199 protein-coding genes, 1 tRNA gene, 18 pseudogenes and 1 riboswitch (2 of these 219 cut by a window edge) are annotated in these 226,955 nt (G+C 64.1%); of the genes and pseudogenes, 113 read left to right on the top strand and 105 right to left on the bottom strand.

The genetic code is table 11. From position 1 onward, the window contains the following. The 3 genes and pseudogenes from istA to HAP54_RS04615 form a co-directional block, all read left to right on the top strand. Window positions 1–1,209, top strand: a pseudogene (istA, locus tag HAP54_RS04625) (IS21 family transposase); its annotated part reaches 282 nt to the left of the window's first position; the annotation flags it as partial. Window positions 1,210–1,217: 8 nt separating this feature from the next. Next, window positions 1,218–2,060 (top strand): annotated as a pseudogene (gene istB, locus HAP54_RS04620) (IS21-like element helper ATPase IstB); the annotation flags it as partial. A gap of 329 nt (window positions 2,061–2,389) precedes the next feature. Next, window positions 2,390–3,799 (top strand): integrase catalytic domain-containing protein, encoded by a 1,410-nt coding sequence (locus tag HAP54_RS04615; RefSeq protein WP_166293515.1) that lies wholly within the window; start codon window positions 2,390–2,392, stop codon window positions 3,797–3,799. Window positions 3,800–3,938: 139 nt separating this feature from the next. Here the strand turns inward: HAP54_RS04615 and tnpC (HAP54_RS04610) are convergent, their stop codons facing one another. The 3 genes from tnpC (HAP54_RS04610) to tnpA (HAP54_RS04600) are packed head-to-tail and all read right to left on the bottom strand — an operon-like array spanning window position 3,939 to window position 6,398. After that, window positions 3,939–5,612 carry an IS66 family transposase gene (tnpC, locus tag HAP54_RS04610; RefSeq protein ID WP_166205228.1) on the bottom strand — a complete coding sequence of 558 codons (1,674 nt, stop codon included), beginning with the start codon at window positions 5,610–5,612 and terminating at the stop codon, window positions 3,939–3,941. 46 nt (window positions 5,613–5,658) lie between these two features. Next, the gene (gene tnpB, locus HAP54_RS04605) at window positions 5,659–6,006 is read right to left on the bottom strand and encodes an IS66 family insertion sequence element accessory protein TnpB (protein WP_063676425.1); all 348 of its coding nucleotides are present in this window, start codon (window positions 6,004–6,006) and stop codon (window positions 5,659–5,661) included. Further along, the gene (gene tnpA, locus HAP54_RS04600; RefSeq protein WP_166202956.1) at window positions 6,003–6,398 is read right to left on the bottom strand and encodes an IS66-like element accessory protein TnpA; all 396 of its coding nucleotides are present in this window, start codon (window positions 6,396–6,398) and stop codon (window positions 6,003–6,005) included. The genes tnpB (HAP54_RS04605) and tnpA (HAP54_RS04600) overlap by 4 nt, the downstream gene beginning before the upstream one ends. 355 nt (window positions 6,399–6,753) lie before the next feature. Between tnpA (HAP54_RS04600) and HAP54_RS04595 the strand changes: the two genes are divergently transcribed. Next, window positions 6,754–7,437 carry an HWE histidine kinase domain-containing protein gene (locus tag HAP54_RS04595; RefSeq protein ID WP_166307427.1) on the top strand — a complete coding sequence of 228 codons (684 nt, stop codon included), beginning with the start codon at window positions 6,754–6,756 and terminating at the stop codon, window positions 7,435–7,437. Here HAP54_RS04595 and HAP54_RS04590 read toward each other — a convergent pair. From HAP54_RS04590 to HAP54_RS04570, 5 genes and pseudogenes are all read right to left on the bottom strand, one after another. Beyond that, a pseudogene (locus tag HAP54_RS04590) lies at window positions 7,434–8,622 on the bottom strand (IS3 family transposase). The gene HAP54_RS04595 and the pseudogene HAP54_RS04590 overlap by 4 nt on opposite strands. A 557-nt stretch (window positions 8,623–9,179) precedes the next feature. Then, on the bottom strand, window positions 9,180–10,040 hold the full coding sequence (locus HAP54_RS04585; protein ID WP_166298906.1) for a TorF family putative porin: 861 nt from the start codon (window positions 10,038–10,040) through the stop codon (window positions 9,180–9,182). Between the two features lie 87 nt (window positions 10,041–10,127). Then, window positions 10,128–10,709, bottom strand: a complete 582-nt coding sequence (locus tag HAP54_RS04580) for a VIT1/CCC1 transporter family protein (protein ID WP_338696386.1) — start codon at window positions 10,707–10,709, stop codon at window positions 10,128–10,130. A gap of 323 nt (window positions 10,710–11,032) precedes the next feature. Next, window positions 11,033–12,670, bottom strand: a complete 1,638-nt coding sequence (locus tag HAP54_RS04575; RefSeq protein ID WP_166298904.1) for a calcium-binding protein — start codon at window positions 12,668–12,670, stop codon at window positions 11,033–11,035. Window positions 12,671–13,125: 455 nt separating this feature from the next. Beyond that, window positions 13,126–15,261 (bottom strand): calcium-binding protein, encoded by a 2,136-nt coding sequence (locus tag HAP54_RS04570; RefSeq protein ID WP_166298903.1) that lies wholly within the window; start codon window positions 15,259–15,261, stop codon window positions 13,126–13,128. Window positions 15,262–15,639: 378 nt separating this feature from the next. Here HAP54_RS04570 and HAP54_RS04565 point away from each other — a divergent pair, with 378 nt between their 5' ends. The 3 genes from HAP54_RS04565 to HAP54_RS04555 all read left to right on the top strand — a co-directional run bounded on the left by HAP54_RS04565 (window position 15,640) and on the right by HAP54_RS04555 (window position 17,310). Next, window positions 15,640–15,969, top strand: a complete 330-nt coding sequence (locus HAP54_RS04565) for a hypothetical protein (protein ID WP_166298902.1) — start codon at window positions 15,640–15,642, stop codon at window positions 15,967–15,969. A 134-nt stretch (window positions 15,970–16,103) separates the two neighbouring features. Continuing rightward, a complete protein-coding gene (locus HAP54_RS04560; RefSeq protein ID WP_166214047.1) occupies window positions 16,104–16,448 on the top strand; it encodes a hypothetical protein in 345 nt (114 codons plus the stop codon). Window positions 16,449–16,629: 181 nt separating this feature from the next. After that, on the top strand, window positions 16,630–17,310 hold the full coding sequence (locus HAP54_RS04555; RefSeq protein ID WP_029083498.1) for a ParA family protein: 681 nt from the start codon (window positions 16,630–16,632) through the stop codon (window positions 17,308–17,310). Window positions 17,311–17,495: 185 nt separating this feature from the next. On the opposite strand, the gene HAP54_RS04550 is transcribed toward HAP54_RS04555, so the two are convergent. Then, window positions 17,496–17,639: a hypothetical protein gene (locus tag HAP54_RS04550; RefSeq protein ID WP_165127734.1), complete on the bottom strand. Its 144-nt coding sequence runs from the start codon at window positions 17,637–17,639 to the stop codon at window positions 17,496–17,498. Between the two features lie 155 nt (window positions 17,640–17,794). Beyond that, complete coding sequence (locus HAP54_RS04545) at window positions 17,795–18,091, bottom strand: DUF4282 domain-containing protein (RefSeq protein WP_029083497.1); 297 nt, start codon at window positions 18,089–18,091, stop codon at window positions 17,795–17,797. Between the two features lie 315 nt (window positions 18,092–18,406). Between HAP54_RS04545 and HAP54_RS04540 the strand changes: the two genes are divergently transcribed. From HAP54_RS04540 to HAP54_RS04530, 3 genes are all read left to right on the top strand, one after another. Beyond that, window positions 18,407–18,865, top strand: coding sequence for a MaoC family dehydratase (locus HAP54_RS04540; RefSeq protein WP_166298901.1), 459 nt, complete (start codon window positions 18,407–18,409; stop codon window positions 18,863–18,865). 8 nt (window positions 18,866–18,873) lie between these two features. Then, window positions 18,874–19,356 (top strand): MaoC family dehydratase, encoded by a 483-nt coding sequence (locus HAP54_RS04535; protein ID WP_166298900.1) that lies wholly within the window; start codon window positions 18,874–18,876, stop codon window positions 19,354–19,356. A 193-nt stretch (window positions 19,357–19,549) separates the two neighbouring features. Beyond that, window positions 19,550–19,693 (top strand): hypothetical protein, encoded by a 144-nt coding sequence (locus HAP54_RS04530; RefSeq protein WP_224741373.1) that lies wholly within the window; start codon window positions 19,550–19,552, stop codon window positions 19,691–19,693. A 140-nt stretch (window positions 19,694–19,833) separates the two neighbouring features. Here HAP54_RS04530 and HAP54_RS04525 read toward each other — a convergent pair whose 3' ends face one another. From HAP54_RS04525 to HAP54_RS04495, 7 genes are all read right to left on the bottom strand, one after another. Next, entirely contained in the window at window positions 19,834–19,971 is a 138-nt protein-coding gene (locus HAP54_RS04525; RefSeq protein ID WP_166298899.1) for a hypothetical protein, read from the bottom strand. A gap of 227 nt (window positions 19,972–20,198) precedes the next feature. Beyond that, window positions 20,199–20,618: a hypothetical protein gene (locus tag HAP54_RS04520; RefSeq protein ID WP_029083494.1), complete on the bottom strand. Its 420-nt coding sequence runs from the start codon at window positions 20,616–20,618 to the stop codon at window positions 20,199–20,201. Between the two features lie 154 nt (window positions 20,619–20,772). Then, window positions 20,773–21,708: a hypothetical protein gene (locus tag HAP54_RS04515; RefSeq protein WP_166298898.1), complete on the bottom strand. Its 936-nt coding sequence runs from the start codon at window positions 21,706–21,708 to the stop codon at window positions 20,773–20,775. Between the two features lie 285 nt (window positions 21,709–21,993). Next, window positions 21,994–22,428: a nuclear transport factor 2 family protein gene (locus tag HAP54_RS04510; protein ID WP_029083492.1), complete on the bottom strand. Its 435-nt coding sequence runs from the start codon at window positions 22,426–22,428 to the stop codon at window positions 21,994–21,996. Between the two features lie 446 nt (window positions 22,429–22,874). After that, complete coding sequence (locus HAP54_RS04505; RefSeq protein ID WP_166298897.1) at window positions 22,875–23,135, bottom strand: hypothetical protein; 261 nt, start codon at window positions 23,133–23,135, stop codon at window positions 22,875–22,877. Between the two features lie 121 nt (window positions 23,136–23,256). Then, entirely contained in the window at window positions 23,257–23,700 is a 444-nt protein-coding gene (locus HAP54_RS04500) for a nuclear transport factor 2 family protein (protein WP_166307424.1), read from the bottom strand. 169 nt (window positions 23,701–23,869) lie between these two features. Continuing rightward, the gene (locus HAP54_RS04495) at window positions 23,870–24,682 is read right to left on the bottom strand and encodes a hypothetical protein (protein ID WP_166298896.1); all 813 of its coding nucleotides are present in this window, start codon (window positions 24,680–24,682) and stop codon (window positions 23,870–23,872) included. A 145-nt stretch (window positions 24,683–24,827) separates the two neighbouring features. Here HAP54_RS04495 and HAP54_RS04490 point away from each other — a divergent pair, with 145 nt between their 5' ends. Beyond that, window positions 24,828–25,067 carry a hypothetical protein gene (locus tag HAP54_RS04490; RefSeq protein ID WP_166298895.1) on the top strand — a complete coding sequence of 80 codons (240 nt, stop codon included), beginning with the start codon at window positions 24,828–24,830 and terminating at the stop codon, window positions 25,065–25,067. A gap of 141 nt (window positions 25,068–25,208) precedes the next feature. Then, window positions 25,209–25,400, top strand: coding sequence for a hypothetical protein (locus HAP54_RS04485; RefSeq protein ID WP_224741374.1), 192 nt, complete (start codon window positions 25,209–25,211; stop codon window positions 25,398–25,400). Between the two features lie 536 nt (window positions 25,401–25,936). Here HAP54_RS04485 and HAP54_RS04480 read toward each other — a convergent pair. The 6 genes from HAP54_RS04480 to HAP54_RS04455 all read right to left on the bottom strand — a co-directional run bounded on the left by HAP54_RS04480 (window position 25,937) and on the right by HAP54_RS04455 (window position 32,875). After that, a complete protein-coding gene (locus HAP54_RS04480) occupies window positions 25,937–27,001 on the bottom strand; it encodes an IS630 family transposase (protein WP_166204319.1) in 1,065 nt (354 codons plus the stop codon). Between the two features lie 356 nt (window positions 27,002–27,357). Then, window positions 27,358–28,304 (bottom strand): IS630 family transposase gene (locus HAP54_RS04475; RefSeq protein ID WP_166293531.1). Its coding sequence is split into 2 segments (ribosomal slippage): window positions 27,358–27,965 and window positions 27,965–28,304, totalling 948 coding nucleotides; the frame shifts between segments, so codons are not numbered across the junction. Further along, window positions 28,265–29,191: a hypothetical protein gene (locus HAP54_RS04470; RefSeq protein WP_166298893.1), complete on the bottom strand. Its 927-nt coding sequence runs from the start codon at window positions 29,189–29,191 to the stop codon at window positions 28,265–28,267. The genes HAP54_RS04475 and HAP54_RS04470 overlap by 40 nt, the downstream gene beginning before the upstream one ends. 144 nt (window positions 29,192–29,335) lie before the next feature. Then, entirely contained in the window at window positions 29,336–32,248 is a 2,913-nt protein-coding gene (gene uvrB, locus HAP54_RS04465; protein WP_166298892.1) for an excinuclease ABC subunit UvrB, read from the bottom strand. Window positions 32,249–32,435: 187 nt separating this feature from the next. Then, window positions 32,436–32,642: a hypothetical protein gene (locus HAP54_RS04460; RefSeq protein WP_249817996.1), complete on the bottom strand. Its 207-nt coding sequence runs from the start codon at window positions 32,640–32,642 to the stop codon at window positions 32,436–32,438. Beyond that, a complete protein-coding gene (locus HAP54_RS04455; protein WP_166298891.1) occupies window positions 32,639–32,875 on the bottom strand; it encodes a hypothetical protein in 237 nt (78 codons plus the stop codon). Before HAP54_RS04455 ends, HAP54_RS04460 begins: the two co-directional genes overlap by 4 nt. Window positions 32,876–33,128: 253 nt before the next feature. Here HAP54_RS04455 and HAP54_RS04450 point away from each other — a divergent pair. Next, a pseudogene (locus tag HAP54_RS04450) lies at window positions 33,129–33,895 on the top strand (IS5 family transposase). A 114-nt stretch (window positions 33,896–34,009) separates the two neighbouring features. Here HAP54_RS04450 and HAP54_RS04445 read toward each other — a convergent pair. Then, the gene (locus HAP54_RS04445; RefSeq protein WP_224741375.1) at window positions 34,010–34,867 is read right to left on the bottom strand and encodes an NAD(P)-binding domain-containing protein; all 858 of its coding nucleotides are present in this window, start codon (window positions 34,865–34,867) and stop codon (window positions 34,010–34,012) included. A gap of 33 nt (window positions 34,868–34,900) precedes the next feature. On the opposite strand from HAP54_RS04445, the gene HAP54_RS04440 reads away from it, so the two are divergent. Then, window positions 34,901–36,028 (top strand): nickel/cobalt transporter, encoded by a 1,128-nt coding sequence (locus HAP54_RS04440; protein WP_175619362.1) that lies wholly within the window; start codon window positions 34,901–34,903, stop codon window positions 36,026–36,028. Between the two features lie 148 nt (window positions 36,029–36,176). On the opposite strand, the gene HAP54_RS04435 is transcribed toward HAP54_RS04440, so the two are convergent. After that, window positions 36,177–36,575, bottom strand: coding sequence for an MAPEG family protein (locus HAP54_RS04435; RefSeq protein ID WP_029077534.1), 399 nt, complete (start codon window positions 36,573–36,575; stop codon window positions 36,177–36,179). Between the two features lie 102 nt (window positions 36,576–36,677). Between HAP54_RS04435 and hemH the strand changes: the two genes are divergently transcribed. From hemH to HAP54_RS04410, 5 genes and pseudogenes are all read left to right on the top strand, one after another. Beyond that, on the top strand, window positions 36,678–37,715 hold the full coding sequence (gene hemH, locus HAP54_RS04430; protein WP_166298889.1) for a ferrochelatase: 1,038 nt from the start codon (window positions 36,678–36,680) through the stop codon (window positions 37,713–37,715). 180 nt (window positions 37,716–37,895) lie between these two features. Further along, the gene (locus HAP54_RS04425) at window positions 37,896–39,230 is read left to right on the top strand and encodes an IS1182 family transposase (RefSeq protein ID WP_166202952.1); all 1,335 of its coding nucleotides are present in this window, start codon (window positions 37,896–37,898) and stop codon (window positions 39,228–39,230) included. A gap of 149 nt (window positions 39,231–39,379) precedes the next feature. After that, window positions 39,380–40,381, top strand: a complete 1,002-nt coding sequence (locus HAP54_RS04420) for an SPFH domain-containing protein (RefSeq protein ID WP_029077532.1) — start codon at window positions 39,380–39,382, stop codon at window positions 40,379–40,381. A 41-nt stretch (window positions 40,382–40,422) separates the two neighbouring features. Continuing rightward, window positions 40,423–40,869: an NfeD family protein gene (locus HAP54_RS04415; RefSeq protein ID WP_166298888.1), complete on the top strand. Its 447-nt coding sequence runs from the start codon at window positions 40,423–40,425 to the stop codon at window positions 40,867–40,869. Between the two features lie 144 nt (window positions 40,870–41,013). Beyond that, window positions 41,014–42,176 (top strand): annotated as a pseudogene (locus HAP54_RS04410) (IS4 family transposase). 155 nt (window positions 42,177–42,331) lie between these two features. Here HAP54_RS04410 and HAP54_RS04405 read toward each other — a convergent pair. Further along, the gene (locus HAP54_RS04405; RefSeq protein WP_166298887.1) at window positions 42,332–42,658 is read right to left on the bottom strand and encodes a winged helix-turn-helix transcriptional regulator; all 327 of its coding nucleotides are present in this window, start codon (window positions 42,656–42,658) and stop codon (window positions 42,332–42,334) included. A gap of 89 nt (window positions 42,659–42,747) precedes the next feature. Between HAP54_RS04405 and HAP54_RS04400 the strand changes: the two genes are divergently transcribed. Beyond that, on the top strand, window positions 42,748–43,287 hold the full coding sequence (locus tag HAP54_RS04400; protein ID WP_166298886.1) for a carboxymuconolactone decarboxylase family protein: 540 nt from the start codon (window positions 42,748–42,750) through the stop codon (window positions 43,285–43,287). Between the two features lie 114 nt (window positions 43,288–43,401). On the opposite strand, the gene HAP54_RS04395 is transcribed toward HAP54_RS04400, so the two are convergent. Beyond that, entirely contained in the window at window positions 43,402–44,409 is a 1,008-nt protein-coding gene (locus HAP54_RS04395; RefSeq protein ID WP_166298885.1) for a KpsF/GutQ family sugar-phosphate isomerase, read from the bottom strand. A gap of 246 nt (window positions 44,410–44,655) precedes the next feature. Between HAP54_RS04395 and HAP54_RS04390 the strand changes: the two genes are divergently transcribed. Together HAP54_RS04390 and HAP54_RS04385 are read left to right on the top strand one after the other, a co-directional pair. Beyond that, the gene (locus tag HAP54_RS04390; protein ID WP_175619703.1) at window positions 44,656–46,338 is read left to right on the top strand and encodes an outer membrane beta-barrel protein; all 1,683 of its coding nucleotides are present in this window, start codon (window positions 44,656–44,658) and stop codon (window positions 46,336–46,338) included. A gap of 113 nt (window positions 46,339–46,451) precedes the next feature. After that, window positions 46,452–46,850 (top strand): hypothetical protein, encoded by a 399-nt coding sequence (locus HAP54_RS04385; RefSeq protein ID WP_166298883.1) that lies wholly within the window; start codon window positions 46,452–46,454, stop codon window positions 46,848–46,850. A gap of 202 nt (window positions 46,851–47,052) precedes the next feature. Here HAP54_RS04385 and HAP54_RS04380 read toward each other — a convergent pair whose 3' ends face one another. Both HAP54_RS04380 and gltB read right to left on the bottom strand, forming a co-directional pair. Beyond that, the gene (locus tag HAP54_RS04380; RefSeq protein WP_166298882.1) at window positions 47,053–48,510 is read right to left on the bottom strand and encodes a glutamate synthase subunit beta; all 1,458 of its coding nucleotides are present in this window, start codon (window positions 48,508–48,510) and stop codon (window positions 47,053–47,055) included. Between the two features lie 136 nt (window positions 48,511–48,646). Next, window positions 48,647–53,422, bottom strand: a complete 4,776-nt coding sequence (gene gltB, locus HAP54_RS04375) for a glutamate synthase large subunit (protein ID WP_166298881.1) — start codon at window positions 53,420–53,422, stop codon at window positions 48,647–48,649. A gap of 477 nt (window positions 53,423–53,899) precedes the next feature. Between gltB and HAP54_RS04370 the strand changes: the two genes are divergently transcribed. Then, window positions 53,900–54,688, top strand: a complete 789-nt coding sequence (locus HAP54_RS04370; RefSeq protein WP_166298880.1) for a hypothetical protein — start codon at window positions 53,900–53,902, stop codon at window positions 54,686–54,688. A gap of 85 nt (window positions 54,689–54,773) precedes the next feature. On the opposite strand, the gene HAP54_RS04365 is transcribed toward HAP54_RS04370, so the two are convergent. Then, window positions 54,774–55,247, bottom strand: a complete 474-nt coding sequence (locus HAP54_RS04365) for an Hsp20 family protein (RefSeq protein WP_166298879.1) — start codon at window positions 55,245–55,247, stop codon at window positions 54,774–54,776. Between the two features lie 217 nt (window positions 55,248–55,464). On the opposite strand from HAP54_RS04365, the gene HAP54_RS04360 reads away from it, so the two are divergent. Further along, on the top strand, window positions 55,465–56,412 hold the full coding sequence (locus HAP54_RS04360; RefSeq protein WP_029077521.1) for an alpha/beta hydrolase: 948 nt from the start codon (window positions 55,465–55,467) through the stop codon (window positions 56,410–56,412). Window positions 56,413–56,439: 27 nt separating this feature from the next. Here HAP54_RS04360 and HAP54_RS04355 read toward each other — a convergent pair whose 3' ends face one another. Together HAP54_RS04355 and HAP54_RS04350 are read right to left on the bottom strand one after the other, a co-directional pair. Continuing rightward, window positions 56,440–57,099: a hypothetical protein gene (locus tag HAP54_RS04355; RefSeq protein ID WP_166298878.1), complete on the bottom strand. Its 660-nt coding sequence runs from the start codon at window positions 57,097–57,099 to the stop codon at window positions 56,440–56,442. A gap of 60 nt (window positions 57,100–57,159) precedes the next feature. After that, complete coding sequence (locus HAP54_RS04350) at window positions 57,160–58,959, bottom strand: adenylate/guanylate cyclase domain-containing protein (protein ID WP_166298877.1); 1,800 nt, start codon at window positions 58,957–58,959, stop codon at window positions 57,160–57,162. A 239-nt stretch (window positions 58,960–59,198) separates the two neighbouring features. On the opposite strand from HAP54_RS04350, the gene HAP54_RS04345 reads away from it, so the two are divergent. After that, entirely contained in the window at window positions 59,199–59,828 is a 630-nt protein-coding gene (locus HAP54_RS04345; RefSeq protein ID WP_166298876.1) for a LysE family translocator, read from the top strand. 94 nt (window positions 59,829–59,922) lie between these two features. Here the strand turns inward: HAP54_RS04345 and HAP54_RS04340 are convergent, their stop codons facing one another. Then, complete coding sequence (locus HAP54_RS04340) at window positions 59,923–60,675, bottom strand: sulfite exporter TauE/SafE family protein (protein WP_166210421.1); 753 nt, start codon at window positions 60,673–60,675, stop codon at window positions 59,923–59,925. A 92-nt stretch (window positions 60,676–60,767) separates the two neighbouring features. Between HAP54_RS04340 and HAP54_RS04335 the strand changes: the two genes are divergently transcribed. Next, complete coding sequence (locus HAP54_RS04335) at window positions 60,768–61,661, top strand: LysR family transcriptional regulator (protein ID WP_029077516.1); 894 nt, start codon at window positions 60,768–60,770, stop codon at window positions 61,659–61,661. 8 nt (window positions 61,662–61,669) lie between these two features. On the opposite strand, the pseudogene HAP54_RS04330 reads toward HAP54_RS04335, so the two are convergent. The 3 genes and pseudogenes from HAP54_RS04330 to HAP54_RS04320 form a co-directional block, all read right to left on the bottom strand. Then, window positions 61,670–62,633 (bottom strand): annotated as a pseudogene (locus HAP54_RS04330) (tripartite tricarboxylate transporter substrate binding protein). A gap of 114 nt (window positions 62,634–62,747) precedes the next feature. Beyond that, complete coding sequence (hisN, locus tag HAP54_RS04325) at window positions 62,748–63,527, bottom strand: histidinol-phosphatase (RefSeq protein ID WP_166298875.1); 780 nt, start codon at window positions 63,525–63,527, stop codon at window positions 62,748–62,750. Between the two features lie 570 nt (window positions 63,528–64,097). Next, window positions 64,098–64,985 (bottom strand): N-formylglutamate amidohydrolase, encoded by an 888-nt coding sequence (locus HAP54_RS04320; protein WP_166210412.1) that lies wholly within the window; start codon window positions 64,983–64,985, stop codon window positions 64,098–64,100. Window positions 64,986–65,290: 305 nt separating this feature from the next. On the opposite strand from HAP54_RS04320, the gene cpdR reads away from it, so the two are divergent. Both cpdR and HAP54_RS04310 read left to right on the top strand, forming a co-directional pair. Then, a complete protein-coding gene (cpdR, locus tag HAP54_RS04315; RefSeq protein ID WP_016843340.1) occupies window positions 65,291–65,650 on the top strand; it encodes a cell cycle two-component system response regulator CpdR in 360 nt (119 codons plus the stop codon). Between the two features lie 79 nt (window positions 65,651–65,729). Then, a tRNA-Val gene (locus tag HAP54_RS04310) sits at window positions 65,730–65,804 on the top strand. A 598-nt stretch (window positions 65,805–66,402) separates the two neighbouring features. Here the strand turns inward: HAP54_RS04310 and HAP54_RS04305 are convergent. Continuing rightward, a pseudogene (locus tag HAP54_RS04305) lies at window positions 66,403–67,169 on the bottom strand (IS5 family transposase). A gap of 136 nt (window positions 67,170–67,305) precedes the next feature. Here HAP54_RS04305 and HAP54_RS04300 point away from each other — a divergent pair. From HAP54_RS04300 to HAP54_RS04250, 12 genes and pseudogenes are all read left to right on the top strand, one after another. After that, window positions 67,306–68,057 (top strand): annotated as a pseudogene (locus HAP54_RS04300) (IS5 family transposase). 326 nt (window positions 68,058–68,383) lie between these two features. Beyond that, the gene (locus HAP54_RS04295) at window positions 68,384–68,818 is read left to right on the top strand and encodes a hypothetical protein (protein ID WP_166298874.1); all 435 of its coding nucleotides are present in this window, start codon (window positions 68,384–68,386) and stop codon (window positions 68,816–68,818) included. A 776-nt stretch (window positions 68,819–69,594) separates the two neighbouring features. Beyond that, window positions 69,595–70,632, top strand: coding sequence for a helix-turn-helix domain-containing protein (locus HAP54_RS04290; protein ID WP_166298873.1), 1,038 nt, complete (start codon window positions 69,595–69,597; stop codon window positions 70,630–70,632). A gap of 352 nt (window positions 70,633–70,984) precedes the next feature. Beyond that, window positions 70,985–71,650, top strand: a pseudogene (locus HAP54_RS52305) (calcium-binding protein); the annotation flags it as partial. A gap of 106 nt (window positions 71,651–71,756) precedes the next feature. Beyond that, window positions 71,757–71,900 (top strand): annotated as a pseudogene (locus HAP54_RS52300) (hypothetical protein); the annotation flags it as partial. 57 nt (window positions 71,901–71,957) lie between these two features. Further along, on the top strand, window positions 71,958–76,091 hold the full coding sequence (locus HAP54_RS04280) for a beta strand repeat-containing protein (RefSeq protein WP_224741377.1): 4,134 nt from the start codon (window positions 71,958–71,960) through the stop codon (window positions 76,089–76,091). After that, window positions 76,088–76,666, top strand: a complete 579-nt coding sequence (locus HAP54_RS04275) for an invasion associated locus B family protein (RefSeq protein WP_166298872.1) — start codon at window positions 76,088–76,090, stop codon at window positions 76,664–76,666. Before HAP54_RS04280 ends, HAP54_RS04275 begins: the two co-directional genes overlap by 4 nt. Beyond that, window positions 76,663–77,412 (top strand): hypothetical protein, encoded by a 750-nt coding sequence (locus HAP54_RS04270; RefSeq protein ID WP_166298871.1) that lies wholly within the window; start codon window positions 76,663–76,665, stop codon window positions 77,410–77,412. The genes HAP54_RS04275 and HAP54_RS04270 overlap by 4 nt, the downstream gene beginning before the upstream one ends. A 200-nt stretch (window positions 77,413–77,612) precedes the next feature. Then, window positions 77,613–78,485, top strand: coding sequence for a helix-turn-helix domain-containing protein (locus tag HAP54_RS04265; protein ID WP_166298870.1), 873 nt, complete (start codon window positions 77,613–77,615; stop codon window positions 78,483–78,485). A 99-nt stretch (window positions 78,486–78,584) separates the two neighbouring features. Next, on the top strand, window positions 78,585–79,781 hold the full coding sequence (locus HAP54_RS04260; protein WP_166298869.1) for a CaiB/BaiF CoA transferase family protein: 1,197 nt from the start codon (window positions 78,585–78,587) through the stop codon (window positions 79,779–79,781). Between the two features lie 64 nt (window positions 79,782–79,845). Next, the gene (locus HAP54_RS04255; protein ID WP_166298868.1) at window positions 79,846–80,589 is read left to right on the top strand and encodes an SDR family NAD(P)-dependent oxidoreductase; all 744 of its coding nucleotides are present in this window, start codon (window positions 79,846–79,848) and stop codon (window positions 80,587–80,589) included. A 4-nt stretch (window positions 80,590–80,593) separates the two neighbouring features. Next, window positions 80,594–81,238 carry a glutathione S-transferase family protein gene (locus HAP54_RS04250; protein ID WP_029079390.1) on the top strand — a complete coding sequence of 215 codons (645 nt, stop codon included), beginning with the start codon at window positions 80,594–80,596 and terminating at the stop codon, window positions 81,236–81,238. 56 nt (window positions 81,239–81,294) lie between these two features. On the opposite strand, the gene HAP54_RS04245 is transcribed toward HAP54_RS04250, so the two are convergent. The 6 genes from HAP54_RS04245 to HAP54_RS04220 form a co-directional block, all read right to left on the bottom strand. Continuing rightward, the gene (locus HAP54_RS04245; RefSeq protein WP_166298867.1) at window positions 81,295–82,137 is read right to left on the bottom strand and encodes an ABC transporter ATP-binding protein; all 843 of its coding nucleotides are present in this window, start codon (window positions 82,135–82,137) and stop codon (window positions 81,295–81,297) included. Window positions 82,138–82,213: 76 nt separating this feature from the next. Beyond that, window positions 82,214–83,539 carry an ABC transporter substrate-binding protein gene (locus tag HAP54_RS04240; protein ID WP_166298866.1) on the bottom strand — a complete coding sequence of 442 codons (1,326 nt, stop codon included), beginning with the start codon at window positions 83,537–83,539 and terminating at the stop codon, window positions 82,214–82,216. A gap of 106 nt (window positions 83,540–83,645) precedes the next feature. Continuing rightward, window positions 83,646–84,773 carry a branched-chain amino acid ABC transporter permease gene (locus tag HAP54_RS04235; protein WP_166298865.1) on the bottom strand — a complete coding sequence of 376 codons (1,128 nt, stop codon included), beginning with the start codon at window positions 84,771–84,773 and terminating at the stop codon, window positions 83,646–83,648. A gap of 15 nt (window positions 84,774–84,788) precedes the next feature. After that, window positions 84,789–85,718, bottom strand: coding sequence for a branched-chain amino acid ABC transporter permease (locus tag HAP54_RS04230; RefSeq protein ID WP_210297576.1), 930 nt, complete (start codon window positions 85,716–85,718; stop codon window positions 84,789–84,791). A 9-nt stretch (window positions 85,719–85,727) separates the two neighbouring features. Further along, a complete protein-coding gene (locus HAP54_RS04225; protein WP_166298864.1) occupies window positions 85,728–86,513 on the bottom strand; it encodes an ABC transporter ATP-binding protein in 786 nt (261 codons plus the stop codon). Then, the gene (locus HAP54_RS04220) at window positions 86,510–88,480 is read right to left on the bottom strand and encodes an AMP-binding protein (protein ID WP_166307415.1); all 1,971 of its coding nucleotides are present in this window, start codon (window positions 88,478–88,480) and stop codon (window positions 86,510–86,512) included. Before HAP54_RS04220 ends, HAP54_RS04225 begins: the two co-directional genes overlap by 4 nt. Window positions 88,481–89,210: 730 nt before the next feature. After that, a riboswitch (guanidine-I (ykkC/yxkD leader) is annotated at window positions 89,211–89,321 on the top strand. A gap of 78 nt (window positions 89,322–89,399) precedes the next feature. Between HAP54_RS04220 and HAP54_RS04215 the strand changes: the two are divergent. From HAP54_RS04215 to uca, 6 genes and pseudogenes are all read left to right on the top strand, one after another. Beyond that, window positions 89,400–90,472: pseudogene (locus tag HAP54_RS04215) on the top strand (putative urea ABC transporter substrate-binding protein). Window positions 90,473–90,515: 43 nt separating this feature from the next. After that, on the top strand, window positions 90,516–91,334 hold the full coding sequence (locus HAP54_RS04210) for an ABC transporter permease (RefSeq protein ID WP_166298863.1): 819 nt from the start codon (window positions 90,516–90,518) through the stop codon (window positions 91,332–91,334). Further along, entirely contained in the window at window positions 91,331–92,164 is an 834-nt protein-coding gene (locus HAP54_RS04205) for an ABC transporter ATP-binding protein (RefSeq protein WP_166298862.1), read from the top strand. Before HAP54_RS04210 ends, HAP54_RS04205 begins: the two co-directional genes overlap by 4 nt. Further along, a complete protein-coding gene (locus HAP54_RS04200) occupies window positions 92,161–93,006 on the top strand; it encodes an urea amidolyase associated protein UAAP1 (RefSeq protein WP_166298861.1) in 846 nt (281 codons plus the stop codon). Before HAP54_RS04205 ends, HAP54_RS04200 begins: the two co-directional genes overlap by 4 nt. After that, the gene (locus tag HAP54_RS04195; protein WP_166298860.1) at window positions 93,003–93,656 is read left to right on the top strand and encodes an urea amidolyase associated protein UAAP2; all 654 of its coding nucleotides are present in this window, start codon (window positions 93,003–93,005) and stop codon (window positions 93,654–93,656) included. Before HAP54_RS04200 ends, HAP54_RS04195 begins: the two co-directional genes overlap by 4 nt. A gap of 3 nt (window positions 93,657–93,659) precedes the next feature. Continuing rightward, entirely contained in the window at window positions 93,660–97,202 is a 3,543-nt protein-coding gene (uca, locus tag HAP54_RS04190; RefSeq protein WP_166298859.1) for an urea carboxylase, read from the top strand. Between the two features lie 732 nt (window positions 97,203–97,934). Here the strand turns inward: uca and HAP54_RS04185 are convergent. Continuing rightward, entirely contained in the window at window positions 97,935–98,153 is a 219-nt protein-coding gene (locus HAP54_RS04185; RefSeq protein ID WP_166298858.1) for a hypothetical protein, read from the bottom strand. A gap of 22 nt (window positions 98,154–98,175) precedes the next feature. Here HAP54_RS04185 and HAP54_RS04180 point away from each other — a divergent pair, with 22 nt between their 5' ends. Beyond that, window positions 98,176–98,994: an AraC family transcriptional regulator ligand-binding domain-containing protein gene (locus HAP54_RS04180; RefSeq protein WP_175619361.1), complete on the top strand. Its 819-nt coding sequence runs from the start codon at window positions 98,176–98,178 to the stop codon at window positions 98,992–98,994. Window positions 98,995–99,020: 26 nt separating this feature from the next. Here the strand turns inward: HAP54_RS04180 and HAP54_RS04175 are convergent, their stop codons facing one another. Further along, a complete protein-coding gene (locus HAP54_RS04175; RefSeq protein ID WP_166202952.1) occupies window positions 99,021–100,355 on the bottom strand; it encodes an IS1182 family transposase in 1,335 nt (444 codons plus the stop codon). A 134-nt stretch (window positions 100,356–100,489) separates the two neighbouring features. On the opposite strand from HAP54_RS04175, the gene HAP54_RS04170 reads away from it, so the two are divergent. The 4 genes from HAP54_RS04170 (at window position 100,490) to HAP54_RS04155 (ending at window position 105,559) form a co-directional block, all read left to right on the top strand. After that, complete coding sequence (locus HAP54_RS04170; protein WP_166307160.1) at window positions 100,490–101,926, top strand: IS701 family transposase; 1,437 nt, start codon at window positions 100,490–100,492, stop codon at window positions 101,924–101,926. A 257-nt stretch (window positions 101,927–102,183) separates the two neighbouring features. After that, window positions 102,184–103,313 (top strand): IS3-like element ISRj2 family transposase gene (locus HAP54_RS04165; protein ID WP_166204126.1). Its coding sequence is split into 2 segments (ribosomal slippage): window positions 102,184–102,436 and window positions 102,436–103,313, totalling 1,131 coding nucleotides; the frame shifts between segments, so codons are not numbered across the junction. Between the two features lie 595 nt (window positions 103,314–103,908). Beyond that, on the top strand, window positions 103,909–104,742 hold the full coding sequence (locus HAP54_RS04160; protein ID WP_166298857.1) for a uridine kinase: 834 nt from the start codon (window positions 103,909–103,911) through the stop codon (window positions 104,740–104,742). Continuing rightward, window positions 104,735–105,559: a molybdenum storage protein subunit alpha gene (locus HAP54_RS04155; protein WP_166298856.1), complete on the top strand. Its 825-nt coding sequence runs from the start codon at window positions 104,735–104,737 to the stop codon at window positions 105,557–105,559. Before HAP54_RS04160 ends, HAP54_RS04155 begins: the two co-directional genes overlap by 8 nt. Window positions 105,560–105,618: 59 nt before the next feature. On the opposite strand, the gene HAP54_RS04150 is transcribed toward HAP54_RS04155, so the two are convergent. Further along, a complete protein-coding gene (locus HAP54_RS04150; RefSeq protein WP_248114271.1) occupies window positions 105,619–106,017 on the bottom strand; it encodes a hypothetical protein in 399 nt (132 codons plus the stop codon). 204 nt (window positions 106,018–106,221) lie between these two features. Here HAP54_RS04150 and HAP54_RS04145 point away from each other — a divergent pair, with 204 nt between their 5' ends. Next, the gene (locus tag HAP54_RS04145; RefSeq protein ID WP_166298853.1) at window positions 106,222–106,593 is read left to right on the top strand and encodes a cupin domain-containing protein; all 372 of its coding nucleotides are present in this window, start codon (window positions 106,222–106,224) and stop codon (window positions 106,591–106,593) included. A 25-nt stretch (window positions 106,594–106,618) separates the two neighbouring features. Here HAP54_RS04145 and HAP54_RS04140 read toward each other — a convergent pair whose 3' ends face one another. The 5 genes from HAP54_RS04140 to HAP54_RS04120 all read right to left on the bottom strand — a co-directional run bounded on the left by HAP54_RS04140 (window position 106,619) and on the right by HAP54_RS04120 (window position 109,642). After that, window positions 106,619–106,855: a hypothetical protein gene (locus tag HAP54_RS04140; RefSeq protein WP_166298852.1), complete on the bottom strand. Its 237-nt coding sequence runs from the start codon at window positions 106,853–106,855 to the stop codon at window positions 106,619–106,621. A gap of 90 nt (window positions 106,856–106,945) precedes the next feature. Continuing rightward, window positions 106,946–107,110 (bottom strand): hypothetical protein, encoded by a 165-nt coding sequence (locus HAP54_RS04135; protein ID WP_166298851.1) that lies wholly within the window; start codon window positions 107,108–107,110, stop codon window positions 106,946–106,948. A gap of 43 nt (window positions 107,111–107,153) precedes the next feature. Continuing rightward, a complete protein-coding gene (locus HAP54_RS04130) occupies window positions 107,154–108,272 on the bottom strand; it encodes an acyl-CoA desaturase (protein ID WP_166307409.1) in 1,119 nt (372 codons plus the stop codon). A gap of 233 nt (window positions 108,273–108,505) precedes the next feature. Next, complete coding sequence (locus HAP54_RS04125; RefSeq protein ID WP_029079350.1) at window positions 108,506–108,715, bottom strand: cold-shock protein; 210 nt, start codon at window positions 108,713–108,715, stop codon at window positions 108,506–108,508. A 318-nt stretch (window positions 108,716–109,033) separates the two neighbouring features. After that, complete coding sequence (locus tag HAP54_RS04120) at window positions 109,034–109,642, bottom strand: TetR/AcrR family transcriptional regulator (RefSeq protein WP_166298850.1); 609 nt, start codon at window positions 109,640–109,642, stop codon at window positions 109,034–109,036. 112 nt (window positions 109,643–109,754) lie between these two features. Here HAP54_RS04120 and HAP54_RS04115 point away from each other — a divergent pair, with 112 nt between their 5' ends. The 8 genes and pseudogenes from HAP54_RS04115 to HAP54_RS04080 all read left to right on the top strand — a co-directional run bounded on the left by HAP54_RS04115 (window position 109,755) and on the right by HAP54_RS04080 (window position 116,515). Further along, window positions 109,755–110,450, top strand: a complete 696-nt coding sequence (locus HAP54_RS04115) for a PspA/IM30 family protein (RefSeq protein ID WP_166298849.1) — start codon at window positions 109,755–109,757, stop codon at window positions 110,448–110,450. Between the two features lie 70 nt (window positions 110,451–110,520). Then, a complete protein-coding gene (locus HAP54_RS04110) occupies window positions 110,521–110,796 on the top strand; it encodes a YiaA/YiaB family inner membrane protein (protein ID WP_166298848.1) in 276 nt (91 codons plus the stop codon). A 182-nt stretch (window positions 110,797–110,978) separates the two neighbouring features. Then, on the top strand, window positions 110,979–112,034 hold the full coding sequence (locus HAP54_RS04105) for a hypothetical protein (RefSeq protein WP_224741379.1): 1,056 nt from the start codon (window positions 110,979–110,981) through the stop codon (window positions 112,032–112,034). Further along, window positions 112,031–112,906, top strand: coding sequence for a HesA/MoeB/ThiF family protein (locus HAP54_RS04100; protein ID WP_166298847.1), 876 nt, complete (start codon window positions 112,031–112,033; stop codon window positions 112,904–112,906). Before HAP54_RS04105 ends, HAP54_RS04100 begins: the two co-directional genes overlap by 4 nt. Next, a pseudogene (locus HAP54_RS04095) lies at window positions 112,903–114,107 on the top strand (hypothetical protein). Before HAP54_RS04100 ends, HAP54_RS04095 begins: the two are co-directional and overlap by 4 nt. Continuing rightward, window positions 114,104–115,225, top strand: coding sequence for a GNAT family N-acetyltransferase (locus HAP54_RS04090; RefSeq protein ID WP_166298846.1), 1,122 nt, complete (start codon window positions 114,104–114,106; stop codon window positions 115,223–115,225). The pseudogene HAP54_RS04095 and the gene HAP54_RS04090 overlap by 4 nt, the downstream one beginning before the upstream one ends. Beyond that, the gene (locus HAP54_RS04085) at window positions 115,222–116,217 is read left to right on the top strand and encodes a hypothetical protein (protein ID WP_166298845.1); all 996 of its coding nucleotides are present in this window, start codon (window positions 115,222–115,224) and stop codon (window positions 116,215–116,217) included. The genes HAP54_RS04090 and HAP54_RS04085 overlap by 4 nt, the downstream gene beginning before the upstream one ends. Before the next feature lie 91 nt (window positions 116,218–116,308). Beyond that, window positions 116,309–116,515 carry a hypothetical protein gene (locus tag HAP54_RS04080; RefSeq protein WP_029079341.1) on the top strand — a complete coding sequence of 69 codons (207 nt, stop codon included), beginning with the start codon at window positions 116,309–116,311 and terminating at the stop codon, window positions 116,513–116,515. Window positions 116,516–116,817: 302 nt separating this feature from the next. Here HAP54_RS04080 and HAP54_RS04075 read toward each other — a convergent pair whose 3' ends face one another. The 3 genes from HAP54_RS04075 to HAP54_RS04065 all read right to left on the bottom strand — a co-directional run bounded on the left by HAP54_RS04075 (window position 116,818) and on the right by HAP54_RS04065 (window position 120,046). Beyond that, the gene (locus HAP54_RS04075; protein ID WP_166297397.1) at window positions 116,818–117,771 is read right to left on the bottom strand and encodes an IS110 family transposase; all 954 of its coding nucleotides are present in this window, start codon (window positions 117,769–117,771) and stop codon (window positions 116,818–116,820) included. 201 nt (window positions 117,772–117,972) lie between these two features. After that, complete coding sequence (locus tag HAP54_RS04070; protein WP_312022746.1) at window positions 117,973–118,566, bottom strand: DUF2478 domain-containing protein; 594 nt, start codon at window positions 118,564–118,566, stop codon at window positions 117,973–117,975. 70 nt (window positions 118,567–118,636) lie between these two features. Continuing rightward, window positions 118,637–120,046 (bottom strand): aldehyde dehydrogenase family protein, encoded by a 1,410-nt coding sequence (locus HAP54_RS04065; protein WP_166298844.1) that lies wholly within the window; start codon window positions 120,044–120,046, stop codon window positions 118,637–118,639. Window positions 120,047–120,382: 336 nt separating this feature from the next. Between HAP54_RS04065 and HAP54_RS04060 the strand changes: the two genes are divergently transcribed. Then, complete coding sequence (locus HAP54_RS04060; RefSeq protein ID WP_166307403.1) at window positions 120,383–120,763, top strand: hypothetical protein; 381 nt, start codon at window positions 120,383–120,385, stop codon at window positions 120,761–120,763. Window positions 120,764–120,852: 89 nt separating this feature from the next. Here HAP54_RS04060 and HAP54_RS04055 read toward each other — a convergent pair whose 3' ends face one another. Further along, window positions 120,853–121,704: an SDR family NAD(P)-dependent oxidoreductase gene (locus HAP54_RS04055; protein ID WP_166298843.1), complete on the bottom strand. Its 852-nt coding sequence runs from the start codon at window positions 121,702–121,704 to the stop codon at window positions 120,853–120,855. A 201-nt stretch (window positions 121,705–121,905) separates the two neighbouring features. Here HAP54_RS04055 and HAP54_RS04050 point away from each other — a divergent pair, with 201 nt between their 5' ends. Both HAP54_RS04050 and HAP54_RS04045 read left to right on the top strand, forming a co-directional pair. Continuing rightward, complete coding sequence (locus tag HAP54_RS04050) at window positions 121,906–123,402, top strand: aldehyde dehydrogenase family protein (RefSeq protein WP_166298842.1); 1,497 nt, start codon at window positions 121,906–121,908, stop codon at window positions 123,400–123,402. Between the two features lie 132 nt (window positions 123,403–123,534). Further along, window positions 123,535–124,652, top strand: a pseudogene (locus HAP54_RS04045) (IS4 family transposase); the annotation flags it as partial. Between the two features lie 45 nt (window positions 124,653–124,697). On the opposite strand, the gene HAP54_RS04040 reads toward HAP54_RS04045, so the two are convergent. Beyond that, window positions 124,698–126,032: an IS1182 family transposase gene (locus HAP54_RS04040; RefSeq protein WP_166202952.1), complete on the bottom strand. Its 1,335-nt coding sequence runs from the start codon at window positions 126,030–126,032 to the stop codon at window positions 124,698–124,700. A 389-nt stretch (window positions 126,033–126,421) separates the two neighbouring features. Continuing rightward, window positions 126,422–126,805 (bottom strand): winged helix-turn-helix domain-containing protein, encoded by a 384-nt coding sequence (locus HAP54_RS04035; RefSeq protein WP_166210251.1) that lies wholly within the window; start codon window positions 126,803–126,805, stop codon window positions 126,422–126,424. Between the two features lie 102 nt (window positions 126,806–126,907). On the opposite strand from HAP54_RS04035, the gene HAP54_RS04030 reads away from it, so the two are divergent. From HAP54_RS04030 to HAP54_RS04020, 3 genes and pseudogenes are all read left to right on the top strand, one after another. After that, window positions 126,908–128,035 carry an alkene reductase gene (locus tag HAP54_RS04030; RefSeq protein ID WP_166298841.1) on the top strand — a complete coding sequence of 376 codons (1,128 nt, stop codon included), beginning with the start codon at window positions 126,908–126,910 and terminating at the stop codon, window positions 128,033–128,035. A 118-nt stretch (window positions 128,036–128,153) separates the two neighbouring features. After that, window positions 128,154–128,673: pseudogene (locus tag HAP54_RS04025) on the top strand (GFA family protein). A 129-nt stretch (window positions 128,674–128,802) separates the two neighbouring features. After that, a complete protein-coding gene (locus HAP54_RS04020; protein WP_166298840.1) occupies window positions 128,803–130,467 on the top strand; it encodes a thiamine pyrophosphate-binding protein in 1,665 nt (554 codons plus the stop codon). 249 nt (window positions 130,468–130,716) lie between these two features. On the opposite strand, the pseudogene HAP54_RS04015 reads toward HAP54_RS04020, so the two are convergent. Beyond that, window positions 130,717–132,103, bottom strand: a pseudogene (locus tag HAP54_RS04015) (LLM class flavin-dependent oxidoreductase). Window positions 132,104–132,331: 228 nt separating this feature from the next. Between HAP54_RS04015 and HAP54_RS04010 the strand changes: the two are divergent. After that, window positions 132,332–133,714 (top strand): M20 family metallopeptidase, encoded by a 1,383-nt coding sequence (locus tag HAP54_RS04010; RefSeq protein ID WP_166298839.1) that lies wholly within the window; start codon window positions 132,332–132,334, stop codon window positions 133,712–133,714. A gap of 186 nt (window positions 133,715–133,900) precedes the next feature. Here the strand turns inward: HAP54_RS04010 and HAP54_RS04005 are convergent, their stop codons facing one another. Beyond that, window positions 133,901–135,064, bottom strand: coding sequence for an IS4 family transposase (locus tag HAP54_RS04005; protein WP_166298459.1), 1,164 nt, complete (start codon window positions 135,062–135,064; stop codon window positions 133,901–133,903). Between the two features lie 185 nt (window positions 135,065–135,249). Between HAP54_RS04005 and HAP54_RS04000 the strand changes: the two genes are divergently transcribed. Beyond that, window positions 135,250–136,539, top strand: a complete 1,290-nt coding sequence (locus tag HAP54_RS04000) for an MFS transporter (RefSeq protein WP_166298838.1) — start codon at window positions 135,250–135,252, stop codon at window positions 136,537–136,539. A gap of 189 nt (window positions 136,540–136,728) precedes the next feature. Next, the gene (locus HAP54_RS03995; protein WP_166298837.1) at window positions 136,729–137,574 is read left to right on the top strand and encodes an IclR family transcriptional regulator; all 846 of its coding nucleotides are present in this window, start codon (window positions 136,729–136,731) and stop codon (window positions 137,572–137,574) included. A gap of 344 nt (window positions 137,575–137,918) precedes the next feature. Here the strand turns inward: HAP54_RS03995 and HAP54_RS03990 are convergent, their stop codons facing one another. Together HAP54_RS03990 and HAP54_RS03985 are read right to left on the bottom strand one after the other, a co-directional pair. After that, on the bottom strand, window positions 137,919–138,077 hold the full coding sequence (locus HAP54_RS03990; protein WP_166298836.1) for a hypothetical protein: 159 nt from the start codon (window positions 138,075–138,077) through the stop codon (window positions 137,919–137,921). Beyond that, a complete protein-coding gene (locus HAP54_RS03985) occupies window positions 138,074–138,796 on the bottom strand; it encodes a glutathione S-transferase family protein (RefSeq protein WP_166298835.1) in 723 nt (240 codons plus the stop codon). The genes HAP54_RS03990 and HAP54_RS03985 overlap by 4 nt, the downstream gene beginning before the upstream one ends. 340 nt (window positions 138,797–139,136) lie before the next feature. Here HAP54_RS03985 and HAP54_RS03980 point away from each other — a divergent pair, with 340 nt between their 5' ends. From HAP54_RS03980 to HAP54_RS03950, 7 genes are all read left to right on the top strand, one after another. Further along, window positions 139,137–139,553 carry a hypothetical protein gene (locus tag HAP54_RS03980; protein ID WP_166298834.1) on the top strand — a complete coding sequence of 139 codons (417 nt, stop codon included), beginning with the start codon at window positions 139,137–139,139 and terminating at the stop codon, window positions 139,551–139,553. After that, the gene (locus HAP54_RS03975) at window positions 139,550–140,413 is read left to right on the top strand and encodes an alpha/beta fold hydrolase (protein WP_210297575.1); all 864 of its coding nucleotides are present in this window, start codon (window positions 139,550–139,552) and stop codon (window positions 140,411–140,413) included. The genes HAP54_RS03980 and HAP54_RS03975 overlap by 4 nt, the downstream gene beginning before the upstream one ends. Before the next feature lie 29 nt (window positions 140,414–140,442). Continuing rightward, window positions 140,443–141,360: an amino acid ABC transporter substrate-binding protein gene (locus HAP54_RS03970; protein WP_166298833.1), complete on the top strand. Its 918-nt coding sequence runs from the start codon at window positions 140,443–140,445 to the stop codon at window positions 141,358–141,360. A gap of 172 nt (window positions 141,361–141,532) precedes the next feature. Continuing rightward, window positions 141,533–142,264: an amino acid ABC transporter permease gene (locus tag HAP54_RS03965; protein ID WP_166298832.1), complete on the top strand. Its 732-nt coding sequence runs from the start codon at window positions 141,533–141,535 to the stop codon at window positions 142,262–142,264. 2 nt (window positions 142,265–142,266) lie between these two features. Further along, the gene (locus HAP54_RS03960; protein ID WP_029079324.1) at window positions 142,267–142,959 is read left to right on the top strand and encodes an amino acid ABC transporter permease; all 693 of its coding nucleotides are present in this window, start codon (window positions 142,267–142,269) and stop codon (window positions 142,957–142,959) included. 19 nt (window positions 142,960–142,978) lie between these two features. Next, complete coding sequence (locus HAP54_RS03955) at window positions 142,979–143,710, top strand: amino acid ABC transporter ATP-binding protein (RefSeq protein ID WP_166298831.1); 732 nt, start codon at window positions 142,979–142,981, stop codon at window positions 143,708–143,710. A gap of 191 nt (window positions 143,711–143,901) precedes the next feature. Further along, window positions 143,902–144,762 (top strand): D-amino-acid transaminase, encoded by an 861-nt coding sequence (locus tag HAP54_RS03950; RefSeq protein WP_166298830.1) that lies wholly within the window; start codon window positions 143,902–143,904, stop codon window positions 144,760–144,762. 204 nt (window positions 144,763–144,966) lie between these two features. Here HAP54_RS03950 and HAP54_RS03945 read toward each other — a convergent pair whose 3' ends face one another. Together HAP54_RS03945 and HAP54_RS03940 are read right to left on the bottom strand one after the other, a co-directional pair. After that, window positions 144,967–145,425 (bottom strand): carboxymuconolactone decarboxylase family protein, encoded by a 459-nt coding sequence (locus HAP54_RS03945; protein ID WP_166298829.1) that lies wholly within the window; start codon window positions 145,423–145,425, stop codon window positions 144,967–144,969. 34 nt (window positions 145,426–145,459) lie between these two features. Further along, window positions 145,460–147,076, bottom strand: coding sequence for an MDR family MFS transporter (locus tag HAP54_RS03940; protein WP_166298828.1), 1,617 nt, complete (start codon window positions 147,074–147,076; stop codon window positions 145,460–145,462). Between the two features lie 311 nt (window positions 147,077–147,387). Here HAP54_RS03940 and HAP54_RS03935 point away from each other — a divergent pair, with 311 nt between their 5' ends. Next, entirely contained in the window at window positions 147,388–148,551 is a 1,164-nt protein-coding gene (locus HAP54_RS03935; RefSeq protein ID WP_166298459.1) for an IS4 family transposase, read from the top strand. Window positions 148,552–148,852: 301 nt separating this feature from the next. On the opposite strand, the gene HAP54_RS03930 is transcribed toward HAP54_RS03935, so the two are convergent. Further along, window positions 148,853–150,001: an HlyD family secretion protein gene (locus HAP54_RS03930; RefSeq protein ID WP_166298827.1), complete on the bottom strand. Its 1,149-nt coding sequence runs from the start codon at window positions 149,999–150,001 to the stop codon at window positions 148,853–148,855. Between the two features lie 140 nt (window positions 150,002–150,141). On the opposite strand from HAP54_RS03930, the gene HAP54_RS03925 reads away from it, so the two are divergent. The 3 genes and pseudogenes from HAP54_RS03925 to HAP54_RS03915 form a co-directional block, all read left to right on the top strand. Continuing rightward, entirely contained in the window at window positions 150,142–151,050 is a 909-nt protein-coding gene (locus HAP54_RS03925) for a LysR family transcriptional regulator (protein WP_166298826.1), read from the top strand. Between the two features lie 219 nt (window positions 151,051–151,269). Continuing rightward, complete coding sequence (locus HAP54_RS03920) at window positions 151,270–152,274, top strand: tripartite tricarboxylate transporter substrate binding protein (protein WP_224741380.1); 1,005 nt, start codon at window positions 151,270–151,272, stop codon at window positions 152,272–152,274. A gap of 105 nt (window positions 152,275–152,379) precedes the next feature. After that, a pseudogene (locus tag HAP54_RS03915) lies at window positions 152,380–152,817 on the top strand (sodium:solute symporter); the annotation flags it as partial. On the opposite strand, the gene HAP54_RS03910 reads toward HAP54_RS03915, so the two are convergent. After that, window positions 152,788–156,432, bottom strand: a complete 3,645-nt coding sequence (locus HAP54_RS03910; RefSeq protein ID WP_166298825.1) for an indolepyruvate ferredoxin oxidoreductase family protein — start codon at window positions 156,430–156,432, stop codon at window positions 152,788–152,790. The pseudogene HAP54_RS03915 and the gene HAP54_RS03910 sit on opposite strands and share 30 nt — an antisense overlap. Before the next feature lie 156 nt (window positions 156,433–156,588). On the opposite strand from HAP54_RS03910, the gene HAP54_RS03905 reads away from it, so the two are divergent. After that, a complete protein-coding gene (locus tag HAP54_RS03905; RefSeq protein ID WP_166298824.1) occupies window positions 156,589–157,044 on the top strand; it encodes an Lrp/AsnC family transcriptional regulator in 456 nt (151 codons plus the stop codon). Between the two features lie 230 nt (window positions 157,045–157,274). Here HAP54_RS03905 and HAP54_RS03900 read toward each other — a convergent pair whose 3' ends face one another. The 3 genes from HAP54_RS03900 to HAP54_RS03890 form a co-directional block, all read right to left on the bottom strand. Beyond that, on the bottom strand, window positions 157,275–157,652 hold the full coding sequence (locus tag HAP54_RS03900) for a hypothetical protein (RefSeq protein WP_224741381.1): 378 nt from the start codon (window positions 157,650–157,652) through the stop codon (window positions 157,275–157,277). 2 nt (window positions 157,653–157,654) lie between these two features. Further along, the gene (locus HAP54_RS03895) at window positions 157,655–157,813 is read right to left on the bottom strand and encodes a hypothetical protein (protein ID WP_339156827.1); all 159 of its coding nucleotides are present in this window, start codon (window positions 157,811–157,813) and stop codon (window positions 157,655–157,657) included. Between the two features lie 61 nt (window positions 157,814–157,874). Then, window positions 157,875–158,216: a muconolactone Delta-isomerase family protein gene (locus HAP54_RS03890; RefSeq protein ID WP_224741382.1), complete on the bottom strand. Its 342-nt coding sequence runs from the start codon at window positions 158,214–158,216 to the stop codon at window positions 157,875–157,877. A gap of 192 nt (window positions 158,217–158,408) precedes the next feature. Between HAP54_RS03890 and HAP54_RS03885 the strand changes: the two genes are divergently transcribed. Next, a complete protein-coding gene (locus HAP54_RS03885; RefSeq protein WP_166298823.1) occupies window positions 158,409–159,329 on the top strand; it encodes a LysR substrate-binding domain-containing protein in 921 nt (306 codons plus the stop codon). A gap of 139 nt (window positions 159,330–159,468) precedes the next feature. Here the strand turns inward: HAP54_RS03885 and HAP54_RS03880 are convergent, their stop codons facing one another. The 4 genes and pseudogenes from HAP54_RS03880 to HAP54_RS03865 form a co-directional block, all read right to left on the bottom strand. Further along, entirely contained in the window at window positions 159,469–160,653 is a 1,185-nt protein-coding gene (locus HAP54_RS03880; protein WP_166298822.1) for a serine hydrolase domain-containing protein, read from the bottom strand. 782 nt (window positions 160,654–161,435) lie between these two features. Continuing rightward, window positions 161,436–162,221 (bottom strand): fumarylacetoacetate hydrolase family protein, encoded by a 786-nt coding sequence (locus HAP54_RS03875; RefSeq protein WP_166298821.1) that lies wholly within the window; start codon window positions 162,219–162,221, stop codon window positions 161,436–161,438. A 13-nt stretch (window positions 162,222–162,234) separates the two neighbouring features. Beyond that, window positions 162,235–163,602 (bottom strand): LLM class flavin-dependent oxidoreductase, encoded by a 1,368-nt coding sequence (locus HAP54_RS03870; protein ID WP_166298820.1) that lies wholly within the window; start codon window positions 163,600–163,602, stop codon window positions 162,235–162,237. 24 nt (window positions 163,603–163,626) lie between these two features. Beyond that, a pseudogene (locus HAP54_RS03865) lies at window positions 163,627–164,680 on the bottom strand (Ldh family oxidoreductase). 402 nt (window positions 164,681–165,082) lie between these two features. Here HAP54_RS03865 and HAP54_RS03860 point away from each other — a divergent pair. Further along, a complete protein-coding gene (locus HAP54_RS03860) occupies window positions 165,083–166,744 on the top strand; it encodes a GAF domain-containing protein (protein WP_312022747.1) in 1,662 nt (553 codons plus the stop codon). Continuing rightward, the gene (locus HAP54_RS03855) at window positions 166,630–169,191 is read left to right on the top strand and encodes a bifunctional diguanylate cyclase/phosphodiesterase (protein ID WP_312022748.1); all 2,562 of its coding nucleotides are present in this window, start codon (window positions 166,630–166,632) and stop codon (window positions 169,189–169,191) included. Before HAP54_RS03860 ends, HAP54_RS03855 begins: the two co-directional genes overlap by 115 nt. Here HAP54_RS03855 and HAP54_RS03850 read toward each other — a convergent pair. Together HAP54_RS03850 and HAP54_RS03845 are read right to left on the bottom strand one after the other, a co-directional pair. Next, window positions 169,165–169,539, bottom strand: coding sequence for a hypothetical protein (locus HAP54_RS03850; protein WP_248114274.1), 375 nt, complete (start codon window positions 169,537–169,539; stop codon window positions 169,165–169,167). The two genes, HAP54_RS03855 and HAP54_RS03850, sit on opposite strands and share 27 nt — an antisense overlap. Before the next feature lie 23 nt (window positions 169,540–169,562). After that, complete coding sequence (locus tag HAP54_RS03845) at window positions 169,563–170,051, bottom strand: cupin domain-containing protein (protein WP_224741383.1); 489 nt, start codon at window positions 170,049–170,051, stop codon at window positions 169,563–169,565. 222 nt (window positions 170,052–170,273) lie between these two features. On the opposite strand from HAP54_RS03845, the gene HAP54_RS03840 reads away from it, so the two are divergent. After that, the gene (locus HAP54_RS03840) at window positions 170,274–170,873 is read left to right on the top strand and encodes a 3-keto-disaccharide hydrolase (RefSeq protein WP_414646182.1); all 600 of its coding nucleotides are present in this window, start codon (window positions 170,274–170,276) and stop codon (window positions 170,871–170,873) included. Window positions 170,874–170,934: 61 nt separating this feature from the next. Here HAP54_RS03840 and HAP54_RS03835 read toward each other — a convergent pair whose 3' ends face one another. From HAP54_RS03835 to HAP54_RS03805, 7 genes are all read right to left on the bottom strand, one after another. Further along, on the bottom strand, window positions 170,935–172,437 hold the full coding sequence (locus tag HAP54_RS03835; protein ID WP_224741384.1) for a hypothetical protein: 1,503 nt from the start codon (window positions 172,435–172,437) through the stop codon (window positions 170,935–170,937). Between the two features lie 213 nt (window positions 172,438–172,650). After that, window positions 172,651–173,757 carry a glycoside hydrolase family 5 protein gene (locus tag HAP54_RS03830; RefSeq protein ID WP_166298818.1) on the bottom strand — a complete coding sequence of 369 codons (1,107 nt, stop codon included), beginning with the start codon at window positions 173,755–173,757 and terminating at the stop codon, window positions 172,651–172,653. Window positions 173,758–173,821: 64 nt separating this feature from the next. After that, a complete protein-coding gene (locus HAP54_RS03825) occupies window positions 173,822–176,140 on the bottom strand; it encodes an exopolysaccharide transport family protein (RefSeq protein ID WP_166298817.1) in 2,319 nt (772 codons plus the stop codon). Between the two features lie 153 nt (window positions 176,141–176,293). Then, window positions 176,294–177,046, bottom strand: coding sequence for a polysaccharide deacetylase family protein (locus HAP54_RS03820; protein WP_166298816.1), 753 nt, complete (start codon window positions 177,044–177,046; stop codon window positions 176,294–176,296). Beyond that, complete coding sequence (locus HAP54_RS03815; RefSeq protein ID WP_166298815.1) at window positions 177,043–177,858, bottom strand: class I SAM-dependent methyltransferase; 816 nt, start codon at window positions 177,856–177,858, stop codon at window positions 177,043–177,045. Before HAP54_RS03815 ends, HAP54_RS03820 begins: the two co-directional genes overlap by 4 nt. A 4-nt stretch (window positions 177,859–177,862) precedes the next feature. Then, entirely contained in the window at window positions 177,863–179,305 is a 1,443-nt protein-coding gene (locus HAP54_RS03810) for a lipopolysaccharide biosynthesis protein (RefSeq protein ID WP_166298814.1), read from the bottom strand. After that, window positions 179,299–180,225, bottom strand: a complete 927-nt coding sequence (locus HAP54_RS03805; RefSeq protein ID WP_166298813.1) for a DUF6492 family protein — start codon at window positions 180,223–180,225, stop codon at window positions 179,299–179,301. Before HAP54_RS03805 ends, HAP54_RS03810 begins: the two co-directional genes overlap by 7 nt. 418 nt (window positions 180,226–180,643) lie before the next feature. Between HAP54_RS03805 and HAP54_RS03800 the strand changes: the two genes are divergently transcribed. Next, on the top strand, window positions 180,644–181,612 hold the full coding sequence (locus HAP54_RS03800) for a hypothetical protein (RefSeq protein ID WP_166298812.1): 969 nt from the start codon (window positions 180,644–180,646) through the stop codon (window positions 181,610–181,612). A 76-nt stretch (window positions 181,613–181,688) separates the two neighbouring features. Here the strand turns inward: HAP54_RS03800 and HAP54_RS03795 are convergent, their stop codons facing one another. Further along, window positions 181,689–182,777: a radical SAM protein gene (locus tag HAP54_RS03795; RefSeq protein WP_166298811.1), complete on the bottom strand. Its 1,089-nt coding sequence runs from the start codon at window positions 182,775–182,777 to the stop codon at window positions 181,689–181,691. Window positions 182,778–183,184: 407 nt separating this feature from the next. Here HAP54_RS03795 and HAP54_RS03790 point away from each other — a divergent pair, with 407 nt between their 5' ends. Then, window positions 183,185–184,180, top strand: coding sequence for a glycosyltransferase family 2 protein (locus HAP54_RS03790; protein WP_166298810.1), 996 nt, complete (start codon window positions 183,185–183,187; stop codon window positions 184,178–184,180). Next, window positions 184,177–185,490: an O-antigen ligase family protein gene (locus tag HAP54_RS03785; protein WP_166298809.1), complete on the top strand. Its 1,314-nt coding sequence runs from the start codon at window positions 184,177–184,179 to the stop codon at window positions 185,488–185,490. Before HAP54_RS03790 ends, HAP54_RS03785 begins: the two co-directional genes overlap by 4 nt. Here the strand turns inward: HAP54_RS03785 and HAP54_RS03780 are convergent. Beyond that, entirely contained in the window at window positions 185,487–186,578 is a 1,092-nt protein-coding gene (locus tag HAP54_RS03780) for a glycosyltransferase (RefSeq protein ID WP_166298808.1), read from the bottom strand. The two genes, HAP54_RS03785 and HAP54_RS03780, sit on opposite strands and share 4 nt — an antisense overlap. Window positions 186,579–186,771: 193 nt before the next feature. On the opposite strand from HAP54_RS03780, the gene HAP54_RS03775 reads away from it, so the two are divergent. The 4 genes from HAP54_RS03775 (at window position 186,772) to HAP54_RS03760 (ending at window position 191,411) form a co-directional block, all read left to right on the top strand. Further along, a complete protein-coding gene (locus HAP54_RS03775; protein WP_166298807.1) occupies window positions 186,772–187,719 on the top strand; it encodes a cupin-like domain-containing protein in 948 nt (315 codons plus the stop codon). A gap of 28 nt (window positions 187,720–187,747) precedes the next feature. Next, on the top strand, window positions 187,748–188,938 hold the full coding sequence (locus tag HAP54_RS03770) for a GNAT family N-acetyltransferase (RefSeq protein WP_166298806.1): 1,191 nt from the start codon (window positions 187,748–187,750) through the stop codon (window positions 188,936–188,938). Window positions 188,939–189,056: 118 nt separating this feature from the next. After that, a protein-coding gene (locus HAP54_RS03765; RefSeq protein WP_166298805.1) for an IS630 family transposase occupies window positions 189,057–190,003 on the top strand; the annotation gives its coding sequence in 2 pieces (ribosomal slippage) (window positions 189,057–189,396 and window positions 189,396–190,003; 948 coding nt in all). A gap of 73 nt (window positions 190,004–190,076) precedes the next feature. Then, window positions 190,077–191,411: an IS1182 family transposase gene (locus tag HAP54_RS03760; protein ID WP_166202952.1), complete on the top strand. Its 1,335-nt coding sequence runs from the start codon at window positions 190,077–190,079 to the stop codon at window positions 191,409–191,411. Between the two features lie 52 nt (window positions 191,412–191,463). On the opposite strand, the gene HAP54_RS03755 is transcribed toward HAP54_RS03760, so the two are convergent. The 4 genes from HAP54_RS03755 to HAP54_RS03740 form a co-directional block, all read right to left on the bottom strand. Then, window positions 191,464–192,411 (bottom strand): DUF5996 family protein, encoded by a 948-nt coding sequence (locus HAP54_RS03755; RefSeq protein WP_166298804.1) that lies wholly within the window; start codon window positions 192,409–192,411, stop codon window positions 191,464–191,466. Window positions 192,412–192,593: 182 nt separating this feature from the next. Beyond that, the gene (wrbA, locus tag HAP54_RS03750; RefSeq protein WP_166298803.1) at window positions 192,594–193,193 is read right to left on the bottom strand and encodes an NAD(P)H:quinone oxidoreductase; all 600 of its coding nucleotides are present in this window, start codon (window positions 193,191–193,193) and stop codon (window positions 192,594–192,596) included. Between the two features lie 87 nt (window positions 193,194–193,280). Continuing rightward, window positions 193,281–193,979, bottom strand: coding sequence for a pirin family protein (locus HAP54_RS03745; RefSeq protein ID WP_166298802.1), 699 nt, complete (start codon window positions 193,977–193,979; stop codon window positions 193,281–193,283). A gap of 76 nt (window positions 193,980–194,055) precedes the next feature. Then, window positions 194,056–194,808: an SDR family NAD(P)-dependent oxidoreductase gene (locus tag HAP54_RS03740; protein ID WP_029079271.1), complete on the bottom strand. Its 753-nt coding sequence runs from the start codon at window positions 194,806–194,808 to the stop codon at window positions 194,056–194,058. Window positions 194,809–194,931: 123 nt separating this feature from the next. Between HAP54_RS03740 and HAP54_RS03735 the strand changes: the two genes are divergently transcribed. The 6 genes from HAP54_RS03735 to HAP54_RS03710 all read left to right on the top strand — a co-directional run bounded on the left by HAP54_RS03735 (window position 194,932) and on the right by HAP54_RS03710 (window position 200,191). Next, window positions 194,932–195,846 carry a LysR family transcriptional regulator gene (locus HAP54_RS03735; RefSeq protein ID WP_166298801.1) on the top strand — a complete coding sequence of 305 codons (915 nt, stop codon included), beginning with the start codon at window positions 194,932–194,934 and terminating at the stop codon, window positions 195,844–195,846. 236 nt (window positions 195,847–196,082) lie between these two features. After that, entirely contained in the window at window positions 196,083–197,234 is a 1,152-nt protein-coding gene (locus HAP54_RS03730) for a hypothetical protein (RefSeq protein ID WP_166298800.1), read from the top strand. Next, a complete protein-coding gene (locus HAP54_RS03725; RefSeq protein ID WP_166298799.1) occupies window positions 197,174–198,151 on the top strand; it encodes a hypothetical protein in 978 nt (325 codons plus the stop codon). Before HAP54_RS03730 ends, HAP54_RS03725 begins: the two co-directional genes overlap by 61 nt. A 24-nt stretch (window positions 198,152–198,175) precedes the next feature. Next, complete coding sequence (locus HAP54_RS03720) at window positions 198,176–198,532, top strand: hypothetical protein (protein ID WP_166298798.1); 357 nt, start codon at window positions 198,176–198,178, stop codon at window positions 198,530–198,532. A 172-nt stretch (window positions 198,533–198,704) separates the two neighbouring features. Further along, window positions 198,705–199,694, top strand: a complete 990-nt coding sequence (locus HAP54_RS03715) for a tripartite tricarboxylate transporter substrate binding protein (protein WP_166298797.1) — start codon at window positions 198,705–198,707, stop codon at window positions 199,692–199,694. A 134-nt stretch (window positions 199,695–199,828) separates the two neighbouring features. Continuing rightward, window positions 199,829–200,191 (top strand): hypothetical protein, encoded by a 363-nt coding sequence (locus tag HAP54_RS03710; protein ID WP_166298796.1) that lies wholly within the window; start codon window positions 199,829–199,831, stop codon window positions 200,189–200,191. A gap of 215 nt (window positions 200,192–200,406) precedes the next feature. Here the strand turns inward: HAP54_RS03710 and HAP54_RS03705 are convergent, their stop codons facing one another. From HAP54_RS03705 to HAP54_RS03690, 4 genes are read right to left on the bottom strand one after another with little or no spacing between them, the layout of a single operon-like run. Further along, window positions 200,407–200,892 (bottom strand): YbaK/EbsC family protein, encoded by a 486-nt coding sequence (locus tag HAP54_RS03705; protein ID WP_166298795.1) that lies wholly within the window; start codon window positions 200,890–200,892, stop codon window positions 200,407–200,409. Window positions 200,893–200,897: 5 nt separating this feature from the next. Next, window positions 200,898–201,641: a haloacid dehalogenase type II gene (locus HAP54_RS03700; protein WP_166298794.1), complete on the bottom strand. Its 744-nt coding sequence runs from the start codon at window positions 201,639–201,641 to the stop codon at window positions 200,898–200,900. Continuing rightward, window positions 201,638–202,480: a dienelactone hydrolase family protein gene (locus tag HAP54_RS03695; RefSeq protein WP_166298793.1), complete on the bottom strand. Its 843-nt coding sequence runs from the start codon at window positions 202,478–202,480 to the stop codon at window positions 201,638–201,640. Before HAP54_RS03695 ends, HAP54_RS03700 begins: the two co-directional genes overlap by 4 nt. A 36-nt stretch (window positions 202,481–202,516) precedes the next feature. Then, the gene (locus tag HAP54_RS03690) at window positions 202,517–203,401 is read right to left on the bottom strand and encodes an amidohydrolase family protein (RefSeq protein ID WP_166298792.1); all 885 of its coding nucleotides are present in this window, start codon (window positions 203,399–203,401) and stop codon (window positions 202,517–202,519) included. 495 nt (window positions 203,402–203,896) lie between these two features. On the opposite strand from HAP54_RS03690, the gene ykgO reads away from it, so the two are divergent. Both ykgO and HAP54_RS03680 read left to right on the top strand, forming a co-directional pair. Further along, window positions 203,897–204,022: a type B 50S ribosomal protein L36 gene (ykgO, locus tag HAP54_RS03685; RefSeq protein ID WP_166298791.1), complete on the top strand. Its 126-nt coding sequence runs from the start codon at window positions 203,897–203,899 to the stop codon at window positions 204,020–204,022. A gap of 104 nt (window positions 204,023–204,126) precedes the next feature. Further along, window positions 204,127–204,810, top strand: a complete 684-nt coding sequence (locus HAP54_RS03680) for a tetratricopeptide repeat protein (RefSeq protein ID WP_166298790.1) — start codon at window positions 204,127–204,129, stop codon at window positions 204,808–204,810. Between the two features lie 96 nt (window positions 204,811–204,906). Here the strand turns inward: HAP54_RS03680 and HAP54_RS03675 are convergent, their stop codons facing one another. Both HAP54_RS03675 and HAP54_RS03670 read right to left on the bottom strand, forming a co-directional pair. After that, entirely contained in the window at window positions 204,907–205,086 is a 180-nt protein-coding gene (locus tag HAP54_RS03675; protein WP_166307382.1) for a hypothetical protein, read from the bottom strand. 36 nt (window positions 205,087–205,122) lie between these two features. Then, on the bottom strand, window positions 205,123–206,457 hold the full coding sequence (locus HAP54_RS03670) for an IS1182 family transposase (protein WP_166202952.1): 1,335 nt from the start codon (window positions 206,455–206,457) through the stop codon (window positions 205,123–205,125). Between the two features lie 182 nt (window positions 206,458–206,639). Here HAP54_RS03670 and HAP54_RS03665 point away from each other — a divergent pair. Continuing rightward, a pseudogene (locus HAP54_RS03665) lies at window positions 206,640–207,221 on the top strand (transposase); the annotation flags it as partial. On the opposite strand, the gene HAP54_RS03660 reads toward HAP54_RS03665, so the two are convergent. Further along, window positions 207,194–207,763, bottom strand: a complete 570-nt coding sequence (locus HAP54_RS03660) for a hypothetical protein (RefSeq protein ID WP_224741387.1) — start codon at window positions 207,761–207,763, stop codon at window positions 207,194–207,196. The pseudogene HAP54_RS03665 and the gene HAP54_RS03660 overlap by 28 nt on opposite strands. A gap of 179 nt (window positions 207,764–207,942) precedes the next feature. On the opposite strand from HAP54_RS03660, the gene HAP54_RS03655 reads away from it, so the two are divergent. From HAP54_RS03655 to HAP54_RS03640, 4 genes are all read left to right on the top strand, one after another. Continuing rightward, a complete protein-coding gene (locus tag HAP54_RS03655; RefSeq protein WP_166298789.1) occupies window positions 207,943–208,563 on the top strand; it encodes a class I SAM-dependent methyltransferase in 621 nt (206 codons plus the stop codon). 98 nt (window positions 208,564–208,661) lie between these two features. After that, window positions 208,662–209,072 carry a DOPA 4,5-dioxygenase family protein gene (locus HAP54_RS03650; RefSeq protein WP_166298788.1) on the top strand — a complete coding sequence of 137 codons (411 nt, stop codon included), beginning with the start codon at window positions 208,662–208,664 and terminating at the stop codon, window positions 209,070–209,072. An 8-nt stretch (window positions 209,073–209,080) separates the two neighbouring features. After that, a complete protein-coding gene (locus tag HAP54_RS03645; protein WP_248114275.1) occupies window positions 209,081–209,314 on the top strand; it encodes an EAL domain-containing protein in 234 nt (77 codons plus the stop codon). A 270-nt stretch (window positions 209,315–209,584) separates the two neighbouring features. After that, window positions 209,585–210,556 (top strand): DUF2778 domain-containing protein, encoded by a 972-nt coding sequence (locus HAP54_RS03640; RefSeq protein ID WP_224741388.1) that lies wholly within the window; start codon window positions 209,585–209,587, stop codon window positions 210,554–210,556. 70 nt (window positions 210,557–210,626) lie between these two features. On the opposite strand, the gene HAP54_RS03635 is transcribed toward HAP54_RS03640, so the two are convergent. The 7 genes from HAP54_RS03635 to HAP54_RS03605 are packed head-to-tail and all read right to left on the bottom strand — an operon-like array spanning window position 210,627 to window position 215,845. Beyond that, window positions 210,627–211,670 carry a cobalamin-independent methionine synthase II family protein gene (locus tag HAP54_RS03635; RefSeq protein WP_175619359.1) on the bottom strand — a complete coding sequence of 348 codons (1,044 nt, stop codon included), beginning with the start codon at window positions 211,668–211,670 and terminating at the stop codon, window positions 210,627–210,629. 32 nt (window positions 211,671–211,702) lie between these two features. Beyond that, a complete protein-coding gene (locus HAP54_RS03630) occupies window positions 211,703–212,572 on the bottom strand; it encodes a fumarylacetoacetate hydrolase family protein (protein WP_166298787.1) in 870 nt (289 codons plus the stop codon). Next, complete coding sequence (locus tag HAP54_RS03625) at window positions 212,569–213,234, bottom strand: polysaccharide deacetylase family protein (RefSeq protein WP_166298786.1); 666 nt, start codon at window positions 213,232–213,234, stop codon at window positions 212,569–212,571. Before HAP54_RS03625 ends, HAP54_RS03630 begins: the two co-directional genes overlap by 4 nt. Before the next feature lie 12 nt (window positions 213,235–213,246). Next, the gene (locus HAP54_RS03620; RefSeq protein WP_166298785.1) at window positions 213,247–214,047 is read right to left on the bottom strand and encodes an ABC transporter permease; all 801 of its coding nucleotides are present in this window, start codon (window positions 214,045–214,047) and stop codon (window positions 213,247–213,249) included. Window positions 214,048–214,054: 7 nt separating this feature from the next. Continuing rightward, complete coding sequence (locus tag HAP54_RS03615) at window positions 214,055–214,876, bottom strand: ABC transporter ATP-binding protein (protein ID WP_166298784.1); 822 nt, start codon at window positions 214,874–214,876, stop codon at window positions 214,055–214,057. Next, window positions 214,840–215,595 (bottom strand): ABC transporter permease, encoded by a 756-nt coding sequence (locus HAP54_RS03610; RefSeq protein WP_166298783.1) that lies wholly within the window; start codon window positions 215,593–215,595, stop codon window positions 214,840–214,842. The genes HAP54_RS03615 and HAP54_RS03610 overlap by 37 nt, the downstream gene beginning before the upstream one ends. Before the next feature lies 1 nt (window position 215,596). After that, the gene (locus tag HAP54_RS03605; protein ID WP_224741390.1) at window positions 215,597–215,845 is read right to left on the bottom strand and encodes a hypothetical protein; all 249 of its coding nucleotides are present in this window, start codon (window positions 215,843–215,845) and stop codon (window positions 215,597–215,599) included. Between the two features lie 131 nt (window positions 215,846–215,976). On the opposite strand from HAP54_RS03605, the gene tnpA (HAP54_RS03600) reads away from it, so the two are divergent. From tnpA (HAP54_RS03600) to tnpC (HAP54_RS03590), 3 genes are all read left to right on the top strand, one after another. Next, window positions 215,977–216,378: an IS66-like element accessory protein TnpA gene (gene tnpA, locus HAP54_RS03600; RefSeq protein WP_166202958.1), complete on the top strand. Its 402-nt coding sequence runs from the start codon at window positions 215,977–215,979 to the stop codon at window positions 216,376–216,378. Continuing rightward, window positions 216,375–216,725, top strand: a complete 351-nt coding sequence (tnpB, locus tag HAP54_RS03595) for an IS66 family insertion sequence element accessory protein TnpB (protein ID WP_166202960.1) — start codon at window positions 216,375–216,377, stop codon at window positions 216,723–216,725. The genes tnpA (HAP54_RS03600) and tnpB (HAP54_RS03595) overlap by 4 nt, the downstream gene beginning before the upstream one ends. A gap of 99 nt (window positions 216,726–216,824) precedes the next feature. After that, window positions 216,825–218,408 (top strand): IS66 family transposase, encoded by a 1,584-nt coding sequence (gene tnpC / locus HAP54_RS03590; RefSeq protein ID WP_166215215.1) that lies wholly within the window; start codon window positions 216,825–216,827, stop codon window positions 218,406–218,408. On the opposite strand, the gene HAP54_RS03585 is transcribed toward tnpC (HAP54_RS03590), so the two are convergent. The 3 genes from HAP54_RS03585 to HAP54_RS03575 form a co-directional block, all read right to left on the bottom strand. Further along, on the bottom strand, window positions 218,409–218,846 hold the full coding sequence (locus HAP54_RS03585; protein WP_166202962.1) for a hypothetical protein: 438 nt from the start codon (window positions 218,844–218,846) through the stop codon (window positions 218,409–218,411). Between the two features lie 133 nt (window positions 218,847–218,979). Continuing rightward, a complete protein-coding gene (locus tag HAP54_RS03580; protein ID WP_224741391.1) occupies window positions 218,980–219,699 on the bottom strand; it encodes an ABC transporter substrate-binding protein in 720 nt (239 codons plus the stop codon). Between the two features lie 60 nt (window positions 219,700–219,759). Continuing rightward, window positions 219,760–220,473, bottom strand: a complete 714-nt coding sequence (locus HAP54_RS03575) for a GntR family transcriptional regulator (protein ID WP_248114277.1) — start codon at window positions 220,471–220,473, stop codon at window positions 219,760–219,762. A 193-nt stretch (window positions 220,474–220,666) separates the two neighbouring features. On the opposite strand from HAP54_RS03575, the gene HAP54_RS03570 reads away from it, so the two are divergent. The 3 genes from HAP54_RS03570 to HAP54_RS03560 are packed head-to-tail and all read left to right on the top strand — an operon-like array spanning window position 220,667 to window position 223,470. Next, window positions 220,667–221,716: an aromatic ring-hydroxylating dioxygenase subunit alpha gene (locus HAP54_RS03570; RefSeq protein WP_166298782.1), complete on the top strand. Its 1,050-nt coding sequence runs from the start codon at window positions 220,667–220,669 to the stop codon at window positions 221,714–221,716. 8 nt (window positions 221,717–221,724) lie between these two features. Continuing rightward, entirely contained in the window at window positions 221,725–222,477 is a 753-nt protein-coding gene (locus HAP54_RS03565; RefSeq protein ID WP_166298781.1) for a GntR family transcriptional regulator, read from the top strand. A gap of 12 nt (window positions 222,478–222,489) precedes the next feature. Continuing rightward, the gene (locus tag HAP54_RS03560; protein ID WP_166298780.1) at window positions 222,490–223,470 is read left to right on the top strand and encodes a PDR/VanB family oxidoreductase; all 981 of its coding nucleotides are present in this window, start codon (window positions 222,490–222,492) and stop codon (window positions 223,468–223,470) included. Window positions 223,471–223,502: 32 nt separating this feature from the next. Here the strand turns inward: HAP54_RS03560 and HAP54_RS03555 are convergent, their stop codons facing one another. Continuing rightward, window positions 223,503–225,464, bottom strand: a complete 1,962-nt coding sequence (locus tag HAP54_RS03555; protein ID WP_166298779.1) for a putative bifunctional diguanylate cyclase/phosphodiesterase — start codon at window positions 225,462–225,464, stop codon at window positions 223,503–223,505. A 278-nt stretch (window positions 225,465–225,742) separates the two neighbouring features. Between HAP54_RS03555 and HAP54_RS03550 the strand changes: the two genes are divergently transcribed. Next, complete coding sequence (locus tag HAP54_RS03550) at window positions 225,743–226,738, top strand: VOC family protein (protein ID WP_166298778.1); 996 nt, start codon at window positions 225,743–225,745, stop codon at window positions 226,736–226,738. 1 nt (window position 226,739) lies between these two features. Beyond that, window positions 226,740–226,955, top strand: the 5' end (the start) of a protein-coding gene (locus HAP54_RS03545; protein ID WP_166298777.1) for a bifunctional 3-(3-hydroxy-phenyl)propionate/3-hydroxycinnamic acid hydroxylase. It continues 1,374 nt past the right edge of the window; only the first 216 of its 1,590 coding nucleotides appear in the window; its start codon is at window positions 226,740–226,742; the stop codon falls past the right edge of the window.

Below are 226,955 nucleotides of genomic sequence, written 5' to 3'. Positions count from 1 at the left end.
TACGACGGCGGTTACGATGCCGTGCGGCGTTACGCCAGGCGGTGGAGCAAAGAACGCGGGCAATCGACCGCGGCGGCTTATGTCCCGCTGAGCTTTGCCCCAGGCGAAGCCTACCAGTTCGACTGGAGCCACGAGGTGGTCTTGCTGAGCGGGACCACGGTGATGGTGAAGGCCGCCCATGTCCGGCTCTGTCACAGCCGCATGCTGTTCGTGCGGGCCTATCCGCGGGAGACGCAGGAGATGGTGTTCGACGCCCACGACCGGGCGTTCGCTCTGTTCAAAGGCACCTGCACCCGCGGCATCTACGACAACATGAAGACCGCCGTAGAGACGATCTTCGTCGGTAAAGGGCGTCTCTACAATCGCCGCTTCCTGCAGATGTGCAGCCACTATCTGGTCGATCCGGTCGCCTGCACGCCGGCGTCGGGCTGGGAGAAGGGGCAGGTCGAGAACCAGGTCGGGCTGGTCCGGGAGCGCTTCTTCACGCCGCGGCTGCGGTTCAAAAACCTCGACGAGTTAAACGCCTGGCTGCTCGACAAATGCATCGCCTACGCCAAGGCTCATCGCCACCCGGAGCTGGTCGATCAGACGATCTGGGAAGTGTTCGAAGCCGAGCGTCCCAAGCTCGTTCCCTATGCCGGCCGCTTCGACGGCTTCCATGCGGTGACGGCATCGGTCTCGAAGACCTGCCTGGTGCGCTTCGACAACAACAAGTACTCGGTCGCAGCCAGCGCAGTCGGACGGCCGGTCGAAGTCCAGGCTTATGCCGACCGCATCGTGATCCGTCAGGATGGACGCATCGTTGCCGAGCACCCGCGATCCTTTGGCCGCGGCGAGACGACCTATGATCCCTGGCACTATGTGCCGGTGCTGGCTCGCAAACCCGGTGCCTTGCGCAACGGCGCTCCCTTCAAAGACTGGGTGCTGCCGGCCGCGATCGAGCGGATCCGGCGCAAGCTTGCCAGCACCGACGATGGCAATCGGCAGATGGTCGACATCCTCACCGCGGTGCTGACTGACGGTCTGTCCGCGGTGGAAGCGGCCTGTGCCGAAGCGCTCGGTCATGGCGTCCATTCCGCCGATGTCGTGCTCAACATCCTGGCCCGTCAACGTGAACCCGCCCCACCGGCCAACATCATGACGCCGGCCGCACTGACGCTCCGTCATGCACCGATCGCCGATTGTGCCCGCTACGACAACCTCCGGAGGACCATCTGATGGAACGAACCCAAATCTTCGACCTCATGGGCGAGCTCAAGCTCTACGGCATGAAGGCTGCCTTCGACGAGATCATGGCAACTGCCGTCAAGCGCCAGCACGAACCTCAGCGCATTGTCGGCGACCTGCTTAACGCCGAGATCAACGAGAAGCAGGCCCGCTCGATCAAATACCAGCTGACCATTGCCAAGCTGCCGCTTGCCAAGGACATCGCCGACTTCCAGTTCGACGGCACGCCGATCAATCAGACTCTCGTCAATGATCTCGCCAGCGGCGGCTTCATCGCCCAGCAACGCAATGTCGTGCTGGTTGGCGGCACCGGCACAGGCAAGACCCACCTGGCCATTGCCATCGCCAGAAGCTGCATCCGATCCGGTGCCCGCGGCCGCTTCTTCAACGTAGTCGACCTCGTCAATCGCCTCGAGACCGAGACCCGCAACGGACGGCAAGGACGGCTCGCCGAGCATCTGACCCGGATGGACTTCATCGTGCTGGATGAACTCGGCTATTTGCCCTTCGCCCAGTCCGGTGGCCAGCTCCTCTTCCACCTCGTCAGCCGGCTCTATGAGCGCGCCTCCGTCATCGTGACGACCAATCTCGCCTTCGGCGAATGGCCGAGCGTGTTCGGCGACGCCAAAATGACCACAGCGCTGCTCGACCGATTGACCCATCACTGCGACATTGTCGAGACCGGCAACGATAGCTGGCGGTTCAAGAGCCGAGACGACGATCACGCCACCCGCGCTCGTCTCGCCTCCGCTATCCCGGCCAGCTCCGACGAGACGAGCGCTACCAGCAAAGCCCGCCGCACGAAGGGGTCAAAATTGGACGCCGATGAGGGGCGCATTGCCTCATCGAAAATGTTACCGAACAATTCCGCTGATGACTGGGGCGGCGTTACCGAATCAGGTCGGTGGCGCCAATGGCGAGCGGGATCAGCATGGGCGCAAGGCGCGAGGTGTTGGCCGTGGTGGCGAGGCGCTACCGTGCGGCTGGACGAGTTGAGAAGGGACGGATCCTTGACGAGTTGACAGCAACGACGGGTTGGCACCGCAAGCACGCGGTGCGAGCACTGTCGGTTGCCGGAAGGGACAGGCCCAGACCACCACTGGACGAAGGGGCAACGAGCCCAACCGAACCAGCGACAAGTCGGCGACGCAAATACGCCAGCGTGCGCGACGCGCTGATCGCGCTGTGGGAAGCCTCCGATCGCGTCTGCGGTAAGCGCCTCGTATCGATGATCCCAGTGCTGTTGCCCGCACTCGAGCGGCATGGCCGGCTGAAGCCAACGAGCGCAGAGCGTGCGCTGCTGACAACTCTGAGCGCGGCGACGATCGATCGGATGTTGATCGACGTTAAAATTGCGGCTGCTGGGGGGCGCCGGCGGCGAGTCGGATTCTACTCGGCGATTCGACGCGAGGTGCCGATCCGCACTTTCAATGACTGGGCAAACCCGCCGCCAGGCTTTTGCGAGATCGACATGGTCGCGCACGGTGGGACCAGCGTCGCCGGCTCGTTTATCCAGACTTTGACCATGGTGGACATCGCAACAGGATGGACGGAATGCCTGCCCCTGGTGACACGCGATGGCAGCCTCGTCGTGGAAGCGATGACGCGAGCACAGGGCCTGTTCCCGTGGGTGATCTGTGGCGCCGACTTCGATAACGACAGCGCGTTCATGAACGACGTCGTCGTTCCATGGTGCCGAGCACAGAAGATCGAGGTAACGCGGTCACGTGCCTACAAAAAGAACGATCAGGCTTTCGTGGAGCAGAAGAACGGTGCGGTGGTCCGGCGGCTCGTCGGATACGGGCGCTTCGACGGGGTCGAGACGGCCCGCGTGATGGCACGTCTCTACGCGGCGGCGCGCCTGCTGGTGAACTTCTTCCAGCCGTCATTCAAGCTCAAAGAGAAGCGCCGCGAGGGTGCCAAGATCATCAAACGCTATCATCCGCCTGCCACACCATACGAACGTGCACTGGGGCACCCGAAACTCCCATCAGCGGTCAAGCGCCGTCTGCGCCAGACGTATCGGACTCTCGATCCCATACAATTGCTTGCCACGATCCGCACGGCGCAGGAAGAGCTCGGCGAACGGATCGGCAAGCGCGGTCTTGCGAAGGTTCCCACCGTATCGCCGGCTGATCCGCTCTCGTTTGCCCGATCGCTCGGCACGGCGGCAAACACCGCCGAAGTGCGGGCCACGCACCGCCGGCCGAAACGGCGATACAAAAAGCGTATTCGCATGCCCTCGAAGCTCGATCCCCATCTCGCGATCATCGAGAACTGGCTCGCCGTCGAGCCACAGCTCACTGCACTGGCCATCGTGGGCAGGCTCGCCACGATCGATCCTTCGATGTTCAGCGACAAGCAGCATTCGATCGTTCAGCGCCTGCTTCGGTCCCTCCGGCGGAAGGTGGCGGAGACAGCCATCGTATCCATGCCCGTGGATGAAATACGGCCCGAGGCTGTGGACGGCGCTGCGTGTGATGAGCACTCCGCCCCGCCCACAGCCTCTCCACCGAGCTGGCCGCGGCTCGAGACCGGTCTGGGGCAGTTCGTAGACCTTCATCCCGGGTAACATTACTTCCTGAGGCAATACGAGGGGTCAAATTTGCAGGCCGATTGACACAAAGGTACGCATACGACGGAGGCCGCCTGATTGACGCATGCGCGCGGGCACGGCGAGGTCTATGATGGCATTGGGTGAAGGGTGAAGGTCAGGCGGCCTGCTGATTGGCTGGCTTGTCGGCCTGGCGCAGGAGCTTCCATTCCCAGGGCAAGAGCTCGTGCAGACGCGATGCGGGATGATCGGCGATACGGGCCAGGACGTCGGCGAGCCAGGCCTTGGGATCGACGTCGTTGAGGCGACAGGTCGTGATCATCGTCAGCATGATGGCGGCACGGTCGGCGCCGCGCTGGCTGCCGGCGAAGGTCCAGTTGCGCCTTCCCAAGGCGATGCCCCTCAATGCGCGCTCAGCGCAATTGTTGGTCAAGCAGATCCTGCCGTCGTCGAGGAAGCGGGCGAAGCCGTCCCAGCGCCTGAGCATGTAGTTAATCGGCTTCAGGACCTCGGAGGAACGCGAGAGGGTTTCGCGCTCGCGGAGCAGCCAGGCATGCATGTCCTCGAGAAGTGACTTACTCTGTTCCTGGCGAGCGGCACGCCGCTCGCCGGCACCGCGGCCGTTGATGGCGCGCTCGATCTCGAACAACGTATCGAGGCGTCTGACAGCCTCCAGCGCGATCGGGGAGACCGGTTTGCCTTTCTTGCCTTCCCGAGCATTTTTCTCGATATCAGCCAGCTCGAAGAAGCCCCGCCGCGCATGGGCCACGCAAAACGCCGGCGTAATCGGCAGCGCCTTCTTCTGCGGGTCGAACAGCGGCTCGAAGCCGCTGTAGCAATCCGCCTGCAAGATGCCGGCGAAGGCGGCCAGATGTCTCTGTGGATGCTCGCCTCGTCGGTCGCTCGAGGCGTAATAGACCGCTGCCGGCGGCGCAGGCCCGGCGAACGGCCGGTCATCCCGCACATAAGTCCAGATCCGCCCGGTCGTGCACTTGCCCTTCGCCAGAATACGGATGGTGGTGTCGTCGCCATGAAGGCGCTCGGCAGCGAGCACGTGGCGTTCGATCAAGTGGAAGAGCGGCATGACGGCGAAGGTCCCGTGGCCGACCTGGTCGGCCAGCGTCGACAACGGCAGGTCGATCCCCTCGGCCTTAAAGCGCGCACTCTGGCGGTTGAGCGGGATATGCATGCCGAACTTGTCGAACAGGATCGTCGCCAGCAATTGTGGGCCGATGAAGCCGCGCGGCGTGGCATGGAACGGCGCGGGCGGCTGGCTGATCTTCTCGCAATCGCGGCAGGTGAACTTCTCGCGTACCGTCTCGATCAGCTTGAAGCGGCGCGGGATCTCCTCCAGCGTCTTGGTCACATCCTCACCGATCTTCGCCAGCCGCGATCCACCGCAGCAGGCGCAGGTCGTTGGAGTCTCAATGACGACGCGCTCGCGTTCGATATCGTCAGGCCATGGCTTGCGCACCGGCCGCTTGCGCATGAAGGGGCGGACGTTCTGCGTCTTCGCCGCTGCGGCCTGTGCGGCAAGCTCATCCTCGCTCGCCGTGGTGACGAGTTCTTCGAGCTCCAACTCCAACTGCTCGAGCAGCCGTGCCGAGCGCTCGGATCGCTGCCCGTGCAGTTCGCGTTTCAGCTTCTCGATGCGCAACTCGAGATGAGCGATCAGCGCCTCGGTATCCGACAGTTTCGCCTGCGCATTCGCGGCTTGCGCCTGCCAGTTGGCGGCCTTCGCCTCGGCTTTCTGTCGCGCCTCACGCTCGGCCTGCAGCGCCGCCAGGGCACTGACAAGGTCCGATGGAAGATCATCCGGCTTCGATATCATGGAGCCATTGAATCAGATCGAGCAGCAGATTCAAACCGTAAAACGACTATCCGACCCGCGTCGGACGCTGGGTTTCTTGAGGGTTGCGCCAATCGATCCCGGACAACAGATAGCTCAACTGCGCCGGAGAGATCGTTACCGATTCACCAGCAACCGATGGCCAGATGAACCTGCCTCTCTCGAGTCTTTTGGTGAACAAGCAGGCGCCCTGGCCATCGTGCCAAATGACCTTCAATAGATCACCGCGTTTGCCCCGGAAGCAGAAAAGACCGCCGCCCATGGCGTCGCGCTTGAGCACTTCCTGCACGCGCAGAGCCAGGCTCGGAAAGCCGCACCGCATGTCGGTATGGCCCGTCGCCAGCCACACCCGCACGCCCGTCGGGATCGGGATCATCGGCGCGCCAGGCCCCGAGCAATTCGAACGACCGCCTCGATATCCGCACCGGGGCCGAAGACCACGCGCAGCCCCTGAGGGCTCACGATTTCGATCTGACCTGTCTCGACAGCTTCCGTCGTTGGCGGCGTACTTGCCGCAACTATCGCAGGGACGAATGTCGGGCCGATCGAATCCTCTTCGGCCGGATCATGACAGGTCCAAGCCTTGCGCCAGCTCAGCAGAAGCTGACGTGATATCCCATACCGGCGAGCCGTCGCCGACACCAGTCGTGGCCCCGAGAAGCTCTCCTCTACGATTCTGAGCTTCTCCGCACGCGTCCAGCGTCGCCGCCGACCGGTCTCCACCAAATCCATGCGGCTCAGCACCGCACTGTCCTTATGTCCGTCCATAAGGACAGTCAGCTACAGATCGGAAAAACTCGCAAGACGGCCGCCCTCGGACGGATACGATCAAAGATGGCTTGCGCGCTCCCTAAAGGCTCACCTCGGGCCAGTTCGATTAGGACCGCCATCCAAGAGCATTCGGCCCGCTCAAAAGCTTGAAGTCAGTACAAAACGCCGATACAAACGATGACATCGGGCGCAAAAATAACTCTGTCTTTTCAATAAGAAAGGGGCGCCGAGGCAGTACCCACCCAACTGTACCATTGCAGTTGAGTTACCCGCATCTCCAGCAGCTTTGCTGATAAGCCTGACGGATTTGCGCGGCTTGTTCCCGTTGACAAAATCTGATTGCCTGAAGGCTATGGGCATCGGTCGCAAACTGGAAGGTGATTTTCCACCAGGTGTGAGCGACGTCGCCGCACTCATTCGCGCCTTCGATTGGTCCGCCACAAGCTTGGGGTCGATCATGGAGTGGCCTGCGCACCTCAAGAGCGCAGTCAGCCTCATGCTGCCGGCCAAAGCACAGATCGTGCTGTTCTGGGGGCCGGAGTTTGTGGCGCTATACAATGACGCCTATGCACCGACGATAGGCCAGAAGCATCCGAGGGCTCTTGGACGACCTGCTCGCGAGAATTGGACCGAGCTGTGGGAAGACTTGGAACCCTTGCTCCGACGCGTCCTCGACAATGGCGAAACAGTCTTCGCCAAGGATCGCCCCTTCTACATCGAGCGCCATGGCTACCCGGAGACAGTTTACTTCGACATCTCCTATTCTCCTGTTCAAAACGAAGCCGGTGAAATTGGCGGTGTTCTTTGCATCGTTAGCGAGACGACCGAGCGTGTAGTTGCGCAAGAGCGCCAACGGTTGCTCGCGCGCGAGGCGAACCACCGCGTGAAGAACATGTTCGCCGTCTTCCACGGCATCATCAATCTGAGTGCTCGGTCAGCCCGTACGCCGCAGGAAATGGCTCAATCGCTACGGGGCCGTCTGAACGCTCTCATGCAGGCCAAGGTGATCTTCCCCCGAAAAAATGGACAAGGTTAAGCTGCTTTTAGCTCCATCTCGATCGGACTGACATAGCCGATGGCGGAGTGACGACGAGTTCGATTGTAGAAGCCTTCAATGTAAGCAAAGATATCACGTGTGGCCTCTGCGCGTGTTGCATAGTGAGTGTGGTAGACGAGCTCGATTTTGAGCGTGTGAAAGAAGCTCTCCATTGGAGCATTGTCATAGCAGTCGGCCTTGCGGCTCATCGATGCCCTCAAGCCGGCAGATTGCACGACCTTGCGGTATTCCGCCGATGCGTATTGGACGCCGCGATCGGAATGATGGATCAGACCGGCGCCAGGCCGCTGCGCTGAGACGGCCATCCGCAAGGCTGCCAGCGGCAGCTCGGCACGCAAATGATCCGCCATCGCCCAGCCGACGATCCTGCGGCTGTACAAATCCATGACGGTGGCCAGATAGAGCCAACCCTGATCGGTCTCGATGTAGGTGATATCGGCGAGCCAGATCCGGTTCGGCGCAGTGGCGGTGAAGTTGCGCTCGAGCAGGTTCGCCGCGATCGGGAGGTCGTGACGGCTATCGGTCGTCCGCACCCGGCGAGGCCGTGCCATGATGGCCGTGATACCGTGATGGCGCATCAGCCGCTCGATGCGGCCACGGCTCGCCCCGCGGCCCTGGGCCTTCAATTCGACATGGATACGCGGGCTGCCGTAGCGTCCGTTTGTCTCGCGATGGACGCGCTTGATGTCGTCGACAAGCTCACGGTTGGCGACCGATCGCTGGCTCTCCGGCCGGGAGCGCCAAGCATAATAGCCGGCCGGCGAGACACCGAGCACGTCGCACAGGATCGTCACAGGATCGTCACAGGATAGTCGGCGCGGCGATCTTCGATGAAGCGGAATCTCATTTCGGCCCCCCAGCAAAGATCGCGATCGACTTTTTTAAAATGTCGCGCTCCATGCGCAGCCGCTCGTTCTCTCGCTGCAGACGAGCGATCTCCGCCGCGTGGTCCGCCGACGGCAGCGTCGCTTGCGTTGTGGGGCGCCGCGCCGCAGCCGTCGGCTCTCGCCCAGTTCCACGTAGTTCCACCCAGCGCCGCAAAACTGAATCGCGCAGGCCAAGTTCCTTGGCCACCGATCCGATCGAGCGGCCACTCGAAGCGACCAGATCGACCGCTTGCCGCTTATAGTCGTCCGTAAACGACCTACGCTGACGTCCTTCCATCCAACACCTCTCCTGGCTCTTCGAGCCTACTACAGGTGTCCATCAATTCGGAGGAGGTTCAAAGGATCTCATCCGTCCTGGGATCATGGGTACGGAGGCGCATAGCGAGCGAACAACGGTGGGTGACGTCGTGCGAACGGTGTTGCGGCCTTACGAAGATGACGCGTCTCGCGAACGCATCATGGTGAGAGGACCTAATGTGCCCGTGGGTGCGATGGCCGTGACAAGTCTCGCTCTCGCCCTGCATGAAACAACGACGAATGCGGCCAAATACGGTGCGCTATCGGAGCCGACTGGTTCGGTCAGCATCACATGGGAGACGCATGGCGGGGATCTCCATCTTGAATGGGAGGAGACAGGCGGGCCCATGATTGTCGCCCCACCGTCAGCTAAAGGCTTTGGTAGCGTGCTTGCAGAGCGCAGCATTGCTGATCAGCTCGGCGGCAAGGTTGAGCATGATTGGCTGCCTAGCGGGCTCAGGTTGAGGGTTTCGGTCCCTTTGGATCGTCTTGCAGTCTGAGGCCCTGCCTCAAAGTGGTAGCCCGCAAACGACGGGACTAGTTGAACGCAAACCAGGCCTTGGCAACGAAGGCCGCGCCGCACCAGTTCGACACCAGGCCGCCCGGGTTGGTGGCGAGATCGACGCGGCCGCCCGGCCGCGCGTTTGGATCGCCCGTGAAGACGAAGCAATTTTCCTTCGACAGATTGGTGTCGTAGTAGCGCAGGTCGAGGTTGAAGGCCTTATGGGTGAAGGTCACACCCGCCTGCCAATTGAGATAGGCAGGTAGCGGGAAGCCGCCGAGTTGCGAACTCTGGTTGCCGAACCAGGAGTAGCCGGCAGCGGTCGTGAATGATACTGCCAGGTCGTTCGGCAGCAAGCGGCCCGGCACGTCGAAGCCAGCCCCGGCCGCCACATATTGACTCCAGGCGCCGGTGTTCGAAACGTTCGGCGAGTAAGCGTAGCCGGCGGCGATGCGGACCTGTTCGCCGATCTTTCGATCGCCGCGGATAACCGCCTCCCAATAATTGATGCCGTTGGTCTCGCCGGGAAGCCGTTCACCGGGGTAGGCGAAATAGGTCACGCCAAGATCAAGATCTATCGTAGCGATCGTCGGGCGGATACCGCCGGCGAAAGTGAGTTCAGCCGCCGGCTGGGTCGGCAGCTTGACGGTGGCGACCGTGGTGCCGGCGTAGAGCGAGCCAAATCTTGCTTCGAAGGCGGCGCCGACCGCAGGCCCATGATCGGACAGCGTGGTCCCTCGATAGATATAGTCGGACGCAGCCCCGGCGCGGGCGCTGAATTCGAACTCGTTCGGAGACGTTGCCTGGTTGGCGCCGGCTGCCGACCAGCCGCGATTGCCAAGGCCGATCGCGCCGCCCGGACTGGGGTTTTCTGTCTGCGCAAGACCCGCGGCCATTGGTGAAAGCCACAACCAGATCAACGCAGCGATCGAGGCACCACTTGCACGCCGAACAGATGCAATGCCCCGCTGCCGCACTGTCGATCATCCTCCAAGAGCCACCGCGACACCTACCAGCGCACTGCCAACCGCCACCATCGCAAGACCCGCCGCCCAAGGCCGCAGCCCGCTACGAACTCCGAACACGTAACCACAGCCGAAAAGCATGACGATGGCAATGGCGTAGGAGATGCGCAGCGCCAATCTGGCGTCACTAACGAACAGGAACGGGATCACCACAGGGAAGGTCGAAAGGAAGCTAAGCAGGCAAAGCCCCAGCGCTCCGGTCCAGTCGCGCTTCGTCAGTCCTCGACAACCCGACGGTTCGGGCGATTGCAGCAGTTTCTGCCGCATCAAATCGATCTGGTCCGGAGGCAACAGCGCCACCAATTCGGGCGACAGCGCGTTGGCGATGACGCGCCGCGCTGTTTCGGGATTCGGTGCCTGCCGTATCGCGCGGAGCGTCAAGAGCTTGTCTCCCCGATCGTTGATGCGAGCCAGCAGATAAAGGCCACCGTCGACAATACCCCACGCCAGATTGCAGCCGAGCGCACCGATCAGCAGTGTTTGAACATTGACGCCGGCTCCCGTCGCGACACCGAGCGAGCAGATGAAGGTGAGCGCCATGATCAGGCCGAACAGGGTTTCCGAGATCCGCTCCATCGGATCAAGGATGCTACCGGCAGGCGTATCTGAAATCTGCGACATCCCAGCCCCGAAATTCGCTCGATAGGCGACTATGCGAGCGAATGCGTCGGTCTGATGTGTTGATCTATCTCAAACATTCTGACACCGGATCAAAATGTTGATCAGAAAATCTTGCCTCTCTCGCCACTCACCAGGAGGCCGGAAAGGCCTTCAAGCCGCGGCGGAATTCGCGCAACCGCGAATTCGAGCGCAATCGTGGTGGTGGTCGGGCCGGTTCGCACGTCGCAATCCCCGCCGCCCCCTCAGCTGAACTTGAACATCCCCGCGCTCAGCTGTCCGGGGGCTTCGCCGATCAGCCACACCGCGTTGCCTGCGGCGTCGGTGATGATGGTGGTGTTGATGCCGGCCGCGTAGAACTCGGCGGCCTGGACGTCCGCGAACGAATGCAGCGACGTGCCTGCGAAATTGACGAAGTCGTTGACGCCGCCGGCGTTGAAGTCCTCGACGACCATCACTTCGGTATCGGACGCCTTGTCGTTGAGGTTGAAGATATCGCTGCCGCCGCCACCCCAGGCGTAGTCGACGCCTCCGCCGCCTGTGATGTTGTCTGCGCCCGAGCCCATCAGGAAGACGTCGACGCTGGTGCCGCCGGTGACGGTGTCCCCGCCGTTCGAGCCATAGACATAGTTCTGCCCGGAGCCGCCATAGATCAAATTGCCGTCGGTCTCGCCCGACGAGATGAAGATGTTCAGGCCCGAGCCGCCATACATGGTGTCGACGCCTGCGCCGCCATAGAAATAGTTGGTGCCGGCGCCGCCGAACAGATAGTCGGCGCCGTCGCCGCCATACATCACGTTGACGTCGCTGGCCGACGTGCCTCCCGCGCCGACCAGCGTGTCGTTGCCGCTGCCGCCGAACAAATAGTTGAAGCCGGTGCCGCCGTAGATCGCGTCATCGCCGTCTTCGCCGAGCAACACGTCGTTGCCGTTGCCGCCGCTCAAGACGTCAGCGTCGGCGCCTGCGTAAACGTAGTCGTTGCCGTCGCCGCCATCGACGGTATCGAAGCCGGCACCCGCAACGATGATGTCATTGCCCGCGCCGCTCGAGATCAGGTCGTTCAACGTAGTCCCGTACAGAGAATCCGCGCCGGCTGTGCCGTTCATGGTGTCGTCGGCATAGCCGCGCACGCTGTATCCGAGGTCCTTCAGCACCCCGAGATCCAGCGGCGAGATGGCGTATTGGTAGTCGTCGAAGAAGACGATGCCATTCATCAGATCCAGCGTGAGCGGATCCGCGACTGTCGATGGCGAGGCGGTGAAGTCGGATTGCTGGTTGCCGAAGTGATAGTAATTCTGCGTGGTGCTGTCCGTCGTCAGCGGCACCGGGCCGCCATACGCGGCCTCCGCGTGCGAACCGGTGAAATAGGCCAACGATCCGGACTTCTGGATAAAGGTATCAAAGGTCGATTCATAGGCGCCGGGGAGCTGGCCGCTCTGGCTGTACCAGCCCGTCATACCGAGCCCGTGCATCACCTCGTGCAGGAATACGTCGATGGGGTTGAGCTTATTATACGGGACCGAGCTGCCCCAACTCAGGCCGTAGTCCAGATCCAGATATTGCAGATAAGCGGTATCGACGTTGATGGTGATATCGCTCGTCGTGCCGCTGACGTGTTGTCCCGTCGTCAGCTCGTACTGGCTCGAAGGTTCATAGACGGCCAGGCCATTGCTTGTTCCGACGTAGTAAGACGACGTCGGCCCGCCATCTGCCCGCCCCACGGCGGTGGTCGTGATATTGAGATCGACAACCAGATTCCCGATGCCGCCGACGTACTGTTGCCAGACGCTTAACGCCTGTTGCAGGTCGTAAACCAGGGCCGAATCCGTTGCCGCTCCAGCGCCACCGGCGTCGTTGAGCTGAACAGTATAAGTCCACGCCATCTCATAGTCCCTTTAATCTAATCGCCCGTCTAATCTAATCGCCCGTCGAAAGATGCACTTGAATAGTCTGGCCTTACTGGCGCTTGGTACCATTTTTGATTGATTGTAGGCGAAAAAATTCTCTTAACGCGCGAGACTTTCGGGGTGCCTAGAACGGACAATCCCCCTTGAACAAGGGTGACTTTAGCTCACGATCGAGAAATTCGAGGCCGGGACGATGCTGATCGTGGCGCCGTTCATCTAGACGACAGTGCAGCCATTGAATGCACCACGGAATTGCACCACGTCGCCGGGCGAATCCCGGTCCTGGATCACCCGGACGCCCGGCGCATCGTTGAAGGCGTGATGTGAGGCCACCCGCAATGCTTAGCAACGAACAGCAACATTTGCTCACAGCCCGGCGCAGAGCAAGCTGGTGCAGATGCCTCGTAGATGCCTCGTCCTGGCCGAAGCGCTCAGCTGAACTGAAACATGCCCGCGCTCAGCTGTCCCGGCGCGACACCGGTGAGCCAGACCGCATTGCCCGCGGCATCGGTGATGATGGTGGTGTTGGTGCCGGCCACGTAGAACGAGGCAGCCTGGACGTCCGCAAAGGAATGCAGCGATGTGCCGGCGAAATTGATGAGGTCGTTGACGCCGCCGGCATTGAAGTCCTGGATCACCATCACTTCGGAGGTCGAGTCGTTGATGGTGAAGGTATCGCTGCCGAGGCCGCCCCAGGCGTAGTCGACGCCGCCGCCGCCCGTGATGCTGTCTGCGCCCGAGCCCATCAGGAAAACGTCGACATTGGTGCCGCCCGTGACGGTGTCGCCGCCGTTCGAGCCATAGACATAGTTCTGGCCCGAGCCGCCATGAATCACATTGCCGTCGGTCTCGCCCGACGAAATGAAGATGTTGAGGCCGGAGCCGCCATACATCGTGTCGACGCCGGCGCCGCCATAGAAGTAGTTGGTGCCGGCGCCGCCGTAGAGCAGATCGGCGCCATCGTCGCCGTACATCACGTTGACGTCGCTGGGACCGGCGCCTCCCGAACCGACCACAATATCGTTGCCGCTGCCGCCATAGAGGTAGTTGAAGCCGGTGCCGCCGTAGAGAACGTCGTTACCGGCTTCGCCCAGCAGCACGTCGAGGCCTGCATCGCCGTACAAAATGTCGTTTCCGGCACCGGCATAGAAATAATCGTTGCCGTCGCCGCCATAGCCGATGTCGTCACCGCCCTGGCCAACAAGAATATCATTGCCGGTGTAACCATACAGCGTGTCCGAGCCGGCATGGCCGTAGACCGAGTCATTCGAAATGCTGCCGACCGCGGTCGGTTGCGCGGCTGTCGCGAAAAACGTCGTCGTGTTGCGATCGTCGTAGATCGATTCCTGCAACGTATCGGCAAAGCCGGGCTGGCGCTGGTCCCAGATGATCTGTTCGCGTCCGTCGCCGTACATGCCGATCGCGGCAGCGCCGATCGCGGACGTGTTGGTCGACGTGGTCGTCACCGTGCTGGCATCTGCAAGCGTTCCGGTGCTCGCAATGTGGTAGCGGCTGACCGCGGTCAGGCCAAGGAACGCATCATTGTCGCTATAGGTCACGGTCACGCCGCCGTCGGTCGCCGCGGCTGCGTCGATCGAGGTGATGAAATAGCCGGTGCCGACGCCGTCGATCTGGAGGGCCGGTGCGACCGCCGTTCCCGTCGCGTCAAAAATCTGGACGTCGATCACCGGATTGAGGGCGATGATGATCGAATTGGTGTAGTCGCGAACCAGCGCGAAGCCGCCGCCGGAGAGCGCGACAACCTTGTCGTAGCCGACCGAAGCGCTGGGCCCGGGCGCAGTCGACAGCGTGATCTCCGTCCCGACGGGGACGCCTGCCGAGGTGTAGATCTGCGCTTCGACATTGGCGCCGCTGATCCAGCTGACCAGGATGTTGCCATTGGTGAGCGTCGTCGCCGACGGGTTGGTCTGACTCCCTGCGGTCGTCGTGTTGACGGTGAATTGGGTACCGACCTTGTTTCCGGCGGCATCGAACAGCTGCGCGCTGATGCCCGAGCTGGCGCCGTCGCCGCCGACGCCGCCCGGTCCAGAGGAAAGAGCGTCTTGCCAGACGGCAAGGAATCCGCCGCCTGCCACGGCCGTGATCGTTGCGTTGGTTTCGTTGCCCGCGGTGGTATTGAGTTTGATTTCCGCTCCTACGGTACCGTCGGGCGCGACAATCCTCGCGAACACATCGGTCCGCAGCGTGCCCGCGTTGTAGGATCCGAACGTGTAGGAAACGGCGACCGATCCATTGGAAAGCGTGGTCACGTCGGGCGTCGAAACGACCGAGCCGATCAGGGTCGGGCTGACAGCACTGCTGGCGATCGTGATCGGGGTCCCGCTGGTATTGCCGAGCGGATCGACCCGCTGCAGCACGACGGATTGGTACATGAGGTCCGGGAAGTTGGCATAGCCACCTTGCAGGTAGACCATCGCCATCTGGTCGTTGCCGATGGCGGCCAGCGCGGTTGAACCCAGGCCATTGGTGCCGTTGTCGACGCCGTTGGCTGGAGGGTTGGGCTGCACGCTCGCGATAAGCACCGGGGGCCGCCAAACGTTACCCATGACTCATTCCTCCAGCTAGGCACGGTCGATGCGATCAAAAATGGGGTCGCAATTTCTTGCCGTGCAGTGAGACCCGCCGGCCTTCAAATTCACCAGCGGCATGATTTCGAACATGCTTGAACACTGTTTGCAACGGGACGCGCAATATCCAGGGTAGTTTTGGTCCCGATGAGCGACCATGGGTCGCACCAACTTTCGAATGACGATTGCTCTCGGCGACGACGAAACTGCCGATGGTGGAGGTGAGGCATCCTCGTGCGGTGCAGCAACTGTTCCGGCCGTGTCATCTCGCCCGCTTGCGATTCAATGTGTGTTCACCCACTATCGGTGAAACGACGCCTTAAACGACGCCTTTATGACACCTTTGGGGGGACGCGCATGGGGACCGCCGGTGCAAGGAGTTTTTCGTTTGCGTTGATGCTCGGGCTTGCAGCGCTGCTGCTGCCGGACCGAGGCGAGGCTTACACGCCCGACCAGCAGCAGGCCTGTACGCCTGACGCGTTTCGGCTTTGCGGGCCGGAGATTCCCGATGTCGATCGCATCACCGCCTGCATGATCAGGAACAAGGCGCAGCTTTCGCCGGCCTGCCGCGCATTCTTCCGCGCCGGTCCCGAGCCGCGTGAGGCGCGCGAGCGCGTGGAGCGGCGGCCGGCCGCTGCCAAGCGCAAGGCCACGAAATCGCGCAAGGCGAAGAAGCCGGTCAACTAAGGCGGTTCCCATCCCGCGCGCTAGATTACGTGGCGGCCATTTCAAGGCTGCGATGCGCGACAGACTGACGCCTTGTGACGCTGTCACGCAGCATCATCTGTGGGGCTGTGTTCATTGCAAACTCCGTTTCCGCGATGGGCGAAACGGGTGGAGTGGGACGTGTGAGCGAATACTACAAGCAAGAGATCGATCGGCACTTCGCCTGGTTCGAGGCCAAGCTTCCGCGTGGCCCCTCGCGCTTCGTCGCGTGGCTGCGCAAGCCGTCGTCGCGCTATGTGCGGATTCCGTTGGCGTTCCTTTTGATCATCGGCGGCATCTTCAGCTTCCTGCCGGTGCTCGGACTCTGGATGCTGCCGCTCGGACTCCTTTTGTTCGCACAGGATGTGCCGTTCCTGCAGAAACCCACAGCGCAATTGCTCGGCTGGATCGAGCGCAAATGGACCGAGCGCGAGCGGGCCAAAGCTGCCGAAAAACGTTAGCGATGAGTCAAATCAAGCGCTTAGCGCTTCCATTTGCAGTTGTGTCATAGATGAAGTGTGACTCAAAAAGCAGAACGCACCGGTAATCTTGGCCACTTTGCGGATTGCAAGAAGTTTCTTCTTTCGCGAATCAGCGTGCTGATTCATTTTCGCCTCCTGGGGTCAATCTGGAGGCCAAGGTATGAACGTGATTGTTTTCGCTTCGCGTAAGGGGGGCTCGGGGAAAAGTACCCTGGCTGCTCACCTCGCCGCGCAAGTGCACAAGGCAACGAAGCCATGTCTGCTGATCGACGCCGATCCGCAGGGCTCGCTGACTCTCTGGCACAAGCTGCGCGGCACCAACGAGCCCGCGATCAAGACGGCGGTGAATTCGGTCGCCGGGATCATCGCTCAGGCCAAGCGTGACGGCATCGAGTGGGTGTTCATCGATACGCCGCCGAATCTCTCGGCCGTGGTCGACGACTCCATCAAGAACGCCACGATGGTGATCATTCCGGCGCGGCCCGGCGTGTTCGACGTCAACGCGGTGCAGGAAACGATCCAGACCTGCCGCTCGATGCGCAAGCCCTACGCCGTCGTGATCAACGGCGCGCCCGCGCAGCGTGACAACGCCGAAAGCCGGATCGTCGCGATCGCGCGCGAGGCGCTGGCGAAATTCCGCGCTCCGGTGTGGAGCGGCCAGATCACCAACCGCGCCGACCTTCTGATGGCGCTCGGCCAGGGTGAAGGCGCCCGCGAATATTATGCGGAAGGCCGCGCCGCCGCCGAGGTCACTCGGCTGTGGGCCGCGATCGAACGCTCGATCAAGGCGATCCGCGGCACGGCGTCGGCCTCCGGCGCGATGCACAAGCAGGCGGCGTAACAACGCCGCTTCCGTTCGAACTGGAAGAACGCGCGGCTCTCGCGCGTTTTTTGCGCGATCATGCTTGAACAGTGAGATGTCATTCCGGGGCGATGCGTGAGCATCGAACCCGGAATCTCGAGATTCCCCGATGCGCAATTGCGCATCTGAGGTTCATGGTTCGCATGCCCCGGAATGACAGGGCGCTACGCCACCATCAGCAGATAGAATACGATCACAGGCGCCAGGGTCAGGATCACCGACCAGATGCCGACAGCCCATAAAATATCCTCGGTCGTAAAGCCCGGCTCGGCAGCCGGCCTCACGGCAAAACCATTCCTCGAATTCACGACGCCCCCGCGTTGGTCTTAAGCGCAATGCAGAGGCTGATACGCGAGCGGCTTTAAAATCCCGGTCGGAAATTCGCGGGCATTTTCGCGCTTGTGCTACTTCGGATTAACCACGGCTCGCCCGGCAGGCCCCGTCGGGCCGGAGGCGTTGCGCCTCAGTGCATCGCTCCGTCCCGGTCGCGGATCGCGCCGAGATGCTCGTTGATCCGGAACACGATCAGGATGAATTCGGCGGCGATGCGCGAGAACACGATGCCGACGAACATGCTGGCGATCGACGCGAGCAGCTGGATGAAGCCGACGAACGGGCTGATCGCCATCGCGGTGAGGCTCCACAGGATGCCGGAGATCCCGAACAGCACGATGACCGCGATCACGAGCCAGTAGAACGTCTTGATGATCGTGGGCGTGATGAAGCGGTCCCACTGAAACAGATCCTGGAAATCGAACATCATGGCTCTCCCGGCCGCCGAAATATGATTCGCATCGCATCCTACTGCGTCATCCCCGGCGTTAGCACTTCATCCCCGCCGCCTGCGAGGAGGCGCCCATCAGGACGAGGCCTTTGGCCGGGCCAATGGTTCGGGACGGCGCCACAGCGCCGGCCGCACCATCGGGATCGAAACCGCAGAAGCCCAGTCTGTCCCGCCAAAGGCGAGCCCCGGACCGGGCGCCGGCAGTCCAGGGGCGAGCTATGCGAGTGGGCCGGTTGTGATTGCCGCAAATAACGGCCACAATCGGGCTTCCTTCCGGCTTATCCTTACCCCATGACCACGCTCACCTTCGAATGCTTCAAGCCCGGCCATTTCGGCACGTTCGGCCCCCGCCATGTGTCGCGCGAGGAAATCCTTAGCTTCGCCGCCGAATTCGACCCGCAGCCGATGCATCTCGATGAGGAGGCGGCGAAGAAATCCATGCTCCGTGGCCTGTCGGGCTCAGGCTGGCATCTCGGCTCGCTGATGATGCGGATGCTGTTCGACGGCTTCATCGGCCGCACCGCCTCGCTCGGCTCGCCCGGGGTCAACGAGATGCGTTGGGTGGCGCCGTTGCGTCCGGGCGACGATTTGACGCTGGACGTCGACGTGGTCGAGGCGCGCGTCTCGAAGAGCCGGCCCGAGACCGGCATCGTCACCTTCAAAGGCACGATCCGCAACGCGCGCGGCGAGATGCTGTGCGAGATGGAGTCGCCGATCATCATCAGCCGCCGTGACGCTGCGAGCGCATAGGAGAGGTCATGCGCTTTTTTGAAGACATCGAGATCGGCGCGCGCCGCGAGTTCGGCTCCTTCACCTTCACGCCTGAGGACATCAAGCGCTTTGCCGCGCAGTTCGATCCGCAGCGCTTCCATCTCGACGAGGAGGCGGGGCGCAACTCGCTGTTCGGCGGGCTTGCTGCGTCGGGCTGGCATGTCGCCAGCGTCTGCATGAAGCTGCTGGTCGCCGACGGCAAGCAGCTTGCTGCGGAAGCTGCCGCGCGCGGCGAGACGGTCGCGGTCTGGGGACCCTCGCCGGGCTTCCGCGAGCTGCGCTGGATCCGCCCGGTGCTGGCAGGCGACACCATAAGCTTCACCAACCAGATCGAGACCAAGCGCACCTCGGAGAAACGGCCCGAATGGGGCATCCTCCAGGCGCGCAACACCGGCATCAATCAGCGCAATGAGATGGTGTTCTCGTTCCTGGCGACCGCCTTCGTGCCGCGGCGCAATCCCGGTTCCTGATGTTACCCGCACGCCTCTGATGTTACCCGCACGCCTCTGATGTTGCACGGACGCCATGGTTAGCAGATTACTTCTGCTGGCCGACGCAGTTGTGCATTGCGTGGAACTCATTTTTTGCTAACGCATTCTGAACCTTTGTCCCTGCCTTATGGTTTGAGGGCACGAACTCCTGACGAAGACTTTGGGGATGACAATGGCAGATCGCAGCGCGCTGAAACTCGTCGGCATTATCTTCGCGACGGTCACGCTTGTGGTGATGCTGGCGACCGGAATGGTCGTGAAGGGCTTTGCCGACGGCAATTATTCCTTCGAAACCACCGCGAGCATCGATCGCTGATTCAGCGTCCATAGCCCTCGGCGCTCAGGGAGCGCCGGCCGAGTTTATTTTTTCAATGTGATCTATCGGTAGGCTGCGTCACACTTCCCCGGATCAAGCTCGGCTTCTCGTCGAGCGCATTCCAGTCACGCGAAGCGCTTTTAGCGATTCCAGATCAGCACCATCAAGACGGTCGCGGCCGCCAACAGTCCGATAAACCGGATCATGATCGTGCCAATGCCTTGCCGCGGCTGGCGCAGCGGAATCGGATCGGCGTTATCCGGCCGGACGCTCTGCATGAATTGTCTCCAAATGGGCGCCCCACCAGGCGCGGTCCGGACGTCTGCTCCGGATTGGACGCGGGCTCGGCATCTAAAGTTCAAATCAAGTTCTGCAAGAATTGACGTCGCGGAATTTACACCGCGCTGAATAACGAATCGTTCTGCGTTGATATCAGGGCATGAAATACGAAGCCGCCGCCTCCGGTTCGGGGGCGGCGGCTTTCAGTCTTGACGACTGATCCGGATCAGCTGTTGCGCAGGCCGTCGGCGGCGCGCTTCCACTGCGAGACGTTGTCGGCGATCATGCGCGTCGACTTCATCGCGGCCTGGCTGAGCTGGGCATAGCCGGAGATCTCGCGCTGGACGCGCTGGCCCTCGGCATGCAGCAAATCGCGCAGGCTCTCGAGCTCGCCGATCAGCTTCTCGATCTCGGCGAGCGAGGTGCCGGCGACGCGCTGGATCAGCGAGTTGACGTTGTTGACGGTGGCATCGGTGTTCGGATCGGTCGGCGCGGTCTCCGGGCTCGCCACCGGGCGGCGCAGATAGGCGATGTCGTTGCGGACGAAGTCGCGGATGCCGGCTTCGACCTCCGAGACCGCGGCGAGGTTGGTGTCGACCTCGGAAGTCTCCGTTTCGGCTTCCTCGGTACGGTTGGTGGCGTTCATCGGCTTTCCCCTGGTTCGCAATAGCGAAGCGCGGCTTGTCCCCCGCACGACGAATTGATGAAGTTACGGACCTATCAGTGCCGCCGAATTTGACCGCATCTGGGCCAAGTTGGGGCAATGCCTGATCATTAGCGCGACAGGGCTAACAGATCGTTCACCACGTTCGCTTGTAGCCGGCGCTGATGCTCCTGTTGGTCGTGCCCTGGGAGGTCTCGCCGACAGAGCCGGAGACGGTGACGCCGTCGAACAGCTTCTGCTCGGCGCCGATCCGGCGCAGCCATTTGTCGTCGGAGGTCGACTGCGTCTGGCCTGCGGTGATGCTGGTGCCGGAGTCGTTCACCGAGAGGGTTGCCGACTGATCGGTGTCGTAGCTGCGCGACGGGTGGCTGGCGATGCCGGGCACCGGGACCGCGCCCTGCTGGATGACGTTGTAGCCGTTTTGCAGGGTCAGCGAATACTGCTCCGAGAGCGGCACCGACTTGCTCAGGGAGGTGCCGATCTTGCTCTGGTCCGCGCCCGGATCGACCCGTGCCTCGACCGAGGTCTTGTCCCAGATCGAGGCCACGCCGCCCGCCGAGATCGACGCCCAGGCCGAGCCGCCGGATTGCGGCAGGCTGGCGCCATTGGCGAGCCGTTCCGATAATTGCTCGGATGTCGTCATCGTGCCCTGTTTGGCGACCGTCATGTCGGCGCCGATGCGGGTGTCGAGGAACGGCGAGACCGACTGCTTGACCGACACCGCCGACGAGCCGTTGCCGTTGCGGTTGGTGGACCAGGCCGGATCGTTGGCGGCGACGCTGCCGCGCTTGGCCGCGTTCTTCGGCGCCAGGGTGGGCAGGCTGGTGGAGTCGGTGTCGAGCTGGCTCCAGTCGAGCTTGCTCTCGTCGATGTCCTTCAGGATGTCGGCGCCATTGGCATCGGCCGCCGGCGGCGCCTCGTCGGCCGCAGCGCCATCTTGAACGTTATCCTGGGCCGGGGGAGTGATCTGCAAGGGCGGGCTCTGCGCGGCGGCCGCAAGCGCCATCGCCATGCTGAAGCCGGCCGCCGCTACCGGCAGCCGCGCCCAGCCAAATCGTGATGTAGAGGTCATTCCCAGCCCGCAATTCCAGAGCCGCAGTATGCGGTTTTCGTGGTGCGAAATTGTGGCAACGGGCCGCTGGAGGCAAGTGAGAGCGGCGTGATCGCAAGTGACTGCCAATGTGACCGTCAATGTGATCGTCATGTCCGGGACGAGCGCGAGCGCGCCCACAGGGCGTCCCCGTGCGGCCGGTTCGGGGCTGGCAAAACCGGCCGCGTCCCGCCCGGAGAGCCGAACGCGAAGGCGCGCTTCGCGCTTTTGGCCCGGACATGACGAAGGCGTGAAATCGGGGCGGGGTTAGACCGCGATCCGGGGCAAATGGATCGGATAGCCGACGGTCTGCTCGACCAGGTCAAAACTGTCGACCAGCACGCGGAAGCTCGTGAGCTTGCCGGCCTTGAACTGCGCAAAATGCGCGATCCGGAGCGAGATCGGCTTGTTGGAGTCCAGGGCCGTCAGCGAATAGCGCAGCATCGAAGCCGCCGTATCCGCTCCCAGCATGATCGATTCCCGGTCGAAGCGGTGAACCCTGAGGTTCTCACCGATCTGCTTGATTACCTCGAGCACCGCGGCCTTGCCGCGGCGCGAGCCGAAGAAGGAAAACAGATCGATCGGTCCATAGATGGCCCATTCGACCTCGTCATCGAGCAGCGGCTCGACGTCTGCAAGCTGGCGTTCGTTGATCGCGCGATGCAACGCGCGCGAAAAACGCCAGAGGCTGTGCTCTGTCATTTTGGTCTGGTCCTGGAAACTGGAGTTTCAAAGCAAACGAATGGCAGGAGGTCAGCGCCGACGCCCGCCAGGTTGCTGCACATCGCTATTGCTGCCTGAAATAGTCCGGAAGGGCGAAAACGCAAATGACATTTTTGCAATGCACAATTGCGCGGAATTTTACCGGAATGTGACCGCCGCCTGCTGGCGCATCAGGCGGGCCAGTGAGGGACGCACCGGCGGCAGGGTTCCCTCCCCCTTGCGGGGAGGGTTAGGGAGAGGGGTGGCCACTCGGCAATCTCTCTCAAATTGCATCTCAACGATGCGAGGCTGGAATTGCAACATCGACGCTGACGTCGACCGTCTCGCCCGGGACTCACCCCTCTCCCCAACCCTCCCCCGCAAGGGGGGAGGGAGCCTGACGTGCGTGCTCACCTTACGTAACGAGTGAGATTCGCTTTCGCAATTCAGCGGTCGCGCTGCCGCACCGGCTGCCGCTCGATCACGATCTCGGCGTCGCGGATCGCGACCACCGCGAACAGCAGCGCGCCGCCGACGCCGCCGATCGCGGCGCCGAGCGGCATGAAGGTGAAGAACACCAGCGTTCCGCTGTCGAGACCCGAGGTTCTGGCCAGTCCGATCCAGCTGAGCCCGGCGCCGATGCCGAGAGCGGCGCCGCCAAGGGCGCCCAGTGCAAGACCAAGCACAGCGAGCAATGCGATTTTCATGGTGATTTCAGCCCCGACCGCAACAAGCCCAGTGATAGGTCTTTGCCGGGCCTTCGAGGTTCAACGCCGGCGTGCAAAATTGCGTGCCTGACGGCGCCGGGATCTTCTCTGGCTTTCGGGACTACTCCGCGTTCTGGCCGAGCAGCGCCGCGGCGAGATCGCGCTCCAGCACCTGCTGGATCAGGTCGTAGGTGTCGATGATCTCGCGGATCTCGATGATCTTGCCGTCGCGCAGCGTGTAGAACACGGCGACGTCGAACTGCACCACGCGCCGGTTGTGGCGCTTGCGGAAGAACACGCGCAGCTGCGCCGCCACCCGGTCGCCCTGGGCCACTACGATCGGCGCCTCGTAGCGCATCTCGGAATAGCGCTCGTGGATCGTGGTCCACATCTGGCGCAGCGCGGCCTTGCCGCGGTGCTGGCCCATATGGGGCAGGATGTCGATCGGCGCATTGGCGAGAAAGGCGACGTCGTCGCTGCAGTGCTCGAGCGCGCCCTCGATGCCGCCGGCATAATAGACGTCGAGGAAGTTCAGGATGCGTTGCCGGTTCAAATCCTCGCCCATGATCGACTCCGCCGGTTCCATCCGACTCGCCCTCGGCTCACATTGTGAACCGAAGCGTTCCACAATCAACCACATGTTTGACGCGCGAAACGCGATTAGGTTCGGCAACTTGCGCGTGCATTGTGCCGCGGCGGCCGTTATGGCGCGCATCTCATCCGACGGCGTGGCCTTAATCCGACGGCGCGGCCTTGCCGGTCACGAGGTCGATGATGAACCGCTTCTTCTTCTCATAGCCTTCCGGCACGAAGGCCTCGCCGGGCAGCAGGTCGTGGTACAGCTCCTTCGGCTTCGGAAAGCCTTCGCCGCAGGCGGTGCGGATGGTCTCGTCGTCGGCATAGTCGACGTCGACCGCCACGGTGTTCTGGCGCGGGCCGGCGGCGAGGTTGGAGAGGCCGAAATATTTCGGTCCTTCGTTGCACATCACGACGTTGGCGCCATAGGCGCTGACTGCATCCTCGGCCCTCATCAAAAAGTCGGGCGCAATCTCGATGCGCTTGCCGGACTTTTGGGAAAACGCCATCCGCGCCACGGCGCTTTCGAGGATGCCCTGGCCCATGTGACCGACCGCGCAGATCAGCGCATCCTGCCGCTCGTCCTTAGGCGTCACGATGCAGTCATGGCCCTGCGCGCCGGGCAGAAAGCGGATGAAGCGGGCCGCCTTGCCGCTCTGCTCGAACAAGGCGACGCCGCCGAAATCGGTCGCGTGTGGCTCGCACTCGCTTTCATAGTTGACGACAAGCAGCGCATGATCAGCGAGGAAGCGTCCGGCATAGCGCTCCTCGGTCAGCTTGACGTCGCAGGCGCGGCCTTCGCCGTGCGGATAGGATGTTGCCCGCGTGCAGGCCGATCCCTTGATGTTGGCGGCCGCGCAGAATGTCGAAAGCAGGGCGCGGTCTTTGTCCTGTGCGCGGGCGGTGCTCGCGATGACGAGGATCGCCGCGCAAAGTGCCGGCGCGAGGAGGGCAGTCTTCGATTTGCACATGTTTCTGAAACGCGATGTCCGCAATGCGGCGGCATTTAGAGCATGATCTGGAGGAATCCGCAGCGGTTTTTCTGTAGAGACGGGGGGCGGGAACCTGCGGGGCCGCTTCGCCGTTGATGCGGCAGCATTGCATTGGAGCCACATCATGAAATCGATCGTTCTCGCGTCCGTCATTGCCGTCACTGCGCTTGCCGCCACGTCGCCCGCCGACGCCAAGGGCTGCATCAAGGGCGCGATCGTCGGTGGCGTCGCCGGCCACTATGCCGGCCATCACGGCGTACTCGGCGCCGCCGCCGGATGCCTCTACGGCCGCCATCACGCCAAGGAGCAGGCACGCCAGCAACAGCAGCGGCAGGCGCAGCCCTCGCAGCAGGAAAAGCTGTAGAGCACGATCAGTCGTGAAGTCGCGTTTCCGGAACGTGAAGTTACGTTCCGGAACGTGAAGTTACGTTCCGGAACGCAAAGTTACGTTCCGGGAACGCCGCCCGCACCGGCGGCGTTGTCTCGTCGCGTAACGGAGACGATGATGACGAAACCAAAGACTGGAAACATCCAGCCCGTTCCCGCCGACAACCAGAGCCACAAGGGCCCCGGCAGCGCCCCCACCGTTCCCCTCGACACCACCAAGGGCCATCGCGACGACGAGAAGCACAACATCCGCGAGCAGGCCGCGCACGGCAATCTGATCCAGAACACCAGCAACAGGCGGTCGGGGTAGAGCACAGCCGCGCCACACCCTCGGTGTCGTCCTGGCGAAAGCCAGGACCCATAACCACCGTCATATGTTGTGAGCCGGGCCGCGGCCCCGGCGTCGCGCAACAACTCTCATCGTGGCAATGGGTCCTGGCTTTCGCCAGGACGACGATGAGATTCCGATTCACATGTCAAACAGCCTGTACGGTGTCATCACCCGCGTATGCGGGTGATCCAGTATTCCAGAGACGCCGGTGCTTGAGCCGAATGGCCGCGGCGTACTGGATCGCCCGGTCAAGCCGGGCGATGACAGATGTGGTGGGGACGCGCCTTCGCATTCTCGCGACACGAATTGCCCGAGCTTTGCTCTTCGTCTCACCCTCTCTTGCAGAGGGCGCAGGGAAAGCCGGGTGCCGATCGCACCCATGGGCCCCGAGCAATGGGTAGAAAGCTCGGGGGTAGGACCACAGGTGTACCCCGGCGAGACTTGGCTTGTTTGTCACCGCCTTCACAAGACGCAATTGCGTCTTGCAAGGGGACACCGGCCACTAGTACCCAGAATCAGAGCTGAGTGATACGGCGGCCTTTGAAACGGCGTTGACGGACCTTTTTCTTGGTCCAGACGAAGGGCTCGGCTCTGTCGTTGTATGCGTTGACGTAGGCATCGATGTGCTCCTGAAGCTGCGTGAGGCTTGTGAAGGAGGTGCCGCTGAGCGACTGCCCCTGCAAGATCGAAAACCATACCTCGACCTGATTGAGCCAAGACGCACTTGTCGGCGTGAAATGAAATTGCACGTTGGGGTGGGCCTTGAGCCAATGCTCGTTCTTCTTGTGGGTGTTGAGGTTGTCGAGGATGACGTGAAGCTTCCGGTTCGGAAAAGCCGCGGTGACGCTGTTCATGAAGTCGAGAAACTCGACGCGGCGTCGGCGTTTTGAATGCGCCGCGATGATCTTTCCGGTGGCGACTTCGAGCGCCGCAAACAATGTTGTGGTGCCATGCCGCTTGTAATCGTGGCTCTGGCCGGTCAAGGCGCGGCCATTGGGCAACTTCAGATAACCCTGCGCTCGCTCCAAAGCCTGGATCGAGGGCTTCTCGTCCACGCACAGCACAATGGCCTTCGCGGGCGGGGCGACATAGAGGCCGACAACATCGGCGGCTTTGGCCGTAAAGTTCGGGTCGTTGCTCTCACACCAGGACTTACGAGCCGCGAGGTCAATCTTGTGGCTGCGCAGGAACCGCCAGACATATTGGACGTCAACATCGCCCAGCGCCCCGGCCAGCAGGGGCCCGGTCCAGCGTGCGAACCCGTCCGGCGGCGGCTTGTCCAGCAGCTTCAGAATCCGCTTGTCGGTGGCCTTCGTATAGATTGGCTGCTTGCCCGGTCGCGGCTTGTCTTGCAGCCCTTCAAGGCCTTGGTCGGCATAGCGATGCCGCCAAAGGCTGACAATCCGCGGCTGGACCCCAACTTCCTTGGCGATCGACCGAGTGCTGCGTCCATCCGCCGCCAACAGAACTATCCGCGCCCGCTTCAAATCGCGCTGCAACGTCACCGGGGAGCGGCAACACGCCTCAAGCACCTTGCGATCTTTCCTCGAAAGGTGGACTTCTCTTGCTTCGGGTATCATCCCGACCTTGAATCACGACTCACGCTTTAAGAACAGTAGGTACTAGGGCGTCAGGACCACACGACTTCACCGTCCGCTTCGCGTGCTCTCGTCAGCACCACGCTCGGCGTCCACCGCATCCCACGCCGCGTTCGTGACGACCGCGAAGCGCCCCTCGATCGGGTGAGATGGGAGCATTGAACATCTGAGTTGGGTCAGGTGTCAAGTGAAATTCTGAAAAGCCGAACAATTTGCCGAAGCTTGACGGCGCGTAGGAGGATGGTAGAGCGCGGCGAAACCCGTCAAGCCGCACGGTTCGCGCATGCCTTCTGACGCCGCTTTCAAATTGGCGTTCACGGTGCTAGAGCATTTTCCGATCACGTTGCGTCGTAACCAGCCGCGACGAGATAATTTTGGCATTCCTCGGGTGAGAAGCGCTTGAGAGCGTTGGCGATTGCTTGCCAGAGATCGGGCATGGTGCGCGCTGCGGCGGCCCGCAACAGGGCTTTCAGTTTAGAGAAGGCCATTTCGATCGGGTTGAAGTCTGGACTGTAGGGCGGAAGATAGAGCAGGCTTGCTCCGACCGCCCGGATGGCCTCTCGAACGCCATGGACCTTGTGAGCGGGCAAGTTGTCCATGATAACGGTATCGCCCGGCCGCAGCGATGGGGCGAGCAATTGCTCGACGTAGGCCAGGAAAGCGTCGCCATCCATTGGACCGTCCAGAACAAGCGGCGCGATCAGACCGTCGGAGCGCAATCCAGCGGTGAATGTCGTCGTCTTCCAATGTCCGTGTGGGATAGCTGCACGACATCGCTCGCCGCGTGGCGAGCGGCCGTAAAGCCGCGCCATTTTGGTGTTGGCGCTGGTTTCGTCGATGAAGACGAGACGCTCAGGGTCAAGATCGATTTGCCCTTCGAACCACTCCTCACGCGCGGCATTTATATCGCCGCGCCGTTGCTCGGCGGCGTGCGCTGTCTTTTTTTAAGTGTGATCTTTCTGCGCTGGAAAAAACGCCAGAGCGACGCGATGCCAGTCGATATTCCACGACGTTTCAACAGTTCTCGCAACTCGGCGAGCGTGATATCCGGCTTCGCTGTCACTGCCTCCAGAATCAATTGCGAATGCGCTTCGATGCGCTGCGATTTGCGGTCACCGCCCTGGCGTTTAGGAACGATGTCGCCAACTTCCTTGAGGCGACCGCGCCAGCGGATCGCACTGGCCGCGCTGACACCAAAGCGCTCAGCAGCCTGTCGACAGGACATGCCACCGTCAATCGCGGCTATCACCCTTTGACGAAGATCAACCGAAAGCGCCCTGGCCATACATGCTGGCCTCCCTCGCCAGCATGCAGCTTGAATCTGACTCGCGCCGTTTTGGGAATCCCCACCCGATTCATTCCGGTCGGAAAATGCTCTAGCTGAGCGCCGCGGCGATTGGCCGTGTTCGCAGACCAATGGAGGGCATCATGCGCAAGGATCGCGATCTCGAAAACCTCCCCAGCTTTCAGCATCACGCGTAGGCGGCGGAAGTCCTTCCCCTCGGAAAGCTCCTCAGTTCTGACATAGGCAAGAAGTTCGGTCTCTCCCGTTTTACCGCCGTCTAAGATGTGCCGATCCCATGCCAGAAAAAGCGCGGACGCCATCCAACTGGGAGCGCCGGTGTTAATTGTCGCGGTTGCTGTGGGTAGATAGCCAGCAAGCTCAAAAAAATGCCGGTAGTTATTCCGTGACTTTGTTCTGACGTCGCTTTGACCAATCATGCTCGCCGCGATGAAGCCATCCAGCCTTGCCTGACTAAGCGCAGCAGTCTGCCAAGCACCGTTTCGCCACAGAACACGCTTCACAAATTCGCTTGCCCAAAGAGCCGGCCGTGACGGTCCTTTGAGCGGAGGTGTACCCACTCTATTGAGGTGAAATGTGAAAAGCGCTAAGCGATCAAAGTCGCTGCTATGCGGACGCCGGAGAGCTTGGAAAACAAGCTCATCGACCGACATTCGCCCCTTAAGATTGTGTAGAAAAAAATTAACTGGAATTAGGTCGAGCGACGAATCGTTGATGCCCGAACTCTTCCGCCAAACGTCCCGTGGGACTGTCGTCAGCGTCGAGCTGTATCCTGAGCGGATCGCGTCGTGTAGGTTCTTGAAGCCCTTTCCGCCCCATGCGAAGTTCTTGGTGAAGCTACCCGGCCTATGTTTTGGTACGTGCGCCATCTATCCCTGATTGTAGCGAATCGCGTCCAGATCAACGAAGTATCTGAGACCGTCCAAAAATCGTAAAGCCACCTCACTTACTTGAGTAGCGCTTCAATTGGCGGCAATGAAAATTGGGTAACCGAAGCGCCATAGACTCGACGCCTACCGCTTCTTCCACCCACCCCGCTTCCCCGGGGCACCTCCGCTGCTCCGCGGCGCCGGCCCGAACTCCGGCCCCGACTGGCGCGAATCCGTCGGTTGGATGATCCGGCTCGTCGTGCCGAACGGCTTCGCTGGCAGCGCGCCGCTCGGGCGGAAGGGTAGCGATTCCGGGCCGTGCATCTCGTCGAGGTCGGGCTTGTGCACGCGTGAGCCGGACTTGCCGCCGCGGCTTGCCTTGATCGAGGTCTGCGCGGTCTTGTTCTTCAGCGCGGCCACCGGCAGGTTGGCGGCATCGCCGTATTTCCGGGTGCCGGCATAGGCGCCGGCCTGCTTCTGCACGTTGCGCTGCTTGGCGGTGGGGTCGTCGACCACGGCCATTTCGGTGGCGCGCAGCCGCTTGACCTCGTCGCGCAGGCGGGCGGCTTCCTCGAAGTTCAGATCGGCCGCGGCCTCGCGCATCCGTGTTTCGAGGTCGCTGAGCACGGCCTCGAAATTGTGCCCGATCGAGATCACGTCGTCGGCCATGCCGCCGTCGCCGATCTCGACCAGCACGTGGTCGCGCTCGTAGACCGAGTTGAGGATGTCGCCGATCGACTTCTTGACGCTCTCCGGCGTGATGCCGTGGGCCTCGTTGTACTCGACCTGCTTCTCGCGGCGGCGGTTGGTCTCGGCGATGGCGCGCTCCATCGAGCCGGTCATCTGGTCGGCATAGAGGATCACCTTGCCGTCGACATTGCGCGCGGCGCGGCCGATGGTCTGGATCAGCGAGGTCTCGCTGCGCAAAAAACCTTCCTTGTCGGCATCCAGGATCGCGACCAGCGCGCATTCGGGAATGTCGAGGCCCTCGCGCAGCAGGTTGATGCCGACCAGCGCGTCGAACGCGCCGAGGCGCAGATCCCGGATGATCTCGATGCGCTCAATGGTGTCGATATCGCTGTGCATGTAGCGCACGCGGATGCCCTGCTCATGCAGATATTCGGTGAGGTCCTCCGCCATGCGTTTTGTGAGAACCGTGATCAGCGAGCGATAGCCGGCCTGCGCGGTGGCGCGGACCTCGCCGACGAGGTCGTCGACCTGGGTGCGCGCAGGGCGAATATTGACGGGAGGATCAATCAGGCCGGTCGGGCGGATCACCTGCTCGACGAACACGCCGCCGCTTTCGTTCAGCTCCCAGCCGCTCGGCGTCGCCGACACCGCGACCGACTGCGGCCGCATCATGTCCCATTCCTCGAAGCGGAGCGGGCGGTTGTCCATGCAGGAGGGCAGGCGGAAGCCGTATTCGGCCAGCGTCGCCTTGCGGCGGAAGTCGCCGCGGAACATGCCGCCGATCTGCGGCACGGTGACGTGGCTTTCGTCGGCGAACACCAGCGCGTTGTCGGGCACATATTCGAACAGCGTCGGCGGCGGCTCGCCGGGAAGGCGCCCGGTGAGGTAGCGCGAATAATTCTCGATGCCGGCGCAGCTTCCAGTCGCCTCCATCATCTCGAGATCGAAGGTGGTGCGCTGCTCGAGCCGCTGCGCCTCCAAGAGGCGGCCCTGGTCGTTGAGCTGGTCGAGCCGCATCTTCAACTCGCTCTTGATCGACTTGATCGCCTGCACCAGCGTCGGGCGCGGCGTCACATAGTGCGAGTTGGCGTAGATCTTGATGAATTCGAGCTCGTCCTGCTTGTGGCCGGTGAGCGGATCGAACTCCTCGATATTCTCCACGGTGTCGCCGAACAGGTTCACGCGCCAGGCGCGGTCCTCATAGTGCGCCGGGAAGATGTCGATGACGTCGCCGCGGACGCGGAAGGTGCCGCGGGTGAACTCGGCCTGGGTGCGCTTGTATTGCAGCGCCACGAGATCGGCGATCAACTGCCGCTGGTCGATGCGCTCGCCCTTCTTCAGCGCGAACGTCATCGCGGTGTAGGTCTCGACCGAGCCGATACCGTAGATGCAGGAGACAGAAGCGACGATGATGACGTCGTCGCGCTCGAGCAGCGCACGCGTCGCCGAGTGGCGCATGCGGTCGATCTGCTCGTTGATCGAGGAATCCTTCTCGATGTAGGTGTCGGTACGCGGAACGTAGGCTTCCGGCTGGTAGTAATCGTAATAGCTGACGAAATACTCGACGGCGTTGTCGGGGAAGAAGCTCTTGAACTCGCCATAGAGCTGGGCGGCCAGCGTCTTGTTGGGCGCAAGGATGATGGCGGGGCGCTGCGTCGCCTCGATCACCTTGGCCATGGTGTAGGTCTTGCCCGAGCCGGTGACGCCGAGCAGCACCTGGGTGCGGTCGTTACGCTCAATGCCTTCGACCAGCTCCGCAATCGCGGTCGGCTGGTCGCCCCTCGGCTCGTAGGAGGACTTGATCTCGAAGCGCACGCCGCCTTCGGATTTCTCCGGGCGCGGCGGGCGGTGCGGGGTCCATACCCGCGTCAAGCCGTCGTCCTTGCGGAATTCCGGACGGCCGTCGCGGATCAAATTCTCCAGCGCGTCGGCGGTGGCCTTGACGCCGAGCGCCTCCATCTTGCTGCGCGGCGGCCGCGCCAGCGCCTCGTCGTCATCCTCGGCGGTCGGCAGGCCGAGCTGCCGCGCCAGCTCCGGATCGAGGGTCGGGATGGTGGCCGAGGTGCCGTAATTGGCCTGCGGGGCCTCGCCGAGGCCTGTCGTATCGCGCCTCGCCACGTCTTCGCCGGTCTCGCGCGTCGAGGCCCGCGCGCGATGCGCGGCGGCCTCGCCGCCGGCGCGGCGGTCCCGGGAATTGTCCGGCGGCGGCTGCAGGCCGGTGCCCGAGCCCATGCCGGCATCGCCGCGATTGATCGCGGGATTGAGCAGCTCAGCCAGCGCCGGCCCGATCGGTTGGACGTCGGGCCGGTGCGCCTTGGATTTGGGGGATTTGCCGGGCTTTTTCGGAGTGTTCGGTGTCTTCGCCATACGCCGAATATGGGGCGAGTCCGGCAGCGAGAAAAGGGCAAAGGGCGCGCGGATTGGCGTGTTGGCGAGGCTGCTGACAGCAGGGTGTCAGCAGGGCCTCAGTCCGTGATGCCGCCGCATCGGAACTCGGCTGCCTCTCCCGCTTGCGGGGGAGGTGCACAGCGTGCGTGGCGAGAGTTGGTGGGCCTCAGGCCCGCGGCCGGTCGACGATGTCGAGATGGATTCCGCCGCAGCCGTCGCAGCGCATGGTCCAGTAGTCGGCGGCGCGGCCGGGAATGACCCGCAGCAGCGACAGCGGCGCGGCGCATTCCGGGCAGCTGGTTCTGACCTGCGCCGGCCAGACCGGATCCGGCTCGCATTGCGGGACGACGGCGACCACCACGTTACCGGTCACGCCGATACCTCGGCCACCGGCAGTGTCATGCCAGACCGCTGTGGGAACCGGTCGATAGTTTTCTTCGCGTCGGCGATCGCCGCATCCGGATCGGACCACGCAAAGCCGATGTCGAGCATCGGAAACAGAATGCCATCGATGACGACCGGCCTTTGATCGATCCGTTGAATCCTGGCGTGCCATTGCCCCTTCCCCACCTCAAACGACTTGATCTCAAAACCGCTGTAAATCATTGCGCGACCTCGGGATGCCCTGCTCAAGGGAAACACGGGCGCGCGGGGGTAAATGTGAAGCAGATCACAAGCCGCCGGGTTTATTTGTGCGGAGCAATGGAACCCGGATTCCAGCTTTCGTTTTTGACGTTTTCTTCGCGCGAGCCGATACCCAATTCGCTCGAAAATGCGCTAGGTGGTGTGGACTCTAAGGATTCCCTTTTAGGAGCAAATCAGATTCAAGGCTGCTTTTGGGGAGGCCGCCTTGGGTGTGATGGACCGTTTGGTATTGAGCGACGCGGCGTGGGAGCGGATAGCGCCGCTGATCATAGGGCGCCCCGATCAGAAGGGCTCCACCGGGCGCGACAACCGGATGTTCGTGGAAGGTGTGCTGTGGATCGTGCGTACGGGGTCTCCCTGGCGCGATCTTCCGGAGGTGTTTGGGGACTGGAACAGCGTGTTCCGGCGCTTCAGTCGATGGAGCATCAAGGGTGTTTGGTGGCGGATCTTCGAGGCGATGTCCGATGATCCGGACTTCGAATATCTGATCGTCGATTCCACCATCGTTCGGGCGCATCAGCACGCCGCCGGCGCCAAAAAGGGGGGTCTGAAGATCAAGCGGAAGATCAAGCGATCGGCCGCTCGCGCGGCGGCCTGAGCACCAAGATACATATGGCCGTTCGAGGCTTGGGATGTCCGGTGCGGTTCACGCTCACCGCAGGTCAGAAGGGCGATGCACCGCAAGCCGCCGCATTGATCGAAGGCTTATCCGCCGAGGTCGTCATGGCCGATACGGCCTATGACGCCGATCACTTGCGCCAAGCCATCGCCGCCAAAGGCGCGCTCGCCGTGATCCCCAACAACCCGTCACGCGCGCTCAAATATCCACTCGACAAGCATTTCTATGCCCAGCGTCATCTCGTCGAATGCTGCTTCTCAAAGCTCAAGCAGTTCCGCCGCGTCGCAACCCGCTTCGAAAAAACGGCCCGGAACTACCGGGCCGTCGTCACTCTCGCAGCCATCGTTCTATGGATGCGCTAGTGTCCACACCACCTAGAGCGCGATGACTTTTCTTCGAATCGTCATCCCGCTCTAGCTCTTTGATTTGAGCATGATCTTACCGGAAAACCGCCCCACACTTTTCCGGATCATGCTCTAGCCGCGAGCAGCGATGTGGTCGGCGAGATCGGCGGCATCGTCGCCGACGCCGGACAGGAACGAGGATTTCATCCGCGACAGCCATTGCAGGCCGAGGAAGTAGAGGCCGGGCACGTCGGAGACGCCGTGGCGGTGTCGGGGTGCTCCGTTGGCATCCAGCACCGGTATATCGATCCAGCCGAGATCGAGGCCGTAGCCGGTGGCCCAGATCACGGCGGTGATGCCCTCGCTGCGCAGGTCGAGTTCGCGCAGCGGCGTCGTGAGGCAGGCCGGGTCGGGCAGGCGGGCGCGGGCGGCCGGATCGTGCGGACAATCGAGCCCGCGCGCGGCGATGAAGTCGTCGACCATGGCGAGGAACGTCGCGTAATAGGCGTCGCCATTGCCGATGTTCTCGGCAAGGTCGGGCGCGATCGTGATGACGCCGCCGCGATAGGCGCTGACGCGGCCAAGCAGCGTGATGCCCTCGGCCGCGAAGCGGCGGAAGTCGACGGTGTGGCCGCCATGGGCGCCCGAGATCACCGGCAGCAGGCGCGACGGGCCGCGTTCCTCGACCGGCCGCTGGTCGATGCCCATCTCGGCGAGCCACCAGATCAGGTCGCGGCCGCGATAGCGGCGCGGCAGCCGGCTGTGCTGTCCGACCGAGAGCAGGACGCGGCGGCCGGCGCGCGCGAGCTCTTCGGCGATCTGCGCGCCGGAGGCGCCGGCCCCGATCACCAGCACGGCGCCGTCAGGCAATTGCGCGGGATTTTTGTAACCGCTGGCGTGAACCTGGAAGATATCGGCGTCGCGCAGGATGTCCGGCTGCAACGGCCGCTGATAGGGGCCGGTGGCGACGACGGCCGGCAACTTCGCCATGATGTTCGCCAACAAGATCACGGTGGAGTGCCCATGACGCCGATCGTCTCCCGCGTGACCCGCGGCCTCGCCGTCTCCGCTGCCGTGCTGGCGGCATTGGCGCTCCTCGATGGTGCGGTTCATGCGCTGCTGGCGCAAAATCCGTTCGGTGCGCCGCGTGCGGCGGAGCCGCAGGGCGGGCTGATCGGCTGGCTGCTGGCCAAGCAGTCGGAGTTTTATCGCGAGATATCGCAGACCATCCGCGCCGCGAAATCCGACGGTTCGGCGGTCTGGACGCTGCTTGCGATCTCGTTTGCCTACGGGATCTTCCATGCCGCCGGCCCCGGTCATGGCAAGGCGGTGATCTCCTCCTACATGGTCGCCAATCGCGAGACTGCGCGACGGGGCATCGTGCTGTCGTTCGCCTCGGCGCTGATGCAGTCGCTGGTCGCCGTTCTCATCGTTGGCGTCTGCGCCTGGTTGCTCAATGCGACGGCGAAGACCATGTGCGGGGCGGAGAAGGGGATCGAGATCGCAAGCTACGCGCTGATCGCGGCGTTCGGCGCCCGGCTGGTCTGGGTCAAGGGCGGCGGCTTCTTCCGCGCGCTGCAGGTGCCGCGCCCGGCGCTGGCGATGGCCGGCGCGCATCAGCACGATCACCATGACCACGACCATGGCCATGATCACCATCATCGTCACGCCCAAGACCATGCTCATGACGATCACGGCCATCATCACCACGATCACCATCACGGTCACGATCATGATCATGACGCGCAGCATGTCCATGACGAGCATTGCGGCCATTCGCACGGGCCGACGCCGGCCGAGCTCGCCGGTCCCGGCGGCTGGCGGCGCGGCCTCGGCGCGATCCTCACGGTCGGGATCCGGCCCTGCTCGGGTGCGATCCTGGTGCTGGTGTTCGCGCTGGCGCAGGGCCTGTTCTGGGCCGGCATTGCCGCGACCTTCGTGATGGGGCTCGGCACCGCCATCACCGTGGCCGCGATCGCGCTGGTCGCGGTGTCGGCGCGCGGCCTGGCGGAGCGGCTGAGCGCGGCGCGCGACGGCGGCGGCATGGTCATCATGCGCGGCCTGGAATTCGCCGCCGCAGCTCTGGTGCTGCTGTTCGGGCTCGGGCTCTTGTTCGGCTACGTCGCAGCCGAGCGGGCGACGTGCCTTTAGGGCTCTAACTCCAAGTGATCCGTCATCCTGAGGAGCCTGCGCAGCAGGCATCTCGAAGGATCGACGGCCACCGGCCGGGCCGTGCATCCTTCGAGACGCGCGCAAGAGCGCGCTCCTCAGGATGACGGGAAGGAGACGGAATTCAGGCTCAGCTCGTCAGGTATCCCCGGATCGCGGGCAGGAAGAAGATCGCGATGTTGATCGCGAAGCCGATGCTCCAGAGGATCGAGCGCAGAGTCGGGCGGTTGCCGATATAGGTGAAGACGTAGGCGATCCGCACGATCAGGAATAGCACCGCGAGCTCGTCGATCAGCCGCAGCGGGCCGACGCGGAATTCGGCGAGCAGCACGGCGAATGCGAAGAACGGGAAGGCCTCGATGCCGTTCTGGTGGGCGCCGAGCGCCCGCGCGCGGATCGGGTCGTCGTAGAAGTCGGGATCGCGCGGCTTCGAATTGTCGAACCCGCGGATGCCGGCCCATTTCACCGATACGATCGTCAGGAGCGAAAGCATCAGCGTCCCGAAGACGCACCATTCGGCGATCGTCATGGTTCCTCCCCATATTCCGGACGGGAGCGTAGCCAACCGGCACTCGGCTTGACAAGGTTGGAGCAACGCGCGAAGCCCAACTACCCCAAGCGCAAGGCGATCATGAGCACGGTCATCCCCTTCGAGAGCGCGAAGCCTGCCGCGGCGCCGAAGTCGGAACGCGTCGGCGTGCTGCTGGTCAATCTCGGCACGCCGGATACCGCGGATGCCACGGGGGTACGGGTTTATCTCAAGGAATTCTTGTCCGATCCGCGGGTGATCGAGGATCAGGGCCTGCTCTGGAAGCTGATCCTCAACGGCATCATCCTGCGCGTCCGCCCGGCCCGCAAGGCGCGCGACTATCTGAAGATCTGGAACACCGAGAAGAACGAGTCGCCGCTGAAGACCATCACGCGCTCGCAGGCCGACAAGCTCGCGGAGGCGATCGCCGATCACGACCATGTCGTGGTCGACTGGGCGATGCGCTACGGCAATCCCTCGATCAAGCAGCGCATCGAGGCGCTGGCGGCGCAAGGTTGCGGCCGGCTGCTGCTGGTGCCGCTCTATCCGCAATATTCCGCGGCGACGTCGGCGACCGTCTGCGACGAAGCGTTTCGCGTGCTGGCCGCCATGCGCGCGCAACCGATCCTGCGGGTGACGCCGCCCTATTACGACGACCCCGACTACATCGAGGCGCTCGCGGTCTCGATCAATGAGCATCTGGCGACGCTGTCGTTCCAGCCCGAGATCATCCTCGCCTCGTTCCACGGCATGCCGAAGGACTATGTCGACAAGGGCGATCCCTATCAGGCCCAGTGCATTGCCACGACCAATGCGCTGCGCAAGCGGCTCGGGCTCGATGCCAACAGGCTGATCCTCACCTTCCAGTCGCGCTTCGGCAATGCCGAGTGGCTGCAGCCCTATACCGACAAGACCGTCGAGAAGCTGGCCAAGGACGGCGTGCGGCGCATGGCCGTGGTCACGCCCGGCTTCTCCGCCGATTGCCTGGAGACGTTGGAGGAGATCGCGCAGGAGAACGCGGAAATCTTCCGGCACAATGGCGGGGAGCAGTTCGCCGCTATCCCCTGCCTCAACGACAGCGACGGCGGCATGGACGTGATCCGCCAGCTGGTGCTGCGCGAGCTGCAAGGGTGGATTTAACAAGGCTGGAATCTAGCAAGGCTGGATCTAGGAACGCCTGGGCCTGATTGTTAACGAACCGTGACACCGGACACGGCCATTCGCTCGCATCTGGTCATCCGACAACAGCTTCATATGTGCTAGGAGCTTGTCTGGATAGTCGCTGTTCAAATCTGGTCGGGTCTGATTCAACATTGGGCGATGAGCAAGTATTTTCGGCCTTGGAACATCGATCAGACGCTGCTTCTGCCGCCGAATGTGCAGGACTTCGTGCCGAAAGGCCATGTCTCGCGGTTTATGGTTGATCTGGTGCGGGAGAGCCTCGATCTCAGGGAGATCATGGGCAGCTATGTGAGCGGGCTTGGGCAGCCGCCGTTTGATCCGCGGATGATGGTGGCGCTGCTGCTGCATAGCTATGCGAGTGGGCTGTATTCGTCGCGTCGGATTGCCAAGGCCTGCCGGGAGCGGAACGATTTTGTGATGATCGTGGCGCTGGATGCGCCGGATTTTCGGACGATCAGCGACTTTCGCAAGCGACATTTGAAGGCGCTCGGCGCGCTATTCGTGCAGGTTCTGAAGTTGTGCGAGACGGCCGGGCTGGTCAAGCTCGGTCATGTCGCGCTGGATGGTACGAAGATCAAGGCGAACGCGTCGAAACACAAGGCGATGAGTTATGAGCGCATGAAGAAGCGCGAGGCGGAATTGAAGGCCGAGGTCGCTCGCATGCTGGCGGCCGCCGAGGCGGCGGATGCCTCGGAGGATGAGACTTTCGGCAACAGCGACGAACTGCCGGACTGGACCGTCGACAAGCAGAAACGGCTGGCGAAGATCCAGCAAGCGATGGCGGCGCTGGAAGCGGACGCCAAACTGGCGGCGGAGGAAGAGCGCCGCATCGAGGCCGAAAAGGAACAGCAGCGCCAGGCCGAAGGCCGCAAGAAGCCGGGCAAACCGGCGGCGCTGCCATCGGAGGAACCCAATCCCAAGGCGCAACGCAACTTCACCGATCCGGAAAGCCGCATCATGAAGTCGAAGGATGGCTTCGTTCAGGCCTATAATGCCCAGGCGGCCGTCGATGCACATGCCCAGATCATTGTCGCGCAAGAACTGACCCAGCACGGCAGCGATCAGGGCCAGTTGGTGCCCCTGATCGAGGCCATCGAGAGCAATCTTGGCCGCAAGCCGCGGCAGGCCTCAGCGGATTCCGGCTACTGCAGCGAAGCCAATCTCGAAGCGCTCGACACACGCAGCATCGATGGCTATGTCGCGCCCGGTCGCGCCAAGCACCCGACAGTAGCGAACGGAAAAGTCGGCGGCCCGCTGACACAGGCCATGCGAAAGAAGATCGACGATGGCGGCTTCGAAACACCCTACCGATTGCGAAAGCAAGTGGTGGAGCCGGTGTTCGGGCAGATCAAACAGGCAAGAGGCTTCCGCCAGTTCCTGTTGCGGGGCATCGAGAAAGTGCGCGCCGAGTGGACAATGATCTGCACCGTCCATAACCTCCTCAAGCTGTTCAACCTCGCAAACGCAGCCTGAGCCTGCTACTCTACAACAAATGCCCGTCACGAAAACATATCTGGACGGGCTCCTAGGGAGAACAACCGCCGGCTGAACCGGCGGAGCGGTCCTGCCGACCAATGCACGGACCGTGCCTGGCGATGGTCTCGCGGGCCCTGGAGGACTTTATGACTGGCTTCGATATTTTCGCGATCGCGCTTGTTCTTCTCGTCATCGTCACGCTGTTCGCCGGGATCAAGACCGTTCCGCAGGGCTATGACTGGACCATCGAACGGTTCGGCAAATACACCCGCACGCTGTCGCCCGGGCTCAATCTGATCGTGCCCTATTTCGATCGCATCGGGCGGAAGATGAACATGATGGAGCAGGTGATCAACATCCCCGAGCAGGAGGTGATCACCAAGGACAACGCCACCGTGACGGTGGACGGCGTCGCATTCTTCCAGGTGTTCGATGCCGCGAAGGCGAGCTACGAGGTCGCCAATCTCAACCAGGCCATCATCGTGCTGACCATGACCAACATCCGCTCAGTGATGGGCTCGATGGATCTCGACCAGGTGCTGTCGCATCGCGACGAGATCAACGAGCGGCTGCTGCGCGTGGTCGACGCCGCGGTCTCGCCGTGGGGCCTGAAGGTCAACCGCATCGAGATCAAGGACATCGTGCCGCCGGCCGACCTCGTCGAGGCGATGGGCCGGCAGATGAAGGCCGAGCGCGTCAAGCGCGCCGACATCCTGCAGGCGGAGGGCCAGCGTCAATCCGAGATATTGCGCGCCGAGGGCGCCAAGCAGGGCCAGATCCTGCAGGCCGAAGGCCGTAAGGAAGCCGCGTTCCGCGACGCCGAGGCGCGCGAGCGTTCCGCCGAGGCCGAGGCGAGGGCAACCCAGATGGTCAGCGATGCCATCGCCAAGGGCGACGTGGCGGCTCTGAACTATTTCATCGCCGACAAGTACATCAAGGCGTTCGGGCAACTGGCCGACTCGCCGAACCAGAAAATCATCATGTTGCCGATCGAGGCGACCAGCATCCTCGGTTCGCTCGCCGGCATCGGCGAGATCGCCAAGGCCACCTTCGGTGAGAGCGCTGCCTCCGCCGCGGCCGCCGCGCGGCGCGGCTCGGTGCCGCCGGCAGGTCCAACGCCGCCGCCGCCGGTGCCGCCGCAGCGGTGAGGGCGTGACGGCATCACGCCCGCATTGATAGAGGTCATGTCATGGCCGAGATGTTTTCGACATTGGGTACCTGGAACTGGCTGATCTTCGGCTTCATCCTGATGGCGCTGGAGCTCGCGGCGCCCGGAGTGTTCCTGTTCTGGCTCGGGCTCGCGGCGCTGCTGGTCGGGCTGCTGTCGTTCGTCTTCGCGCCGTCCTGGCAGATGCAGCTCCTGATGTTTGCGGTATTCGCTGCGCTCGCGGTGCCGGTCTGGCGGCATTTCGCCAGGGGCGCGACCGAGGCCAGCAAGAGCAATCCGTTTCTCAACCGCCGCAATGAAGCCCTGGTCGGCCGCGAATTCACGCTGGAGAAGCCGATCGTCGACGGCTCAGGCACGGTGCGGATCGACGACACGGTCTGGCGTGTCGCCGGCCCCGATGCGCCGGCCGGCAGCCGTGTCAAGGTCGTCCGCGCCGACGGCGCGAGCCTGACGGTGGCCGGGGTCTAGCCCTATTCGAGCGACGCTCTTCTTTTTACCTCGCCCCGCTTGCGGCAGGGCTGTCCGGGGAATGATTCACTGTGTCGCGGTGCATGCTCGGCAAAACCGAGGCAAATCGGTCTTTTCTGGTTGTCGAGACACAGAAGGCCGAGCATGCGATTTCGCGATAGCATTTTTAGTAGGCTGCTTGAACCGATCAATCGGCGGCAGTTTCAGACGGCTGTGGATCGTCTGGACGGGGATGCCTACGACAAGTCGTTCAAGAGCTGGGATTACCTGGTAGCGCTGATCTATGCGCAGTTGAGCGGGAACAACAGCCTGCGCGCCGTGGTGACCGGCTTCAACGCCAATCCTCAGCATCACTATCATCTGGGCACCGGCAGGTTGTCCCGCTCGACGCTGTCGGATGCCAATACCCGCCGCCCGTCCAGCATTTTTGCGCAAACCTTTGCACGATTGTCGGCGATGGCAAGCCGGCAGTTGCGGGGCGAAGGCAAGGAGATGGTGCGCCTGATCGACGCCAGTCCGATCCCGCTTGGCAAAGTTTGCACCTGGGCGGTGTGGAACGGCCGCATCCGCGGCATGAAGCTGCACGTGGTCTACGATCCCAAGGGCGATATCCCGAAGTGCATCGAGGTGACGGCTGCCAACGTCAACGATATCGAGATCGGTCGCCAGACTCCGATCCAGGCCGGCACAACCTACGTGTTCGACAAGGGATATTGCCGTTTCGACTGGTGGCAGAAGATCAATGATAGCAAGGCTTTCTTCGTGACCCGGCCGAAGACGAGCATCCGGCTACGCGCGGTCAGGCATCGCACCATCCGCAACAGCAAGGGGGACGGCTTCAGGATCATCGTCGACGACGAGGTGAAGCTCACCAGTAAGGGCGACTCGCGTTTGCCGATACCGCTGCGGCGCATCAAGGTCAGGCGGGAGAACGGCGGCGTGATCACGCTTCTCACCAACGATACGACCCGAACGGCCGTCGAGATCGCCGCCCTCTACAAGAGCCGGTGGCAGATCGAACTGCTGTTCCGCTGGATCAAGCAGCACCTCGACATCCGCAAGTTCCTCGGCCCAACGACAATGCAATCCGCCTGCAAGTGCTTGCTGCGATGATTGCCTACCTACTGTTGCGCATTGCCGCGCGGACCAACTGCATCAAAATGCTGCCGCTCAGGCTCGCCGAACTCGTCAGCCAGTTCCTGTTCACCCGGCGAGCCTTCGCCAGCATCGACAAGCCTCCGCCAATCAACCCTAGCCGCCGCAAATGCAGAACGCCCCTCAACCAGATGGAACTCTGCTATGGTTGAATTTCCCCGGACAGCCCTGCCGCTTGCGGGGAGAGGTCGGATCGCATCGTCAGATGCGATCCGGGTGAGGGGGTACAGGTCCCAATTCGCGGCTCGCTCGCGGATAGAGCCCCTCACCCCAACCCTCTCCCCGTAAGAACGGGGAGAGGGAGCTATCAAGTCTTGCTCCAGCGCTCGGCGAAGCGATTGAGCGGCGTGAAGGTCTGGAATAGCTCCCTGCCGAGCGCGGTGAGGCCGTAACCATCGTCCGTCAGCTCGACGAACCCCGCCTCGCGCAGCTCGGTCAATCGCGTCTGCAGGATCGTCGGCGAGGCCTCGTCGCAGGCGGCGCGCAGCGCGCGCGAGGTCAGCGCGGTCTCGCGCAGCTCCCAGATGATGCGCAAGGTCCAGCGCCGTCCCAAGAGATCGAGCAGCGCCATGATCGGGCGGCCGCTCCGCGAGCCGCGGGCGCCGGGTCTTGTGGCGGGAGCCTGCTTTGCCATGTCGCGAATCCCTCTTGAATCTCTCTTGCGTTGGCCGCTACAGATATTGTAGCAATGTGCTACAGTAAATGTAGCAATGAGATCAGGTCATGTCACGTATCGCGCCGCTCGATCCGCCCTATGCGGCGGACGTTCAACAGCATTTCGACCGCATCACGCGCGGCAAGCCGCCCCTGGTGCTGTTCCGCATGATGGCGGCCCATCCGCGCGCCTGGGAGAAGTTTCGCGGCGGCAGCCTGCTCGACCGCGGGCCGCTGCCCTTGCGGGAGCGAGAGATCGTGATCGACCGTACCTGCGCGCTCAATCAATGCGAATATGAATGGGGCGTGCATGTCACGGCGTTCAGCGCCGCCGCCGGGCTGTCGGAGCAGCAGGTCGATGCGACCGTGCGCGGTGAGGCCGACGCCGACTGCTGGTCGCCGGCCGAACAGGCGATGATTGCCGCAGTCGATGCGCTGCATGCGCGCGCGACGTTGAGCGACACGGAGTACGCGGCGTTGTCGGCGCATTATGATGACGATCAGGTGCTGGAGATCATCCTGCTGTGCGGCTTCTACCGCACGGTCTCCTATCTCGCCAACGCGCTGGCCCTGCCGCTGGAGGCGACCGCGGCGCGGTTTCCGAAATGATCGCTGTCATTCCGGGGCGATGCGTAGCATCGAACCCGGAATCTCGAGATTCCCCGATGCGCAATTGCGCATCTGAGGTTCACGCTTCGCGTGCCGCGGAATGACGGAGGGAAATTACGCCACACCGGCGCGCAGCAGATCGTGCAGATGGATGATGCCGACCGGCTTCTTCGCATCGGTCACGATCAGCGTCGTGATCTTCGAGGCGTTGAGCAGCTCAAGCGCTTCGCCGGCCAGCGTGTCGCGGCTGATCGTCTTCGGCGTCTTGGTCATGACCTCGTCGACCGACAGCGCCAGCAAATCGGGGCGCATCTGGCGGCGCAGATCGCCGTCGGTGACGATGCCGACGAGATGGCCGTGGCGGTCGACGACGCCGACGCAGCCGAATCCCTTGGAGGTCATCTCGACCACCGCATCCGACATCTTGGTGCCGAGCGGCTTCAGCGGCAGCGCATCGCCGCTATGCATCAGGTCGCGGGCATATTTCAAGAGCGCGCCGAGCTTGCCGCCCGGATGCAGCACGCTGAAATCGGTCGAGGTGAAGCCGCGGCCTTCGAGCAGCGCGATCGCCAGCGCATCGCCGAGCGCCAGCATCATCAGCGAGGACGTCGTCGGCGCCAGATTGTGCGGGCAGGCTTCGCGGGCCTTCGGCAGCGTCAGCTGCACGTCGGCGGCCTTGCTCAGCGTCGAGTCCTTGTCGGCCGTCATCGCGATCAGCGGAATCCCGAAGCGCGCGGCATAGGCGATCAGATTGCGCATCTCCGGCTGCTCGCCGGACCATGACAGCGCCAGGATCACGTCGTCGATCGTGATCATGCCGAGGTCGCCGTGGCTGGCTTCCGCGGCGTGTACGAAGAACGCCGGCGTGCCGGTCGAGGCGAAGGTGGCGGCGATCTTGCGGCCGATATGGCCCGACTTGCCGAGCCCGGTGACGATCAGGCGTCCCTTGGCCTTGCCGATCAGCTCGGCCGCTGCCGCGAACGGCGCGCCGAGGTCAGACTTCAGGGCCGCGGAAAGGGCTGCGACGCCGCTTGCTTCGGCATCGAGGGTGCGGAGCGCCGACTGGATGGCGCCGTCATCGGGGCCGGATGATTTGGTCATCAGCGGTTTCGGTTTGGCCATTTCGCATTCCAGGGGAGGGGTTTTGCACCCGGGCGTCTCCCTTAGCACGTTCGATTCCGCGATGCGACGCGCGGCGGCCGATCCTCAACGGGTCATTAACCATAATTGTTTTAACTCCATTAAGGACGTTTTCCGCCGCCCGGCGGGATGCGTGCGTCAAGTGCATGAATTCGTTGGGGTATTTCCATCGTGTGGCGGCGGCCAGCAAGCGGCCCAAATCGGCGCGGACGCCTCGTTCGCGTGGTTTTGCCATGCCTTGCGCTGACCGCTAGCGGCGGGCTCGCCGAGGCCCAGACCGTGACGCCGGATTTGTTCAGCCCGAGCCGCCAGAGCCAGGTGATCACACCGGATTCGCCGCTGCGCCGGACCACGGCCGAGGCGCTCGATCCGCTCAATGGCTTGAGGCTGCCGGATGCCGATCGTGACCGGCGTTCGTCTTCCTCATCGACGTCGACGTCACAGCGGATCGGGCAGGTCCCGACCTACGGTCTGCCGGCTGCGAACGGCGCCGCGACCTCGGGCTATGACTCGCTCAACCGCAAACGCCTGAAGCCGAAATATTATCCGGGCCAGGCCAAGCCGAAGCCGCCGCCGGGACCCGGCTCGCCGGTGCCTACACCGCCGCCGCTGAGCGCGAGCGGTCAGTTGCGGCTGTCGATCCCGCCGTCGGAAACCGCCAGCAAGCCGCCGCTGCCGCCGGCGATGGCCGGCACCATCGTCGGCCAGCCGCCGCGCAGGCGGCTCAAGATCGACGACGATCCGTTCGGCGCGGTCGGCGACTACGCCGGCTCGTTCATGGTCAAAACTGCGGTCGAGGTGATGGCCGGCTATGACACCAATCCCGGCCGTCTCAATTCGCCGCAGGGCAGGGCGTTCTACATGGTCGCGCCGGAATTCCTCGCGGTGTCGGATTGGGAGCGTCATGCGATCGTCGCCGATTTGCGCGGCTCCTTCACCGGCTACGGCTCCCAGCTGACGCCGAACGCCGACGGCACGCCGCTGTCGGCGCCGCTCGATGTCGGCCGTCCGAATTTCACCGGCCATATCGACGGCCGTCTCGACGTCTCCAGAGACACGCATTTGTTGGGGCAGGCCCGCCTGCTGGTCTCGACCGACAATCCCGGCAGCCCGAACGTGCAGGCTGGCCTCGCCAAGTATCCGATCTACACCACGGTCGGCGGCACCTTCGGCATCGACCAGCATTTCAACCGCCTGCAGGTCTCGCTCGGTGCCACCGTCGACCGTACCGATTACCAATGGTCCAAGCTCACCGACGGCACCTCGTCGTCGAACGACGACCGCAATTTCACGCAATATGGCGGCGTCGGCCGCGTCAGCTATGAGCTCAATCCGGCCGTGAAGGCGTTCGTCGAGGTGGAGGGCGACAGCCGCTTCCACGACCTCTATCTCGACCGCTCCGGCTACGCGCGCAATTCGTCGGGCGGTTATGCCAAGGTCGGTACGTCGTTCGAGTTCACCCGGCTGCTGTTCGGCGAGGTCTCGATTGGCTATGCTAGGCGCGACTATGTCGACCCGCGGCTTAGCCCACTCGAAGGCCTGCTCACCACGGCCTCGCTGACCTGGAATGCGACGCCGCTGACCACGGCCAAATTCTATTCCGACACCCAGCTCGGCGAGACCACGCTGCCCGGCACCTCGGGCGTGCTGTCGCGCACCTACACCGTCGAGGTCGACCACGACTTCCGTCGCTGGCTGACCGGGATCGGCAAGTTCACCTACGGCACGCTCGACTACCAGGGCGACAACCGCAACGACACCATCTACTCGGTGTCCGGCGACCTGATCTACAAGATGACCCGCAGCCTCTGGATCAAGGGCACCCTGCGCCGCGACTGGCTGGATTCGAACCAGCCGGGGCAGAGCTCGGCGTCGACGGTGGTGATGCTGGGCGTGCGGGTGCAGAACTAACGTCTTCTGCCCGGATAGGATGTCGTCGCCGCGTTATTGCCAACTTGTAATCCGTCGGCCTTGAACGAGGCGCGCGCTGGGACCCACCACTCTCTGCAGAGCTGGAGAGTCACATGAAACGCATCGTCATCGTCGCCGCATTGCTGATGAGCGCCGCCGTTCAAGCCCACGCCGATCAACTCACGGTCAGGTGGTACGACACCATCAGACCGCACGGACACAAGCGGCCGAATGCCGTCGGCATGGCCGCCGTGAGCGCCTGCAACCAGCGACTGGGCGAACCGGATCAGGGCTATATTCCCGAGGCCTTCAAGGATTGCATGCGTGGTTTCGGATACCGCTTCATGTCCGACACGCTGAAGCGCAGTGGGCGGCCCGCGACCGTTTACAATCGCGACTCGCGGGACCCGTCGTCGGTTGGCACACCGAGAACGGAATGCGGGTGTGCCACAACGATTGCGATAATCCGGAAATCCCGGGCTCCGGTGCAGTGTGCCGGAACGTCAACGTGATGGGTATGACAATGCGGGAATGCGTGACGGGGAGTTCGCTGTAGCTACATCACCTATCGGTCGTCATGCCCGCGCATGCGGGCATCCAGTACGCCGCGGCCTGTCCGTTCAAGCTCTGACGTCTCTGGAATACTGGATCGCCCGCTTTCGCGGGCGATGACAGTTCAGTGTGTGGCTATAATTCGGGGCAATCGCCGAGCGATTATGCCGGTAAATCCGTCTTCCCCATCAGGAAGCCGTCGATCGACCGCGCGCACTGGCGGCCTTCGCGGATCGCCCAGACCACCAGCGACTGGCCGCGGCGCATGTCGCCGGCGGAGAAGATCTTTGCGCGCGAGGTCTGGTAGTCGTGCAAGGACGCGCGGACATTGCCGCGCTGGTCGAGCTCGACGCCGAGCGTCTTGAGCAGGCCCTCGTGCACCGGATGGACAAAGCCCATCGCCAGCAGCACGAGCTCGGCGTCGAGCGTGAACTCGGTGCCGGGCAGCGGCTTGAACTTGTCGTCGACCTTGACGCAATGCAGCTTGCTGACCTTGCCGTCCTTGCCTTCGAACTTCGTCGTCAGCACGGCGTATTCACGCACCGCGCCTTCGGCCTGGCTCGACGACGTCCGCATCTTCAGCGGCCAGTTCGGCCAGGTCACGCCCTTGTTCTCGTGCTCGGGCGGCGCCGGCATGATCTCGAGCTGGGTCACCGACTTGGCACTCTGACGGAACGAGGTGCCGATGCAGTCCGAACCGGTGTCGCCGCCGCCGATCACGACGACATGCTTGCCGCCGGCGAGGATGTCGGCGGTGCCGTCCAGCGGCTCGCCCGAGACGCGGCGGTTCTGCTGCGGCAGGAAGTCCATCGCGAAGTGGATGCCGGCGAGATCGCGGCCGGGGATCGGCAGGTCGCGCGGGGCTTCCGCGCCGCCGGTCAGCGCCACCGCGTCATACTGCTTGGCGAGCTCCTGCGGATCGATCGCGCCGGGCGTTGAGCCACCGACCGCCTTGCCGTAGTGGAAGGTGACGCCCTCGGCTTCCATCTGCGCCACGCGGCGGTCGATGACGTTCTTCTCCATCTTGAAGTCGGGAATGCCATAGCGCAGCAGGCCGCCGGCCTTGGCGAACTTCTCGTAAAGATGCACCTCGTGGCCGGCGCGCGCGAGCTGCTGCGCGCAGGCCATGCCGGCGGGGCCGGAGCCGATCACGGCGACCTTCTTGCCGGTCTTGCTGGCCGCGATCTCCGGCTTCACCCAGCCATTGTCCCAGGCGCGGTCGACGATCGCGCATTCGATCGTCTTGATGGTGACCGGGTTGTCGTCGATGTTGAGCGTGCAGGACGCCTCGCACGGCGCCGGGCAGATCCGGCCGGTGAACTCGGGGAAATTGTTGGTCGAGTGCAGGTTGCGCGAGGCCTCTTCCCAGTTGCCCTGATAGACGAGGTCGTTGAAATCGGGGATCTGGTTGTTGACCGGGCAGCCCGGCGTGCCCGGCGCGGTCGAGCCGGTGCCGTGGCAATAGGGGATGCCGCAATTCATGCAGCGCGCGGCCTGGTCGCGGGTGTCCTTCTCGCTCAGCGGAATGACGAACTCGTTGAAGTTCTTGAGCCGCTCGGCGACCGGCTCGTACTTGCGGTCATGCCGCTCGATCTCGAGAAAACCTGTGATCTTACCCATTGAAACCCGATGCCCCTGCATCTCAGTTGTTCCGTCATTCCGGCTGCGCCGCGAGGCGCAGACCCGGAGGTTTCGAAGTCGGTTGGCGAGATTCCGGGTTCGCGCTTCGCGCGCCCCGGAATGACGCCTGGTGATACTACGCGCCGATCGCGATTTTCGGCTCGGCGTCGGCGTTCGCCTTCATTTCCTTGAGCGCGCGGCGGTACTCCACCGGCATCACCTTGCGGAATTTCGGCAGCCAGGTCTTCCAGTCGGCGAGGATCTCGGCCGCCTTCTTCGAGCCGGTCAGCTTGGCGTGACGCGTGATCAGGACATGCAGCCGCTCCACATCGGAGTCGAGCAGGTTCTGGAACACGTCGACCCGGCCATGCGCCTCGAGATCGCCGGAGTGGTGGTAGGTGCCGGCGTTGATCAGCTCCTCCGACAGCACCGGCTCGAGCTCGACCATCGACAGGTTGCAGAGCTTGGCGAAGTCGCCGGCCTCATCGAGCACATAGGCGATGCCGCCGGACATGCCGGCCGCGAAGTTGCGCCCGGTCTTGCCGAGCACCACCACGATGCCGCCGGTCATGTATTCGCAGCAGTGATCGCCGGCGCCTTCGACGACCGCGACTGCGCCGGAGTTACGCACGGCAAAACGCTCGCCGGCGATGCCGCGGAAATAGCACTCACCCGCGATCGCGCCGTACATCACGGTGTTGCCGACGATGATCGATTCTTCCGGCACGATACCGGAGATCTTCGGCGGCTTGACGATGATGCGCCCGCCCGAGAGGCCCTTGCCGACATAGTCGTTGCCTTCACCCTCGAGATCGAAGGTGACGCCCTTGGCGAGCCAGGCGCCGAATGCCTGTCCCGCGGTGCCCTTCAGGCTGACATGGATGCTGTCGAGCGGCAGGCCGGCATGGCCGTAGATCTTGGCCACCGCGCCCGACAGCATCGCGCCGGCGGAACGGTCGGTGTTGTTGATCTCTTCCTCGATCCTGACCGGCGCGCCGCGATCGAGCGCGGCCTGCGCCTTGTCGATCAGCCGGCGGTCGAGCACGGCGTCCAGATGGTGGTTCTGGGTTTCCGAGTGATAGATCGTCTGGCCCTTCTCCTCCTTCTGCCGCACGAACAGCTTGGAGAAATCGAGGCCCTTGGCCTTCCAGTGCGAGACCAAAGCGGTCTGGTCGAGCATCTGGACCTGGCCGACCATGTCGTCGAACGTCTTGTAGCCGAGCTGCGCCATGATCTCGCGGACTTCCTCGGCGACGAAGAAGAAGTAGTTGATGACGTGCTCGGGCTGGCCGGTGAAGCGCTTGCGCAGCACCGGATCCTGGGTCGCGACGCCGACCGGGCAGGTGTTGAGGTGACACTTGCGCATCATGATGCAGCCCGCCGCGATCAGGGGCGCGGTGGCGAAGCCGAACTCGTCGGCGCCGAGCAGCGCGCCGATCACGACGTCACGGCCGGTGCGGAAGCCGCCGTCGACCTGGACCGCGATGCGGCTGCGCAGCCGCTGGCGCACCAGCGTCTGATGGGTCTCGGCGAGACCGATCTCCCACGGCGAGCCGGCATGCTTGATCGAGGTCAAGGGCGAGGCACCGGTGCCACCCTCGAAGCCAGCGATGGTCACATGGTCGGCACGCGCCTTGGCGACGCCGGCGGCAACCGTGCCGACGCCGACTTCCGACACCAGCTTGACCGAGACCTGGCCGTCAGGATTGACGTTCTTGAGGTCGTAGATCAGCTGGGCGAGATCTTCGATCGAGTAGATGTCGTGATGCGGCGGCGGCGAGATCAGGCCGACGCCCGGCGTCGAATGCCGTACGCGCGCGATCGTCGCGTCGACCTTGTGGCCGGGCAGCTGGCCGCCTTCGCCGGGCTTGGCACCCTGCGCCATTTTGATCTGCATCATGTCGGAGTTGACGAGATATTCCGTCGTCACGCCGAACCGGCCCGAGGCGACCTGCTTGATCGCAGAGCGCATGCTGTCGCCGTTGGGCAGCGGCTTGAAGCGGTCGGATTCCTCGCCGCCTTCGCCGGTGTTCGACTTGCCGCCGATCCGGTTCATCGCGATCGCCAGCGTGGTGTGCGCCTCGCGCGAGATCGAGCCGAACGACATCGCGCCGGTCGAGAACCGCTTGACGATGTCCTTGGCCGGCTCGACGTCATCGAGCTTGACCGGCTTGCGCTTGTCGTCCTCGGCGCTCTTGATCCGGAACAGGCCGCGCAGCGTCAGCAGTCGCTCGGACTGCTCGTTGAGGATCTTGGCAAACGCCCGGTAGCGCTCCAGCGAGTTGCCGCGCACGGCATGCTGCAGCGTCGAGACCGATTCCGCGGTCCAGGCATGGTCCTCGCCGCGGGTGCGGTAGGCATATTCGCCGCCGACATCGAGCGCACTCTTGTAAATTTGGCCGTCACCGAACGCGTCGTCGTGACGACGCACGGTCTCTTCCGCGATCTCCGCGAGGCCGACGCCCTCGATCCTTGTGTGGGTGCCGGCGAAATACTTGGCGACGAAGTCCGCCTTCAGGCCGACTGCGTCGAAGATCTGCGCGCCGCAATAGGACTGGTAGGTCGAGATGCCCATCTTGGACATCACCTTGAGCAGGCCCTTGCCGATCGACTTGATGTAGCGCTTGACGATCTCGTAGTCGTCGAGCGCTGCGGGCAGCCGGTCCTTCATCGCGAGGATGGTCTCGAACGCGAGATAGGGGTTGATCGCTTCGGCGCCGTAGCCGGCGAGGCAGGCGAAGTGATGCACCTCGCGCGGCTCACCCGACTCCACGACCAGGCCGACCGAGGTGCGCAGGCCGGTGCGGATCAGATGATGATGCACGGCGGCGCAGGCCAAAAGCGACGGGATCGGAATCCGGTCGGTGCCGGTCATGCGGTCCGACAGGATGATTATGTTGATGCCCTCGCGCACCGCGCCCTCGGCGCGTGCGCAGAGCTCGTCGAGCACCTGCTCCATGCCCGCCGCGCCGAAGCCGGCGTGGAAGGTGGTGTCCAGCGTGCGCGACTTGAAGTGGGTCTCGGCGACGTCGGAGATCGAGCGGATCTTCTCGAGGTCGGCGTCGGTCAGGATCGGCTGGCGCACTTCGAGGCGCTTGGTCGAGGCCAGGCCCTGCAGGTCGAACAGGTTCGGCCGCGGCCCGATGATCGAGACGAGGCTCATCACGAGCTCCTCGCGGATCGGGTCGATCGGCGGGTTGGTGACCTGCGCGAAGTTCTGCTTGAAGTAGGTGAACAGCTGCTTCGGCTTGTCCGACAGCGCCGAGATCGGCGTGTCGTTGCCCATCGAGCCGGCGGCTTCCTCGCCGGTGGCCGCCATCGGCGTCATCAGGATCGTGATGTCTTCCTGGCTGTAGCCGAACGCCTGCTGGCGATCGAGCAGCGGCAGGTTGGAGCGCACGCCCTTGGCCGCCGCATCCGGCAGCTCCTCGAGCTGGATCTGGGTGCGATGCAGCCAGTCGCTGTAGGGATGGCTCTTGGCGAGGTCGGCCTTGATCTCGTCGTCCGGAATCAGGCGGCCCTGCTCGAGGTCGACGAGCAGCATCTTGCCGGGCTGCAGCCGCCACTTGGTGACGATCTGGTCCTCCGGAATCTTCAGCACGCCCATTTCGGACGCCATCACGATGCGGTCGTCCTTGGTGACGAGATAGCGCGCCGGGCGCAGGCCGTTGCGGTCGAGCGTGGCGCCGATCTTGCGGCCGTCGGTGAAGGCGATCGCGGCCGGGCCGTCCCACGGCTCCATCAGCGCGGCGTGATATTCGTAGAAGGCGCGGCGCTGCTCATCCATCAACGGATTGCCGGCCCACGCTTCCGGAATCATCATCATGACAGCGTGGGGAAGGGAATAGCCGCCCTGCACCAGGAATTCGAGCGCGTTGTCGAAGCAGGCGGTATCGCTCTGGCCTTCATAGGAGATCGGCCAGAGACGGCTGATGTCCTTGCCGTAAGCTTCCGAATGCACCGAGGCCTGCCGCGCCGCCATCCAGTTGACGTTGCCGCGCAGCGTGTTGATCTCGCCGTTATGGGCGATCATCCGGTACGGATGCGCCAGCGACCAGGTCGGGAAGGTGTTGGTCGAGAAGCGCTGATGCACCAGCGCCAGCGCGCTGTCGAAATCGGCTTCGTGCAGGTCGGGATAGTACTTGCCGAGCTGGTCGGCCAGGAACATGCCCTTGTAGATCACGGTGCGGCACGACAGCGAGCACGGGTAATAGCCCGCCATGCCGCGGTCGCGGCGCTGATAGATCGCCTGCGAGATCGACTTGCGCAGGATATAGAGCCGGCGCTCGAAATCGTCCTCGGTCTTGGCGGCGCCGTTGCGGCCGATGAAGACCTGCATGTGATAGGGCTCGGTCGGCTTCACGGTGACGCCGAGCGAGGAATTGTCGCTGGGCACATCGCGCCAGCCGAGCAGCTTGAAGCCCTCGTTCTTGATCTCGTCGGCGATGATGCTCTTGATCACGTTCCGCCACGCGGCATCGCGCGGCATGAACAGCGCGCCGATGGCGTATTCGCCGGGCTGCGGCAGCTTGAAGCCGAGCTCCGCGGCCTTGCGCGCGAAGAAGGCGTGCGGAATCTGCACGAGAATGCCGGCGCCGTCGCCGGCGCGCGGGTCGGCGCCGACGGCGCCGCGATGCTCGAGGTTGCACAGGATGCTCAGCGCGTCGGAGACGATCTGATGCGACTTCTGGCCCTTGATGTTGGCGATGAAGCCGACGCCGCAGGAATCCTTTTCCAGGCTGAGGTCGTAGAGGCCTTCGGCTTGCGGACGCCAGGTGTGCAGCTCGGGAGTGTGCGGCCCAAAAGACGCATCATATGAGGCGTCATGCGCGGCATCAGCGGCTTTCGAGTCCGCGGTCGCCGACAGCGTACCTGCCACGATGATTTCGCGCTCGAATTCCGACCCGCTCATGTGTCCTCTCCCTTGCGTCAGGGGCCTCACCGTATTTGGCGCACCTTGGACGTTGCGGCACCCACCGGGCCACCGCTCGTCCGCCGCGAGCCGCATTTTCCTAAATTCAGACGTCGGGCGTTTCAACGTCCCCTGCGGAACGGCCCTGCCTGCAGCATTCTCGGAGCCCGGGGCGCCGAGGTTTCGTTGCAATCCCTATGCCGGAATGGCCTCGAATTTGAGACAGTCTTGCTGTCCTAACTTCGACCTTGCCAAATTTTTGTCTATCACACAAGCGCGAGGAAGTCCTCGCCCGCATGCTTGGAACGAACGGCTCGGCCGACCCGCCGCGCCCCTGATTCGAAGCGCAAACACGCCGTGATCTGGCCCAAGGAGCGACCAAGGACCGCCGGATTTCAAACTGAAATTTTACTCCGGGCAAGCCGGCCAGAGAGCGGGAAGCTCCTCAAGGGCGTGGGCAAGACAGGAGTAACGGCGATGAAGTTGTTCACAGGTTCGGTTGCAGCCGCCGCCCTCGCGCTCAGCGCACTCTCGGCCCAGGCCCAGCTGGCGACATCGGCCCGGATCGGCAGCCCGGTATTGATCAAGGTATCTGACATGGGCGGGCCCTATGCCGCCATGCCCGAGGTTCCGCCGCCGCCGCGCTTCGGCCGTGTCCCGAGCCTGCTGCCGCCGGTCGAGGTCTACACCGTGCTCCGCGAGAACGGCTATCTGCCGCTCGGCGCCCCCCGGCAGCGCGGGTTCGTCTACACGATCTCGGTGATCGACCAGGGCGGCGACGACGGCCGGCTGGTGATCGATGCCCGCGACGGGCACATTCTCCGCTTCACGCCGGCCTATCGGCTCGGCGACAATTACGACGAGGAGCTGAGCGCCGCCTATGGTCCGGTCGGCCCGATGCCGCGGCCGATCCAGGCCCGGGTGCCGCGGCCGCCGGCTCCGATTCCGCATGTCGCGAGCCGCGTGCCGGTGCCGAAGCGCAGTCCGCTCGCGGCCAAGGCGCAGGTTCCCGCGGATACTCCGGCTCCGGCGGCCCAAGCGGCTGTCCCGGCCGCGGTCCCGCAGCCCGCGCCCACCCAGGCGGCGGCGCCTGAGCCTGCCCAGCAGGCCGCTGCAGCGCCGAAGCCGGCCGAGGCCCAGGCGGCGCCGCAGGCCGTTCAGCGTGCCGAGGCCCCCACCGTCGGCCAGGCCGCTCCGCCGCCGGCGCCACCCGCGCCCGCGATCCTGCCGACCCAGGACATGCCCAAGGTGCAGGGGTTGGAGTGACGGGCTACGAAGCCAACAAAAAACGCCCCGGTTTCCCGGGGCGTTTTCGCGTGCAGCCAATATCTGCTGACGCGGGACGTGTTGCTTAGGCGGCGACCTTCGCCGAGCCGTCAACGACCTGCGGAGCCTTCTCGCCGCCGCCGATCGGAATGCTGCGGGGCTTCTTGGCCTCGGGAATCTCGCGGACGAGATCGACGTGGAGCAGACCGTTCTCGAGCGAGGCGTTCTTCACCTGCACGAAATCGGCAAGCTGGAAGACGCGCTCGAAGGCGCGGGACGCGATGCCGCGATAGAGCACTTCGGAGGTGTTGCCGGAGTTCTCGTTGGCGGTTTTCTCGCCCTTGATCGTCAGCGTGTTCTCCTTCGCGACGATCGACAGCTCGGCCTGCGAGAAGCCGGAGACCGCAACGCTGATCCGGTAAGCATTCTCGCCGGTGCGCTCGATGTTGTAGGGGGGATAGCCGGGGCTGCCGTCCGAGGTCACCTGATCGAGCAGGCTGAAGAGGCGGTCGAAGCCGACGGTGGAACGATAGAACGGAGTGAGGTCGTAGCTACGCATAGGGTTAGTCCTCCAGTGAGCGACTGTTTCAGTTACCCGCCCGCCATCGGGCCGGGCTTAGATGTGTGCAGCCTGATGTTCCGGTTCCGAAACACTGGTAGCGGCCTGCACTGAGGTGATATGGGAGGGGTTACGTCGCGTTCAAGGGACGGAAACAGCGTCGCTTTTGACGCCCGTGCCCTTGATCTCCACTCCGTCCCACCTACCGGTTCCCCGCATGACGCTCGTCTCGATTCCCGCCAATCCGGTTCCGGACGACGTGGTCAGTGGCACCATCAAGACCCCCGACGGGGCCGAGCTGCGCTTTGCGCGCTGGGCGCCGCCGCCCGGCCGCAAGGGCACGGTCTGCGTGTTCGGCGGGCGCGGCGAGATGATCGAAAAATATTTCGAGACCGTGCGCGATTTGCGCGACCGCGGCTTTGCGGTGGCGACGATCGACTGGCGCGGGCAGGGCCACTCGTCGCGGCGGCTGCGCGATCCGCGCAAGGGCTATGTGCGCGACTTCGCCGACTACGAGGTCGACGTCGAGACCTTCGTGCAGCAGGTGGTGCTGCCGGATTGCCCGCCGCCCTATTTCGCGCTGGCGCATTCGATGGGTGGCGCGGTGATGCTGCGGCTTGCGCATGCCGGCAAGCGCTGGTTCGACCGCATGGTGCTGTCGGCGCCGATGATCGACCTGCCGCGGCGGCGCGTGTCGTTCTTTCCGAGCGCGCTGCTCCGGATCATGCGCCTGGCCGGTCAGGGCGGCCGCTACGTTCCGGGCGGCGGCGGCGAACTGGTTGGCCTCGCGCCGTTCATCGGCAATCCCGTGACCAGCGATCTGGTGCGCCACGCCCGCAACGCGGCTATCCTGGAGGAAGACCCGACGCTCGGCATCGCGGCGCCGACCATCGCCTGGGCCGACACCGCGTTCAAGGCGATGCGCACCTTCCGCGGCATGTCGTATCCGTCCGAAATCCGCCAGCCGATCCTGATGCTGGCGGCGAGCAATGACGAGGTGGTGTCGACGGCGGCGATCGAGGAGTTCGCCTATCATTTGCGCGCCGGCTCGCATCTCGTGATCGCCGGCTCCAAGCACGAGATCCTGCAGGAGCAGGATCGCTATCGCGGGCAATTCTGGGCGGCGTTCGACGCCTTCGTGCCGGGCACGCCGCTTTTCAAGTGATCCGCCTGTTTGCGGAAGGCCTGTGGCTCAGGCGTTGAGCAACGTGACGATGCGGTCCGGAAAGCGCCGTTCGACGAACAGCGTCCTGACCTCGGCGACGCTGAGATAGCGGTCGTTGCCGTCGCCCTTGCCCATGATGTCGAGCAGCACCGGCCACTCGCCGAGCATCAACAGCGGATAGTAGCCGTGCAGGATCGCGTAGGACGGCGGATGCTCGTCCTTGGCGCGCTGGAAGTTCGCGGCCATGAAGGTCTTGATGTCGGACGCCGACAGCCCGCGTTCGGTGCCACCGTCAGGATTCGGATAGTCCTTGCCGAAGGTGGCGAGCCTGGCGATCTCGTCCTCATGCACCACCGCATGCTGGTCGAGAATGCGTGAGCCGGCGCCGTGCTTGTCGAGCGGGCCGTTGCGCAGCTCGTCGAGGATCGCGCCCTGGGTCAGGCTGCGCAACTGGCTGAACGGGCCGATGCCGTTGGCCATCTGCGCGACCATGAAGATCTTCGCCTTTGCGTCGGCACCCGCCAGGCCCGTCTTGCCGGTGGCGCGTCCGATCGTCCCGGTCAGTTCGGGCAGCGGCACGATATGACCGCCGACATAGTTGCCGGCGACGAGTGCGCGCAGGAACGGGCAAGGATTATTGGGGGAAACCTGCGGGGCAGCGGCCTCGCTTGCAGGCATATCGGACATCAAACCACATCCTGAAAAGCTTCAGCCTAAAAAGCATCCATTACCAGCGGATGAACTCGCTCAGGATTCAGCGGCGAATTTCGGCGTAGATGCAACCAGAACGAGTTTGCCGAAGGGCAGGCCGGCTTTCAAGAGGCCATCGCGGTAATGCGCGATGTCGGCCGGGTTCTTCCAGTGGAAATTCCGCAAATGACGTTCGACCGTCAGATCGGGATGACTGGCGAGCAGCGCCTCTGCCGCCTGCGCGGCCTCGTCGGCGCGGCCAAGCTGGGCGAGCGCCGCGGTGCGCACCGCAAGGCACTGCAGATGGTTCGGGTTGAGATACAGCCCCTCGCGCGACCACGACAGCGACGCGTCATATTGTCCAAGCAGATAATGGCTGAACGCGTTCAGCCCGGCCCATTGGTAGCGCGGGTCGCTGTTGCCACGCTGGACCGCCGTCGAGAACAGGTCGACCGCCTTGCGGTGGTCGCCGATCACCATGTGGCAGATTCCGAGCACGCCGCGCGCGCCCATGTCGTAGGGGTTGAGCTCGATCGCCCGCTTGATGGCATCCATCGCGGCTTCGTAGTGGCCCTGCATCGCGTGCAGATAGGCCAGCAGCGAAAACGCGAACGAGGAGCGCGGGTCGAGCCGGACGCTGCTCTCGGCCAGGCTGACCGACGAGGCCCACAATTCGCGCGTGCTCGGGATCCAGCCGAACTGGATGCTCTGGATCTGGATCAGCGCCAGATAGGCGCGCGCGATCGACAGCGCGGGGTCGAGCTCGATCGCCTCCTTGAACAGCGCGATCGCGGTGTCGCAGTCGTCCTTGGTCTGGTGATAGTAGTGCGACAGGCCCTTCAGGAAGCGGTCCCACGCCGTCAGTTCGGCATTCGGCGAGCGCGCCGGTGCCGAGGCCTCGGCACGGTAGATCTCCTGGGCCACCGCGGCGGAGAGGTTGGCGGTGATCTCGTCCTGCATCGCGAACAGGTCGCCCATGTCGCGATCATAGCGGCCGGTCCACAGCTGCTCGCCCTTCTCGGGAGCGATCAGTTCGGCGGAGACGCGGATCTTGTTGCCGGCGCGGCGTACCGAACCCTGGATCAGATAGGTCGCGTCGATCTCGCGCGCGATCAGGCGGGTCGAGACGCTTTTGCCCTTGTAGGCGAAGGTCGAGTTGCGGCTCAGCACGCGGTAGAAGGATTGCAGCGACAGCGCGTGGATCAGATCCTCGGTCAGGCCGTCGGAGAAATATTCGTCGGCGCCGCCGCTGAGATCGTCGAACGGCAGCACGCCGACGATTGCGGTCCGGTATTGCCCCGGCAGATGCGGACCGTCGTCCGGGGTCTTCTCCTGCAGATCGGATCCGGCCGGCGCCCAGGTCCAGACATGGATCGGTTCGGCGATGTTCTTGAAGCGGTGCGGGCCGGCGTCCGCCAGGATGACGGCAAGCCGCCGCCCCGCTTCGGTGCGGGCCTTGTCCGATACCGCGATGCCGCCGGGCGCTGCGACCGTCTCGAGACGGACGGCAATGTTGACGTCGTCGCCGAACACCTCGTCCTCGTCGGCCATGACGTCGCCCATGTGGACGCCCATCCGGAAATGCATGGCGCGGTCGGCCGGCAGATGCTCGTTGCGCTCGGCCATCATGGTCTGCATGGCGACGGCGGCTTCGATGGCGCCGATGATGCTCGGGAATTCCAAGAGGAAGCCGTCGCCGGTGTTTTTGACGATTCGGCCGCCATGGTTGAGGATGATCGGGTAGATCGCGCTGCGGTGCGCCTTGAACGAGGCATGCGTCCCCGCCTCGTCGGCGCCCATCATGCGGGAATAGCCGGTAATGTCGGCGCAAAGAATGGCAGCGAGCCGTCTTTCCATATTTCCTGTGCCCTGGAATGGCCACTCAGCCGAGGTGACCGAATCCGATACTTACAAGACAGGCCGGGTTCGGCGGAAGCTCGGTTTGCAGGCACCTATAATGCATAGTAGCAGGAATTGGCATGCGACCAACGGATCGTACAGTCCGTTTGTCTACTGAATTCGTGTGTCGCCGGGATGGCGCCGGTCGGCTGACCATCCTTATCCGGCCGTTACTTACATAGGTTAATTGCGCTGACATGCTGGGAATTCACGAACTTTGGCTTTTCGTCCTGCCTGCTGCTCAACATCACGCCGGGCCGGATACCGCTTATATCGTTGGGCGCACGATTCAGTTGGGATGGCGCGGCGGTGCCGCTGCGGCAATCGGTATCAGCTGCGGCTGCCTGGTCCATGTGCTGGGCGCGGCGATCGGGCTGTCGGCGCTGCTGATGGCGTCGTCGACCGCGTTCCTGGCCGTCAAGCTGATCGGCGCGGCCTATCTGGTGCTGACCGGCCTGCAGATGCTGCTGTCGCGCGCCAAGCCGATCGCGGAGATCACCGGGCAGGGCGGTGAGACCTCGATCTCGCTTGTGTTCTGGCAGGGGGCGCTCACCAACATCCTCAATCCCAAGGTGGCGCTGTTCTTCCTGGCCTTCCTGCCGCAGTTTGTGGCGGCGGACGCGCCGCGCAAGACGCTGGCCTTCCTGGTGCTCGGGCTGATCTTCATCACCGGCGGCACGCTGTGGTGCTTCGGCCTCGCCGCCTTTGCGGCGAGGGCCGCCGGCCGTATCAGGCAATCCGCCGGCGTGATCGCCTGGATCAACCGCTCGCTCGGCGCGCTCTTCATCTATCTCGGCGTCCGCGTCGCCATGCTGGAGGCGCGCTAAGCGCGATGAGATTGGGGTGAATCGTCCTCGCGCTTCAGCCCTTTAGTTTGGGCATGATCTTTTCGGACCGCTTCGCACTTTTCCGGATCATGCCCTAGCCGTGGATCTTGAGCAGCGCGCTGCCGGCGAGATAGATGCCGAGCAGGATCATCGCGATCAGGAACCAGCGGCGGAAGACGTCCGGCTGCATCCGTGTGCGGACGGCCTGGCCGATGAACATGCCGGTGAATGATGCGACCATCGCGACCGCGCCCGGCAGTGCGGTGGCCGCCGTCAGCAGGCCCGAGGCCGTGAGGTTGAAGGCGAGCGCGATCGTTGCGGTGGTGAAGAAGACGCCGAGCGCCTGCACCAGCTCGTCCTTCTCCATGCCGATCGCCTGCATGAACGGCATCGAGGGGATGACCTGAACTCCGGTTGCGGCCGAGATCAGCCCGGTGATGACGCCGACGATGCCGCCGATCCATTTCTCGTTGCGGCGCGCAACCTTGAAGTTGAACCGGCTCAGGCCAACGATCGCGTAGATCACCAGCAGCACGCCCAGCACGACGGTGCCGTAGGCCGCGTAAGGCCCGGTCAACAGCCCGGCATTGATCCAGATCCCGACCACGGTGCCGAGCATCAGCGGCCACAGCCGCTTGATGATGTCGCGCAGATAGGGGCCGACGAAGGTCTGCCAGATATTGGTGACGATCGCCGGCACGATCACGATCGCGATCGCCTGGCCCGGCGGCATCGTGGTTGCGAGCAGCCCCATCGCGACCGTCGGCAGACCGAGGCCGAGCGTACCCTTGACGAAGCCGGCGAGCAGGAAGGCGAAGGCGATGAAGATCAGGAGATGGTCGACCATAGCGGCACATTGACCGATCGATCCGATCGGCACAATCTGGAGGTTACGGAGTTAGCCTTCGGACGAGGCGAAGGTATGGGGCGGGAAAAATCATGCGGTTCGACCTGATCGACTTGCAATTGTTCATCGCGGTTTCCGATGCGCGCAGCATCACCCAGGGCGCGGCGCGCGCGAACATGGCGCTAGCCTCGGCAAGCGAGCGAATCAAGGGCCTCGAGGAGGCGCTCGGCGTCGCGCTGCTCAAGCGCGGCCGCCGCGGCGTCGAACTGACGGCGGCGGGCGAGAGCCTGCTCGGCCACGCCCGCATCGTGATCCACAATGTCGAGGCGTTGCAGAGCGATCTTGCCGCCTATGCCAGCGGCGTCCGCGCCAACGTGCTGCTGCTCGCCAACACCTCGGGCCTGTCGGAGCACCTGCCGCGGGCGCTGGCCGCCTTCCTGCACGAATATCCCGACATCAGCGTCGATGTCGAGGAGCGCGAGAGCACCGATATCGCGACCGCGATCGCCAGCGGCGCCGCCGATCTCGGCTTCGCCGCGGAACACGCGCTGCCCGACAGCGTCGAGCGTTTCCTGTTCAGCGAGGATCGCCTGATGCTGGTGGCGTCGCGGCGCAGCGATCTCGGCGGCCGTCGCCAGATCGATTTCCAGGAAGTGGTTGGCCGCGATTTCGTCGGGCTTACCGCGACGTCGGCGCTGCAGGTCCATATTTCCCGCCACGCGGCCAAGCTCGGCGCGCGGCTGCGCTTTCGCGCCCGGCTGCGCGGCTTCGACGCCATCTGCCAGATGGTCGCTGCCGACGTCGGCATCGCCGTGATCCCGGAAACCGCGGCGCGGCGCTGCGCAGCGTCGATGCCGATCACAACGATCCGGATCCGCGACGCCTGGGCCAACCGCCGGCTGACGATCTGCGCCCGCAGCTTCAAGGCGCTGCCGCGGGCGGCCAAGCAGCTCGTGGAATATTTACGGGCCGAAGCCCAGCGCTGACGGCACGCTCATTTCGTCGTCACGACGCCGGCATCCTGGATCACCTTGGCCCATTTCCTGATGTCGGCGGCGACGAAGTCGCGGAAATGGTCCGGCGTGTCGCCGACCAGCGTCAGGCCTTGCTCGGCGAGCTTTTGCTTCACCGTCGGATCGGCCATCGCCGCGGTGGCGACGCTGTTCAGTTTCGCGACGATCGCCGGCGGCGTTCCGGCGGGCACGGCCATGCCGTACCAGTTCTCGATGACGAGGTCGGGCATGCCGGCTTCCGCCGTGGTCGGCACGTCGGGCGCGGTCGGGGCGCGCTCGCGCCCGCCGAGCGCGATTGGGCGCAGCGCGCCCGCCTTGATCTGCGGCAGGATGACCGGCAGGTCGAGGAAAGTCATCTGCACCTGCTGACCGAGCAGATCGTTCACCGCGGGCGCCGCGCCGCGATAGGGCAGGCACGATGTCGATCTTCGCCGTCAGCTTGAACAATTCGCAGGCCAGATGCGGCAGGCTGCCGGGGCCGGAGGAGGCGAAGTTGAGCCTGCCCGGCTGCGCCTTGGCGAGCGCGACCAGTTCGCTCATGTTGTTCGCCGGTACATTGGTGGCGACCACCAGCATCTCCGGCACGGTCGCGACCAGCGTCACCGGCGCGAGATCCTTCAGCGTGTCGTAGGCGACCTTTTCCATGCTCGGGCTGATGGCGAGCGCACCGGCGCTCGCGATCGCGACCGTGTAGCCATCGGGCGCAGCCTTCGCGACCGCGTCGGTGCCGAGCACGCCGCCCTGGCCGGCGCGATTGTCGACGATGATCGGCTGCCTCACCAGCTCCGACATCTTCTGCCCGATCACGCGCGCGATGATGTCGTTCGGCCCGCCGGGCGGGAACGGCACGATCAGCCGGATAGGTTTGGCCGGAAAATCCTGGGCCGAGGCTGCGCCGGGCGCGAGAAGCAGAAGGGTCGCCAGCAACCTGCCGCAAATCGTCATGTGCGCCCATCCATCCCTGACTTTTCTCGTTGCCGTCAGGATGGGCGCAGATCAATCGCGCGGCAACTCAAGAAATCAGGCCAAGAGATCACGCCAAAAGATCAGGCCAGGAAATCAGGCGTTGAGCAGCTTCATCGCCGCTTCGTGCACGCGCGGATCGCCGGCTGCGATGATGCGGCCGCCGCTTTGCGCCGGCTTGCCGTCCCAGGTGGTGACGATGCCGCCGGCCCCGGTGACGATCGGGATCAGGCCGGCAATGTCGTAGGGCTTCAGCTCGGTCTCGACCACGAGGTCGAGATGGCCGGCCGCGAGCATGCAATAGGAGTAGCAGTCGCCACCGTAGCGCGACAGGCGCGCGGCATTCTCGACGCGGCCGAAGCGGGCGCGATCATCCGGATTCATCAGCAGCGGGCTCGTGGTGAAGACGGTCGCCTCCTTCAGCGAGGTGCAGCGCCGCACCGAGAGCCGCCGCTGGCCCGACGGCCCGGAGTAATGCGCCGAGCCGCTGTCGCCGGAGAAGCGCTCGCCGATATAGGGCTGGTGCATCATCCCGAATACCGGCGTACCTTTGTGCAGCAGCGCGATCAGCGTGCCCCAGATCGGAAAGCCGGCGATGAAGGATTTGGTGCCGTCGATCGGATCGAGCACCCAGACATAGTCGGCGTCCTCGCGCTCATTGCCGAATTCCTCGCCGACGATGCCGTGCTGGGGGAAGTTCGCCTTGATCAGCCGCCGCATCACGGCTTCCGCGGCCCGGTCCGCCTCGGTGACCGGATCGAAATCGTTCGAGCTCTTGTTGTCGACCGAGAGCGAGGTCCGGAAGAACGGAAGGATGGTTTCGCCGGATGCGGTCGCGAGGCGGCCGATGAAGGCGGTGAAGTCGATGACCGTCACGGCATGTCCCTGAAATGCGCAAACGACGCGGTAGAAATCGGTTGCGATCTGCCTAGCTCAATCCGGCGCGGCGCGCACGATTAACGGAGTGTTATCCCGGCCTGATGACGGGGTTCCCCACTTTCGTTTGGCTTCGGATTCGAAAGTCTCCTGGGCTTGGCGGCGGATCACGAAGTTGCGAGTCCTGGTATACAAGCTATGCGCAGGGCGCTGAGCGCCCCAGATTTTTGCCATAAGTCATTGAATCTAAATGACAAAAATCATAGCATGCGGCCTGTTGCAGTTTCGCCAGATTTACCAACATTGCAGAGGAAATGTTTCGAAAGTTCTTGCGTTTTGTGCAGCGCGGCCGCATATTGTTGCGGTGCGGTAGCGCCTCGCGCTATCGCTGCCCTCCTTGGGCGTTTCCTCCCTAGACTTGGGCCGCTTGTTCATTCAAGCGGCCCTTTTTTCTTAGGCCGACTTTTCCACGCGTGAACCTGGAATCCAGTTCGGCGCTCGGCTCGCGTCGCGAAATGGATTCTGTGTTCATGACTTCGTCGCGCACCGCAGTGCCCGTCCGAGACTTGTCTACTCCGCCGCCGCCTGGAACGGGCCGAGATCCCCGAACGGAATTTTCGCGAGCGCATCCGCCAAGGTCGCGAAGTCGGCCGCGACCTGGGCGAAGCGTGGCCCGCGCTCGCGGTGGCGCTCATCCATATAGACGGCGCGGTTGAGCTCGATCTGCACGGTGTGCAGGCCGCTCGCCGGGTTGCCGTAATGCTCGGTGATGAAGCCGCCGGCATAGGGCTTGTTGCGGCCGATCGAATAGCCGAGCGAGCTCATCATCTCCTCGACCAGGTCAGGCAATAGCGGCGCGCAGCTCGTGCCGTAGCGGTCGCCGATCACGACGTCGGGCCGGCGCGGCTCGTCGCGCGACACCCCGACCGACGGCATCGAATGGCAGTCGACTACGATCACGGCGCCGAACGCCTGGTGCGCCTTGTTGATCAGCCGGCGCAGCGCGCGGTGATAGGGCTTGTAGAGCACCTCGATCCGCCGCAGCGCCTCGTCGACGTCGAGCCGCTCGCGGTAGATTTCCTGGCCGTCGCCGACCACCCGCGGGATGGTGCCGAGGCCGCCGGCCACCCGCATCGAGCGCGTGTTGGCAAAGCTCGGCAGCCGTCCGGTGAACATGCGCGGGTCGAGCTCATAGGGCTCGCGGTTCACGTCGACATAGGAGCGCGGGAAGTTGACCCGGACGATCGGAAAGCCGCGGTCGCTCACGCCCGCGATCAACTCGTCCATGAAGGAATCTTCGGAGCGGCGCAGCGACGTCAGATCGATGCGCGAGGCTTCGAGGAATTCGGCGGGGTAGACCGAACCCGAATGCGGGGAATTGAAGATGATCGGCGCGCGCCAGGCCTGCGGCTCAACGATCTCGAACGGGGGCGACAACTCGCCAGCAAATTCGCTCATTCCCTTGGCGCCGTCCCTTGCGTCCGCCTCGCCCCGCAAGAATTGATTCTGCCGGAAAAGCGGAGATTTATGGGCGGGCATTGTCGGTAATCGCGATCATTCTGCCAAGTGAAAAGAATGTGGTTTCCGCTGGAACGGGTCTTAAAAGCAGGAAATGCCAACCAAGGTTGATTCGCTGCGGGGTTCGGTCCACAAATAGGTGGTGCTCGCCGCCTCAGGCCGGCCGCAAATTTCACCCGAAATTTACCGTCTGTCGTGCCTACTGCTCGGACAGATTCTCCAAGCCGGATTCGACGATTCCAGTCATGCCGAAAATTCTCCTCGCCGAAGACGACACCGATATGCGCCGCTTCCTGGTCAAGGCGCTCGAAAACGCGGGTTTCAAGGTCTCGCCGCACGACAACGGCATGTCGGCCTACCAGCGGCTGCGCGAGGAGCCGTTCGAAATGCTGCTCACCGACATCGTGATGCCCGAGATGGACGGCATCGAGCTGGCGCGCCGCGCCTCGGAACTCGATCCCGACATCAAGATCATGTTCATCACCGGCTTCGCCGCGGTGGCCCTCAATTCCGATTCGGAGGCGCCGAAAAACGCCAAGGTGCTGGCCAAGCCCGTGCACCTCAGGGAATTGGTCAGCGAAGTGAACAAGTTGCTGGCGGCCTGATTCGCCAAAAAAGCTTCACTTTGCGTCCTTGCCTGCCCCGCCGCGGTCCGTTATAGGGTCCCGATCCAAACAGCGCTTTGGGTGCGTAGCTCAGCGGGAGAGCACTACCTTGACATGGTAGGGGTCACAGGTTCGATCCCTGTCGCACCCACCACGCTTCGCCCTGACGGGCTTCGCGTGGCGCAGCCACGCGGGGACCTTCAGGTCCGAAGCGTGTCCGGCGTAGCTTGAACGAACGTGAAAGCGAAGACGGACTGGCGCCGCGAGCTACGGCTCGGCAAGCCACGCTTCGGCAATGGCGACGATCTTCCGATTCAACCTGTCAAACAGCTAGCTCGGTGTCATCACCCGCGCATGCGGGTGATCCAGTATTCCAGAGACGGTTGTGCTTGAATCGAGAAGCCGCGGCGTACTGGATCGCCCGGTCGAGCCGGGCGATGACAGTGTGGGTGGGGACACAACTTCGCATTCTCGCGACATGATCCGCCCGAGCTTTGCTTCTCGTTCCGCCCTCTCTCTTCACAGAGGGCGCAGGGAAAGCCGGGTGCCGATCGCACCCATGGGCCCCGAGCAAAGGGTAGAAAGCTCGGGGGTAGGACCACAGGTGTAACCGGAGCAATCCGGCTTTCCCTGCGCGATGGGTTACGGCTTACTTCGCGCTCTCCCCGGCGAGACTGGGCTTGTTTGTCACCGCCTTCGTAAGAACGCTACGCGTTCTACAAGGGGACACCGGCCACTAGGTGGTGTGGACACTAGCGCATCCATAGAACGATGGCTGCGAGAGTGACGACGGCCCGGTAGTTCCGGGCCGTTTTTTCGAAGCGGGTTGCGACGCGGCGGAACTGCTTGAGCTTTGAGAAGCAGCATTCGACGAGATGACGCTGGGCATAGAAATGCTTGTCGAGTGGATATTTGAGCGCGCGTGACGGGTTGTTGGGGATCACGGCGAGCGCGCCTTTGGCGGCGATGGCTTGGCGCAAGTGATCGGCGTCATAGGCCGTATCGGCCATGACGACCTCGGCGGATAAGCCTTCGATCAATGCGGCGGCTTGCGGTGCATCGCCCTTCTGACCTGCGGTGAGCGTGAACCGCACCGGACATCCCAAGCCTCGAACGGCCATATGTATCTTGGTGCTCAGGCCGCCGCGCGAGCGGCCGATCGCTTGATCTTCCGCTTGATCTTCAGACCCCCCTTTTTGGCGCCGGCGGCGTGCTGATGCGCCCGAACGATGGTGGAATCGACGATCAGATATTCGAAGTCCGGATCATCGGACATCGCCTCGAAGATCCGCCACCAAACACCCTTGATGCTCCATCGACTGAAGCGCCGGAACACGCTGTTCCAGTCCCCAAACACCTCCGGAAGATCGCGCCAGGGAGACCCCGTACGCACGATCCACAGCACACCTTCCACGAACATCCGGTTGTCGCGCCCGGTGGAGCCCTTCTGATCGGGGCGCCCTATGATCAGCGGCGCTATCCGCTCCCACGCCGCGTCGCTCAATACCAAACGGTCCATCACACCCAAGGCGGCCTCCCCAAAAGCAGCCTTGAATCTGATTTGCTCCTAAAAGGGAATCCTTAGAGTCCACACCACCTAGGGCCTGTTTGGATTCCGGATTCTCATCCTGGCTTGGTTGTGATTCAAGCTTGGGATGGACCGATTCGTTTTGACTGATGCCCAATGGGCGAAGATGGAGCCGCTTTGTCTTGGCAAGCCGGGTGATCCCGGCCGGAGCGGCAATAACAACCGGCTGTTTGTCGAAGCCGTGCTGTGGATTGCGCGCACGGGCAGTCCGTGGCGCGATCTGCCGCGCGCCTTCGGCAACTGGATAACCGTGTACACGCGCTTCCGCGACTGGGCCAAGGCGGGCGTCTGGAAGCGCATGTTTGATGCGGTCTCGGACGAGCCGGACATGGAGTACGTCATGGTTGATGCCACCATCGTCAAAGTCCACCGCCACGGACAGGGCGCAAAAGGGGGACGCAAAACCAGGCGATCGGCCGCTCGAAAGGCGGAATGACCACCAAAATCCTGGCACTGACCGACGCGCTCGGCAATCTCCTGCGTTTCGTGCTGCTGCCAGGACAGCGCTTCGACACGGTCGGCGTCCCGCCGTTGATCGAAGGGCTGACCTTCGATGCGATGATCGCCGACAAGGCGTTCGACAGCAACGCCATCATTGCCGACCTCGACGCACGCGGCGCCAAGGTCGTCATCTCCCAGCACCCGCGGCGCGCAAAACCTCTCGCCATCGACGCGGAAATCTACAAATGGCGACATCTGATCGAAAATTTCTTCTGCAAGCTCAAGGAATTCAAGCGGATCGCCATGCGAGCCGACAAAACAGATATCAGCTTCGAAGCCATGATCAATCTCACCGCCGCTGTGATAAATTCAAGATGAATCCAAACAGGCCCTAGGGCGTCAGGACCACACGACTTCACCGTCCGCTTCACGTGCTCTCGTCAGTCACACGCTCGGCGTCCACCGCATCTCACACCGCGTTCGTGACGATCGCGAAGCGCCCCTCGATCGGGTGAGACGGGCGAACCATACATCAAATTATCGTTCCGATAAACCGAAATATTTTTGCTGTTGGGGCTTGCGTCGTCGGGCAACTCAGTGATCCGCATCTCGACGGTTGCTGCGGCTGCGGTAATAAAGGGACGGGAACCAGAGGTCGCTCAGGGCCTCTCGCGCGATCATGGAAGGTCGGAGGAGAAATCGCAGTGCTCGATCACATCCTGAAATTCATGACGCTCGGGACCATCATCGTGGGCATCACGGCGATCTACACTGCGCTCCACACCAACAACCGGCGGCTCGGCGCCGATATCTTCCTCAGATATTCCGACCGCATTTCCGACCTGCGACGCCGCCTGCCAACAGCGGCGTTCCATGACGAGGGCGCTGCCGGCAGCATTGAGATGACGCCGGACGAGCGCCGGATCGTGCATGAAGTAATCTTCTCGATCTTCGAGCTCTTTGAACTCAAGGTCCATGGCTTCATTCCGCCGGGGATCTGGAAGATCAGGGAGCCCGATATCGAAAGGGTGCTCTCCCTGCCTGTCTTCCAGCAGGAATTGGCGGTCGTGAAACTGAGGTTCGTGAAACATCCGCGCTTTGCGGCGTGGCTCGACCAGATCGGGCAAAGCAAGGCATAGCCGGGGGCGACGCCCGAACAGAGGTCGTGTCCTCCATCGATGATGAGGGCTGGTGCCGGTGATCTGGCGCCGCTGGCGCAACGCGCGGGTTCGCCGCGCAATGTGACGAGCCATTATGACCTTCGTCATCTCGACGTTCATGTGAGGATGCCGCAACCTGCGACAACATGTGCGGCTCGCGCAGCCCGCGTGTTCTGTTCGCATGGATCGCATTCACGTCGCGCGCGGTGGATTGCCACATGATTAGGCACACGTCTTCAGTCGCGGTCGACGGGAATCCGGTGCGCTGGATTCTCGATATGTCATGTACCGTGCTTACGTCTGTTCTCGGCCGCTACGTGCGTTTCGTCTCAGCGCGAAGATCGCGAAAATTTTCTGAACACGCCGCGACGATGCGTTGCCCGATCGCATCGCACGAAAGCAATTTTGGATTTCTTCACGATGCACGTTGCCGCTCCTCTGGTTCTCGCGCAGATTGTTCTCTAGGTCACTCGAGCGATCTCGGCGATGGGTTCTCGAGCCGGATCCGGCAACCACGCGACAATACAATCGCGACAATGATGAATGCCATGTGTGAGCACGAGTGCCGCAGGAACCTGCATCGGCCCTATCAGGAGCGGCCATCGTAAGCAGGATGACATGCCCGCATCCAGAAAATCCCGCTTCTCCGTCGGCCTGAAAATTCGCCGGTCCGTCCGAGGCCGGCGACGCAACCTTGGGAATGCACCTCCGTTGAGCCGACGTTCGTCGGTTGCGACAACGGGGGACGAAATGACATGCAAGAAGACGACAACAGGCCGGTGAGCGCAGCCAAGCTGCTGGAACAGGTTCCCCTGCCACGCGAGCCCCGGGACATCAGGGACATCACGCCGGCGCCGCCGCGGCTCTTCTCGACCAGACCCTATCCGGCGCCGGAACAGTTTGAGGTCTGGAAGACGCGCATGGCCTCGCTGCTCGACGTGGCGCCACCGGACGGCCACGACCCTGCACGCGGGTTCGAGGTCGAATACCTCACCTGCAACATGGCTGACATCGTGTTCTCATCCGGGCAGTTTGCCGGTCAGACCTTTGCGCGTATGTCCGAGTCGTCGCAGCGTCCCCCGGTCGATATCTGGTGGTTGTTCCGCGTGCGCTCGGGAGAAGCCTGGTTCGAGACCGGCGAGCGGCAAATCCTTGCCGGGCCTGGCGCCATGTTCATGATCTCGCTTGACGACGACTTCCGCGGCCGCATCACGGATTATGACGGCCTGGTGATTGGCTTGCGGCGCGGCGCCTTCGCGGGCGTCGCCGAGCAACTCGACAGCGTCTGCAACACCATTCTCTCGGGCAATCTGATCGAGCTGCTTGCGGATTATCTGGACCGGCTCGAGATGCGTTTGATTCAGATGTCACCGGACGAGCTGAGGCAGGCCGGACGGGCGACCGCGAACATGATCGCCGCGTGCATCGAGCTGTCGGCTGACGGGGTGGAGCAAGGGCAGGGCGCCATCGAGTCCATCCTGTTCGAGCGCGCGCGCCGTTATATAGAGGCGCATCTCGGCGACTTCGACCTCACACCGGATCGCATTGCGCAGCAATTGCGGATCTCGCGTTCTGCACTCTACCGTGCATTCGAGAGCGTCGGTGGTGTCGCCGGCTATATCATGCGCAAGCGGCTGCGCGCGGCGCATGCAGAGCTCGTCGCGACCACCGACCGGCAGGTGCAGGAGGTCGCCTATCGGCACGGCTTCAAGCTGGCGTCGGATTTCACCCGCGCCTTCCGTCGCGAATTCGGTGTCAGCCCGCGCGAAGCACGCGAACGCGCGCGCCGCTGATCAACTGCCGGTTGAAGAGGCGCAAAATACCACACGGTGCATCGGGCAAATCATTCAACTTGTGAGACGATCTGCGCGCTATTTGGACGGCCTGCTGAGTGACGTTGTCAAATATGTGTCTATCATTTTTGTTTATGACGACTCGGGGCACATTGATGGGGCAGTCGAGCGAGCGCGGGGTGGCAAGAGTGCGCTCGCTAAACTCGACACATCGTTGGCCAGGACCGAAAGGCGAGCGCGCAACGCGCTGTCTTTACTTCTCCACATGCGTTCTTGATGGGCACGCATGTGGGCACAGTCCGCGGCGTAGCACCCCCGACGTCTGGACAAGATGTCATAAAGGGGACACGCCATGGTTGTCACACGGACCTCTGTTGCACGCGTGAGATCGCAAGGATTCGTCCGGAGCTGGGTCGCATCCGGCGATGCGGACAGCCGTTCGCTGCGGCGCCGGCTGATGACGGTGCTGCGCCAGGCGCATCGGAGACTCGGCGTCAAGCGTGACCGGCTCGGGCTCGGGACGCTGGGCGTCTCGGGAGCCGTAACACCACGGTTGTTCAGCGGCGGGTTCGAGGGTTGGGCGTCGTTCGTGCTGGTTGCGGCGAGTTTTGCTGCCATCCCTCAGACCGCGAACGCGCAGGCCTATCAGGCAGGCGGAGGTTCCGCGACAGGCGGCAATGCCGTGGCGGTCGGACCTGGCTCGACGGCCAGCGGGCTGCGCGGCATCGCGCTTGGAAGCGGAGCAGCGGCGTCGGGACTCGATTCCATCGCCCAAGGCACGAGCACGAGCGCAGGTGCTCAGAATGCCGTCGCGATCGGCTTCCAGGCGATCGCGTCCCAGTTGAACTCCGTCTACCTTGGCTCGCGCACTGTTGCGGGAACAGGTGCCACCGCTGCAAGTGCCATCGGCATTGGCACGGACGTGACAGCATCCCAGGCCGACGCCATTGCGATTGGACGTTCATCCGTTTCGTCGGCACAGTACTCGGTGGCGCTCGGCCTGAACGCGAAGGCCACGGGCACCGGCGGCGCGATGGCGCTGGGCCAGGGCACGGTCTCGAGCGGCGTCAATTTCGGTCGCGCTCGGCGTTTCCGCCAATGCCACGGGAGCAGGCACGAGCGCCTTGGGCACATTCGCCAGTGCCACCGGCGGCAATGCCACCGCGGTCGGCGTCAGCTCCACGGCCAGCGCCAATTCATGGGCCGGAGGCTGGTCGTCCGTCGCCTCGGCAGACAGCGCTGTTGCTCTTGGCAAACAATCGGTCGCGTCGGGGATCAACTCATTCGCCGGGGGTAGCTCCGCCACCGCGGCCGGAGATTTCGCCGTGGCTGTGGGCAACCAGGCGCAGGCGCAAGCTGCCGGGGGCGCGGTCGCGATTGGATCGGGCGCCATCGTTGGCAACACGGCGACCGGTGGTATTGCGCTCGGCAACAATGCGAGCTCCACCAACGTCTCGGCGGCCGCCATCGGTGTCGGGGCTACCGCATCCGGAGGGAATGCCACAGCCGTCGGCACCCTGGCGCAGGCCACTGGCACGTATGCGAACGCATATGGCTCCGGCGGGACCACGCTTGCGACGCGGGTGACCGCCTCGGGCGTCGGGTCACTGGCGATCGGCGGCAATGCCACCGCCGGCGCGAATGCATCGGGGAACAACGCCATCGCCATCGGCGGACAGTCTGCCGCCAGCGCTGCAAGCGCGATCGCGGTCGGCACCAGCGCCGTCGCCAATTCCGCCAACGCCGTTGCGGTGGGCACCAATACGCTTGCGACCAACGGCCAGGCGGTCGCCGTCGGCGCCGGCAACGTCGCCAGCGGCAATGGCGCGGTCGCGATCGGCGATCCCAACACCGCGACCGGCAATGGCGCCATTGCGAGCGGCCTGAACAACACCGGGACCGGCGACGGCGCGGTCGCGATGGGCAACACCAACATGGTGGGCGGCGGCGGCCAGGCCGTCGGCACCGCGGGCACGCCGGCGCAGGGCGCGGTTGGCATCGGCTATCAGAACACAGTGACCGGCCAGGGCGCGGTGGCGATCGGCGACCGCAACGTGGCCAATGGTGCGAGCGCGGTTGCCCTGGGCAGCCAGGCCAACGCGTCGGCCGCCAACGCAATCGCCCTCGGTGCGGGCGCAATCGCGACCAACGCGGGCGCCGTCGCGCTCGGCAACGGCAGTGCCACCGCCACGGCGGTCGGTACGGCGAACGCGGTGATCAATGGCACCACCTATGCCTTCCAGGGCACGACGCCGACCTCGACCGTCAGCATCGGCGCACCCGGCGCCGAGCGCACCATCACGAATGTCGCCGCGGGGCGGATCAGCGGGACCTCGACCGATGCGGTCAACGGCTCGCAGCTGTTTGCCACCAACCAGGCGGTCGACGCCATCGGCACCACCGTCAACAACATCAATAACGGCGGAGGCATCAAGTATTTCCACGCTAATTCGACGTTGGCCGATTCGTCTGCCGCAGGTACGAACTCGGTTGCGATCGGCCCGGTGTCGACCGCGACCGGCAGCAGTTCGGTGTCGATCGGCAATGGCGCGACCGCGGCGAATGCCAATGATATCGCGCTGGGCTCGGGCAGCCAGACCACCACGGCGGTCGGCACGCCGAATACGGTGATCAACGGCACCACCTACACCTTCCAGGGCACGACGCCGACCTCGACCGTCAGCGTCGGCGCACCCGGCGCCGAGCGCACCATCACCAATGTCGCCGCGGGGCGGATCAGCGGATCCTCGACCGATGCGGTCAACGGCTCGCAGCTCTTTGCGACCAACCAGGCGGTCGACGGCCTCGCCACCACCGTCAACAACATCAACACCGGCGGCGGCATCAAGTATTTCCATGCCAACTCGACGCTGGCCGATTCCTCCGCCGCGGGTACGAACTCGGTTGCGATCGGACCGGTGTCGACCGCGACGGGCGCCGGCTCGGTATCGATCGGCAACGGCGCGACCGCCGCGAATGCCAACGATATCGCGCTGGGCTCGGGTAGCCAGACCAGCACGGCGGTCAGCACGGCGAGCACGGTGATCAATGGCACCACCTACAACTTCCAGGGCATAACACCGACCTCGACCGTCAGCGTCGGCACGGTCGGCAATGAGCGCACCATCACCAATGTCGCGGCGGGGCGGATCAGCGGGTCCTCGACCGATGCGATCAACGGCTCGCAGCTCTTTGCGACCAACCAGGCGGTCGACGCCATCGGCACCACCGTCAACAACATCAACAATGGCGGCGGCATCAAGTATTTCCACGCCAATTCGACGCTGGCCGATTCGTCTGCCGCGGGAACAAACTCGGTTGCGATCGGACCGGTGTCGACTGCGACCGGCAGCGGCTCGGTGTCGATCGGGAACGGCGCGACCGCCGCGAACGCCAACGACATCGCGCTCGGCTCGGGCAGCCAGACCAGCACGGCGGTTCAAACCGCCAACATGGTCATCGGCGGCACCACCTACAGCTTCGCCGGCACGACGCCGCTCTCGACCGTCAGCGTCGGCACGGTCGGCAACGAGCGCACCATCACCAACGTCGCAGCGGGCCGGGTCAGCAACGGCTCGACCGACGCGATCAACGGTTCGCAGCTGTTTGCCGCGACGTCGGCGATCGACAGCCTCTCGACCGTCGTCAGCAACGGCCTGACGCATTATTATGGTGTCAATGACGGCGGCACCCAGCAGGCCAACTACACCAACAACGGTGCGACCGGGACCAATTCGATGGCGGCGGGCGTTGCCGCGTCGGCAACGGCCACGAATTCGACGGCGGTGGGCTTCAACACCCAGGCCACGGTGGCCGATGGCGTTGCGATCGGCTCGGGTTCGATATCCAACCGCGCGGTCGCGCCGGCGTCCGGCATCATCGGCGGCACCATCATCCCCTTCAACACCACCGATCTCGCGTTGCTCGGCGCGGTGTCGGTCGGCAACGCGACGAGCTACCGGCAGATCACCAACGTGGCCGACGGCACCCAGTCGAGCGATGCCGTCACCGTGCGGCAGCTGACCGGGGCGCTGACCTCGTTCGCGACCACGACGACGAAATACTTCCACGCAAATTCGACGCTGGCGGATTCGCTGGCGGTCGGCAACAACTCGGTCGCGGTGGGGCCGCAGACCGTGGTCAATGGCGACAACGGCATCGGCATGGGCTTTGGTGCAACCGTGGCGCAGACCGCGCCCGGCGGCATTGCGATCGGCCAGAATTCGGTGTCCAACTTTGCCGATTCGATCGCGTTCGGAACCAATGCGCAGGCCAGCGGCATCCAGTCGGTGTCGATCGGCGCAGGATCCCAGACGACCAATCCGACCAGTGTCGCGCTCGGTCCGAATGCCAAGGCGACGGCGCAGGCCGGCGATGTCGCGCTCGGCGCCAATTCGACCACCTCGACCGTGGTGGCGACCGCTAACACCACGATCGGTGGCACCACGTACGCCTTCGCCGGCGCGACGCCGACCTCGACCGTCAGTATCGGCAGCGCCGGTTCGGAGCGTACCCTCACCAACCTGGCCGCGGGGCAGATCAGCGCGACCTCAACGGATGCGATCAACGGCTCGCAGCTGTGGGCCACCAACACCTCGCTCGACGCGCTCTATACCACCGTCAACAACATCTCGACCGGCAGTGGCGGCATCAAGTATTTCCACGCCAATTCGACCGCGGCGGATTCCTCCGCCACCGGTGCGGAGAGCGTCGCGATCGGACCGCAATCGGTCGCCAGCGGCGCCAACGCGATCTCGATGGGCAACGGCTCCGCCGCGTCGGCCGACAATTCGGTCGCGATCGGCGCCGGCGCCAAGGCGACCCAGGCCAACTCGCTGGCGCTCGGTGCGAACTCGACCACCACGGCCAATCTGAGCGATGCGGCCTATACGCCTGTCGTCGGCAAGACCGTGGCGGGCGTCGCGACCGGCGAAGTCTCGGTCGGCTCGTCCGGCGCCGAACGCCGCGTCACCAATGTCGCCGCGGGCTCGGCTGCGACCGATGCGGTCAATGTGAGCCAGCTCCAGGCGGTTGCGAGCGGCTCGATCCGCTACGACACCGATGCCTCCGGCAACACCACCAACAAGGTGACGCTGAACAGCGGCGGTAGCGGGCCGGTGACGATCAGCAACGTGGCGGCGGGCGTCGCCGGCACCGATGCGGTCAACGTCAACCAGCTCAACAGTGCGTTCCAGCAGCTCAACGGCCAGATCGGCGAGGTGCGGCAGGACGCCTGGCGCGCGGCGGCGATCGGCATGGCCGCCGCGTCGCTACGCTATGACGACCGGCCCGGCAAGATCAGTGCATCGGCCGGCGGCGGCGTCTGGCGCAGCCAGGGCGCGCTCGCCTTCGGCATCGGCTACACCAGCGAGAACGGCCGGCTGCGCAGCAACGCCGCGGCGACCACCGCCGGCAGCGACTGGGGCGTCAGTGCCGGCGTGAGCCTGACACTCAATTGACCCTGACGTCGACGAGGCGGCTGGCGTGTCTGGCTTTTGCAATCTGGCTCTGCGCGGCGGCGAGTGCGGCAGCGCAGGGTGCGCCGCCGTCCGCCTACGCCGTGAAGCCGTCGGACGTCGTGGTGCCCGAAGGCGAGACGCTCGGCGAGTTCAGGCGGATGATCCAGCCGTTCAAGAACTGGACCCTGATCTGCGACGAGAGCCTGAAATCGAAGCGCCGGGTCTGCAACGTCACGCAGTCGATCGTCAACGCGCAGGGCGCCGTCGCCTTCAACTGGTCGCTGATTGCGACCGCCGACGGCAAGCCGCTGATGGCGATGCGCATCCCCGCAGCCGCCGGCGTCGGTGCGCAGATCGAGCTCGCCATGGGTGAAACGCCGGACCGCATCGTCGCGCAGACCGATCGCTGCGATGCCAGTTTCTGCTTCGCCACGATTGCGATCGGCAATGTGCTCCGCCGGCACATCCGCGCGGCAACGCCGTGCCTTGTGTCCTATCAGCTTCCGCAAGCAGGGCCGATCGTGCTGACGGCGCCGCTGGACGGACTGTCCGGCGTGCTGGCGAAATTGAAATGATCGACAAGAGGACGAAGACGCCGATGCGACTGAAGACCCCCATCCTGATTTTCGCGGCGGTCGTCGTGGCGGCGCTCAGCGCGGCCGGCGTCGTGGGATATGCCCAGCAGATGCAGCCTGCCCAGGCGCAGCCGCTGCCGCTGCAGCAGGGCGCGCCCGCGCCGGCCAAGAAGCCCGCCGTCGCCGCGAAGCCGCAGCCGCACAAGTCGCGTCCGCAGGAAGCGCAGCCGCAATCGCCTGCGGTATCGGCTCCGCCGCAGCAGGCGGCGCAGCAGCCGACGGTGTTCGACGATCATGCGCGGCAGGGCAACATCGTGACCTGCGCCAATCTGTTCGCGACGCTCGGCCGCGGTCTCGCGATGAACTCGAACTACACCGCGCAGTCGCAATGGGACGCCAAGGCCGGCAATTCCCATTCGGTGCAGTCGCTGGTCGCGCTCGCGCCCGGCCAGGCCGCGCAGGCCAACGCGCAAGGAAACGCGCAAGGCAGCGCGGCGCAGCAGGCCGCCGGAATCGTGTTTGCCGCACCGGTTGGATCGTCCTGCGAAGGCAATCTGGTGCGGGTGACGCCACGCACGGAAAGCTGCCCAACGGTTGCCGCCGAGCTCGCCAAGCTCAATGGGCAGAATGGCACGCTGGGCGAGCTCTTGACCATCGCGCGGCCGAACGGCGCGCAAGTGGTGCTGATTCCGTTCGGCAATGCCTGCGTCGCGGTGACGGCGCTGCGGGTCGCCGCCGGGGGATGACGCGCGGTTGATCGGCGCTGAGTCACACCCGCCCGGCCGCGCCGCTTCGGTCGGCGCGACGATCGCGTTAGCCGCAATAGGCCGCATCACGGTTCCGTGCGCCGCGACAGTCCAGCGAGAAGGGGCTGGATTTTTTCTCCGGGATAGTCAATTCTGATTCAGAACTCACCCATCCGTGCCAAACGCGGAGGAGATATCCCATGGAGGAAGCGCGCACCGAGCGGTATGTCCGCCAGGTCGGCGGTGAACTTGTGTCCTCCGTCATCGCGCGGTCGAAGCCGATCCGGGTCGAGCTGCTCAGCCGGACCTCGCGGCCCCGCATGAACTGGCATTTTCGCCAGCCTGAACTGACGCTGTTCTGGTTCCGCAACGGCTGCTCGCAATTGCGCGCCACGATCAATGGCCGGCCGGTCGAATCCGAGTTCTCCGAAGCGGCCAATCTCGCGCTGTTTCCCGCCGGCACCGAGATCGAGGGCGAATGGTCGGTCGGGCCGGCGTTCGATTATGTGGTCGTGTTCCTGGATCCAAAGTTCGTGCAGAGCCGCCTCAATGGCGTGATTGAACGGCCGGCGCTTGCGTTCGGCCATGACCAGCTCTGCCGCGGCCTCGCCGAGCTCAGTCAGGAGGCCACCGCGCCCGACAATCTGTTCGATCTGTTCGCCGAGGGCTGGGCCAGTCAGGCGCTGGCCCATATCGCGCGGCTGTCGCGCAGCGCCGAGCCGGCGAAGCCCTTGAGCCGCGGCGGATTGCCGGCGCTCAAGCTGCGCAGGATCGAGGAGTTCGTCAGGGCAAATCTTGGCGAGACCATCTCGCTGTCGGCGCTGTCAGATGTGGCCGGCCTGAGCAAGCGGCATTTCCTGCGCGCCTTCCAGGAGAGCACCGGCACCAGCCCGCATCGTTATGTGCTCGATCTGCGCATCGACCAGGCCAAGCGCCGCCTCGGCGAAACCGATGACAGCGTGACCAGCATCGCGCTGGCGTCGGGCTTCAGCCACGCCCAGCATTTCTCGTCGGCGTTCGGGCAGGCCACCGGCATGAGCCCGTCGCTGTTCCGCCAGCAGTGCCGGGCCTGAGTTTCGGCGCTTTTTTGCAAGTCGCGGCGGTTTCCCGGAAGCGCGGGCCCATGCTCCATCGTACGCCGGCATGGCGTAAATCGGAGAAGGAAGCAGCGCATGTCAGGGCCATTGGCGGGAGTTCGCGTACTTGATCTGACGGGTGTCGTCTCGGGCCCGTTCGCGACGATGTTCCTGGCCGATCAGGGCGCCGATGTCCTCAAGGTCGAACCGATCGGCGGCGACATCACCCGCCGCAGCCGGGCCAATGTCGACAAGACCGGCGAATTCTCGGCGCTGTTCATCTCGTCGAACCGCGGCAAGCGCTCGCTCTCGATCGACATGAAAACCGATGCCGGCCGTGACGTGCTGGGCAAGTTGGTGCTCGAGGCCGACGTGCTGGTGCAGAATTTCCGGCCCGGCACGATGGAACGTCTCGGGCTCGGTCCGGACGAGGTGCGCAGCAAGAATCCGCGGCTGATCTATGTCTCGATCAGCGGCGTCGGCGAAGACGGGCCTTACGCCAAGAAGCGGGTCTACGACCCGATCGTGCAGGGCTTGTCCGGCTTCTGCGATATCCAGGCGCAGCCGGTCACCAACCGTCCGCAGATGATCCGGACCATCGTGGCCGACAAGACGACGGCGGTCTATGCCGCGCAGGCGATCACCGCGGCGCTGTACGCCCGCGAGAAATCCGGCCGCGGCCAGCATATCCAGGTCGCGATGCTCGACGCGATGATCGCCTATCTCTGGCCGGAAGGCATGATGCAATACACGGTGGTCGGCCGCGAGCAGACCACGTCGGATCCGAACGACCGTCCCGATCTCGTGTTCCAGACCTCGGACGGTTACCTCACCTGCGGGACCATCTCCGATTCCGAGTGGCAAGGCTTCTGCAGGGCCACCGGCGATCCGGAACTGGCCAGTGATGCGCGTTTCGCCACGCCGGCCTCGCGCTCGGTCAATGCGACGGCGCGCATCAACAGGATGCAGGACTATATCGGCCAGCACAGCACCGCCGAATGGCTGGCGCGGCTCGATGCGGCCGACGTGCCGTGCGCGCCGATCCTGCGGCGCGGCGAGATCATCGCCAACGAGCAGGTGGTTGCCCGCGGGCTGATCGCCGAGCTGGAGCAGCCCGGGGTCGGCACCGTGCGGCAGCCAAAACCCGCGGCGCGGTTCGATGTCGATGCTGCCGCGATCGGCGGTCCGGCGCCGCGCATCGGCCAGCACAGTCGCGAGGTGCTGCGCGACCTCGGCTACGGCGATGCGGCCATCGAACAGATGATCGCCGAGAGGGCCGTGCGCGCGGTCTGAGCGATCGCGCCACGCAACGTCACCATCCTTGAACTGAACAACCGCCGTCGGTGGGAGATGTCCTATGGCCGAGACAAACAAGACTGCCTTGCTGGTTGGCGCGGGCGATGCGATCGGTGCCGCGGTGGCGCGGCGCTTCGCGGCAGGCGGCTACACCGTCTGCATCGCGCGGCGCGATGCGGCGAAATCGAGCGCGCTGGTGGAGGAGCTGACCGGCGCCGGCGGCCGGGTGCATGCGCTCAGCGTCGATGCCCGGCGCGAGACCGAGGTGCAGGAGCTTTGCGAGCGGATCGAACGCGAGTTCGGGCCGATCGAGGTTTGCCTGTTCAATGCCGGATCGAACGTCAAGAAGGAGCTGCATGAGACCAGCGAAAAGCTGTTCTTCAAGGCCTGGGAGCTCGCCTGCTTCGCCGGCTTCCTGGTCGGGCGCGAGGCGACACGGCACATGCTGCGGCATGGCCGCGGCACCATGCTGTTCACCGGCGCAACCGCCAGCGTGCGCGGCAGCAGCGGCTTTGCGGCATTCGCATCCGCCAAGTTCGGCCTGCGCGCGGTCGCTCAGGCGATGGCGCGCGAGCTCGGGCCGAAGAACATCCATGTCGCCCATCTCCTGATCGATGCCGGCGTCGACAGCCCGGCCATCCACCAGCGGATGAAGGCCGCCACGGGCATCGACGCGTCGGCGATCCCGCCTGACACGCTGACCCGCACGTCCTCGATCGCGGAAGCCTACTGGTTCGTGCACCAGCAAAGCCGCGACGGTTGGAGCCACGAGCTGGATCTGCGTCCCTCCGTCGAGAAATGGTGACGCCATGCCGGAAACGCTGACGCTGTGGGGGGTGGGGACATCGCGGACGATTCGGGCCCATTGGGCGCTGCACGAATTGGGGCTGGATTATCACTGCAAGCCGATCCTGCCGCGCTCGGGCGAGACCAAGACGCCGGAATACACGTTGCTCAATCCGCGTCAGAAAATACCCCTGCTGCAGGATGGCGACTTCACGATCGGCGAGAGTGCCGCCATCGTCGCCTATCTGGCGCGCCACTATTCCAATCCGAACATCTCTCTTGTCCCGGTCGAGGAGCACGACTTCGCGCGATGGCTGGAGTGGTGCTTCTTCATCGTGGCCGAACTGGACTCGACCAGCCTCTACGTGATGCGCCGCCACGGCCTCAAGGGCCTCGCGCATATCTACGGCCACGCTCCCGATGTGGTCGGCAAGGCCGCGGAGTATTTCCGCCAGCAACTGCGGCACGTCGAAGTCGCGTTGTCGGACGGTCGCCAGTATCTGATGGGCGATCAGTTCACCAGCGCGGATATCCTGCTGACCACCTGTCTGGTGTGGGCCATCGATTACGGCGTCGGGGTCTGCGACGTCGCGACGCCGTATCTCGATCGCGTCACAGCAAGGCCGGCCTACAAGGAGAGCGTCGCGGTCAACACCGTGAAGATCTGAGCGGTGACACGTGTCAGGGCCATCCCTTGCCGCTCAAAGGCAAACGTTGCCGTCGGCTAAGCGAGCCAACGCTTGCGCCTCTTGTAGTGCTTCACATCGCGATATGATTTTCGCTTGTCGCCGGCGATGCCAAGATAGAACTCCTTGACGTCCTCGTTGGCGGCGAGGGCGCGCGCTTCGCCATCCATCACCACGCGGCCGTTCTCGAGGATGTAGCCGTGGCTCGCATATCTGAGCGCCATATTGGTGTTCTGCTCGGCCAGAAGAAACGATACACCTTCCTTGACGTTGAGGTCCTTCACGATGTCAAAGATCTCCTCGACGATTTGGGGCGCGAGGCCCATCGAAGGTTCGTCGAGCAGGATCATCTTCGGGCGCGACATCAGCGCGCGCCCGATCACACACATCTGTTGCTCCCCGCCGGACGTATAGCCGGCGGTGGAACCGCGCCGTTCCTTGAGACGGGGGAAATAGGCATAGACCCGTTCCAGATCCTGCGCGATCGCGAACTTGCCATCCCTGCGCGTGAAGGCGCCGGTCAGGAGATTCTCTTCGACCGTAAGATGAGGGAAGGCGCGCCGCCCCTCCATCACCTGAATGCAGCCGCGTCGCACCACGTCGTTTGGCGACAAGGACTTCACCTCGACGCCGTTGAACAGGATCGAGCCCTTGGTGACCTCGCCGCGCTCTGCGTGCAGCAGATTGGAGATCGCCTTCAGCGTCGTCGTCTTGCCGGCGCCGTTGGCGCCGAGAAGCGCGACAATGCCGCCTCGCGGGACCTCCAGCGAGACGCCCTTCAACACGAGGATGACGTGATCGTAGACAACCTCGATATTGTTGACCGATAGAATCAGAGCTGCCGCTTCCGACGCAGCGGTGACGACCTTGGCGATTGACACGCGCAGACCTCCAAACTGTAGCAGGGGCCGGGATCCGGGAGCAGGCAAACCTGCCTCCCGGATCACTTGCACGGGCTCAGGTTTCCTTCGCGCAGTCGCGCGGCGTGATCTTCTTCTCCGCGGCATACTTCGCGGACACATCGGCCACGAGCGGTTCGATGAGCGATTCGTCGGCCGTGTACCAGTCGGAGATCACTTTCCAACCCTTGCCGTCCCATTGCTGGACGCGCCCGTAGCGCGCGCCCTCGTGGTCGGAGCAGGAAATGCTGACCGGCTTCAACATCCCCTCAAAGCCGAGTTCCTTGATCCGATCAGCGGTGAGGATGAGGTTCTCAAGCCCCCAACGGACCTGCTCGCCCGTCAGCGGTTTCTTGCCGAACTTTTCCTGCGCCTTGCGGATCGCCTCCACGCCGAGCATGGCGTTCGTCATGCCGCGGTTGTAGAGAACTTCGCCGATCTTGCCAGGTTCTGTCGAACCCTTGCCCTTGGCGTAGACGTACTTCTCTATGTCCGCGTGTGCCGGGAATTTTCCCGCGCCATGCTGCAGCATCAACGATTTGTAACCCGTGGCCTGATCGCCCGCGGGCGTCACATCCGGCTCTGCGCCCGACCACCAAACACCGATCATCTTGTCGCGCGGATAGGCAACGGCCGCTGCTTCCTTGATTGCCGTGCTGTTCATGACGCCCCAGCCCCAGACCAGCACATAGTCCGGCCGATTCTGGCGGATCGCCAGCCATTGCGACTTCTGCTCGACGCCGGGATGCGTGACGGGGATCGGCGTGAACTCAAAGCCGTATTTCTGCGCCAACACCTGCAGCATCGGAATCGGCTCCTTGCCATAGGGGCTGTCGTGATACAGCAGCGAAATCTTCTTGCCTTTCAGCTTGTTGAACCCGCCGAGCTCCTTGGCGGCGTGCTGGATCGCGATATCGGCCGCGGACCAATAAGTGCCGAGCAACGGAAAATTATACGCGAACACCGCGCCGTTCTTGGAATCGGCACGGCCGTACCCCATCGTGATGATCGGGATCTTGTCGGTCACGGTCTTTTCAGTGAGCGCGAAGGTGATGCCGGTCGACAGCGGATTGATGAAGGCCGCGCCGGTTGGTCCCTTGCTCTTGAGACGCTCATAGCACTCGACGCCTTTGTCGGTCGCGTAGGCGGTCTCGCACTCCTCGACCAGAAGCTTGACGCCGTTGATGCCGCCGTCGCGCTCGTTGATCAGGTTGTAGTAGTCGGCAACGCCGTTTGCGTAGGGCGCGCCGTTCACGGCGTACGGTCCAGTCCGGTAGGACAGAATTGGAATGAACTGCTCGTTTTGCGCTGCGGCCGGTGCGCTGAACGCCGCGCCGGCCAAGGCGGTCGCCAGTATCAATACACTGCGTGCAATACTTGCCATATTGATATCCTCCTCCTTAAAGCCCCTCTTTTCCGTCTGCGATGCTTCTTTCCTCTCGGTTGTCAGCGGCCGCCATCCACGTTGCGATCGAGGCGCGATCGCTCCTTCAATATGGAAACGGCCAAAGTCGGAGCTTCTCCTTGCCGATCGATATCAGCCGGGCGAAGCCATGGGGTTCCTTGATCAGCAGATAACAGATCAGGGATCCGAAGATGATGAACTGGAGGTGAGTGATCGTTTGCGTCGACAGTGGCAGGCCGAGTTCGGTTGGAATCACATTCAGCATGATCGGCACGATGAGGATGAAAGCCGCCCCGATGAACGAGCCCATGATCGATCCGAGCCCGCCGATGATGACCATGAACAAAAGCTCCAGCGAGCGGTCGATCGAGAACGCAAGCGGCTCCCATGAACCGAGGTAGACGAACGCCCAGAGCGCACCCGCCACCCCGATGATGAATGAAGAGACCGCGAAGGCTGTGAGCTTGGCATAGAGCGGCCGGATGCCGATCAGTTCGGCGGCGATATCCATGTCGCGGATCGCCATCCACTGCCTGCCGAGATTGCCGCGAACGAGATTCTTCGCCAACACCGCCATCACGGTCACGAAGAGCAGACACAGCAAGTAGCGCTCGACCGGCGTGCGAACGACCATGCCGAAGAAATCCAGCGCCGGTGCATTGACCGATCCCGACGGAGCGTAGTTGGTGAACCACGGAATTCGCAGGAACGCCCAATCGAAGAAGAACTGCGCGGCGAGCGTTGCGACCGCCAGGTAGAGACCCTTGATCCGCAGACTGGGAATGCCGAACAGGATTCCGGCACCCGCCGCCGTGAACCCGCCAAGCAGAATGGATGCCAGCACGGGCAACGGCGGCATCGAGATCGCGAAGCCAAGCCAGGCAAGCGGGATATGAACGCCGGTCGCCAGCTTGTAGGCGGAATAGGCGCCGATGGCCATGAACGCGCCGCTGCCGAGCGAAATCTGGCCGCAATAGCCGACAAGTATGTTCGTGCCGATGGCGGCGAGCGCCAGGATAAGGAAGGGCAGCAAGATCGCCCACAACAGATAGTCGGTGCGGAACGGCCAGATACGGAAGGTGGCCAACAGCGGCACGCCAACGAAAGCGATCGCGAGCAAGACGGCGAGCGCAATACGGTCCTGACGGATCGGAAAGATCGCCATGTCCTCCGCGTAGCTCGTCTTGAACTGGCCGGCCTCGCGATAAAGCACGACGAACTCCTTGTCTCAGATACGTTCGATGATCCGCTCGCCGAACAGCCCCTGCGGCCGCACGAGCAGCACCGCCAACGCCAACACAAACGCAAACCAATATTCGATACCGCCACCGATGGATGGCCCTAGATACGCCTCGGCAAGCTTCTCGCCCGCCCCCACGATGAGCCCGCCGACGATGGCTCCCGGAATCGAGGTGAGGCCTCCGATGATCAGAACCGGAAGCGCCTTCAGGGCGAGAAAAGTGATGGAGAACTGCACGCCGAGCTTGGTCCCCCACACGGTCGCCGCGACCAGCGCAACGAGGCCGGCGGCAAGCCAGACGACGAACCAGATCCAACTGATCGGGATACCGACTGAATGCGCGGCCAAATGGTCGTCGGCCACGGCCCTGAGTGCGCGACCGGTCTTGGTGCGCTGAAAGAAAATTGCGAGGCCGGCGACCAGGACGCCTGCGATCAACGCGCCCCAGACGTCCAGCTTGTTGACCAGAATCCCACCCGGGAACAAGCCTTCAAACAAGAACCAGGCGTCGGTCGGGAACAGCCGCAACGGGTAGACATCCGATCCGAAGATCATCTCCGCGGCGCCCTCGATGACGAATGTCACGCCGATCGTCGACATGAACAGCGTCAGGCCGTCCTGGTTGACCAGAGGTCCGATCACGAACCGCTCGATGAGCCAGGCCGTTGCCGCCATGATCACGGCGGCAAACCCGACAGCGAGGACGACCGCGACCCAAAGCGGAAAGCCGTTGGCGACCAGGAGGTCGAGGGAGCGAACCAACGCCAATCCCGCGAGCAATACCATTGCTCCCTGAGCATAATTGAATACGCCGGATGCCTTGAAGATCAGCACGAAGCCGAGCGCGACCAGCGAATAGAGCACGCCGGACATCAATCCGCCGATAAGGACCTCGAGAAACTGACCCAGTGCGATCATGGACGCACCTCAATGCGCGACGCCAAGATATGCGTCGATGACGGCTTGACTTCTCTTGACTTCATCAGGCGTGCCGTCGGCGATCTTTACGCCGTGATCAAGCACCGCTACGCGATCCGACAGATCCATGACCACGGCCATGTCGTGCTCGATCAAGGCGATGGTCGTGCCGTAATGGTTGTTCACATCAGTGATGAACCGCGACATGTCCTCCTTCTCCTCGAGGTTCATGCCTGCCATCGGCTCGTCGAGGAGAAGAAGGTCGGGCTCCATCGCGAGAGCGCGACCGAGTTCGACACGCTTCTGCAAGCCGTATGGCAAACGCCCAACCGGTACCTTGCGGATTGTCTCGATCTCCAGAAAGTCGATGATCTCCTCGACCTTGCGCCGATGCTCGACCTCCTCCGCGAGGGCAGGGCCATAACGCAGCACCTGCCACAACAGCCCCCGGCGCACCTTCAGGCTGCGGCCTGCCATGATGTTGTCGAGCGCGCTCATGCCCTTGAACAGGGCGACATTCTGAAAGGTGCGCGCGATGCCGCCGCGTGCTGCCTCGAAAGGCTGCATTCTGGCCCGTGTGCGCCCCTTGAAGGTGATGGCGCCATGGTTGGGATGATAGAAGCCGTTGACGACGTTCAGCATCGAGGTTTTGCCGGCGCCGTTGGGGCCGATGATGGCTCGAATTTCACCCTTTCTGACGTTGAACGAAACGTCCCGCAGCGCCTTGACGCCGCCGAAGGCCAGTGCCACGCCCTCGACCTGGAGCAGGATTTCGTTGGTGTCCGGCGCTCTCATGCTGCTCGTCCCAGCGATTCTGTCGGACCGATGACTTGCATGTCGCGCACCTTGACCCGTGCCGCGATCGTACCTTTGCGACCATCCTCCAACGTGACCTCGGTGGAAATGTCGGCCTCCTGCGAGCCGTTGTAGAGCGCCGTGACCAGCGGCGCATAGCGCTCGGCAATGAACCGGCGGCGCACCTTCTGCGTGCGGGTCAATTCACCGTCATCCGCGTCGAGCTCTTTGTGCAGGATGAGGAAGCGGCGAACCTGCGCGCCCGCCAGCACCGTTTCCTTTGCAAGCGAGCGGTTCACCTCGGCAACGTGATTCGCGACCATGTCGTAGACCAGCGGATGCCCGGCCAGTTCCTGATACGACCCGTAGGCGACGTTGTTGCGTTCCGCCCAATTCGCGACGGCGACCGGGTCGATGTTGAGCATCGCGCAAACAAAATCTCGGGAGTCACCGAAAGTGACCGCTTCCTTGATATTTGGATAGAACTTCAGTCTGTTCTCGAGATACTTCGGGGCAAACATCGTGCCGTCCGCCAGCCGACCGACGTCCTTCGCACGATCGATGATCTTCAGATGCCCGGTCTTCTCGTCGAAAAAGCCTGCATCACCAGTCCTGACGTATCCGTCGGACGACATAGCTTCCGCGGTCTTTGCCTGATCCTTGAAATATCCGAGGAACATGCCGGGCGAGCGAAACTGCACTTCGCCCGATTCCGCTATGCGAATGTCAACATTGGGCGCCGGCGGACCAACCGTATCCGAGTAGATCTCGCCATCGGGCTGGCACGTTACATAGAGGAACGCTTCGGTCTGGCCGTAGAGCTGCTTCAGGTTCAGACCGATCGAGCGGTAGAACGCGAACAGTTCCGGACCGATAGCTTCACCTCCAGTGTATGCAATGCGCACCAGAGAGAGGCCAAGAACGTTCTTGAGAGGCTCGTAGACCAGCCAACGTCCGAGCGCATAGAGCAATCGGCCTGACAGCGGCACCGGACGTCCCGTCAAGACTGGCTCGCCATACCGCCGCGCGACGTCCAGAAAGTAGCTGAACAATCGCCGCTTGATCGGCGCCGCGTCCTCCATCCGGACCATCAGCCGCGTCAGCATGGCCTCAAAACCGCGTGGTGGGGCTAAGTAGAAGGTTGGTCCGATCTCACGCCGATCCTGCTCAATCGTGTCGCCGCTCTCGGGACACGCCATGCAGAATCCAGCCACGAGGCCTTGCACGTAGCTGACGTAATGATCGCCGGCCCAGGCCAGCGGCAGATAGGCGAGCACCACGTCCCTGTCGGTCAGTCTGTCGAACCGCGTGGTGTCGGTCGCAGCATCGATGCAGCCTCGCGAGGACAGCATGACTCCCTTCGGCGCGCCGGTCGTTCCCGAAGTGTAGAGGATGACTGCGATGTCCGAACCGTTGCCCGCCTGCACGTATTCATCGATCCGTTCGCCAAGCGCCATGTCAGCCGCAAGCGCTACGCGGCCGTCTTCGATGACATCACCGATTGCGATCAGTCGACCGTCATCATAGCCATCAAGGCCGCGCGGCTCGTCATAGACGATCTTGTCGAGTTGCGGCAATCGATCGGACACCGACAGGATCTTGTCGACCTGCTCCTGGTCTTGCGCCGCGACCAGCTTCGCCTCGGCGTGGGCGAGCACAAAAGCAAGTTCGTCGGCCACTGCATCAGCGTAAACCGGAACGGGAATCGCGCGCAGCACCTGCGCTGCCATCATGGTCCAGTAGAGCTTCGGCCGATTGGAGCCAACGACCGCGATTATCTCACCCTGCCGCAAACCAAGCCGATGCAGACCCGCGGCATAGGCACGGACGATCCCGGCAACTTGAGCCCAGGTCCAGCTCTGCCAGATGCCAAGATCCTTGTGCCGAAACGCCGGACGCGTGCCTAACTGCGCTGCATTCCGCAGCAGCAATTTGGGGAACGTGTCAAACGATCCGCCACCGGCCATGTCGGTCTCGATCCCAAAAACCGGCGCGTTGGTTCGCCCCTGCTTATGGTGACGCCGGCCCGTTTCGGGCAGCAGCCATGCGAGTTCCGCATGCTCCAAGATGACAGCGGATCGGGAGTCCTACAAGTGCCAGATTGACCGATCATCCGCGGGGCAGTCCTCCGGCAGGGCGGACTGGCCGCCATTCCAGAAGCGAATCTTGCAGCCAACCAATCAAGAACGTTTCTGCCACCAGGCTAATCGGCTCAGAAGGGGTAGCCCCAATGCCCGGCGAGTCTTTGACGGGCTGAGCGCGAGAACAGACGCTACGTCGTTCGATCTGCGAGCCTCAGGTCAATAGAATCAAGCCCCGTCGTCGGGCCGCGACGCGATAGGACAGGCTTGCTGCCATCTACCCTACGCTCGTCCAACTCGCTCGATAAGGGTATGCTGCGCATCAGTGAGCCCGCGTCCCGGTCCGTTTTGGACCGCCGACGTCGCATCGCGGCGTCAGGCCGTACCGGCCATGCAGTCCGCGCCAGAGGGCACTCAAGAGCTTGCGCATCGAACGTCCCTCTCGACATCAGGATAGCGTGATCCTGCGGAGGTCGCCGGCGAAATGACAGAGCCATTTCTGGGCAGGCCTGCGCAGTTTTTGAGCAAGCGGCCATCGCGTCGGAGCGACCCGCGCCAAAAAATCTTATGAGATTCAAATACCGGCGCTGTGGCACGTGTCGTGCATCACAGGCATTGAGTTGGCCGCTAGGGTTCCGACCTTGGGAGACAAGGTGCTGGTCCGAGAGCAGCCGCTTGCGGGGGAGACATTCCCGCAGGTGCACGGCGGGATAAAAGCCCGGGAGACCTCGTTAGCCAAGGGATTGGCGGAGCGATGGTCTTTTCGCCAGTCCCTTTTTGTGAAGTTTCGCAAGAGGGATCGGCAATGCACAAATTCAGTTTCTTCCTCCGCTCTGTTGTCGTCGGCTGCGCAGTTGCGCTCGCGGCCGTATCAGGCGCCGACGCCGCGCCGAAGAAAAGCTTCAAGGTCGCCTGGTCGATCTATGTCGGGTGGATGCCGTGGGGCTATGCGGCCGACACCGGCATCGTCAAGAAGTGGGCCGACAAATACGGCATCGCGATCGAGGTCAAGCAGTTCAACGACTACGTCGAATCGATCAACCAGTACACCGCCGGCGGCTATGACGCCGTCACCATCACCAACATGGACGCGCTGTCGATTCCCGCCGCCGGCGGCGTCGATACCACCGCGGTCGTGATGGGCGATTTCTCCAACGGCAACGACGCCGTGATCCTCAAGAACAAGCCGGACCTCGCGGCGATCAAGGGGCAGACCGTCAACCTGGTCGAGTTCTCGGTGTCGCATTATCTGCTGGCGCGCGCGCTCGAGACCAGCAAGCTGAGCGAGAAGGACGTCAAGGTCATCAACACCTCCGATGCCGACATCGCGGCGGCCTACAAGACACCTGATGTCACTGCAGTCGTGACCTGGAATCCGATTGTGACCGAAGTCCTTGGCTCGCCCGACGCCAAGAAGGTGTTCGACTCCTCGCAGATCCCCGGCGAGATCATGGACCTGATGGTGGTGAACACGGCGGTCGCCAAGGACAATCCCGACTTCGCCAAGGCGCTGGTCGGCATCTGGTACGAGACGATCTCCAAAATGACCGCGAACGATCCCGCGGCGAAGGCCGCCAAGGAGGCGATGGCCAAGGCCTCCGGCACCGATCTCGCCGGTTTCGACAGCCAGCTCTCGACCACCAAACTGTTCGACAAGGCACCGATGCCGAAGCTTTTACGCGCAGCAAGACGGTTGGGGCGACCATGGACCGGGTGCGCAAGTTCCTGTTCGAGAAGGATCTGCTCGGCAAGGGTGCGAAATCGGCCGACGCCGTCGGCATCGAGCTCGCCGACAAGTCGGTGCTGGGCGACAAGTCGAACGTCAAGCTGCGCTTCGACCCGACCTACATGGACGAAGCCGCCAAGGGCAAGCTCTGACGCCAGGCTCTGACGTATCGCCCGCCTCAGGCAGGAGCCGACCATGCGACTTGTGAACATACGGCCGGGACGGCAGACGCGATTCTATCTGCTCGCGCTGCCGTTCCTGTTGGTCGCAATCGCCTACTTCGCCGGCTCCAGCGCGCGGCTCGCGCAAAACCCGAACGACAAGCTGCTGCCGGCGCTGCCCAACATGGTGCAGGCCGTCAAGCAGATGGCGTTCGAGGTCGACCCGCGCACCGGCAGCTATCTGATGGCCTCCGACACCGTCGCCAGCCTGGGGCGGTTGGGGTCGGCGCTGGCGATCTCGACGGTGGCGGCGCTGGTGCTCGGCATCGTGATCGGGCTGTTGCCGGGCGCTAACGCCCTGCTCGGGCCGTTCGTGTCGGTGACCTCGATGGTGCCGCCACTGGCATTGCTGCCGATCCTGTTCATCGTGATGGGATTGGGTGAGAACTCGAAGATCGCGCTGATCGTGATCGGGACGCTGCCCTGCATGATCCGCGACCTCGCGATGAAGGTGCAGGAGCTGCCGCGCGAGCAGATCGTCAAGGCGCAGACGCTCGGCGCCTCGACCTGGCAGATCGCGCTGCGCGTCGCGGTGCCGCAAACCCTGCCGCGGCTGATCGACGTGTTGCGGCTGCAGCTCGGGCCGGCGTGGTTATTCCTGATCGCGGCCGAGGCGATCGCCTCGGATTCCGGGCTCGGCTACCGGATCTTCCTGGTGCGCCGCTATCTCGCGATGGATGTCATCATTCCCTACGTCGCCTGGATCACGCTGCTGGCGTTCCTGATCGATGTCGGCCTGCGCGTCATGCAACGCAGGCTGTTTCCCTGGTTTGCCTCGGTGAGGGCGGAATGAGTGCGATCCGTTTCGACGACGTCTGGAAGGAATATGGCGACCACATCGTGTTGGAGCGCATCACGATGGAGGTCGAGCCGCGCGCCTTCATTGCGCTGGTGGGCCCGTCCGGCTGCGGCAAGACCACGCTGCTCCGTATGCTGCTCGGCGAGGAGCAGCCGAGCCGCGGCCAGATCCTGGTCGACGGCAAGCCGCTGCCCGGCGAGCCGGACGCCGATCGCGGCGTGGTGTTTCAGCGCTACTCGGTGTTTCCGCATCTGACCGTGTTGCAGAACGTCATGCTCGGCCGCGAATTGCGCGACGCCAAATTCACCGCCCGGCTGTTCGGCGCCGCGCGCCGCGCCGCCGCCGATGATGCCATGAAACTGCTTGCCGAGGTCGGGCTCGCCGGCCAGGAGAACAAATATCCCTCCGCGCTGTCGGGTGGCATGCAGCAACGCCTCGCGCTGGCGCAGGCGATCATGCGCGAGCCAAGAATCCTGCTGCTCGACGAGCCGTTCGGCGCGCTCGATCCGGGAATCCGCGCCGACATCCATGTTTTGATGAAGCGGCTCTGGAACGAGACCCATCTGACCGTCGTGATGGTGACGCACGACCTCAGTGAAGCGTTCGGGCTCGCAACGCGCGTGATCGCGCTGGAGCGGCAGCGCAACCGCCCTGAGGAGCGCGACCGCTATGGCGCCACCGTGTCGCGCGATCTCGAGATCTTTCCACGCCGCAGCGCCGAGCTGCGGTCATCAGTTCAACCAGCTCCGATCGGGACGACCCGGTCAGGCAAGGAGCATCAGCCGGGACGGCCCGGCGCTCTCGTCTTGAAGGAGCAACCATGATCCTCACAGAGGAACAGAAGGCCGAGGTCGCGGCGCATACCCGACGCTACAACGAGCTGAAGGCGGCGGGGCAGGAGCACGCGCCGCGCGCGCTGCCACAGCCGACCTCGCGCGACGCCGCGCCGATCGCCGCCGACACGGTCATTCACCGGGAAACCATTCCGGCCGGCTGGTACTGGACCACGCGGCTGAACCGCGGCGAGGCGCTGCGCATCGTGAACTCGTCAGGGATCTCCACCGTCAGCCTGCTCGCCTGGAACAGCGCCGATCCGATCGAGCGGCTCAACCATGCCGACACCATCAAGGTGCAGTGGGCGGCGCGGCTGCAGAAGGGGCGGGTGCTGCTGTCGGACATGGGGCGCGCGTTGCTCGGCATCACCGAGGACACCAGCGCCGCGCATGATGCCGTGGTCGGCGGCTCGACCGCGGCGACCAACCAGGCGAAGTACGGCGACGGCAATTTCCGCAACACCCGCGACAATTTCATCCTGGCCGCCGCCAAGCTCGGGCTCGATCGCCGCGACGTGCATCCCTGCGTCAGCTTCTTTGCACCGGTCGCCATCGACGCGGAAGGCAAGTTTGTCTGGTCCGGCGCGCGCCGGCAAAAGGGCGATTTCGTCGATTTGCGTGCGGAGATGGATCTCTTGATCGCGCTGTCGAACTGTCCGCATCCGCTCGATCCGGCGGCAACCTATCCGCAAGCGAGCGTGGAGGTCGTGCGCTACCGCGCCGGTGCGCCCGCGGCCGACGATCTGTGCCGCACCGCGACCGCGGAGGCGATCCGTGCCTTTGAGAACAATGCGCTGTATTTCGGCCAGACCTTGGAAGGAGCCGTGCGATGACCACGCAATCCGCTCGCTCCGCCGGCCGCATCGTTCTCGACGCCGAAATTCCCGCCCGCAAGCCGTGGTCGGCTGTCATCCGCAAGGGACAGACGCTGCGGATTGTGGACACCCATGGCCAGCAGGCGGTCGACACGCTGTTCTATCGTGCCGACGACTATCAGGAGCGCTACAGCGGCCAGGATACGCTGCGTGCACAGGGCTCGGCCTATGTCGGGCTCGGCACCAGGATCATGTCCAATGAAGGCCGCGTGATGCTGCGCGTCACGGCGGATAGCTGCGGCCTGCACGACACGTCGGCGGGCGCCTGCTCCTGCGAGAGCAACACGGTGCGGTTCGGACACCAGACCCGCTACCAGCACGCCTGCCGCGAGAACTTCGTGCTGGAGGCCGCGAAATACGGCATGTCGAAGCGCGACATCGTGCCGAACCTGAACTTCTTCATGAACGTGCCGATCGATCCCGCGGGCAATTTCACCGTGGTCGACGGCGTCTCCAAGCCGGGCGACGCCATCGAGCTGGTGGCCGAGATGGACGTGCTGTGCCTGATCTCGAACTGTCCCCAGATCAACAATCCCTGCAACGGCTTTTTCCCGACGGCGGTGCAAGTCACGATCTTCGATGCCACGATCTTCGAGCCGGAGGCGTGAGGCATGTTCAGCAAGGTTTTGATTGCCAACCGCGGCGAGATCGCCGGGCGGATCGGCAAAACATTGCACCGCATGGGCATTGGCTCGGTCGCGGTCTATTCCGACGCCGACCGCTTCACGCGGCCGGTGCTCGACGCCGGTGAGGCGGTGCGGATCGGCCCGGCGCCGGCGGCCGAGAGCTATCTCAACGTCGACGCGATCATGGCGGCCTGTCTTGCGACCGGCGCAGAGGCGGTGCATCCCGGATACGGCTTCCTGTCGGAGAATCGCCGCTTTGCCGAGCGGCTCGCCGAGCACGGCATCAAGTTCATCGGGCCCCGGCCTGAGCATCTCGACGCCTTCGGCCTCAAGCACAAGGCACGCGAGATCGCCGAGCGCAGCGGCGTGCCGCTGCTGCCGGGCTCCGGCCTGCTCGAGACCATCGATGAGGCGGTGCAGCAGGCTGACGTGATCGGCTTTCCCGTGATGCTGAAGAGCACGGCGGGCGGCGGCGGCATCGGCATGCAGCTCTGCCACGACATGGCGACGCTGCGTGAGAGATTCGAATCGGTGCAACGCACGGCGCGGGCAAGCTTCGGCGACGCGCGGGTCTATCTCGAGCGGTTCGTCGCCCGTGCGCGCCACATCGAGGTGCAGATCTTCGGCAACGGCAAGGGAGACGTTGTGGCGCTGGGCGAACGCGATTGCTCGCTGCAGCGGCGCAACCAGAAAGTCTTTGAGGAGACCCCTGCGCCGGGGCTTTCAGCAGACATCCGGCGGCGGCTGCATGCGGCGGCGGTCTCGCTCGGCAAGGCGGTCGCTTACGAATCCGCCGGCACGGTGGAGTTCATCTACGACGTCGAGCGCGAGGACTTTTACTTCCTCGAGGTGAACACCCGTCTTCAGGTCGAGCACCCCGTCACCGAGCAGGTCTATGGCGTCGATCTGGTCGAATGGATGATCCGGCAGGCGGCCGGCGAGGATGTGCTGGGCCAGGCCGGCGCGCTCACGCCGAAAGGCGCGGCGATCGAGGTGCGGCTCTATGCCGAGAATCCGGGCGCCGGCTTCCGCCCGAGCGCGGGCCGGCTGACGCAGGTCAGCTTCTCGCCGGATGCGCGGATCGACGGCTGGATCGAGACCGGCACGGAAGTGTCGCCGTTCTACGATCCGATGCTGGCCAAGATCATCGTGTCGGCCGAGACCCGCGAGGCCGCGATCGCGAAGCTGACGCAGGCACTCGATGACACGGTCGTGGCCGGCATCGAGACCAATCTCGCCTATCTGCGGGCGATCGCGGCGTCGGACGTGTTCCGCAGCGGGCAGGTCGCGACCAGCGTGCTCGGCGCGTTCGCCTATCGTCCCCGCACCATCGACGTCGTCGCGCCCGGCGCGCAGAGCGGGGTGCAGGAATTGCCCGGCCGGCTGCATCTCTGGCATGTCGGCGTGCCGCCGAGCGGCCCAATGGACGAGCGGTCGTTCCGCCTCGCCAACCGCGTCGTCGGCAACCCGGAGACGACGACCGCGCTGGAGCTGACGGTCAACGGCCCGACTTTGCGCTTCAACACCGATGCGATCGTCGCGCTGTCGGGCGCTCAAATGAAGGCATCGCTCGACGGCGCCGAGGTTGCGTATCACGAGCCGGTCACGGTGCGCGCCGGCCAGACGCTCGTCATCGGCAGCATTCGGGGGGCGGGCCAGCGCAGCTATCTTGCCGTGCGTGGCGGCATCGACGTGCCGGAGATTCTCGGATCGCGCGCGGTGTTTGCGCTCGGTGCTTTCGGCGGCCATGCGACGGGGTCGCTGAAGGCCGGCGACGTGCTGCATATCGGTGCCGAGACGCCGAGCCTTGCAGCCCCGCGACGCGCAGAGGAAAGCGAGCGGCCGGAGCTCGCGTCAGCATGGCAGATCGGCGTGCTCTATGGCCCGCACGGTGCGCCGGACTTCTTCCTCGACGAGGACATCGAGACGCTGTTTGCGGCGAGCTACGAGGTGCATTTCAACAGCGCGCGCACCGGCGTCCGGCTGATCGGTCCGAAGCCGCGCTGGGCCCGCGCCGATGGCGGCGAGGCCGGGCTGCATCCGTCGAACATTCATGACAATGCCTATGCGGTCGGCTCGATCGACTTCACCGGCGACATGCCGATCATTCTCGGCCCCGACGGACCGAGCCTCGGCGGCTTCGTCTGTCCGGCGGTCGTTGCGCGCGACGAGCTCTGGAAGATTGGCCAGCTCAGGCCCGGCGACACCGTCCGCTTCGTGCCGGTGAAACGCGACGATCCGGTTGCCGGACCCACGGTGCTGCGGGCGCCCGAGCTTGGCTCGGCGGTGGTCAGACGCAATGACGATGGCCCGATCCCGGTGGTCTATCGCCGCGCCGGTGACGACAATCTGCTGGTCGAATATGGCCCGATGGAGCTCGACATCGCGCTGCGGCTGCGCGTGCACGTGCTGGCGCAGGCGCTGGAGGCGGAAAAACTCGGTGGCCTGATCGATCTGACGCCGGGCATCCGCTCGCTGCAGATCCATTATGACGGCACGGCGCTGTCGCGGCAAAAGCTGCTCGACATGCTCAGGCGGATCGAGCGCGAGTTGCCGCCGGTCGACGCCATGCGGGTGCCGAGCCGCACCGTGCATCTGCCGCTGTCGTGGCGCGATCCGCAGGCCGAGCTTGCGATGCGCAAGTATCAGGAGCTGGTGCGTGCGGATGCGCCGTGGTGTCCCTCGAATGTCGAGTTCATCCGCCGCATCAACGGGCTCGGCAGCGAGGACGACGTCCGCCGCATCGTGTTCGATGCGGATTATTTCGTGCTCGGCCTCGGTGACGTCTATCTCGGCGCGCCGGTGGCGACGCCGCTCGACCCGCGGCATCGGCTGGTGACCACCAAGTACAATCCGGCGCGGACCTGGACGCCGGAGAACGCGGTCGGGATCGGCGGCGCCTATATGTGCATCTACGGCATGGAAGGGCCGGGCGGCTACCAGCTGTTCGGCCGCACCGTCCAGGTCTGGAACAGCTGGCGCACGACGCGGGTGTTCGAGCCCGGCCATCCCTGGCTGCTGCGGTTCTTCGACAAGATCCGCTTCTTCCCGGTCGATGCCGACGAGCTGCTCGACGCCCGCGCCGCGTTTCCGCACGGCCAATACGACATCAGGATCGAAGAAGGCGAGTTCTCCTACGCCGACTATGCGAAATCCCTGGCCGCGGCGCGCCCATCGATCGCGGCGTTCAAGGCAACCCAGCAGGCCGCATTCGACGCCGAGCGCCAGCGCTGGCGCGAGATGAAGCTCGACGAGGCGCCGGCGGACTCGATCGATGCAGGTGTCGCCGCGACGGGTATTCCCGACGGTCAGATCGGCGCCTTCTCTGAAGTGCCCGGCAACATCTGGAAGATCCTGGTCGAGGAGGACGCCGAGGTTGCCGCCGGCGACGTGCTTGCCATCATCGAGTCGATGAAGATGGAGATTAGCGTGCTCTCGCCCGCAGCGGGCCGGATTGCATCGGTGCCGGTGAAGCCCGGGCAGACGCTGCGCGCCGGAGATGTGGTCGCGTTGATCTGGCCGGGTTAGGTGGGTACGCCTGCTGTGCTATTCCTCGGGACCGGCCGGCGGGGGCGAGCGGAGGCGGCGGCTCGACGTCTTTCTCAAGCCGCCGCCAGCCCTTATAATCATACTCGCCATCCCATCGATGGACTGGCCACCAACAGGCGGTGCAGCGAAAGACCCCTCTGGCGGCAGCGCGAACCTGCACGGCCTCGTAAACAAACTTGCAAGCCTCGCAGGTAAACGCCACAGTGCTTGAAGCTTCGGCTTTTAGCGGCGCCAACTCCGGACTATCGGGGAAAGTGGTTGAAGAGGCGTCACTCGCAATAGGTGGGGGCGGGCGCTGAGAGACATCCGGTTCGACTGCGGCATCTGTATGAGTCGCCATTGACGCATTGTGCTTTAACAGCCGATCGATCTTCATCCTTACGCGGCGTGCCGCCAGCAATCCTAAAACCGCCTGGACCTTGCCCGCGAAGTTGCGATCGCCGATGAAGAACGAGTAATGCCAAGTGCCCGGAGTCCCGGCTTCGGTGATCAGGTAATGGATTGATCGATGAGTTCCGCTCTGTTGAGCACGTCCTTGTCCGCCCACGACCTAGCTCATATGGCCGCTCGTACTGGCGTCAATCATCCGTTCCACCTGAAGTTTTTCCCGATCCATGACCGCGCCCATCATAAGTTCACCCTTGCGCGGGCCCGGTTGGAGCCAACTGCCGTCGGTTCAAGGCAGAAATGGAACGGCCGCGAAGCAATCGGCTAGATGATTTGCCTCCCCAACGTCTTGTGATCCTGGGTCATTTGATTGCGAGATCTTGTCAGGCTGGATGCCTCGAACGGATCGGCTTGTTTGACATAGGTCAAAATGCGGTGCTCGAAGCCCTCGACGTTTGGCGATAACACAGTTCGGTGCCGGATGAAGATCGCCAAACGCCTTGCAAGCACCTTGCCATCGATACCAAGCTCTGCCGGGGGCATAGCGCGTCTCGCATGTGCCCGAATGCGGGATGCACAAATTGAGCTGGCTCCGATCGTGTCAGCCGCAGGCCTGACGATCGACGATGTTGAAGACCGCAAGCGCCGCATCGACGCGCGAGCACAGATAAGACTGCTTGAGCTAGCTGCCAGGGAATTGCAGGACGACTGCTTTGGTTTCCATTTGGCTCAAGGCTTCGAACTGGGGGAGATCGGGCTTTTGTACTACGTCATGGCTTCATCGGAGCACCTCGGTGACGCCCTGCAAATTGGGGGACGTTACTGCGCGATCAACAACGAGGGGGTGCGGCTACGGTCGTCTCTGGAGCGCGGATTCGCCATTAGATTCGAATATGTCAACATCGACAGGTCGTCAGATCGCCACCATGCGGAATTCTGGCTGATTACGCTTCTTCGTATCTGCCGCGCGCTGACTGACGGCAGGCTGGCCCCAAAGCAAATCAAACTGAAGCACTACAGACGAGAAACACCCTTGGATGTCCGATCTCTCGTCGGATGCGACATCGAATTCGCAGCCGACAGGGATGAGATGCTGTTTCCTTCCCAGATCGCCGCGTTACCCTCCGTGGGAGCCGATTTGCATCTCAACAAGATACTGCTTCAATATGCCGACGAAGCGCTGAGCAACCGGGCATCTAGACGGACCAGCGTGCGGTCTCGGGTCGAAGACCAGATCGCCCAGCTGCCACCGCACGGCGAAGCCAACGCTGAGGAAGTCGCGCGCCGTCTTGGCATGAGCCGGAGTACTCTCGCTCGGGCCCTGTCGTCTGAGAGTGTGGGCTTTTCGAATGTCCTAGGAGCCCGTCCAGATATGTTTTCGTGACGGGCATTTGTTGTAGAGTAGCAGGCTCAGGCTGCGTTTGCGAGGTTGAACAGCTTGAGGAGGTTATGGACGGTGCAGATCATTGTCCACTCGGCGCGCACTTTCTCGATGCCCCGCAACAGGAACTGGCGGAAGCCTCTTGCCTGTTTGATCTGCCCGAACACCGGCTCCACCACTTGCTTTCGCAATCGGTAGGGTGTTTCGAAGCCGCCATCGTCGATCTTCTTTCGCATGGCCTGTGTCAGCGGGCCGCCGACTTTTCCGTTCGCTACTGTCGGGTGCTTGGCGCGTCCGGGCGCGACATAGCCATCGATGCTGCGTGTGTCGAGCGCTTCGAGATTGGCTTCGCTGCAGTAGCCGGAATCCGCTGAGGCCTGCCGCGGCTTGCGGCCAAGATTGCTCTCGATGGCCTCGATCAGGGGCACCAACTGGCCCTGATCGCTGCCGTGCTGGGTCAGTTCTTGCGCGACAATGATCTGGGCATGTGCATCGACGGCCGCCTGGGCATTATAGGCCTGAACGAAGCCATCCTTCGACTTCATGATGCGGCTTTCCGGATCGGTGAAGTTGCGTTGCGCCTTGGGATTGGGTTCCTCCGATGGCAGCGCCGCCGGTTTGCCCGGCTTCTTGCGGCCTTCGGCCTGGCGCTGCTGTTCCTTTTCGGCCTCGATGCGGCGCTCTTCCTCCGCCGCCAGTTTGGCGTCCGCTTCCAGCGCCGCCATCGCTTGCTGGATCTTCGCCAGCCGTTTCTGCTTGTCGACGGTCCAGTCCGGCAGTTCGTCGCTGTTGCCGAAAGTCTCATCCTCCGAGGCATCCGCCGCCTCGGCGGCCGCCAGCATGCGAGCGACCTCGGCCTTCAATTCCGCCTCGCGCTTCTTCATGCGCTCATAACTCATCGCCTTGTGTTTCGACGCGTTCGCCTTGATCTTCGTACCATCCAGCGCGACATGACCGAGCTTGACCAGCCCGGCCGTCTCGCACAACTTCAGAACCTGCACGAATAGCGCGCCGAGCGCCTTCAAATGTCGCTTGCGAAAGTCGCTGATCGTCCGAAAATCCGGCGCATCCAGCGCCACGATCATCACAAAATCGTTCCGCTCCCGGCAGGCCTTGGCAATCCGACGCGACGAATACAGCCCACTCGCATAGCTATGCAGCAGCAGCGCCACCATCATCCGCGGATCAAACGGCGGCTGCCCAAGCCCGCTCACATAGCTGCCCATGATCTCCCTGAGATCGAGGCTCTCCCGCACCAGATCAACCATAAACCGCGAGACATGGCCTTTCGGCACGAAGTCCTGCACATTCGGCGGCAGAAGCAGCGTCTGATCGATGTTCCAAGGCCGAAAATACTTGCTCATCGCCCAATGTTGAATCAGACCCGACCAGATTTGAACAGCGACTATCCAGACAAGCTCCTAGTCTGACTGAGTCACAAAACCGCCGGCCAGAATCAGCGATGGATGAAGCACGGACCATCAGTCGAGAGGCCGACATGAGCGGGCGTGGCACCAAGACGAGCGAGAAGCGATTTGCGACGTATTTGGAAGGGCTTGCCAGTGTCATCGGTCATGCTGATCGGAAGGCGCCGCTGCGCGACTATTGCGTCGGCCTGATGGCCTGTGGCGGTCGCAAGAGCGTGGAGTCGATGGCGGCGGTGACAGCTCCGGAACGGACGGCCGCCCAGCATCAATCGCTGCTGCATTTCGTCGGCAGCGGCGCCTGGTCGGATGAGAAGGTGCTGGGCAAGGTACGTGAGATGGTCCTGCCGGCGATTGAACGCCAGGGCCCCATCGAAGCCTGGATCATCGACGATACCGGATTTCCCAAGCAGGGCCGACATTCAGTTGGAGTTGCACGGCAATATTGCGGGCAGCTCGGCAAGCAGGATAATTGTCAGGTGGCGGTGTCACTGTCGATTGCCAACCACCACGCCAGCCTGCCTGTCGCTTATCGCCTTTATCTTCCGAAGGAATGGACTGAGGACTGCGATCGGCGGCGCAAGGTGGGCATTCCTGCCGAAGTTGGCTTCCGGACCAAGCCGGAGATCGCGCTGGAGCAGTTGCGGTGGGCCTGCGCGAGCGGCCTTCCACGCGGTGTCGTACTGATGGACGCGGGCTATGGCAATAACAGCGACCTGCGCACGGAGATCACGGCGCTGGGATTGACCTATGTGGCGGGTCTTCTGTCGAGCACAACGGTATGGGCGCCCGGTACCGGTCCCTTGCCGCCGAAGCCATGGTCGGGCCGCGGCCGTCCACCGAAACTGATGCGCCGCAACCGTCAGCATCAGCCGGCCGCCGTCAAGGCGCTCGCGATCGGCCTGCCGGACAAAGCTTGGCGCACCATCACGTGGCGGCAAGGAACGAACGAAAAGCTGACCTCGCGCTTTGCCCGCGTGCGGGTCCGTGCCGCGCATCGTGATTATTGGCAAACCACCCGGCGATTGGAGGAATGGTTGCTGATCGAATGGCCAAAAGGCGAGGACCAGCCTACCAAATACTGGCTCTCGACATTGCCGGAGGATGTGGCATTCCGGACTCTCGTTGAGACGGCTAAATTGCGCTGGCGCATCGAACGCGACTATCAGGAACTCAAGCAGGAGGTCGGGCTCGGCCACTTCGAGGGACGCGGCTGGCGCGGCTTTCATCATCACGCAACAATGTGCATCGCAGCCTACGGATTCCTGATCTCCGAGCGGGAGACGATTCCCCCCTCAGGCACTCGGCACGCCCGGCCGATCCTGCTCGATCGCATTCCCGCAGATTACAGACCCCGCGGATTTGCCGCTGCGGACCCAACGTCACATTCCAAATTCGATCGCGACGATGCGACGGCGCCTCGAACATGGGCTCGTCCGAACGCTGTCGAGATGTCCTTGTTGTGCGATCAAGTTCGACCACTAGACAGATCATCGTTTGTGACGCAGTAGGACTAGGACGTGATGAGATTAGGTTGGATAGCAACCACGAAGACGCTGCGCTCCCTCTCCCCGTTCTTAACGGGGAGAGGGTTGGGGTGAGGGGCCGTCTCCGCGTATTCGGCGATAGCTGCGCTTGCGGAGGCTCCCCCTCACCCGGAACGCATCTAACGATGCGTTCAGAGCTGGCTCCGCAAATTCGGACAGTAGCTTGAGTGGATTTTCTGCCTGACAGCGGCGAGGATTCTTGCCGCGAATCAGGAGCGAAGATGACGAAGAAGAGCCGCCGGATGCATTCTCCGGCATTCAAGGCGAAGGTTGCTTTGGCTGCGGTCAAAGGCGACAAGACGCTGGCGGAGCTGGCGCAACTGTTTGATGTTCATCCGAACCAGATCACGATCTGGAAAAACCAGCTCCTGGAAGGCGCCGCCGGCGTGTTTGGGCATGACAAGGCGTCGGCCGAGACGCCGGTCGATTTGAAGGCGTTACATGCCAAGATCGGCGAGCTGGCGTTGGAAAACGATTTTTTGTCCGGCGCGCTCACCAAGGCGGGCCTGCTGAGCGCAAAGCGATGATCGACCGCGGTCATGATCTTTCTATCGTGCGCCAGGCGAAGGTCCTGAAGCTGGCTCGCAGCACGGTCTACTATGAACCTCGGCCAGTTTCGGCCGAGGACCTTGCCTTGATGCGTCGGCTCGATGAGCTGCATCTCGATTATCCCTTCGCGGGAGCGCGTATGCAGCGATCGTTGCTGCGGCGGGAGGGCGTATACGCCGGTCGCCGCCACATCGCGACGCTGATGAAGCGCATGGGGATCGAGGCGGTCTATCGTCGCCCGAACACGAGTAAGCCGGCACCGGGTCACAAGATCTACCCGTACCTGTTGCGCGGATTGAAGATCGAGCGGCCCGACCAGGCGTGGGCAATGGACATCACCTACATTCCGATGCGGCGTGGCTTCGTCTATCTCGCGGCGGTCGTCGATGTGTTCAGCCGACGGGTCCTGGCCCATCGCGTCTCGATCACAATGGAGGCGGCCTTCTGCGTCGAAGCGGTCCAGGAGGCGTTGGCGAAGCACGGCAGGCCCGAGATTTTCAACACGGACCAGGGCAGCCAGTTCACCAGCCTCGAGTTCACCGATGTGCTGCTGGACGCGAAGATCGCCATCAGCATGGACGGCAAGGGCGCCTGGCGCGACAACGTGTTTGTCGAGCGGCTCTGGCGCACGGTCAAATACGAAGAAGTTTATCTCCGCGCCTACGACAGCGTGTCCGAGGCGCGAGCGTCAATTGCCAAGTATCTGGCCTTCTACAATCAGGGACGCCCTCACTCGAGCCTTGACGGGCGCACGCCCGACGAGGCTTACTTCGGCACGCAAGCTATGGTGATGGCCGCATGACCGTCGCCGACGATTTTGTCGTCGCTCTGGTCGGGCTACGCCCTCCCGACGCAACGACAAAATCGTAAGGCCCCGCGTTCAGCATAACCCGGCAGGAATCCACTTAAATCCCGCGGGGCGCTGTCCAAACAACCGGCGCCAGCTCTTTCCGACCTCTCCCCGCACGCGGGGCGAGGTGGAGTCCGTTGCTCGATTTGAAGTAAACTCATCTTGCCCTAGCACTTCGCCGTTGATTGGACGCTGTCGGCACCCCGGTGTAGACATGTCGCATGACGGCGCAAGCCAACTTCGAAGCGATTGCCGGGGAGGTCATTGCCTCCCTGAACAATCATTCCCAGATCCCGACATTCTCCTCGCGGCCTGGCGGCATCACGCTTGGCCGGCGGCATTCCCCTCGAAGACATCACCGTTCGGTTTGGCTGACCGCGCGTCGCGCCAGGCGGGGATGGTCATGTGATTATCTAAGCTTAGCACGTCAGCGCCACGACCGCCGGGGTGCGCCATCATTGCCATTGCATCTTGAGACCCGGCCGGCTTACCGCTACCAGTGCAATTCGGAAGCGATGCCAGGCGCATCGGAAAAGGAACGTTTCTCATGGCAAACACGACGGCAGAGCTTGAAGGGCTCCTGATGCAGCGGTCGCTGACAGATCCGCAGCTTTTGGCGGCGGCGGAAGCGGCGTCGGATTTCCGGATCCTGCCGGATGCGACCGTGATCAAGATCGGCGGCCAGAGCGTCATCGACCGCGGCCGCGCCGCCGTCTATCCGCTGGTCGACGAGATCGTCGCGGCCCGCAAGGCCCACAAGCTCCTGATCGGGACCGGCGCGGGCACCCGCGCCCGGCATCTCTATTCGATCGCGGCCGGGCTTCGCCTGCCGGCCGGCGTGCTGTCGCAACTCGGCGCCTCGGTCGCCGATCAGAACGCCGTGATGCTGGGGCAGCTGCTTGCCAAGCACGGCATCTCCGCGGTCAGCGGCGCCGGGCTATCGGCCGTGCCGCTCTATCTAGCCGAGGTGAATGCGGTGATCTTCAGCGGCATGCCGCCTTATGGCTTGTGGATGCGCCCCGCACCCGAAGGCATGATCCCGCCGTACCGCACCGACGCCGGATGCTTCCTGGTCGCCGAGCAGTTCGGCTGCAAGGCGATGATCTATGTGAAGGACGAGAACGGCCTCTTTACCGCGAACCCCAAGACCTCGAAGGGCGCCACCTTCATTCCGAAAATCTCGGTCGCGGAGATGAAGGCGAAGGGATTGCAGGATTCGATCCTCGAATTCCCGGTGCTCGATCTGCTCGCCGCCGCACGCCATGTCCGCGAGGTGCAGGTCGTCAATGGCCTTGTCCCCGGCAATCTCACCCGCGCGCTCGCGGGCGAGCATGTCGGCACCATCATCACCGCGAGCCGAGAGAGACACGACCATGGATGATACCACCAAGCACGTCGCCTCGCCGCTCGCGCGCCAGACCCTGCTCGACAGCGATCTTACCCGTCCCGTTGCCGGCGGACGCCCTATACCCCTGCTGCCCTGGGTGCAGGTGGTGAAGATCGGCGGCCGCTCGATCATGGATCGCGGCCATGAAGCGATCCTGCCGATCGTCGACGAGCTGCGCTCGCTGTTGCCGGAGCACCGCCTCTTGATCCTGACCGGCGCCGGCATCCGCGCCCGCCACCTCTACAGCGTCGGCCTCGACCTCGGTCTGCCGGTCGGCTCGCTCGCGCCGCTCGCGGCGAGCGAGGCCGGCCAGAACGGTCATATCCTGGCCTGCCTGCTCGCGCCGGAAGGCGTCTCCTATATCGAGCACCCGACCATCGCGAGCCAGCTTGCGATCCACCTCTCCGCGGCCCGCGCGGTGGTGGGCAGCGGCTTTCCGCCCTATCACCATCACGAATTTCCGGACTCGCGCATCCCGCTGCATCGGGCCGACACCGGTGCATTCCTGCTCGCCGATGCGCTCGGCGCGGCCGGCCTCACCATCGTCGAGGACGTCGACGGCGTGTACACCGACGATCCCAACGGTCCCGACGGCAAGAAGGCGCAGCTGCTGCGCGAGACCAGCGTCGCCGATCTTGCCAAGCTGAAGGGCACGCTGCCGTTCGATCCCGCGCTGCTCGAGGTGATGAAGAACGCCCGCCATATCGAGCGCGTGCAGGTCGTGAACGGCCTCGTTCCCGGCCAGCTCACCGCGGCGCTGCGCGGCCAGCATGTCGGGTCGATCATCCGCACCGGCGCGCGTCCGGCCTGACGCCCGTTCATCAAGGAATCTGTCGCGCGCCGTGCTTGTTCGGCGCGCGAAGGGGGCAATTACTTGATCGTCGCGCGCACGGTGATGACCGAGGTGCCTGAAGTCTTCGGTCCTTGACCCGTTGCCTTGATGGCAAAGGTGTCGCTGCCCTTGTACTTGGCCTTCGCCCTGTATTCGAAGGTCAATGCGTTGATCTTCTTCAACTTGCCGTAGGTCGGCTTTTGCGAGATCGCGGAGTCCGTCACCGTGCCGCGGATCCCGATCGGGATCAGGCAGCTTTGGCCTGACGCGACGTCGATATCGCCGGTCGAGTTCTCGCCCCAATCCGCCAATGTGACCGACATCGAGCATTCGGATACGGCTTGCGCCGCAAACGCCGGCATGACACTTGATGCTGCAATGCTGAGCGCCAGGGCGGCGATCCCCGGCAACCGCGTCGTCACGATGCTCATTCCCATGCTAGGCCCACTGCTGAAGGTTTCTTCGGTGCAAGAATCCTGCAACGTCGGAGCGAGGGTGGCAAGGCCTTCGGCCATTCTGTGTTGCTCGGGAGCCGACGTGCTGAACCGTCGCTCCGACATCTTGTTGCCGTGGTGAGGCGCCCTCATGGTCATCGCGACTTGATCGGGGGGACGGCTCACGTGGCGAGAAAAGGGATTCCAATGGCTGATGGCAAGGACGGTCAGGCAAACGCCCAACAGACCGGGTTTGCCGGGGTGACGCGCAAGACCCTTGAGCGTCTCGCTTTGCCCGGCGATGATCGCGAGCTCGTCGTTGCCGAGGTGACCTATCCGCCCGGCGGGGTCGCGCCGCTGCACCGGCATCCGGTTGGGGGAATTATCTTCATCGTCGAAGGCGTCGCCGAGTCCGCCTATGGCAGTGAGGCTCCGCGCCGGTATCGGGCAGGCGAGACCTTGCAGGATCGCCCCGACCTTCCGCACACGCTGTTTCGCAACTGCGACCCGGAACGCCCGCTGCGCTTTCTGACGATCTACGCGCTCGAACCCGGGCGCGCCTACACGATGGAGCCGTGAGGCTCAGGCGTTTCCCACGGGCTGTTCAGATCATCACGAGCTTGATCTGGCCGCCTTCGATGGTTCCCGCCGCAAGGGCGTCGCGAGCCATCTTTTCGATGGTCGGCCAATTCGTGAGCAGATACTTGTGCGCCTGCATCTTCGTTGGGAATGTGGTTTGCAGGATGCAGTCCTGCCGCGCGTTTCCGTTCGCGATCTGAAAAGACACCGCCTGGGGTCCCTCATTGATCTCTTGTTCGGTCGGCTTGGGAAATTTGCGCATACTACTCCTCCGCGAAAATCTTCGCGCTCGTCGCCAATGGAGTTCGGTCGTATCCCGGGCCGGGCGATCCGGTCGGGTGGCGGGCGAGGCTTAGTCGTCAGCCGTCCCGGCCGCGATCTTTTTGGCCTTTGCCGGGCGCCGCTGCGGCACCTGGTCGGGGCTCGGCGTGTTGCGCACAGCCTCGGTCAGCATCTCGCGCAATTCAGCCTTGGTCTTGGGTGGTTCTCGCTTGCTCGGCTTTTGCCAGTTGGTCATTGACCCCATATGGGGATGCCCGAGGCAAAATGCTACCGTCTGCTCAAGGTTTCTGGCTTACGGTGGCGACCGGAGGCGGAACGGCCAGAAGAAAACAAACCGATTCCACCAGGAGTTCATGGGCACGGTCGACGATATCGTCCAGCGATGGCGTCATCGCGAACATGGCCTGGGCTTCAGCCAGCAACTGGTCACGCGTTGGCATGCTGGGCAGATGCAGGTCGGCACGATGCTGCAACAGGAAAAGCGCGTCCCGCACCGACATTCCGGTCTCATGGACCGACGATTTGATCGCCATCGCGATGTACTCGGGATTGAAACGTCCCGCGAGCTGCTCGGCCGTTCGCTTGATCACGCGTGATCCCAGGCGCTGCTCGTTGCGGAGAACCAGTGCGGGCGGCGCCTTCAGATCCCAGACAACACCGAGCCAGGACAAGGCCACCAGGACATAATAGGTCACGTCAATCTCCCACCAGCGGAAGCCTTGCCGTGCACTGCTTTGGTAGGCGTGATGATTGTTGTGCCAACCCTCACCCATCGTAATCAGGGCCAGCAGCCAATTGTTGCGGGAGTCGTCGCCCGTCACATACCGCTTGCGTCCGTGAACATGTGCGAGGGAGTTGATGCAGAACGTGGCGTGATACACCAGCACGGTGCTCCAGAGGAAACCGACCACGAGCCCCGGCCATCCGCCAATGAGGAAGCACAGGCCCGCGACCACGACCGCTGGCAAAACCTCGAATCTGTGCAACCACATCAGCTCTGGATACGCGGCAAAATCCGAGATTTTCGTCAGATCGGTTGCGTCGTGCTGTCGATAGAAAATCCAGCCGAGATGACTGTACACGAGGCCCGTGTGCAGAGGGGAATGCACATCCTGCTCGGTGTCGGAATGGAGATGGTGATGCCGATGTTTCGCAGCCCACCAAAGCACGCTTTTTTGGGCGCTGCTTTGGGCAAGGAAGGCAAGGATGAATTGAAAGGCCCGGCTTGTTGAGTAAGCGCGATGCGAGAAGTACCGATGATAGCCCGCCGTGATCGCAAACATGCGCAGCCAATAGAGAACAACGCAGATTGTAATCGCTTGCCATGAGATGCCCGACCAGATCGCCGCCAGACACCCTGCGTGGACCAGCAGGAACGGGAGGACCTGCGGGTACATGATGTCGTCGTGTTGCGACACTGGATCGATATTGGTGGACACGCTCGCGACCTCGATTGCTTCAATGTGCGGGCCGTCTCGCCAGCGGACGGCTCAAGTCCTGGTCTTGGCGGGCATTGCGCGCGGTGCGATAAAGAGAAGCCCGCGGCTGGGTGACCAGTCGCGGGGTCGCGAAACCAGAGGCTCTGCCAGTACATCCGTGGTCAAAGCAGCATGGCGCCGATTGCGGCAGCTTACGCGGCGCGCAGATTGTCCGCAGCAGATTTGCCAGTCCGGCGGTCTGCAACGACTTCAAAAGAAACCTTCTGCCCCTCGTTGAGGGTGCTCATGCCGGCGCGTTCAACGGCGCTGATATGAACGAAAACATCCTGGCCTCCCTGGTCCGGCTGAATGAAGCCGAAACCCTTTTGGCTGTTAAACCACTTCACAGTTCCCGTATTCATGGGAGTTCGTCCTTCAATAGATGCGCGTTTGCGCGTTTTCTTCACGCGAACCGGTAGCCACTTCGCTCGAAAACGCTCTAGTTCGAAGTTTTGGGGGGAGGGTCGTCAGTCAGGCGCGCTATCAGCGGCGAGGCCAAGTCGTTCGGCCGAAACTCCATCCGAGGTAAATGGCTACTATCCGATCATTCCGCAAGTGGTTTCTGCCGTCCTGACCTCAATCGCTACGTCGCCCTTGCTCCTGGGGCAACAGCTGAAATCCACGTCTCCCTGCGGCAAGTCGTCTGCTTGACCGCACAGCGGGGGCATCGGGCGGGTGCGCTACTCCTTCTTCGCCGTCAGCCCGTCGACCATCGCGCGTGTCAGGGTGCCGATCTCGCTGCGCAGCGCGCCGATAGGCACCGCAATCAGCTTGTGCTCCAGCCCGAGCGCGACCATGCCGTGCACCGCGGAGAACAGGCTGCGCGCGGTGACGCCGAGCTGCGCCGGCGAGCGCTGCGGGAACAGTGCGGCGAGCGGCTTGTAGATGTGGCGGAATAATTCCATCTGCTCCGTGATGGCCCATTCCGGCACCGGCTTGCCGGGTTGCATGCGGTGCTCGAACAGCGCCCGCCACAATTCGAGATTGTCGGCGGCGAAGTCGCAATAGGCGACCGCGATGCGCACCAGCATCTCGCGCGGCGCCGCCGCCCCGCCGATCTCGGCCAGCGACAGCGAGGCGTCGAGCCGGGCCAGCGTGCGCGAGCCGACGCGCAGGATCAGCTCGTCGACATCCTCGACCAGATTGTAGACGCCGCCGTTGGCGACACCGATTTCCTGGGCCAGTTCGCGCGTTTTCAGGCCGCCGAGACCCTTTGTCGCAATCGCCCGTTCCGCCGCCTCGATCAGCGCTTCCCGCAGTTTCGCACGTCGTTCCAATGCTTTGGACATGTTTTACCCGCCGTTAACCATACACTTGAGCGATGCTCAAATAATTCTTGAGCAACGCTCGGTATGTGGTACAAAAGATTCATGAGCGATGCTCATAACAGGGGGTGACCAAATGTTCAAAACTGTTTTGACACTTTTCCGCGGCAGCGTGGCGGTCGCCGAAGAGGAACTGCAAGACCGGACCGCGCTGGTCATCCTCGACCAGCAGATGCGCGATGCGGCCGCCGCCGTCGACCGCTCGAAGCGGACCTTGGCACTGGCGATCGCCGGCGACCAGCAGGAGGGCCGGCGGCTCGACGCCACCAACGCCCGGATCGCCGATCTCGAGGTGCGCGCCTCAGCGGCGCTCGAGGGCGGCCGGGAAGACCTCGCCCGCGAAGCCGCGCAGGCGATCGCCAACCTCGAAGCCGAACGCGATGCCGCGATGACCGCGCGCACCCTGTTCGCCACCGAGATCACACGGCTGAAGCGCCACGTCGGCAACGCCGAGGCGCGGATCGCCGAGCTCGATCGCGGCCGGCGCCTCGCCCGCGCCTCGGAGGCGGTGCGCTCGCTGCGCCGGAGCGGCATCGAGGCGGCGCGCCCCTACGAATCGACGCTGCCGGAAGCGGAGGCCACGCTGAAGCGGCTACGCGAGCGGCAGATCGAGATCCAGGCGGCCGACGACGCGCTGTTCGAAATCGATACCGCCTCGGGACCGCTTGTCGTCGCCGAGAGGCTCGCCGAGCAGGGCTTTGGCCCGCGCATGAAATCGACCGCCGACGACGTGCTGGCGCGGCTGAGAGCCAAGCGCCCGCCGCAAATCTGAAACCTCAAGCCTGAAATCTCAAGCCTGAAACCACGCCAACTTCAAACCGGATATCATCAAGGAGACGACCATGAACCAGACCATCCAACCCCACAGCGGCGCCTGGGTCACCTTCACCTACGCGTCCTTCGCAGGCTCCGCCTTCCTCGTCGGCATCGGCGTGTTCTTCCTGCCGATCGATCTCTGGATGAAGGGCTATCTGACGATGGGCATCGTGATGCTGATCCAGACCTGCATGACGATGACCAAGACGGTGCGCGACAATTACGAGAGCGGCAAGTTCGTCAACCGTATCGAGGACGCCAAGGCCGAGCGCCTGCTGATGGAAGTCTCGAAGGCAGCATGAGAGGCGGCCTGAGCCGGAGCCAAGACGAAGCGGCGGGTGTTTCGCTCCCGCCGCTTTCGTCGTTGGGGGCAACTTGTTCCGTTTCCGGAACGCCTTGTTTACCCTGCGGCCAACAGCGGCAGGTTGCGCTCATGGCTCTTTAACAGGCCTGAGTGCAGAGATCGCGACCGAGGGACAGAGAAATGGCGTCCACGGATGATCCGACCCCGGCCTCGCGCGGCGGCAGGGGCTTTGCGAAGGCGCGCGCGGCCTTTGACGGCCTGCGCAGCCATGCCGGCTTTTGGTTGAAGGCGCTGTCGCAGCCGACCATCGATCTCACCCTGCGCACCCAGGCCGGCCAGCGCACCCGCATCGTCGAATCGCCCGGCGTGTCGCTGCCGAAGGCCGAGCTCGACGCACTGGTCCCGCAGCTGCGCATCGTTGCCGCCAAGACGCTGACCGAGGAGAGCCTGACCTACGGCATCTTTTCCGGCGAGCCGGAGCGGCTGTCGCGCGCCGTCGTCACCCTGATCTCCGAGGAGGACAGCGGGCGGCCGATCGCCTTCAACGCGCTGTCGGTGATGGACGTGCCGCTCGACGGCGAACCCGCTGAAGTCACCCATCTCGGCCTCGTCATGGTCGATCCCGATGTGCGCGGGCAGGGGCTGTCCTGGGTGCTTTACGGCCTGACCGCGCTGGTGCTGTTCGCCCGCGACGGGCTGCGGCCGAAATGGATTTCCAACGTCACCCAGGTACCGGCGGTGGTCGGCATGGTCAGCGACACCTTCTCGGACGTGTTCCCGTCGCCGCAGCCGGGCGCGCGGCAGAGCTTTGCGCATCTGCAGCTGGCGCGCGGCATCATGGCACGGCATCGCGCGGTATTCGGCGTCGGCGAGGAGGCCGGCTTCGACGAGGCGCGCTCGGTCATCACCAATGCCTATACCGGCGGCTCGGACGCGCTGAAGAAGACCTTCGAGATCGCAGCGAAACATCGCGACGCCATCTACAACGAATTTTGCGCGCGCGAGCTGGATTACGGCCGCGGCGACGATGTGCTGCAGCTCGGCCGCGTCGATCTTGCCGGCGCGCGCCGTTACCTGATGCGCGAGGTGCCGTCGGGCTCGCTGCCGGCGCTGCTCGCGGCGTCGGCGATGCTGGCGCTGCAGCGGCTGGTGTTGCCGGTGGTCTACTGGCTGGACGACAGCCGCGCCTCCGGCACGCTGCGGCCGCGCAGGCAGGAGAGCGGGGGGGCGCGATGAATTTCGACTATTACTCCTTCACCGGCCGCAACATCGGCTTCATCGACGAGCACGAGCAGCAGCAGCTGCGCCAGGCGCGGGTGTTCGTCTGCGGCGTCGGCGGCATGGGCGGCGCGGCTTTCATGGCGCTGGCGCGCGCCGGTGTCGGCAAGTTCGTGATCGCCGACATCGACCGCTTCGAGGTCTCCAACCTCAACCGCCAGGTGTTCGCCTTCGCCGACGAGGTCGGCCGCGAGAAGGCGGAGGTCGCCGCCGAAGCCGCCAAACGCATCAACCCGACCATCGAGATCGAGGTGCTCGGCGAGAACTGGACCGATGAGCTCGCCGCGATCGCCGCGCGTTGCCCGGTCATCGTCAACGGCATGGACGACATCGCCGCCGGCGTGCATCTGTACCGGACCGCGAAAGCCGCTGATGCAACCGTGATCGACGCCTATATGTCGCCGCTGCCGTCGGTGATCGTGGTGCGGCCGCACGATCCGAGGCCCGAGGAACGCCTCGGCTTTCCGACGACGGGCAAGGACTGGACCGATATCACCGAGGACGACCGCCGCGCCGCGATGCGTGCCGAGATCGAGCACGTGATGCTGCACTCCTCGTCGCGCAACTATGTCGACCTCGCGATTGCCGGCGAAGTCGCAGCCGGCCGCCGCAGCCGGATGTCGTTCGCGCCGATGGTGATCTCGACCGGCATGCTGATGGCCTATGAGGCGGTGGCGCTGATCCTGGGCCGCACTTCCGGCACCGATTGCCGCGGCTGGTTCCTCAATCCGCACCGGCCTGCGATCGAGCGGCCGCGCAATGCGCTGGTTGCCGCCCTGATGCGCCCGCTGGTGCGCCGGGCGATCGAGCAATTGACGGGCAGCACATGACCTCGGGGGCGATTGCCGATTCCATCGTCAATCTCTGCGGCGCCATCGGCCTTGCGGTGGCGATGATGACGTTCTACCGGCGCGATCCCAGGAGCCCGCTGACCCGTCGCCTGCTGCTCGCGCTCGGCGTGATCGCGATCCTGTTCCTCGACCGCGGCCTGGCGTGGTGGAGCGGAAGCCGGCTGCTCGACCGCCTCTCGGTGATCCCGGCCGCACTGATCCCGCTCGGGGCCCTGATCGTCACCGAAGGCATCCTGCGGCGGCACGCGCCGCGCGCGGTCAAGATCGCAGCGCTCGCGGGCGGCATCCTGCTCGGCCTCGGCGGCCTGTTCGGGCTGCAGCGCTTCGCGATGCCCTACGCGATCACGCTGGCGCTGTTTCAGCTGCTTGCTTTCGCCACCTGCGCGCTGCTGCTGGCGACGCGCGATCGCGCATCGTTGATGGCCTCGGAAAACCGCAGCATCGGCCGCATGGCGGTCGGCGCGCTGGTCGTGATCCCGTTCATCCTGACCGACTTCCGCACGCTGTTCCCGGACATTCCAGTCCGGCTCGGCGCGCTGGGCGCGCTGCTGACCGTGACCGTGATGCTGATCGCCGGCGGCGGCGCCGAGACCCGCCGCCATGGGCTAGCGATGATGGCGCTGCGGCTGATCTCTTCCGGCCTGCTGGGGCTCGCCGCCGCCTTCATGGCGCACGACGTCGACGCCGCGCAGATCGTCCGGTTCGTCGCGGTCGCGATTGCCGGCGTGCTGACCATCGGGCTGATGACGGACGCGCTGCGTGCGCTGTTCGAATCGCAGGAGCCCGGCGTGCTCAACTCGGTGGCGGCGTCGCCGGCGCAGACGAGGGAGCAGTTGATCGCCGAGCTCGCGCGACATCCGATCTTCGAAAGCGCGCGGCATTTTCGCGAGAACGAGCTCGGGCTTTACGATCCGCCGCTGCTCCGCGATTTCCTTTCGGCGCGGCGCGTGCTGCGCCGGTCCGATGCGCCGTGGGGGCTGGCGGCGGTTGATCCTGCGGCCGAGCGCATGGTCTCGCTGATGACGGCCAACAGCGCCTCCCATGTCATCGTGCTCGCGCACGATCCGCTCGATCTGATCGTGCTCGCCGTGCCGTGCCGGTGACCGCGGCCGATCCCGCCACCGAGACCGCGCTGGCGCTGGTGCGGCGGCTGTTGGCGTTGACCCCGGAGGCCAAATGACGCTCGAGATCAGGGAGGGTGACCGCAGGGCAGCATTCGACGCGGCGCTCAATGCCTATGGACCCGACAGCCTCTACGTGCCGCCGCTGTGGAGCGATTTCGAGCGGATGTTCGATCCCGCGAAGAATCCGTTCGTCACCGAAGGCCACGGCCGCTACGCGCTGTTCTCCGCGCATCGCGACGGACGGCCGGTCGGCCGCATCGCCGCCTCGATTCATGACGCCTCCAACCGCAAGCACGGCACTCGCCGCGGCGCATTCGGCTTCTTCGATTGCATCGACGAGCCCGAGGTGGCCGACGCGCTGCTGCGTGCCGCCGAGCAATGGCTGGCCGCGCGCGGCATGAGCCGCATCGCCGGCAATTTCAATCTCACGGCGATGCAGCAGATCGGGGTGATGACCGACGGGTTCGACCATGCGCCGTTCACCGACATGATGTGGTCGCCGCCGCACATCGCGCGCCACCTCGAACGCGCCGGCTATGCCGCGACCTTCCCGATGACGACGTTCGAGATCGCGCTCGACGGCGGCAAGCCGGAGCAATTGCTCGGCGACAAGCAGCGTGCGGTGCTGGCCGACAAGGACTTCGTCTGGCAGCCGATCAAGCGTTCCGCCTTCAAGGCGCGGCTAGAGGATGCCCGCCTCATCCTCAATGACGGCTTTGCCGACAACCCGATGTTCGTGCCGCCGACCGCGGCCGAATATCTGTTCCAGGCCGGCGACATGATGTGGATCATCGACAAGCGGATTTCGATCGTGGTCTATCACCGCGGCCGGCCCGCCGGGGCGATCATCGCGATCCCCGACCTCAATCCGTTGATCAAGGCGATCGGCGGCCGGATCGGGCTATCAGCGCTGTTCAGGTTCGTGCAGCACCGCATGATGAACACGCGCGCCGTGCTGATCTATCAGTCGGTCTGCCGCGACCTGCACAATCGCGGCCTCAACGGCGCGATGCTCTATCGCACGGCGCTGGCGTTGCAGGACGCCGGCTACCGCACGCTCGGCGGCACCTGGATCGCTGATATCAACGGTCCGTCGCTGCGTCAGGTCGAAAAGGTCGGCGCCCAGCCGCTGCACCGGCTGCATCTGTTCTCCAAGCGGCTGGCGGCGGCATGAGCGAGCTGACGCCGGATCTGTTGCGCGAGCTGGTCGCGGAGGCGCGGCTGGCGCCGAGCGTCCACAATATCCAGCCGACGCGCTGGCGGCTGCTTGCCGACGGGCGGCTGGCGCTGGTCGACGACGTCAGCGTACGCGCGCCGGTCGCCGACCCCGCGGGGCACGACGTGCTGGTCTCGCACGGCGCGGCGCTGGAGGGCATGAGCCTCGCCCTCAACGGACGCAGTCTCGCCATAACAGGCATGACGACGATCGAGCAGCCGCTGTCGCCGCAATATACCGCGCTCTGCAGCTTTGCGGTCCGGCAGGGCGTTGCGCCCGATCCGCTGGCCGGTCATGTGGCGCGCCGCACGTCGTGGCGCGGCAAGTTCGCGGCGTCGCCTAATGATGCGGCGGCGCTGGCACAGCTTGCCGCCGCGCGCGACGACGCGATCTGCATTGGGGATCGCCAGGCGATCGCTGATATCGCCGGCTGGGCCGACCAGGCCGAGTTCTCCTTTGTCCGGGAAGACGATTACCGCCAGGAGCTGCTCGCGTGGATGCGGCTGTCGCCGAGCCATCCGCATTATCTGCTGGACGGTCTCAACCGCGACGCGCTCGCCATGAATGCGGTCGAGGCCAGCGCGGCCCGCTTCGTGCTCGGCAGCCTGTTCAGGCCACTCGATCGTCTCGGCATCGCCGCATCGCTGCTCGCCGACAGCGCCAAGACCGCGTCGGTATCGGCGATCATCCTGTTCTGCCGCCCGGTCGGTGAGGATCCACTCACGACGGGTCGGCATTTCTACCGGATCTGGCTGGAGATCGATCGCGCCGGGTTCGCGGCGTGCCCGATCTCGGCGCTATCAGACCATCCTGACTTCAACGATCGGCTGCGAAAACTCGGCAAGGTTGGCGGCGATCTGCGCCTCGTCAATGTGTTCCGCGTCGGCCGGCCGTCAAAGCCGCTGAAACCCCGGCATTTCCGCCTGCCGGTCGACCGTCTCATCGTCTAGCATTGCCGACAAATTAGATGCGATACCCGCTGTCAAAGCTTCATCGGGTCGTGCTATGACGCCGCCCTCAAACCAATGACCGGTGGCTATGATGTCGAAGCAATCGCTGCGCGAGGAGGCCGAGCGCCTGATCCGCGAAACCATGGAAAAGCGGAACCTCGTCATCAAGCAGGGCACGACCCGGATCGAGGCCGTTTGCGGCAAATGCGGTGCGCCGAACCGGGTACAGGCGGAAAAGGGCCAGTCCCGCGTCAAGTTCGCCTGCAAGGAGTGCGGCCACAAGCAGGAGACGCTGTGAGTGCGGCCGTAGTCCGTAGGGTGGGTTAGCGAAGCGCAACCACCGCCGCTCTCGCATCCACCACCAGCGTCTGCTGGACAAAGATCGTGGGTTACGCTCGGCCAACCCACTCTCCGGCCTATCACCGTCATCCTGAGGAGCGCGCTCTTGCGCGCGTCTCGAAGGATCGACGGCCACCGGCCGGGCGGTGCATCCTTCGAGGCTCGCCCAGCGGCGCAATTGCGCCGCAAGGCTCGCACCTCCAGCGACAAAGGCGAAGCCTTTGCGCGGGGATGACGGGACAAATAGAATCGTAGCAACCATTAAGTCGCGGACGCCTGTTCGCGCCAAGGCGTTCCGCGCTGGATGACAGTGTTGGCATAGATCAGCAGCTTTCGCGCGCAAGCGATGAGAGCTGCGTTGTGGGCCTTTCCGGCTGCGGTTAGGCGTGTGTAGAGCACAATGAGGGCCTTGTTCCAGCGGAATGCCGCCGGAAGCGCCGCAGCAAACAGCGAACGTCGCAGCCGAGCCCGACCGCCGGCGATGCGCCGTTGGCCTTTATGTTGCCCACTGTCGTTGTCGAAGGGCGCGAGCCCCGCGAGGGCCGCAGCCTCCTCGCGGCTGACACGGCCGAGTTCGGGCATGCGGATCAAGAGCGCGAGTGCGGTGCGTTCGCCGATCCCGGGAATGCTGAGCACGAGGTCAAGGCGGGCAGCGAGATCGCGGTGAGCGCGTAGTTGCCTGGCAAGGTAACGGATCTGGGCGAGCCGCCGTGCCTTCAGCCGGGCAATGTCACCCAGCACCAGGCGTCTCAGCGCGGGCTGATCGATATGCTCCAGCCGGGTCTTGCAGCGCTTGATGTCGTCCTCGATCTGCTCGAGGAAGGTCAGATGTTCGGCCAGCTCCGCCAGGCGCGGATCGGGCGCATCTCTGACCTGCTCGATCGCTGCCGCGCAGGCGGCGATCAACACCGCATCCAGCACATCGTTCTTGGCGCGTCGCAGATGCACCCGGCCGAACGCCTTGACCTGGATCGGCTGCAGCACCAGCACCGTGAAGCCTGCCGCACGCAGGTGTTCGACCGCGCCGCGCTCATAGCCCCCGGTCGCTTCGATACCGATTCGGCTCACGTCAGCCTCGGCCAGTTTGGTCGTCAGAATACGCCATCCCGCCAGTGAGTTGGCGACCTGCCAATGTTCGGTCCGGCCGTGAACCGCAACATCGAGCTTGCTCTTGGACGTATCGATTCCAGCCGTCCTTGTGCTAGTCTGTGTCATCCTCGTCGACCCCGCCTTGTGAAGCGAACCTAACCGTTCCGGCAACCATCCGGGTCCGATGAAGGTGCTGGCGCGATCCTGCTACGGGGCAGCCACGAACTGCTCAGGATGGGTGCGATCCGATCGCCAGCGGCCTGTCGCGGTCGCTAACCGCGACAGGCCATTCCTCTCGGAATATGCCGACGATAACCGATCGCGTTATTACAAGGATGGGTTAGCTAACCCACCCGAAGTTACTTGAACACTTCGCACACCGTGGTGTGATCCGGCGCGACCGCGGGCCGCGGTCCGCAGCGACACGTTGCGCCACCAGGCGTCGAGCGCGTGGCGGTCGCAGGCAAGCTTTACGCTCATGCCGCCGGCGACCGTGACCCAGTCGGCAAAGCTCGAGCGCGACACCGCGATCACGACGGGGATATCGGCGTCGAGCGCACGCTCGATCAGATAGCCAAGGCCCTTGCCGTCGCGTTCCCGCTTGCCGAAGCGATTGATGATGACGAGATCGGCGCCGGCCGCCAGCGCGTCGGCGACCCGGAGGCCGGCATCCTGCAGCCGCGAAAGATCGAGCTTGCAGCCGCTGGCACCCGGGCTCGGCGGCTGCGCCAGCAGCAGCGTCTCGCCGCTATGGACCAGCACGGCCGACAGGCTGGAATCCGCACATTGGCCGGTCTGCACCATGCCGACCACGCCGGAGCCGTGCGCCTTCAGATGACAGGCGAAGTCGCGCAGGATGGCATCGGGATCGTCGTGCCCGTCATAGACCAGGGCAGCAAGATCGCATTGGGCGTCGAACATGATGGGCTCTGTTCGTTGTGGACGGGGAGGCGACCGCGGCGTCAGGGCGTCGCGGCCGCGTGTTGAGCGATCAGGCGGCCGGCGGGCCGTTGATGATCTGCAACTGGGTGAATTCGGCGAGGCCTTCCTCGGCGAATTCGGTGCCGATGCCCGACTGCTTGGCGCCGCCGAACGGAATGTTCGGAGCCATGTCGAGGTGCTTGTTGATCCACACCGTGCCGGCCTCGATCTGGGTCGCGATCTCATGCGCGCGCTTGATGTCCGACGACCACACCGACGCGCCGAGGCCGTAGGTGGTGGCGTTGGCGCGCCGGATCACGTCATCCTTGTCGGAATATTTGATCACCGGCAGCACCGGACCGAACTGCTCCTCGTCGACCAGCTTGGAGCCTTCCTTGATGTCGCGCACGATGGTCGGCTCGATGAAATAGCCGGGACGGTCCATCGCGGCGCCGCCGGCGATCACATTGCCGTTCTTGCGGGCATCGTCGAGGAACGCCTTCACCTTCTCGTACTGCATCTTGTTCTGCAGCGGCCCGAGTTTCGTTCCTTGCTTGGAGCCGTCGTCGACCACGGTGTTCTTGGCGATCGCGACCAGCTCGTTGCAGATTTCGTCATAGACCGACTCGTGCACATAGAGCCGCTTGATGGCGAGGCAGACCTGGCCGGAGTTTTGGAACGCGCCTTCGAAGATGCCGGGCGCGACCTTCTTCGGATCGACGTCGTCGAGCACGATGCCGGCATCGTTGCCGCCGAGCTCGAGCGTGATCCGCTTCAGGGTCTGCGATGCGCTCGCCATCACCTTCTGGCCGGTCGCCGTCGAGCCGGTGAAGGAGATCTTGCGGATGTCCGGGTGCTTGGTCATGTGATCGCCGAGATCGTTGGCGTCGGCGATGAAGTTGAGCACGCCCTTCGGCAGGATATCCTTGATCAGCTCGGCAAAGCGCAGTGAGGCCAGCGGCGTGGTGGGCGCGGGCTTCACCACCAGCGTGTTGCCGGCGAGCAGCGCCGACGGCAGCTTGAACGCAAGGATCAGGAGCGGATAGTTCCAGGGAATGATCGCGCCGACCACGCCGAGCGGGCGGCGGTAGGCCTCGACCTTGCGGTCGCCGGAATTCTCGACCACGCGCATCGGCAGATCGAGCGAGCCCAGATAGCGGAAGAAGCCGGCCATGCCCATGACCTCGCCGGTGGCATCCGCGAGCGGCTTACCCTGCTCGCTGGTCAGGATGTGGGCGAGCTCGTTGGTGTTGGCCTCGATCGCCTCGGCCATCTTGATGATGAGCTTGCGGCGCTCTTCCATCGGGGTCGCGGCCCAGGCGGGGTAGGCGGCTTTCGCGGCGGCGACTGCCTTGTCGAGCTGGTCCTTGGAGGCGCGCGGGCACTGCGCCACCACCTCTTCGGTCGCCGGATTGAGCACCGGCATGGTCTGGTCGCCGGGTACCATCTTGCCGTCGATGAGAAGCTTGTAATCACTCATAGGCTTTGCTCTCCCTGGTCAAACGGGCCCTTATAGGCCTCGCTATATCCGTGTATATATCACGGTCGCAGGAAGGAAGCCACGGCCATCCACGGCCCGCCCCTCACTGCCGAACCGAGTCAATTCTCTGGAAAATGACGAAGAAAAAATCAGCCTGATCTTTGTGGTGATTTATTCGCGGTTGCCGGCCCAGCGTCAACGGGGCAGCCGCGAGCTTCAATCTATTCTAACGCCGCGCGCGACTGCGCCGGATGGGTCGCAGGATACATTGGGGCTGGACGCTGGCCGTCCCAGCGATATATTGAATGGAATATAACGATGATCCGGAGTGCCGGTATGCAGATCGAAACCCAGGAGCTCACCACCTGCGAGGTCGCGCCCGACGGCTGCGCCATTTCGCTTGGCTTCGTGGACGGCAAGGGCGACCCCGCAACCATCCGCCTGTCGATCAACCAGGTCGGCGCGCTGGTCATGACGCTGCCCGGGCTGATCAGCAAGGCGCTGCAGACCCGCTTCGGCGACCAGACCCTGCGTTACGCCTATCCGCTGGATTCATGGGTGATCGAACAGTCGACCGATGCGGCCCAGGGCATGGTGACGCTCAAGACATCGGACGGCTTCAGCGTCTGCTTCTCGATCCCGCGCGCCCAGCAGAGCGAGCTCGGCGAGGCGCTGGTGGCGCAGCCGGTAACGCCGGTTCGCGTGCGGGCGAATTAGAGAGATCGTAGGATGGGTGGAGCGAAGCGATACCCATCGCGTGAGCGGCCACATGATGGGTATCGCTGCGCTCCACCCATCCTACAAGTTCACTTCCCCTTCACGAACGCGGCGAACGCGTCGCCGAAATCCGGATGCCAGCGCGACAGCGGCGGGCGATTCTCGACGATGTCGCCGGCGGCCCAGAGGATGCGGCGTTCGTCGAGCGCGCGTGGCACGTCGTTATCCGGACAGAGGATATAGAAGTCGCCGGCGTCGAGGCGCTCGATCATGAAGTCGACGGTCTGCTCTGCCGTCCAGGCGCCGGCCGGCTTCTCGGTGCGGCCGCGCGCGGTCAGCCCGGTGAAGACGAAACCCGGGATCAGCAGATGCGCTGATATCCTGCAGCCGTCGGTGTTGCGCAGCTCGTGCTGCAGCGCCTCGGTGAACGCCTTCACGCCGGCCTTGGAGACGTTGTAGGCGGGATCGCCCGGGGGCGTGGTGATGCCCTGCTTGGAGCCGGTGTTGATGATCAGCCCCGGCCGGCCGCGCTTGATCATGTTGGGTGTAAACGCTTGCGTGCCGTTGATCACGCCCCACAGATTGACGCCAAGGATGCGCTGCCAATTGTCCGCGGGCCCGAACATCGCGCTGCCGGGCTGGATGCCGGCATTGTTCATCAGGATGTCGGTGCCGCCGAACCTCTCTGCGACACTGGCCTCGAGCTCCGCGACCGCCTCCGCGCGGCTGACGTCGACAGCAGCCGTCATGATATCGTCAGCGCCATCAGGCGCCGCAGATGACAGTTTTGTCGCAGCAGCCTTCAATCGGTCATCGCCGAGATCGGCGATGCAGACCTTCATGCCGGCCGCGGCGAACCGCAACGCGGCGGCAAGCCCGATGCCGGACGCGCCGCCGGTGATCACGGCAACATGATTGGCTGATATCACGGGGTGGGGCATCGGCGGTCTCCGGACACATTTGTGGCTGACGTTCAAATCTTATCATAGCGCGCGAACCATATGCGCTGGCGCATGGGAGGTTTTCATGCGTGCCGCGCTCGACAACGCCGGCTGCGCTTTACGGTTTCGCGCCTGCGCTGTAGAATCGCCGATATAACGCTTCCAAAAGACCTCAGCCGACATTTTACAGGGAGTGCAAACATGGCTGTTTCGCAGGCTATTTCGATGTCGCGCCATCCTTATGCCGATGGCTCCTACAAGAAGATGCTGATCGACGGCAAATGGGTCGACGCCGCCTCCGGCAAGAAGTTTGAAACACACAATCCCGCGACCGGCGAGTTGCTCGCGACCGTTGCCGAAGGCGATGCCGAGGATATCAACCGCGCAGTCGCGGCGGCGCGCCGTGCCTTCGAGGGACCGTGGAGCAAGGTGAAGCCGTTCGAACGGCAGAACCTGCTGCTCAAGCTCGCCGAGCTGGTCGAAGCCAATTTCGAGGAATTGTCCCAGCTCGACACGCTCGACATGGGCGCGCCGATCAGCCGCACCCGCGGCAACAAGCTGCGCGCGCTCGGCATGCTGCGCTACTACGCGGGCCAGGCCACCGCGATCCACGGCGAGACCATCGAGAACTCGCTGCCCGGCGAGATCTTCTCCTACACGCTGAAGGAGCCGATCGGCGTGGTCGGCGCCATCATCCCGTGGAACGGGCCGCTGACCGCCTCGATCTGGAAGATCGGCCCTGCGATCGCGACCGGCTGCACCGTGGTGCTGAAGCCGGCGGAGGAATCGCCGCTGACTTCGCTGCGCATCGGCGAGCTCTGCATGCAGGCCGGCATTCCGCCCGGCGTCGTCAACGTCGTGCCGGGCTATGGCGAGACCGCGGGCGCCGCGCTCGCCTCGCATCCCGATGTCGACAAGGTCGCCTTCACCGGCTCGCACATCACGGGCCAGTCGATCATCCGCGCCTCGGCGGGCAACCTCAAGCGCGTCTCGCTTGAGCTCGGCGGCAAGTCGCCGGACATCGTGTTCGCCGACGCCGATCTCGACGCGGCGGTGCCGGGTGCGGCGATGGCGGTATTCGCCAATTCCGGCCAGATCTGCAGCGCCGGCACGCGGCTGTTCGTCGAGCAGAAGGTCTATGACGAGTTCGTCGGCCGCGTTGCCGAGTTCGGCAAGAAGCTGCAGGTCGGCAACGGCCTCGATCCCAACACCCAGATCGGCCCGCTGGTGTCGAAGGATCAGCTCGACCGCGTCTCGGGCTATCTCGACATCGGCCAGAAGGAAGGCGCCAAGGCGCTCGCCGGTGGCGGCCGCCTCACCGAGGGCGCGCTGTCGAAGGGCTATTTCGTGCAGCCGACGGTGTTCGCTAATGTGCAGGACAACATGCGCATCGCGCAGGAGGAGATCTTCGGCCCGGTGATCTCGGCGATCTCGTTCAAGGATCCGGACGAGCTGATCAAGCGCGCCAACGCCACCACCTTCGGCCTCGGCTCCGGTGTCTGGACCACCAATGTCAGCAAGGCGCACCAGGTCGCGAAGGCGCTGCGCGCCGGCTCGGTCTGGGTCAATTGCTACCAGGCGATGGATCCGGCGGTGCCGTTCGGCGGCTACAAGATGAGCGGCTACGGCCGCGAGTCCGGCAAGCAGCACGTCGAGGAATATCTCAACGTCAAGGCGGTCTGGATCAAGACGGGTTAGCGCTCGCTTTTTTCTTACCTCTCCCCGCAAGCGCAGGGCTGTCCGGGGAATGATTCACTGTGTCGCGGTGCATGCTCGGCAAAACCGAGGCAAATCGGTCTTTTCTGGTTGTCGAGACACAGAAGGCCGAGCATGCGATTTCGCGATAGCATTTTTAGTAGGCTGCTTGAACCGATCAATCGGCGGCAGTTTCAGACGGCTGTGGATCGTCTGGACGGGGATGCCTACGACAAGTCGTTCAAGAGCTGGGATCACCTGGTAGCGCTGATCTATGCGCAGTTGAGCGGGAACAACAGCCTGCGCGCCGTGGTGACCGGCTTCAACGCCAATCCTCAGCATCACTATCATCTGGGCACCGGCAGGTTGTCCCGCTCGACGCTGTCGGATGCCAATACCCGCCGCCCGTCCAGCATTTTTGCGCAAACCTTTGCACGATTGTCGGCGATGGCAAGCCGGCAGTTGCGGGGCGAAGGCAAGGAGATGGTGCGCCTGATCGACGCCAGTCCGATCCCGCTTGGCAAAGTTTGCACCTGGGCGGTGTGGAACGGCCGCATCCGCGGCATGAAGCTGCACGTGGTCTACGATCCCAAGGGCGATATCCCGAAGTGCGTCGAGGTGACGGCTGCCAACGTCAACGATATCGAGATCGGTCGCCAGACTCCGATCCAGGCCGGCACAACCTACGTGTTCGACAAGGGATATTGCCGTTTCGACTGGTGGCAGAAGATCAATGATAGCAAGGCTTTCTTCGTGACCCGGCCGAAGACGAGCATCCGGCTACGCGCGGTCAGGCATCGCACCATCCGCAACAGCAAGGGGGACGGCTTCAGGATCATCGTCGACGACGAGGTGAAGCTCACCAGTAAGGGCGACTCGCGTTTGCCTATACCGCTGCGGCGCATCAAGGTCAGGCGGGAGAACGGCGGCGTGATCACGCTTCTCACCAACGATACGACCCGAACGGCCGTCGAGATCGCCGCCCTCTACAAGAGCCGGTGGCAGATCGAACTGCTGTTCCGCTGGATCAAGCAGCACCTCGACATCCGCAAGTTCCTCGGCCCAACGACAATGCAATCCGCCTGCAAGTGCTTGCTGCGATGATTGCCTACCTACTGTTGCGCATTGCCGCGCGGACCAACTGCATCAAAATGCTGCCGCTCAGGCTCGCCGAACTCGTCAGCCAGTTCCTGTTCACCCGGCGAGCCTTCGCCAGCATCGACAAGCCTCCGCCAATCAACCCTAGGAGCCCGTCCAGATATGTTTTCGTGACGGGCATTTGTTGTAGAGTAGCAGGCTCAGGCTGCGTTTGCGAGGTTGAACAGCTTGAGGAGGTTATGGACGGTGCAGATCATTGTCCACTCGGCGCGCACTTTCTCGATGCCCCGCAACAGGAACTGGCGGAAGCCTCTTGCCTGTTTGATCTGCCCGAACACCGGCTCCACCACTTGCTTTCGCAATCGGTAGGGTGTTTCGAAGCCGCCATCGTCGATCTTCTTTCGCATGGCCTGTGTCAGCGGGCCGCCGACTTTTCCGTTCGCTACTGTCGGGTGCTTGGCGCGTCCGGGCGCGACATAGCCATCGATGCTGCGTGTGTCGAGCGCTTCGAGATTGGCTTCGCTGCAGTAGCCGGAATCCGCTGAGGCCTGCCGCGGCTTGCGGCCAAGATTGCTCTCGATGGCCTCGATCAGGGGCACCAACTGGCCCTGATCGCTGCCGTGCTGGGTCAGTTCTTGCGCGACAATGATCTGGGCATGTGCATCGACGGCCGCCTGGGCATTATAGGCCTGAACGAAGCCATCCTTCGACTTCATGATGCGGCTTTCCGGATCGGTGAAGTTGCGTTGCGCCTTGGGATTGGGTTCCTCCGATGGCAGCGCCGCCGGTTTGCCCGGCTTCTTGCGGCCTTCGGCCTGGCGCTGCTGTTCCTTTTCGGCCTCGATGCGGCGCTCTTCCTCCGCCGCCAGTTTGGCGTCCGCTTCCAGCGCCGCCATCGCTTGCTGGATCTTCGCCAGCCGTTTCTGCTTGTCGACGGTCCAGTCCGGCAGTTCGTCGCTGTTGCCGAAAGTCTCATCCTCCGAGGCATCCGCCGCCTCGGCGGCCGCCAGCATGCGAGCGACCTCGGCCTTCAATTCCGCCTCGCGCTTCTTCATGCGCTCATAACTCATCGCCTTGTGTTTCGACGCGTTCGCCTTGATCTTCGTACCATCCAGCGCGACATGACCGAGCTTGACCAGCCCGGCCGTCTCGCACAACTTCAGAACCTGCACGAATAGCGCGCCGAGCGCCTTCAAATGTCGCTTGCGAAAGTCGCTGATCGTCCGAAAATCCGGCGCATCCAGCGCCACGATCATCACAAAATCGTTCCGCTCCCGGCAGGCCTTGGCAATCCGACGCGACGAATACAGCCCACTCGCATAGCTATGCAGCAGCAGCGCCACCATCATCCGCGGATCAAACGGCGGCTGCCCAAGCCCGCTCACATAGCTGCCCATGATCTCCCTGAGATCGAGGCTCTCCCGCACCAGATCAACCATAAACCGCGAGACATGGCCTTTCGGCACGAAGTCCTGCACATTCGGCGGCAGAAGCAGCGTCTGATCGATGTTCCAAGGCCGAAAATACTTGCTCATCGCCCAATGTTGAATCAGACCCGACCAGATTTGAACAGCGACTATCCAGACAAGCTCCTAGCCGCCGCAAATGCAGAACGCCCCTCAACCAGATGGAACTCTGCTATGGTTGAATTTCCCCGGACAGCCCTGCCGCCTGCGGGGAGAGGTCGGATTGCATCGCCAGATGCAATCCGGGTGAGGGGGGACAGGTCTCGCCAATAGCTCATGCGCGGAGAGAAGCCCCTCACCCCAACGCCTGCATGATTTCGGAATAGTAGAAGAATATCCCTGATTTGCCCGACGTGTCAAGTTGCCTTGTCGAACGCCGGCCGCCGCCGGCTACTTTGCATGGGGTTGTTTTCGATATTTTCGCAGCGCGCCCCTGCGCCGGCCGCCGGTTCTTGCATCTACCGACCCGCGGCCTTCTTCGGCTTGCCGATGTCGCTGCGCAGGGCCTCGAGATCCTTGCGCACGGCGGTCGCCGCATCGCGCTCGATCTTGCGGTAGCGCGCCACCAGGGAGAGGCCGAACGGGGTCAGCACCGCGCCGCCGCCATTCTTACCGCCGGTCTGCCGCTCCACCGCCGCCTGCCGGCAGATGCGGTTGATCTCGTCGACCAGGTCCCAGGCGCGCTTGTAGCTCATGTCCATGGCGCGGCCGGCAGCCGAGATCGAGCCGCACTCCTTGATCCGTTCGAGGAGCAGAATCTTGCCCGGCCCGATCCGGTCTTCGGCATCGAGATCGATGCGGACGCTTAACGAGGGGAGCAATGTGGCGCTCTGTTTCGACATGGCAAGCCTGCTAGTCTGTTCGATAGATTGCCACTACCTGCTTTTGCGAACAAGATGAACCCGTGAGATAACGGTCTATTACAAAGAATAATCGGGGTAGGCATGAGTTCTTCGTCGCTGTTTTCGCCGCTCAAGGTTGGGCCCTATGAGCTGAAGCACCGTGTCGTGATGGCGCCTTTGACGCGGATGCGGGCGGCGCGGCCGAGTCTCGCGCCGCGGCCGCTGAACGCGGAATATTATGCGCAGCGCGCCACGCCGGGCGGCCTGCTCATCGCGGAAGCCTCACCCGTGGTCGCCACCGGCTTCGGCAATCCCGGCGTCCCCGGCATCTACAGCGAGGCCCAGATCGCGGGCTGGCGCGAGGTGGTGGATGCGGTGCACGCCAAGGGCGGCTTGATCTTCCTGCAGCTCTGGCACGTCGGCCGCGTCTCGCATTCCTCGTTCCAGCCCGACGGTGCGCTGCCGGTGGCGCCGTCGGCGGTGGCGATCCCGCCCGAGTTCAGGGCGATGACGGCTGACGGCAAGGTGGTCGACTACGAGACGCCGCGCGCGCTCGAGACCGGCGAGGTCGCCCTGATGGTCGAGGCCTACCGCGAGGGCGCGAAGAACGCGCTCGCCGCCGGCTTCGACGGCGTCGAGATCCACGGCGCCAATGGCTATCTGATCGAGCAGTTCCTGCAATCGCGCAGCAATCTGCGCACCGACCAATATGGCGGATCGATCGAGAACCGCGTCCGCTTCCTGATGGAGGTGACGCAGGCGGTGACCGAGGTGTGGGGCGCCAACCGCGTCGGCGTGCGGCTGTCGCCCTACGGCATCGCCAATGGCAGCGGCGAGGCCGACCCGATGCCGCTCTACAGCCACGCCATCAAGGCGCTCGACAAGCTCGGGCTCGCCTATCTGCATTTCATCGAGCCGCGCGCCTCGGGCACCGGCCGCGCCGACGTCAACTGGCAGAACGTGCCGTCGGCGATGGTGCTGTACCGCCCGATGTGGAGCGGTGTGCTGATATCAGCCGGCAACTTTGTCGGTGACAGCGCGGAGCGCGCGCTCGCTGAAGGTCATGCCGACGCGATCGCCTTCGGCCGCTACTTCATCTCCAACCCCGACCTGCCGCGCCGCCTGCAGCGCGGCTATCCGCTGACCCCGTATCATCGCCCGACCTTCTACGCCGGCGAGGAGAAGGGCTACACGGATTATCCCGTCCACGATGAGATGGCGCAGGCATAGACGCGCGGTTGTTCGCGTAGCCGGATGAAGCGCAGCGACATCCGGGGCCCGAGCATGAGGCCGTTCCCGGATGTCGCTTCGCCGCATCCGGGCTACAATGGCTTGATGGGAGACCCCGATGTTTCCGGAAGACGACGAGTTCGCATCGAGCAAAAAGCCAAAACCCGTCGCACTCGCAAAGCCCGCGGCAGGGCAATGTCTGTGCGGCAAGGTGCGGTTCGAGATCGACGTGCCGGCGCGCTGGGCCTGGCACGATCACACCGCCGCCAGCCGCCGCGCCCATGGCGCGGCCTACGCGACCTATGTCGGCAGCTGGAAGAAGCGCTTCCGCATCACCCAGGGCGAGAGCGGGCTCTCGCGCTACGAGGATGCCGCCAGCAAGACGGCGCGCAGCTTCTGCGCCAATTGCGGCACGCCGATTTCCTACGAACGCGCGGCGTTCGCCGCACATGGTCAACATCCCGCGCGCGCTGTTCTCGGGCCGCACCGGCCGGCAGCCGCTCTATCACATCGCGATCGAGGAGCTGCAGGAATGGGCCTATGCCGGCGAGCCGCTGGTGCCGCTGAAGGGCTATCCCGGCGTGGTCTGGCAGCGCTCGAAAAAGAAGAAGCGCAGCGATCGCGAGGGGATGTTCTAGAGAGCGTTTTGCCTCAGGCGCGCGCCTGCGGAATGCAGCCATGACCGGCCGCTCGATTGCTCCCACAGCGCAAGTTTGGTCATCTGCTCTGGTCCCGTCGGCCAACGCGCCGGCAGGCCTGGAGGGAACATGAAGAATCGCATCACCGGCCGCTCGGCATTTCTGGCGCTGCTGAAGGATGAAGGCGTCACCCATCTGTTCGGCAATCCCGGCACCACCGAACTGCCGATCATGCACGCGCTGAAGGACCATCCCGACCTCACCTATGTGATGGCGATGCAGGAGAGCCTGGTGGTCGCGATGGCCGACGGCTTCAGCCGCGCTTCCGGCAAGCTGGTGGCCTGCAACGTCCATGTCGCGCCGGGCCTCGGCAATGCGATGGGCTCGCTCTACAATGCAAGCTTCACCGGCACGCCGCTGATCCTCACCGCCGGCCAGCAGGAGCAGGGCCATGGCCTGACCGAGCCGGTGCTGTTTGGCCCGCTGGTACAGATGGCGACGCCGCTGGTGAAATGGGCGGTCGAGGTGACGCGGCTCGAAGACCTGCCGCGCATCGTGCGCCGCGCCGCCAAGATCGCGACCACGCCGCCGACCGGGCCGGTGTTCATCTCGCTGCCCGGCGACATCCTCAATGCCGAGGCCGGCATCGAGCTCGGCCGCTCCACCCGCATCGATACCCGCGTCAGGCCGTCGGAGGATTCGCTCAAAGCGCTCGCCGCGCGAATCCTGAAAGCGGAGCGTCCGGTGATCGTCGTCGGCGACGAGATCGTGAAGAGCGACGCGCTGCGCGAGGCCGCCGATCTGGCCGAGACGCTGGGCTGTCCGGCCTGGCAATCGCCGACGCCCTATGGATCGCATTTCCTCTCCGAAAGTCCGAGCTTCATGGGCGCGATCGCGCGGCTGCAGAAGGTCGCCCGCGACGTGCTGGCGCCGCATGATCTGTTGATCGCGCTCGGCGGCGATCCGTTGCGGATGTCGGTTTACAGCGAGGTCGATCCGCTGCCGGACGGGCTCTCGATCGTGCAGGTCGGGCTGGTCGACAGCGATCTCGCCAGGAACTATGGCGCCGAGATCGCGGTCAAGGCCGACGTCAAGGAAACGCTGCACGCGCTGGTGCCGGCGCTGAAGGAGATGGGCGGCGGCGCGCTGGAGACGCGCTCTAAGCATGGGCTCGCGGCGCTCGCACCTAAGAACTGGGCGGCGAAGCGCAAGGTGCTGGTCGAGCAGATCTCGAAGGCGAGCCAGAAATCACCGATCGATCCGGATTGGCTTGCGCTGCAGGTCGTGGAGGCGATGCCCGACAATGCGATCCTGGTCGACGAGGGCCTGACCTCGTCGCGCCAGATCATCGGCTTGCGGCCGCATCGCGACCGCTACAGCTATCACGCGCTCGCCTCCGGCGGCATCGGCTGGGGCCTGCCGGCCGCGGTCGGCGTCAGCCTCGCCAATCCGCAGCGTCCAGTGGTGTGCTATTCCGGCGACGGCTCGTCGATGTATTCGATCCAGTCGCTGTGGACCGCGGCCAACCACAAGCTGCCGCTGACCTTCGTCATCGTCAACAATGGCGGCTACCGCATCATCAAGCAGCGCCTGCTCGCCTTCCATGGCGACGACAATTACGTCGGCATGGACTTCATCGATCCGCCGGTCGACTTCACCGGCGTCGCGCGCTCGCTCGGGCTCGAGGCGATCAAGGTCACCGACCCGCAGGACCTGAAGGGCGTGATGAAGTCCGCGTTCAGCAGGCCGGGCGCGAAGCTGATCGAGGTGATGGTGAGCAATTCGGTGAACTGAACGAGTTACCGCGCGCTTGCTCTCTCACCGTCATCCTGAGGCGCTCGCGCAGCGAGCCTCGAAGGATGCACGGCCCGGCTGGTGGCCGTCGATCCTTCGAGGCTCGCTGCGCTCGCACCTCAGGATGACGGGACGAGCAGAATCGTAGGGTCGGTTAGCGAAGCGTAACCCACGGCCGGTCTCACCTGCACCACAAGCGTTTGTCGGACGAAGATGGTGGGTTACGCTTCGCTAACCCACCCTACGCAGCTACTCCGCGGCAGCGCTCCGCTTCACCCGATATCGGGTCGCCGGATGCGTCGCGTCGAGCCTTGCACGCCCCGCACCGAACAGCTTCTCGCGCAGCGTGCCCTTCGCATACTCCCGCTTGTAGCGGCCGCGTTTGGTCAGCTCCGGCACCAGCATGTCGGCGATATCCTCGAAATCGCCGGGCGAGATCGCGAACGCGACGTTGAGGCCGTCGACGTCGGTGTCCTCGAACCATTGCTCGATCTTGTCGGCGACCTGCTCGGGCGAGCCGACCACCACCGGACCGGCGCCGCCGATGCCGACATGCTCGGCGACCTCGCGCACGGTCCAGACCCGATCGGGATCGGCGCGGGTGACATTGTCCATCGCGGAGCGGCCGGCGTCGTTCTGCACATGGCGCACCTCCTGGTCGAGCGAATAGGTCGAGAAGTCGACGCCGGTCCAGCCCGACATCAGCGCCAGCGCGCCCTCATGGCTGATATGGCTGCGGTACTCGGCATACTTCGCCTTGGCTTCGGCCTCGGTCGGCGCCACCACGACGCACATCATCGAGAACATCAGGATCTCGGCCGGGTTGCGGCCTTTTTCGGCGGCGAGCTCGCGGATCGCGGAGACCCGCGGGCCAATCACTTTCGCTGAAGGCCCCGACATAAACACGCATTCGGCGTGCTCGGCAGCGAACTGCCGGCCGCGCGGCGAGGTGCCGGCCTGATAGAGCACCGGCGTGCGCTGCGGCGACGGCTCCGACAGGTGGATCGCGTTGAGCCGGTAGTTGCTGCCCTCGTGCTCGACGCGATGCACCTTGCTCGGATCGGTGAAGATGCCGCGTGCGACGTCGCGGATCGCGGCGTCATCCTCCCAGCTACCTTCCCAGAGCTTGTAGACCAGCTCCATATATTCGTCGGCGAGCTCGTAGCGGTCGTCATGCGCGGTCTGCTTGTCCTTGCCGGCGCCGCGCGCGGCGGAATCGAGATAGCCGGTCACCACGTTCCAGCCGACCCGGCCATTGGTCAGATGGTCGAGCGTCGACATCCGCCGCGCGAACGGGTAGGGCGGCTCGAAGGAGAGGTTGCTGGTGACGCCGAAGCCGAGATTTTCGGTTCACCGCGGCCATCGCCGGGATCAGCATCAGCGGCTCGTTGGCCGGGGTCTGCGCCGCGTTGCGCAGCGCCGCATCCGGATTGCCCGCATACACGTCATAGACGCCGAGCACGTCGGCGAGGAACAGGCCGTCGAACCGGCCGCGTTCCAGCGTCTTCGCCAGATCGATCCAGTAGGACAGCTTGTTGTAGTCCTTGGTGCGGTCGCGCGGATGGGTCCACAACCCCGGCGACTGATGCGCCACGCAATTCATGGCAAAGGCGTTGAGCCGGATTTGCTTTGTCATTGTCGAAACCTTGAGCGCGTCGCTTCGATTGCTGCCCGGTCGGATGCCGGGTGTCCCTGAATCAACTTGTTGCGACTTCCCACGTTTTGGCAAGGCCCATTCGCATTTCACGCCCTTCCGGTCGCGATCCGATCCCGATAGGTTGCGCCTCTCCAGAGCATGATCCGGATGTGCAACACAGCTGTCCGGCGGGATCATGCCAAGACGGGACCGGACGAAGGAACAATCATGGCGACACGGGCCGACGCAATCGCAACGGTGCGAGAGCATTTTCAATCGGGACAGTTCTTGCAGGAGCTGGACCGCAGGGTCGGCTACCAGACCGAGAGCCTGCATGCCGACAAGGCCGACGCGTTGCGCGCCTATCTCGTCGAGAATCTGCAGCCGGCCTTCGCCGAGCTCGATTTCACGACCCGCCTGATCGAATCGCCGACCGGCCGCGGACCCTATCTGATCGCCGACTACCAGGAAGATGCGGCGCGGCCGACCGTGCTGACCTATGGTCACGGCGACGTCGTCGACGGCATGGTCGGCGAATGGCGCGACGGGCTCAATCCCTGGCAGATCACGGTCAAGGGTGACCGGGTCTACGGCCGCGGCACCGCCGACAACAAGGGCCAGCATTCGATCAACATGGCCGCGCTGTGGGCGGTGAAGCAGGCGCGCGGCGGCAAGCTCGGCTTCAACGCCAAATTCATCATCGAGACCGGCGAGGAGATCGGCTCGTCCGATCTGCGCGAGGTCTGCGAGGCGCATCGCGAGGAGCTGAAGGCCGATCTGTTCATTGCCTCCGACGGGCCGCGGCTGTCGGCGGAGCGGCCGACCATCTTCCTCGGCTGCCGCGGCGGCAACCGCATCCATCTCGATGTCAATCTGCGCGAGGGCGGCAATCATTCCGGCAATTGGGGCGGCGTGCTGGCCAATCCCGCCACGATCCTGGTGAACGCGATCGCGAGCCTTGTCGACGGCAAGGGCCGCATGAAGCTCGAGATCCTCAAGCCGCCGCCGATCTCCAACCGCGTCCGCGCCGCGCTCGCCGACGTCAAGGTCGAGCCGACGGCGGACGAACCTCAGCTGGCGGAGGATTGGGGCGAGGAGGGCCTGACCGCGGCCGAGCGGCTCTATGCCTGGAACACGCTGGAAGTGCTGGCGATGTCGTCGGGCAATATCGACAAGCCGGCCAATGCCATTCCCGGCAAGGCGAACGCGGTGCTGCAGCTCCGCTTCGTGGTCGGCACAAGATATCTCGAAGTGATCGATGGGGTGCGCGACTATCTGCACAACAACGGTTTCCCGATGGTCGAAGTCTCGGGCGCGCAGCGCTTTGGCGCCTCGCGTACCGACATGGACAGTCCGTGGATCGACTGGGCGGCGAACTCGATCCGCACCACCACCGGCAAGGCGCCGGCGGTGCTGCCGAACTTCGGCGGCTCGCTGCCGAACGACGTGTTCTCCGAAGGTCTCGGCCTGCCGACGATCTGGGTGCCGCATTCCTATCCGGGCTGCTCGCAGCACGCCCCTGACGAGCACATCCTGCTGCCGGTGACCGAGGAGGCGCTGACCATCATGGCCGGCCTGTTCTGGGATCTCGGCGAGACGGCGCGTAAGTGACGCATGCAGTTGCGCACAGCAAAGACTGGTTAGGCTCCCTCGCCCCGCTCTTGCGGGGAGAGGGTGGGGTGAGGGGCTTCCCTCCGCGAGCACGCCGATTGTTGAGACCTGTACCCCCTCACCCGGATTGCATCTGGCGATGCAATCCGACCTCTCCCCGCTTGCGGCAGGGCTGTCCGGGGAAATTCAACCATAGCAGAGTTCCATCTGGTTGAGGGGCGTTCTGCATTTGCGGCGGCTAGGGTTGATTGGCGGAGGCTTGTCGATGCTGGCGAAGGCTCGCCGGGTGAACAGGAACTGGCTGACGAGTTCGGCGAGCCTGAGCGGCAGCATTTTGATGCAGTTGGTCCGCGCGGCAATGCGCAACAGTAGGTAGGCAATCATCGCAGCAAGCACTTGCAGGCGGATTGCATTGTCGTTGGTGCCGAGGAACTTGCGGATGTCGAGGTGCTGCTTGATCCAGCGGAACAGCAGTTCGATCTGCCACCGGCTCTTGTAGAGGGCGGCGATCTCGACGGCCGTTCGGGTCGTATCGTTGGTGAGAAGCGTGATCACGCCGCCGTTCTCCCGCCTGACCTTGATGCGCCGCAGCGGTATAGGCAAACGCGAGTCGCCCTTACTGGTGAGCTTCACCTCGTCGTCGACGATGATCCTGAAGCCGTCCCCCTTGCTGTTGCGGATGGTGCGATGCCTGACCGCGCGTAGCCGGATGCTCGTCTTCGGCCGGGTCACGAAGAAAGCCTTGCTATCATTGATCTTCTGCCACCAGTCGAAACGGCAATATCCCTTGTCGAACACGTAGGTTGTGCCGGCCTGGATCGGAGTCTGGCGACCGATCTCGATATCGTTGACGTTGGCAGCCGTCACCTCGACGCACTTCGGGATATCGCCCTTGGGATCGTAGACCACGTGCAGCTTCATGCCGCGGATGCGGCCGTTCCACACCGCCCAGGTGCAAACTTTGCCAAGCGGGATCGGACTGGCGTCGATCAGGCGCACCATCTCCTTGCCTTCGCCCCGCAACTGCCGGCTTGCCATCGCCGACAATCGTGCAAAGGTTTGCGCAAAAATGCTGGACGGGCGGCGGGTATTGGCATCCGACAGCGTCGAGCGGGACAACCTGCCGGTGCCCAGATGATAGTGATGCTGAGGATTGGCGTTGAAGCCGGTCACCACGGCGCGCAGGCTGTTGTTCCCGCTCAACTGCGCATAGATCAGCGCTACCAGGTGATCCCAGCTCTTGAACGACTTGTCGTAGGCATCCCCGTCCAGACGATCCACAGCCGTCTGAAACTGCCGCCGATTGATCGGTTCAAGCAGCCTACTAAAAATGCTATCGCGAAATCGCATGCTCGGCCTTCTGTGTCTCGACAACCAGAAAAGACCGATTTGCCTCGGTTTTGCCGAGCATGCACCGCGACACAGTGAATCATTCCCCGGACAGCCCTGCGCTTGCGGGGAGAGGTGAAGAGAGGCCGCAACCCCGGCTATGACGTGTTGAGAGAGCAATGCCCGCACCGGGCAAAGGAAATGTAATGACGTTATCGACGCCGGCCGACGCTCGGCACGCAACTGCGGTCGACAAGAAAAACATCACCCGCCTGATCGTCGCGACCTCGGTCGGCAATGCGCTCGAATGGTACGACATCTCGGTCTACGCCTATTTCGCGGTCTACCTCTCCAAGGCGTTCTTCCCGGCCAATGACCCGACCACCTCGCTGCTGCTGACCTTCGGCAGCTTCGGCCTGTCGTTCCTGATCCGCCCGATCGGCGGCATCGTGCTCGGCGCTTATGCCGACCGTCACGGCCGCAAGGCCTCCCTGATGCTGTCGATCGTGCTGATGACGTTTGGCACGCTGGTGCTGGCGCTGATGCCGACCTATCAGACGATCGGCATCCTGGCGCCTGTTGCGGTGATGCTGGCGCGGCTGGTGCAGGGCTTTTCCGCCGGCGGCGAGTTCGGCTCCTCGACCGCATTCCTGGTCGAGCACATGCCGGAGCGGCGCGGTTTTGTGGCGAGCTGGCAATTCGCCAGCCAGGGCGTCAGCGGCCTGCTCGGCGCAGGTTTCGGTGCGCTCTTGACGTCACTGATGAGCCCGGACGATCTGCAGTCCTGGGGCTGGCGCCTGCCGTTCCTGTTCGGCGTGCTGATCGGCCCGGTCGGCATCTACATCCGCAACCATGTCGACGACGCAACGCCGCCGCCGGCAGCCGGGAAGCAGGAATCGCCGGTTACGGAGCTGTTCGCGCGGCAGATGCTCCCGACCATCCTCGCGATCGGTGCGCTCGCGGTGTCGACCGCGGTCAATTATCTGATCGTCTACATGCCGACCTATGTGGTGAAGACGCTCAACCTCGCGCCGTCAGTCGGCTTCATCGCCGCGTTCGCCGCGCAGACGGCGGTGGCGCTGCTGGCGCCGATCGCAGGCTTTGTCTCCGACAAGATCGGGCGCACGACGCATATGATCCTGTTTGCGCTGCTGCTCCTGGTGTCGATCTTCCCGGCCTTCCTGATGCTCACGGGAAAGCCGACGCCTGCGATCATCCTGCTCGGCGTGCTCTGGCTCGGTGTCCTCAAGTCGCTGTATTACGGGCCGCTTGCCGCGCTGATGTCGGAACTGTTTCCGCCGGCGACACGCGCGACTGGGCTCGGCCTCAGCTATAATATCGGCGTCACTTTGTTCGGCGGCATGGGGCCGGCGATCATGACCTGGTTGGGCGGCTTCGCGCCGATCGGCGAGCTCGCACCGGGCTATTACCTCACCGGCGTCTGCTTGCTCAGCCTGTGGGCGCTCTTCACCATCCGAAGGTTGCGGTTGGCTTGATTTCGTGATGCGAAATTCGAAAATCTTTATTGCTGCACAGCAGCGTAGATAGTCGAAATCAAAGTTTCATCTGACGAAAGTATACGATGTCCGGCGAGCGTCATCCGTTTTAGGATGACGCTTCGCCGGACGCGTTCCATTGGTCGTGTCCGGTTCAGAATTCGGATTGAGGGCAAGGAAGGCCAAGGCATGAACGCCTCCACGACTGCGACCGCACTGACCAGCCGCAAGAGGCCACCGCCGGAGCCGGGCCAACCCGACAAGTTCAACGCGATCCAGAAGGTCTGCGCGATCCTGCGCGTGCTGGCGCAGCGCTCGCCGCTGCGGCTCACCGACATCGCCGACACCACCTCGCTGAACAAGGCGACCACGCTGCGCATCCTCAATTCGCTGATCGAGGAAGGTTTTGTCTCCAGGGTCGCCGGCGCCAAGACCTATGAGCTCGGCCAGGAGGCGCGGGTGATGGCGGTCGGCGCGCGGCGTTCGGTCGACATCGCTGAGCTGGCGCAGCCGAGCCTGTTGCGGCTGTCGGAGCGCTCAGCCGATACGGCATTGTTGTCGGTGCGCTCCGGTGTCGAGGCGCTTTATCTGGCGCGCTCGGTTGGCAGCCATCCGCTGCAGCCGAATTATCTGCAGATCGGCAGCCGCCGTCCGCTCGGCGTCGGTGCCGGCGCGCTCGCGCTGCTGGTCTGGCTGCCGGACGCCGAGATCGAGGCCGTGATCGAGGTGATCGTGCCGCGGCTCGCGAAATCGCCGCGCATCACGCCAAAATTCCTGCGCGAGCGGATCGCCGTGGCGCGCAAGGCCGGCCACACCGTGCTGATCGACGCCGCATTCCCCGGCATGGGCGGCGTCGGCGTTCCCGTCCGCGACGATGCCGGCGAGGTGGTCGCCGCGCTCTCGATCGGTGCCGCGAGCGACCGCATCCGCCGCCGCGAGGGCGAGCTCGCTGACATGCTGAAGAAGGAAGCCCAGGTGCTGGCCCGCGCGATGGCCCAGGCGCCGAAGAACGGGCGTGTGGTGAAAGCGGGTTAGCCGGGGCTTCACCTCGCCCCGCTTGCGGGGAGAGGCATAGGCCGCCTTAGGCGGCCGTTCGTAAAAAGAGACGCCGAAGCGAAGCTTCGGCTATGACGCATCGTCAGATGCGTTCCGGGTGAGGGGGTACAGGTCCGACGGCGTGCACGACTCGCGGAGGCAGCCCCTCACCCCAACCCTCTCCCCGTAAGAACGGGGCGAGGGAGCACAGCGTCGACGCGGCTGCAGCTCGACTTTCCGCAGAGCCCCTTCATCCAACGCCACGCGAGCGCCGGGCTGGCGCGGTGAGCACCAAGCAAACCCGCGCAAGATCAACGTCGCGCTTTGTCAGGAACGCAAGCGGTTCAGTCGAGGCGGTGCAGCCGGCCGCCGGTCGTCGGCAGGTGGACCACGACGGTGCCGGCAAACGGATTTTCCAGCAGGATCGACACCCGCTGCGGGTCCTGCGCAACCAATCTGCCCGCAATCGGCGGCGAATTGGCGTCGTTGATCTGGTAGCTCACGCGTGCGCCGCCAACGGCCGCAGAGACCGGTGCTTCTCGTCCTTGCCGATGTCATGGCGTATGCCATGTCCAATCGCGCGCATTTCCGCCTCCCAGGCGCGCAGGCCCGGATGCTGGTCCAGCAACGCTGTCGTCCGTCCCTTACCCCAGCGGATGAACGCGACATTGTGGAAGACCTGAAGATCGGCTGCACTCGGCTGCTCGCCCGCCAGAAAGGCATTGCCGTTCTCCAGCTGCAGCTCCAGCAGCCTCAAGTGCCGATGCAGCGCTTCGGTCAAGCCGGGTATTGCCGCGCGGAACGCCTCGGGATCGAACGGGCGGCCCCGCAGCGCCGAGCGGTCGGCGATGAAGGCCTCGTTGACATCCCAATCCCCGGAAAACAGCAGGCCCACGACGGTCGGAAACAGCTTCTCATCCGCCCACAGACGATAGGTCTCCGCGGTGGCTCGGCCGCATGCAAAGATCGACGGAGCGGGAAAGCGGCGCTCGATCTCGTCCAGAATGAGCTCGCTGTCACAATAGACGTCGCTGCCGATCTGAAGCACCGGGATGCGGCGGTATCCTCCGGTGAGAGCGACCAGCTCCGGCTTGGGCATGATCGACGGCTGGTTGCAGGCCCACCAGGTGAGGCCCTTGAGGCCGAGCGCGCCGCGGATTTTTTCCGAGTACGGCGAGATGTCGTATTGGTGAAGAATCAGGGCGTTTTGATCTGCCGTCATGACTTGCTCTCTTTCGGCCTGGTTGCGGCCTGGGTGAAGGGCGCAGTCTCGAAGCGCGCGCCCGTCTCGCGGAGCGCGATCCTGATCTTCAATGCGAGCGGCGAAAGCGGATGCTGATCCGGGATCATTTTGTGGGGCCGTGCGGGGCACAGCCATTCTACGCCGCTCACACAGCAGTGAACAAGGCGTGCGGGGAGGGCGCGGAGGTCCGCGCCATGGACTCGCAAGCCGCGTTTGGTCAAGCGAATAATCCAGGGAACCCAAGGGCATCGGTGCCTTGCGGGATCGCGCGCTTGCCGTCATCATGGCGCCGCCCCGCTGCAGGAACGCCGCCCGACAGATGACGCTATCGCCTGACGCCACCGACGACGCTGTGACGAGGGCGTTTGCCGGCCTTGCCGCATTGCTCGACCAGGCACCTTCGCTGGTCTCGCGCGGCCGGCTGCTCGATTGCGACTGCCTGATCGGGGAGATGGCGCGGCCGTTTCATGCCGCGATCCGCAGCGGCCGCATCGTCGAGCTCACGCCGTCGCCGGTCCTGATGCGCTCGTGGCGCTTCTCCTATCGCGCGACGCCGCAGGCCTGGGCCGCCTTTTGGCAGGCCGAGCCGAAACCCGGCTGGCACGATCTGCTGGCGCTGACCAAGCGTGGCGAGGCGGTGCTGGAAGGCGATTTGCATCCCTTCATGGCGCATCTGCAATATTTCAAGGACCTGCTGGCGCTGCCGCGGCAGCATTTTGCGGCGGTCCTCTCATGAGCGGCCGCCTCATGAACGGTCATATCGAGCCGATGATCGGCCGCTACGTTCACGTCGAGATCGGCGGCGAACTGCACCGGATCTATTTCGAGGAGAACGGCAAGGGCATCCCGCTGGTCTGCCTGCACACGGCGGGCGCCGACGCGCGGCAGTGGCGGCATCTGCTCGATGACGCGCAATTTGCCGAAAATTTCCGCATCATTGCCTTCGATATGCCCTGGCATGGCAAGTCGAATCCGCCGATGGACTGGACCGGCGATGAATACCAACTCACCACTGCGCGCTACACCGAGACCATCCGCGCCTTCTGCCGTGCGCTGCGGCTGGAGAAGCCTGTCGTGATGGGCTGCTCGATCGGCGGCCGCATCGTGCTCAACCTCGCGATCGAACATGCCGCCGAATTCCGCGCGCTGATCGGGCTCGAGGCCGCCGATTTCCAGGCGCCGTGGTATGATACGAACTGGCTGAACCGCCCGGACGTTCACGGCGGCGAAGTCTGCGCCGCGCTGGTGTCGGGGCTCATTGCCCCGCAGAGCCCAGAGCCTGCGCGGATGGAAACGCTGTGGGCCTACAAGCAGGGCGGCCCCGGCGTGTTCAAGGGCGACCTGTATTTCTACCGCGTCGATGGCGACCTGCGCGGTCGGGTCGCGTCAATCGATACTAAAGTATGCAAGCTGTACCTGCTCACGGGCGAGTATGATTTCTCCTGCACGCCTGAGGACACGAGGCGGACGGCAGCGGCAATAGGGGGCGCCAGCGTTACGATCATGGAGAAGCTCGGTCATTTTCCGATGAGCGAGAATCCCGAACAGTTTCGCCGCTATATCGCACCCGTCCTCGCCGACATTCTAACGCAGTAAATCGATCGTTTCCACGAAGGAGTAGACGTATGACACGCAACTATCTCATCGGCTTCGCGCTCGCCGCCGCGCTCGGCGCGAGCCAGGCGCAGGCAGAGGATCTGACCGGAACGCTGAAGAACATCAAGGACACCGGCGCGATCACGCTCGGCTACCGCGATTCCTCGATCCCGTTCTCCTATCTCGACGACAACCAGAAGCCAATCGGCTACGCCATGGACATCTGCTACAAGATCGTCTATGCCGTGAAGAAGGAGCTGAAGCTCGACAAGCTCGAGGTCAAGCTCAACCCGGTGACCTCGGCGACGCGCATTCCGCTGATGGCCAACGGCACCGTCGACCTCGAGTGCGGCTCGACCACCAACAATGCCGAGCGCCAGAAGCAGGTCGCCTTCACCAACTCGCACTTCCTGACCGCGAGCCGCTACGTCACCAAGAAGGCGAGCAAGATTAATTCGATCGACGACCTCAAGGGCAAGACGGTGGTCTCGACCGCCGGCACCACCAATATCAAGCAGCTCACCGAGGCCAACCTCGCGCGCGGGCTGAGCGTCAACATCATCCCGGCCAAGGATCATGCCGAGGCCTTCCTGATGGTCGAGACCGATCGTGCCGTGGCCTTCGTGATGGACGACATCCTGCTCGCGAGCCTGGTCGCCGGCTCGAAGTCGCCGGACGACTACGTCATCTCCAAGGACGCGTTCTCCAAGCCCGAGCCCTACGGCATCATGCTGCGCAAGGATGACGCACCGTTCAAGAAGGTCGTCGATGCCGCCACCGCCGCGCTCTACACCAGCGCCGAGGGTGAGAAGATCTACGCCAAGTGGTTCAACCAGAAGATCCCGCCGAAGGGCCTGAACCTCAACGTGCCGCTCGGGCCGGAGCTGAAGAAGCAGTTCACCAAGCCGTCGGACTCGCCCGATCCGGATGCGTATCTGGTCAACTGATCGTACTGCTGCGTTTGACCCGTCGCCTCTCGGCGGCGGGTCCTGAGAGTTAAGTATGTCCGGCCATTTTTGGAGGAGAATGGTCGGGCATTTGCATAGTCGCCAAGCGCGACGTAGACGCCGCGTGTGATGTCGGCGTAATGCGTGATTGGCGCGGGAGCGCGGGGGACCTGTGAACTACAATTGGAACTGGCACATCTTTCTCGAGCCGAACCCGATGGGGACCGGCACCTATCTCGACATGTTGCTGGCGGGACTGGTGGTCACCATCAAGGTGTCGGTGCTCGCCTGGATCATCGCGCTGGTGTTCGGCTCCGTGGTCGGCGTGCTGCGCACGCTGCCGTCGAAGACGGCGTCGTGGATCGGCTTCTGCTGGGTCGAGTTCTTCCGCAACATGCCGCTCTTGGTGCAGCTGTTCCTGTGGTTCTTCGTGCTGCCCGAACTTTTGCCGAGGGCTGCCGGGCTCTGGATGAAGCAGCTGCCGAATGCGCCGTTCTGGACCGCCGCGATCGGTGTCGGCTTCTTCATGTCGGCGCGCGTTGCCGTGCAATTGCAGGCCGGCATCGGCTCGCTGCCGCGCGGCCAGAAGCAGGCCGCAACGGCGCTCGGCTTAACCACGCTGCAGACCTATCGTTATGTGCTGCTGCCGATGGCGTTCCGCATCATCCTGCCGCCGTTGACATCCGAATTCCTCAACACCATCAAGAACAGCGCGGTCGCCATCACCATCGGCCTGATCGAGCTGACCGGCCAGGCCCGTTCGATGCAGGAATTCTCCTTCCAGGTGTTCGAGGCCTTCACGGCGGCCACCGTGCTTTATCTTCTCCTCAATTTCGTCGTGGTGACCGCGATGCGCTTCCTCGAGCGCTACGTCGCGATCCCCGGCTACATCACGGGCAAATGACCATGCTCGGCAGTTTCGATTTCGACGTCATCCGCCGCTCGCTGCCCTATCTGTTCTTCGAGGGCATGCGCTTCACGCTGACCCTGACGGCGCTCGCCGCGTTCGGCGGCCTCGTGTTCGGCACGCTGATCGCCCTGATGCGGTTGTCGAGCTACAAGGTGCTCGGGCGCATCGCCGGCTTCTATGTCGACTTCATCCGCTCGCTGCCGCTGGTGCTGGTGATCTTCTGGTTCTACTTCCTGGTCCCCTATATCGGGCAGTGGGTGACCGGTGCGTCGCGGCCGATCACGGTCGGCGCATTCGCCTCCTCGCTGATCACCTTCATCATCTTCGAGGCGGCCTATTTCTCCGAGATCATGCGCGCCGGCATCCAGTCGATCTCGCGCGGCCAGCCGGCCGCCGCCAACGCGCTCGGCCTGACCTACAGCCAGACCATGCGCTACGTCGTGCTGCCGCAGGCATTCCGCAACATGCTGCCTGTGCTGCTGACGCAGACCATCGTGCTGTTCCAGGACACCTCGCTGGTCTACGTGCTGTCGATCCCGGATTTCCTCGGCGCCGCCAGCAAGGTCGCGCAGCGCGACGGCCGTCTGGTCGAAATGTACCTGTTCGCCGCGCTGGTCTACTTCGTCGTTTCCTGTGTCGCGTCGTTCTTCGTCCGGCGCCTGCAGGCGCGTATTGCCATTGTTCGCTGAACAAACAAGTTGAGCCATCATGATCGAGATCAATCACGTCAACAAATGGTACGGGCCGAGCTTCCAGGCGCTGAAGGACTGCACCACCAGTGTCGCCAAGGGCGAGGTGGTGGTGGTCTGCGGCCCGTCCGGTTCGGGCAAGTCGACCCTGATCAAATGCGTCAACGCGCTGGAGCCGATCCAGGGCGGCGACATCATCCTCGACGGCATCAAGGTAAACGACCCCAAGACCGATTTGCCGAAGCTGCGCTCGCGCGTCGGCATGGTGTTCCAGCACTTCGAGCTGTTTCCGCACTTGCGGATCATCGACAATCTCTGCCTCGCCCAGGAGAAGGTGCTGGGACGCAAGCATGACGACGCCGTGGTCACCGCCATGAAGCTGCTCGATCGCGTCGGGCTGAAGGACCACGCCAAGAAATTCCCCGCAGAATTGTCCGGCGGCCAGCAGCAGCGCGTCGCGATCGCTCGCGCGCTCGCGATGAACCCGATCGCCATGCTGTTCGACGAGCCGACCTCGGCGCTCGACCCCGAGATGATCAGCGAAGTGCTCGACGTGATGGTCGACCTCGCCAGCGAGGGCATGACCATGATGGTCGTGACCCACGAAATGGGCTTTGCCAACAAGGTCGCCGACCGCGTGATCTTCATGGACCGCGGCGAGATCGTCGAGGACGCCAAGAAGGTCGACTTCTTCGGCAAGCCCCGCAGCGACCGCGCGCAGAAGTTCTTGTCGAAGATCTTGCAGCACTGATCTCTCAGCCGTCATTCCGGCGCGATGCGAAGCATCGAACCTCAGGTGCGCAATTGCGCACCGGGGAATCTCGAGATTCCGGGTCTGGTCCTTCGGACCATCCCGGAATGACGGCGGCCGGGGTTTATCCCCGTTAACAATTTGCGTATACGAAGGCCTGAAACTAGTCCTTCGTCCGCAGGAGAACTCGCGTGGAAAAGATCGCTTACGTCAACGGTTCGTTCGTGCCGCATTCCGAGGCCAAGGTCTCGGTGTTCGACCGCGGATTCCTGTTTGCCGACGGCATCTACGAGGTGGCCGCGGTGCTCGAGGGCAAGCTGATCGACAACGCCTCGCATCTGGCGCGGCTCAAGCGTTCGGTCGGCGAGATCCAGCTCGCGCTGCCGGAGACGCTGGAGCGGATCGAGGCGATCCAGAAGGAGCTCGTTGCGCGCAATAACCTCGTCAACGGCATGGTCTATCTCGAGGTCACCCGCGGCGCAGACAAGGGGCGCGACTTCCCGTTCCCGAAGGCCGACGTCAAGCCGACGCTGGTGATGTTCACCTCGGAAAAGGACATCATCAACGCGCCCTCGGCCAAGACCGGCATCAACGTCATCACGGTGCCCGACATCCGCTGGGAGCGGCGCGACATCAAGAGCGTGGCGCTGCTGGCGCAGGTGCTGGCCAAGCAGGCGGCGGCCGCGGCCGGCGCCGGCGAGGCCTGGATGATCGAGGACGGCAAGGTCACCGAGGGCGGCTCGTCCTCGTCCTTCATCGTCACCCAGGACGACGTCATCGTGACCCGGCAGAACGGCAACGAGATCCTGCCCGGCTGCACCCGCAAGGCGGTGGTCAAGCTCGCCGAGGAGCGCCAGCTTCGCATCGAGGAACGCGCCTTCACGGTCGAGGAAGCGCTCGCCGCGAAGGAAGCCTTCATCACCAGCGCCTCGGTGTTCGTGCAGGGCGTGGTCGCGATCGACGGCAAGAAGGTCGGCACTGGCAAGGTCGGCCCGATCACCGACCGCCTGCGCGAGATCTATGTCGAGTTCGCCAAGGCGACTGCGGTTTAAGGCGTCATTGCCGGGCTTGACCCGGCAAGCCATCGCGCTTCGATAGATGGCTTGCTGCTAGCGCAAAGGCCAAACCCGTCACCCTGAGGTGGCCGCTTCTTTAGCGGCCCTCGAAGGGTCGACGGCCACCAGCGGGGCCGTGCATCCTTCGAGGCTCGCAAGAGCTCGCACCTCAGGATGACGGAGAAGGGTTGCGGCCGCCCCTTACGCCGCGACCTTCACCTTCACCGGATGCACCGCGCGGAAGCCGATGGCGATCCGGTTCCAGGCGTTGATAGCGCCGATCAGCGTGGTCAGGTTGACGAGCTCGCTGTCCGAGAACTGCGCGCGCACCGCCTCATAATCGGCGTCGGGCGCGTGCGTTTCCGATACCAGCGTCAGCCCTTCGGTCCAGGCCAGCGCCGCGCGCTCGCGCTCGGAGTAGAGCGGGGACTCGCGCCAGGCGTTGAGCAGATAGAGCCGCTGCTCGGTCTCGCCATGCTTGCGGGCGTCCTCGGTGTGCATGTTGATGCAGTAGGCACAGCCGTTGATCTGCGAGGCCCGGGTCTTGACCAGTTCGATCAGCGATTGCTCGAGACCGCTGGCAGTGATCTGGGTTTCCACCGCGACCAGCGCTTTGATCGTCTCGGGTGCGGCCTGGTAGAAATTCATGCGGGGCTTCATGGTCGTTCTCCTTGGTCGGGGTTGGGGATGAAATTTAGTGTGCGCCGCCGCCGCCGAGCTGGCCGGGCTTCTTCAGGACCAACGTCGCTGCCAGCGCTATGATCAGCGCCACGCCGAGCAGATAGAACGTGTCGCTGAAGGCGAGGATGTAGGCCTGCTTCTGCACGACGTTGCCGATCGCGGCGATGGCACGGTGGGCGGCGGTGGCCTGATCGGCGACGCCGTGATTCATGAAATACTGCGTCATCTGCTCGATCCGGGTGCGGGTGGCCTGCTCCAGCAGCGAGACGGACTGCATCAGCACATTGGAGTGATACTGCTCGCGCTTGGTCAAGAGCGTCTGCAGCACCGCAATGCCGACGGCGCCGCCGAGGTTCCGCATCATGTTGAACAAGGCGGAGGCGGAACCGGCGTTCTCCATCTCGATGCCCGCGGTCGCGACTGCCGACAGCGGAGCCATCACCAGGGCCTGGCCGATGGCGCGGACCACGTTGGGCCAGAACAGCTGATCGGTGGCGTAATCTTTGGTCATGAAGATGTTCATGAAGTTGGAGCCGGCGAACACCGCAAAACCGATGCCGATGATGATGCGGGGATCGAAGCGCTGCATCAGCCGCGGCACCAGCGGGATCAGCAGCAGCTGCGGCAGGCCGGTCCAGGCCAGCACCATGCCGATCTGCTCGGCGTTGTAGCCCTGGATGCGCGCCAGATACTGCGGCAGGATGAACACCGAGCCGTACAGCGCGATGCCGAGCAGGAAGTTGGCCAGCATGCCGAAGCCGAAATTGCGGCGGGCGAGCAGGCGCAGGTTGAGCAGCGGCTTCTCGACGGTGAATTCGACGATCAGGAAGGCTGTCAGCGAGACGGCGGCGATCACCGACAGGCGGACGATGAAGGGCGAGCCGAACCAGTCGTCCTTGTTGCCTTCTTCCAGCACGGTCTGCAGCGCGGCAAGCCCGATCGCCATGGTGATGATGCCGAGCCAGTCGCCCTGGCGGATCAGCGACAGCTTCATCGGGCTCGGATCGAGCGAGACGTACAGCATCGCGATCATCACGGCGCCGGGCACCAGGTTGACATAGAAGATGTACTGCCAGCCCCAGTTCTCGGTGAGATAGCCGCCGATGGTCGGGCCGATCGCGGGCGCGAACGTCGCCGACAGAGCGAACAGCGCAAGCCCGATCGGCTGCTTCGCCTTGGGCAGCAACGTGATGATCAGCGTGAACGCCATCGGGATCAGCACGCCGCCTGTAAAACCCTGGATGGCGCGCAGCGCGATCATCTGCGGCAGATCCTGCGCCAGCGCGCACGCCGCCGAGAACACCAGGAACAGGGCTGCGTTGGTGAGCAGATAGATGCGCACCGAGAACACCTGCGCGAGCCAGCCGGAGAGCGGGATCACCACGATCTCGGCGATCAGGTAAGAGGTCGAGATCCAGCCGCCATCGTCAATCCCGGCGCCGATCGCGCCCTGCACGTCGGCGAGCGAGGCGTTGACGATCTGGATGTTGAGCACCGCCATGAACGCCCCGAGCGTGGCGCCGATCACCGCGATCCAGGTTTTCGTGGGGATCGCAGGCGTCGCCGGCGTGGCGGGCGGGGTGAGGGTAGCAGCGTCGGCTGCATTGACGGTGGGCTGGAGCGCGGTCATCGGAGTGTTTCCTGCTTGCCCGCGCAAGATGCATTAGGCGGCCGGTTTCGATAATCCGGGAAAGACTGGAAGGATTGTCCTCTTGTAATTGATAATCGCGCTGTGGTTTGCGCTCGTGACTGCGGCAGCGGCCACTGCAACACGGGCTCAGCTCGCGCAGGCGATTGGTTTGTGAGGTGAGCACGCCTCTCAGGCTCCCTCCCCCGCAAGCGCAGGGCTGTCCGGGGAATGATTCACTGTGTCGCGGTGCATGCTCGGCAAAACCGAGGCAAATCGGTCTTTTCTGGTTGTCGAGACACAGAAGGCCGAGCATGCGATTTCGCGATAGCATTTTTAGTAGGCTGCTTGAACCGATCAATCGGCGGCAGTTTCAGACGGCTGTGGATCGTCTGGACGGGGATGCCTACGACAAGTCGTTCAAGAGCTGGGATCACCTGGTAGCGCTGATCTATGCGCAGTTGAGCGGGAACAACAGCCTGCGCGCCGTGGTGACCGGCTTCAACGCCAATCCTCAGCATCACTATCATCTGGGCACCGGCAGGTTGTCCCGCTCGACGCTGTCGGATGCCAATACCCGCCGCCCGTCCAGCATTTTTGCGCAAACCTTTGCACGATTGTCGGCGATGGCAAGCCGGCAGTTGCGGGGCGAAGGCAAGGAGATGGTGCGCCTGATCGACGCCAGTCCGATCCCGCTTGGCAAAGTTTGCACCTGGGCGGTGTGGAACGGCCGCATCCGCGGCATGAAGCTGCACGTGGTCTACGATCCCAAGGGCGATATCCCGAAGTGCGTCGAGGTGACGGCTGCCAACGTCAACGATATCGAGATCGGTCGCCAGACTCCGATCCAGGCCGGCACAACCTACGTGTTCGACAAGGGATATTGCCGTTTCGACTGGTGGCAGAAGATCAATGATAGCAAGGCTTTCTTCGTGACCCGGCCGAAGACGAGCATCCGGCTACGCGCGGTCAGGCATCGCACCATCCGCAACAGCAAGGGGGACGGCTTCAGGATCATCGTCGACGACGAGGTGAAGCTCACCAGTAAGGGCGACTCGCGTTTGCCTATACCGCTGCGGCGCATCAAGGTCAGGCGGGAGAACGGCGGCGTGATCACGCTTCTCACCAACGATACGACCCGAACGGCCGTCGAGATCGCCGCCCTCTACAAGAGCCGGTGGCAGATCGAACTGCTGTTCCGCTGGATCAAGCAGCACCTCGACATCCGCAAGTTCCTCGGCACCAACGACAATGCAATCCGCCTGCAAGTGCTTGCTGCGATGATTGCCTACCTACTGTTGCGCATTGCCGCGCGGACCAACTGCATCAAAATGCTGCCGCTCAGGCTCGCCGAACTCGTCAGCCAGTTCCTGTTCACCCGGCGAGCCTTCGCCAGCATCGACAAGCCTCCGCCAATCAACCCTAGCCGCCGCAAATGCAGAACGCCCCTCAACCAGATGGAACTCTGCTATGGTTGAATTTCCCCGGACAGCCCTGCCACAAGCGGGAGAGGGTGGGGAGAGGGGTGCCCCGGGCATTGGTGCCGGAGACTACGCGAGCCGCTTCAATCCTGCTGACGCGTTACTAGCGGCAGTCGCGATCCGTCTGACGTCAGAGCAAGCGGCACCCCTCTCCCCAACCCTCCCCCGCAGGGGGGGAGGGAGCCCTGTCGCCGGTGATCGCGGCACGAAGAACACGACGTAGGGGGCATAGCAAAAACGCGATCGACCACCGATGCGGTGATCGATCGCGTCAATTGAATCGAAGAGTGTTTAAGCGCTACCCGCCACTCGGCCGCGTCACTGATGCCAGCCGCCGCTTCTCTTCACGATCGGCCAGCACGGTCGCCTTGGTATTGACGGTCGGGATCGCCGACATGCCCGGACGCAGCAGGCCGGTGAGGCTGCGGTCGTCGAGCACGATCTTGACCGGCACGCGCTGCACGATCTTGGTGAAATTGCCGGTGGCGTTGTCGGGCGGCAGCAGCGCGAATTCGAGACCGCTGGCCGGCGACAGGCTGTCGACATGGCCCTTCAGCGTGGTGCCGCGGAAACTGTCGACGGTGAGTTCGACCGGCTGGCCGTTGCGCACATGGGTCAGCTGCGTCTCCTTGAAATTGGCGACCACATAGACCGCATCGAGCGGCACCACCGCCATCAGCTGGGTGCCGGCCTGCACATATTGCCCGACGCGGAGCGTCCGGGCGCCGACCGTGCCGTCGACCGGCGCGGTGATTTTTGTGTAGGACAAATTGAGCTCGGCCTGCTGCTCGACCGCGCGGGCCCGGTCGGCCTGCGCAACAGCCTGGGCACGCTGCGTGGTCAGCACGTCGACCTTGCGCTGCGCCGCCGACAGCGCCGACTTGGCGTGCTGCAGCTGCGCGGTGTTGGCGCGCAGAGCCGCGTCAGTCTGCTGCGCACGCTGAATGGTGCCGGAGCCGGACTTCATCAGCCCGTCGTAGCGGGTCTGTTCTTCCTGCGCGAATTTCAGATTGGCCTCGGCGGCTTCGACATCGGCAGTGCTCTGATCGATGATTGGCTGTTGCAGGTCGAGCTGGGCATCGAGGTTGCGCACCGAGGCTCCAGCGGCGTCGACATCGGCCTTGGCCTGGCCGAGCGCCGTGCGGTAGTCACGATCATCGATCTGGGCCAGCAACTGGCCGGCCTTCACCGGCTGGTTGTCGGTGACCAGCACGCGGGCGATGTAGCCCGACACTTTCGGCGCGATGATCGTGGAGTCCGCCTTCACATAGGCGTCGTCGGTCGATTCGAGGTAGCGGCCGGTGGTGAGGTAGTCGTAGCCGAAGTCGGCGGCGGCGATGATGCCCAGTCCCGCGGCGAGGCCGAGCGCCACCCGCTTGATCGCCTTGCGGGACGGGCGAAGACCAATTTTAGCTGATTCTTCAGGGGTATAGGTCGTGGTCGACATGGCGTCCTCCTGGTCGAAATCTGCGTCCTTCCAGAAAGGGCGCCTGCCAGGCCCCCTAGATGCAATATCCTCCCGGCTGTGATAATCCCGATAAAACTGGAAGCATTATCAAGCCAGCGCTGATAATCCGGACCTGCCGAATGGATCGCCTGACCAGCCTGACCGCCTTCGTCCGGGTCGTGGATTCCGGCGGCTTCTCGGCGGCCGGCCGCAAGCTCAACATGTCCACCACCATGGTGAGCAACCACGTGCAGTCGCTGGAGGACCGGCTCGGCGCGCGGCTGCTCAACCGCACCACGCGCAAGGTCAGCCTCACCGAAATCGGCCAGGCCTATTACGACCGCTGCGTCCAGATCCTCGCCGATATCGAGCAGGCCGATGAAGTCGCCAGTGCGCAGCAATCGGTGCCGCGCGGCACGCTGCGCATCTACACCAACACCCATGTCGTGCAGTTCCTCTCGCCCGCGGTCGTCGAGTTCCTGGCGACGTATCCCGACGTCAAGGTCGATCTCGCGATTGGCGAGCGCAATGTCGACCTGATCGACGAGAATTTCGATCTCGCGGTGAGGATGATCCCGCCGCCCGATTCCAGCCTGATCGTGCGCAACATCGCAACCTGGCGGCACGTGCTGTGCTGCTCGCACAGCTACATCGCGCAGCACGGCAAGCCCGAGCAGCTCGCCGACCTCACTGATCGCAACTGTATCCGTCACATCAGCTATCCCTTCGACGAATGGCGCTTCGTCGACCGCAAGGGCGCGCCGGCATCGGTCCGGGCCTCGGGCAATCTGATCTCCAACAGCGGCGAGACGCTGAAGCTCGCCGCAATGGCGGGCGTCGGCGTTTACTTGGCGGCCGGCTTCCTGGTGCGCGACGAGCTGGAGTCAGGCGAATTGGTCCGGCTGTTGCCGGAGTACCGGCCGGTCGAGCTGACGATGAACGCGGTCTATCCGCACCGCCATCATCTCTCGGCCAAGGTCCGCACCTTCATCGACCTCCTGGTGCATCACGCCACCGAGCAGCAGAAGCTGATCAATCCGTATTCGTGAGGAGCGGTGTGTTCGAGCTTGCTAACGCTACGCTCCCAAATCTATCTCCGTCATCCTGAGGTGCGAGCTCTTGCGAGCCTCGAAGGATCGACGGCCACCAGCCGGGCCGTTCATCCTTCGAGGCTCGCTCCGCTCGCACCTCAGGATGACGGGTCTGGCAGCACAGCGTTTCCTTCCGCGTCATGACCGCCCGGCATCCCTTGCATGGCCACTGCGTGTATGAAGGACGCAGCAGCTGCGCCGGGGCCGTTGATGATGTTGCGATACCTGACCACCATTCTGTTCGCGATCGCAGCAAATGTGCTGCTGCAGGCGCCGGCGCTCGCCGGCTATCCCGACCATATCGTGAAAATCGTGGTGCCGTTCGCGCCGGGGGGCGGCACCGATGCCGTCGCGCGCACGCTGGCGCAGGAGATGCAGAAGGATCTCGGCGTCACAATCATCATCGAGAACAAGCCGGGGGCGGGCACCATCATCGGCACCCAGAGCGTCGCGACCAGTCCGGCCGACGGCTACACGCTGCTGATGGCGACCTTCGCCAACGCCGTCAATCCGAGCCTTTACCGCAAGCTGCCCTATGACGCGCACAAGGACTTTGCGCCCGTGGCGCTGGTGGCGCGCTCGTTCAACGTCGTGGTGGTCAATCCGGCTTCGCCGATCAAGTCGATCGCAGACCTGATCGCGGCCGCGAAGGCCGATCCGGAAAAGCTCTCCTACGGGACCTATGGCACCGGCACCTCGGCGCATCTGGCCGGCGAGTTGTTCAAGCACATGGCGTCCGTCAATCTCACCACCGTTCCCTACAAGGGCGCGGCGCCCGCGATCACGGACCTGATGGGCGGCCAGATCCAGGTGATGTTCACCACGGTCGCAAGCTGCGCCTCGCTGGTCGAGGCTGGGCAGCTGCGCGCGATCGGAGTCACTTCGGCCGAGCGTTCGGCCTCGTTCCCGCAACTGCCGACGGTCTCGGAAGCCGGCGTATCCGGCTACGCCGCGGAATCCTGGTACGGCCTTTACGCGCCAGCAAACACGCCGTCAGAGGTCATCGACCGCCTCAACAAGTCCGCGGCCAAGGCCGTGCAGGCGGAGGCCTTCAAGAGGCTCAGCGTCAATGAGGGCCTCGTGATGGTGGCCCAGCCGCCGGCCGAGCTCGACCGCTACTTTGCCGGCGAGGAGGCGCGCTGGCGCAAGGTGATCCAGGACGCCGGCATCAAGGCCGAATAGGCGGCATGCACAGCACAGCGATCACACCTTTTAGCATCGCCATGAGCAACTGTGATTCTAGACGCAACGAACAGCTCCTGGGGTCGTTGATGACGGGACGCCGGCACCCGCAATGTCTGGAAGTCCTACGTCAATCCGGACATCTCGCATGCCGGTGAGGCGTCGGTCGCCAAGATCACCTCGCTGGTGGTGAAGGTCGGCGCGCTCGCCTTCATCCTGTTCCTGCCGACGCAATATGCGCTCGACCTGCAACTGCTCGGCGGCCTCTGGATCGTGCAGACGCTGCCGGCGCTGGTGTTCGGCCTGTTCACCGTCTGGTTCCGAGCCGAAGGCCTGCTGCTCGGCTGGGCGGTCGGCATCGGCTGGGGCACGTACACGTCATGGAGCAACGGACTGAAGCCGCTCGCCAGCATCTCGCTCGGCGGTTCCAGCTACACCTTTTATGTCGGGCTCGGCGCGCTCTTGCTCAACATCGTGGTCGCTGTGGCGGCGACGGTCGTGGTCGGCCTGATATCACCCGCCAAGCGCAGCGCGGCGGCCTGAGCCGTCGCCGGCATCTGGTGGGATGGCGACAAGTCGCGCGGTCAGCCGCGTGACTTCCGCCTTGGTCTTGTCGATCGCGGCGTCCTTCACCGGCCCATAGCCGCGGATCTCCATCGGCGCTTTTGCAATCGCGACGAAATCGGGCAGGCGGGTCTTGTCGAGATTGCCGATGATCGTATCGATCAGCGTCTCGTACCAGCCGATCAGCTCGCGCTCGGCGCGGCGCTCGGCGGTGTAGCCGAACACGTCGAACGCCGTGCCGCGCAATCCTTTCAGGCTCGCAAGCAATCGCAACGGCGTCTGGATCCATTGGCCGAATGCGCGCTTGCGCGGCCGTCCTCGCGCATCGTGCCCGGAGGCGAGGAATGGCGGCGCCAGATGGTACTGTACGCGATAGTCGCCATCGAATTCGCGCTTGAGCTCGTCGAGGAAGCCCGTCTGCATATGTAGCCGCGCCACCTCATACTCGTCCTTGTACGCCATCAGCTTGAACAGCGAGCGCGCCACGGCGTCGGTGAGGGGGAGTTCAGCCTCGCCGCGAGCTCGGTCCGCCTCTCCCGCTTGCGGGGGAGGCCGTAACGCATCGACAGATGCGTTACGGGTGGGGGCTCTCTCCGCGGTACGACTCGTGGAGACACCCCCACCCCAACCCTCCCCCGCAAGCGGGAGAGGGGGCGCACCTTGTTCGCGGTCGCCACCGAGCGCCGCCTCGGCGCGACGGACACGATCGACCGTCGCGCGATAGCGCGCGGCGTAGGCCTCGTCCTGGTAATCGCGCAGGAAATCGGCGCGCCGGGCGATCATTTGCTCCAGCGTCTCGGGCGCGTTGGCGTCGGCATTCTCGGCCTTCGGCAAGAAATCCGGGTCGGCAAAGGCTAGCCGGCCCCAGGCCAGCGCCTGCCTGTTGCGCTCGACGGTGACGCCGTTGAGCTCGATCGCGCGGGTCAGCGCGTCGAGCGAGACCGGCACCAGGCCTTGCTGCCAGGCGAAGCCGAGCATCATGATGTTGGCGTAGACGCTGTCGCCGAGCAGCCGCTCGGCCAGCGCATTGGCGTCGATCGCGGTGAGGTTGCCTGATCCGATCACCCGCTCGATGGCGCGCAGCCGCACCGGCGAGGCGAGGTCGGCGTCGCGGAAGCGCACCACATCGCCGGTCGGCATCTCCGCCAAATTCACCGCGGCGCGCATGCCCCTGCGATAGGTCCCGGAGGCCTTGGCCGACGAGCTGACCACGAGGTCGCAGCCGATCAGCGCGTCGGCCGCGCCCTGGTCGATCCGCACCTGGTGCAGCGCCCCGGGCGCCGCGGCAAGCCGCAGATAGCTCAGCACCGGGCCGAACTTCTGCGCAAAGCCGGTGAAGTCGAGCACCGAGACGCCGCGGCCCTCGAGATGCGCGGCCATGGCGATCAGCGCGCCGACCGTGATCACGCCGGTGCCGCCGACGCCGGTCACCAGCAGATCGTAGGGCTTGTCGAGCGGCGCAAGCTCCGGCGCGGGCAGCGCGGCGGCACGTGCGAGCGGATCGATCGCGCTTGCGCCCTTCGCCCGCCGCTTGCCGCCCTCGATGGTGACAAAGCTCGGGCAGAAGCCGTTGAGACAGGAAAAGTCCTTGTTGCAGGTCGAGAGGTTGATCTTGCGCTTGCGGCCGAACGGCGTCTCCTTGGGTTCGACGCTGAGGCAGTTGGATTCCACCGAGCAGTCGCCGCAGCCCTCGCAGACGAGGTCGTTGATATAGGCGAAACGCGCGGGATCCGTGATCGTGCCGCGCTTGCGCCGCCGGCGCTTTTCGGTGGCGCAGGTCTGCTGATAGATCAGTACGGTGACGCCTGATATCTCGCGCAGCTCGCGCTGCACGGCGTCCATCTCCTCGCGCGGATGGATGGTGACGCCGCCGGGCAAATCCGCCGGAGCGAACTGCGCGGGATCATCCGACACCAGCGCGATCCGCGCGACGCCCTCGGCGCGGACGCTGTGCGCGATCGCCTGCACGCTGACCGGGCCGTCGACCGGCTGGCCGCCGGTCATCGCCACCGCGTCGTTGAACAGGATCTTGTAGGTGATGTTGGCCTTGGCCGCGATCGCCTGCCGGATCGCCATCGAGCCCGAGTGATAGTAGGTGCCTTCGCCGAGATTCTGGAACACATGGCTGTTGCCGGTGAATCTCGACGATGCCGCCCAGTTGACGCCTTCTCCGCCCATCTGGATCAGCGACGAGGTCTCGCGGTCCATCCAGCTCGCCATGAAGTGGCAGCCGATGCCGGCCAGCGCCTTCGATCCTTCAGGCACCTTCGTCGACGTATTGTGCGGGCAGCCCGAGCAAAAGTACGGCGTCCGCGTCGCGCCCGGCACTGCGATCGTGCGATCCCGTTCCGGCGCGAGCGCGGCGACGCGGCGCGCGAGTTGCAGCTCGGGGAACATCGGATCGAGCCGCCGCGCCAGCACGTCGGCCAGCATCAGCGGCGACAACTCGCCGATCCAGGAGATCAGCCGCGCCCCTCGCTCGTCATGCTTGCCGACCATCCGCTCCGGCTTGGAGCCGGGATAGTCGTAGAAATACTCCTTGAACTGGCTCTCGATGATGCCGCGCTTCTCCTCGACCACCAGGATCTCGCGCTTGCCCTTCACGAACTCCATCGCATCGTGCAGCGCCAACGGCCACACCATGCCGACCTTGTAGATGTCGATGCCGAAGCGGCGGCAGGCGGCTTCATCGAGGCCGACCAGCCGCAGCGCTTCCATCAGATCGAGATGCGCCTTGCCCGTGGTGACGATGCCGTAGGTCGCGTTCCTGATGTCGTAGATGCGGCGGTCGATCGGATTAGCTTTTGCGAAAGCGTAGACCGCATGCTTCTTGGCCTCCAGCCGCTCCTCGATCTGCGGCCCCGGCAGATCGGGCCAGCGATAATGCAAGCCGCCGGGCGGCGGCACGAACTCCGGCAGCGCGAAGACGCGCGGCGGCGCAAGCTCGACCGAGGCGCCGGATTCCACGATCTCCGAGATCGCCTTGAAGCCGACCCACATCCCGGAGAAGCGGCTTAGCGCATAGCCATACTCGCCGAAGGCAAGATATTCGCCGACATCGGCCGGATGCAGCGTCGGCATGAACCAGCTCATGAAGGCGACATCCGACTGGTGCGGCATCGAGGACGACACGCAGCCATGGTCGTCGCCGGCCACGACCAGCACGCCGCCATGCGGCGAGGAGCCATAGGCATTGCCGTGCTTCAGCGCATCGCCGGAGCGATCGACGCCGGGGCCCTTGCCGTACCACAGCCCGAACACGCCATCGACCTCGCGGTCTTTTTGCGTCTCGACCTGCTGCGAGCCGAGCACGGCCGTTGCCGCGAGGTCCTCGTTGACCGCGGGCAGGAATTCGATGCGGCTCTGCTTCAGCCGCTCGCCGATCTTCCACAGTTCGAGATCGACGCCGCCGAGCGGCGAGCCGCGATAGCCGGAGATGAAGCCCGCGGTGTTGAGGCCTGCGGCGCGGTCGCGCCTGATCTGGTCGAGCGCGATGCGGACGATCGCCTGCGTGCCGGTGAGGAAGACGCGGCCGCGTTCGCGGCTGTAGCGCTCGGAGAGCTGGTAGGCGTCGAGCAGCGGCATCTGGCCCATGACTGAGCCTCCTGGAATCGCAATGTCTGATCCGACAACGCTATGCCCGGATGCCTGGTAGGTCTTACCCATCTATTCTCTGCGAGGACCAATTGTGGTAGATTATTCCGAAATTGAAGGAGTATCGGTATTTTCTACCGAAACGAGAGTTGCCCAATGGTTGAAGAGCAAGACGAAAAAATCCTCGCCGAGCTGCAGAGGGATGGCCGCGCCACCAACCAGCAGCTTGCGGAGACCGTCGGCATGTCGACCTCGGCGTGCTGGCGCCGGGTCCGCGCGCTTGAGGAGTCCGGCGTCATCTCCGGCTATTCCGCGCTGGTCGCGCGCCAGCAGGCGGGCTTTGCGACCTCGGCGATCCTGCACGTCTCGCTGGAGCGGCACGACGTCAAATTCGTCGACGAGTTCGTCGCGCGGGTGATGAAGCGCCGCGAGGTGCTGGAATGCTTCGCGACAACAGGTGACGCCGACTATCATCTGCGCGTCGTCGTGCGCGACATGGACGCCTACAATAGATTCTTGGACGAGTTCATGTTCCGCATCCCCGGCATCCGCCACGTCCGCACCAACGTGATCCTGAAGGAGATCAAGACCGGCGTGGCGCTGCCGTTTTGATGGAAGTGCTGCCTGACGGCAACCGAGCCGCGGGCTCAACTCTTCGTCCCGTCACCCTGAGGAGGCCGCGTAGCGGCCGTCTCGAAGGGCGAACGGCCACCAGCCGGGCCGTGCATCCTTTGAGGCTCGCTCGCGCTCGCACCTCAGGATGACCGGTCGAGGTGGTCCGTAGGATGGCTAGAGCGACTTGTCCGCCGTGGCTCGAAGAGCGAAGGCGGAAGCGAAACCCATCATCGGACCGCGGATGGGTTGACCGGTGCCGCGTCGCTCGATCCATCCCGCGCCTCGGCTGATGCGCGCTGCGCTAGGATCATGAACACCATGACATGGCTGACCAGCAGCAGCGGCACGTAGAGCGCCGGATAGATGCCGGCGCCGAACAGGCCGGGATCGCCGATCTTCACGCCCATATAGTAGGCGTTGAGAAGATCCAGCGTGCCCCAGACGTTGAAGATCCAGACCATCGGAATGGCAATCGACCAGCGCCAGGACAGTGCCGCCATGGCAATGAGCGCGAGGGCGGCAGCGATGAGATCACCCCAGCCGACCTGGCCGGCGAAATCCGCGTTCAACTGCGGAGACACGAACCCGGCCACCATGAAGTTCATGCCTAAAAACCTGAACGCATGGAAAGCCGCGAGAATCTCAACGCGTCATAACGCGGCATCGCGCGGAGCGCGGGCCAGACATAAGTGACGGCGACCACGGCACTGGTCAGGAAGGCGCCGGCGACGCTGAGGACGAATGGCAGGTTGAAGCTGGGGGGCACGGTCGGTTTCCTCGGTGATTGTCGATCCGGTTCGGTTGGCTTGCGTTCAAGACCTTGACGTTCAAGGCTTGGCCAACAGCAGGCGGAGCGGCAGCAGCGGGCCGACCGCGATATAGTCGTGGTCCATCAGGTCCTGCTTGGCGAGCGGCAGGCCCTCCATGATCGCGTGCGCCTCGGCGGTATCCTTGGCATCGAGCAAAAGGACGACGCCGCGCCCGTCGGATTTCGAGTACCATTCGCGGACCTTGCCATTGAGATAGAGCTGCACGGTCTGACGGATTTCATCCGGCATCACGGCCATCACCTGTTCGCGGGTGACGCCCGGCTTGACGGTGAGGATGACCATCACGCCGGTGGTGATGGTGGAGGTGGCTTGTGCCTGGGCAAGGGAAGGAGCGGTCATGGAAGTGGCGCCTGTCAAAGTGAGGGTGAGGGCGAGGAGGGTGTGAGGGAATGCTTTCATCGGTCGCATGTCTCCGCTCACGACGGATGTCGTGATGTGGAATGGAGCAGCGCGCGTCGCGGTGCGGCTGCTTGTGGCTCCGATGTACGACCGCTTTCCGTGGGCGACTATTCGCGATAATGTTGACGGGCCATGAAGCAGAACTTCACAGTCCGGCACGGTGCCCTTGACGGGGGCGAGGCGTTCCTGGCCGTCGCGCAGCACCGCAGTTTCCGTCGCGCCGCCGCCGAGCTCGGGGTGACGCCGTCGGCGATCAGTCAGGCGGTGCGCACGCTCGAGGCCCGCGTGGGCGCCGTGCTCTTCATCCGCACCACCCGCAGCGTCGGCCTGACCGAAGCCGGCGAACGATTCCTGGCGCGCGCACGGCCTGCCTTCGAGGAGCTGGTCGCCGCAAGCGGGGCGGCGCGTGAACTTGGGCAGAAGCCGGCCGGGCTGTTGCGCCTCACCGTGCCGCGCTCAGTGGTGCCGATCCTGCTGGAGCCGCTGATCGCCTCATTCTGCAAGGCCTATCCCGAAATCGAGGTCGAGCTCGCCGCCAGCGAGGAACTGGTCGACATCGCCGCCGAGGGTTTTGATGCCGGCATCAGGATGGGCCAGTTCATCAACCCCGACATGGTCGCGGTGCGCCTGACCAAGCCGTTCCCTTTTGCCATCGTCGGCAGTCCGGACTATCTGGCGCGTCGTGGCCGGCCCAGGCGTCCGGACGATTTGCGCGAGCACACCTGCCTGCGGCTGCGGCGATCGAACGGCGGGCTGGCGCCGTGGTCGCTCAACGACCAGGGACGTTCGATCGAGCTTGCCGTATCGGGATCCTTCATCGGCCATGACTTCCCGACGCTGGTCGGCGCAGCCATCGAAGGTGTGGGACTGGCGCAAGTGCCGGCACCGCTGGTCACCGGCGCCGTGACGGAGAAGAAACTCGTCCGCGTGCTGGAGTCATTCGCGCCGCTGACGCCGGGCGTGTTTCTCTACTATCCCGGCCACCGCCAGATCATGCCGAAGCTGCGGGCCTTCATCGATCACGTGAAGAGCCGGCCAAGGGCTACGCGCTAGCCTAAATGTGGGATGGGTGGAGCGAAGCCATCATCGTGCCGCGGATTCGAAATTGATGGGTTTCGCTTCCGCCTTCGCTCTTCGAGCTACGGCGGACAAGTCGCTCGACCCATCCTACGCCGCTGGAATGGCGAGAAGCTTAGGCGCGCTTCTGAGGATGCCAGTCGGGCACCGTCTTGATCATGTGCCAGACCAGCAGGTCGAGAGCGCGGGTCATGCCCTCTCGCGACCTGGTGTTGGTGAACGCCGACCAGCAGAAATCGCCGCTGGTTCGCACCGAGATCGTCGTCGTTCCGTCCAGCAGGCCGCTGTGCCACCAATTGTTGTTCGCTGTGATGAACAGGCCCTTGGCATAGCGCGGGTTGATCGCGCTGGGGGTGCTCATGACGCGCAGGCTGTCGTCGGTCAACAGCTGCTCGGTGTCCTTGAAGCCGTCGATATGGACGAACAGCGTCGTCAAATCGCCCGGCGTCGCAATCCAGCCGCCGTGAGAATCCATCCGGGCGACGTTCATCCGGTACGGATCGCCGCCGGTCTGGCTGTAATATCTGACCTCGTTGCTTGCCCGCTCACCCAGCGTATTGCCGGCAATCTGCATGTCGGCGATGCCGCATCGCTTCAGCACGGCGTCCTTGATGTATTGCTCGTAGCTCTGGCCACTCAGCTTCTCGATCACGCGCCCGAGGACGCAATAGCCGAAGTTCGAATAGGCATAGGACTCTCCTGGAGGATTGGTGAGCGGCATATGTTCCAGCGTCCAGCTGATCAGCTCGCGATGTTTCATGTCCTGGTTCATGAACATCGGATCGCGAAACTGGTTTCCCCAGGTCCCGGTGGCGTGGGTCAAGAGATGCTCGATCGTGATCTGATCGACAAGCGAGCGAGATGAGCCTGACGGCATCAAGCTTTGCAGCGTGGGTATCGTCGGGTAGTCCTTGCCGAGAATGGAGTCTGCGCCGAACACAAAATCGCCGAGCCGCAATTTGCCGGCTTCGACCAGGGTGAATATCCCGGTCGAGGTCACCGGTTTCGAGATGCTCGCGATCCGGAAGCGATGTTGCGGGGTCAATGCTTCGCCGCTCTCCCGGTCCGCAACGCCGAACGCCTCCACATAAGCGGGCTTTCCCTTGATTGCGACGGCGATGGAAAGTCCGGGTACGTCGTACTCCTTCATGAAGTCGGCGGCCAGGCCAGCCATCTGCTGGCGCTGCTCCGATGTCGGAAGTTCGGCGGGCTGCTCGGCAAGCGCCGGCGACGGCCCGCAGGCGATCCCTGCGGCGGTGAGCAGCGAGCCCTGAAGCAACGTTCGGCGTGAAAGCGGCATGGTTGCTTGTCCATGTTGGAGCGAGCGGACCGAACGGTATTGCGGTTCTCTTGCTTCTGTCACGTTACGAAAGTGGTTGTGTGATTACGTCACGATGGCCCGACGGGAAACTCAGCAAAACCTGTCAATCCTCTCGCATGAAAGCATTTCGGTTTATCGGAGTGAAAACTCAGTGTATGGTTCTCCCGTCTCACCCGATCGAGGGGCGCGTCACGAGCGTTGCGGTGAGATGCGGTGGACGCCGAGTGCGCGGTCGACGAATGCGTGTGAAGCGGACGGTGAAGTCGTGTGGTCCTGACGCCCTAGTGGCAGGTGTCCCCTTGTAAGACGCAATTGCGTCTTGCGAAGGCGCTGACAAACAAGCCCAGTCTCGCCGCGGAGAGCGCGAAATAAGCCGTAAAACCATCGCGCAGGGAAAGCCGGGCTGTTCCCGGTTACACCTGTGGTCCTACCCCTGTGCTTTTTTGTTGCACAGGGCCCATGGGTGCGATCGGCACCCGGCTTTCCCTGCGCCCTCTGCTTGAGGAGAGGGCGGAATGAAGAGCAAAGCTCGGACAAATCATGTCGCGAGAGTGCGGATGTGTGACTCAAAGGCCGTGCAACAATTTCGATGTCGTCCCGGGCAAGCGCAGCGCGACCCGGGACCCATAACCACCGATGGTCATCGTTGCGCGATGCTGGGGCCGCAGCTCACTTCCACAATTGGATTCAGTGGTTATGGGTCCCTGCTTTCGCAGGGACGACATCGAGAATGAGGCACGCGCTGGTAAAGCCACCCGCCCTCACACCGTCTCCTTCACGAACCGATTCCGCAATGTCCCGATCCCGGTGATGTCGATCTCGACCACGTCGCCATCCCTGAGGTCCGGCGAGGCGCCGTCGGTGCCCATCCAGATCACGTCACCGGGCGACAGCGTGAAATATTTCGTCAGCTCGACCAGGAAGGGGACGATGCCGAAGATCATGTCGTTGGTGTGGAAGCGGCCGGTCTCCTTGCCGTTGACGCGGATCGCGGTCTCCATGCGGTCGAGATCGACGTCGGTCTCGATCCACGGGCCCATCGGCTTGAAGGTGTCGGCGTTCTTCGACCGCCACAGCCCGCGATCGGCCTTCTGCCAGCTGCGCTCGGAGACGTCGTTGCCGATGGTGTAGCCGAACACGCAGTCCATCGCGTTGGCTTCGGTCAGATGCTTGGCTTTCTTGCCGATCACCACGACGAGCTCGCCCTCATAATGGATCTTCTCGGTCGCGCTTGCGGGGATCACGACATCATCGTCATGGGCGATCAGCGCGTTCTGCGCGCGGTAGCCGATCTCGGGGCGGTCGGGCACGTTCGGCACCGTGCCAGCCTTGTCGGCGGCTTCCTTGAGGTGCTTCAAATAGTTCAGCCCGACGCAGTAGAATGTGCGCGGGATCAGCGGCAGCTCGATCTTGACGTCCTTGAGCGGGTGGGTCTTCGACGTCCTGCTCCATTCACCGAACGGATCGCCGTTGACGGTGATGACGGTGTCGCCTTCGACGAGGCCCCAGGAGGTGGTGCCTGCGGCGGTGAATTTCAGCCAGCGCATGATCAGGTCCCTTCTATTCTGCGGCGGCCTGCGCGCGCATCTTCCAGGCGCCGGCGGCGGGGCGCTTCAGCCCGAGATTCTCGCGCAGCGTCGTGCCGGCGTAATCCTTGTGGAACAGGCCGCGTTTCTGCAACTCGGGCACCACGTGGTCGACGAAGTCGGCATAGGAGCCCGGCACATAGCTCGCCGCGACCACGAAACCGTCGCAGCCGCGGCCGACGAACATTTCTTCCAACCGGTCGGCGATCTCCTTCGGACCGCCGACGATGGCGTCCTGCACCTGGGCGCGGCCGGAGAAGGTGATGAAATCGCGGGTCGAGGGATTGGTCTTGCCGGAGGCGCGCAGCACGCCGTCGCGCATGCCGATCATGCCTTGCATGCCCTGCAATTCTTCGGTCGTCAGCGGCTCGTCGATCGGCTTGGCGCCGAAATCGAAATTGAGGGCTTCGGCGAGCAGCGACAGCGCGTCGATCTCGAGCGGCAGCTTCTGGATCACGGCCATGCGATCCTCGGCTTCGGCCTTGGTGGCGCCGGCGATCGGCGTGATCAAATTGCAGAGGAACATCTGGTCCGGATCGCGCCCCGCCTTGACGGCCTCGGCGCGGACCGCGTCGTAGCCTTGCTTGGCATTGGCGAGGTTGCGCGAGGCGGTGAAGATCACCTCACCCCAGCGCCCGGCAAAGCGCTGGCCGCGGCCGGAGGCGCCGGCCTGGATGACGACGGGGTGGCCCTGCGGCGAGCGCGGCACCGTGAACGGGCCGCGCGAGGCGAAGAACTCGCCCTTGTGGTCGAGCCGCTTCACCTTGGTCGGATCGGCAAACCGGCCGCTTGTCTTGTCGATCACCAGCGCGCCGTCTTCCCAGGAATCCCAGTGGCCGAGCACCACCTCCATGAATTCGTCGGCGCGATCGTAGCGGTGATCGTGCTCGAGATGCTGCGCCTTGCCCATGTTGAGCGCTTCGCCGTCATTGACCGAAGTCACCACGTTCCAGGCAGCGCGGCCGTTCGTCATTAGGTCGAGCGTGGCGAAGCGGCGGGCGACGTCGAACGGCTCGAAATAGGTGGTGGAGGCGGTCGAGGCGAGGCCGAGCTTGGTCGTGACCATGCCCATCGTGGTCAGCACCACGATCGGGTCCATCTTCACGCAGCGGATGCCGTATTCGACGGTGTGGGCGTGATCGTTGTTGTAGCGGTCGGGCATCGCCAGGCGGTCGTCGAAGAACGCCATGTGGAATTTGCCGCGCTCCAGGATGCGCGCGATCTCCTGGTAGTAGTCCGCCGACATCGAATCGTCGCGCGATTCCGGGTGACGCCAGGAACCCGGCAGATTGGTGCAGTTCTGCGCCTGCAGGAAGCCAACCAGCGCCATTTGCCGTGTCATGTCGTTCTCCTGTGGCCCGACGTGTCAGCGCAGGTCGAGTTCTTCGGTGAGTTTGTAATCGGCGGCGAGCGCCTTCAGCTTCTCCCAGGTCGCGTCCTCGATCTCGATGCCACTCTTGCGCCGCTCGACTTCGCGCAGATGCTCGATCTCGCCCGGGTAGAACACGCCGCGGCTTCCCTCCGACGGCGGGGTCGATTTCAGATAGCGGGCGAAGTCGGCGACCTCGCGTCTGAAGTCCTTGAGCGGGCGGAACGCGGCGACGTTGAACACCGCCATGAAGCAGCCGTCATTGTGCCGGCCGGTCGGCTCGACGCCGAATCCGAGGCCAGTGAGCAGGCCGCACAGCACCTCGACCATCGCGGCGAGGCCCGAACCCTTGTAACCCTCGGTGCCGCCGAGCGGCAGCAGCGCGCCGCCCTTGCGGTAGTCCGCAGGGTCAGTGGTGTCGCGCCCGTCGGCATCGATGATCCAGCCCTTGGGGATGGTCTCGCCGCGCGCCACCGCGAGCTGGATCTTGCCGGCGGCGACCGCCGAGGTTGCCATATCCAGATAGAACGGCGCCTCGAGATCGGACGGCACCGCGATCGACAGCGGGTTGGTGCCGAGCCGGGCCTCGCGGCCGCCGAACGGGGCGACATGCTTCGGCGAGCGGCCGGAATCGGCGGCGGCAATCCCGATCATGCCCTCGCGCATCGCCATCAGCGGATAATGCGCGAGCCGTCCGACATGGCTCTGCCGGAACACGGTGCAGGCCGCGACATTGGCGGTTCTCGCCTTGTTGATGGTCATCTCCATCGCCTTGGCGTTGACGTGGAAGCCGAACCCCCCAATGACCGTCGATCACGGTCGTGGTCGGCGTCTCCTGCACGACGGTCCATTTGGCGCCGGGGACGATGTGGCCGACCTTGATGCGGTCGATATAGGTCGGGATCGCGATCACGCCGTGGGAATCGTGGCCGGCGAGGTTGGCGTTGACGCAGCCGGAGGCGACCGCGCTGGCCTCCTCCTCCGATGCGCCGGCGCCCCGGAGCAGCGCCGCGCCGATGCGCGTGAGACGGTCGGCCTGGACGATCGGCATGGGGCTTTCCTCGCGGTCTGCCCGCGTGATGCGCGGGTCTTGCTTGCTGTTGTCGCCGTCATGCTGTCAAAGCGCGGCTTACCGAGCAAGGCCAGAAAATCCGGTCCGCCATACCGGGAGCAGGGTGCTCGCAGGCGTGATTTCACCGAATGGAACGGGCGCGGTCGCGATGCGGAATTTGACGGCTCCGACGGCCCGGGCCGGGCGGCGATCAGCGCCTCGCTGCCCTCCGCCTCAGCCTGGTACACAGGGGTCCGTATTATCCCTGAAAACGGCTTGGCGCGTTCGTCAGCCGTTTACTTTGTCGCGCAACTTGCCGGATACGCTAACCACCACTTAGGCCTCTCGCGGGCAATGTTCCCCGCCAGATTGGAGGGGTTGGCCCCGGGGCCTTCAGGGAACGTGCAGTCGAGCATCGGGCGTACATTCGCGGCGTTGAGCGCCACCAACGAAGCGATCCTGTACGCGAAATCACCAGAACAATTGTACGGACAGGTCTGCGAAGCCGCGTTCACGAGCGGGGGCTTCCTGGCTGCGACCGTGTTTTTGCTGGAGCCGGATACCGGTCTGCTGACCTTCGCGGCCGGCTACGGCGACGATGTCGCGCGTCTGCGCGGCATCACGATTTCCACGCTCGCCAACGCCCCGGAAGGGGAAGGCGTTGCCGGGCGGGCGTTTCGCGATCAGGCGGCCAGCGTCAGCAACGACTATGTCAACGATGCCCGCTCAGTGGCCTGGCGCAGCGGCGCCGCGGCGGCCGGCGTCGGGGCGGCGGCGGCGATGCCGCTGGTCTGCAACGGACGCAGCGTCGGCGTCTTCATGGTGACGCGGCGGGAGGTCAATTCGCTCAGCGAGGAGATCGTCTCGCTGCTTGAGCGCATGGCCGCAAACGTGTCCTACGCACTGGATAATTTCGACCATGAGGCCTCGCGCAAGAGCGGCGAGCGGGCGATGCGCCGGTTGAACCGCATGTTCGGCGCAATCAGCGCGACCAACGAGGCCATCCTTCGCGCCAAGACCGAGCACGATCTCTATCAGCGGGTCTGCGATGCCGCGGTGTTCAGCGGAAAATCCTTCGCTACGGTGGTGCTGCTGGCCGAACCCGACACGCACTGGCTCGAGCCCGTCGCCGGCACCGGCGAGGCGCTCGAGCTGATCACGCAGACACGCTTCTCGGCCGATCCCGACAATGTCTACGGCAAAGGCATCTGCGGTGAGGCGTTCCGGACCCAGCGGCCGTGCGTCGAGCACGACATTCCGATCTCGGCGAGCGCGCCGCCAACCCGCGGCAGCGGCCTGATGGCCTGCGTCGCGCTGCCGCTCACCCGGTTCGGCAAGAGCGTCGGCGTCCTGATCTTCTTCACCGGCAATTCCTGGGCGCGCGACCCCGAGATCATCACGCTGCTGGCCGGGATCGCCGAGAACGTCTCGGTCGCGCTCGACAATTTCGGCCGCGCCACCGAGAAGGCCAGGGCCGATGCCGAGCGCGAGCGGCTGTCGCGGATGTTCGCGGCGCTGAGCGCGACCAACGAGGCGATCATGCGTGCGCGGTCGCGACTCGAGATGTTCGAGCTGGTCTGCGCGGCGGCGGCGCATGGCGGCGGGTTCAATTCCACCAGCATCCTGATCGCCAAGCCCGGCGACGATTACCTGGAGATGATGGCGGTCGCCGGACCGACCGCGGAGAATGCGCGCCGCCTCAACGTCTCGCGCAGCGAGGCGCGGCCCGAAGGGCGCGGCGTCTGCGGCAGGGCCTACCGTTCCCGGCGCGCCTGCATCAACAATGATTTCCTGGGCGACGTCGCCAATAACCCGTTCCGCGACGTCATCGACCGCGAGGATGCACGATCCGGCGCGGCATTTCCGTTGATCGTCGACGACGAGCCGGTCGGCGTGATGCTGTTCATCTCCGCCAAGCGCAACACCTTCTCGTCTGAATTCGGCGAGCTTTGCAGCGGCTCGCCGACAACGTCTCCTATGCGCTTGGCAGTTTCGAGCGCGCCGACGAGAAGGCGCGAACCGAGGAGCAGAAGGAGCGGCTGCGGCGGATGTTCGCAGCGCTGAGCGCGACCAACGAGGCGATCATGCGGGCGAAATCCCGCAGCGAGCTGTTCGATCTGGTCTGCGATGCTGCGGCGGTCGGCGGACAATTCATTTCGGCCACCATCAGGCTGGTGCGCCCGGGCGAAGCCTTCCTGGACAATGTGGCAGCCTCCGGCCCCGACCGGGTGCGGGCGCGCGAGGTTCTGCTGTCGGCCGACGCGACCCGTCCGGAGGGACAGACGCTGACCGGCGTTGCGATCCGCACCCGAAGGCCGTGCATCAGCAACGATTATCTCAGCGACTTCGGACCTGAGTCACACGTCTACCCTGTCGTCCGCGACAGCGGCAGCAAGTCCGGCGCGGCGCTGCCGCTGCTCAAGAACGGCGAGGCGATCGGCGCGTTGGTGTTCCTGTCCAGCGAATTCGGAACGTTCAGCCCCGAGATGATGGCGCTGTTGCAGCGGCTTGCCGAAAACGTGTCGTTTGCGCTGGCCAATTTCGACCGCGCCGATGAGAAGGCGCGGGCCGACGAGCAGAAGGAGCGGCTGTCGCGGATGTTCGCGGCGCTGAGCGCGACCAATGAGGCGATCATGCGGGCGAAGTCCCGCGCCGAGCTCTATCAATTGGTCTGCGAGGCGGCGGCGACTGGCGGCAAGTTCACCTCGACCACCATCGTGCTGGCGCAGCCCGGAAGCGACTATCTCCGGATGGTTGCGATCGCGGGCCCGGCGGCGGAGGGCGCGCGCCAGGTGACGCTCTCGACCAGCGAGGCGCATCCCGAGGGGCGCGGCGCCTGCGGCCGGGCGTTCCGCTCCGGCAAGGCCTGCATCATCAACGACTACTTTGCGGATAGCGAGACCGCCGCTTTCCATGAGCGGGCTCGCCTCGACGGAACGCAGTCCGGCGCCTCGTTCCCGCTGATCGTCAGCGGGCGGGTGGTCGGCGTCATGATCTTCGTCGCGATCGAGAAGGACACGTTCACGCCGGAGTTCGCCGAACTGCTGCAGCGCCTCGCCGACAATCTGGCGTTCGCGCTCGAAAGCTTCGACCGCGCCGACGAGAAGCACAAGGCCGACGAGCGCATCGAATATCTCGCCTCGCACGACAGCCTGACCAATCTGCCGAACCGCGAGACGTTCAACGAGATGCTGCGTCACGCGATCTCCGCGGCGGACCGCCATCGCCGGCAGATCGCGGTGCTGTTCATCGATCTCGACCGCTTCAAGATCATCAACGACTCGCTCGGCCACGACGCCGGCGACATGCTGCTGGTCGCCATCGCCGAGCGGCTGCGCGGATCCCTGCGCGCGAGCGACGTGGTGGCGCGGCTCGGCGGTGACGAGTTCGTGGTCATCCTCGAGGAGACCACCGAACGTCACGACGTCGAGCGTATTGCCGGCGATCTCCTGGTCTCCCTCAGCCAGCCGCTGCAGCTCAGCGGGCATGAGTGCCACACCACGGCCTCGATCGGGATCGCGATGTATCCGGCCGACGGCTCCGACGTGCAGACGCTGACCAAGAATGCCGACATGGCGATGTATCTCGCCAAGGAGGATGGCAAGAACGGCTTCCGCTTCTTCTCCAACGAGGTCAGGGCGCAGTCGATCGAGCGCCTGACGATGGAGAGCGCGCTGCGCCGCGCGCTCGAGCGCGACCAATTCTCGCTCGAGTATCAGCCCAAGATCGACATGGCGAGCGGGCAGATCAGCGGCGTCGAGGCGCTGCTGCGCTGGACCCATCCCGAGCTCGGCAAGGTCTCGCCGGGGCAATTCATTCCGCTCGCCGAGGAAGTCGGGCTGATCGTGCCGATCGGCCGTTGGGTGCTGAAGGAAGCCTGCGCGCAGAACATGGCGTGGCAGCACCGCGGTCTCAAGGCGGTGACCATGGCGGTCAACCTCTCGCCGCGGCAGTTCGGCGACCCGCATCTGCTCGACGACATCGACCAGGCATTGGCGGCGAGCGGCATGCCGCCGTCGCTGCTGCAGCTCGAGGTCACCGAGAGCATGGTGATGCGCAACGTGACGCGCGCGGTCCGCGTGCTCGACGCGATCCAGAATCGCGGCATCCGGCTGGCGATCGACGATTTCGGCACCGGCTATTCGTCGATCTCGCTGATGAAGCAGTTCCCGATCGACACCATCAAGATCGATCGTTCCTTCGTGCGCGATCTGCCGAATGACTCCGAGGACGTCGCGATCGCGCAGGCGATCATCAGCATGGGCAAGGCGCTCGGCATGACCATCGTCGCCGAGGGCGTCGAGACCTCCGAGCAGCAGGAGTTTCTGCGCGCGCATGCCTGCGACGAGATGCAGGGCTTTCTGTTCAGCCGGCCGCTGCCGCCGCGCGATCTCGCCGAGCTGTTGAAGACGTCGCCCGCGCTGGTCTCGCCGCCATTGCAGCCGGCGCTGGATGAGGCGGCGATCAGCGAGGCCGAGCCGAATCTAGGGCGGAAACGCGCTGTCGTCTGACGGCTGCACCGGCAGGTCGCGGACGTCGGAATCGGTCGAAGCGATCATGCGCGAGAAATCATACGGCCAGGACGGCGTCGCCTGGCCGGCCAGCGTCTGGCGCAGTGCCACTGAGGCCTCCGCAAAGCGCGCACCGTCGGGCAGGCGGAATCGGCGGCTCCACGCGGCCGGCAGCGGTTCGACTGCATCGCGCATCTCGAACGCCGGTCCCCACCACCAGGCCGGCGCCGGTGGCCGTTCCGGTTCGGCAATGGCGCGCCAGCGCGCGAACTCGTCGACAATGCGGGCGAATTGCAGCTTGGCAGCGGGATGCATCGAAAGCCCTTCCTCGGGCCGCGATGATAGCATCGCCGCCACCCCGCGCAACGCGGCTACTTCTGTTCCGCTTCGGTCGAGGTGGCCGGGCCGTCGCCCATGATCAGCAGCACGGCGTCCTCGTCCTTGGCGCCGTCCCAATGCACCTGCTTGCCGAAATGGGTGACGAAGCTTCCGGCCGGCATCGCCACGGTGCCGTGATCGGGATCGAATTTCGGGCCCGAGCCGACCCACCAGGTGCCCTTGAGCACGACGATGTAGCGATCGTTGGGATGGAAATGCGGACGGCTGAAATGATTGCCCTTGGTCCATTTGGTGTAGACCATGTAGAAGCCGGGCTTCGACGGATCGCCGACCACGACGGCATTCTGCGCGCCGCGCGCATCGGCCGGGCTCCAGGGAATCTGGTCCGGCAGCTTGTAGGTGACGGCGGCCGGATTGAGCTCGGCCGCGGAGCTGACGCTCAGCATCCCGGCAAGCGCCGGCAAGATCACAAGGCCCAGCGGCATCATCAGGTATCGCCAGGCCCGGTTCGACGCCGTCATTGCATTCTCCCAGATCAGTTTCTCGTCAGCCGGGCAACTGCCGCGCCCGTATGTCGCACGATGCTAGTCGCTCTCGCTTGCGCGGACAAGACGCGTCCGCGCATGTCTGCTCTCAAGATTGCGACATCGGTCCGTGACACAACGCAGCTGCAACATGAAAAACGGATTTACGCCGCTGCAGACGATGATAGGTTGCGCGCCGACAAAAACGGGAGGATGACCTTGAAAAAGCATCTGTCGATACTTGCCGCGGGACTTGTGATCGGTGCGGCCGCGCTGCAATTTTCCACCACCGCATCGGGCGATGACGGCTGGGTCACGCTGCTCGACAGCTCCAGGAAGGGCGACTGGGACGAGGTCGGCAAGGCCAATTGGGAAATGAAGGACGGCGCGCTGGTCGCCGACAAGCTCGACGGCAAGGATCTCTCCTATCTCGTCAGCAAGACCCAATTCAAGGACTTCCAGATCCGGGCCGAGTTCTGGACCGACGAGGACGCCAACAGCGGCGTCTTCATCCGCTGCGAAGGCAACAAGGTGATCGATTCCAAGGTCTGCTACGAGGTCAACATCTTCGACAAGCGGCCGGATCCGACCTACGGTACCGGCGCGATCGTCGACGTCGGCAAGGTCGATCCGATGCCGAAGGCGGCGGGCAAGTGGAACGTCTACGAGATCACGGCGCAGGGCCCGCATTTCGTGGTGACGCTGAACGGCCAGAAAACTGTCGACGCCCAGAACTCCAAGCACGCCAACGGCTATGTCGCGCTCCAATATGGTTCGGGCGTGGTCAAGTTCCGCAAGGTGCAGATCAAGGCGCTCTGACGGCGCAAGTCGAGAAAAGCCCGGTCGCCGTGCGGCCGGGCTTTTACTTGCGTGCCTTGCGCTATCGCGCGGAGGCGTTCCCCTCGTCGCCTTGCGTGCGCAAATGATGGCCGAGCACGAGCCCGGTCAGGCACAGCAACAGCCCGAGCGCCGGCGGCGCAAACAGGGCTTCTTCCTGGAAGATGCCGTTCACCAGCACGACCATCGTGCCGAACGCGGCCAGCCCCTGGATCAGAATTCCGGAGGACGCGTAAAGGCGCCAGGCCTTCAGCGCCATCGCGAAGAAGAAGCCGAGCGGCACCACTGCGCCGATGCCCATCTGGTAGAGCAAGACGCCAACGGCGCTCTCCACCGCGCCGTCCATCGTGCCGGCCGCCTGCGCGGCGTTCCAGTCGATCGAGAAGTAACCCTCGGAGAGATTGCCGCCGACGCCAAGCCCGCGGCCGATAGGGTTCTGCAGAAAGCCATCCCACCCGCCCATGAAGCCGATCACGTGGAAATCGCCGATCTCGAGTCCGATACGGATGGCTGCGATGGCGTACAGCACGAGCCCAACGAGCGCGACGGCAAGGGTGATCGCCGCGCCGAGCAGCCAGGTTGCCGTCCAGGCCAGGCCTACGAAGATGACCAGGATGAGTGCGCCCTTTACGCTGCAGCAAATCAGCAGCGGGATCGCGGCCAGCGCCAGCCAGCGATATCCGACCGCGAACAGGAACAGGATGGAGAAGGCCACACCGTAGCCGAAGCTGATCGGGCTCATATTCGGCCCGAAGATGCGCAGCAACGATGAGAGTCCGAGATCCTCGAACAGCGGGCTGTTGAGAAAGCTGAAGCGGAAGCGGTCGATCAGATCCACCGGGACGTTGCCGGTTGCGCGCATCTCGGCTTCCCAGGATCCGGAGCGGCTCGCCTTCAACTCGTCGAAGTGCCAGAACGTGTAGCCGTTGGTGATGGAGAGCCAGAAATCGCGGAACAGCAGTTCGACATATCCGCAGACGATCAGCAGCGTGGCGACGGTCACCAGGAAGGGCGTGATGCGGATCTCGAACGTTGCGGCTGTCAGCAGGGACAGCTGAAACAGAAACAGCGGCAGCGCGATGTTGCGCAGATAGACCAGTGCGGCATGCGAGTCCTGCACGGCGCCGAGCAGGAAATACGCCGTCACGACCGCGAGGGTAGCTAACCCCCACTTCATGATCCGGTCGATCTCCGGCGAATGCTTGCGCTCGCGCAGCGCATAGAGCGCCAGCGTGACCAGCCACATCATCGCGCAAACGAGGAAATTGTAGCCCTTGACGAAATCCATCTCCTGCTCGGTCGTCATGTAGGACGACAGAATCGAGACGAACAGATTCTGGAAGAAGATGATGAAGATGGCGATCGACGGCGCATAGGCCGGCGCCGCAAGCACGATGGCGCAGCCGATCAGGCCTTCGACGACGATTGCGAGCCCGGCGTTGGCCGCCTGCAGGATCGGCGCGAACGCGATCGATGCCACGGCGATGCCGAGTGCAGGAACGAGGTCGCCGGCCAACAGCGGCCGCGGGGCTATCTCTGCGCGCACGAGCTCTGACCCAGGTAATGTGTGGCGTGCCACACTCGCCTGGCCGATCTAGCCGCGCATTGTGTAAGAATCGGTTAACCAACCGGCCTAAAGCGTTTTCGAGCGAAAGCCTGTCCCGAACTTGATCCGGGATGGATACCGGTTCGCGTGAAGAAAACGCGTCAAAACAGGAAGCTAGAGCCCCGTTCCGATTCAATCGGAACGGAGATGGCCCTAGCGTGTTCCGAGCAACGCCTTCAGCGTCTCGGGGTCGGCCTTGCCGGTGACGGCGTCGGCCAGGCCAAAGCCCTGCATCATTTCCCAATGGGTCCAACCCCAGCAATGTTGCCGGGCGTAGTCCGTCACGCCGGCGAGCCAGCGCAGACGGCTGTCGCGCGGGGCGCCGGCCTTGAGCACACCGAATTCGTTGATGATGATCGGACGCGAATATTGCTGCTGCCAGGCGGCCGCCGGCGCGAGCCATTTGTCGATGCCGCGGTCGGGAATGGCCCTGTCCAGCATGGCGAGCGCCCTGCGCTTGTCGAGCGCGGCAAGTCGCTCCCGCAACTCTCGAACCTTCGGATCGTCGGCCCGGATCGGATAGGGCAATCCGGTGATGTCGTGCAACGGCTCGGCTGGATCCCAATGGGCCTGATGGGTGAACACCATCGGATCGTAGAAGTGGATGGCGTAGACGACGTTCGGATCGTCGAGCGGCGTGAAGCCCGGCAGGGAATCCGCGCGCTGCCAGTTGACCGGCCCCGTGATCAGCGTCGTCTGCGGGAGCAGCCGGCGAATGAAGCCGGCGAGCTCCCGGACTTCGCCCTGCCATTGCGCGGCGTCGACGTCAGGCTCGTTCAAAAGCTCCGCAAAGACACGATCGGAGGGATAGCGCTGCATCACCCGCGCAAGTTCGCCCCAGGCGCTCTTCATTTCGCTCATCGCACCGGGCGGATCGTCCTTTTGCAGGGCATTGAAACGCTCGCCCGAATGCAGGTCGACCGACACCGCATAGCCGAGCGCGAGCAGGGTATTCAGCACGGCGTCGACGGTGTGCAGGCGCCGGTCGATATCCGCCTTCGCCGCGAAGCGCGGCATGACGAAGTCGGCGGGCACCGGCAGCCGGATATGGGTCATGCCGGCCTTGCGCAGTTGCAGCAGCAGGCGGCGCGGCGGCGCTGACCGCGGATCGGCGATCCAGCCATCGGCGTTGACGCCGCGTGACAGGGCTTTGAGCCGATCCGCCGGGACGCCCGCGATCAGGTCAGGGCAAGCTTGTGCCGCGCCACACAGCAGGATGGAAGCTGCGGCGATGATGGCTGATATCGACGGTCGTGTCATTGACGATCAACTCGCGATCGCTGGTGCAGGGGCGGAGCACAACGCGACGCGGCCGGCGCGTCGCTCAGGCATACTGCTTGTCGTGCTGCCGACTTGCGACGGTGGACTGCAATTCGTTGAGAACGACGCCGGCGAGCTTGCGTTCGGCTCCGCCGAGCGCGGCGATGATGTCTTCCATCGACGCGTTGATGTCGCGATCCACCGGCAGCGCGGCGATCAACCCGTCGGCGACCTCGAACAGCCGCCGTTCGTCGGCACCCCACGTCATGGACGGCCCGTCCAGAATCACGAGGTCATGGCCGCCGGCGGAGCGCGCCTGCGCAATCGCCTTCCGGATCGCCTCGCAGGCCTTGGCGGGATTGTCCTTGATCGCCGGCAGGATCGCGATGCCGTTTGCGGTGTTGACGGCGCGGGACGCCTTGCTGCCGATGGTGAGCCAGTCGAGGCGGCTCGGCTTGCTCTGGCCGGGATGCGCGACGCAGTCGGTCAGGGCGTGGGCGGTGGTGTCGGCATCGATCAGCAGGACACGGGCGCCGTCGCGCGCGGCGACGAGGGCGATGTTCAACGCGACGACGCTGCGATCCGGGTCGTCGCCCGTGCCGATCACGGCCAGCACGGGGACGGCTTTGGGGGCAATTCCCGCAGCCAGTGCTGCATGGATCTGGCGCATCGTGTTCGAGAACGGGCCGAGTGCCGAACTGGTGCGCAGCGTCGGCCAGCCGAAATGCGTGACGTCGGCAGGATGGTCGCCGGTCAGGATTCCGCCAAGCGTGCGCATGACGTCGGTCTCTTGCAGCTCGGCGATCAGCGGCTTCTCGATCACGGGCTTGTCGATCGCGACGGCCGCCGGCTGTGCCGCGGACGGTGCCTGCACAGGCGGCTTCACCTTGGCGATCACGGGCTGCCGTTCCGGTGCGGCGTCCTGCTTCGGCTGGAGCTTGGCGCGGACCGGATCGGCGCCGGGCGCCAGCTGGCTGGCGGCAACGATCCAGGCCGCGGCGGCGAGCCCGCCGAACATGAAGCCGATCATCGCGAGCAGGCTCATCGCCGGCGGGAAGGTCCGCTGCTGCGGGATCGTGGCATCGCCGATCACGCGCGCGCTGGAGGTGTTGAGGCTCTCCTGCTCCTCGGTCTCGCGCGAGCGCTTGAGGAAGGACTGGTACACATCGCGGCTGGCATCGACCTCACGTTCCAGGTCGCGCAGCCGCACCGACGCCTGGCTCATCTGCACGCTCTGATGCTTCTGGACATCCAGCGCCTTGTTGAGCGAGGCCTCGTAGTCGCGTGCCCGGGTCAAATCGTTCTTCGCCGACAGCGCGACGCGGTCGATCTCTTCCTTGATGGTCCGTCGCAGATCCTCGACCTGCTGTTCGATCTGACGCAGCGCCGGATGCCGTGGCCCGAGCTCGCCCTGCAGCTCGGCCTGCCGCTTCTTCACATCGGCATATTGCGAGCGCAGATTGGCGATGGTCGGCGACTGCAGGGCTTCGGGAATCGCGCCCGGATCCATCGAGCCGCGGCGGCTGGCTTCGATCTGGTCGTACTTGGCCTGGGCATCGAGCGTCAGCGCGCGTGCCCCGGCCAGCCGCTGGTTGCCGACCGAGAGCTGCTGGTCGGTGAGCAGATTATCCTGCGAGCCGAAGAAATTGTTCTGTGCCTTATAGGTTGCGAGTGCCTCTTCCGCGTTGCGCAGGCGCTGCTGCAGCTCCTTCAGGCGGCCGGACAGGTCGCGAGTGGCGCGCCGCGCGGCGTCGGCCTGCGACTTCTTGGACTCGGTGAGATAGGCCTTGGCGATCGCGTTCGAGAGCATCGCCGCCTTGACCGGGTCATGTGACCACACGTCGATGTCGACGATGAAGGTACGATCGGTCTTCTTGACGTTGATATGGCGGTTCAGCGTATCGAGCGTGTTCATCTCGATCTGCTGTTGCTGTTCCGCGGTCTGCCGGGGCTCGATGCCGAACAGGCTGAGCAGCGCTGCGAGCAGGCCCTTGCTCGCGGCGCCGCCACCGAACTCGGAATCCTTGACCAGGTTGGTGTCGCGGATCACCTGCAGCAGCACATTGTTTGACGTGATCAGGCGCGACTGGCTCTCGACCACCATCGAGAGGCCGGAAACGTCCTGGGCGCGCGGGGTCAGTTCGCGCTCGACGAGCTGCAACTCGCGCGGGTCGACATAGAGCTGGGCGCCGGCGGTATATTTCGGTGTCAGGCTTTTGCCGATCGGGCCCGCGATGCAGGCGCAGAGCAGGGCGACTGAGACGATCGCGACCTTGCGCGCCCACAACAACCGGATCAGTTCGAGCACGTTGAAGCCGGCCGGGATTGCGGCCCGGCGCGGCTCCGGACTGGCCCGGTTGATCGGCTGGTCATAGCTAAGCATCGACCCCAGCTTCCATCTGAATGGCCGCACGCATCGGCTGAGGAGCACTCTTTCGGGCCACGCAACGCGCACGAGACGGCGCGGAAAAAACGCAACACGAAAAATTAACCATACTCATTCGCCGACTATTCACCAGAAAGGCAAACAAAGGGTTTAAGCGCGGCCGCATCGAAATGCCTCCGCCATCGTCAAGACAGGGACATTGCGCCGCGCCGCGGCTTCCAGCGCGTAGGTCATGAGATCTGGCGAGCAGCCGTAAAGGCTCGGCACGTCGGCGACGTCGTGGCTGTAGAAAATTAACCAGCCGTTCATGTTTGCCGCCTCGGCGAACGCCATGTCGATCCGCTCGCGCGGCATCTGGCGGTCGATCAGCGGCATGGCGCGGAGGAATTGCAGATCGACCTCGCCGCTGTTCACGCCCGGCACGATGCTGCGGCAGGTGCGAAATTCGGACTTCAGCTGGTGCTTCCGAGCATAGGAGCCGTAGCCGAACGGGTAGGCGAAGGTCTCGACCGGCATGGTCGGATCGAGCGAATGGAAATAGGTGCGGTTGCGCGCGATCTCCGCGGCCAGCGAGGTCTCGTCGAGATCGCAGGCGCGGCGGTGCGAGAAGGTGTGACAACCGATCTCGTGGCCGCGGCGATGTAGCGAGACGACATCGTCGGCGCTGCCGCTGCTCCAGTCCGGCGCGTCGAGCCCGACCAATCCGCCCGACACGTAGAATGTGCCGCGGGCGCCGTAGGATTCCAGGATGTCGGCGCCGAACGTCGCCGCGCTCTTCGGCAGATCATCAAAGGTGAAGGTCACCATCGGCGTCGCATTGTTCAGGCGGAAACGCTCGACCTGCACATGCATCGCCAGCCGATGGCTGACCTTGACCCTGGCTTCTGACCACAGTGCGTTCATGATCCGAGCTTCCGCAAGATCACGTGATAGTCGCCGTGCCGGACGTCGATCTTGCCCGGCAGCAATGCATTCATCGCCCTCGCCGCCGCGTCGATCACGGCCGCGAGAACAGGCTTGCGCCGGCGCATCTCGGGATAGCGCGGGCTCTCGTATTTCTTGCGGTAGATGGCTTGCAGCCCGCGGTCGGCGACGAACGCTTCGAGATTGGTCAGCGTCACCATCGGATGGAAATGGGTCGGGAACGGCGCCTCGCCCGGTAGCCCGGCATTCTTCTCGCCGCGGATGGTGCGATAGAACCAGACGTGAAACCAGTGCGGGGAATACTTCGTGACGATGCCTGACAGCGACTTCGGGTTCGGTGCGCCGATCAGCAACAGCCCGTTCGGCTTCAGCGCCTCGCAGAAGCCGCTCAGCGCGGCCTCCACATCGGGAATGTGCTCGATGACGTTGTAGCAGATGATCAGGTCGAATCGCTCAGGCGGGAAGCGATAGGTCTGGATGTCGCCCAAGACGGCTTCCTGCGCATAGGTGTTGTTGCGGATCTGATCGGCGTCGATGTCGACGACGGTCACATGCGCGCGGCGCAGCACGCCGAGCGGCAGATAGCTGGTCGAGCCGCCGCCGGCTTCGTAGATCGACAGCGGCCCGGCCGGCAACCGGGCTTCAAGGATGCTGTGAACCGTGAGCAGGCTCTGCTTGGCCTCGCCGGGCGGCAGGGCGAGCAGCGATTCCGGATGGATCTCAGCGGGAACCGGCGCCGCGATTTCGGCGCGCGAGGCAGGACGTGTAGCAAGCGCAAGGGATTTGTTCATCGGCTCACCCGACATTGCTGTTTGCGAATTTGGTACGGAACTTGGCGAGGCCCTGCTTCAGCCGGCTGCGCAGGCGCGCGATGTCGAACAGCCAGCAGAGCGCGGCGTAGACGGCGAACCCCGCGCCGATCAGCACGATGCTGGCGGGCAGATCGGCGAGGTGCAGAGCGCGGTCCAGCGCGCCGACGGTGAGCGCCATCGCGAGTGCGGCGATGACGATCAAAGCGAGGCGGCCAAGCGGGATTGGAGTCCGGAAAGCGGAGCGGCTCAGGATCAGGGCGCAGGCAAAGCCGGTGATGTCGGCGCCGAGCCGCGCCCAGGCCGCGCCGACCGTGCCGTCAAGGCTGACCAGCGCGTAGGACAGGATCACATTCGCCGCGATGATCGAGGCGGTGTTGATCAGATAGAAGGAATTGCGTCCTGACAGCAGGAAGCTCGCATGCAGATATTGCTGCGTCAGCACCTGGAACAGTACGGCGATCGCGATGATCGGCATGATCTCGCCCGCGATCGCGCGAAAATCGACGCCGAGGATGATGTTGGCGACATGCGGAGCGATCAGCGCAAAGCCGAGGCAGGCCGGCAGCGTGACGCCGGCGAGCAGTTCGAGGCAGTCGGCGAGGTGGCTCCTGACCGCGGCGTCCCCTTGCCGTGCCTGGATTTGCACGGCCATAGGGAAGAACGCTGCGGCCATGCTCATCGCGGGCATCATCAGGGTCTGGCGCACCAGATCGAGCGCCGCGACATATTTGCCGGCATCGGCGGCGCCGATCAGGTTCGCGATCATGAAGCGGTCGGTCACGCTCGAGATCGCAAGCAGTGTGAGCGAGACGGTCAACGGCAGGCCGGTGCGGGCCAGCGATCGCAGGTCGGTGCGGTCGAAACTCACGATGGTGCCGCGCCATGCGCGGCGCGACTGCACGATCACGGCGACAAGATAGGCCGCGGCGGCCGCGAGCAGCAGCAGGATGCCGGTCGGGCTGACCAGCGCGACGACGGCGCCGAAGCCGAGCAGGGCGCCGGCGCGGACCAGCGTCGCCTTCATCACCGAGAGTGCCTGCAGCCGGGCGCGCAGCAGGTCCTGCGTCAGCTCGAACAGGCCGATCGCGATTGCGAGAACGACCGCGGCCAGCGCAGCGGTCCCATCGAGGCCGACGAGACGGGCGAGCAGATAGGCGATCGGCGCGGTGAGGCAGCAAATCAGATAGCCCGACGCCACCGGGCCGCGGACATCGGTGCCGTCGTCACGGCCGTGGCCGCTCAGGATCAGGTTGCGAAACCAGCCGACCAGGAAGACGGAGATGACGGAGGCGAAGCCGACACCCAGCAGGTAGACGCCATAATCATGCGGCGCGAACAGCCGCGTGAAGATGTACACGCTGAGCAGGCCGAGCAGCGCTGAGAGCACGTTTGCGGTCAAATTGATGCTGGCCTGTCCGATCAGCATGATGCGGCGAGCTCCGCAGGCCGTGTGGCCGCCATTGAGCCCAGGATGGCGTCGCTCTCGGCCACCACCTCGCGAATCGTCGCGACCGGCGTGCCCGAGAACGACGCGATCGAGAACGCGACGTCGTCCCTGTTGGCACGGAGCAGCAGCCGGGTCAGTTCGTCCTTGCTCAGCGTCGGATCATCCCAGTAGCTGACACATTGCGTCTTCGGCACAATGGAGTGACGCAAGGCAGACGCCTCATCGTTCTCGACGAAGAAGCCGTACAGCAGATATTCGGAAAACTCGCGGGTCCGGCACAGCGCCTCGATCCAGCTCATGCCGGTGACGGCCTCGATCCGCTCGGCGAGCGCGCGGGTGGTCTGCTTGTCCCAGAAGATGATGTGCCCGATGAAGTCAGGCGCCGGGAACGGCGGCGTCGGCAGGCCGATCAGCTGGTGGCTGGTCGCGAGCCAGCGCGAATGGCGCGGCTGGTCGGCGGTGACGGCGTCAGCCATTTTCAGGAGCGGGATCGTGTTCGGATACTGGAAGCGCGCGAGATCGAAATCGCGGAACAACACGATGTCGGAATCCAGGATGCAGAACCGCTCGTAGGGCAGCGCGATCGTCGCCGCGATCTTGAGGATCTGTTGCACGTGCCAGCCGTTTACTGGCTTGGCGCGCAGCGACCACCAGAACTGGCGGCGCTTGCGCTGGATCACGCGCGGTAGCGGCCGCAGCCAGTCGGGCAGGAAGGAGGAGGCGGGGATGATGATGCGGCGCTCGCTGGCGAGCGGCGCGAACAGCGGCAGGTCGCAATCCGGCACAAGCAGATAATGCCTGGAGAAGGACGTGACGTGGCGATCGACGCTCTCGCAGAGCAGCGTGCAGATTTCCAGATCGCGCCCGTAGGTCGGGGTCAGCAACGCGACAGGGTTCATCTTGTAACTCTCTCCGGCGTCACCGTTTCAAGGCGGAACATCGTGGCCGCCAGACTTGTCCTGAACCCCAGTTCAGCAAGATCGGTGCCGGAGGATTTTGATGACCCCATCGACGGCGCTGATGGTTAAGCAATGGTAAATGGCGGCGCGCAGCATCGGTTAACGGATCGGAAGGAAACGTCCGGCTGCGCGATTTTGACGCTGGATCGCGACGTTGCCCGGATATTGCAGTGTTGCTGGCTCGAAGGCCGACATGGTCGGCGCAGGCAGGTGCGCATGCAGATTTGGTGGCATTTCCAGCGGACGAGCGGCGCGGTCAGACCGCAGGCGGCGCCATCAGTCCATTTCGAGACAGCCGCGCTGTCGGCGCTGTGCGCTTTTGGGACGCGCGCTGCGCGCGAGTTTGTCGGAGCACGTCATGCCAACTGATCGCGGACTCACGCGGCGCGGCGTCTTCGCCGTCGCGGCGCTTGCCCTGAGCGGACTGTCGACTGCGCGCGCCGCTCCGTCAGGCCGGTCGTGGCTTGGGTCGAATTCAGCACGCTTCGCCGGTGCGTTCGTCAACTGGGGCGAGACCGGCCGCGAGCACGTGCTGCAGGCCTGGGAGACATGGCTCGGTCGGCCGCGCTCGTCGGTGCTCGGCGTCGACTTCTATGGTCAGGCCAGCTGGGAGGATTTTCACAAACTGGATTGGGTGCCCGGGCTCTGGAAGAAGCTCAATCCGGCGCGCAATGTGGTCTGGTCGGTGCCGCTCACCATCACCGGCACGCCGCTCGCCGATGTCGCCGGCGGCGCGCACGACGCCGAGTTCGAGGCGGCCGCGCTCGCGATCGCGGCAGCACATCCGAAGGCGATCATTCGCCTCGGCTGGGAGATGAACATCTCCAACATGGGCTGGTTCGCCGGGGGGCATGAGGACGACTACGTCAAGGCGTTCCGCCGTGTGGTGGGAATCTTCCGTCGGCATTCAAGCAGCTTCAAGTTCGACTGGTGCCCGGGCTGGGGGCCGCAGGACATGCCGGCCGCTACAGCCTATCCCGGCGATGACGTCGTCGATTTCATCGGCCTCGACGTCTACGACTTCAAATCGGAGAGTAGCGCGGCCGAGCGCTGGACCAATTCCTATCTTAAGGCTCCGTTCGGCCTGGAATGGCAACGCGCGTTCGCGGCAAAGCACGGCAAGCTGATGAGCTATCCGGAATGGGGCGTCGGCCATTCCGGCGACAACGCCAGTTTCGTGCAGCAGATGCACGACTGGTTCGCCGCCAATCAGGCCGCCATCGCCTATGCGGCCTATTTCGATGTCGATGGCTTGTGGCCGACGCGGATCGACAACGGCCAGTTCCCGGAATCCGCCAGCCTGTTCCGAAGATTGTTTGCGGGCTGACCGGCTGCGTCCGTTCACACAAAAGCCCGATCCGTCCCGTGGTCCGATCGCGCTTTGTTGTTTCTCTCTTGCGGCGTCAGGCGGCCTTGGTGTTGGTCAGCAGCGTCAGGCCCATTTTCAGCTTGTCCTGCAGCGTGCGCTGGGCGAGGCAGGTGAACAGGCAGAGCTTGTCACAGGCGATGGTTTCCTTGCGGCGGGCCTGCGCTTCCTCGCTGTACCAGATCTCGCGTGCCGTCTGGGTGCGAACGTTGCCGATCGGCTTGAAGAACCAGCACACTTCGAGGCGGCCGTCGGAGCGGATGAAGTAGTTCCGCATGCCGACGCGGCAGGGCATCACTTCCTTCGGCGCCTTCTCGCGGCGGAAATGGTTCGGCCAGGCCCGCAGCACGGCCTCGCCGTTGAGGATCGGCGCGCCCGCGCGCTTCAACCGCAATAGCTCGTCACGGACCTTGATGAGATCGTCGATCTCGCTCTCGCCGATCCACAACTCGTCCTCGACCTCTTGCGTGCCCTGCTCGACCGGCTGGAAGCTCAGCGCGGTGGCGCCGATCTGCTGGATCCAGTCGACCATCTCGGGCAGGCGACGGAAGTTGAGCTTGTGCACGACCGGCTTGATGATGATCGGAAAGTCCAGGCCTTCGGTGCGGCGCTGTTCGGCGACGTTGCGGATGCCCTGCACGATGTCGTTCAGCGAATTTTCAACGCCGCGCGAGTAATTGTGGATCGTCGGGTCCGTCGAGTCGATCGAGATATTGATGTTGAACGGGCGCGCCTCGACGGTCTGCGCGACGATCTTCTTGTTGAGATAGGCGCCGCCGTTGGTGGTGACGCCCCAATGGATGTCGTTGTCGCGGCAGAACCGCAAGAGATCGAGAAAGCCCTTCTTGATGTAGGGCTCGCCGCCGGCGAACTCGACGTGATAGGCGCCGATGAATTCCTTCAGGCTCGCGAGCGCCCGTTGCCATTCGCCGATCGACATCTCGTCGCGGTAGTTCGGGCGGCGCCAATAGTCGCAATAGCGGCACTTGTAATTGCAGCGTTCGACCACCTCCGCGAAAATCGCGGCCGGGCGCGTGACGTCGCGTCCGGTACGCAGATAGAGCTCTTCCGAGAGGGCGTTGCGGACATGCTTGGTGCCGAGCGAGACGAGGTCGAGGGCTTTCAAGGTGAACCTCAGATGGTTGTTATCGGTGCCGCGGTCGGATCGAGGGACGATTTATAGGTTCATCAGCAAATTGGATGCCAGCCGGAGACTTGAAGCGCGCCTCGCCAGCGCGTGGCGGCCCTTAACCATAAGGACTCGCTAACGGCGTAGCCGCGATCGCGAGCCATGGCTCTCGCGCGGCCGTCTCCTCGCGTAAATTGCTTCATTAGACTTCAAATTAACCTTGTGACGAAGTCGCGGTAACGCGCCTCGCTTGTGGAGCGGATTTTGCCATGAGGTCGCCGTAACGTTCGATCCGCGACCGTATTGCCGCCAGTGTCGGTCACTTTGGGACGGCGATGTCCCATTCCGATCCGTGCCGGGATGATGCGCGCTTTGCGGATCGCGATTGCCAGGAGGGCATCGAGATGTCGACAGAGCTTGCAGCCGTGGAACGCGCCTGGGTCACTGCCTCGCCCGCGCTAGATTGCTCCGTCGAAACCGTCATCTGCATTCCGAGCTTCCGCCGGCCGAAGCACCTGCGGCTGACGCTGGCATCCGTCGCGGCGCAGCGCACCGAACGCGGCTTCGCGGTGGTCGTGGTCGAGAACGATGCCGCGCGATGCGAAAGCGCGCCGGTTGCGGCCGAGTTCCTCAACTCCGGGCGTCTGAGCGGCATCTGCATCGTCGAACCCCGGCAGGGCAATTGCCAGGCGATCAACGCGGCGTTCGAGACTGCGCTCGAGGTATTCCCGAACGCCAGGAATTTCCTGATGATCGACGACGACGAGGTCGCCGCGCCGGATTGGCTGGAGCGGATGGTGCAGGCGGCCGAGACCACCGGCGCCGACATCATCGGCGGGCCGGTGTGGCCTGACTTCGACGACAAGCACAAGGGCGGGCTCAAGCGCCATCCGGCATTCGCGCCGGCCTATCTTGCGAGCGGCCCGGTCCCGGTGATCTATGGCTGCGGCAATTGCCTGATCCGGCGCGCGGTGTTCGAGCGGCTCGGCAGTCCTGCCTTCGACCTGCGCTTCAACTTCCTCGGCGGCGGCGACCACGATTTCTTCGCGCGGGCGCGCCGCGCGGGCTTCCGCTTCTTCTGGGTGACGGAGGCCGCGATCAGCGAGACCGTGCCCTCGACCCGGACCAACCTCGGCTGGATCGTGCGGCGCGGCCTGCGGATCGGTGCGATCAACTATCACATCGAGCGAAAGGCGGCGCAGACGGTGTGGTCGCGTGCGGCCGTGAAGGCCAAGATGTTCGGCCTCGTGCCGTTCTCGCTGTATCGCTTCGCGCGCATCGTGCTGCGCGAGCATCAGGCCGTGATCGCGATGCATCCGATGGTGGTCGCCGTCGGCAGCGCGCTTGCGGTGCTCGGGATCGAGCCGCAGCCCTACGCGGCCTCCAAGATCGCGTCGTGAGCGATTTGTCCGTCACTGCCGAAAGCCGGGCGCTGATCGCCGACATCGCGCGGCGGCCGGTGATGGATATCGTCCGCTGCGCTTTCTTCATCGGCATTCTCCTGCTGGTCTGGATCTGGCTGCGTCCGTTCGCCGATCTCTCTGGCTTCTATGTCGGCGAGGTGACTTCGGGCAAGGAAGCGTTTCTCTACGGCCTGTTCGGCGTGCTGATGGTCGCGATGCTGGCGCTGACCCTGCGCGACAATCTGCCGGCGTTGAAGTCGCTGCTGACGCCGGCCTTCCTGCTGTTCGCGGGCTGGATCTGCGTCACCGTCGTGCTGTCGTTCGATCCGGCCACCTCGCTGCGCCGGCTGGCGCTCTCGGTGTTCGTCATCGTGGTGACGGCGACGTTGCTGCTGCTGCCGAAGTCGCAGAGCGAATTGATGCGCTGGTTTGGCATCGCCGCGCTGGTGCTGCTCGTCACCTGCTATCTCGGCGTCTTCCTGGCGCCGCATCTGTCGATCCACCAGGCCACCGACCCGCAGGAGCCGGCGCTCGCCGGCAATTGGCGCGGCGCGTTCGGCCACAAGAACGTCGCCGCCGCGATGATGGCGATGCTGATCTTCCTCGGCATCTACCTGATGCGGGCCGGCGGCTGGCTGTCGGGCATCGCCGTCGCGGTGCTGGCCGCGATCTTCCTGTTCTTCACCGCCGGCAAGAGCGCGATCGTGCTGTGCGTCGCGGTGCTGCTGCTGACCTCGCTGCTGCCGGTGATCCGCTCGCTGTGGGGGCGGGCGCTGCTGCTGTTGACGCCGCTCGTGCTGCTCAATCTGTTCAGCGTCGGCACTGTCATGAGCGATACGCTGGCTGCGATCGCCGACCGGATGCCGCTCGACACCTCCTTCACCGGCCGTGCCGACATCTGGGCGTTCGCGCTCGATTCGCTGCACCAGCGGCTATGGACCGGCTATGGTTTCGGGTCGTTCTGGGGCAGCAACGCGATCCAGAACCTGCAGGAAGGCAAGGAGTGGGCGGGCTACGCCTCACACAGCCACAATGGCTATCTCGACACCGCGCTCGGAACCGGCCTGCCGGGGCTCGTGCTGCTGATCGCGGCCGTTGTCATCAAGCCGCTGCGCGACTTCCAGGCCGCGGATTCCGGCGGCAATGATGCGCCGCTGACGATGCTGTTCCTGCGCATCTGGCTGCTCCGCCTCTATCTGTCGTCGATGGAGAGCTTCTTCCTCGATCGCGCCGATACGATCTGGGTCACGTTCCTGATCGCGGTGTTCGGGCTGCATTATCTCGCCCGGTTCCGGATGCGAACCTAGAGCTGTGCGCGAATGGCGTTGGCGACGTCCGTCCACCAGCCCTCGAAATCGAACGGCACGTGCGCGGTCGGCCGCTTCAGCGACGCGACGATCTGGTCGGCATAGGCCGCGCTGTCGGCGTCGCGCGGTACCAAAAGGATCGCGCCGCGGTCGATCAGCTCCTTGAAGCGCGGATGGTGATCGAACTCGTCCGGCAGTGCCGGGCCGGTGACGATCAGCGGCCGGCCCGACTGCACGCAGGCCAGAATGCTCGACCGCCGCGCGCTCAGGCCCTCGGCCAGGAAGTAGCAGAACACGTCGATCTCGTTGAGCAGGCCGAACACCTCGAGATCGGAAGCGACGTAGCCGGAGACGATGACGTCGCTCTTCAGGCCCAGTTCGGCAACGCGGACGTGGAATTTCTGCTCGATATTTTCGACGCCGCGGATGAAGGAGCCGACATAGACGATCAGCGGACGTAAGCCCCGCTGCTTCAGGATCGCGCCGATCTCGAGCAACCCGTTGGGCTGCTTACCGGGATAGATCGAGCCGAAATGCCCGATGACGAGCTGGCCGTCGCCGCGTGCCGCGACCAGCCGCTGCAGCAACATCGAATCCGCGGTGTCCGCCGGCGCTGCGATGTTCGGCGGCAGCGGCGCCAGCACGCATTTCCGCACCATGCCGCGCATGATCGGATCGTCGGCGAGCTCGCGGCGCACCAGCGGCGAGAACATCACGATGGTATTGGCGAGCCACAATGCCGGGATATAGGTCAGCCGCCTGATGCCGTTGAGGCCGGCCCATTCGTGCTGGATCAGGACGACCTTGCGGCGGCGCAGCCGGGCGAACAGCAGCGCGAGCAGCGGCCGCAGGATCACCCGCTTCCAGGCCACGATCGGGAAGTTGCAGACCACGCTGTCGGCGCTGCCGACCGCGCGCCAGGTCTCGGCGATCCTGCCGTCGGTCTGGGTCAGGGTTAACGCCGTGCTAGCGCCGGGCTCGATCTTCTCGATCGTCTGCTGCAGCAGGCGGGTGAATTGCCCGACGCCGCAGTGCATCTGCGGTCCGGCGCCGAGAAACAGCGCGCGATATCGGGGTTTTTCGGCCATTCAGTGCTGTCGGCCTTGGCGGCCGGCTCCGGAAAAATCGCGGTTAGCCATATCGGCGAGACATTAGCTTCGGGTAACCGCGCGGACATACGCGACGGCATCCTTCTTGCCAATTCCCGCTCAAGAGCTGCCGGCGCGTCCCGGAACGGGACATCGGATGAAGCGAAACGGTGCAGCAGCCAGGAGTGCGACCATGACGACGGGCAAGATCTTCACGAACTGGGATGACAACCATTCCAAGCTCTGGAGCCATCAGCCGATCCGGCTCGAGCACACCATGCACAAGCAGCCGGCGTTCTCGCTGGACGACCTGGCGAAATTGATCGAGCGCTATCCGCGCGAGCATTACAGCCTGGTCAAGACCGGCGCCAGGGGATCGAGCCGCGTCTGGCGCGAGGGCGAGATCGGCAGGCTGCGCGGCCAGCAGGTGATCGAGGCGATCTCGCGCGGCGGCCTGTGGCTGAACCTGCACAACGTTACCGCGGTCGATCATCGCTACCGCGACATGATCGAGCGGATGTTCGGCGAGATCGCCGCCAAGGTCCCGGGTTTCGACGCGCCGACGCATCAGGCCGGCATCCTGATTTCGTCGCCCGACGCGCAGGTCTATTACCACGCCGATCTGCCGGGGCAGGGCCTGGTGCAGATCGCCGGCCGCAAGCGGGTTTATATCTATCCCAACACGCAGCCGTTCATCCGGCCCGAGCATCTGGAGAACATCGCGTTGTTCGATGTCGAGGTCGATATCCCCTATGAGCCCTGGTACGACTGGCACGCACAGGTGATCGATCTCGAACCCGGCCAGATGCTGAACTGGCCGCTCAATGCGCCGCACCGCGTCGAGAATCTCGACACCGTCAACATCTCGATGACGATCTCCTATGTGAACGACGACATCCGCCGTGCCCAAATCCTGCACCTCGCCAACGGCATGCTGCGTCACCGCTTCGGCTACGCGCCGCGCAGCCGCAGCATCCGCGGTCCCACTTTCTTCGCCAAGCAGGTGATGCAGAAGCTGCTGCGCGACGGTAAATGGGTGAAGCGCGAACGCGCGGTGCGGCGCACGATCGATTTCCGTCTCGACGAGAGCGATCTCGGCAAGATCGTCGACCTGCCCAAGGCGGCGTTGGAAGCGGCGTAAGCGAGCTGCGCCGGAGGCAGGTGCTGGAATGACGGTATTGACGACAGCGGTTGAGAAATCCGGGGCGCGGGTCTCCTCCTATGCGGTCGGCTATCGCGTCGAGCTGGTTGACGATTGGGCGCAGGCCGCCGCCCGTTGGGGGGCATTCGATCCGCTCACCGCGTTCCAGCATCCGCAATGGTACACGTCGTGGTACAGGGCCTTTGCCACGACCGACGGCGTCGAGCCGCTGATCGCCATCGTCAGCGATGCTGCGACCGGCGAGCGCGCCGCGCTGCTGCCGCTGATCCGTCACCGCCACGCCAGCCTCCGCATCATCGAATTCGCCGATCTCAACCTCACCGATTTCAACGCGCCGTTGCTCGGCCCGGCCGCCCCTCGCGACGACGTCGCCGCCAGGCAGTTCTGGCGCGACCTGAAGGCGGCGCTCCGCAAGGTGCAGGGCGGTGCCGACCTCATTCGTTTTCGCAAGATGCCGGTCAGGCTCGCGGCGCGATCCAATCCGCTGGCGCTGCTCGATGGCATCGGGCCGTCGCTCGTCAACGGCAATCTGCTGACCATTGGCAACGACCACAACGCCTGGCGCTACGAGCTGGACCGCAAGGTCCGCAAGGAACTGGAACGGAGCTGGCGCGTGTTCACCCGCGAGCCGTCCGCCGCCTTCAAATTCGCTGCCGACACCGACCAGGCATTGCAGCTTCTTTCGGTCACGGAGGCGCAGCAGGGCGATCGGCTGCTGGGCCTTGGGCTCAACTACGTGCTCGACAATGCGGACTCCACCGCCCTCTATCGCGACCTCGTGCGCGAGGGCACCGGCCGCGGCTATGCGCTGATGACTGCGCTCACGACGCGCGACGAGGTGGTGGCGACGCTGCTCGGCATCCGCACCGGCTCGCGCTACATCATGATCCGCATCAGCAATGCGGGCGAGAAGTGGTCGATGTGCTCGCCGGGCCGGCTGATCATCGATCGCACCATCGAGGCGCTGCACAAGGACGGCGTGCGCGAGTTCGAGTTCTCGGTCGGCAATTACAGCTACAAGCGGCGTTTCGGACCGCAGCGTACGTCGCTGGTCGATCTTGGTGCCGCCTTGAGCTGGCGCGGACAACCCAAGGCGCTGCGTGACCGTGCCGTGCTGGCGGTGCGTCACTATCCAAAACTCTCAGCACGGCTGAAAGAGGCGCTCGGCAAGTCGACGCCGTCGCGCGAGGAGGACTGAGCCACTGGTGCGGCGCGCCAGCGCTAGAGCATTTTCCGACCGGAATGAATCGGGTGGGGATTCCCAAAACGGCGCGAGTCAGATTCAAGCTGCATGCTGGCGAGGGAGGCCAGCATGTATGGCCAGGGCGCTTTCGGTTGATCTTCGTCAAAGGGTGATAGCCGCGATTGACGGTGGCATGTCCTGTCGACAGGCTGCTGAGCGCTTTGGTGTCAGCGCGGCCAGTGCGATCCGCTGGCGCGGTCGCCTCAAGGAAGTTGGCGACATCGTTCCTAAACGCCAGGGCGGTGACCGCAAATCGCAGCGCATCGAAGCGCATTCGCAATTGATTCTGGAGGCAGTGACAGCGAAGCCGGATATCACGCTCGCCGAGTTGCGAGAACTGTTGAAACGTCGTGGAATATCGACTGGCATCGCGTCGCTCTGGCGTTTTTTCCAGCGCAGAAAGATCACACTTAAAAAAAGACAGCGCACGCCGCCGAGCAACGGCGCGGCGATATAAATGCCGCGCGTGAGGAGTGGTTCGAAGGGCAAATCGATCTTGACCCTGAGCGTCTCGTCTTCATCGACGAAACCAGCGCCAACACCAAAATGGCGCGGCTTTACGGCCGCTCGCCACGCGGCGAGCGATGTCGTGCAGCTATCCCACACGGACATTGGAAGACGACGACATTCACCGCTGGATTGCGCTCCGACGGTCTGATCGCGCCGCTTGTTCTGGACGGTCCAATGGATGGCGACGCTTTCCTGGCCTACGTCGAGCAATTGCTCGCCCCATCGCTGCAGCCGGGCGATACCGTTATCATGGACAACTTGCCCGCTCACAAGGTCCATGGCGTTCGAGAGGCCATCCGGGCGGTCGGAGCAAGCCTGCTCTATCTTCCGCCCTACAGTCCAGACTTCAACCCGATCGAAATGGCCTTCTCTAAACTGAAAGCCCTGTTGCGGGCCGCCGCAGCGCGCACCATGCCCGATCTCTGGCAAGCAATCGCCAACGCTCTCAAGCGCTTCTCACCCGAGGAATGCCAAAATTATCTCGTCGCGGCTGGTTACGACGCAACGTGATCGGAAAATGCTCTAGGAGCTTGTCTGGATAGTCGCTGTTCAAATCTGGTCGGGTCTGATTCAACATTGGGCGATGAGCAAGTATTTTCGGCCTTGGAACATCGATCAGACGCTGCTTCTGCCGCCGAATGTGCAGGACTTCGTGCCGAAAGGCCATGTCTCGCGGTTTATGGTTGATCTGGTGCGGGAGAGCCTCGATCTCAGGGAGATCATGGGCAGCTATGTGAGCGGGCTTGGGCAGCCGCCGTTTGATCCGCGGATGATGGTGGCGCTGCTGCTGCATAGCTATGCGAGTGGGCTGTATTCGTCGCGTCGGATTGCCAAGGCCTGCCGGGAGCGGAACGATTTTGTGATGATCGTGGCGCTGGATGCGCCGGATTTTCGGACGATCAGCGACTTTCGCAAGCGACATTTGAAGGCGCTCGGCGCGCTATTCGTGCAGGTTCTGAAGTTGTGCGAGACGGCCGGGCTGGTCAAGCTCGGTCATGTCGCGCTGGATGGTACGAAGATCAAGGCGAACGCGTCGAAACACAAGGCGATGAGTTATGAGCGCATGAAGAAGCGCGAGGCGGAATTGAAGGCCGAGGTCGCTCGCATGCTGGCGGCCGCCGAGGCGGCGGATGCCTCGGAGGATGAGACTTTCGGCAACAGCGACGAACTGCCGGACTGGACCGTCGACAAGCAGAAACGGCTGGCGAAGATCCAGCAAGCGATGGCGGCGCTGGAAGCGGACGCCAAACTGGCGGCGGAGGAAGAGCGCCGCATCGAGGCCGAAAAGGAACAGCAGCGCCAGGCCGAAGGCCGCAAGAAGCCGGGCAAACCGGCGGCGCTGCCATCGGAGGAACCCAATCCCAAGGCGCAACGCAACTTCACCGATCCGGAAAGCCGCATCATGAAGTCGAAGGATGGCTTCGTTCAGGCCTATAATGCCCAGGCGGCCGTCGATGCACATGCCCAGATCATTGTCGCGCAAGAACTGACCCAGCACGGCAGCGATCAGGGCCAGTTGGTGCCCCTGATCGAGGCCATCGAGAGCAATCTTGGCCGCAAGCCGCGGCAGGCCTCAGCGGATTCCGGCTACTGCAGCGAAGCCAATCTCGAAGCGCTCGACACACGCAGCATCGATGGCTATGTCGCGCCCGGACGCGCCAAGCACCCGACAGTAGCGAACGGAAAAGTCGGCGGCCCGCTGACACAGGCCATGCGAAAGAAGATCGACGATGGCGGCTTCGAAACACCCTACCGATTGCGAAAGCAAGTGGTGGAGCCGGTGTTCGGGCAGATCAAACAGGCAAGAGGCTTCCGCCAGTTCCTGTTGCGGGGCATCGAGAAAGTGCGCGCCGAGTGGACAATGATCTGCACCGTCCATAACCTCCTCAAGCTGTTCAACCTCGCAAACGCAGCCTGAGCCTGCTACTCTACAACAAATGCCCGTCACGAAAACATATCTGGACGGGCTCCTAGACCCCTCTGACCACGCCCGGCTGGCCCGGCGCGCATTCCAGCGCAGCACGGTCCCAGTTCGCGTTGATGGCCGCCGCCTCATAGCTCGATTGCAGGAATTCGAGCAGCGCCTTGTCCGGATCTGCAGCCGTCCGCACGGCATCATAGGGCAGGATGAATTCGCCGAGTGCCTCGCTGAAGCATGCAGCGTCGGGCCGCACCGGCGTGCTGCGATAGCCCGCGGGTTCCGGATAGGCGTAGGAATAGAATGCGGGATAATCGATTGCGCCGCCGCCCGGCCAGAAGCCGGCGCTGCTGACCTCGTGCGAATAGGCTTCGTGCGCCACCTCGTCGGGTAAATGCGGCACGCCGCCGGGATGCCGCGGTGCCGTCTTGCCGGAAAAGCGCGTCACCGCGAGATCAAAGCTGCCCCAGAAGAAGTGCACCGGGCTCGCCTTGCCGAGAAAGCCGGTCCGGAATTGCTTGAACACGCGGTCGCAGTTCACAAGGATCTGGTGAAAGCGGCGCACGGCATCCGCGTCGTACGAGGCATGCTGCGTATCCTGGGAAAAGCGGATCGGGTCGGCGACTTCGTTCGGTATCTCGTCAATGACGACGTCGATTCCCAGGTCCTTCAGATTGGTCGTGGTCGCCGCGTAGAAGCTCGCGACCGATTGACCGGCCAGCGCGAATTGCCGCTCGGTACCGTCGCTGGTCGAGATGCGGAGCATGTGATTGATAAAATCGAAGTCGATCTGGAACGTGCGGTCGCCGTCGGGGATCGGCGAGGTCGTCAGCCCGCGCGCCGTGACATAGAGCGTGACGTGCCAGGAGTGATTGAGCCAGGGCGATTTCGCCAGCCGGATCTTGCCGGCGATCTGGGTGAAGAGCTGGACCGTAGCGCAGCTGTCGCGCCACGCCGCGGTCGGCAGTTCCGGCCAGCGGGTCTTCTGTGTGTTGGTCATGGCAAACCCCAGGGCTGCGCCGACAAGAAGCCTTGCGGCATATCACGAAAATAGTCCCGATGACCTCGGGAATCATCGCTTCCAAAAGCAGCAGATTGGGCGGCAATCTTCAGCGACTGCCGCCCTATCGCATAGCCCTCCAGCCAGGCGTGAAACCCAACCGTGAGGCTTGGCCGTGGAGCTTAGCCGTGCAGTTTCCTGGCAGCCTCCGCGATCGCGCGGCCCTGGTAGCGTGCGCCGGCGAGCTCATTCTCGCTCGGCTGGCGGCTGCCGTCGCCGCCGGTGATGGTGGTGGCGCCGTAGGGCGCGCCGCCGGTGACCTCGTCGAGCTTCATCTGACCCGCGAAACCGTAGTTTAATCCGATCACCGTCATGCCGAAATGCAGGAGGTTGGTGATGATCGAGAACAGCGTGGTCTCCTGGCCGCCATGCTGGGTCGCGCTTGAGGTGAAGGCGCCACCGACCTTGCCGTTCAGCGCGCCCTTGAGCCACAGCCCGCCGGCCTGGTCGAGGAAGTTGGCCATCTGCGAGGCCATGCGGCCGAAGCGGGTGCCGGTGCCCACGATGATCGCATCGTAGTTGGTGAGATCGTTGATCTCTGCGACCGGCGCGGCCTGGTCGAGCTTGTAGTACGAGGCTTTCGCGACTTCGGCCGGCACGAGCTCGGGCACGCGCTTGATGTCGACGGTGGCGCCGGCTTCGCGCGCGCCTTCCGCGACGGCATTCGCCATCGCTTCGATGTGACCGTAGGCGGAGTAATAGAGGACGAGAACCTTGGCCATGATGGCCTCCTTTTAGGTTGAGGATCGGGGAGTTGGTTTGGGGGAGGGGCATGCGCGGACACCCGTCCGCGCATGGGTGAGTGGTGATCAGGCGGCGTCGACCAGCACCAGCTCGGCATCTTCGAGCGCGGTGATCTTCAGCTTGGCTTCGTCGCGGATCGCGGCACCGTCGCGTGCATTGACGCGGACGCCGTTGACCTCGATGCTGCCGGCCGCCGGCACCAGGTAGAGGTGACGGGCCTTGTCGGCGGAATATTCCGCGCTCTCGCCGGCCTTCAGCGTGGTGGCGAGCACCCGCGCATTGGCGCGGATGGGGAGCGCGTCGTTGTCGCCGTCAATACCGGAGGCGATGGTGACGAGCTTGCCCGAGCGGTCCGCCTTCGGGAACGGCTTTGAGCCCCAGGTCGGATGGCCGCCCTTCGTCGTCGGCTCGATCCAGATCTGGCAGATCTTGGTCTTCGACGGTTCCAGATTGTACTCGGAGTGGCGGATGCCGCTGCCGGCGCTCATCACCTGAACGTCACCGGCTTCGGTGCGTCCCTTGTTGCCGAGCGAGTCCTGGTGCGTGATCGCGCCTTCGCGGACATAGGTGATGATCTCCATGTTGGCATGCGGATGCGCCGGGAAGCCGGAGTTGGGTGCGATCTCGTCATCGTTCCACACCCGGAGCGCGCCGTGGCTCACATTGTCGGGATCGTAGTAGCTCGCAAACGAGAAGTGATGCTTCGCCTTCAGCCAACCGTGGTCGGCACCGCCAAGCTCAGCAAATGGTCTCAGTTCGATCATGGTTATTCCTCTTTGATTTTCGATGTTGCGGAGCGGCCGGGTGGGCTTCACCCGGCGTCTCCAGAAAATTCTGCGATCAGGCGCCGAAGCCGCCGTCGACGTTGAGCACGGTGCCGGTCACGAACGAGGCGTCCGGGCTCGCAAGGAACACGACGCCGGCCGCGACTTCCTCCGGCCGCCCGAAGCGTTGCAGCGCATGCTGCAAGCGTTGCGTCTCGGCAAACTCGCCGCCGTCCTTCGGGTTCATGTCGGTGTCGATCGAGCCGGGCTGCACCACATTCACGGTGATGCCGCGCGGTCCGAGGTCGCGCGCCGCGCCCTTGGTGTAGCCAACGACGGCCGCCTTGGTGGCGACGTAGTCGGCAAGGCCCGGGAACGAGGCGCGGTCGGCCAGCATGGAGCCGACGGTGACGATGCGGCCGCCTTCACCCATCAGCTTCGATGCGGCGCGGATCGCGGTGATGACGCCGTCGATGTTGATCGCTTCCTGGCGGGCGAGCGTGGTGGTATCGGCCTTGGGATCGTCGACCGCACCGCCGGATGCGACGCCGGCATTGTTGACGAGGATGTCGAGCCGGCCAAAATCCTTGGCGACCGTCTTCACCAGCTGGTCGACATCGGATGACGAGGCCTGGTCGGCCTTGTAGGCGCGGGCGTTGATGCCCTTGGCTTTCAGTTCAGTGACGACGGCCTCGGCCTTCTCGGGAGAGGCGACGTAGCTGATCGCGACGTTAGCGCCTTCCGCGGCGAGCGCGCGGGCGCTGGCTGCGCCGATGCCGCGCGAACCGCCGGTGACGAGGGCAACCTTGCCCGAGAGCTTCTTGGTCATTGGATTTCTCCATCGATTGAAGTGCGGTTGAACTTGATGGCACTTGGATATGCCTCCAGCTGTGGTATAGAAATAGAAACTATTGAAACTCATTGTTTCTATTATTGAGCAGGACAGCGGCCCATGGCGAAACTTCCGGACTTCGAGGCGCTCGCGATTTTCGCAAAAGTCGTGGAGTTACGGTCGTTTGCGGCGGCCGCGACCGAGCTCTCGTTGTCCAAGGCGACGGTGTCCAAGGCGGTCAGCCGGCTGGAGGAGCGGCTCGGCGCGCGGCTGTTCAACCGCACCTCGCGGCGGCTGGCGCTGACCGATGCCGGCCAGAAATTGTCGGAGCGCGCCGCGCGGCTGTTGGCCGATGGCGAGGCCGCCGAGAACGAGGCGCTGGCGCAATCGACCACGCCGCGCGGCCTGGTGCGTCTCGCGGTGCCGATGAGCTTTGGCATCAAGACGGTGGCGCCGCTGCTGCCCGAGTTCATGGAGGCCTATCCGGAGGTCGCGATCGACCTGCATCTGAGTGACGCGACGGTCGATCTGATCGGCGAGGGCTTTGACGCCGGCCTGCGCATCGCGCGGCTGCCGGATTCGTCCCTGATCGCGCGGCGGCTGTGCGGCATGCCGCGCTACACGGTGGCCGCACCGTCCTATCTGAAGCGCCACGGCCAGCCGACCCATCCAATGCATCTCGCCGAGCACAAATGCTTCGGCTACGCCTATCTCTCGACCCAGGGCGTCTGGCACTACACCAACGCGTCGGGCGAGCAGGCGAGCGTGCGGCCCGCCGGCCAGCTCAGGGTCAACAATGGCGAGGCCGTGATGCCGGCGCTGCTGGCCGGGCTCGGCATCGCCGATTTGCCCGACTTCATCGTCGGCGATGCGATCGCAAGCGGCGAGGTCGAGGTGATCCTGAAGGGCTGGAAGCAGCCGGAAGGCGCCGTGCATCTCGTCACCCCGCCCGGCGGCCCGCGGCCCGCCCGTGTCGAGGTGCTGGCGGATTTCCTCGCCCGGCATTTCGCCAAAGGGCGCGCGCAGCGCAAATAGAGAGCCGCGCCCAGCGGAAATAGAGGGCCGCGCTCAGCGGAAATAGAGCGGCACGCTCAGCGGAAATAGAACTCCGCAGGCGGACCGGCCGAAGGCCGTGTGACCCGTCACATTCGTGTCATCCCTTTTAAATTGTATAACTTGTGTGAACTAACCCACGATCGCGGGCGGCTGCGATCGTCTATTTCTGCGTCCTGAGCCGGTGTTGCCACAAAGCGCATTTTCGGAGGAACCAGATGATTGACCTGACCAAGCATGATTTCACGTCATTGTCGGTGAAGGACCTGCTCGATGCCCGCGAGGCCTATCACGTGCATCTCGCCCATCTGCAGTCGGTCTACGCCACTGCGATCGGCCGCTATCTGATCCGCGACAACGATCGCAACGCGACGGAAAGAAAGGCCCACTCCAAACCGCAGGCGCTCGGACCGCGCACGCTGTTCAATTCGTCGGTCAAGGACTGGTCGTGGCCCTGCATCCTGGTCTTTGTCCGCGACTGGATGAAGCGCTCGGAGCTGAAGAACCATCCGGAGAAGCAGGATCAGCTGGTGCCGCCGTTCCTGTATCTGCCGGATGGCCGTGTCGTGCCCACCTGCGTGGTCAAGGTCGATCCGAACGAGGAAAGCCCCGGCACCGTCGACCCGCCGGTGTTCAAGAGCGATCTGGTCGGCGGCGGCTTTCCGGTTCAAACCACGATCCAGGGCAAGATCCATCGCGGTTCGATCGGCTGTCTGGTCACCAATGGCGAGACGGTGTTTGCGTTGTCCAACCGTCACGTGGTCGGCGCGGCCGGACGCGAGATCTTTGCCGGCTTCAAGAACACGGATCGGCGTCTCGGAGTCAGCGATACGCTGCAACTCGGCAAGCGCGCCTTCAGCGAGGTCTATCCCGGCTGGCCCGGCTCGCGCGTGGTGGCCAATCTCGATGCCGGACTGATCCGCGTCGATGACGTCAAGGGCTGGACCGCGCAGGTTTACGGCGTCGGCCAGGTCGGCGACGTTGTCGATCTCAATGTCGGCACTTTCCGTCTCGACATCATCGACCAGCCGCTGATTGCCTTCGGTGCGACCAGCGGCTTGATGAAGGGCAAGATCCTTGGCCTGTTCTATCGCTACAAGACCGTCGGCGGCCTGGAGTATGTCAGCGATTTCGTGATCGGTCGCGCGACGGCGACACGCCGCTCAACAACTATCCCGGCGACTCCGGCACGGTCTGGTTTCTCGACGATCCGGACGCCAAGAAGAACGCCGGCGGCGCGCGCATCCTCAGCCCTGTGGCGCTGGAATGGGGCGGCCAGGAATTGTTCGGATCGGGCGGCAAGGTCCCGATGCAGGTCGCGCTCGGCATCTGCATGGCAACACTGTGCCGCGAGCTCGACGTCGAGCTGATCGGCGATTGGAACGCCCGTCATACCGAGTATTGGGGCGAATGGGGACACGTCAAGATCGGCGCCTACGCGACCGGCCTGATCGATGCGAAGCTTTCCAAGCTCGCCACCATGATGGAAGCCAACTCCGACAATATCGGCCTCGACGACAAGCTGCTGCAGGACCTCAAGCCGCATCAGAAAGGCACGTTCTCGCCGCTGGCCGACGTCGCCGACCTGGTCTGGCGCTTCACCCGGCACACCGACGAGAGCAACCATTTCGCCGACATGGACAAGCCGGGCAGCGACGGCAAGACGTTGCTCGATCTTTGCGCCGAGTCCACGCGCAACGTCGATCCGAAGGTCTGGAACGACTATTACCAGGGGATCGGCGAGGACCGGCGCGGTGCCTTGCCGTTCCGGGTCTGGCAGATCTTCGACGAGATGGTCGAGTACGCCGCCGCCAACAAGAAGCTGGAGTTCGTCTGCGCCGCCGGAATTGTCGCGCATTACATCGGCGATGCCTGCCAGCCGCTGCATATCTCGCAATTCCACCACGGCCTCGATCCGAGCGACAAGTCGCACGCCAAGGTGCACAGCGTGTACGAGACCACGATGATCGGCCGCCACGGCAAGGATTTCATCAAGATGATCCCTGATGCCAGGACCAGCGACGTCGCGGAGATTGCGCCGGACGGAACGCCGACCGGGCGCGACGCCGCGGTCGCCGTGGTTGCGCTGATGCAGCGAACCGTGAAGCGGTTGCCGCCGATGACCATCGTCAACCTGTTCAACTCGCATATGGGCAGCGGCCAGGTCGAAACGCTGTGGTCGAAGCTGAAGGATGCGACGGCGGCCTGCATGCAGGACGGCGCGAAAACCCTGGCCCGGGTCTGGGAGGCCGCCTGGCGCGCCGGCGCCGGCGAGGACCGCGGGTAGGGCGGCAAGTTCGACCGGGACAGCTTGAGCAAGCTCTACAACGACCCGAGCTTCCTGCCGGCATATCCGCTCCAGCAGCTCACGCTGGATGCCGACGACCACATCGTTCCGATCGGAGGCAGCGGCGGTGCACGGCGCCGCAGCGCGACGACGGCACGACGCGCACGCCCGCAAGCTGCGAAGAAGGCGGCGAAGAAAGGGGCCAAGAAGGCAGCCAGGAATACGGCCAGGAAACCGCTCAAGAAGGCGGTGGCGCGCAAGCGTCCGGCTGCAGCTGCTCCGGTCCGCCGCGCCGCTGTCAGCAAGAAGACCGCAACCAAGCGCGGCGCCGCCAGGAAGCGATCCGTCGCAAAGACGCGGAAGGCGTCGCGCAAGCACTAGGACCTAATCTGGCAGGCATGATCCTCCTCGTCGGTCAGGCCGCATCGGATGCGGCAAGCGGGACGCTTGAGATCGGCGTCCCGCTCCTGCACGATGCGACCAGCCGCGGCTTTGACCGCGGCATCGCGATCGGCTGCGATCGCCAAAAAAGACGACCGGGGAGAAACTCTCGATGAACCGCCGCGAACTCCTGCGCGCCGCTGCAGCTTTGCCGCTCGCGCACACTGCGCTCGCCAATTCCGCCTTCGCGCAAGCCGCCTATCCCAGCCGCAACATCACGATGATCGTGCCGTTTCCGGCCGGCGGCCAGGCCGATCTCGCGGCGCGTCCGGTGGCGCTGGCGCTCGAGCGGATCCTCGGCAAGCCTGTCATCGTCGACAATCGCGCCGGCGGAGCGGGCGGATCGATCGGCAATGCGCAGGCCGCGCGCGCCGAGGCGGACGGCTATACGCTGTTGATGACCTTGTCCTCGCTTGCGGTGCTGCCGGAGGCCGACCGGCTGTTCGATCGTCCGGTTGCCTACGAAGTGTCACAGTTCGCGCCGGTCGCGCGCGTGCTCGCCGACCCGACGCTGCTGGCGGTGCCGGCATCGGCGCCGTGGAAGACACTGCAGGAGTTCGTCGACGACGCGAAGAAGCGCCCGGGACAGATCCCCTATGGCTCGTCCGGCCCCTACGGCACGCTGCATGTCGCGATGGAGATGTTCGCGGCGAGCGCAGGAATCAAATTGCTGCATGTGCCGTTCCGTGGCGCAGGTCCCGCGCTCACCGCGCTGCTCTCGGGCACCGTGCAGGCGTTGGCGTCGGCGCCGGGCACGCTCAAGCAGCAGGTCGAAGACGGCAAGATGCGCGTGCTAGCCAATTGGGGCGCCGGGCGGATCGCGAGTTTCCCCGATCTGCCGACCTTCAAGGAGCTCGGCTACAAGGACGTCGAGTTCTACATCTGGGCGGGATTGTTCGCGCAGGCCGCGCTGCCGACGCCGATCATGACGCGGCTGCGCGCGGCGATGGCCGACGCGGTCAAGGCGCCGGAGGTGATCAAGACCTTCGAGACCGCGGGCAGTCCCGTCGCCTATCTGGACGCGCCGGAGTTTTCAAAATTTGTTGCAGACGACAGCGCGCGGTTGATTGCGGCGGTGAAGAAGATCGGCAAGGTCGAGTAGGGAACCTGGCTCCCTTGCCTTCACATTTAGTTGTCTGCGAGAACGATCCTTGGCCGCATTCATTTGCCAATTTCAGGCAAATCGCCGCGCGGAACCCGCGCGTGCGCGGATCAAATCAAACAAGGGCATTTGGCATGCAGACGGAGCGGATTGTCCTGAGCATAGCGATTGCGATCGGCGGCCTCGGCGCTGCGGGGCCTGCGTCGTCGCAGGAGTATCGTGGCACCTGGGAACAGCAGATGGCGTGCACGCCGGACGTGATGCGCCTGTGCAGCGATCAGATTCCCGACACCAACCGGATCGTCGCATGCCTGCGGCAGAACACGGCGCTGCTTGGCAGTTCCTGCCGCGCGGTGTTCGAGTCCAATGCGCAGCAGGCGCAGACCCAGGGGCGCGCACCGCAGCCGCAGATGCAACAGCGGCAACGCGCGCCGCAGCAGATGCAGCCGGCCCCGCTCGCGCCGCCGCGGCCGTCGCCCGACTACGATGAGGATTAGCGGCTAGCCTGATGAAGTCAGGTCGAATCGACCTTGCGGCAGACTGGCTTCACCTCTCCCGCTTGCGGGGGAGGTCGCATCGCATCGGAGATGCGATGCGGGTGGGGGCTCTCTCCACAATGTGACTCGTGGAGAGAGCCCCACCCCAGCCCTCCCCCGCAAGCGGGAGAGGGAGTCGCAGCCCCGTCGGGGCTTCTATTTAACCTCATCGCGCTTTAGGCAGTGACTTCTGTCTGGGACCGGACTTCGCAGACGTCGACCCATTCGGCCGCGGTCAGCTCCGCCATCCGGTCGGGCGTGATGCGCACCGCGCTGTGGGTCGAGCCTGCGGCCGGCACCACGACGTCGAATGCCTTCAACGACACATCGCAATAGACCGGCAGCGGCGTCTTCAGCCCGAACGGGCAGACGCCGCCGACCTCGTGGCCGGTGATCTCGGCGACCTCGTCGAGGCCGAGCATCTTCGGCTTGCCGCCGAACGCCGCCTTCACCTTCTTGTTGTCCATCCGCGCCGTGCCGCTGGCGACGATCAGCACCACGCGGTCGCCGACGCGCAGGCTCAGCGTCTTGGCGATCCGCGCCGGCTCGACGCCATAGGCCTCCGCCGCCAGCACGACGGTCGCGGAGCTCACAGTGGATTCGATCACGGGAATTTCGGGCGCCTTCTCGGCAAAGAAGGCGCGGACAGAGGCGAGACTCATACGGTTCAGGACCTTGCAGACACCAGGGCAGGGAGTTCGGAGAGACCGTGGATCCGGTGATCGGGCACGACGCCGAGCTCGTCCATCTGGGTACGCAGCGCCTTGAACATCGTCAATGGGGCGACCGTCTCGCTCTCGACGCAGGCGAGCGCCATCGCTTCCGGCGTCACCCGTTCGATCCAGGCAACGGTGAGGCCGAACGATTTGGCGCCGCAGGCGTCCCACGGATTGGAGGAAATGAACAGCACTTCCGCGGGTGGCACGTTCAGCACCTCCTCGATCAGCGTGTAGGCCTCGGGCGCCGGCTTGAACACCTTGTGGGCATCGACGCTGATGGTCGCATCGAGCAGGCGGTCGATCCCCGAATTGCGCACCAGCGCATTCAGCATGTCAGGGCTGCCGTTGGAGAGGATCGCGAGCTTCTTGTCCTTCATCGCCTCGAGGGCTGCGACCGCATCCGGATACAGCGCGAGATGCTGATACTTGTCGATGATGCGGGCAAAGGTCGCTTCGTCATACTGCAGGCCGAGGCAGCGCAGCGTGTAGGCGAGCGAGTCGCGGGTGACGGCAGCGAAATCCTGGTAGCGCCGCATCAGCGAGCGCAGCCAGGAATATTCGAGCTGCTTGAGGCGCCAGATCTGCGTGATGATGTCGCCATAACCGGGGAACGCATCCTCGGTGACATCGGCCACCGACTGGACGTCGTAGAGCGTGCCGTAGGCGTCGAACACGATTGCCTTGATGGTCATTGGGTTTTCTCTTGTCCGCCAATGGTCGCATACAGGAATTTCCTGAGAGCGTCGATGGACTGATCGAGGACCTGCGCGTTGAATTCGAGGTGATGACCGAGCAGCCGCCCCGGCGTGCGATATTGCGGCACGTCAAAATCGTGATGGGCGCCGGGATAGACGATCAGCTCGATCGGATAGCCGAGGCCCTGCTGCCGCGAGATGCCGTCATCGTCGTGGCCTTCCGCCAGGTTCCGGCACTCTTGCGCCGGCGTCCAGTCGTCGAGTTCGCCGACCATGATCAGGGTCGGCACGGTCATGTTGCCCTTGATGCCGAGGCAGCGCGGATAGAAGGCGACGGCGGCGCGGAATTTTTCCGTCGCGTTGACCTCGATCGCGCCGCGCTCGACCGACAACAATGCGAGCCAGCCACCTTGCGAAAAGCCGATCACCGCAATGCGTGTCGGATCGACCAGGGATTGCCGGCTCAGGAAGCTCAGCGCGCGATAGGCGTCGTGAACCGTTGCGGCCGGGACACCGCCGGTGCAGGTGTCGCTGATGCCGCGCGGGCCGAACCGGTCCACGGTGAGCGTGACATAGCCCCAGGCCGCGAGCCGTTTGCCCCAGCGCTCGTCGAGTTCCCGCCACTGCCCGCTGCAGCCGTGCAGCAACACCACGGCGGGCAGGAGACCCGGTCGCTCCGGCCGCCGCAACAGGCCCTGCAGCGGCTGCGCGCTCGCAAGCGGGCTTTCGAACTCGACCAGCACGGAAGGCGCTTCGGCTGTCGCCGCAGGCTTGCCGCCCGCGCTTCCGATCAGGAGCACGGCGAGGACGGTGGCAAGTCCGGCGCAGTTCGTCATCGGCCGCCCCGCAAGCGTGCGGCCGATGATACTCCCTTAAATCCCCAAAATCTTGCGCGCGTTGGATTTCAGGACTTTGGGGCGGATCTCCTCGCGGATGTCGAGTTTTGCAAAATCGGCGAGCCAGCGGTCCGGCGTGATGACAGGCCAGTCCGAGCCGAACAGCATCTTGTCCTGCAGGATCGAGTTGATGTAGCGCACCAGGATCGGCGGGAAATATTTCGGCGACCAGCCGGAGAGGTCGATATAGACGTTCGGCTTGTGGGTCGCGACCGACAGCGCCTCTTCCTGCCAGGGGAAGGAAGGATGCGCGAGGATGATCTTGAGGTCGGGGAAGTCGGCCGCGACGTCGTCCATGTACATCGGGTTGGAGTATTTCAGCCGCATTCCCATGCCGCCTGGCATGCCCGAGCCGACGCCGGTCTGGCCGGTGTGGAACAGCGCGATCGCGCCGCCCTCATTGATCGCTTCATAGAGCGGATAGGCCATGCGGTCGTTGGCGTAGAAGCCCTGCATGGTCGGATGGAATTTGAAGCCGCGGACGCCGTACTCCTCGATCAGCTTGCGCGCCTCGCGGACGCCGAGCTTGCCCTTGTGCGGGTCGATCGAGACGAACGGGATCAAGACGTCGAGATGATCGGAGGCAATCTCCAGCATCTCTTCATTTTTATAGCGGCGGAAGCCGGTCTCGCGCTCGGCATCGACCGGGAAGATCACCGCGGCGATGTTCTTGGCGCGGTAGTAGGCCGCGGTCTCCGGCACGGTCGGCGGATGCTTGTGCGGCGATTTGAAGTAATCGGCCATCTGCGCCTGGAAGTCGTCATAGCCGTCGTCGCCATGCATGCCGCACGGCTCCTCGGCATGGGTGTGGATGTCGATCGCTGTGACCTTTTCGATGTCGGGCAGTTTGAGCTTGGGCATTGCGGTTTCCCCGGCGGCCGGTTTGTTGGTGATGGAAAATAATTATAGGATATAACGATTTTCGCAAGCGCGCTGGTGTTTGGGAAGGCCGGACGTGCGAGGCTGGGTCGCAGCCGCAAACTCCCGGTCCGGTCCGGTCCGGTCCGGTCCGGTCGGTGGCGTGCGGTGGGCTTCAGCCGGGTGCGAACGCACGATTCGCTCTCGCGCCGCTGCAGACATGATGTGACGGCGGACGGGATCGTGGTACAGGATAATCGTGCTTGCCGCCGTTTCCGAAGCGATCTCAATGGTATGGCTGGGAGCCAAGGGCCCGTTCCATGCCGGGCACGGGCCGAAAATCGGCCCGTCTCGGTTGACATTTAACGGTCCGATGGCTTAGAAGGCGGCCGTCCCGGGCGGTTGGCCGCTTGTCGGGATAAATCCCATTTTGCCACCTTTCGGCATTGATCAGGCACGGCCTCCAACACGGGCCTTTCGAAGTAACAGGATTGTCCCATGAAGGTCCGTAACTCGCTGAAGTCGCTGCGCGGCCGCCACCGCAGCAACCGTCTGGTCCGCCGCAAGGGCCGCGTCTACGTGATCAACAAGGTCCAGCGCCGCTTCAAGGCGCGCCAGGGTTGATTTCGGCGCGGATCGGCCCGCTGCGCTGATCCAACACATCTCTTTCACAGGTCTTTGACGCCGTGCTGCTTTGCAGTGCGGCGTTGTGCGTCTAGACTTCGGCCATGGGATTAAACTTCGGATTTAAGTTCCTTGACCCCACCAATCGCCGGCTGGCGGTCCTGATCGCCGCCCTTCTGGCCGGACCCGTTGTGACTTTGCCTGGCGCGGCCGTCGCGCAGGACGATCCCCGGGTGGTCCCGCCGCCGCGGGCCCAGAAGAAACTGCCGGAAGCGCCGACCAAGCTGCCGAAGGTGCCGGCCGACCGTACCCGCGGGCTGGATTTCCTGTTCGGCGCGCTGAAGGCCGCGCCCGATGAGGACAGTGCCCGCCATGTCGAGGCGCGGATCTGGGCGCTGTGGCTGCAAACCCCGAGCGATACCGCGGCGCTGCTGATGGTGCGCGCCAAGGCCGCGATCGACGCCCAGAACATCGATGTCGCGCTGCAGTTGCTGGACGCGGTGATCAAGCTCCGGCCCGACTATGTCGAGGCCTGGAACCGGCGTGCGACGATCTACTATCTGAAGAACGACTACGTCCGTTCGCTCGCAGACCTGCAGCAGGTGCTGACCCGTGAGCCCCGCCATTTCGGCGCGCTGGCGGGCGTCGGCATGATCATGCAGGACATGGGCGACGAAAAGCGCGCCCTGAACGCCTTCCGCAAGGCGCTGGCTGTCGATCCCTACCTCGAGAAAGTGCCGCAGATCGTCAAGCTGCTGACCGAGAAGGTCGAAGGCCGCGACATCTGATTGCGTGCGATTGATCGCGATCGCGGTCGGATGGCCGCGAATGGGCACGTGACTCGCGAGCTGGGACTTGCCCGCGATACGGTCCCGCGCAGGAGGCTAGTGCAGGAATTTGCCGCGGGACGCGCAGTCCTCGGCCACGGCAGCATAGAATTGCTGAAGCTCCGCTTCCAGGTGCTCATTCACGAGCAACAGCGCCTTCAGCGCACCGCGCAGGTCGCCATTGCAGCTCGCCACGATCTGATCGATGGCCGCATCGCTAGGAGCCCGTCCAGATATGTTTTCGTGACGGGCATTTGTTGTAGAGTAGCAGGCTCAGGCTGCGTTTGCGAGGTTGAACAGCTTGAGGAGGTTATGGACGGTGCAGATCATTGTCCACTCGGCGCGCACTTTCTCGATGCCCCGCAACAGGAACTGGCGGAAGCCTCTTGCCTGTTTGATCTGCCCGAACACCGGCTCCACCACTTGCTTTCGCAATCGGTAGGGTGTTTCGAAGCCGCCATCGTCGATCTTCTTTCGCATGGCCTGTGTCAGCGGGCCGCCGACTTTTCCGTTCGCTACTGTCGGGTGCTTGGCGCGTCCGGGCGCGACATAGCCATCGATGCTGCGTGTGTCGAGCGCTTCGAGATTGGCTTCGCTGCAGTAGCCGGAATCCGCTGAGGCCTGCCGCGGCTTGCGGCCAAGATTGCTCTCGATGGCCTCGATCAGGGGCACCAACTGGCCCTGATCGCTGCCGTGCTGGGTCAGTTCTTGCGCGACAATGATCTGGGCATGTGCATCGACGGCCGCCTGGGCATTATAGGCCTGAACGAAGCCATCCTTCGACTTCATGATGCGGCTTTCCGGATCGGTGAAGTTGCGTTGCGCCTTGGGATTGGGTTCCTCCGATGGCAGCGCCGCCGGTTTGCCCGGCTTCTTGCGGCCTTCGGCCTGGCGCTGCTGTTCCTTTTCGGCCTCGATGCGGCGCTCTTCCTCCGCCGCCAGTTTGGCGTCCGCTTCCAGCGCCGCCATCGCTTGCTGGATCTTCGCCAGCCGTTTCTGCTTGTCGACGGTCCAGTCCGGCAGTTCGTCGCTGTTGCCGAAAGTCTCATCCTCCGAGGCATCCGCCGCCTCGGCGGCCGCCAGCATGCGAGCGACCTCGGCCTTCAATTCCGCCTCGCGCTTCTTCATGCGCTCATAACTCATCGCCTTGTGTTTCGACGCGTTCGCCTTGATCTTCGTACCATCCAGCGCGACATGACCGAGCTTGACCAGCCCGGCCGTCTCGCACAACTTCAGAACCTGCACGAATAGCGCGCCGAGCGCCTTCAAATGTCGCTTGCGAAAGTCGCTGATCGTCCGAAAATCCGGCGCATCCAGCGCCACGATCATCACAAAATCGTTCCGCTCCCGGCAGGCCTTGGCAATCCGACGCGACGAATACAGCCCACTCGCATAGCTATGCAGCAGCAGCGCCACCATCATCCGCGGATCAAACGGCGGCTGCCCAAGCCCGCTCACATAGCTGCCCATGATCTCCCTGAGATCGAGGCTCTCCCGCACCAGATCAACCATAAACCGCGAGACATGGCCTTTCGGCACGAAGTCCTGCACATTCGGCGGCAGAAGCAGCGTCTGATCGATGTTCCAAGGCCGAAAATACTTGCTCATCGCCCAATGTTGAATCAGACCCGACCAGATTTGAACAGCGACTATCCAGACAAGCTCCTAGCCCGTCTTATTCGTCAGAGTGCGCCTGAGAGGCTGGCGAGCGTGGTGTAAAGCGCTGATGCGGCGTAGGATTCGGTTGCAAAGCCAACCCCATCACCTCAACCGCGAACGCCAGGCCCGCCATGACCGATGATACGATTCTGCCCTTCTCGTTTCCAGCCGTTCACGCCAAGAAAGTCACAGCTGCCTTCGATGGCGGTCGGCTGACCTCGAACGGGGGCGTGATGCTTCTGGCGATGGCCGAGCGGCGTCTCGGCTTGGCCGACAATTTGGCCCGGGTGTTCCCGGATCGGCGCGATCCGACGCGGGTCGTGCACAGCCTTGTCGATATGTTCCGCGCGCGCATGTTCGCGATCTGCTGCGGCTACGAGGACGCCGACGACCTCGATCATCTGCGGTCCGATCCCGCATTCAAGCTGGCCTGCGGACGGCTGCCGGACACGGGTCGCGATCTGTGTTCCCAACCGACGCTGTCGCGGCTGGAGAATGCTCCGCGCCTGCGCGACGTGATCCGACTGACCTACACTTTGGTCGACGCATGGATGGATAGCTACCCGCGCGAGCCGGCATCCGTCACGCTCGACATCGATGATACCTGCGATGTCGTCCACGGCCATCAGCAGCTCTCGCTGTTCAACGCTCATTATGACGAACGCTGCTTCCTGCCGATCCACGTCTACGACACGGAGAGCGCCTCCAGCATCTGCCGGCAGCGCTCCGCGGCACCGTCGAGCGCCCACCACTGCCGGGCGACGACCATGACCTTGCGGAAGCTTCGCAGCGTGCCGGAGAATTTCTGCGGGTCGGCTCCCACGATGGCGCCGCAATGGTTCAACCAGTTCAGCCCGGCGTAGATCGCAATCCCGTAATCCTCGATCGCCGTGCCCGTGAAATCGACGACGGTGTTGTCATGCGCGCGCTGGCGCAGGAAGGCGTCGATCATCTCCGCCTGGCGGGACGGGTCGGCCAGCAGCGAGGTGTCCTGCCGTGGCACCATCGGAACATAGCGCATCGCTTCCAGCCGGGTGTGCTCCCAGATCGCTCTGGTATCGCCGAGCAGGTCGCCGGACCTGCGCTTGCAGGCCGGATAGACCAGCACGCCGTTGTCGGCCAGATCGAGATAGCGCGGCACGACCTTGTCGAGTGCGGCGAGAAACGCTAATGGATCGGTAAGGCCGCGCAAGTCGCCGGCGGCGTCCTCCGCGGGTGCAGGCTTGTTGACGCGTGTCCAGCCGAAATTGGCCATCCCCGGGCGCCCCGATCTCAACCTGTCCGTCAGGTTAAATGGAAAATGCGCCAAATCAACTGCGGCATTTGCCGCAACGCGCCCGCTGCTGCCGGTTGACGCGGGAAACCGCCGCGCCTAGCTCATGGTTAATCGGTGCGCAACGCGGTTGCCGCCGCCGCTTTCGGAACGTATCGCCCATGACTGCATCCGACCGCCGATCGCATTGGCAGACCGTCTATCTGACCAAGGGCGAGCAGCAGGTGAGCTGGTCGCAGGCCGATCCGCAGCCGTCGCTGCGCCTGATCGAATCCGTCGCGCCCGGGCGCGACGCATCGATCATCGATGTCGGCGGCGGTGCCTCGCGGCTTGTCGATGCGCTGCTGACGAGCGGCTTTCACGATGTCACGGTGCTTGATCTCTCAGAAGCTGCGCTGGCGAGCGCGCGGCAGCGGCTCGGCACGGCGGGCGAAGCGGTACGTTGGGTCGCCGATGATGCGACGGTCTGGCAGCCCCAGCGGGCCTTCGACATCTGGCACGATCGTGCGGCGTTTCATTTCCTCGTCGAGGAAAACGATCGCGCGGCCTATCTCGACCGGCTGCATCGCGGCGTCCGGGCAGGCGGCCACGCCGTGATCGGCACCTTCGCGCCTGATGGTCCGGAGAAGTGCAGCGGCCTGCCGGTGCAGCGCTATGATCCGGCAACGCTCAGCCGGACCATCGGTCCGGCCTTCGAGCTGATCGCCGAGGAGCGGCATCGGCACGTCACGCCCTGGGGAGCTGCGCAGTCGTTCCAGTTCAGTGTGCTGCGGCGGAAGTGACCGGCCGAAGAGGCGCGACTTGCCAAATCTGTGCAATATGTCGGTGAAGGTAGAGGCAGCCGAATTCGATGTCGCTGCCGGCCAGAAGGAGAGCGGAGATGACGGATGCGCCGCGCCCGATCGGCGAGATCGCGAGCTATCACGCCCATGTTTATTACGACCCCGCGACCAGCCGGATCGAGGCGGAACGGCTGCGCAACTGGATCGGTGAGCGCTTCCTGGTCACGCTCGGGCGCTGGCACGACGTCAAGGTCGGTCCGCACGATCAGGCGATGTATCAGGTGGCGTTTGCGGCCGAGCTGTTTCCGACCCTGGTGCCGTGGCTGATGTTGAACCATGGCAGCCTGAGCATCCTGGTCCATCCCAACACGACCAATCCGCGCCGCGATCATCGCGACGATCCGCTCTGGATCGGCACGCCGCTTGCCGTCCACGCCGACAAGCTGCCGGAAGAGTCCGAAATGGAGCAGGCGCCGGCGCCGAACACGTCGCCGACATTGCGGCCCTGAGCACCCGGTTGCCGGGATGCGTAAAGTTTGACGCAATTGTATTAAACAGCAAGGTCGATCGCGCGATGGTCGAGATGATCACCAAGACCGCGAAGATCATGCAGAAGCAGGTGGTCGCGGAATTCGTCGAGAGCCTCGCGATCCTGGACGAACTGCGCCAGATCGGGGTCGACTACGCCCAGGGCTACGCCATCGGGAAGCCGGTCCCGGTCTTCACCCTCTGGGAAGAAAAGATCGCCTGAGGCGCCGAAATTGTCCCGAATCGGGACTTTTTGGGCCATTTCGGCCCGCCGAGCGCTGATTCTCAGCCACTTTCCATCCGAAAAACGTTTAAAAAACCTCTCGTTGCCCGCTCTGTCTCGATTATGCCTTACTCTAATTCCCTGATATGATGAGTGATCGGTGAATCCCACGTGGGCCGGGCAACAGGCCCCAGAGCACCGTACTTGGGGATGATGGGTCAACGTACGACGAAAGCTGCCGGGCGTAGGTCGAGCCGCGGCATATCCCTGATGGGCAGCACGGCGTTTGCCGTGAGCGCGCTTGCGCTGTCGGCTGGCCTTGCCGCCTGGGCAGTCGGCATCGATCCCACCGCGTGGCTGCACGGACCGGCGCTCGCCAACAGCAGCGCCGCGCTGAGCTTCGAAGACCGGTTCGGCTCGCGCTCCACGCTCAATTCGGCCTCGCTTTATTATCCACTGCGCCGCGGGTTCCGTTCGAGCCGCGGCGATTTCAACACCGAGTTCGATCAGATCGAGGATGCGCTGGCCGGCCAGTTGCGTGACACGCAGACCGAACAACCCAGCCAGCCGGCGACGGCGTCCGTCGCCGCTACGATGTCTACGACGACGTCCACGGTGCCGATGCCGCGGTCACGGCCGGCCGAAGCCAATCTGCTGGCGCGGAACGATCAGCCGCCGCAGGCGCCGGTGCCGCAGGGCGACAACCGCACGTTCCTGCAGAAGATCGCCGACATGATGCCGGGCAAGCTGCAGCTTGCCTCGATCGATCCGAACGACGGATTGTTGTCCGGTCCGAGCCCCGATCTCGGCGCGCTCGGCTACGACAGCACCACGGCGGTCTACGACATCACCGGCCGCATCGTGTACATGCCCGACGGCACCAAATTCGAGGCGCATTCGGGCCTCGGCAATCTGCTCGACGATCCGGCACATGTGAATGCCCGTAACGCGGGCGCGACGCCGCCCGGCATCTACGAGATGAAGCCGCGCGAGAAGCTGTTCCACGGTGTGCCTGCGCTGCGCATGACCCCGGTCGATGGCAGCGACCCGTTCGGACGGGTCGGCCTGCTGGTCCACAGTTACATGCTCGGGCCGAACGGCGATTCCAACGGCTGCATCTCCGTGAAGCACTACGACAGGTTCCTGCAGGCCTACCGCAACGGTACGGTCAAGCGCATCGCCGTCATCGTCAGCATCAAGGACGTTAAGTCGGCATCGACGCGCGCGCCGTCGAACTCGTAGGCCGAGTATGGCGTCGCCAGCGTCGCTGGCGACTGATTTTTGCCTTATCATGCTTGGTCGGCGACGGCGGTTAGCCGATCTCTTTCCTGACCGTCGCGGCAGCGTCGCACATCGCCTTCAATTTTCCGAACGCGACGTGGCGCGGCATGTATTTCATGCCGCAGTCCGGTGCCACCACCAGCCGCTCCGCCGGCACATGCTTCAGGCCGTTGCGAATCCGATCGGCGACGACGGCGGCGGATTCGATCTCGGGATTGCCGAGGTCGAGTACGCCGAGCATGATCTTCTTCGATGAGAGATCCCTGAGCACGCCGAGATCGAGCTTCGGTTGGGCCGCCTCGATCGAAATCTGATCGGCGATGGTGTCGTCGAGCTCGGCAAGGAAGGAATAGCCGGCCGGCTTGGTCGAGCCCGGCACCACCGCGGCATAGCCGAAGCAGAGATGCACCACGGTCGGGATCGTGATGCCCTCGAGCGCACGATTGATCGCCTTCACCGCATAGCGCTTGGCGAGATCCGGATTGTTGCGCACCCAGGGCTCGTCGAGCTGGATGACGTCGGCGCCGGCATTCTCGAGGTCGCGTGCCTCGGCATTGACGGCCGCGGCGAAGGCCATCGCGAGCTCCTCGTCGTCCTTGTAGAACTCGTTCCTGGCCTGCTGACTCATCGTGAACGGGCCGGGCAGGGTGATCTTTGCGGCACGGTCGGTGTTGTTGCGCAGGAACTGCATGTCGTGCAGCTCGACCGGTCCCCTGCGCTTCACAGGGCCGACCACGCGCGGCACCGGCGTCTGCGTGTTGCCGGTGCGTGCCGTGATCATCGCGGGGTTGTCGGCATCGATGCCGTCAAGGGCGGTGGCAAACCGGTTGGAGTAGCTCTCGCGACGGATCTCGCCATCGGTCACGATGTCGATGCCGGCGCGCTCCATGTCCCTGATCGCCACGATGGTCGCGTCGTCCTGTGCTTCCTCGAGCTGCTCGGCCGGCAGCCGCCACATTGCGTGCATGCGGGTGCGCGGCACCGACTTCGACAGCATGGCGCGATCGACCAGCCATTCCGGCTGCGGGTAGCTGCCGACGACGGTGGTGGGCAGCAGATGCCTGGGCAGGTTCATGATGTCCTCCTTCTTCTTGTTGCGTGGCCGGCTCAAGCCGCCCGCGTTGCAGTTGCCGCAACTTCGTTCTTCACCGGGTTGCGCAGCACGCCGATGCCGGAAACCTCGACCTCGACGACGTCGCCATCCTTCATCCACAGCGGCGGCGTGCGATAGGCGCCGACGCCGCCGGTGGTGCCGGTGACGATGACGTCGCCGGGCACGAGCTCGGTGAAGGTCGAGCAATAGGCGATCAGCGTCGCGACGTCGAACACCAAGTCGGAGATCGGCGCCGCCTGCACCTCGACGCCGTTGAGACGGGTTGCGATGTGCTGCTTGCTGATGTCGGAAAGTTCGTCGGTCGTCACCATCCACGGCCCGAAGCCACCTGTGCCGACGAAATTCTTGCCGGGCGCGAATTGCGAGGTGTGGCGCTGCCAGTCGCGGATGCTGCCGTCATTGTAGCAGGCATAGCCGGCGACATGGCCGAGCGCGGCCTCGCGCTTGATGCGCCGGCCGGCCTTGCCGATGATAACCGCCATCTCGCCCTCATAGTCGAAGCGCTCGGACTCCAGCGGCCGGATCATCGGCTGTCCGGCGCCGACCTGGCTGTTGGCGAAGCGGGTGGAGATCATCGGATGTGGCGGCGTCGGATGGCCGCTCTCGGCGAGATGCGTCGCATAGTTGACGCCGATGCAGAAAATCTTGTCGGGATCGGGCACCGTCGGCAGCAGCTCGATGTCCTTCAGCGCGTGATCGGCGCGCTCGCTTTGCAGCTTCCTCAGTTCATCGAGCGAGCCGCTCGTCAGCAGCGCCTTCAGCGTCGGGCACGCCGTCAGCCGCTTGCCGGCGTCGATCACCCCTGCATCGGTGACGATGCCGTAGCTTGCGGTACCCGCCGCCTTGAAACTTGCGATCTTCATGGTCTCTCACTCTCTTCGATGGAGGAAACATAGTCCTGGATAGGAAGTACGATGTCGCCGTTGCGGATAGGGACGCATTGCGGCGGAAAGTCCTGACGGAAGCGGGCGCCACTGGTCTCGGCGCGATCGAGGAAGCGGTCGAGATGCGCCATCGCGCCGGTCGGCAAATCGTGCAGCACCAGCAGCGTCCAAGGCTGCGCGCGGCATTGTTCGAGTGCACGCTCAGTCCAGCCGTCGGGATCGTCCCAGTCGCGCGGGATCGCGTTCCAGAGCACGCAGCTGTAGTTGTTGTGGACGAGATAATCGACCACGGAGGGTTTTAGCAGCCGATCGTCGAGATTGCCGCCGCCGCCAAACGGCCGGAACCAGCGGTTCGGGTGAGAGAGCTCGCCGATCGCGGCCTGGGTGCGGCCGATCTCGCGCTGGGCCGTGTCCGCGCCGGGCTGCTGGCCGAGCGGAACGCTGTGCGTATAGGTGTGATTGCCGATCCAGTGGCCTTCGTCGCGCGCGCGGGCGGCGAGGAAGCGGCGCGCGGGGTCGCCGAGTTTCTCGCCGATCACGAAGAATGTGGTCTTGATGTCGCGCTCGCCCAGGATATCGAGCACGCGTGGCGTCACGTCGGGCTCCGGTCCATTGTCGAACGTCAAGGTCAGGTCGAACACGTCGCGATCCCCTTACGTCGCCGGCTGCATCGCGCCGGAGCCGACTTCGTCGGCGGCGCTCTGGCCGGCGCGCGTGCCGGTCTGCCAGATCGCGGCCTTGCGCTCGACCCAGCGGATCGCGGTGTTGAAGGCGATCGCCATGAACAGCACCAGCAGCACGCCGGCGAACACGTGCGGGCTGTCGAGAATGGTGCGGTAGCGCGAGATCAAATAGCCGATCCCGGCCGAGGAGATCAGCATCTCCGAAACCACCACGCCGACGATGACGAGCGCGCCGCCGACCCGCAGGCCCGACAGCACGGTCGGTATCGCCGCGGGGATGATGACGCGGACCAGGCGCTGGCCCAGCGTCGCGCCCATGCTGCGGGCAGCGAGCAGCAGTTGCGGGTCGATGGTCTGAATTCCGGCCGCGGTCGCCAGCATGGTCGGCAGGAAGCCGTAGATCGAAGCGAAGGCGATCTTGGACTCCGAGCCGATGCCGAGCCACACCGTGAACACCGGATAGAGGATCACGAGCGGGACCGCATAGAGGCTCGAGACCATCGGCATGATCAGAAGCCGCGGCCGCGGCAGGCTGCCGACGATGGCGCCGAGCAGGATGCCGCCGCCGCAGGCGAACGCCATCGAGACCGCGACCTCGTAGAGCGTCACCGCAAGTGCATGGCCATATTCGGCGGCTTCGTTCCAGCCGGCGAGCAGCGTGGAGGACAGCGACGGCAGGAACAGTTCGGGGATCAACCCGGTGCGCGGCAACAGCTCCCACAGCGCAATCAGCGCTATGACGATCAGATGGCGAAGTGTTCTCGCGCTCATTGCTGTCTCACGCCGATTTGCGGATGTGGCGCCAGATGCGGTCGCGCAGCGCGCCGAAGGCGTCGCCGCTCAGCATCTCGTAGGTTCGCGGCCGCGGCAAATTGACCTGCAGCTGATCGACGATGCGGCCGGGCCGCGGCGACATCACGATCACCTCATCGGCGAGATAGACCGCCTCGGTCAGGCTGTGAGTCACGAACACGACGGTCTTGCCGGTCGCGGCCCAGATCCGCAGCAGCTCGTCGCCCATCGTCATGCGGGTCTGCTCGTCGAGCGCGGCGAACGGCTCGTCCATCAACAGCACCGGAGGGTCCTGCACCAGGCCGCGCGCGATCGAGACGCGCTGCTTCATGCCGCCGGAAAGCTCGTGCGGGTGACGCTTGCCGAAGCCTTCGAGGCCGACCAGCTTGAGCGCGTCCTGCGCCTTGGCCCGGCGCTCCGCCTTGGCGACGCCGCGCAGCGCCAGCGGAAACTCGACATTGTCTTCGGCGCTCAGCCACGGAAACAGGCTCGCTTCCTGGAACACGACGCCGACACGGTTCGGGTCGGGCTGCGGGATCGGCGCGCCGTTGATGGTGATGGTGCCTGAGGTCTGCGCGCGCAGCCCGGCCATCATCATCAAGAGCGTGGACTTGCCGCAGCCGCTCGGGCCGACCAGCACGACGAAGCGCCCCGGCTTGATGTCGAGCGAGACGTCCTCCAGCGCGACGACGTCCTGCGACCTGGTCCGGAACACCTGGCCGACATTCCTCACCTCGATCGCGCCGGCGCGCGGCGGCGGCTTCAATGGTGTCACGTTCGCCAATGGCTGCATCGTGTTTCCACCCATCTGATCAGTTCATTGAAGGTCATGGCGATCGCGGCGACCATCACGACGCCGGCGAGCAGCTGCTTCATCTGGAAATTCTCGCCCCAGGTCGCGATCTGGTGGCCGATGCCGTCGCGCGAGGCGTACATCTCGGCGAGGATCACGCCGGTGAGGTTGAAGATCGTCGAAATCCGCAGCGCTTCCAGCAGCACCGGCAGCATGCTCGGCAGATAGACGCGGAATGCGGTCTGGATGCGCGTCGCGCCATAGGAGCGGGCCACCGTCAAATGCTCGACCTTGACCGATTCCACCGCCGTCGTGGTCGACATGATCACGATGAAGATCGTCGAGAAGAATCCGAACCCGACCTTCTGCGCAAAGCCGACGCCGAACACCAGGATGAACATCGGCAGGAAGATCGATTTCGGAATGCTGAAGGCGAAGAACAGCAGCGGCTTCGCCACATCGGCAAAATAGCGGTTCTCCGCGATCAGGAAACCGATCAACGCACCCATCGGCACCGCGAGCGCAAAGGCGGTCAACACTTCGGTCGCGGTCACCAGGAGATCGGTCCGCACGCTCGACCGCTGCAGGAGGTCGCCGAGCGTCATCAGCGTGTCCGATGCCGACGGCAGCAGGCGCGGATTGACGATGCCGGTCCGCGACAGGATCTCCCACAGCGCGAAGATCGCGATCACGATCGCAACCCGCGCCAGCTTGATGGTGAGGGTGCCCTGCATGTTATGGCTTGGTCGGCACCGGCTTGAACTTGGTCGAGATCACATCCTCGACTGGAACGATGTCCTTCAGTCCGCCGAGCTTGGCGAGATCGAGTGACAGCTGCACCGCCGCCGGCACATTGGCCGCGCCCATGTTGCCGTCGGTCTCGAGCTTCATGATGGTGTTGTCGTATTCCATCGCGGCGATCTCGGCCGGCATCTCGTAGAGGTCGGCGATCAGCTTCACGGTGACGTCGCGGTTGGCGCGCATGAATTGTGAGCGTCATGCGGAGACCACGCGCTGAGGGTTGATCTGGTCGGCTAGGAAGATCTCGCGGAATGGTTTGTCGCGAGGTCACAATGTCAAAGGATAGTCGTAAGGATAGCGATAAGGATAGGCATATGCCTATCCTCGAACACGGCGCCGACACGCTGCAGCGTGTCGAGATCATCACCGGGACGGGCCGACGTCGGCGCTGGTCGACCGATGCGAAGGCGGCGATTGTTGCGGAGAGTTTTGCGCCGGGTGCAAGCGTGTCCGCAGTGGCGCGGCGACACGACATCAGTCCAAGCCTGTTGTTTCTCTGGCGTCGCCAGGCTACGCGGGCGCAGGTCGCGGAGCGCGGGGACAGAGGCATGCCACCTGGCTTTGTGCCGGTCGCGATCACCGGCTGTGGGCGCCCGAGTGAGGAGCAGGCGGCGATCGAGATCGAGGTCGGCGCGATTCGCATCCGTGTCAGGGGGACAGTCGACCGGGAGGCACTGTGCGAGGTGCTGGCGGCGGTCGGGACGGTTGGTCGATGATCGGGCTTCGAGCTGGGTTGTCGATCTGGATTGCGACGCAGCCGGTCGATTTCCGCCGCGGCATGGACTCGCTGGCGATGCTGGTGAGCGAGGCCTTTGGAGCCGATCCGTTCGACGGCGGACTTTATGTCTTCCGCTCCAAGCGCCGAGATCGCGTGAAGATCCTGACTTGGGATGGAAGCGGCCTTGTCCTTTACTACAAAAGAATCGAGGGGCAGTTCACCTGGCCGCCGATCAAGGAAGGCGTCATGTCGCTATCTCATGCTCAGCTCTCGGTGCTGCTCGATGGCTCGGACTGGAAGCGTGTGCCGATGCGAGTTGTGGATCAGCCGATGCGAGCTGGTTGATCATTATCAAGAGTCGTTCGTCACTCATGCGGAGTTGTTGTAGAATCGCTCTGCATGAGTGATTTGCCTTCCGATCCAGCATTGCTCCGACAAGCCGTGATGACGCTATCGTCACGGCTTGCGGCGTTGTCGGAGGAATGCAGCACGCTGGCGACCGAGCGTGATGCAGCGATCGCCCAACGCGACGCTGCGATCCAGGAGAACGACAAGCTCCTGATGATCCTGTCCCAGTACAAGCGCACGATCTTCGGTCCGCGCTCCGAGACACTGGATATCGGACAGCTGTCTCTCTTCACCATCAGGGCACAGGCGGTTCGTGCCGCCGCCAACGACGACGTGACCGGAGGCAGGCTGCCTGACGGAGCGGAGGGCCGTGGAAAGCGACCGGCGCGACGCAACCGGGGGAAGCTTCCGGAGCATTTGCCGCGCATCGATGTCGTGATCGATATCGAGAGCCACATCTGCCCTTGCTGCGGCGAGCAGCTGCACAAGATCGGGGAGACCGTCAAGGAAGCCTTCGACGTCATTCCGATGCAGTACCGGGTCAAGCGCATCATGCGTCCACGGTACGGCTGCCGGGGATGCCGCCAGGGTGTTCTGCAGGCACCCGCGCCGGCCCAGGCGATCGACGGTGGAATGGTGACGGAAGCCTTGCTGGCCCACGTCGCGGTGATGAAATACGGCTACCAGCTGCCGCTGTATCGCCAGGAACAGATGTTTGCCGCCCAAGGCATCACGCTCGACCGGCAAACGCTGGCCTCGTGGATGGGCCGCGTCGCCTGGTGGCTGAAGCCGCTTCACGCGCTGTTGCGCCGCGCAGTGATGTCCTACCCGCGGCTGTTTGCCGACGAGACGCCGCTGCCAGTTCTCGATCCCGGCCGTGGCAGAACCAAAGTCTGCCAGTTCTGGGCGATCGCCACCGACGACCGCCCGTGGGGCGGCCCGGCGCCGCCGGCAGTAGTCTACGTGTTCGCCGAGGATCGCAAGGCAATCCGCGCCAGGCAGCTGTTTGGAGACTACGACGGCATCCTGCAGGTCGACGGCTACGCCGGGTACAAGGGGCTGATTAAAAACGGCGGCCGTCTGGTACAACTGGCGTTCTGCTTCGCGCATGCGCGGCGGAAGTTCTGGGACGTCCACATCGCGACGAAATCGCCGATTGCCGCGGAAGCGCTGCAGCGGATCGCGATGTTCTACGCCATTGAGGATCGCATTCGCGGTTTGCCGGCGACGCAGCGAGCTGCGGTGCGACAATCCGACACCAGACCGCTGATCGAGGACTTCAAGCCCTGGCTCGAGGCGCGACTGCTGGAAGTCTCGAAGAAATCCGGCCTTGGCAAGGCGATCCGCTACACCCTCAACCATTGGGATGGCCTGACGCGATTCATCGATGATGGGCGCATCGAGATCGACAGCAATACGGTCGAACGCAGCATCAAGCCGATCGGGCTGGGAAAGAAAAACTATCTGTTCGCAGGCAGTGAGGGCGGCGCCGAAACCTGGGCCACTCTCGCATCACTCATCAACTCCGCAAAGCTTCACGACATCGACCCACGGCACTATTTTACTGATGTTCTCGAGCGCATCGTCTCCGGACGTACCAAGATCAATCAGCTGAACACGCTGCTGCCGTGGAATTGGAAAGCCGAGCGCGATGGTTCGGAGCCAAAGCTCGCCGCTTGATCAGTTCGACGGCACGGCGTCGGGAACTTCCTGCGCATCGCTGGCGTCGTCGTAGATCTCTTCGCGGATCACGCGCAGCGTTACCTCGTGCAGATACACTTGCAGCGCACCCTCCAGCTCGGTGAACTCGGGCAGCAGGACTCGATCAACGAAGCCCCGTGACGCACGGACCATCACCGTGTTACGTCGCTGTCGGCGATAACGAAACGGCCGCAGCCCATATCGGCGGCAAAGCGCCAGAAACAGGTGCCGAGACCACTGGTCGGGAAGTGAGAATTGCTGTTCGATCGGTGGATCGTGGCGAGCAAGTTCCTCGACCCGGGCCCGCACCCGCTGCAGCGCGGCTTCCGCTGCAAGGCGCTCACCAGCAGTTCCGGCCCCCACGAACAACGCCTCGATCTTCCGAAGCTTCTCGCGCAGCTGCGACTCGCTGGTCATTCTGATCCCCGTTGCCCGCTCCGAACCGGGATCAACCCATCACCGCGCGCCGGCGGCGTCAATCATCCCGACCGCGCTATCCAGAGCATTCCGCGCAAGTCAAGCCCAGGCACCCGTGATCCTCTCGTGACGCTCACCATGAATTGCACGGCGCCATAGAGCGCACGGCCTTCTGGACCACCTCCGGCTTGGCCTCGGCGAACTTGTCGAGCACGATCCAGCCCGCGGTGAGGTTCGGCGGTGCCGCGGTCGCATAGTCGAGGATGGTCTTGGCTTCGCCCGACTTGGCGACCTGGAAGCTCAGCGGCGAATAGACGACGGCGGCATCGACATTGCCGGCGAGCAGGTTCGGCACCAGGCCGCCGCCGCCGACCGGCACGCGGGTGAAATCGATCTTCCTGTCCTGGATCGTCCAGAGCGCGAGCAGGTCGGAGCCGGAGCCTGCTGCGGTGATCCCGACCTTCTTGCCGTTGAGATCCTTGACCTCGAGCGTCGACTTGGCCGGCACCATCAGTTGCCAGCCGAAATTGCCCATCGCGGCATTGGCGACGATCCGCGACATCACGCCCTTCTTGCGGCCGGCTGATACCAGCGACGGCGGATCGAGGATGATGTCAGCTGCGCCAGCAGCCATGCCCTCGAAGGTCTCGGCGCCGCTGCGGTAGACGGTCAGCTCGGCCTTGATGCCTTCCTTCTCGAACAGTTTTTGCCGGACCGCGGTCTCGGCGATGGTCGTCGGCCAATAGGTCTTGGTGGGCAGGCCGACGCGGATCGTTTCGGCAGCATAGGCGGGGCCAGCCAGCAGAGTGGTGGCGATCAGGGTTGCCAGCGCGCGGCGGCGCGTGATGCTCATGGTTCTGTTTCTCCCGGATTATCGATTGTTGTTATTTTCGGCGCGTCGCGCTCCGCAGAATCAGGTGGTGCCGTTGACCTCCGCAATGCGCGGAGCAGCGAGCTCGACGAATTCCCTGGTGATGCCAAAATGCTTTGACAATGCGCTAACGGCCGCATCCGCATCGCGTGCCAAGACAGCCTCCACAATCGCGGCGTGCTCGGCTTCGACGTCGCGCGTCCTGCCGACCTCGCGGCGGATCGAAAGCCGCCGATAGCGCTCGCTCTGCTCATGCAGCACATCGCGGAAGCCGAGCAGCCATTGCGAGCCGCAGGCATTGACCAGCGCGCGATGGAAGATGCGGTGGCGAGCCACCCATTCTTCGTAGTGCACGGTCGGATCGTCAGGATAGCGATGGGGAACGGCCTTCAGCGCCTCCCAAGCGGCCGAGACCGAGTGCAGCCAGGCCTGGTCGCCGCGCTCGATCGAGCGCCGCAACGCCAGTCCCTCGATGTCGATCCGGGTCTGCGTGACGTCGGCGAGATCGGCGAGCGAGACCGGGCAGACGCGAAAGCCGCGCTGGTCGGAGGCCTGCACCAGGCCGTCGGCCACCAATCGCGACAACGCCTCGCGGACAGCGGCGAGGCTGACCGAGAACTGCTTGGCGAGGCCGGCGATGTGCAGCTTCTGGCCGGGAAGCAGCCGGGTCGACAGGATGTCGGCCCGCAGCCGCTCCTGAACCGCCGATGTCAGGCTTCGCGGCCCGTCGCCGGCCAAGCCCTCGCGAAAACTCAACCCGATGTTCATGGCCGGCAGACTGGCCGACGGCCTTTTTGCCGTCAATCGAAAATCGATTTTCCGTACTGGATCGGTCAATTCATGAGTATTCTGTATACTGAAAGAATGAATTTCAGTGGAAATACCGTCGAAACTTGCTGAAGGATCGGCATTAATGTATACAAGAAGAATTCATCGTAGGGAGGATCCCGTGCAAAGTCCCTTTCCAATGAACGCGTGGTACGCGGCCGGCTGGGATGCCGAGATCAAGCACGCGCTGTTGCCGCGGACGATCTGCGGCAAGCATGTCGTGATGTACCGGAAGGGCGACGGCGAGGTCGTGGCGCTTGAGGATGCCTGCTGGCATCGCCTGGTGCCGCTCTCCAAGGGCCGGCTCGACGGCGACGCCGTGGTCTGCGGCTATCACGGCCTGAAATACAATGCGCAGGGCCGCTGCACCTTCATGCCCTCGCAGGAGACCATCAATCCGTCGGCTTGCGTGCGCGCCTATCCCGTCGTCGAGCGCCACCGCTTCATCTGGCTCTGGATGGGCGATCCCGCGCTGGCCGATCCCGCGCTGGTGCCCGACATGCACTGGAACCACGATCCGGCCTGGGCCGGCGACGGCAAGACCATTCACGTCAAATGCGACTATCGCCTGGTCGTCGACAATCTCATGGATCTGACGCACGAGACCTTCGTGCACGGCTCGAGCATCGGCAATGATGCGGTCGCGGAGGCGCCGTTCGACGTCACCCATGGCGACAAGACCGTCACCGTGACGCGCTGGATGAAGGGCATCGAGCCACCGCCGTTCTGGGCCAAGCAGTTGCAGAAGCAGGGCCCGGTCGATCGCTGGCAGATCATCCGCTTCGAGGCGCCATGCACCGTCAATATCGACGTCGGCGTCGCGCCGGCCGGATCGGGCGCGCCGGAGGGCGATCGCTCGCAGGGCGTCAACGGCTATGTGCTCAACACCATCACGCCGGAGACCGAGAAGACCTGTCATTATTTCTGGGCCTTCGTCCGCAATCACCGCATCACCGAGCAGCGCCTGACCTCGGAGATCCGCGACGGCGTCGCCGGCATCTTCCACGAGGACGAGATCATCCTGGAGGCGCAGCAGCGCGCGATGGACGAGAATCCGGACCGCGTGTTCTACAATCTCAACATCGATGCCGGCGCGATGTGGGCGCGGCGCGTCATCGACCGCATGGTGGCGAAGGAAAATCCGCCGCAGCAGCTGCAGGCGGCGGAATAGGCCAAGCCATGGCGGAACGCGAAGCCGATCGCTCAGTGTCACAGACCGTGCGGGCGCAGCTTGCGCTGCGCGACCTGGTTCTCTCCGGCCGGCTGCGACCGGGCGAGCGCATCTCGGAACTGCAGGCGGTCGAGATCACCGGGGTGTCGCGCACGCCGGTGCGGATGGCGCTGGTCCGGCTGGAAGAGGAAGGCCTGCTGGAAGCGATCCCGTCCGGCGGCTTCATGGTCAAGGCATTCTCCGAGCGCGACATTCTCGATTCGATCGAGCTGCGCGGCACGCTCGAGGGGCTGGCTGCACGCTTTGCCGCCGAGCGCGGCGTCTCGTCGCGCGATCTCGAGCCGCTGAAGCAATGCCTCAGCGAGATCGACGGCCTGGTGCGGCAGGATCCGATCTCGATGGAAGCCTTTTCGTCCTATGTCGCGCTCAACGCGCGCTTCCACGCGCTGCTCACCGAGCTGTCGCGCAGTCCGCCGCTGATCCGGCAGATCGACCGCGCCTCGGCGCTGCCGTTCGCCTCGCCGAGCGGCTTCGTGATGGCGCAATCGGCGTTGCCCGAGGCGCGCCAGATCCTGCTGATTGCGCAGGACCATCATCGCGTGGTGGTCGACGCCATCGAGAACCGCGAGGGCGCGCGCGCCGAGGCGATCATGCGCGAGCATGCCCGGCTTGCGGCACGCAATCTGCGGCTGGCGCTGCGCAACCGCACCCATCTCGATCTGCTGCCGGCGCTGGCGCTGATCAATTCGGCGGCCGGCTGAGCGGAGCGTACCATGCGATTCATCGAAACCTGGACCTCCGCCACGCTGCTCGCGACGCACGACCTCACGCCCGGCATCCGCGAATTCCTGCTGCGCCCCGACGGCTTTGCTGCCGCGCCTTACCCCGTCGGCAGCCATATCAATGTCGGCGTCACCATCGAAGGCCAGCCGCAAACACGGTCCTATTCGCTGGTCGGCGAAGTCGATCCGCAAGGCTATCGGATCGCGGTGCGGCGAGCGCCGGATTCCCGCGGCGGCTCGCATTATATGTGGTCGCTCGCGCCGGGGGCGCGGCTCATCATCACGCTGCCGGCCTCGCTGGTTCAGCTCGACTGGACGCGGCGGCAGTTCTGCCTGATCGCGGGTGGCATCGGCATCACGCCGATCGTCGGCGCGGCACAGGCGCTGGCCCGCCGCGACGCCGGCGTGACGCTGCACTATGCCGTACGCACGCGCAGCGATGCGGCGTACCTCGACCTGCTCGAACAGCTGCTCGGCGACCGCCTTGTCGTTCATGCCGGCGACGAGGGCAGCCGGCTCGACCTCGACAGTGTGTTCGCGGCGTTGCCGCCGGAGACGATGGCGTTGTTCTGCGGCCCGATGCGGATGCTGGATGCGGCGCGGCGCGCCTGGGAGGCGTCGGGCCACCCGATGTCCGACCTGCGCTACGAGACCTTCGGATCGAGCGGGTTGCTGCCGACCGAGACGTTCCGCGTGCGGCTCAGGGGCCAAGGGACCGAGTTCGTGGTCCCGCGCGACCGCTCGCTGCTGGATGTGCTCAACGAGGCCGGCCACGAGGTGATGAGCGACTGCCGGCGCGGCGAATGCGGCGTCTGCGCGCTCGACGTCGTCGATGTCGACGGCGAAATCGACCATCGCGACGTCTTCTTCAGCGACCACCAGAAGCAAGAGAGCCGCAAGATCTGCGCGTGCGTCTCGCGTGCCCGCGGCACCATCACGGTCGACACCCTGCATCGGGCCGACGCGCTCTAACAGGCTCGACCGGTCACGGCATTCGATCAGGGCTACGCCGCGTGCACCGAGTGCTGCGGATCGTGATCGAGCAGGGCCGTGATCTCGCTGGCCGACATCGGTCGGCCGATCAGATAGCCCTGAACTTCGTCGCAACTGGTCTGGCGCAGATATTCGAGCTGATCCGCGGTCTCGACGCCTTCGGCCACCACGCCGATCTGCAGGTCCTGCGCGAGGCCGATCACCGATTTGACGATCGCGGCGCAATCCGGCTGGGTGAGCATGTCCCGGATGAAGGATTGATCGATCTTGATGCGGCTGAACGGCAGCTTGCGCAGATAGGTCAGTGACGAGAATCCGGTGCCGAAATCGTCGAGCGCGACCGTCAGCCCGAGCTCGAGCAGCCCGTTCAGGATCGCGGGCGCCGATCCATATTTCGAGATCAGCATCGACTCGGTGATCTCGATTTCGAGCCTGTTCGGCGTGACGTTCGCCTTGGCAAGCGCCTCGACGATGGTCTGCAGGATGCCGACGTTCTGGAACTGGACCGCGGAGAAGTTGACCGCGATCCTGATGTCATCAGGCCAGCGCGCCAGCATCGCGCAGGCGCGGCGGATCACCCATTCGCCGAGCTGGTGGATCAGCCCGCTCTCCTCGGCAATCGGAATGAAGACGCTCGGCGGGATCAGGCCACGCGTCGGATGCTGCCAGCGCAACAGCGCCTCGAAGCCGGTGACGCGGCCTTTGCGGATGTCGAGGAACGGTTGGTAGACGAGGAACAGCTGGTCGGCCTCGATGGCCTGTTCCAGATCCCGCTGCAGGGCGCGTCGGTCGCGCGCGGACTGGTCGTCGCTGGCCTCGAAGAAGCAGATGGTGCCGGGGCCGGATTTCTTCCCCCGGTAGAGCGCGATGTCGACGTGCTTGAGCAGATCGTGCGACGTGCTGCCGTCCCGCGGCGCGAGCACGATGCCGATGCTGAGCATTCCGTTGATCTCGAACCCGTCGATCGTAAACGGATCGGCAAAGGCCGCGACGAACCGCTCGGCGATCGCGAGCGCATCCTCGGGCCTGGTCAGGTTGGACATGATCAGCGCGAATTCATCGCCGCCGATCCGCGCGACATGCTCGGCAGCGCGCGTGCAGCGCTGCAACCGGGCCGCAACCTGCACCAGGAATTCGTCGCCCGCGGGATGGCCGAACCTGTCGTTGACCTCCTTGAAGCGATCAAGGTCGAGCAGCAGCACGGCGAATTCCTCGCCTGAGCGCGCCAGCCGGTTCAGCGCGCCGTTGAGCGCCTCATTGAAGGCGACGCGGTTCGGCAGATGGGTCAGCGGATCCTGCCGTACGGTCCGTTCGGCCTCGTGCTGGGCGATGATCCGCCGCCTGAACTCGAACGCGTTGACGAACACGCCGCGCAGCAGCACGGAGCCGTAGACCAGAACGAGGACGGCCAACAGGAGATAGACGAAGTCGCCGTCCCTGCCGAGGCACATCGCGGTGCCGACGAAGATCGGCGCGGTGAATGCAATCGCGGCGATCGGGATGGTCGAGAAGGCGAAGGCGCCGCCGGCCAGCATTCCGGCGCACAGGCAGGTGATCACCAGTTGCGCGCCGCTTGATGCATTGGCGAAGAAGGCGACCGGAACGATGCCCCAGGCCGCTCCGAGCGCCAGCGCATTGCGCACCAGCCGGTACATGGTTCGGCGCGACACGAATTGCGGCTTGGCGATGCGGCGCGCTGCGCGCGCTTGCAGCCCGAAGAACAGCGCTGCGCTGCTCACGGCGGCGGCCCAGATCAGCGCGAAGGCCCAATCCGGCGATTGCCACAATGCAACGGCGAGCACCAGCGCGTTGCATGCGTTGGCCAGCATGATGCCGAAGGAATAGCCGAGGACGAGCGAAACCTGCTCGGCGCGGATGTGACCGGCAAGCGCTTCATCCGTCGGTGGTGCACCGAAGGCCGCGAGGTCGCCTGCGAACAAGTTGGCGATATATGATCTGAGATAGGTACGCATCTCGCTACATTGGCTGCGCGGTTTGGCTATGGCGCAGTGGCGAAGAATTCTCTGCAAACCTTTGACAAACTATGAACTATTGGAACGGACCGAGCCACCGCGGGCTCACGTTTTGGTTCCACCCGCGCGCATTGCTAACAAATCGATACAAATGCGTGACGCGACCTCACGGACCGGCAAAGCCTGCCGGGCGCCACGCTGCTTGATCCCCCGCCGGTTCTTCGCAATGACTTGAGCAATGTCTTTGGTTCCCGTGACCGGCAAACCAGAAGGTGCGCATGAGCCTCCCGACCACGAACCACGATCCCGGGTTCCGTATCACGCGGGCCAGCCATGTCGTCCTCACCGTCCGTGATCTCGCGGCGAGCCGTCAGTTCTACGAAAAGGTGATCGGGCTGATCCTGACCGCGGAGGAGGGCGATGCGCTCTACTTCCGCGGCGTGGACGAGGCCTGTCATCACAGCCTTGTGTTGCGCAAGGGCGAAGGCGCGGCCTGTGCACGGCTCGGCCTGCGGGTCTTCCAGGACGATGACCTCGACCGGCTCAAGGCCTTCTTCGAAGCCCATGGCTGCCGGACCGCCTGGGTCGATGTGCCGCATCAGGGCCGCACCCTGCAGGCCAACGATCCGGCCGGAACGCCGCTGGAGTTCTGCGCGACCATGCCGGTGCTGCCGCGCATGATTACCAAGTTCACCCGCCATGCCGGCGGCTCGGCGCTGCGGCTCGATCACACGCAGGTGCTGACGCCGGAGGTGCGCAAGGCTTGCGAGTTTTACACCGCGGCAGGCTTTCGGCTCAGCGAATATATCGCGCCGGCGGGGACGTTCGATCTGCGCGGCGTGTTCCTGCAGCGCAAGGGCAATCCGCACGACATCGTGTTCTTCAATGGGGCGGGACCGCGGCTGCACCATCTCGCGTATCTCGCGCCCGAGGTTCATCATTTGCTCAACGCCTGCGATATCGCCGGCGAGCTCGGCTATGGCGCGGCCGTCGAACGCGGCCCGGGGCGGCACGGACCGGGACACGCGATGTATGTCTACATGCGCGATCCCGACGGGCATCGCGTCGAGCTGTTCAACACGCACTACCAGATCATGGACATCGAGAACGAACCGATCGGCTGGGACCCCTCCGACCACAAAATTTCGTTTCCATGGGGACTGCCGGCGCGGCAGGCCTGGTTCGAGGAGGCGACACCGTTCGCCGATGTCGCGATCTGCGAGCCAGAGGTGAAACCGAAGCCGCTGACGCTCGAGAGTTACCTCGCGAAGTAGCATGGCATCATCGATCGCTACTCCCATCTATGACGTGGCCATCGTCGGGCTCGGGCCGGTCGGTGCGATCTTCGCCAATCTGCTGGCGAAAGCCGGCTTGAGGATCGCCGTCGTCGAGCGTGTCGTCGACATCTACGACAAGCCGCGCGCGATCACGCTCGATCATGAGGCACTGCGCGTGCTGCAGGCGATCGGGCTCGGCGATTTCATGGAGCAG

The organism is Bradyrhizobium sp. 2S1, from assembly GCF_011516625.5.
GTDB classification, from domain to species: Bacteria; Pseudomonadota; Alphaproteobacteria; order Rhizobiales; family Xanthobacteraceae; genus Bradyrhizobium; species Bradyrhizobium septentrionale.
The sequence above is the reverse complement of the archived record's forward strand: the minus strand, read 5'-3'. Positions and strand labels throughout refer to the sequence as shown.

What these genes read in the sequence shown, in the direction of transcription:
- tnpC (WP_166205228.1), bottom strand. Translation starts at nt 5,612, where the DNA reads ATGATATCGAAGCCGGATGATCTTCCATCGGACCTTGTCAGTGCCCTG.
- tnpB (WP_063676425.1), bottom strand. Translation starts at nt 6,006, where the DNA reads ATGATCCCGATCCCGACGGGCGTGCGGGTGTGGCTGGCGACGGGCCAT.
- tnpA (WP_166202956.1), bottom strand. Translation starts at nt 6,398, where the DNA reads ATGGACGGACATAAGGACAGTGCGGTGCTGAGCCGCATGGATTTGGTG.
- HAP54_RS04595 (WP_166307427.1), top strand. Translation starts at nt 6,754, where the DNA reads ATGGGCATCGGTCGCAAACTGGAAGGTGATTTTCCACCAGGTGTGAGC.
- HAP54_RS04585 (WP_166298906.1), bottom strand. Translation starts at nt 10,040, where the DNA reads ATGGCCGCGGGTCTTGCGCAGACAGAAAACCCCAGTCCGGGCGGCGCG.
- HAP54_RS04580 (WP_338696386.1), bottom strand. Translation starts at nt 10,709, where the DNA reads ATGGCGCTCACCTTCATCTGCTCGCTCGGTGTCGCGACGGGAGCCGGC.
- HAP54_RS04575 (WP_166298904.1), bottom strand. Translation starts at nt 12,670, where the DNA reads ATGGCGTGGACTTATACTGTTCAGCTCAACGACGCCGGTGGCGCTGGA.
- HAP54_RS04570 (WP_166298903.1), bottom strand. Translation starts at nt 15,261, where the DNA reads ATGGGTAACGTTTGGCGGCCCCCGGTGCTTATCGCGAGCGTGCAGCCC.
- HAP54_RS04565 (WP_166298902.1), top strand. Translation starts at nt 15,640, where the DNA reads ATGGGGACCGCCGGTGCAAGGAGTTTTTCGTTTGCGTTGATGCTCGGG.
- HAP54_RS04560 (WP_166214047.1), top strand. Translation starts at nt 16,104, where the DNA reads ATGGGCGAAACGGGTGGAGTGGGACGTGTGAGCGAATACTACAAGCAA.
- HAP54_RS04555 (WP_029083498.1), top strand. Translation starts at nt 16,630, where the DNA reads ATGAACGTGATTGTTTTCGCTTCGCGTAAGGGGGGCTCGGGGAAAAGT.
- HAP54_RS04545 (WP_029083497.1), bottom strand. Translation starts at nt 18,091, where the DNA reads ATGTTCGATTTCCAGGATCTGTTTCAGTGGGACCGCTTCATCACGCCC.
- HAP54_RS04540 (WP_166298901.1), top strand. Translation starts at nt 18,407, where the DNA reads ATGACCACGCTCACCTTCGAATGCTTCAAGCCCGGCCATTTCGGCACG.
- HAP54_RS04535 (WP_166298900.1), top strand. Translation starts at nt 18,874, where the DNA reads ATGCGCTTTTTTGAAGACATCGAGATCGGCGCGCGCCGCGAGTTCGGC.
- HAP54_RS04530 (WP_224741373.1), top strand. Translation starts at nt 19,550, where the DNA reads ATGGCAGATCGCAGCGCGCTGAAACTCGTCGGCATTATCTTCGCGACG.
- HAP54_RS04525 (WP_166298899.1), bottom strand. Translation starts at nt 19,971, where the DNA reads ATGCAGAGCGTCCGGCCGGATAACGCCGATCCGATTCCGCTGCGCCAG.
- HAP54_RS04520 (WP_029083494.1), bottom strand. Translation starts at nt 20,618, where the DNA reads ATGAACGCCACCAACCGTACCGAGGAAGCCGAAACGGAGACTTCCGAG.
- HAP54_RS04515 (WP_166298898.1), bottom strand. Translation starts at nt 21,708, where the DNA reads ATGACCTCTACATCACGATTTGGCTGGGCGCGGCTGCCGGTAGCGGCG.
- HAP54_RS04510 (WP_029083492.1), bottom strand. Translation starts at nt 22,428, where the DNA reads ATGACAGAGCACAGCCTCTGGCGTTTTTCGCGCGCGTTGCATCGCGCG.
- HAP54_RS04505 (WP_166298897.1), bottom strand. Translation starts at nt 23,135, where the DNA reads ATGAAAATCGCATTGCTCGCTGTGCTTGGTCTTGCACTGGGCGCCCTT.
- HAP54_RS04500 (WP_166307424.1), bottom strand. Translation starts at nt 23,700, where the DNA reads ATGGGCGAGGATTTGAACCGGCAACGCATCCTGAACTTCCTCGACGTC.
- HAP54_RS04495 (WP_166298896.1), bottom strand. Translation starts at nt 24,682, where the DNA reads ATGTGCAAATCGAAGACTGCCCTCCTCGCGCCGGCACTTTGCGCGGCG.
- HAP54_RS04490 (WP_166298895.1), top strand. Translation starts at nt 24,828, where the DNA reads ATGAAATCGATCGTTCTCGCGTCCGTCATTGCCGTCACTGCGCTTGCC.
- HAP54_RS04485 (WP_224741374.1), top strand. Translation starts at nt 25,209, where the DNA reads ATGACGAAACCAAAGACTGGAAACATCCAGCCCGTTCCCGCCGACAAC.
- HAP54_RS04480 (WP_166204319.1), bottom strand. Translation starts at nt 27,001, where the DNA reads ATGATACCCGAAGCAAGAGAAGTCCACCTTTCGAGGAAAGATCGCAAG.
- HAP54_RS04470 (WP_166298893.1), bottom strand. Translation starts at nt 29,191, where the DNA reads ATGGCGCACGTACCAAAACATAGGCCGGGTAGCTTCACCAAGAACTTC.
- uvrB (WP_166298892.1), bottom strand. Translation starts at nt 32,248, where the DNA reads ATGGCGAAGACACCGAACACTCCGAAAAAGCCCGGCAAATCCCCCAAA.
- HAP54_RS04455 (WP_166298891.1), bottom strand. Translation starts at nt 32,875, where the DNA reads ATGATTTACAGCGGTTTTGAGATCAAGTCGTTTGAGGTGGGGAAGGGG.
- HAP54_RS04445 (WP_224741375.1), bottom strand. Translation starts at nt 34,867, where the DNA reads ATGGCGAAGTTGCCGGCCGTCGTCGCCACCGGCCCCTATCAGCGGCCG.
- HAP54_RS04440 (WP_175619362.1), top strand. Translation starts at nt 34,901, where the DNA reads ATGACGCCGATCGTCTCCCGCGTGACCCGCGGCCTCGCCGTCTCCGCT.
- HAP54_RS04435 (WP_029077534.1), bottom strand. Translation starts at nt 36,575, where the DNA reads ATGACGATCGCCGAATGGTGCGTCTTCGGGACGCTGATGCTTTCGCTC.
- hemH (WP_166298889.1), top strand. Translation starts at nt 36,678, where the DNA reads ATGAGCACGGTCATCCCCTTCGAGAGCGCGAAGCCTGCCGCGGCGCCG.
- HAP54_RS04425 (WP_166202952.1), top strand. Translation starts at nt 37,896, where the DNA reads ATGAGCAAGTATTTTCGGCCTTGGAACATCGATCAGACGCTGCTTCTG.
- HAP54_RS04420 (WP_029077532.1), top strand. Translation starts at nt 39,380, where the DNA reads ATGACTGGCTTCGATATTTTCGCGATCGCGCTTGTTCTTCTCGTCATC.
- HAP54_RS04415 (WP_166298888.1), top strand. Translation starts at nt 40,423, where the DNA reads ATGGCCGAGATGTTTTCGACATTGGGTACCTGGAACTGGCTGATCTTC.
- HAP54_RS04405 (WP_166298887.1), bottom strand. Translation starts at nt 42,658, where the DNA reads ATGGCAAAGCAGGCTCCCGCCACAAGACCCGGCGCCCGCGGCTCGCGG.
- HAP54_RS04400 (WP_166298886.1), top strand. Translation starts at nt 42,748, where the DNA reads ATGTCACGTATCGCGCCGCTCGATCCGCCCTATGCGGCGGACGTTCAA.
- HAP54_RS04395 (WP_166298885.1), bottom strand. Translation starts at nt 44,409, where the DNA reads ATGGCCAAACCGAAACCGCTGATGACCAAATCATCCGGCCCCGATGAC.
- HAP54_RS04385 (WP_166298883.1), top strand. Translation starts at nt 46,452, where the DNA reads ATGAAACGCATCGTCATCGTCGCCGCATTGCTGATGAGCGCCGCCGTT.
- HAP54_RS04380 (WP_166298882.1), bottom strand. Translation starts at nt 48,510, where the DNA reads ATGGGTAAGATCACAGGTTTTCTCGAGATCGAGCGGCATGACCGCAAG.
- gltB (WP_166298881.1), bottom strand. Translation starts at nt 53,422, where the DNA reads ATGAGCGGGTCGGAATTCGAGCGCGAAATCATCGTGGCAGGTACGCTG.
- HAP54_RS04370 (WP_166298880.1), top strand. Translation starts at nt 53,900, where the DNA reads ATGAAGTTGTTCACAGGTTCGGTTGCAGCCGCCGCCCTCGCGCTCAGC.
- HAP54_RS04365 (WP_166298879.1), bottom strand. Translation starts at nt 55,247, where the DNA reads ATGCGTAGCTACGACCTCACTCCGTTCTATCGTTCCACCGTCGGCTTC.
- HAP54_RS04360 (WP_029077521.1), top strand. Translation starts at nt 55,465, where the DNA reads ATGACGCTCGTCTCGATTCCCGCCAATCCGGTTCCGGACGACGTGGTC.
- HAP54_RS04355 (WP_166298878.1), bottom strand. Translation starts at nt 57,099, where the DNA reads ATGTCCGATATGCCTGCAAGCGAGGCCGCTGCCCCGCAGGTTTCCCCC.
- HAP54_RS04350 (WP_166298877.1), bottom strand. Translation starts at nt 58,959, where the DNA reads ATGGAAAGACGGCTCGCTGCCATTCTTTGCGCCGACATTACCGGCTAT.
- HAP54_RS04345 (WP_166298876.1), top strand. Translation starts at nt 59,199, where the DNA reads ATGCTGGGAATTCACGAACTTTGGCTTTTCGTCCTGCCTGCTGCTCAA.
- HAP54_RS04340 (WP_166210421.1), bottom strand. Translation starts at nt 60,675, where the DNA reads ATGGTCGACCATCTCCTGATCTTCATCGCCTTCGCCTTCCTGCTCGCC.
- HAP54_RS04335 (WP_029077516.1), top strand. Translation starts at nt 60,768, where the DNA reads ATGCGGTTCGACCTGATCGACTTGCAATTGTTCATCGCGGTTTCCGAT.
- HAP54_RS04320 (WP_166210412.1), bottom strand. Translation starts at nt 64,985, where the DNA reads ATGAGCGAATTTGCTGGCGAGTTGTCGCCCCCGTTCGAGATCGTTGAG.
- cpdR (WP_016843340.1), top strand. Translation starts at nt 65,291, where the DNA reads ATGCCGAAAATTCTCCTCGCCGAAGACGACACCGATATGCGCCGCTTC.
- HAP54_RS04290 (WP_166298873.1), top strand. Translation starts at nt 69,595, where the DNA reads ATGCAAGAAGACGACAACAGGCCGGTGAGCGCAGCCAAGCTGCTGGAA.
- HAP54_RS04270 (WP_166298871.1), top strand. Translation starts at nt 76,663, where the DNA reads ATGATCGACAAGAGGACGAAGACGCCGATGCGACTGAAGACCCCCATC.
- HAP54_RS04265 (WP_166298870.1), top strand. Translation starts at nt 77,613, where the DNA reads ATGGAGGAAGCGCGCACCGAGCGGTATGTCCGCCAGGTCGGCGGTGAA.
- HAP54_RS04260 (WP_166298869.1), top strand. Translation starts at nt 78,585, where the DNA reads ATGTCAGGGCCATTGGCGGGAGTTCGCGTACTTGATCTGACGGGTGTC.
- HAP54_RS04255 (WP_166298868.1), top strand. Translation starts at nt 79,846, where the DNA reads ATGGCCGAGACAAACAAGACTGCCTTGCTGGTTGGCGCGGGCGATGCG.
- HAP54_RS04250 (WP_029079390.1), top strand. Translation starts at nt 80,594, where the DNA reads ATGCCGGAAACGCTGACGCTGTGGGGGGTGGGGACATCGCGGACGATT.
- HAP54_RS04240 (WP_166298866.1), bottom strand. Translation starts at nt 83,539, where the DNA reads ATGGCAAGTATTGCACGCAGTGTATTGATACTGGCGACCGCCTTGGCC.
- HAP54_RS04230 (WP_210297576.1), bottom strand. Translation starts at nt 85,718, where the DNA reads ATGATCGCACTGGGTCAGTTTCTCGAGGTCCTTATCGGCGGATTGATG.
- HAP54_RS04225 (WP_166298864.1), bottom strand. Translation starts at nt 86,513, where the DNA reads ATGAGAGCGCCGGACACCAACGAAATCCTGCTCCAGGTCGAGGGCGTG.
- HAP54_RS04220 (WP_166307415.1), bottom strand. Translation starts at nt 88,480, where the DNA reads ATGGCCGGTGGCGGATCGTTTGACACGTTCCCCAAATTGCTGCTGCGG.
- HAP54_RS04210 (WP_166298863.1), top strand. Translation starts at nt 90,516, where the DNA reads ATGCGACTTGTGAACATACGGCCGGGACGGCAGACGCGATTCTATCTG.
- HAP54_RS04205 (WP_166298862.1), top strand. Translation starts at nt 91,331, where the DNA reads ATGAGTGCGATCCGTTTCGACGACGTCTGGAAGGAATATGGCGACCAC.
- HAP54_RS04200 (WP_166298861.1), top strand. Translation starts at nt 92,161, where the DNA reads ATGATCCTCACAGAGGAACAGAAGGCCGAGGTCGCGGCGCATACCCGA.
- HAP54_RS04195 (WP_166298860.1), top strand. Translation starts at nt 93,003, where the DNA reads ATGACCACGCAATCCGCTCGCTCCGCCGGCCGCATCGTTCTCGACGCC.
- uca (WP_166298859.1), top strand. Translation starts at nt 93,660, where the DNA reads ATGTTCAGCAAGGTTTTGATTGCCAACCGCGGCGAGATCGCCGGGCGG.
- HAP54_RS04185 (WP_166298858.1), bottom strand. Translation starts at nt 98,153, where the DNA reads ATGCCCCCGGCAGAGCTTGGTATCGATGGCAAGGTGCTTGCAAGGCGT.
- HAP54_RS04180 (WP_175619361.1), top strand. Translation starts at nt 98,176, where the DNA reads ATGCGGGATGCACAAATTGAGCTGGCTCCGATCGTGTCAGCCGCAGGC.
- HAP54_RS04175 (WP_166202952.1), bottom strand. Translation starts at nt 100,355, where the DNA reads ATGAGCAAGTATTTTCGGCCTTGGAACATCGATCAGACGCTGCTTCTG.
- HAP54_RS04170 (WP_166307160.1), top strand. Translation starts at nt 100,490, where the DNA reads ATGAGCGGGCGTGGCACCAAGACGAGCGAGAAGCGATTTGCGACGTAT.
- HAP54_RS04160 (WP_166298857.1), top strand. Translation starts at nt 103,909, where the DNA reads ATGGCAAACACGACGGCAGAGCTTGAAGGGCTCCTGATGCAGCGGTCG.
- HAP54_RS04155 (WP_166298856.1), top strand. Translation starts at nt 104,735, where the DNA reads ATGGATGATACCACCAAGCACGTCGCCTCGCCGCTCGCGCGCCAGACC.
- HAP54_RS04150 (WP_248114271.1), bottom strand. Translation starts at nt 106,017, where the DNA reads ATGGGAATGAGCATCGTGACGACGCGGTTGCCGGGGATCGCCGCCCTG.
- HAP54_RS04145 (WP_166298853.1), top strand. Translation starts at nt 106,222, where the DNA reads ATGGCTGATGGCAAGGACGGTCAGGCAAACGCCCAACAGACCGGGTTT.
- HAP54_RS04140 (WP_166298852.1), bottom strand. Translation starts at nt 106,855, where the DNA reads ATGCGCAAATTTCCCAAGCCGACCGAACAAGAGATCAATGAGGGACCC.
- HAP54_RS04135 (WP_166298851.1), bottom strand. Translation starts at nt 107,110, where the DNA reads ATGACCAACTGGCAAAAGCCGAGCAAGCGAGAACCACCCAAGACCAAG.
- HAP54_RS04130 (WP_166307409.1), bottom strand. Translation starts at nt 108,272, where the DNA reads ATGTACCCGCAGGTCCTCCCGTTCCTGCTGGTCCACGCAGGGTGTCTG.
- HAP54_RS04125 (WP_029079350.1), bottom strand. Translation starts at nt 108,715, where the DNA reads ATGAATACGGGAACTGTGAAGTGGTTTAACAGCCAAAAGGGTTTCGGC.
- HAP54_RS04120 (WP_166298850.1), bottom strand. Translation starts at nt 109,642, where the DNA reads ATGTCCAAAGCATTGGAACGACGTGCGAAACTGCGGGAAGCGCTGATC.
- HAP54_RS04115 (WP_166298849.1), top strand. Translation starts at nt 109,755, where the DNA reads ATGTTCAAAACTGTTTTGACACTTTTCCGCGGCAGCGTGGCGGTCGCC.
- HAP54_RS04110 (WP_166298848.1), top strand. Translation starts at nt 110,521, where the DNA reads ATGAACCAGACCATCCAACCCCACAGCGGCGCCTGGGTCACCTTCACC.
- HAP54_RS04105 (WP_224741379.1), top strand. Translation starts at nt 110,979, where the DNA reads ATGGCGTCCACGGATGATCCGACCCCGGCCTCGCGCGGCGGCAGGGGC.
- HAP54_RS04100 (WP_166298847.1), top strand. Translation starts at nt 112,031, where the DNA reads ATGAATTTCGACTATTACTCCTTCACCGGCCGCAACATCGGCTTCATC.
- HAP54_RS04090 (WP_166298846.1), top strand. Translation starts at nt 114,104, where the DNA reads ATGACGCTCGAGATCAGGGAGGGTGACCGCAGGGCAGCATTCGACGCG.
- HAP54_RS04085 (WP_166298845.1), top strand. Translation starts at nt 115,222, where the DNA reads ATGAGCGAGCTGACGCCGGATCTGTTGCGCGAGCTGGTCGCGGAGGCG.
- HAP54_RS04080 (WP_029079341.1), top strand. Translation starts at nt 116,309, where the DNA reads ATGTCGAAGCAATCGCTGCGCGAGGAGGCCGAGCGCCTGATCCGCGAA.
- HAP54_RS04075 (WP_166297397.1), bottom strand. Translation starts at nt 117,771, where the DNA reads ATGACACAGACTAGCACAAGGACGGCTGGAATCGATACGTCCAAGAGC.
- HAP54_RS04070 (WP_312022746.1), bottom strand. Translation starts at nt 118,566, where the DNA reads ATGTTCGACGCCCAATGCGATCTTGCTGCCCTGGTCTATGACGGGCAC.
- HAP54_RS04065 (WP_166298844.1), bottom strand. Translation starts at nt 120,046, where the DNA reads ATGAGTGATTACAAGCTTCTCATCGACGGCAAGATGGTACCCGGCGAC.
- HAP54_RS04060 (WP_166307403.1), top strand. Translation starts at nt 120,383, where the DNA reads ATGCAGATCGAAACCCAGGAGCTCACCACCTGCGAGGTCGCGCCCGAC.
- HAP54_RS04055 (WP_166298843.1), bottom strand. Translation starts at nt 121,704, where the DNA reads ATGCCCCACCCCGTGATATCAGCCAATCATGTTGCCGTGATCACCGGC.
- HAP54_RS04050 (WP_166298842.1), top strand. Translation starts at nt 121,906, where the DNA reads ATGGCTGTTTCGCAGGCTATTTCGATGTCGCGCCATCCTTATGCCGAT.
- HAP54_RS04040 (WP_166202952.1), bottom strand. Translation starts at nt 126,032, where the DNA reads ATGAGCAAGTATTTTCGGCCTTGGAACATCGATCAGACGCTGCTTCTG.
- HAP54_RS04035 (WP_166210251.1), bottom strand. Translation starts at nt 126,805, where the DNA reads ATGTCGAAACAGAGCGCCACATTGCTCCCCTCGTTAAGCGTCCGCATC.
- HAP54_RS04030 (WP_166298841.1), top strand. Translation starts at nt 126,908, where the DNA reads ATGAGTTCTTCGTCGCTGTTTTCGCCGCTCAAGGTTGGGCCCTATGAG.
- HAP54_RS04020 (WP_166298840.1), top strand. Translation starts at nt 128,803, where the DNA reads ATGAAGAATCGCATCACCGGCCGCTCGGCATTTCTGGCGCTGCTGAAG.
- HAP54_RS04010 (WP_166298839.1), top strand. Translation starts at nt 132,332, where the DNA reads ATGGCGACACGGGCCGACGCAATCGCAACGGTGCGAGAGCATTTTCAA.
- HAP54_RS04005 (WP_166298459.1), bottom strand. Translation starts at nt 135,064, where the DNA reads ATGCGATTTCGCGATAGCATTTTTAGTAGGCTGCTTGAACCGATCAAT.
- HAP54_RS04000 (WP_166298838.1), top strand. Translation starts at nt 135,250, where the DNA reads ATGACGTTATCGACGCCGGCCGACGCTCGGCACGCAACTGCGGTCGAC.
- HAP54_RS03995 (WP_166298837.1), top strand. Translation starts at nt 136,729, where the DNA reads ATGAACGCCTCCACGACTGCGACCGCACTGACCAGCCGCAAGAGGCCA.
- HAP54_RS03985 (WP_166298835.1), bottom strand. Translation starts at nt 138,796, where the DNA reads ATGACGGCAGATCAAAACGCCCTGATTCTTCACCAATACGACATCTCG.
- HAP54_RS03980 (WP_166298834.1), top strand. Translation starts at nt 139,137, where the DNA reads ATGACGCTATCGCCTGACGCCACCGACGACGCTGTGACGAGGGCGTTT.
- HAP54_RS03975 (WP_210297575.1), top strand. Translation starts at nt 139,550, where the DNA reads ATGAGCGGCCGCCTCATGAACGGTCATATCGAGCCGATGATCGGCCGC.
- HAP54_RS03970 (WP_166298833.1), top strand. Translation starts at nt 140,443, where the DNA reads ATGACACGCAACTATCTCATCGGCTTCGCGCTCGCCGCCGCGCTCGGC.
- HAP54_RS03960 (WP_029079324.1), top strand. Translation starts at nt 142,267, where the DNA reads ATGCTCGGCAGTTTCGATTTCGACGTCATCCGCCGCTCGCTGCCCTAT.
- HAP54_RS03955 (WP_166298831.1), top strand. Translation starts at nt 142,979, where the DNA reads ATGATCGAGATCAATCACGTCAACAAATGGTACGGGCCGAGCTTCCAG.
- HAP54_RS03945 (WP_166298829.1), bottom strand. Translation starts at nt 145,425, where the DNA reads ATGAAGCCCCGCATGAATTTCTACCAGGCCGCACCCGAGACGATCAAA.
- HAP54_RS03940 (WP_166298828.1), bottom strand. Translation starts at nt 147,076, where the DNA reads ATGACCGCGCTCCAGCCCACCGTCAATGCAGCCGACGCTGCTACCCTC.
- HAP54_RS03935 (WP_166298459.1), top strand. Translation starts at nt 147,388, where the DNA reads ATGCGATTTCGCGATAGCATTTTTAGTAGGCTGCTTGAACCGATCAAT.
- HAP54_RS03930 (WP_166298827.1), bottom strand. Translation starts at nt 150,001, where the DNA reads ATGTCGACCACGACCTATACCCCTGAAGAATCAGCTAAAATTGGTCTT.
- HAP54_RS03925 (WP_166298826.1), top strand. Translation starts at nt 150,142, where the DNA reads ATGGATCGCCTGACCAGCCTGACCGCCTTCGTCCGGGTCGTGGATTCC.
- HAP54_RS03920 (WP_224741380.1), top strand. Translation starts at nt 151,270, where the DNA reads ATGAAGGACGCAGCAGCTGCGCCGGGGCCGTTGATGATGTTGCGATAC.
- HAP54_RS03910 (WP_166298825.1), bottom strand. Translation starts at nt 156,432, where the DNA reads ATGGGCCAGATGCCGCTGCTCGACGCCTACCAGCTCTCCGAGCGCTAC.
- HAP54_RS03905 (WP_166298824.1), top strand. Translation starts at nt 156,589, where the DNA reads ATGGTTGAAGAGCAAGACGAAAAAATCCTCGCCGAGCTGCAGAGGGAT.
- HAP54_RS03900 (WP_224741381.1), bottom strand. Translation starts at nt 157,652, where the DNA reads ATGAACTTCATGGTGGCCGGGTTCGTGTCTCCGCAGTTGAACGCGGAT.
- HAP54_RS03890 (WP_224741382.1), bottom strand. Translation starts at nt 158,216, where the DNA reads ATGACCGCTCCTTCCCTTGCCCAGGCACAAGCCACCTCCACCATCACC.
- HAP54_RS03885 (WP_166298823.1), top strand. Translation starts at nt 158,409, where the DNA reads ATGAAGCAGAACTTCACAGTCCGGCACGGTGCCCTTGACGGGGGCGAG.
- HAP54_RS03880 (WP_166298822.1), bottom strand. Translation starts at nt 160,653, where the DNA reads ATGCCGCTTTCACGCCGAACGTTGCTTCAGGGCTCGCTGCTCACCGCC.
- HAP54_RS03875 (WP_166298821.1), bottom strand. Translation starts at nt 162,221, where the DNA reads ATGCGCTGGCTGAAATTCACCGCCGCAGGCACCACCTCCTGGGGCCTC.
- HAP54_RS03870 (WP_166298820.1), bottom strand. Translation starts at nt 163,602, where the DNA reads ATGACACGGCAAATGGCGCTGGTTGGCTTCCTGCAGGCGCAGAACTGC.
- HAP54_RS03850 (WP_248114274.1), bottom strand. Translation starts at nt 169,539, where the DNA reads ATGCTATCATCGCGGCCCGAGGAAGGGCTTTCGATGCATCCCGCTGCC.
- HAP54_RS03845 (WP_224741383.1), bottom strand. Translation starts at nt 170,051, where the DNA reads ATGACGGCGTCGAACCGGGCCTGGCGATACCTGATGATGCCGCTGGGC.
- HAP54_RS03830 (WP_166298818.1), bottom strand. Translation starts at nt 173,757, where the DNA reads ATGACACGACCGTCGATATCAGCCATCATCGCCGCAGCTTCCATCCTG.
- HAP54_RS03825 (WP_166298817.1), bottom strand. Translation starts at nt 176,140, where the DNA reads ATGCTTAGCTATGACCAGCCGATCAACCGGGCCAGTCCGGAGCCGCGC.
- HAP54_RS03820 (WP_166298816.1), bottom strand. Translation starts at nt 177,046, where the DNA reads ATGAACGCACTGTGGTCAGAAGCCAGGGTCAAGGTCAGCCATCGGCTG.
- HAP54_RS03815 (WP_166298815.1), bottom strand. Translation starts at nt 177,858, where the DNA reads ATGAACAAATCCCTTGCGCTTGCTACACGTCCTGCCTCGCGCGCCGAA.
- HAP54_RS03810 (WP_166298814.1), bottom strand. Translation starts at nt 179,305, where the DNA reads ATGCTGATCGGACAGGCCAGCATCAATTTGACCGCAAACGTGCTCTCA.
- HAP54_RS03805 (WP_166298813.1), bottom strand. Translation starts at nt 180,225, where the DNA reads ATGAACCCTGTCGCGTTGCTGACCCCGACCTACGGGCGCGATCTGGAA.
- HAP54_RS03800 (WP_166298812.1), top strand. Translation starts at nt 180,644, where the DNA reads ATGCCAACTGATCGCGGACTCACGCGGCGCGGCGTCTTCGCCGTCGCG.
- HAP54_RS03790 (WP_166298810.1), top strand. Translation starts at nt 183,185, where the DNA reads ATGTCGACAGAGCTTGCAGCCGTGGAACGCGCCTGGGTCACTGCCTCG.
- HAP54_RS03780 (WP_166298808.1), bottom strand. Translation starts at nt 186,578, where the DNA reads ATGGCCGAAAAACCCCGATATCGCGCGCTGTTTCTCGGCGCCGGACCG.
- HAP54_RS03775 (WP_166298807.1), top strand. Translation starts at nt 186,772, where the DNA reads ATGACGACGGGCAAGATCTTCACGAACTGGGATGACAACCATTCCAAG.
- HAP54_RS03770 (WP_166298806.1), top strand. Translation starts at nt 187,748, where the DNA reads ATGACGGTATTGACGACAGCGGTTGAGAAATCCGGGGCGCGGGTCTCC.
- HAP54_RS03760 (WP_166202952.1), top strand. Translation starts at nt 190,077, where the DNA reads ATGAGCAAGTATTTTCGGCCTTGGAACATCGATCAGACGCTGCTTCTG.
- HAP54_RS03755 (WP_166298804.1), bottom strand. Translation starts at nt 192,411, where the DNA reads ATGACCAACACACAGAAGACCCGCTGGCCGGAACTGCCGACCGCGGCG.
- wrbA (WP_166298803.1), bottom strand. Translation starts at nt 193,193, where the DNA reads ATGGCCAAGGTTCTCGTCCTCTATTACTCCGCCTACGGTCACATCGAA.
- HAP54_RS03745 (WP_166298802.1), bottom strand. Translation starts at nt 193,979, where the DNA reads ATGATCGAACTGAGACCATTTGCTGAGCTTGGCGGTGCCGACCACGGT.
- HAP54_RS03740 (WP_029079271.1), bottom strand. Translation starts at nt 194,808, where the DNA reads ATGACCAAGAAGCTCTCGGGCAAGGTTGCCCTCGTCACCGGCGGTTCG.
- HAP54_RS03735 (WP_166298801.1), top strand. Translation starts at nt 194,932, where the DNA reads ATGGCGAAACTTCCGGACTTCGAGGCGCTCGCGATTTTCGCAAAAGTC.
- HAP54_RS03730 (WP_166298800.1), top strand. Translation starts at nt 196,083, where the DNA reads ATGATTGACCTGACCAAGCATGATTTCACGTCATTGTCGGTGAAGGAC.
- HAP54_RS03725 (WP_166298799.1), top strand. Translation starts at nt 197,174, where the DNA reads ATGCAGGTCGCGCTCGGCATCTGCATGGCAACACTGTGCCGCGAGCTC.
- HAP54_RS03715 (WP_166298797.1), top strand. Translation starts at nt 198,705, where the DNA reads ATGAACCGCCGCGAACTCCTGCGCGCCGCTGCAGCTTTGCCGCTCGCG.
- HAP54_RS03710 (WP_166298796.1), top strand. Translation starts at nt 199,829, where the DNA reads ATGCAGACGGAGCGGATTGTCCTGAGCATAGCGATTGCGATCGGCGGC.
- HAP54_RS03705 (WP_166298795.1), bottom strand. Translation starts at nt 200,892, where the DNA reads ATGAGTCTCGCCTCTGTCCGCGCCTTCTTTGCCGAGAAGGCGCCCGAA.
- HAP54_RS03700 (WP_166298794.1), bottom strand. Translation starts at nt 201,641, where the DNA reads ATGACCATCAAGGCAATCGTGTTCGACGCCTACGGCACGCTCTACGAC.
- HAP54_RS03695 (WP_166298793.1), bottom strand. Translation starts at nt 202,480, where the DNA reads ATGACGAACTGCGCCGGACTTGCCACCGTCCTCGCCGTGCTCCTGATC.
- HAP54_RS03690 (WP_166298792.1), bottom strand. Translation starts at nt 203,401, where the DNA reads ATGCCCAAGCTCAAACTGCCCGACATCGAAAAGGTCACAGCGATCGAC.
- ykgO (WP_166298791.1), top strand. Translation starts at nt 203,897, where the DNA reads ATGAAGGTCCGTAACTCGCTGAAGTCGCTGCGCGGCCGCCACCGCAGC.
- HAP54_RS03680 (WP_166298790.1), top strand. Translation starts at nt 204,127, where the DNA reads ATGGGATTAAACTTCGGATTTAAGTTCCTTGACCCCACCAATCGCCGG.
- HAP54_RS03670 (WP_166202952.1), bottom strand. Translation starts at nt 206,457, where the DNA reads ATGAGCAAGTATTTTCGGCCTTGGAACATCGATCAGACGCTGCTTCTG.
- HAP54_RS03660 (WP_224741387.1), bottom strand. Translation starts at nt 207,763, where the DNA reads ATGGCCAATTTCGGCTGGACACGCGTCAACAAGCCTGCACCCGCGGAG.
- HAP54_RS03655 (WP_166298789.1), top strand. Translation starts at nt 207,943, where the DNA reads ATGACTGCATCCGACCGCCGATCGCATTGGCAGACCGTCTATCTGACC.
- HAP54_RS03650 (WP_166298788.1), top strand. Translation starts at nt 208,662, where the DNA reads ATGACGGATGCGCCGCGCCCGATCGGCGAGATCGCGAGCTATCACGCC.
- HAP54_RS03640 (WP_224741388.1), top strand. Translation starts at nt 209,585, where the DNA reads ATGGGCAGCACGGCGTTTGCCGTGAGCGCGCTTGCGCTGTCGGCTGGC.
- HAP54_RS03635 (WP_175619359.1), bottom strand. Translation starts at nt 211,670, where the DNA reads ATGAACCTGCCCAGGCATCTGCTGCCCACCACCGTCGTCGGCAGCTAC.
- HAP54_RS03630 (WP_166298787.1), bottom strand. Translation starts at nt 212,572, where the DNA reads ATGAAGATCGCAAGTTTCAAGGCGGCGGGTACCGCAAGCTACGGCATC.
- HAP54_RS03620 (WP_166298785.1), bottom strand. Translation starts at nt 214,047, where the DNA reads ATGAGCGCGAGAACACTTCGCCATCTGATCGTCATAGCGCTGATTGCG.
- HAP54_RS03615 (WP_166298784.1), bottom strand. Translation starts at nt 214,876, where the DNA reads ATGGGTGGAAACACGATGCAGCCATTGGCGAACGTGACACCATTGAAG.
- HAP54_RS03610 (WP_166298783.1), bottom strand. Translation starts at nt 215,595, where the DNA reads ATGCAGGGCACCCTCACCATCAAGCTGGCGCGGGTTGCGATCGTGATC.
- HAP54_RS03605 (WP_224741390.1), bottom strand. Translation starts at nt 215,845, where the DNA reads ATGCGCGCCAACCGCGACGTCACCGTGAAGCTGATCGCCGACCTCTAC.
- tnpA (WP_166202958.1), top strand. Translation starts at nt 215,977, where the DNA reads ATGCCTATCCTCGAACACGGCGCCGACACGCTGCAGCGTGTCGAGATC.
- tnpB (WP_166202960.1), top strand. Translation starts at nt 216,375, where the DNA reads ATGATCGGGCTTCGAGCTGGGTTGTCGATCTGGATTGCGACGCAGCCG.
- tnpC (WP_166215215.1), top strand. Translation starts at nt 216,825, where the DNA reads ATGACGCTATCGTCACGGCTTGCGGCGTTGTCGGAGGAATGCAGCACG.
- HAP54_RS03585 (WP_166202962.1), bottom strand. Translation starts at nt 218,846, where the DNA reads ATGACCAGCGAGTCGCAGCTGCGCGAGAAGCTTCGGAAGATCGAGGCG.
- HAP54_RS03580 (WP_224741391.1), bottom strand. Translation starts at nt 219,699, where the DNA reads ATGAGCATCACGCGCCGCCGCGCGCTGGCAACCCTGATCGCCACCACT.
- HAP54_RS03565 (WP_166298781.1), top strand. Translation starts at nt 221,725, where the DNA reads ATGGCGGAACGCGAAGCCGATCGCTCAGTGTCACAGACCGTGCGGGCG.
- HAP54_RS03560 (WP_166298780.1), top strand. Translation starts at nt 222,490, where the DNA reads ATGCGATTCATCGAAACCTGGACCTCCGCCACGCTGCTCGCGACGCAC.
- HAP54_RS03555 (WP_166298779.1), bottom strand. Translation starts at nt 225,464, where the DNA reads ATGCGTACCTATCTCAGATCATATATCGCCAACTTGTTCGCAGGCGAC.
- HAP54_RS03550 (WP_166298778.1), top strand. Translation starts at nt 225,743, where the DNA reads ATGAGCCTCCCGACCACGAACCACGATCCCGGGTTCCGTATCACGCGG.